Origin of the sequence: Atlantibacter sp. RC6, from assembly GCF_014193285.1 — a bacterium.
Classification (GTDB): Bacteria; Pseudomonadota; Gammaproteobacteria; order Enterobacterales; family Enterobacteriaceae; genus Atlantibacter.
In genome coordinates, this window is sequence record NZ_JACHZE010000011.1 from 1 (window position 1) to 163044 (window position 163044).

The 163044-nt window shown below is 54.7% G+C and carries 149 protein-coding genes, 1 rRNA gene, 2 pseudogenes and 1 riboswitch; of the genes and pseudogenes, 73 read left to right on the forward strand and 79 right to left on the reverse strand.

Going from position 1 to position 163044, the window contains the following annotated elements; genetic code table 11:
- A 5S ribosomal RNA gene (gene rrf / locus FHW74_RS19335) occupies positions 1-86 on the forward strand; the annotation flags it as partial.
- A 98-nt stretch (positions 87-184) separates the two neighbouring features.
- On the opposite strand, the gene mobB is transcribed toward rrf, so the two are convergent.
- Together mobB and mobA are read right to left on the reverse strand one after the other, a co-directional pair.
- On the reverse strand, positions 185-691 hold the full coding sequence (mobB, locus tag FHW74_RS19340; RefSeq protein WP_183172099.1) for a molybdopterin-guanine dinucleotide biosynthesis protein MobB: 507 nt from the start codon (positions 689-691) through the stop codon (positions 185-187).
- Positions 691-1263, reverse strand: a complete 573-nt coding sequence (gene mobA / locus FHW74_RS19345) for a molybdenum cofactor guanylyltransferase MobA (protein WP_183171975.1) — start codon at positions 1261-1263, stop codon at positions 691-693. The genes mobB and mobA overlap by 1 nt, the downstream gene beginning before the upstream one ends.
- 67 nt (positions 1264-1330) lie before the next feature.
- Between mobA and FHW74_RS19350 the strand changes: the two genes are divergently transcribed.
- From FHW74_RS19350 to dsbA, 3 genes are all read left to right on the forward strand, one after another.
- Positions 1331-1600 (forward strand): YihD family protein, encoded by a 270-nt coding sequence (locus tag FHW74_RS19350; RefSeq protein WP_183171976.1) that lies wholly within the window; start codon positions 1331-1333, stop codon positions 1598-1600.
- A gap of 75 nt (positions 1601-1675) precedes the next feature.
- Positions 1676-2662 carry a serine/threonine protein kinase gene (locus FHW74_RS19355; protein ID WP_183171977.1) on the forward strand — a complete coding sequence of 329 codons (987 nt, stop codon included), beginning with the start codon at positions 1676-1678 and terminating at the stop codon, positions 2660-2662.
- Between the two features lie 26 nt (positions 2663-2688).
- Positions 2689-3312, forward strand: coding sequence for a thiol:disulfide interchange protein DsbA (gene dsbA, locus FHW74_RS19360; protein WP_183171978.1), 624 nt, complete (start codon positions 2689-2691; stop codon positions 3310-3312).
- 20 nt (positions 3313-3332) lie between these two features.
- Here dsbA and FHW74_RS19365 read toward each other — a convergent pair whose 3' ends face one another.
- Positions 3333-4256, reverse strand: coding sequence for an acyltransferase (locus FHW74_RS19365; RefSeq protein ID WP_255459950.1), 924 nt, complete (start codon positions 4254-4256; stop codon positions 3333-3335).
- 424 nt (positions 4257-4680) lie between these two features.
- Between FHW74_RS19365 and polA the strand changes: the two genes are divergently transcribed.
- On the forward strand, positions 4681-7467 hold the full coding sequence (polA, locus tag FHW74_RS19370) for a DNA polymerase I (protein ID WP_183171980.1): 2787 nt from the start codon (positions 4681-4683) through the stop codon (positions 7465-7467).
- A 302-nt stretch (positions 7468-7769) separates the two neighbouring features.
- On the opposite strand, the gene yihA is transcribed toward polA, so the two are convergent.
- Complete coding sequence (gene yihA / locus FHW74_RS19375; RefSeq protein ID WP_125295049.1) at positions 7770-8405, reverse strand: ribosome biogenesis GTP-binding protein YihA/YsxC; 636 nt, start codon at positions 8403-8405, stop codon at positions 7770-7772.
- Between the two features lie 622 nt (positions 8406-9027).
- Here yihA and yihI point away from each other — a divergent pair.
- Together yihI and hemN are read left to right on the forward strand one after the other, a co-directional pair.
- Complete coding sequence (gene yihI / locus FHW74_RS19380) at positions 9028-9534, forward strand: Der GTPase-activating protein YihI (protein WP_183171981.1); 507 nt, start codon at positions 9028-9030, stop codon at positions 9532-9534.
- 186 nt (positions 9535-9720) lie between these two features.
- Positions 9721-11094, forward strand: a complete 1374-nt coding sequence (gene hemN / locus FHW74_RS19385; protein ID WP_183171982.1) for an oxygen-independent coproporphyrinogen III oxidase — start codon at positions 9721-9723, stop codon at positions 11092-11094.
- Between the two features lie 36 nt (positions 11095-11130).
- On the opposite strand, the gene FHW74_RS19390 is transcribed toward hemN, so the two are convergent.
- The 4 genes from FHW74_RS19390 to glnA all read right to left on the reverse strand — a co-directional run bounded on the left by FHW74_RS19390 (position 11131) and on the right by glnA (position 15432).
- Entirely contained in the window at positions 11131-11253 is a 123-nt protein-coding gene (locus tag FHW74_RS19390) for a YshB family small membrane protein (RefSeq protein ID WP_183171983.1), read from the reverse strand.
- 111 nt (positions 11254-11364) lie between these two features.
- Positions 11365-12774 carry a nitrogen regulation protein NR(I) gene (glnG, locus tag FHW74_RS19395; protein WP_125295046.1) on the reverse strand — a complete coding sequence of 470 codons (1410 nt, stop codon included), beginning with the start codon at positions 12772-12774 and terminating at the stop codon, positions 11365-11367.
- A gap of 56 nt (positions 12775-12830) precedes the next feature.
- Positions 12831-13880 carry a nitrogen regulation protein NR(II) gene (glnL, locus tag FHW74_RS19400; protein ID WP_183171984.1) on the reverse strand — a complete coding sequence of 350 codons (1050 nt, stop codon included), beginning with the start codon at positions 13878-13880 and terminating at the stop codon, positions 12831-12833.
- A 142-nt stretch (positions 13881-14022) separates the two neighbouring features.
- Positions 14023-15432, reverse strand: a complete 1410-nt coding sequence (gene glnA / locus FHW74_RS19405) for a glutamate--ammonia ligase (protein ID WP_183171985.1) — start codon at positions 15430-15432, stop codon at positions 14023-14025.
- A 368-nt stretch (positions 15433-15800) separates the two neighbouring features.
- Between glnA and typA the strand changes: the two genes are divergently transcribed.
- Positions 15801-17624 (forward strand): ribosome-dependent GTPase TypA, encoded by a 1824-nt coding sequence (typA, locus tag FHW74_RS19410; RefSeq protein ID WP_183171986.1) that lies wholly within the window; start codon positions 15801-15803, stop codon positions 17622-17624.
- A 53-nt stretch (positions 17625-17677) separates the two neighbouring features.
- Here typA and ompL read toward each other — a convergent pair whose 3' ends face one another.
- From ompL to yihU, 9 genes are all read right to left on the reverse strand, one after another.
- Positions 17678-18364 (reverse strand): porin OmpL, encoded by a 687-nt coding sequence (gene ompL, locus FHW74_RS19415; protein WP_183171987.1) that lies wholly within the window; start codon positions 18362-18364, stop codon positions 17678-17680.
- Positions 18365-18441: 77 nt separating this feature from the next.
- A complete protein-coding gene (locus FHW74_RS19420) occupies positions 18442-19866 on the reverse strand; it encodes an MFS transporter (protein WP_183171988.1) in 1425 nt (474 codons plus the stop codon).
- Between the two features lie 23 nt (positions 19867-19889).
- Positions 19890-21284, reverse strand: a complete 1395-nt coding sequence (locus FHW74_RS19425) for an MFS transporter (protein WP_183171989.1) — start codon at positions 21282-21284, stop codon at positions 19890-19892.
- A 40-nt stretch (positions 21285-21324) separates the two neighbouring features.
- Entirely contained in the window at positions 21325-22212 is an 888-nt protein-coding gene (locus tag FHW74_RS19430; RefSeq protein WP_183171990.1) for a sulfite exporter TauE/SafE family protein, read from the reverse strand.
- Positions 22213-22259: 47 nt separating this feature from the next.
- On the reverse strand, positions 22260-24296 hold the full coding sequence (locus tag FHW74_RS19435; protein WP_183171991.1) for an alpha-glucosidase: 2037 nt from the start codon (positions 24294-24296) through the stop codon (positions 22260-22262).
- Positions 24297-24332: 36 nt separating this feature from the next.
- Positions 24333-25169, reverse strand: coding sequence for an aldose-1-epimerase (locus FHW74_RS19440; RefSeq protein ID WP_183171992.1), 837 nt, complete (start codon positions 25167-25169; stop codon positions 24333-24335).
- Between the two features lie 28 nt (positions 25170-25197).
- Positions 25198-26439, reverse strand: coding sequence for a sulfoquinovose isomerase (yihS, locus tag FHW74_RS19445; RefSeq protein ID WP_183171993.1), 1242 nt, complete (start codon positions 26437-26439; stop codon positions 25198-25200).
- Between the two features lie 15 nt (positions 26440-26454).
- Positions 26455-27330, reverse strand: a complete 876-nt coding sequence (gene yihT / locus FHW74_RS19450; protein ID WP_183171994.1) for a sulfofructosephosphate aldolase — start codon at positions 27328-27330, stop codon at positions 26455-26457.
- A gap of 26 nt (positions 27331-27356) precedes the next feature.
- Positions 27357-28241: a sulfolactaldehyde 3-reductase gene (yihU, locus tag FHW74_RS19455; RefSeq protein WP_183171995.1), complete on the reverse strand. Its 885-nt coding sequence runs from the start codon at positions 28239-28241 to the stop codon at positions 27357-27359.
- A 152-nt stretch (positions 28242-28393) separates the two neighbouring features.
- On the opposite strand from yihU, the gene FHW74_RS19460 reads away from it, so the two are divergent.
- Entirely contained in the window at positions 28394-29290 is an 897-nt protein-coding gene (locus FHW74_RS19460; RefSeq protein WP_183171996.1) for a sugar kinase, read from the forward strand.
- A 34-nt stretch (positions 29291-29324) separates the two neighbouring features.
- Positions 29325-30125: a DeoR/GlpR family DNA-binding transcription regulator gene (locus FHW74_RS19465; RefSeq protein ID WP_183171997.1), complete on the forward strand. Its 801-nt coding sequence runs from the start codon at positions 29325-29327 to the stop codon at positions 30123-30125.
- Position 30126: 1 nt separating this feature from the next.
- Here the strand turns inward: FHW74_RS19465 and FHW74_RS19470 are convergent, their stop codons facing one another.
- The gene (locus FHW74_RS19470; protein WP_183171998.1) at positions 30127-31839 is read right to left on the reverse strand and encodes a ShlB/FhaC/HecB family hemolysin secretion/activation protein; all 1713 of its coding nucleotides are present in this window, start codon (positions 31837-31839) and stop codon (positions 30127-30129) included.
- Between the two features lie 84 nt (positions 31840-31923).
- Entirely contained in the window at positions 31924-33189 is a 1266-nt protein-coding gene (locus FHW74_RS19475) for a collagen-like triple helix repeat-containing protein (protein ID WP_255459952.1), read from the reverse strand.
- 643 nt (positions 33190-33832) lie between these two features.
- Here FHW74_RS19475 and FHW74_RS19480 point away from each other — a divergent pair.
- Genes FHW74_RS19480 through FHW74_RS19500 form a run of 5 tightly spaced genes read left to right on the forward strand, consistent with a single transcriptional unit; the run spans position 33833 to position 39103 of the window.
- Complete coding sequence (locus FHW74_RS19480; protein WP_183171999.1) at positions 33833-34987, forward strand: iron-containing alcohol dehydrogenase; 1155 nt, start codon at positions 33833-33835, stop codon at positions 34985-34987.
- A 43-nt stretch (positions 34988-35030) separates the two neighbouring features.
- Positions 35031-36047 (forward strand): 2-dehydro-3-deoxygalactonokinase, encoded by a 1017-nt coding sequence (locus FHW74_RS19485; RefSeq protein ID WP_183172000.1) that lies wholly within the window; start codon positions 35031-35033, stop codon positions 36045-36047.
- Between the two features lie 19 nt (positions 36048-36066).
- A complete protein-coding gene (locus FHW74_RS19490; RefSeq protein ID WP_183172001.1) occupies positions 36067-37056 on the forward strand; it encodes a 2-dehydro-3-deoxygalactonokinase in 990 nt (329 codons plus the stop codon).
- A 45-nt stretch (positions 37057-37101) separates the two neighbouring features.
- Complete coding sequence (locus tag FHW74_RS19495; RefSeq protein WP_183172002.1) at positions 37102-38409, forward strand: MFS transporter; 1308 nt, start codon at positions 37102-37104, stop codon at positions 38407-38409.
- A 46-nt stretch (positions 38410-38455) separates the two neighbouring features.
- Positions 38456-39103 (forward strand): bifunctional 4-hydroxy-2-oxoglutarate aldolase/2-dehydro-3-deoxy-phosphogluconate aldolase, encoded by a 648-nt coding sequence (locus tag FHW74_RS19500; protein ID WP_183172003.1) that lies wholly within the window; start codon positions 38456-38458, stop codon positions 39101-39103.
- Between the two features lie 77 nt (positions 39104-39180).
- Here FHW74_RS19500 and FHW74_RS19505 read toward each other — a convergent pair.
- Positions 39181-39285, reverse strand: a pseudogene (locus FHW74_RS19505) (hypothetical protein); the annotation flags it as partial.
- Positions 39286-39597: 312 nt separating this feature from the next.
- The gene (locus tag FHW74_RS19510; protein WP_041473955.1) at positions 39598-39927 is read right to left on the reverse strand and encodes a hypothetical protein; all 330 of its coding nucleotides are present in this window, start codon (positions 39925-39927) and stop codon (positions 39598-39600) included.
- A 46-nt stretch (positions 39928-39973) separates the two neighbouring features.
- Between FHW74_RS19510 and FHW74_RS19515 the strand changes: the two are divergent.
- Positions 39974-40749, forward strand: a pseudogene (locus tag FHW74_RS19515) (DUF4225 domain-containing protein).
- Here FHW74_RS19515 and FHW74_RS19520 read toward each other — a convergent pair.
- Positions 40733-41062, reverse strand: coding sequence for a hypothetical protein (locus FHW74_RS19520; protein ID WP_183172004.1), 330 nt, complete (start codon positions 41060-41062; stop codon positions 40733-40735). The pseudogene FHW74_RS19515 and the gene FHW74_RS19520 sit on opposite strands and share 17 nt — an antisense overlap.
- A gap of 430 nt (positions 41063-41492) precedes the next feature.
- On the opposite strand from FHW74_RS19520, the gene FHW74_RS23050 reads away from it, so the two are divergent.
- From FHW74_RS23050 to fabY, 5 genes are all read left to right on the forward strand, one after another.
- The gene (locus FHW74_RS23050; RefSeq protein ID WP_183172005.1) at positions 41493-42290 is read left to right on the forward strand and encodes an IclR family transcriptional regulator; all 798 of its coding nucleotides are present in this window, start codon (positions 41493-41495) and stop codon (positions 42288-42290) included.
- A 130-nt stretch (positions 42291-42420) separates the two neighbouring features.
- Positions 42421-43020 carry a glucose-1-phosphatase gene (gene yihX / locus FHW74_RS19530; protein WP_183172006.1) on the forward strand — a complete coding sequence of 200 codons (600 nt, stop codon included), beginning with the start codon at positions 42421-42423 and terminating at the stop codon, positions 43018-43020.
- Complete coding sequence (locus FHW74_RS19535; RefSeq protein WP_183172007.1) at positions 43014-43886, forward strand: virulence factor BrkB family protein; 873 nt, start codon at positions 43014-43016, stop codon at positions 43884-43886. Before yihX ends, FHW74_RS19535 begins: the two co-directional genes overlap by 7 nt.
- Positions 43883-44320 (forward strand): D-aminoacyl-tRNA deacylase, encoded by a 438-nt coding sequence (gene dtd, locus FHW74_RS19540; RefSeq protein WP_183172008.1) that lies wholly within the window; start codon positions 43883-43885, stop codon positions 44318-44320. The genes FHW74_RS19535 and dtd overlap by 4 nt, the downstream gene beginning before the upstream one ends.
- 44 nt (positions 44321-44364) lie before the next feature.
- Positions 44365-45306 carry a fatty acid biosynthesis protein FabY gene (gene fabY / locus FHW74_RS19545; protein ID WP_161659533.1) on the forward strand — a complete coding sequence of 314 codons (942 nt, stop codon included), beginning with the start codon at positions 44365-44367 and terminating at the stop codon, positions 45304-45306.
- A gap of 35 nt (positions 45307-45341) precedes the next feature.
- Here the strand turns inward: fabY and FHW74_RS19550 are convergent, their stop codons facing one another.
- The 9 genes from FHW74_RS19550 to gmk form a co-directional block, all read right to left on the reverse strand.
- Complete coding sequence (locus tag FHW74_RS19550; RefSeq protein WP_183172009.1) at positions 45342-47081, reverse strand: AsmA family protein; 1740 nt, start codon at positions 47079-47081, stop codon at positions 45342-45344.
- Between the two features lie 119 nt (positions 47082-47200).
- Positions 47201-48592, reverse strand: coding sequence for an NCS2 family protein (locus FHW74_RS19555; RefSeq protein WP_183172010.1), 1392 nt, complete (start codon positions 48590-48592; stop codon positions 47201-47203).
- A 251-nt stretch (positions 48593-48843) separates the two neighbouring features.
- Positions 48844-49413 carry a type 1 fimbrial protein gene (locus FHW74_RS19560; protein WP_183172011.1) on the reverse strand — a complete coding sequence of 190 codons (570 nt, stop codon included), beginning with the start codon at positions 49411-49413 and terminating at the stop codon, positions 48844-48846.
- 50 nt (positions 49414-49463) lie between these two features.
- Positions 49464-50027: a fimbrial protein gene (locus FHW74_RS19565; RefSeq protein WP_183172012.1), complete on the reverse strand. Its 564-nt coding sequence runs from the start codon at positions 50025-50027 to the stop codon at positions 49464-49466.
- Between the two features lie 332 nt (positions 50028-50359).
- Positions 50360-52441, reverse strand: coding sequence for an ATP-dependent DNA helicase RecG (gene recG / locus FHW74_RS19570; RefSeq protein ID WP_183172013.1), 2082 nt, complete (start codon positions 52439-52441; stop codon positions 50360-50362).
- Entirely contained in the window at positions 52442-53164 is a 723-nt protein-coding gene (gene trmH / locus FHW74_RS19575) for a tRNA (guanosine(18)-2'-O)-methyltransferase TrmH (RefSeq protein WP_183172014.1), read from the reverse strand.
- Between the two features lie 4 nt (positions 53165-53168).
- The gene (gene spoT / locus FHW74_RS19580) at positions 53169-55283 is read right to left on the reverse strand and encodes a bifunctional GTP diphosphokinase/guanosine-3',5'-bis pyrophosphate 3'-pyrophosphohydrolase (protein WP_183172015.1); all 2115 of its coding nucleotides are present in this window, start codon (positions 55281-55283) and stop codon (positions 53169-53171) included.
- A 19-nt stretch (positions 55284-55302) separates the two neighbouring features.
- Positions 55303-55578: a DNA-directed RNA polymerase subunit omega gene (gene rpoZ, locus FHW74_RS19585; RefSeq protein ID WP_002436668.1), complete on the reverse strand. Its 276-nt coding sequence runs from the start codon at positions 55576-55578 to the stop codon at positions 55303-55305.
- A gap of 54 nt (positions 55579-55632) precedes the next feature.
- Positions 55633-56256, reverse strand: coding sequence for a guanylate kinase (gene gmk / locus FHW74_RS19590; protein ID WP_125295016.1), 624 nt, complete (start codon positions 56254-56256; stop codon positions 55633-55635).
- Positions 56257-56508: 252 nt separating this feature from the next.
- Between gmk and ligB the strand changes: the two genes are divergently transcribed.
- On the forward strand, positions 56509-58194 hold the full coding sequence (ligB, locus tag FHW74_RS19595; RefSeq protein WP_183172016.1) for an NAD-dependent DNA ligase LigB: 1686 nt from the start codon (positions 56509-56511) through the stop codon (positions 58192-58194).
- A 136-nt stretch (positions 58195-58330) separates the two neighbouring features.
- A complete protein-coding gene (murF, locus tag FHW74_RS19600) occupies positions 58331-59767 on the forward strand; it encodes a UDP-N-acetylmuramoyl-tripeptide--D-alanyl-D-alanine ligase (protein WP_183172017.1) in 1437 nt (478 codons plus the stop codon).
- A gap of 29 nt (positions 59768-59796) precedes the next feature.
- Here murF and FHW74_RS19605 read toward each other — a convergent pair whose 3' ends face one another.
- The 3 genes from FHW74_RS19605 to FHW74_RS19615 form a co-directional block, all read right to left on the reverse strand.
- Positions 59797-60414, reverse strand: coding sequence for a trimeric intracellular cation channel family protein (locus tag FHW74_RS19605; protein ID WP_183172018.1), 618 nt, complete (start codon positions 60412-60414; stop codon positions 59797-59799).
- A gap of 94 nt (positions 60415-60508) precedes the next feature.
- On the reverse strand, positions 60509-61588 hold the full coding sequence (locus FHW74_RS19610; protein WP_183172019.1) for a glycosyltransferase family 9 protein: 1080 nt from the start codon (positions 61586-61588) through the stop codon (positions 60509-60511).
- 132 nt (positions 61589-61720) lie between these two features.
- Positions 61721-62584, reverse strand: coding sequence for a YicC/YloC family endoribonuclease (locus FHW74_RS19615; protein WP_183172020.1), 864 nt, complete (start codon positions 62582-62584; stop codon positions 61721-61723).
- 123 nt (positions 62585-62707) lie between these two features.
- Here FHW74_RS19615 and rph point away from each other — a divergent pair, with 123 nt between their 5' ends.
- Both rph and pyrE read left to right on the forward strand, forming a co-directional pair.
- Positions 62708-63424: a ribonuclease PH gene (gene rph / locus FHW74_RS19620; protein ID WP_183172021.1), complete on the forward strand. Its 717-nt coding sequence runs from the start codon at positions 62708-62710 to the stop codon at positions 63422-63424.
- Between the two features lie 80 nt (positions 63425-63504).
- Complete coding sequence (gene pyrE / locus FHW74_RS19625) at positions 63505-64146, forward strand: orotate phosphoribosyltransferase (protein WP_002436694.1); 642 nt, start codon at positions 63505-63507, stop codon at positions 64144-64146.
- A gap of 31 nt (positions 64147-64177) precedes the next feature.
- Here pyrE and slmA read toward each other — a convergent pair whose 3' ends face one another.
- From slmA to coaBC, 3 genes are all read right to left on the reverse strand, one after another.
- A complete protein-coding gene (slmA, locus tag FHW74_RS19630; RefSeq protein ID WP_125295009.1) occupies positions 64178-64774 on the reverse strand; it encodes a nucleoid occlusion factor SlmA in 597 nt (198 codons plus the stop codon).
- Positions 64775-64889: 115 nt separating this feature from the next.
- The gene (dut, locus tag FHW74_RS19635) at positions 64890-65348 is read right to left on the reverse strand and encodes a dUTP diphosphatase (protein ID WP_183172022.1); all 459 of its coding nucleotides are present in this window, start codon (positions 65346-65348) and stop codon (positions 64890-64892) included.
- Complete coding sequence (gene coaBC / locus FHW74_RS19640; protein WP_183172023.1) at positions 65326-66540, reverse strand: bifunctional phosphopantothenoylcysteine decarboxylase/phosphopantothenate--cysteine ligase CoaBC; 1215 nt, start codon at positions 66538-66540, stop codon at positions 65326-65328. Before coaBC ends, dut begins: the two co-directional genes overlap by 23 nt.
- A gap of 166 nt (positions 66541-66706) precedes the next feature.
- Between coaBC and radC the strand changes: the two genes are divergently transcribed.
- The 4 genes from radC (at position 66707) to mutM (ending at position 68903) form a co-directional block, all read left to right on the forward strand.
- Entirely contained in the window at positions 66707-67381 is a 675-nt protein-coding gene (gene radC, locus FHW74_RS19645) for a DNA repair protein RadC (protein ID WP_183172024.1), read from the forward strand.
- Positions 67382-67596: 215 nt separating this feature from the next.
- Positions 67597-67833 carry a 50S ribosomal protein L28 gene (rpmB, locus tag FHW74_RS19650; RefSeq protein WP_002436699.1) on the forward strand — a complete coding sequence of 79 codons (237 nt, stop codon included), beginning with the start codon at positions 67597-67599 and terminating at the stop codon, positions 67831-67833.
- A gap of 20 nt (positions 67834-67853) precedes the next feature.
- Positions 67854-68021: a 50S ribosomal protein L33 gene (gene rpmG, locus FHW74_RS19655; protein ID WP_002436700.1), complete on the forward strand. Its 168-nt coding sequence runs from the start codon at positions 67854-67856 to the stop codon at positions 68019-68021.
- Between the two features lie 72 nt (positions 68022-68093).
- Positions 68094-68903 (forward strand): bifunctional DNA-formamidopyrimidine glycosylase/DNA-(apurinic or apyrimidinic site) lyase, encoded by an 810-nt coding sequence (gene mutM / locus FHW74_RS19660; protein WP_183172025.1) that lies wholly within the window; start codon positions 68094-68096, stop codon positions 68901-68903.
- Between the two features lie 7 nt (positions 68904-68910).
- Here the strand turns inward: mutM and coaD are convergent, their stop codons facing one another.
- From coaD to rfaQ, 7 genes are all read right to left on the reverse strand, one after another.
- On the reverse strand, positions 68911-69399 hold the full coding sequence (coaD, locus tag FHW74_RS19665) for a pantetheine-phosphate adenylyltransferase (RefSeq protein ID WP_183172026.1): 489 nt from the start codon (positions 69397-69399) through the stop codon (positions 68911-68913).
- Complete coding sequence (locus FHW74_RS19670; protein WP_183172027.1) at positions 69396-70172, reverse strand: glycosyltransferase family 2 protein; 777 nt, start codon at positions 70170-70172, stop codon at positions 69396-69398. Before FHW74_RS19670 ends, coaD begins: the two co-directional genes overlap by 4 nt.
- The gene (gene waaA / locus FHW74_RS19675) at positions 70172-71446 is read right to left on the reverse strand and encodes a lipid IV(A) 3-deoxy-D-manno-octulosonic acid transferase (RefSeq protein ID WP_183172028.1); all 1275 of its coding nucleotides are present in this window, start codon (positions 71444-71446) and stop codon (positions 70172-70174) included. Before waaA ends, FHW74_RS19670 begins: the two co-directional genes overlap by 1 nt.
- 176 nt (positions 71447-71622) lie before the next feature.
- Entirely contained in the window at positions 71623-72609 is a 987-nt protein-coding gene (locus FHW74_RS19680) for a glycosyltransferase (protein WP_183172029.1), read from the reverse strand.
- 36 nt (positions 72610-72645) lie between these two features.
- Positions 72646-73740 carry a glycosyltransferase gene (locus tag FHW74_RS19685; RefSeq protein ID WP_183172030.1) on the reverse strand — a complete coding sequence of 365 codons (1095 nt, stop codon included), beginning with the start codon at positions 73738-73740 and terminating at the stop codon, positions 72646-72648.
- Between the two features lie 2 nt (positions 73741-73742).
- On the reverse strand, positions 73743-74870 hold the full coding sequence (locus FHW74_RS19690; RefSeq protein ID WP_183172031.1) for a glycosyltransferase family 4 protein: 1128 nt from the start codon (positions 74868-74870) through the stop codon (positions 73743-73745).
- Positions 74867-75943 (reverse strand): putative lipopolysaccharide heptosyltransferase III, encoded by a 1077-nt coding sequence (gene rfaQ, locus FHW74_RS19695; protein WP_183172032.1) that lies wholly within the window; start codon positions 75941-75943, stop codon positions 74867-74869. Before rfaQ ends, FHW74_RS19690 begins: the two co-directional genes overlap by 4 nt.
- A gap of 111 nt (positions 75944-76054) precedes the next feature.
- Between rfaQ and FHW74_RS19700 the strand changes: the two genes are divergently transcribed.
- Positions 76055-77017: a polysaccharide deacetylase family protein gene (locus FHW74_RS19700; protein ID WP_183172033.1), complete on the forward strand. Its 963-nt coding sequence runs from the start codon at positions 76055-76057 to the stop codon at positions 77015-77017.
- 34 nt (positions 77018-77051) lie between these two features.
- Here FHW74_RS19700 and FHW74_RS19705 read toward each other — a convergent pair whose 3' ends face one another.
- From FHW74_RS19705 to rfaD, 5 genes are read right to left on the reverse strand one after another with little or no spacing between them, the layout of a single operon-like run.
- A complete protein-coding gene (locus tag FHW74_RS19705; RefSeq protein WP_183172034.1) occupies positions 77052-78236 on the reverse strand; it encodes an O-antigen ligase in 1185 nt (394 codons plus the stop codon).
- Positions 78217-79125 carry a sugar glycosyltransferase gene (locus FHW74_RS19710; protein WP_183172035.1) on the reverse strand — a complete coding sequence of 303 codons (909 nt, stop codon included), beginning with the start codon at positions 79123-79125 and terminating at the stop codon, positions 78217-78219. The genes FHW74_RS19705 and FHW74_RS19710 overlap by 20 nt, the downstream gene beginning before the upstream one ends.
- The gene (gene rfaC / locus FHW74_RS19715) at positions 79125-80093 is read right to left on the reverse strand and encodes a lipopolysaccharide heptosyltransferase RfaC (RefSeq protein WP_183172036.1); all 969 of its coding nucleotides are present in this window, start codon (positions 80091-80093) and stop codon (positions 79125-79127) included. Before rfaC ends, FHW74_RS19710 begins: the two co-directional genes overlap by 1 nt.
- Positions 80094-80095: 2 nt before the next feature.
- Positions 80096-81142, reverse strand: coding sequence for an ADP-heptose--LPS heptosyltransferase RfaF (gene rfaF, locus FHW74_RS19720; protein ID WP_183172037.1), 1047 nt, complete (start codon positions 81140-81142; stop codon positions 80096-80098).
- 9 nt (positions 81143-81151) lie between these two features.
- Positions 81152-82084 carry an ADP-glyceromanno-heptose 6-epimerase gene (gene rfaD, locus FHW74_RS19725; protein ID WP_183172038.1) on the reverse strand — a complete coding sequence of 311 codons (933 nt, stop codon included), beginning with the start codon at positions 82082-82084 and terminating at the stop codon, positions 81152-81154.
- Positions 82085-82313: 229 nt separating this feature from the next.
- Between rfaD and kbl the strand changes: the two genes are divergently transcribed.
- From kbl to FHW74_RS19740, 3 genes are all read left to right on the forward strand, one after another.
- A complete protein-coding gene (gene kbl / locus FHW74_RS19730) occupies positions 82314-83510 on the forward strand; it encodes a glycine C-acetyltransferase (protein WP_183172039.1) in 1197 nt (398 codons plus the stop codon).
- Between the two features lie 9 nt (positions 83511-83519).
- Positions 83520-84548: an L-threonine 3-dehydrogenase gene (tdh, locus tag FHW74_RS19735; RefSeq protein WP_183172040.1), complete on the forward strand. Its 1029-nt coding sequence runs from the start codon at positions 83520-83522 to the stop codon at positions 84546-84548.
- 150 nt (positions 84549-84698) lie between these two features.
- Positions 84699-85508: a glycosyltransferase family 2 protein gene (locus FHW74_RS19740; RefSeq protein WP_183172041.1), complete on the forward strand. Its 810-nt coding sequence runs from the start codon at positions 84699-84701 to the stop codon at positions 85506-85508.
- A 14-nt stretch (positions 85509-85522) separates the two neighbouring features.
- On the opposite strand, the gene FHW74_RS19745 is transcribed toward FHW74_RS19740, so the two are convergent.
- The 3 genes from FHW74_RS19745 to gpmM are packed head-to-tail and all read right to left on the reverse strand — an operon-like array spanning position 85523 to position 89302.
- The gene (locus FHW74_RS19745) at positions 85523-86461 is read right to left on the reverse strand and encodes a divergent polysaccharide deacetylase family protein (protein WP_183172042.1); all 939 of its coding nucleotides are present in this window, start codon (positions 86459-86461) and stop codon (positions 85523-85525) included.
- A gap of 3 nt (positions 86462-86464) precedes the next feature.
- Positions 86465-87745 carry a murein hydrolase activator EnvC gene (gene envC, locus FHW74_RS19750; protein WP_183172043.1) on the reverse strand — a complete coding sequence of 427 codons (1281 nt, stop codon included), beginning with the start codon at positions 87743-87745 and terminating at the stop codon, positions 86465-86467.
- Positions 87746-87754: 9 nt separating this feature from the next.
- Positions 87755-89302, reverse strand: coding sequence for a 2,3-bisphosphoglycerate-independent phosphoglycerate mutase (gpmM, locus tag FHW74_RS19755; RefSeq protein WP_183172044.1), 1548 nt, complete (start codon positions 89300-89302; stop codon positions 87755-87757).
- 245 nt (positions 89303-89547) lie between these two features.
- Here gpmM and FHW74_RS19760 point away from each other — a divergent pair, with 245 nt between their 5' ends.
- The 5 genes from FHW74_RS19760 to cysE all read left to right on the forward strand — a co-directional run bounded on the left by FHW74_RS19760 (position 89548) and on the right by cysE (position 92685).
- Positions 89548-89979 (forward strand): rhodanese-like domain-containing protein, encoded by a 432-nt coding sequence (locus FHW74_RS19760; protein WP_183172045.1) that lies wholly within the window; start codon positions 89548-89550, stop codon positions 89977-89979.
- 19 nt (positions 89980-89998) lie between these two features.
- Positions 89999-90250 (forward strand): glutaredoxin 3, encoded by a 252-nt coding sequence (grxC, locus tag FHW74_RS19765; RefSeq protein ID WP_125294979.1) that lies wholly within the window; start codon positions 89999-90001, stop codon positions 90248-90250.
- Positions 90251-90301: 51 nt separating this feature from the next.
- Positions 90302-90769 carry a protein-export chaperone SecB gene (secB, locus tag FHW74_RS19770; RefSeq protein WP_002436726.1) on the forward strand — a complete coding sequence of 156 codons (468 nt, stop codon included), beginning with the start codon at positions 90302-90304 and terminating at the stop codon, positions 90767-90769.
- Positions 90769-91788 (forward strand): NAD(P)H-dependent glycerol-3-phosphate dehydrogenase, encoded by a 1020-nt coding sequence (gene gpsA, locus FHW74_RS19775; RefSeq protein WP_183172046.1) that lies wholly within the window; start codon positions 90769-90771, stop codon positions 91786-91788. The genes secB and gpsA overlap by 1 nt, the downstream gene beginning before the upstream one ends.
- A gap of 75 nt (positions 91789-91863) precedes the next feature.
- On the forward strand, positions 91864-92685 hold the full coding sequence (gene cysE / locus FHW74_RS19780) for a serine O-acetyltransferase (protein WP_125294975.1): 822 nt from the start codon (positions 91864-91866) through the stop codon (positions 92683-92685).
- Here the strand turns inward: cysE and trmL are convergent.
- From trmL to cpxR, 3 genes are all read right to left on the reverse strand, one after another.
- Positions 92682-93155: a tRNA (uridine(34)/cytosine(34)/5-carboxymethylaminomethyluridine(34)-2'-O)-methyltransferase TrmL gene (trmL, locus tag FHW74_RS19785; RefSeq protein ID WP_183172047.1), complete on the reverse strand. Its 474-nt coding sequence runs from the start codon at positions 93153-93155 to the stop codon at positions 92682-92684. The two genes, cysE and trmL, sit on opposite strands and share 4 nt — an antisense overlap.
- Before the next feature lie 86 nt (positions 93156-93241).
- Complete coding sequence (gene cpxA / locus FHW74_RS19790; protein ID WP_183172048.1) at positions 93242-94615, reverse strand: envelope stress sensor histidine kinase CpxA; 1374 nt, start codon at positions 94613-94615, stop codon at positions 93242-93244.
- The gene (gene cpxR, locus FHW74_RS19795; RefSeq protein WP_125294970.1) at positions 94612-95310 is read right to left on the reverse strand and encodes an envelope stress response regulator transcription factor CpxR; all 699 of its coding nucleotides are present in this window, start codon (positions 95308-95310) and stop codon (positions 94612-94614) included. The genes cpxA and cpxR overlap by 4 nt, the downstream gene beginning before the upstream one ends.
- Positions 95311-95458: 148 nt before the next feature.
- Here cpxR and cpxP point away from each other — a divergent pair, with 148 nt between their 5' ends.
- From cpxP to FHW74_RS19825, 6 genes are all read left to right on the forward strand, one after another.
- The gene (gene cpxP, locus FHW74_RS19800; RefSeq protein ID WP_125294968.1) at positions 95459-95965 is read left to right on the forward strand and encodes a cell-envelope stress modulator CpxP; all 507 of its coding nucleotides are present in this window, start codon (positions 95459-95461) and stop codon (positions 95963-95965) included.
- 145 nt (positions 95966-96110) lie between these two features.
- Entirely contained in the window at positions 96111-97013 is a 903-nt protein-coding gene (gene fieF, locus FHW74_RS19805) for a CDF family cation-efflux transporter FieF (protein WP_183172049.1), read from the forward strand.
- 180 nt (positions 97014-97193) lie between these two features.
- The gene (pfkA, locus tag FHW74_RS19810) at positions 97194-98156 is read left to right on the forward strand and encodes a 6-phosphofructokinase (RefSeq protein ID WP_183172050.1); all 963 of its coding nucleotides are present in this window, start codon (positions 97194-97196) and stop codon (positions 98154-98156) included.
- Between the two features lie 139 nt (positions 98157-98295).
- On the forward strand, positions 98296-99285 hold the full coding sequence (locus FHW74_RS19815) for a sulfate ABC transporter substrate-binding protein (RefSeq protein ID WP_183172051.1): 990 nt from the start codon (positions 98296-98298) through the stop codon (positions 99283-99285).
- A gap of 60 nt (positions 99286-99345) precedes the next feature.
- On the forward strand, positions 99346-100110 hold the full coding sequence (locus tag FHW74_RS19820; protein ID WP_370528053.1) for a CDP-diacylglycerol diphosphatase: 765 nt from the start codon (positions 99346-99348) through the stop codon (positions 100108-100110).
- Between the two features lie 117 nt (positions 100111-100227).
- Positions 100228-101532: an SLC13 family permease gene (locus tag FHW74_RS19825; protein ID WP_183172052.1), complete on the forward strand. Its 1305-nt coding sequence runs from the start codon at positions 100228-100230 to the stop codon at positions 101530-101532.
- A gap of 45 nt (positions 101533-101577) precedes the next feature.
- On the opposite strand, the gene tpiA is transcribed toward FHW74_RS19825, so the two are convergent.
- A complete protein-coding gene (gene tpiA, locus FHW74_RS19830; protein ID WP_183172053.1) occupies positions 101578-102345 on the reverse strand; it encodes a triose-phosphate isomerase in 768 nt (255 codons plus the stop codon).
- Between the two features lie 107 nt (positions 102346-102452).
- Positions 102453-103049, reverse strand: a complete 597-nt coding sequence (locus tag FHW74_RS19835; protein WP_183172103.1) for a DUF1454 family protein — start codon at positions 103047-103049, stop codon at positions 102453-102455.
- 113 nt (positions 103050-103162) lie between these two features.
- Here FHW74_RS19835 and FHW74_RS19840 point away from each other — a divergent pair, with 113 nt between their 5' ends.
- The gene (locus FHW74_RS19840; RefSeq protein ID WP_161659575.1) at positions 103163-103582 is read left to right on the forward strand and encodes a DUF805 domain-containing protein; all 420 of its coding nucleotides are present in this window, start codon (positions 103163-103165) and stop codon (positions 103580-103582) included.
- A gap of 1 nt (position 103583) precedes the next feature.
- Here the strand turns inward: FHW74_RS19840 and fpr are convergent, their stop codons facing one another.
- The 4 genes from fpr to FHW74_RS19860 form a co-directional block, all read right to left on the reverse strand.
- Positions 103584-104330: a ferredoxin--NADP(+) reductase gene (gene fpr / locus FHW74_RS19845; protein ID WP_183172054.1), complete on the reverse strand. Its 747-nt coding sequence runs from the start codon at positions 104328-104330 to the stop codon at positions 103584-103586.
- Positions 104331-104423: 93 nt separating this feature from the next.
- Entirely contained in the window at positions 104424-105434 is a 1011-nt protein-coding gene (gene glpX / locus FHW74_RS19850; RefSeq protein ID WP_183172055.1) for a class II fructose-bisphosphatase, read from the reverse strand.
- Positions 105435-105551: 117 nt separating this feature from the next.
- Positions 105552-107057 (reverse strand): glycerol kinase GlpK, encoded by a 1506-nt coding sequence (gene glpK, locus FHW74_RS19855; RefSeq protein ID WP_183172056.1) that lies wholly within the window; start codon positions 107055-107057, stop codon positions 105552-105554.
- 22 nt (positions 107058-107079) lie between these two features.
- Positions 107080-107931: an MIP/aquaporin family protein gene (locus FHW74_RS19860; RefSeq protein WP_183172057.1), complete on the reverse strand. Its 852-nt coding sequence runs from the start codon at positions 107929-107931 to the stop codon at positions 107080-107082.
- A 418-nt stretch (positions 107932-108349) separates the two neighbouring features.
- Between FHW74_RS19860 and zapB the strand changes: the two genes are divergently transcribed.
- Together zapB and nlpA are read left to right on the forward strand one after the other, a co-directional pair.
- Positions 108350-108595, forward strand: coding sequence for a septal ring assembly protein ZapB (zapB, locus tag FHW74_RS19865; protein ID WP_183172058.1), 246 nt, complete (start codon positions 108350-108352; stop codon positions 108593-108595).
- A 164-nt stretch (positions 108596-108759) separates the two neighbouring features.
- Positions 108760-109578, forward strand: coding sequence for a lipoprotein NlpA (gene nlpA / locus FHW74_RS19870; RefSeq protein ID WP_183172059.1), 819 nt, complete (start codon positions 108760-108762; stop codon positions 109576-109578).
- A 44-nt stretch (positions 109579-109622) separates the two neighbouring features.
- Here the strand turns inward: nlpA and rraA are convergent, their stop codons facing one another.
- The 7 genes from rraA to priA form a co-directional block, all read right to left on the reverse strand.
- Positions 109623-110108, reverse strand: a complete 486-nt coding sequence (rraA, locus tag FHW74_RS19875; protein WP_125294943.1) for a ribonuclease E activity regulator RraA — start codon at positions 110106-110108, stop codon at positions 109623-109625.
- Positions 110109-110200: 92 nt separating this feature from the next.
- On the reverse strand, positions 110201-111130 hold the full coding sequence (gene menA / locus FHW74_RS19880) for a 1,4-dihydroxy-2-naphthoate polyprenyltransferase (RefSeq protein ID WP_183172060.1): 930 nt from the start codon (positions 111128-111130) through the stop codon (positions 110201-110203).
- A 172-nt stretch (positions 111131-111302) separates the two neighbouring features.
- Positions 111303-112634: an HslU--HslV peptidase ATPase subunit gene (gene hslU / locus FHW74_RS19885; RefSeq protein WP_183172061.1), complete on the reverse strand. Its 1332-nt coding sequence runs from the start codon at positions 112632-112634 to the stop codon at positions 111303-111305.
- 9 nt (positions 112635-112643) lie between these two features.
- Positions 112644-113174 (reverse strand): ATP-dependent protease subunit HslV, encoded by a 531-nt coding sequence (hslV, locus tag FHW74_RS19890; protein WP_183172062.1) that lies wholly within the window; start codon positions 113172-113174, stop codon positions 112644-112646.
- Positions 113175-113262: 88 nt separating this feature from the next.
- A complete protein-coding gene (gene ftsN / locus FHW74_RS19895; protein ID WP_183172063.1) occupies positions 113263-114270 on the reverse strand; it encodes a cell division protein FtsN in 1008 nt (335 codons plus the stop codon).
- A gap of 88 nt (positions 114271-114358) precedes the next feature.
- Positions 114359-115393, reverse strand: coding sequence for a DNA-binding transcriptional regulator CytR (gene cytR / locus FHW74_RS19900; protein ID WP_183172064.1), 1035 nt, complete (start codon positions 115391-115393; stop codon positions 114359-114361).
- A gap of 158 nt (positions 115394-115551) precedes the next feature.
- Entirely contained in the window at positions 115552-117747 is a 2196-nt protein-coding gene (gene priA / locus FHW74_RS19905; protein ID WP_183172065.1) for a primosomal protein N', read from the reverse strand.
- Positions 117748-118010: 263 nt separating this feature from the next.
- Between priA and rpmE the strand changes: the two genes are divergently transcribed.
- Both rpmE and FHW74_RS19915 read left to right on the forward strand, forming a co-directional pair.
- The gene (gene rpmE, locus FHW74_RS19910) at positions 118011-118223 is read left to right on the forward strand and encodes a 50S ribosomal protein L31 (RefSeq protein ID WP_183172066.1); all 213 of its coding nucleotides are present in this window, start codon (positions 118011-118013) and stop codon (positions 118221-118223) included.
- 352 nt (positions 118224-118575) lie between these two features.
- A complete protein-coding gene (locus FHW74_RS19915) occupies positions 118576-119256 on the forward strand; it encodes an oligogalacturonate-specific porin KdgM family protein (protein WP_183172067.1) in 681 nt (226 codons plus the stop codon).
- A 164-nt stretch (positions 119257-119420) separates the two neighbouring features.
- Here the strand turns inward: FHW74_RS19915 and metJ are convergent, their stop codons facing one another.
- Positions 119421-119738 (reverse strand): met regulon transcriptional regulator MetJ, encoded by a 318-nt coding sequence (metJ, locus tag FHW74_RS19920; protein ID WP_015966498.1) that lies wholly within the window; start codon positions 119736-119738, stop codon positions 119421-119423.
- Between the two features lie 289 nt (positions 119739-120027).
- Here metJ and metB point away from each other — a divergent pair, with 289 nt between their 5' ends.
- The 3 genes from metB to metF all read left to right on the forward strand — a co-directional run bounded on the left by metB (position 120028) and on the right by metF (position 124737).
- Positions 120028-121188: a cystathionine gamma-synthase gene (gene metB, locus FHW74_RS19925; protein WP_183172068.1), complete on the forward strand. Its 1161-nt coding sequence runs from the start codon at positions 120028-120030 to the stop codon at positions 121186-121188.
- 2 nt (positions 121189-121190) lie between these two features.
- Entirely contained in the window at positions 121191-123623 is a 2433-nt protein-coding gene (locus tag FHW74_RS19930; RefSeq protein ID WP_183172069.1) for a bifunctional aspartate kinase/homoserine dehydrogenase II, read from the forward strand.
- Between the two features lie 223 nt (positions 123624-123846).
- A complete protein-coding gene (metF, locus tag FHW74_RS19935; RefSeq protein WP_183172070.1) occupies positions 123847-124737 on the forward strand; it encodes a methylenetetrahydrofolate reductase in 891 nt (296 codons plus the stop codon).
- Between the two features lie 46 nt (positions 124738-124783).
- Here the strand turns inward: metF and FHW74_RS19940 are convergent, their stop codons facing one another.
- From FHW74_RS19940 to ptsP, 3 genes are read right to left on the reverse strand one after another with little or no spacing between them, the layout of a single operon-like run.
- Positions 124784-125887 carry a glycerol dehydrogenase gene (locus tag FHW74_RS19940; protein WP_183172071.1) on the reverse strand — a complete coding sequence of 368 codons (1104 nt, stop codon included), beginning with the start codon at positions 125885-125887 and terminating at the stop codon, positions 124784-124786.
- Positions 125888-125900: 13 nt separating this feature from the next.
- A complete protein-coding gene (fsa, locus tag FHW74_RS19945; protein WP_183172072.1) occupies positions 125901-126563 on the reverse strand; it encodes a fructose-6-phosphate aldolase in 663 nt (220 codons plus the stop codon).
- A 14-nt stretch (positions 126564-126577) separates the two neighbouring features.
- Positions 126578-129079, reverse strand: coding sequence for a phosphoenolpyruvate--protein phosphotransferase (gene ptsP, locus FHW74_RS19950; RefSeq protein WP_183172073.1), 2502 nt, complete (start codon positions 129077-129079; stop codon positions 126578-126580).
- Positions 129080-129391: 312 nt separating this feature from the next.
- On the opposite strand from ptsP, the gene FHW74_RS19955 reads away from it, so the two are divergent.
- From FHW74_RS19955 to FHW74_RS19975, 5 genes are read left to right on the forward strand one after another with little or no spacing between them, the layout of a single operon-like run.
- Positions 129392-130471 (forward strand): PTS fructose transporter subunit EIIC, encoded by a 1080-nt coding sequence (locus tag FHW74_RS19955; protein WP_183172074.1) that lies wholly within the window; start codon positions 129392-129394, stop codon positions 130469-130471.
- Between the two features lie 19 nt (positions 130472-130490).
- Positions 130491-130811 (forward strand): PTS fructose-like transporter subunit IIB, encoded by a 321-nt coding sequence (locus FHW74_RS19960; protein ID WP_183172075.1) that lies wholly within the window; start codon positions 130491-130493, stop codon positions 130809-130811.
- Between the two features lie 57 nt (positions 130812-130868).
- Positions 130869-133166, forward strand: a complete 2298-nt coding sequence (locus FHW74_RS19965; RefSeq protein ID WP_183172076.1) for a formate C-acetyltransferase — start codon at positions 130869-130871, stop codon at positions 133164-133166.
- Positions 133132-134007, forward strand: coding sequence for a [formate-C-acetyltransferase]-activating enzyme (locus FHW74_RS19970; RefSeq protein WP_183172077.1), 876 nt, complete (start codon positions 133132-133134; stop codon positions 134005-134007). Before FHW74_RS19965 ends, FHW74_RS19970 begins: the two co-directional genes overlap by 35 nt.
- Position 134008: 1 nt before the next feature.
- Positions 134009-134380 carry a PTS fructose-like transporter subunit IIB gene (locus tag FHW74_RS19975; RefSeq protein ID WP_183172078.1) on the forward strand — a complete coding sequence of 124 codons (372 nt, stop codon included), beginning with the start codon at positions 134009-134011 and terminating at the stop codon, positions 134378-134380.
- Here FHW74_RS19975 and FHW74_RS19980 read toward each other — a convergent pair.
- From FHW74_RS19980 to argE, 4 genes are all read right to left on the reverse strand, one after another.
- The gene (locus tag FHW74_RS19980; protein ID WP_183172079.1) at positions 134352-135212 is read right to left on the reverse strand and encodes a helix-turn-helix transcriptional regulator; all 861 of its coding nucleotides are present in this window, start codon (positions 135210-135212) and stop codon (positions 134352-134354) included. The genes FHW74_RS19975 and FHW74_RS19980 overlap by 29 nt on opposite strands.
- Before the next feature lie 137 nt (positions 135213-135349).
- Complete coding sequence (locus tag FHW74_RS19985; RefSeq protein WP_183172080.1) at positions 135350-136573, reverse strand: RtcB family protein; 1224 nt, start codon at positions 136571-136573, stop codon at positions 135350-135352.
- A gap of 103 nt (positions 136574-136676) precedes the next feature.
- The gene (gene ppc, locus FHW74_RS19990) at positions 136677-139328 is read right to left on the reverse strand and encodes a phosphoenolpyruvate carboxylase (RefSeq protein WP_183172081.1); all 2652 of its coding nucleotides are present in this window, start codon (positions 139326-139328) and stop codon (positions 136677-136679) included.
- A gap of 270 nt (positions 139329-139598) precedes the next feature.
- Positions 139599-140750 carry an acetylornithine deacetylase gene (gene argE / locus FHW74_RS19995; protein WP_183172082.1) on the reverse strand — a complete coding sequence of 384 codons (1152 nt, stop codon included), beginning with the start codon at positions 140748-140750 and terminating at the stop codon, positions 139599-139601.
- 186 nt (positions 140751-140936) lie between these two features.
- Here argE and argC point away from each other — a divergent pair, with 186 nt between their 5' ends.
- The 4 genes from argC to argH all read left to right on the forward strand — a co-directional run bounded on the left by argC (position 140937) and on the right by argH (position 145589).
- The gene (argC, locus tag FHW74_RS20000) at positions 140937-141941 is read left to right on the forward strand and encodes an N-acetyl-gamma-glutamyl-phosphate reductase (RefSeq protein WP_183172083.1); all 1005 of its coding nucleotides are present in this window, start codon (positions 140937-140939) and stop codon (positions 141939-141941) included.
- A gap of 7 nt (positions 141942-141948) precedes the next feature.
- Positions 141949-142725 (forward strand): acetylglutamate kinase, encoded by a 777-nt coding sequence (gene argB, locus FHW74_RS20005; protein WP_183172084.1) that lies wholly within the window; start codon positions 141949-141951, stop codon positions 142723-142725.
- 72 nt (positions 142726-142797) lie between these two features.
- Complete coding sequence (locus tag FHW74_RS20010; protein WP_183172085.1) at positions 142798-144015, forward strand: argininosuccinate synthase; 1218 nt, start codon at positions 142798-142800, stop codon at positions 144013-144015.
- A 200-nt stretch (positions 144016-144215) separates the two neighbouring features.
- Positions 144216-145589 (forward strand): argininosuccinate lyase, encoded by a 1374-nt coding sequence (gene argH, locus FHW74_RS20015; protein WP_183172086.1) that lies wholly within the window; start codon positions 144216-144218, stop codon positions 145587-145589.
- 62 nt (positions 145590-145651) lie between these two features.
- Here argH and araD read toward each other — a convergent pair whose 3' ends face one another.
- Positions 145652-146344 (reverse strand): L-ribulose-5-phosphate 4-epimerase, encoded by a 693-nt coding sequence (araD, locus tag FHW74_RS20020; RefSeq protein ID WP_183172087.1) that lies wholly within the window; start codon positions 146342-146344, stop codon positions 145652-145654.
- Positions 146345-146767: 423 nt separating this feature from the next.
- Here araD and FHW74_RS20025 point away from each other — a divergent pair, with 423 nt between their 5' ends.
- From FHW74_RS20025 to oxyR, 8 genes are all read left to right on the forward strand, one after another.
- Positions 146768-147577 (forward strand): DeoR/GlpR family DNA-binding transcription regulator, encoded by an 810-nt coding sequence (locus tag FHW74_RS20025; RefSeq protein WP_183172088.1) that lies wholly within the window; start codon positions 146768-146770, stop codon positions 147575-147577.
- Positions 147578-147724: 147 nt separating this feature from the next.
- A complete protein-coding gene (locus FHW74_RS20030; protein ID WP_183172089.1) occupies positions 147725-148729 on the forward strand; it encodes a substrate-binding domain-containing protein in 1005 nt (334 codons plus the stop codon).
- A gap of 64 nt (positions 148730-148793) precedes the next feature.
- Positions 148794-150311, forward strand: coding sequence for a sugar ABC transporter ATP-binding protein (locus tag FHW74_RS20035; protein WP_370528055.1), 1518 nt, complete (start codon positions 148794-148796; stop codon positions 150309-150311).
- Positions 150304-151296, forward strand: coding sequence for an ABC transporter permease (locus FHW74_RS20040; protein WP_183172090.1), 993 nt, complete (start codon positions 150304-150306; stop codon positions 151294-151296). Before FHW74_RS20035 ends, FHW74_RS20040 begins: the two co-directional genes overlap by 8 nt.
- A gap of 13 nt (positions 151297-151309) precedes the next feature.
- Positions 151310-152356 carry an ABC transporter permease gene (locus FHW74_RS20045; RefSeq protein ID WP_183172091.1) on the forward strand — a complete coding sequence of 349 codons (1047 nt, stop codon included), beginning with the start codon at positions 151310-151312 and terminating at the stop codon, positions 152354-152356.
- Complete coding sequence (locus FHW74_RS20050; RefSeq protein WP_183172092.1) at positions 152356-153237, forward strand: L-ribulose-5-phosphate 3-epimerase; 882 nt, start codon at positions 152356-152358, stop codon at positions 153235-153237. Before FHW74_RS20045 ends, FHW74_RS20050 begins: the two co-directional genes overlap by 1 nt.
- A 10-nt stretch (positions 153238-153247) precedes the next feature.
- A complete protein-coding gene (locus FHW74_RS20055; protein WP_183172093.1) occupies positions 153248-154723 on the forward strand; it encodes an FGGY-family carbohydrate kinase in 1476 nt (491 codons plus the stop codon).
- Between the two features lie 253 nt (positions 154724-154976).
- On the forward strand, positions 154977-155894 hold the full coding sequence (oxyR, locus tag FHW74_RS20060; RefSeq protein WP_183172094.1) for a DNA-binding transcriptional regulator OxyR: 918 nt from the start codon (positions 154977-154979) through the stop codon (positions 155892-155894).
- Here the strand turns inward: oxyR and sthA are convergent.
- Positions 155877-157277 (reverse strand): Si-specific NAD(P)(+) transhydrogenase, encoded by a 1401-nt coding sequence (gene sthA, locus FHW74_RS20065; RefSeq protein ID WP_183172095.1) that lies wholly within the window; start codon positions 157275-157277, stop codon positions 155877-155879. The two genes, oxyR and sthA, sit on opposite strands and share 18 nt — an antisense overlap.
- Before the next feature lie 192 nt (positions 157278-157469).
- On the opposite strand from sthA, the gene fabR reads away from it, so the two are divergent.
- Both fabR and FHW74_RS20075 read left to right on the forward strand, forming a co-directional pair.
- Positions 157470-158105: an HTH-type transcriptional repressor FabR gene (gene fabR, locus FHW74_RS20070; protein ID WP_040460042.1), complete on the forward strand. Its 636-nt coding sequence runs from the start codon at positions 157470-157472 to the stop codon at positions 158103-158105.
- A 13-nt stretch (positions 158106-158118) separates the two neighbouring features.
- A complete protein-coding gene (locus FHW74_RS20075) occupies positions 158119-158478 on the forward strand; it encodes a YijD family membrane protein (RefSeq protein WP_183172096.1) in 360 nt (119 codons plus the stop codon).
- Positions 158479-158529: 51 nt separating this feature from the next.
- Here the strand turns inward: FHW74_RS20075 and trmA are convergent, their stop codons facing one another.
- On the reverse strand, positions 158530-159636 hold the full coding sequence (gene trmA / locus FHW74_RS20080; RefSeq protein ID WP_183172097.1) for a tRNA (uridine(54)-C5)-methyltransferase TrmA: 1107 nt from the start codon (positions 159634-159636) through the stop codon (positions 158530-158532).
- Between the two features lie 113 nt (positions 159637-159749).
- Positions 159750-159935, forward strand: a riboswitch (cobalamin riboswitch).
- A gap of 67 nt (positions 159936-160002) precedes the next feature.
- Here trmA and btuB point away from each other — a divergent pair.
- On the forward strand, positions 160003-161844 hold the full coding sequence (btuB, locus tag FHW74_RS20085; RefSeq protein ID WP_183172105.1) for a TonB-dependent vitamin B12 receptor BtuB: 1842 nt from the start codon (positions 160003-160005) through the stop codon (positions 161842-161844).
- Complete coding sequence (murI, locus tag FHW74_RS20090) at positions 161789-162640, forward strand: glutamate racemase (protein ID WP_183172098.1); 852 nt, start codon at positions 161789-161791, stop codon at positions 162638-162640. Before btuB ends, murI begins: the two co-directional genes overlap by 56 nt.
- The last annotated feature ends 404 nt before the right edge of the window (positions 162641-163044 follow it).

The following is a 163044-nucleotide window of genomic DNA, read 5'->3' on the forward strand; positions in this document are numbered from 1 at the left end:
GACCCCATGCCGAACTCAGAAGTGAAACGCCGTAGCGCCGATGGTAGTGTGGGGTCTCCCCATGCGAGAGTAGGGAACTGCCAGGCATCAAACAACGCAGAAGCCCATCCTCACGGATGGGCTTTTTGCTGTCTGCTATCCAGAAAAAACAGGCGGAATGAACATCGGCCCGCCTGACTTACCGTTACTGCTTTTTCAACCAGTCCGCAATAAAATCAGCTACTTGCTGCTCATCGTTAATATCAATAACCGGCAAACTGTGGTGCATAGTGATGTCCGTAACCAGCGCAATGACATACTCATCGCAAACCAGAGCGGCAAGGCTATGCTTCGTTCCTTCCCGGTATAGCAGCAGTTTAGGGATCGCTTCATGCTTAAAGCCTTCCACCAGAATAATATCCAGGGTGCGGTGATCCATACGGCTTGCCAGATAATGCAGATCGAGCGGCGCTTCATCCGGGGTTTCGGTCATCAGCGCCCAACGTTCTGCGCTGGCGACCAGCGTCTGATACGCACCGGCTTTGCGTAGCTCATAGCTGTCTTTACCAGGCTTATCGACGTCCATATTGTGATGGGTATGCTTAATCAGCCCGGTACGAATGCCGCGCTGGTTTAACGCGGGGATTAGCTTTTTCAGCAGCGTAGTTTTTCCGGTTCCACTCCAGCCAGTAATGCCAAGTATCGGCGTCATCATTTCATCTGCCATTGTGCGAGATCGTCAGGTGTGTTTACGTTAGCAAAGTGGTGCCCACCGTCATTAAACAACACGGCATGGCCACCGGCCTGCCTGAGGAATGCCATTACACGTCTTTCGCCGCTGGCTAAATACGCTTCCAGCAATGGTGCAATGCAGCGGTTTACCAGGCACAGCGTGGGATGATCGCGCTGTCCATCGTTAACCCAGGCAGCTGGCGCGTCATTAATGGCAGCCTGCAAACGCGAGACGACATCGGCAGGAATATTTGGCGTATCGCAGGGGCAAAACAAAAACCAATCACTTTCAACTGCCTGCATGACCGATAGCATTCCCGCCAGCGGTCCCGGAAAATCAGCCAGCGTATCAGTAATCACGTTAAAACCGCTTTGCTGATACTGGTCGATATTACGATTGGCGCTAATCACCAGGCTATCAACCTGCGGCAGCAGACGCGACGCGACAAGTCGCCATAACGGCTTGCCATTGAGCAGCACCAGGCCTTTATCCTGGCCTCCCATTCGCGTAGCCCGGCCGCCGGCCAGCACTGCACCTGTTAGTTTCGCCAAAATATCGCCTCTTTTATTGTGGGTTTGACCCTGTTAACGTGTCTTTCTCAAAGAAAGGAGCGCCATTATGAAATGCAAACGTCTTAATGAAGTTATCGAATTGCTTCAGCCAGCCTGGCAAAAAGAGCCCGACCTTAATCTGCTGCAATTTTTGCAGAAACTGGCGAAGGAGTCAGGTTTTACCGGCGATCTGGCCGATCTCAGCGATGATATTTTGATATATCACCTGAAAATGCGCGACTCCGCGCAAGACGAAGCCATTCCTGGACTAAAAAAAGATTACGAAGAGGATTTTAAAACGGCACTATTACGCGCTCGCGGCGTCATTAAAGAGTAAAAGCATGTAAGCGAAGCCAACAATACGCCGCCGGAATGATATTCTGAAGCATTAGCCGTATTTTTGGATAACGGAATGACAGATAACGCTTTTACATTCCAGACGTTACACCCGGACATCATAATGGATGCCTTATTTGAGCAGGGCATCCGTGTTGATTCCGGGCTAACGCCGTTGAACAGCTACGAAAATCGTGTTTACCAGTTTCAGGATGAAGATCGTAAACGCTATGTCGTGAAGTTCTATCGTCCGCAGCGCTGGACGACTGCGCAGATCCTCGAGGAACATGCTTTTGCGCTGGAATTATCCGCCGATGAGATCCCGCTGGCTGCGCCGTTGATACTTAACGGTACCACACTGCCTGAATATCAGGGCTATCGCTTCGCTGTTTTTCAAAGCCTTGGCGGCCGCCAGTATGAAACCGATAATCTCGATCAAATGGAATGGGTAGGGCGCTATCTGGGCCGCATCCATCAAGTTGGCCGTCGCGCGCTGTTCCAGCATCGCCCGTCGATTGGCATCAATGAATATCTTCTTGAACCGCGTACCCTGCTGGCCGCCTCGCCTCTGGTTCCCGCTGCGTTGAAAGACGACTTTTTAAGCGCGACAGATGCCCTGATCGATGCGGTCCGCGCTCGCTGGGATGAAAATATAGCCACGCTGCGGTTACATGGCGATTGCCATCCCGGTAATATTCTCTGGCGCGACGGGCCGCTGTTCGTCGATCTGGATGATGCGCGCAACGGCCCCGCCGTGCAGGATTTATGGATGCTGTTAAATGGTGATCAAGCCGAACAGCGCATGCAGCTCGAAACTATTATTGAGGCGTATGAAGAATTTAATCCTTTTAATATGAGCGAGCTGACTCTGATTGAACCGTTACGCGCGATGCGGATGGTTTATTACCTGGCGTGGTTAATTCGACGCTGGGAAGATCCTGCGTTCCCTCGTAACTTCCCCTGGCTTGAAGAGGAAGATTACTGGCGCAGGCAAACGGCAACATTTCACGAGCAGGTACGGGTTCTCAACGAACCCCCATTGCAGTTAACGCCGATGTATTAATCTGTCTATTCAGGAGAGAGTTGAAGATGAAAAAAGTATTACTGGCGCTGGCGGGGATGATTCTGGCTTTTAGCGCATCAGCGGCCCAAATCACCGACGGTAAACAGTACACTACGCTCGAAAAACCCGTCGCCGGCGAACCGCAAGTGCTTGAGTTTTTCTCATTCTATTGCCCGCACTGCTACCAGTTTGAAGAAGTGATCCACGTTTCCGATAACGTGAAAAAGAAACTGCCGGAAGGCACCAAAATGACCAAGTACCACGTCGAATTCCTGGGACCGTTAGGTAAAGACCTGACCCAGGCATGGGCGGTCGCAATGGCGTTGGGCGTGGAAGATAAAATTACTGCGCCGATGTTTGACGCCGTTCAGAAAACCCAAACCGTACAGACCGTTGCCGACATCCGTAAAGTCTTTATCGATGCCGGCGTAAAAGGGGAAGAGTACGATGCCGCGTGGAACAGCTTCGTGGTGAAATCTCTGGTCGCTCAGCAGGAAAAAGCGGCAGCCGATCTCCAGTTGCGTGGCGTACCGGCAATGTTTGTTAACGGCAAATATCAGCTGAACCCGCAGGGTATGGATACCAGCAACATGGACGCATTTGTTCAGCAATATGCGGATACCGTGAAATTCCTGGTCGAAAAGAAATAATACGCCAATGAAAAAGCCGGTCACTGACCGGCTTTTTTGTATTGCTGTTTTATCTCTTCAAGCTGATTGTCTTTCTCGCTCCAGAGCGCATTAAGCCAGAGCTGGAATTGCCGTTTGAAGTTTTTATCGTTGACATAATCACCGTGTAATTCATCCGCCACCGGTAATAAATCGATTCTCACCACAATACGCGTCAGTTTACCGCTCAGCATATCGTAAAAGGGCGTTTTATTATTTTCCGGATAACACAGCGTGACGTTAAGCATCTTGTCGAATTGCGAGCCCAGAACATTAAGCGCCATGGCAATACCCGCTGCTTTTGGCGGCAGCAAATGCTTAAAGGGTGAGCGCACTTGCTGGCTTTTTGCTTCAGTAAAACGTGAACCCTCAACGAAATTGACGATGGTTGTCGGATGATGGCGGAACTTTTCACAGGAACGGCGGGTGGTTTCTACGTCTTTGCCGCGCCGTTCTGGATGACGCAGTAAATAGCTGCGGGAATAGCGGCGCATAAACGGCATATCCAGCGCCCAGCAAGCCAAACCAATAAACGGGATCCAGGCAAGCTGCTGCTTAAGGAAATATTTGTTCATCGGGATGTGTTTGCGGAACAGAACACACAGCACCACAATATCGGCCCAGCTGTAATGATTGCAAATGAGCAGATACCAGTTTTTTTTGTTGAGGCCTTCCAGCCCCTCAATGTCCCATTTTAAATGCGGATTCAGTTTTAACAGTGCGGCCAGACCTTCGCACCAACAAAACATCATAAAATTGCAGAAAGCGGAGATTGTTCGCCAGACTGGGGGAAATGGCACTAATAGCTTTACCATCCCCGCGAGGATGATCGGCACAGAGCAGAAAATCGTTACTAAAATAGTCAGCGCGATACTTAAAAACAGCGTTATCGCAGCAATCAATCTCGACATAATGATTATATTCATGCAGTTATCGGAAACGGTGCGCTGAAAATGCGCACAAGCGGAGGATTTTATCAGAAATCCCGGTTTGATGACGAACCGAAACGTTACGGTATTTGAATTTACGTAAAGCGCCGGATTTATCAGCGATTTAACAACGTTTGCGATATTTTATATCCACAATAATCAAACGATCGAGAGGGAAATATCTTAGATCAATGATTTACCATAATTGTATGATATGACTGAATTTTTCTATTTATCCGATCGTGATTTTTATATATGCATTTATTCTAAAAACTTTTGCCCACACAGTTATCCACAGGTTGATCCTGCGAGAGAGCTCGAAGATCGTTAATTCTTTCATGCATATTGGTCTGAAAAATTCATATTTCTTTTCCAGCTATGGCATCCTTTAGGGATAACTTAAACATCAGGCACGGACATTATGGTTCAGATCCCAGAAAATCCTCTTATCCTCGTTGATGGCTCTTCTTACCTGTATCGGGCCTATCACGCCTTCCCGCCGCTCACCAACAGCGCAGGCGAGCCGACCGGGGCCATGTACGGCGTACTTAATATGCTGCGTAGCCTGTTAATGCAGTATCAACCGACTCACGCAGCGGTGGTTTTTGACGCCAAAGGCAAAACCTTTCGTGATGAGCTGTTCGAACATTACAAATCACATCGTCCGCCGATGCCTGACGATCTTCGTGCGCAGATAGAGCCGCTGCATGCCATGGTCAAGGCCATGGGCCTGCCGCTACTGGCGGTCTCCGGCGTAGAGGCGGATGACGTTATCGGCACTCTGGCGCGTGAAGCGGAAAAAGCGGGCCGTCCGGTGCTGATCAGCACTGGCGATAAAGACATGGCTCAGCTGGTGACTCCGGGCATTACGCTGATTAACACCATGACCAATACTATTCTCGGTCCGGAAGAAGTGGTCACTAAATACGGCGTGCCGCCGGAGTTGATTATCGATTTCCTGGCGTTGATGGGCGATTCCTCGGATAACATTCCGGGCGTGCCTGGCGTGGGCGAGAAAACCGCGCAGGGCCTGCTGCAAGGCCTGGGTGGTCTGGGTACGCTGTTTGCCGAACCGGAAAAAATCGCTGGCCTGAGTTTCCGGGGCGCCAAAACCATGGCCGCTAAGCTTGCCGAACATAAAGAGGTGGCATACCTCTCCTATCAGCTTGCCACGATCAAAACCGATGTGGAGCTTGAACTGACATGCGATCAGCTTGAAGTGAAACAGCCGGTCGTTGACGTGCTGGTCGATCTGTTCAAGAAGTATGAATTTAAGCGCTGGACCGCAGATGTCGAAGCCGGTAAATGGCTGCAAGCGAAGGGCGCGAAACCAGCGGCGAAACCGCTGGAAACCATCGTGATCAACGAAGAGCCTGACGAACCGGTTGCGGCGCTCTCTTATGATAACTATGTCACCATTCTGGATGAGAAAACGCTCACCGAGTGGATTGCCCGTCTTGAAAAAACGCCGGTCTTTGCCTTCGATACCGAAACGGACAGTCTGGACAACCACTCCGCGCGGCTGGTGGGCTTCTCGTTCGCCACCGAACCGGGTATCGCGGCCTATGTGCCGGTGGCGCACGATTATATTGATGCCCCGGAACAGTTGACCTGTGAACGCGTACTGGAATTACTTAAGCCTCTGCTTGAAAGCGAAAGCGCCCGTAAAGTTGGGCAAAACCTCAAATACGATCGCGGCGTGTTGCAGAATTACGGTATTGAACTGCGTGGTATCGCCTTCGACACCATGCTGGAGTCGTATATTCTCGATAGCGTAGCGGGCCGTCATGATATGGATAGCCTGGCCGATCGCTGGCTGAAGCATAAAACCATCACGTTTGAACAGATTGCCGGTAAAGGCAAAAACCAGCTGACGTTTAACCAGATCGCGCTGGAAGAGGCGGGGCGCTATGCCGCCGAAGATGCAGACGTCACGCTGCAACTGCATCTCAAAATGTGGGCGAAGCTGGAGAAAGAAAAGGGGCCGCGCCACGTTTTCGAAACCATCGAAATGCCGCTGGTGCCAGTGCTGTCGCGCGTTGAGCGTAACGGCGTGAAAATCGATCCGGCTGTGTTGCACCGTCATTCTGAAGAATTGACGCTACGCCTGGCTGAGCTGGAGCAAAAAGCCCATGATATCGCCGGTGAGCCGTTCAATCTCTCGTCCACTAAACAGCTGCAAACCATTCTGTTTGAAAAGCAGGGCATCAAGCCGCTGAAGAAAACGCCTGGCGGCGCGCCATCTACGTCGGAAGAGGTGCTGGAAGAGCTGGCGCTGGATTACCCGCTGCCGAAAGTGATTCTGCAATATCGCGGGCTGGCTAAACTTAAATCCACCTACACCGATAAACTGCCGCTGATGATTAACCCGAAAACCGGGCGCGTGCATACCTCTTATCATCAGGCGGTCGCAGCCACCGGGCGGCTCTCCTCCACCGATCCGAACCTGCAGAACATTCCGGTGCGCAATGAAGAAGGGCGCCGAATTCGCCAGGCGTTTATTGCGCCGGAAGACTATGTGATCGTTTCTGCGGACTACTCGCAAATCGAACTGCGTATTATGGCGCACCTGTCCCGCGATAAAGGCTTACTGAGCGCCTTTGCCGAAGGCAAGGATATTCACCGCGCCACGGCGGCGGAAGTGTTTGGTTTGCCGCTGGAAAGCGTCTCCGGGGAACAGCGCCGCAGCGCCAAAGCGATCAACTTTGGGTTGATCTACGGCATGAGCGCCTTTGGTCTGTCGCGCCAGCTCAATATCCCGCGCAAAGAATCACAAAAGTATATGGACCTTTACTTCGAGCGCTACCCCGGCGTGCGCGAGTATATGGAGCGTACCCGCCAGCAGGCGAAAGAGCAGGGCTATGTTGAAACGCTGGATGGCCGCCGCCTGTATCTCCCGGATATCAAATCCAGCAACGCGGCTCGCCGCGCCGGTGCCGAGCGTGCGGCGATCAACGCGCCAATGCAGGGCACCGCCGCAGACATCATCAAACGCGCCATGATCGCCGTAGACGCCTGGCTGGAGAAAGAGCAGCCGCGCGTCAAACTGATCATGCAGGTACACGATGAACTGGTGTTTGAAGTGCACAAAGATGATGTGGAAGCCGTGTCAGAGAAGATCCATGAGCTTATGGAAAACAGTATGAAACTGGATGTGCCGTTGCTGGTGGAAGTGGGTAGCGGTGAAAACTGGGATCAGGCTCACTGATAAATGCGCCACAAAGTCATTTTTCTGTAACTTAGCAACATAACTTATCGCTTTTTGTGATGACGCTTTGAATTCAGAATGTAAAGATTGAAAAAAAATTACAAAAATACTTTGTAGCGTGGAAAAAAGGTAGTAGAGTTAAACGCGTAGGGTACAGAGGTAAGATGTTCTATCTTTCAGACCTTTTACTTCACGTAATCGGATTTGGCTGAATATTTAGCCGCCCCAGTCATCTAATGACTGGGGCGTTTTTTATTGCCCAAAGAAAAGTTTCGAGGGTACGGGATGTCCCGTACGCCTGCTTATTCTTCGGCCTGCGAGTCTTCCGTCACCGGCGTGAGGTCGCTAAACCAACTGTCCAGTTTCTGACGCAGCTTATCAACGCCCAGTTTCTTCAGGGACGAAAACGCTTCAACCTGCACATCGCCGTTAAAAGCGATAACCGCTTCACGCACCATATTAAGCTGCGCTTTACGCGCGCCGCTGGCCAGCTTGTCGGCTTTGGTTAGCAGCACCAGCACCGGGATTTGGCTCTCCACCGCCCAGTGAATCATCTGCTGATCGAGATCCTTCAACGGATGGCGGATATCCATCAGCACCACCAGGCCCTGCAAGCACTGACGCGCCTGCAAATATTCCCCCAGCGCGCGCTGCCATTTTAGCTTCATCTCTTCCGGGACTTCGGCATAACCGTAGCCGGGAAGGTCTACCAGGCGTTTGCCTTCCGCCACCTGAAACAGGTTGATCAACTGCGTACGGCCAGGGGTTTTACTGGTTCTGGCCAGGCTTTTTTGATTGGTTAAGGTATTAAGCGCACTTGATTTCCCTGCGTTCGAGCGGCCCGCGAAAGCCACTTCAATGCCGGTATCGGAAGGCAAGTGGCGAATATCAGGCGCACTGGTCACAAAATGCGTCTGTTGATAGTTCCAGTTAGTCAAAGGTCGTCTCCATCAGGACAAGCGATGAAGGGATTATACCTGAACCCCTGCGAAAGGCGGGGTTCTTAAATCCAGGCTTACATGATATTCCCGATGCGTTGTAAGAGATTGCCGATTTAAACCCTGGAAAAAACAGGTAAATGCTTTACATGCATTTAAAATAAATATTTATAAATCATGGGGATATTTTAATAAGACCACTCTTAAAAATGGTAGATTGCTGCGGCTACGGCTTGTCTGATTATTCTAAAAAGGTAAAGTAGTCACCGCGGGCCAGGATGACCCCGGAATAAGGTTCAGGAACGTCAGGGCGACGAAGAACAGGATACGGCTGGAGAGCCAGCGTCATGAGACGCCACAAGGAAAAGGACACACACGGAGCGTTGTTTGCTAAAGGAAAAACAGGGTGGTTGGTAGCAAGCCAGGACGAGCGCAAAGTTAAGAGAAAAGGCGACAGCAAAACTGTCGCCTTTTCTCTTTTCTGCCTTTCTGATAGATTCCGCCGCAATTCTCATCATCATAAATAAACCGTCTCTCACATATCGATTAATTACCCATAATGTAAGAAGCGGCTTGAAGTATGATGTCATTATTCTCGTAAATGGCTTAAGACGACCCTGATATGAAGCAACCAACCTCCAAACGCCCTGCGAAAGCGCGTCGTAAAACACGCGAAGAGCTGAACCAGGAAGGGCGTGAACGCAAGCGCCAGAAAAAACACAGCGGCCACGCGCCAGGCAGTCGCGCATCCGGCGTTGCGGCAGAAGCGAAAAACGCCCGCAGCAGCCAGAAAAAAGATCCGCGCATCGGCAGCAAAACCCCCATTCCGTTGGGCGTGACAGAAGCGCCTGTAACCCGGCAGCAAAAACCGAAGAGTGAGAAGAAACCTATGCTTTCACCGCAGGCCGAACTGGATATGCTGGAAAACGACGAGCGTCTGGATGGATTGCTGGAGCGTCTCGAAGAGGGAGAAACGCTGAGTAAAGCTGACCAGGAATGGGTCGACGCGAAACTGGATCGTATCGATGAGCTGATGCAGCAGCTTGGTCTCTCCTGGGATGATGAAGACGAGGAAGAAGACGAAAACCGCGGCGACGATTTGATGCGTCTGCTCAAGGGCGGCAACTGATCGGCGCGCTATGGGCCTGCCCGTCCTGATCGTTGTCCTGCCAATAGTATGTTATCTGGTGTGGTTATTCGTTAAACTACAGCGGTTGTCGCGCCGTCAAAAGCGGTTGCGCAACCGGCTCATCGCCCGTGGTGCTGGTGGGTCCGTGCAGCGTACCCGCCAAAGACATCATCGGAAGGAGTGAGCATGTCTGTGCAGTTGATCGACTGGGATCTGGCCCTTATCCAGAAATATAACTATTCCGGGCCGCGATATACCTCTTATCCTACCGCGCTTGAATTTTCCGACCAGTACGGCGAAAGCCAGTTCCGCCAGGCGGTGGCGCGCTATCCCGATCGCCCACTGTCGTTGTACGTGCATATCCCGTTCTGCCATAAGCTCTGCTATTTCTGCGGCTGCAATAAAATCGTCACCCGCCAGCAGCACAAAGCCGATCAGTATCTGGATGCGCTGGAGCAGGAGATCCTGCACCGCGCACCGTTGTTTGCGGGCCGCACCGTTAAGCAGCTGCACTGGGGCGGCGGCACGCCCACATACCTGAACAAAGCGCAAATCAGCCGTTTGATGAATTTGCTGCGCGGCGCATTCAACTTCAACAGCGAGATGGAAATTTCCATCGAAGTTGACCCGCGTGAAATTGAGCTGGATGTGCTCGACCACCTGCGCGCCGAAGGTTTTAACCGTCTCAGTATGGGCGTGCAGGATTTCAACAAAGAAGTGCAGCGTCTGGTAAACCGCGAGCAGGACGAAGAGTTTATCTTCGCGTTGCTGAACCATGCGCGGGAAATCGGCTTTACCTCAACCAATATCGACCTGATTTACGGCCTGCCGAAACAGACGCCGGAAAGCTTCGCTTATACGCTACAGCGGGTGGCGGAACTCAACCCGGATCGCCTGAGCGTATTCAACTACGCGCACCTGCCGACGCTGTTTGCCGCCCAGCGTAAAATCAAAGATGCCGATTTACCTACGGCCCAGCAGAAGCTGGATATTCTGCAGCAAACCATCGGATCGCTGATGCAGACCGGCTATCAGTTTATCGGCATGGACCACTTTGCCCGCCCGGATGACGAACTGGCGATCGCCCAGCGCGAAGGCGTACTGCACCGTAATTTCCAGGGCTATACCACTCAGGGCGATACCGATCTGCTTGGCCTTGGCGTGTCGGCGATCAGTATGATTGGCGACAGCTATGCGCAGAACTACAAAGAGCTGAAGCAGTATTATCAGTATGTCGACGAGCGCGGCGACGCCCTGTGGCGCGGCCTGTCGCTCACTCGCGATGACTGCATCCGCCGTGACGTTATCAAAGCGCTGATCTGTAACTTCCGTCTCGATTTTTCCGCGGTTGAGCAGCAGTGGCAGCTGAATTTTGCCGACTACTTCGCTGAGGATATGAATCTGTTAGCGCCGCTGGCGAAAGATGGGCTGGTGGATATTGACGAGCAAGGCATTCAGGTAACGCCAAAAGGCCGCTTGCTGATCCGCAACATCTGTATGTGTTTTGACGTGTATCTGCGCCAGAAAGCGCGAATGCAGCAGTTCTCACGCGTTATCTAAAACCATCCCCTCACCGGCCTGGATGAGGGGATGGTCTCAACTAAACAGCCCAAGCAGTGCCGCACAGAGTACAGCCGCGACGGCGGTGTGCGGCGTCTGGCTTGCCGCTGCGCCCACTTCTGCGCTGCTCGACACAAAATGAATGAATGATTCCAGCATGATTTTTCCCTCGCGTGAACGCGCGTGATCATACTGAAGTTGTTAATACAGTAAAGTACAAAATTGCAGCAGTTTGCGCTAAACGGTCCATATTTACACAGCGGCAAACCGCTACTCCATACCCAGTTCTTTCAGCTTACGCGTCAGGGTGTTGCGGCCCCAGCCTAACAGTCGTGCCGCTTCCTGTTTATGGCCCTGAGTGTGGCGTAATGCTGTGGTTAACAGCGTGCGTTCCATTTCGGGTTGCGCTTCAGAAAGCAGGTTTTGATGACCGGAACGCAGCGCGCGATCCGCCCACTGCGCCAGCAGCGTCGCCCAGCTGTCCGGCAGCGTCTGGCTCGGGCTGTCGGGCACCGTGGTTTCGAACAGTTCGCCCGGTAAATCCTGAATCAACACTTCCTGGCCGGCGGCCATTACTGTCAGCCACCGGCAGGTGTTTTCCAACTGGCGCACGTTGCCCGGCCAGGCGAGGCGCGTCAGCGCCGCTTCGGTCTCCGGGTGCAGTAGCTTGGCTTCTACCCCCAACTCCCGCGCGGCGACCTGTAAAAAGTGGCGCGCCAGGCGCGGAATATCCTCCCGGCGCTCGCGCAGCGGCGGCAAATGGACGCGGATAACGTTCAGACGATGGAACAAATCCTCACGGAATTTGCCTTCCTGAACCCGCAGCTCCAGATTCTGGTGGGTGGCGGCGATGATCCGCACGTCCACCTTCACCGGGGCATATCCACCGACACGGTAAAACTGCCCGTCCGCCAGCACACGCAATAAACGAGTCTGAACGTCCAACGGCATATCGCCGATTTCATCAAGAAACAGCGTGCCGCCGTCGGCCTGTTCAAACCGCCCCTGGCGAATTTGATTCGCGCCGGTAAATGCGCCTTTCTCATGGCCAAACAGCTCAGACTCAATCAGGTCTTTGGGGATTGCCGCCATATTCAGCGCGATAAACGGGGATTTCGCGCGCGGGCTATGGCGATGCAGCGCATGGGCCACCAGCTCTTTACCGGTGCCCGATTCGCCGTTGATCAGCACGCTGATTGACGAACGCGACAACCGGCCAATAATACGGAACACGTCCTGCATCGCCGGGGCTTCACCGATGATATCGGTGGTCGGCCCGCTGACCGGCGCATTGCGCGGCTGCTGCTGTTCCTGATAGTGGCTGATCGCGCGTTCAACCAGCGCTACCGCTTCGTCGATATCAAACGGCTTAGGTAGATAATCGAACGCCCCTTGCTGATAGGCGCTCACGGCGGCATCCAGGTCGGAATGCGCGGTCATTATGATGACCGGAAGCATGGGATGGCGCTGTTTGATTTGCTTAAGCAACGCCAGCCCATCCATGCCTGGCATGCGGATATCTGATAACAGCACGTCCGGGGTTTTAGTGGTCAACGCATCGAGCACCTCGTTCCCGCTTTCAAATGTCGTGCAGTGCAATCCGGCGCCGGTGAGCGCTCGCTCCAGCACCCAGCGGATGGAGCTATCGTCATCAACGATCCAGACTATCCCTCGTTGCATAAACACCTCGATATACGCGTTATCGTTCCGTCCTGGTAACCTGAACGACGCGGCGGCTATTTTCTAATGGGAAGGTAAACCGAAAATTCGGTATGACCCGGCCAACTGGTAAATTCGATTTTTCCCGAATGCTGATCGATCAGATTGCGGGCGATAGACAGCCCCAACCCGGTGCCGCCTTCGCGACCGCTGACCATCGGGTAAAACAGCGTGTCCTGCAAATGGGCCGGAATACCCGGGCCGTTGTCTTCCACATCAATCCGCGCCGCCAGCCGGTAGCGCACGCCATGCAGCGTCAGCTGGAATGCCGTGCGGGTTCGCAGCGTGATTTCTCCGCCCTCACTCCCCAGCGCCTGTAGCGCGTTACGCACAATATTCAGCAGCACCTGTTCGATTTGATCGGGGTCGTGTGCCAGTTCCGGCAGGCTGGGGTCGTAATCACGAATTAACGTGACGTTCTCGGGCAACTCCATCGACACCAGCTTCACCACGCGCTCCGCCACTTTATGGATGCTTTCCGTCACATGCATCCCCGGCTGTTGCGGGCCAAGCAGCCTGTCGACCAGATTACGCAGCCGGTCGGCTTGCTCAATAATGACTTTGGTGTACTCCGTCAGCGACGGATCGGGTAGCGCTTTACTCAACAATTGCGCAGCGCCGCGCAAACCGCCGAGCGGATTTTTAATTTCATGCGCCAGGCCGCGCACTAAATCACGCGCGGCTATCTGTTGGGCGTGCTGCAACTGTTCCTGGCTCAAGCGGCGTTGGTTATCCATCGGCGCCATTTCCAGCAGGATCAGCGTATCCGGCAAGCGCTGGGCGGTCAGGGAAAGAATGTGCGAACGCCCGTCGATCACCAGCGTCACTTCGTTATCGGTAAAACCCTGGCCTGCGTTGAGGCTCTCCTGCATCAGCGCGATATTGAGCGAAAAATAGCTCAGCAGTTCCGGCAACGGTGTGCCGTACAGTTTGCGTGAGCTTTGGGCGAGCAACTGCTGGGCGGCAGGGTTGGCGTAATGGACCGCCAGCTCGTCATCCACCAGCAAAATGCTGTTAATCAAAGAATTGAGGATCTGCCCAGCATCGGGCAGCATGCCTGTTGCCATTTAGCAGTCTCCGGAAATTTGCACCAATTTAGTGCAGTATAGCGTTAGACAGGCGAAAAGCCTCTAAAATCAGCTTATTGGTGGAGAAAAAAGCCCATCCGGAGATGGGCTAAAATTCCACGGCAACATTAACGACTACAAATTAAACGCTGTAGTACAGCTCAAACTCTACCGGGTGCGGAGTCATGCGCACGCGGTCGTTTTCTTCACGACGCAGGGCAATGTAGGCATCGATAGCTTCGTCAGTGAATACACCGCCGGCAGTCAGGAACTCGCGGTCCAGATCCAGCTCGTTCAGTGCTTCTTCCAGAGAGCCTGCAACCTGCGGGATTTCTTTCGCTTCTTCCGGCGGCAGGTCATACAGGTTTTTATCCATGGCTTCGCCCGGATGGATTTTGTTCTTGATACCGTCAAGGCCAGCCATCAGCAGCGCAGCGAAGCACAGGTACGGGTTAGCAGCCGGGTCCGGGAAACGCACTTCGATACGACGCGCTTTCGGAGACGCGACCACCGGAATACGGATGGAGGCGGAACGGTTACGGGCAGAGTAGGCCAGCATAACCGGCGCTTCGTAACCCGGGACCAGACGCTTGTAGGAGTTGGTGGTCGGGTTAGACAGGGCGTTGATCGCTTTAGCGTGTTTGATTACGCCGCCGATGTAGAACAGCGCCTGCTCAGACAGACCCGCGTATTTGTCGCCAGAGAACAGGTTGGTGCCGTTCTTGGACAGGGACATGTGGCAGTGCATACCGGAACCGTTATCGCCGAACATCGGTTTTGGCATAAAGGTCGCGGTTTTGCCGAAGCGGTGCGCCACGTTGTGCACCACATATTTGTAGATCTGAATTTCGTCTGCTTTTTTAGTCATGGTATTGAAGCGAGTAGCCACTTCGTTCTGACCAGCAGTCGCCACTTCGTGGTGGTGCGCTTCAACAACCAGGCCCATTTCTTCCATGGTCAGACACATAACAGAACGGATGTCCTGTGCAGAGTCGACTGGCGGAACCGGGAAATAACCGCCTTTCACGCCCGGACGGTGGCCTTTGTTGCCGCCTTCGTATTTGGTGGAGGAGTTCCATGCGCCTTCGATATCGTCGATAGCCACATGAGAACCCGAAATGGTGCTGCCGAAACGGATGTCATCAAACAGGAAGAATTCCGGCTCTGGCCCGAACAGCACGGTATCCGCGATACCGGTGGAGCGCAGGTACTCTTCAGCGCGCTTAGCGATGGAACGCGGGTCGCGGTCATAACCCTGCATGGTGCCCGGCTCAAGGATATCGCAACGGATAATCAGGGTCGGTTCTTCGTAGAACGGGTCCAGCACAGCGGTGGATGCGTCAGGCATCAGCACCATGTCAGATTCGTTGATGCCTTTCCAGCCACCAATCGAGGAGCCATCAAACATTTTGCCTTCTTCGAAGAAGTCAGCATTTACCTGATGGGAAGGGATTGTGACGTGCTGCTCTTTACCTTTGGTATCAGTGAAGCGCAGATCAACAAACTTCACTTCATGTTCGTTCAGCATCGTCAGAATGTGTTCGGCGGACATACTTACTCTCCCGGATTGGTCATCGTCGTCGTGGAATTGCACTGCTCAACAGTTGGTGTTTTCACCCTGATTTAGATAAAGCGAAATCTGTGCCAACTTTCAAATTACCCTAAAAAGGCGCTATTATGCGCACCATAGTGCAAAAGGGCTGCACCAGGATGGATATCTTGCACCAATATAGTGCTCATGTGTGAATAATGAGCACCGTATTGGTGCAATTTTCGTTGGGCGCTCTCTTTTTTGCTTCGTGAAACCGATCACAATCCCTTACTGTTTACATTGTTTGTAAAGGTTCTTTGTGATCCTGTTTAGTCCTTCGATTAATACGTGTACAATAACGCGCTATTTCTAATGCCTGAGGCAAAGTTGTGATCGAAAATCTGCGTAACATCGCCATCATTGCGCACGTTGACCATGGGAAAACGACCCTGGTTGACAAGCTGCTGCAGCAATCCGGTACGTTCAGCGAACGTGCTGAGACCACAGAACGTGTGATGGACTCCAACGATTTGGAGAAAGAGCGTGGGATTACCATCCTCGCTAAAAACACCGCTATCAAATGGAATGACTACCGTATCAACATCGTTGATACCCCGGGGCACGCCGACTTCGGTGGAGAAGTTGAACGTGTTATGTCCATGGTGGACTCAGTACTGCTGGTTGTGGATGCAATGGATGGCCCAATGCCGCAGACCCGCTTCGTAACCAAGAAAGCGTTTGCCCACGGTTTGAAGCCGATTGTTGTTATCAACAAAGTTGACCGTCCTGGCGCGCGTCCGGACTGGGTTGTCGATCAGGTATTCGACCTGTTCGTAAACCTCGACGCGACTGACGAGCAGCTGGACTTCCCGATTATTTATGCTTCTGCGCTGATGGGTATTGCAGGTAACGATCACACCGACATGGCGGAAGACATGACCCCGCTGTATCAGGCTATCGTCGACCACGTACCGTCTCCGAACGTTGACCTCGACGGTCCGTTCCAGATGCAGATCTCCCAGCTCGATTACAACAACTACGTTGGCGTTATCGGCATCGGTCGCATCAAGCGCGGTAAAGTGAAGCCTAACCAGCAGATCACCCTAATCGACAGCGAAGGCAAAACCCGTAACGGTAAAGTCGGTAAAGTGCTGACTCACCTTGGCCTTGAGCGTATCGACAGCGACCTGGCGGAAGCGGGCGATATCGTGGCGATCACCGGTCTGGGCGAGCTGAATATCTCCGACACGCTGTGCGACCCGCAAAACGTGGAAGCGCTGCCGGCCCTGTCTGTCGACGAGCCGACCGTGACCATGTTCTTCAACGTCAACACCTCGCCGTTCTGCGGTAAAGAAGGTAAGTTCGTGACCTCTCGTCAGATCCTTGAGCGTCTGAACAAAGAGCTGGTGCACAATGTGGCGCTGCGCGTGGAAGAAACTGAAGACTCCGATGCGTTCCGCGTATCCGGTCGTGGCGAACTGCACCTGTCGGTGCTGATCGAAAACATGCGTCGTGAAGGCTTCGAACTGGCTGTGTCCCGTCCGAAAGTTATCAACCGCGTGATTGATGGCCGCATGCAGGAACCGTTCGAAAACGTCACCCTGGATATCGAAGAGCAGCACCAGGGCGCTGTGATGCAAGCCATGGGCGAGCGTAAAGGCGACGTGAAAGACATGATCCCTGACGGCAAAGGTCGTATTCGTCTGGATTACCTGATCCCGGCGCGTGGCCTGATCGGTTTCCGTACCGAGTTCATGACCATGACCTCCGGTACTGGTCTGCTGTATTCCACCTTCAGCCATTACGACGACGTGCGTCCGGGCGAAATCGGCCAGCGTAATAACGGCGTGCTGATCTCTAACGGCCAGGGCAAAGCGGTTGCGTTTGCGCTGTTCGGTTTGCAGGATCGCGGCAAGCTGTTCCTGGGCCACGGCGCGGAAGTGTACGAAGGCCAGATTATCGGTATTCACAGCCGTTCCAACGACCTGACCGTTAACTGCCTGACCGGTAAAAAACTGACCAACATGCGCGCGTCCGGTACCGACGAAGCCACGGTCCTGGTTCCGCCGATCAAAATGTCTCTGGAGCAGGCGCTGGAGTTTATCGATGATGACGAACTGGTCGAAGTGACCCCGACGTCCATCCGTATCCGTAAACGTCACCTGACTGAGAACGATCGCCGTCGCGCCGCTCGCGGTTCGAAAGAAGACTAAGATTGTTTTGAGTGATGCCAAAAGCCGCTGAAGATTTTCAGCGGCTTTTTTGTTTAAAACGAATACCGTAACCCTAACCGTATCCGGTACTGCTCCTTGTTATACGCATTCCATCGGTCCAGCCACTGTAATTCCAGATACGGCAACCAGTGCTGATCGACTTTATACCGAAAGCCATTCGTAATTTCCCAGTGATGGTCCTTACCATTTTTGCTGTGATAATCATTCACACGCTGGAAAAAATGGGGCTCAAAAATATAGGTGAACTGATCGGTGACTTTAAAATTCCAGTAATTCGCCAGTTCATGGGTATCGTTTTTATCCATCTCGCCGTGAAGATCGGGAGTATCATAATTATTATGGTTATAACGGTAACGGAAGGTCAGGTTAAACCAGGGCGCAAACTTATAGTTAGTGTCTAAATAAACGGCCCCGCCAGAACCATCACGGCTGTCATTAATTAATCCGCCGGGCTGGAAGGTTAATTTATCGGTGGGTCTGAAGAGTGGATACCAGCCTTCTATTTCATTATAACTGTGTTTAATTTCATCCCATCTGCCGACATTATAGGCATTCGTCGCCATAATGCCTGCGCCCATATCAAAGTTATACCCCGCTCTGAGGATAACTTCGTGGAGGTCTGAGGCTGTGTTATAAGCTTCACGCGTTTCAACATACGCCCCGGCGAATACCGGGCCAGAGACCAATAACACCATCGCTGCTGTGAGTGATTTTTTCATTATTTTTCCATGTATCAAGTACAGAAAGGCCGCCCTCATGCACGCATGAAGGGAATGCAAAACGGCCAGGTTTTTAGTTATAAAGTGACAGCTGACGCTTTATTTTCTTTATTGATTTCAGGTTCAGGGGATAGGCTTTTTTTGCGTTTTCCGAGCTCCTCAATAATAAAGGCGAATCGTTGTTCATTGAGTTTATAAAACAGACCCATAGTTAATGCGGCGATAATCGCCAGGCTACAGGGCCAAAGAAAAATAAGCTGACGCAGACCCAATAGCGTTGCTTCGCTCTGGGTGATATGCGGGATATAGCCGATTTGCGTTAACATAATGCCCGGCAGGAATCCGGCCAGCGCGGCGGAAATCTTTCGCGAAAAGGTATACCCGGTATAAACCGAACCTTCGGCGCGAATCCCGGTTTTCCATTCGCCGTAATCCACGGTATCTGGCACCAGCGCCCAGTTAAGACTGTTCACAAAAGCCGTGCCGAAAAACGCCATGCAGGAAAACAGCACGAACATCAGCGAACTGCTGCCCCAGATAAAATTCAGCACATCGCCCACCGCCCACAGGATTAATCCGCTCAAATAAACCTGCTTCTTACCAAAGCGTTTTACCGCGCCCGGGACCAATAACACACCCACCAGGATACAGCCCATACTGAAAAAACCCATCCATGACAGCAGGTGGATATCGTTCAGAACGTACTGGGTGTAATAAACCTGAATGGCCAGTTTGATGTTAAAGGCCGCCAGTGTGCACAGGTTAGCGATACACAGCACCAGCAGCGGCGGATTGCGGAAGATGGCGCAAAACGATTTAAAAATGCTCGGCTTATGGTGAGCAGGTATGACTTCCACATAGCGCTCTTTTACCCCACTGTAGCACCACCAGATGCAGCATAGCCCGCCAGTGACAAACAGCATGGCCGCCACCAGATAACCTAATGACGAACTGGCAGTAAACATTGCCTGAATCGGCATAAATCCAACGGTGCAAATCAGCAACCCCACTGTAGCGCCGCCCTGCCGCCAGGCGGCGAGCTGGGCGCGCTCATTGGGATTTTTAGTGATAGCAGGTACCATCGCGCCGTAGGAACAGTTCATCAGGCTGTAGAACAGGCCGAACAGCATAAACAGCACTGTCGCCACCGCGGTTTTTACCGCCAGACCAAAACCGTTGGTCATAAACTGCGCGGTGGCCACCAGCGCAACCGGTATAGAGGCATACAGAATAAAAGGCCTGAATTTCCCCTTCGGGCCAATAGTACGGCGCGAGTCCAGCAATACGCCGGTGAGCATATCGGTGAACGCGGTAAAGAATTTCGCCACCAGAAAGATCACGCCGCCGTAAAACGCGGGCAGGCCCAGCTCATCGGTATAAAACTTCAAAAGATACAGCGTACCGATTGACAACATCAGGTTCGAGCCGACATCGCCCATTCCGTAGGCGCATTTCTCCCGCAGGCTCAGCTTTAGGGTTAACGGATCAGGGGTCGTGTTCATGTCGATCCTCGTTATAGTGGTTTTCACGCTGGATGCTTACGCATCTCGATCTCTTCCACAATGCGGATATACAGCTTCTCATTGAGGTTGTAGAAACACCCCATCGCCACAATCGTGACCACCGCGAGCGCGGCGGGATAGAGGAATATCAACTCCCGCAAGCCCTCAACCGTACCGGCAGACTGCACTACATTTGGCACATAGCCGATTTGCGTCAGCATCCAGCCGGGGAAGAAACCCGCCAGCGCCTGGGAGACTTTTCTGAAGAAGGTGAAACCGGTATATACCGTTCCTTCCGAACGTACGCCGGTGCGCCACTCACCGTATTCAACCGTGTCGGAAACCAGCGCCCAGTTCAGGCTGTTAACAAAGGCGGAGCCAAAGAATGCCAGGCAGGAAAACGCGACAAAGCTGACTGAGCCGCCGCCCAGGGTGTAGTTGAGCAGATCGCCAGCGACCCAAATAAGCAGACCGCCGATATAGACTTTTTTCTTACCGAAGCGACGGACCGCGCCGGGCATCAGCAAGACGCCGAAGAAAATACAGCCCATGCTGAAAAAGCCCATGTAAGACAGCAAAATAGGATCGTTAAGCACGTACTGGGTGTAGTAAACCTGGATGGCGAGTTTGACGTTAAACGCGCCCAGGGTACACAGGTTGGCGATACAGAGAATAAACAGCGGCCTGTTACCGGCAATGGCGCGAAACGACTGCAATAATCCCGGCTTATGCCCAGCGGTAGCGGGCTGCACCTCAATATACCGCTCTTGCACTCCGGCATAACAACGCCACATGCAGAACAAACCGCATACCGAAAACAGCGTAGCGGCAAAGATATAGCCGAGCTGGGCATTGCCCTCGATAAGATTCATCACCGGCACAAAACCGACGGTACATAGCAGCAGACCCAGCGTCGCGCCTCCCTGGCGCCAGGCCGCCAGAGACGCCCGCTCGTCAGGGTTTTTGGTGATGGCGGGCACCATCGCGCCGTAAGAACAGTTCATCATGCTGAAGAACAGGCCGTACAGCATAAACAGCGCCGTCGCCATTACGGTTTTTCCGGTTACCTCAAACGGCGTACCGACGAAGTTGGCGATGGCCAGTAACGTCACAGGAAAAGCGGCATACAGTACGAAGGGGCGAAATTTCCCTTTTGGGCCGATATGGCGTCTGGAATCAAGCATGATGCCGGTACCCATATCGGTGAATGCGGTAAAAAATTTGGAAATTAAAAAGATGATCCCGCCATAGGTTCCCGGTAGGCCCAATATATCGGTGTAAAATTTCAGTAAATAGAGCGTGCCAATATCCAGCAAAATATTTGAGCCTAAATCTCCCATTCCATAAGCAACTTTTTCTTTCAGAGACAGGCGTAATTTTTCCGGACTGCACGCCTGGTCAGCATGTATCTGAACCATATTTTTCTCCATCGGCTTAAAAGCGCGTGATGAACCCAGATTAATTGGTAACTTTTTCCGCTTCGCTTGCTTCACGAATGGCGGCGACTTTTTTACCGAACATCAATTGCAATACGATCAGCAAACCAAATACCGGTATTAGTGCGGCGGCTGTGGATATCCCGGTTGCGCCTTTAATTAGCATCGCGCCGGACCCGATCAATAATAAAAACACTATTATCCGGAAGACATTAACTGAGATACGCTTGTGGACGTATTGCCCCACTAACGAACCCAGAATCATGGTAGGAATGCAGAACAGCACCAGTTTAATTGTCGAAATGGTCAGGATACCGCTGGTGGCGAGGCCGCCAATAATCGCCACATTATTAGCGGTAAAAAACGCATTCAACGTCCCGCGAAACGCCGCCGGGCCAAGGTTGCGCAGCATGCCGTAGATCACCACCGGCGGCCCGTTGGTAGAAAACGCGGAGCCCAGCGCCCCGGCGATAACGCCCATCGGCATGGCGATCCAGGGCTTGTCGTAAACCGGCAGACGAGGAATAAACAGACTGTAAAACGAGTAAAGGATCAGAAACGCGCCTAACCCCATTTTCATCATAGAGTCAGGTAAAAAAGCCAGCGCATATAGCCCAACAGGAATACCGGCAAACGAGAACAAAATTAATACTATTGCCGATTTCCAGTCGGTCTCTTTGCGCGATAGCCACGTCGCATATAACGCCGTCGCGGTACCCACAATTACCGACATCGGTGCCGCCATTTTCAACGGCAGCAATAAAGTAATTAACGGCATGGTGGTTAATGCGCCGCCAAAACCGGCGCATATTCCTACAAAAGTATATAAAAACATAATCGCGATGACGATCAGCATGGCGGTGGTGCCAAGCTGTATTCCATCAGGCGTAAACAGGGTGAAGAAATCCATAATCGTTCCTTGAGTCTGTCACTATTTGCTGCGCTGGCGCCGAAACGTCAGAGACGTCGCAGTGTCTGGAATAAGGGTGCCCATTGGCTGTCGGCGCGATAAAACACCGGTGGCTTGCCGAGCGGGGCATCAACGGTCACTTCGCCGCCGCGATGCTGTTCCCCTGTCCAGAGATTGATCCAGCTGTCTTCTGGCAGGTAGAGCGTCCAGTCGCTGCGCCCTTGCTCATACACCGGCGCAACCAGCACGTCGCGGCCAAACAGGTACTGGTATTTCAGGGTGTAGGTATGGGCATCGTCCTCATAGTGCAGGAACAGCGGGCGCATCACCGGCAGGCCCGATTTCGCGTTCTGCGCCACCGCGTCTTTGATATACGGCTTCAGGGTGGTAAAGACGGTTGTCATCCGGGCGAAGTGCGCAATGGTTTCGGCATCGCTGTCGAACTGCCAGTTATCACCGGGGCGATTGCCCTCGTGGGTGCGCATCATTGGGGTAAAGGCGCTGAAATCACACCAGCGCAACAGCAGTTCTTTGCTGCGCTTCATCTCGAACAGCGTGGTGTAACCGCCGATATCGCTGTGGTGCAAACCGTGGCCGCTCATTCCCAGCGACAGCGCCGCCGGAATCACTGACGCCGGGCCATCGTCCAGGCTCCAGTCGACGTTCTGATCGCCTGCCCACATCATCACCGAGTATTTCTGGCTGCCGGAATAGCCAGCACGCATAAAAAACAGGATCTCGCCGAGTTTGCCGGTTTCCTGAAGCGCTTCGTAATTACACTTAGCCCACAGAGCAGGCCAGGCGTTATGCATGATTTCCGCGCTGACGCCGTTGTGCAGCACCGTGTCGGTGGGAAGATATTCGCCAAAATCCGCCATCCAGCCGCCGCAACCGAGCGCAATCAGGTTTTGTTTAATCACGCCTTTGTACCAGTCGTAGGCTTGCGGGTTAGTCAGATCGATAACCCCCGCGTAGAACTCGCCAAACTCAACGTGATAGTCCTTGCCATTAAGGTCTTTGGTGAGATAACCGCGCTTTGCCGCTTCTTCGCACAAATCACGATCGCTGGCGACATAGGGATTGATATAGGAAAGAAACTGTACGCCTTCGCGTTTCCACTGGGGAATGCGTTGATCAAGCTGCGGATACAGCTCGCTGTTCCATTTCCAGTTCCACATCACGCGCTTGCCAAACGAGGTCATGCGGATGCCGGACCAGTCCTGCGCCCAGATGCCGTTGACCTTCACGCCGCCGTTGCGCATCGTATCGAGCTTTCGCTGGCAAACGTCGGTCCCGCCCTGGATACCGAGCGTCACGCCGTCATAAACCCAGTCCGGGAGTTCTGGCTGGCGGCCAAGCAGGCCGGTGAGTTTTTCCAGCAGATCAACGTAAGTGGGCGCGCATTCGAAACGCAGCGTGGCGTTGTCTTCCCAGAACGCCAGTTCGTGGAATTCCGGCGCGCTAAAGTCGAAGTTCATATAGCCACTGTTGTCGACGTGGCAGTAATACTTCTGGGTACTGACAAACGTTGGTTGCGGGAAGAAGGTCCAGTAATAGTCGCCGCCCGCGTTCTCTTTGCAGTCGGCAAGCCAGGTGACATAAGTCTGCTTATTACGGCCCACGCCCTGTTCGCTGGTCCAGAGCGGGAAGGGTTTGCCGCGCAGATCAAAATAAGAAAACTGTTCGCCGCAGCCGTAAATATGATCCTCTGGCTTAGCGGCCAGCCGCAGCCAGATGCGGTTATGGCTGGGAGCATCATTCTTTAACTCCAGCAGTAAACGCTGGTGGCTATCGACACGAACGCGCAGCGTTGCGCTGACGGCGTCGCCGCGCGTAAAACGGATGGCCCAGCCATCAGGCTGTTGAACGACAGTCGCCTGGTTTAGCGCCACCTTTTCATTCAGCTTGTCTTTGATACTGAAGTTGCCGCGAAACATCTCGATATCCGCTTCGCCTGCGCCGACCCATAAGCAGGGGGCCTGCGAGGTGTGGCGTAAAATAAGGCGCGACTGCCAGGCGAGCGTAAAGCCGTCGTCGAATGTATTAAGCTCAATATCATTCAGATCAGTGCGTTGTGATTTCATTATTGCCTCTGATGTAGGGTAGATCGGTAAACATTGTTATTCGCCGCCAATCGTGAAACTGAACCGGTGCGTCTCTCCCGGCGCCAGCAAAACCACGTCCTGACCAGAATTAAACGCATCCGGCGGGCAACTCATTGGCTCTACGGCCAGCCCTTTGCGGTTTAACTTGTCGGCGGTATAGATTTGTAGCCAGGGCTGGCTGGCGCGCAGCCAGGCGACCATGCGTTGTTCCCGACTGGTGAGCCTGACTTCCCACTCAATGCCCGTGGTTCTGAAGGTGTGATCGATTTGCGCCGCGCCGATTTTCCGTGAGTGCCGGTAATCCAGCTCTGGAGAGACGGCGTCAGTTAACGGAAGCGTTAACTCACAGCTATCGGTGCTTGCCAGGTTGCAGGTCAAATAGGGGTGAACCCCTGCGCCGTAAGGCGCAGCGGTATCCCCGATATTGGTGGTCAAGATGCTGGCAGACAGCCCCGTCTCAGCGTTTAGCTGATAGCGCATCTCGGTCATCAGCATGAAGGGATAGCCATAATGTGGCGGTAAAAACACGTTCAGCGTGGCGGCGGTTTCCGAGCAGTCACTGAGTTGCCAGTCGCGCCAGGCTAACAGGCCATGAATGGCGGATTGCGACACGCGATCGTTTATCGCTAACTGGTATTCCACGCCGTCGTGCCGGTAACAGCCGTTGGCAATGCGGTTAGGCCAGGGGATCAACACTTTTCCCAAATGCGCTAACGGCATCTCATTCGGATGATGGGGAATAATAAGATGACGCCCTTTGTGCGTCAGTTCCGCCATCCCCGCGCCCACCGTCACGATTTTTGCCTGGTAATCACCCGCGCTAAGCACGACTGTTTTTCCACTCTTCTGCATCATGGCTTCCCTCAATCAAGGCGCTGAGCTATCTGGCGTTCACATCCAGCAGACCGGCGGCAACAGCGGGAGCCAGCCCCGGCGCGAGCGGCAGACGCGGGATCACCAGGCAGTGCAGCAGATGATAGATATCCTGTTTGCCATCCCAGACTTTGGTGGTGACCTGGTTATGAATATCCAGCTCCTGCCACCATGACCCGTTTTCGTAATCCATCAGGTACTTGATGCAGTAATCCCACCATTTTTGATACCAGGCTTCGTACTGCGCATCGCCGGTTACGGTATACAGCGCATAGGCGGTGCCCATCGCTTCCACAATCGGCCAGCGCACGCGTTCACGGACAATAGGCTTGCCGTCCCAGTCGACGGTATACACAATGCCTTCCGCACCATCGGGTGCCCAGGCGTCGCGGATGGTGGCGTGGAACAGCCCTTTGGCGTCTTCCAGCAGCCATTCCGGCGGGGTTTCAAAACGGGCTTCCAGCGCGGCGCGCAGGTGCAGCATCAGCCGGCCCCACTCGATCCAGTGGCCAGGCGTACCGCCATAGGCGCGGAAGCGGTGAGCCGGATTTTCCTTGTTGTAATCGCGAATGGGGTTCCAGTTAGCGTCGAAGTGTTCATTAACGCGATAGTCGCCCTTGCGCGCCACGTCATGAATAATCACTGAGGCCACCCGCAGCGCACGGTCGAGCCATTTACGATCGTGCGTCACGTCATAAACAATCAGAAACGCTTCCACAGCGTGCATATTGGCGTTGCCGCCGCGGTAGTTTTCCGTCTCGGTGAAGGCCTCGTCCCAGGACTCCAGGCACATCTGCTCCTTCTCGCTCCAGAAGTACTTCTCGATGACCTCGATCGCGTCATCCAGTAATAGGCGTGCCGCAGGATGGCCAGTGGTCACCGCGCTGGCAGCGCCCAGCAGCACAAAGAAATGCTGATAGCCCTGCTTGGACGCGTCTACCACGCCGTTGTCATTCACGCAGGCGTACCAACCGCCGTGCTGCTTATCGCGCAGCGCGCCATTGAGTGCGTTGATGCCATGTTCAACCAGCGGATACGCGCCAGGCCGGCCCATCGAGGCGGCAACGGAATAGACATGCAGCATACGGGCGGTGATCCACAGATGGGTACCCATGTCGGGTTTCACCTGGCCATTATTACCCAGCCAGCCGAATCCGGTCGGCACCGCGGCGTTTTTACCAAAATCGAAAACCCGGTCGGTTTCTTGTTCCAGCCAGCGGTTGTGGCTCAGGGTGTTAAACCATTTCATTGTTCTGTCCTTTACTCAGCGTTTAGCCATCATTTCGTCAACAATCTCGCCCAGACGTTGCAGTTTCGGCGCGCAGACATCCCGGAACATCAACTCACTGTCCGGCAAGCCCACCACGGATGCCCAGACAGCACGGCCTGCCAGAAAACCGGATGCGCCAGCCTCCATGGCTGTTCTGACCGCGCGCGGGAACAGTTTTTCATCCACACCGGAAGAGAGAATGACCCACGGCATATTGATGCAGTCATGAAGACGCTGAGAGGCGCTCAGCAGGGCTTGCTGTGTACCTTTGCCAAACAGCGGCATCTCCACTTTGTAGAGATCGGCACCGCAGTCGCCCAGTTCTTTTGCGGCATCGATAATCGCCTGCTCGCGGTTGAAGTTGTCGCCGCGGCGGGGAGGGCGCACTACCGGCTCGATAATGCTCAGCAAACCTTGCGCATGGCACCGCTGGTTAAAGGCTTTCACCATGTCCAGGCGTTGTTGCGGATCTTCATCGCTGCGCCACAGCACCAGCAGTTTCAGCGCTTTTGCGCCGTCACGTTTCACCGCTTGCGGATCGACATGCTGATCGATGGTTACGCTATCCACCGGAATGCCGTTGCCAGGGATAAACGCATCTGCCGCGACGATAGTGGCGCAGTTTTTGGCAACCGCTTGTTGCTCCAGGATCTGGCGATAGCAGAACTGTTGATCGACGAGGATGGCCGATGCCCAGGGCGACAGGATTTTGGCGGCGTTAACTTTAAAATCCGTTAATACGCTGTCGGCCACGGGAAGCGCGGCGCCTGCGGCGGCGAACATTAAGCGCATCGCTTCACGCTGATCCACCGCCAGCATGGCGAAGCCGCCGGAAGGTCGGGCGATATCCTTAAGGGTGTAGTGACTCATAGTGATTCCTTATTGAAACGTTAACGTCAGTGAGACAGGCCGGCGCTGGCGCGCACCTGCTCTAAAATGGCGGTCCAGTCTTCGCGCCCGCGTCCGGCGGCGCGCGCCTGGTTGTAAACCTCGCGTGACGCCGCGCCGAGCGGCATCGGGACGTGCAGTTGGTTGGCGACATCCAGCGCGATGCCCAGATCTTTATGGGCGAGGTCGATCATGAAGGCCGGAGAAAGATCCCCCTTCAGCACTTTGTTTGGCCATGACGTCGTGAAATGGCCTTTACCGGCTGGTGTGCCGCTCATCACCTGAAGGGCGACATCGAACGAGAGGCCCAGCGCTTCGCACAGCACAGCGGCTTCGGCAGAGAGCGCATTGAGGGCGATGCTCATGTAGTTATTAATAAGTTTGACGCGGATACCCATGCCCGGGCCGCCTGCGTTAATCAGTTCGTTACCCATTGCCATTAGTACCGGCCTGGCGCGTTCCACCTGCTGCGCCGTACCGCCTGCCAGCAGCAGCAGCGTCCCGGCGATGGCATGATCGGAGGTGCGGCCAACGGGAACATCCATCAGGCTGAAACCCCGCTCGCGCATATCGCTAATTAGCTTGTCGGTTTGCAGCGGATGGATGGTGGACATATCAATCACCAGCGCGTCATGGGCTAATCCTTCGCAAACGCCACGCTCGCCAAACAGTACCGCGCGTACCAGATCGCCGTTGGGCAGCATGGTGATCACAAATTCGGCACCCTCAGCAGCCTGTGCTGGCGTGGTTGCGGATTGCGCTCCTTTAGCCACCAGCGTTTGCACGGCGTCCGGATTGACATCAAACACCTTGAGCGCGTGGCCCTGACGTAACAGATTGCTGGCCATTGGCGCACCCATCTGTCCGAGCCCGATAAATCCTATGGCTGACATACGTGTCTCCTGTCTTATTTTGTCATTTAATGATCGTTTCTGTCTGTAATTTGATCGTATTTGTAATTTATGGTCAAAAAATTGACAGGCGTCACTTTTTAAACATTTCGTGAAATTAAAATAGCGGCATCTAAAACGTGGAAGGAAAGACCATGACTCGTATTGCGTGTGTGGGGATTACCGTGCTGGACCGTATCTGGTATCTCACTGATTTACCGAAGGAAGGCGGGAAGTATGTGGCGGGTGATTACAAAGAGGTCGGCGGCGGACCAGCAGCAACCGCCGCTGTCGCTGCGGCGCGGCTGGGTGCGCAAGTGGATTTTATTGGCCGGGTAGGGGACGACGATACGGGCAACCGTCTGCTGGCGGAGCTTGAGGAGTATGGCGTTAACACGCGTTATACGCGGATCATCAAAGGGGCGCGCTCGTCGCAGTCTGCTGTGCTGGTAGACGGCGCGGGCGAGCGCATCATCGCTAACTATCCCAGCCCTGATTTACCGGCCAGCGCCGACTGGCTGGCGGCGATCGATTTTGGTCAGTGGGACGCAGTTCTGGCAGATGTCCGCTGGCATGACGGCGCGAAACAGGCGTTTACGTTGGCGCGGGCTAACGGCGTGCCGACGGTACTGGATGCAGACGTGACGCCACAGGATATCGGCGAACTGGTCGCGCTAAGCGATCATGCGGCGTTTTCAGCGCCGGGTTTAGCGCGCCTGACAGGCAACAGCGATGCGCCAGCCGCACTAAAACAAGCACAAACGCTCACAAATGGTCATGTTTATGTCACCCAGGGGGCGCAAGGGTGTCTGTGGCTGGAAAATGCACGGTTGCACCACTTACCTGCTTTGCATGTCGATGTGGTGGATACCACCGGCGCAGGCGATGTGTTCCATGGCGCGCTGGCGGTAAGCCTGGCGCAAAATAACGCAACCGAAGAGGCGATCCGCTTTGCCAGCGCGGTGGCTGCCCTGAAATGTACCCGCCCCGGCGGACGTGCCGGTATCCCTGACTGTGATCAAACCCGCTATTTCCTGTCACTTTATGTATAAAATGCGGGGCGAGATGTTTTTCCAGGGACACCCTATGAGCCTGACTGAGCTAACCGGTAACCCGCGGCACGATCAGTTATTAACGCTGATTGCCGATCGCGGTTATATGAACATTGATGAACTGGCGCAACTGCTGGATGTATCAACGCAAACGGTGCGTCGCGATATCCGTAAACTGAGCGATCAGGGATTAATCACGCGCCACCACGGCGGCGCAGGGCGGGCATCCAGCGTGGTCAATACGGCGTTTGAACAGCGCGAAGTCTCCCTGACGGATGAAAAGCGGGCGATCGCGGAAGCCATCGCCGACTACATTCCCGACGGCTCCACCATTTTTATTACCATCGGCACCACGGTGGAACATGTGGCGCGCGCGCTGCTGAATCATAACCACTTGCGCATTATTACCAACAGCCTGCGCGTGGCGCATATTCTGTATAAAAATCCGCGCTTCGAGGTCATGATGCCGGGCGGTTCGATCCGCGCGCATAACGGAGGGATTATCGGCCCGCAAGCGGTGTCGTTTGTGTCTGAATTCCGCGCGGATTACCTGATTACCAGCGTGGGTGCCATTGATACCGACGGAACGCTGCTGGAATTTGATGTTAACGAAGCCAGTGTGGCAAAAGGCATGATGGCCCATGCGCGCCATATTCTTCTGGCGGCCGATCATACTAAATACCACGCGTCGGCCGCGGTCAGTATCGGCAATATCAGCCAGGTTTCGGCGCTGTTTACCGATGCGCCGCCCCCTGCGGCCATGAATCAGCTGGCGCACACTCATCAGGTGGAAATTATTGAGGTTTCGCCCGCTTCGCTTGCTGATAACGGATAACTCAACGCAAATCATTAAAGTTCCACGTCACCGTCAGGCTGAAGCGCCAGTCGCGACGGCTGGCGTCGGACGGCTTATCGCCCACGGGACGGGCGGCCTCCAGCGTTAAGCCGTAATGGCGCATATCCCCCAGCATGACGCCGCCTGCCACGGACGCCAGTTTTGAATGACGATAGCCGGGCTGATTAAAGCCGGTACGCGCGGCATCCGCCAGCAGATATGGCTGGACGGTGGCGAGCCATTGGCTTTCCTTGCGCATATGCAAATAGCGCAGCTCCAGCTGGCCGCCGTAGCCGTAATCCCCCGTCGCTTCGCCATCCTGATAACCGCGCCCAAACCGCTGCGCCCCGTAGCTGACGCGCTCCGGTTCCGGCAGATCGTTATCGCTCCAGTTGCCGTCCAGCGCCGTGGATAGCCGCCAGTTTTCCGCCACCTTCCATGCGCCATCGATGTGGCCTTTCCAGAGCGTAAAATCCACATCGGTGCCCAGCGACGGTGCGGCATCCGCGCCCAGCGCATCCATCCCCTGGCGTACCGTCGCGCTGCCGCTGGCACTCGCTTTTTCAAACTCGCGGTAGCCATTGATGCCGAACTCCAGTGCCGGGTAGCGCACATGCTGATGCTGCGTCCCCAGATCGAGGGTTTGCCCGAAGCCCTGCGCCCGCAGGCGATAATCGTTGCGCCGGTCGGTGTAATCGAACCCGCCGGTTAACCCGATCTGCTTTTGGCGGGTGAGCATCAGCGGATAGCTGAAGTTCACGCCGCCGTTATACTGCGTGGCGGTGTTCTGCACATCGATGGTGATGTCCTGAGGCAGGGAAAGCAGCGGCGTATAGTCTTTCGGCTCTTCACGGTAGTAGCTGCCTTTTAACTGCATGCTTAAGCCATCATCCGTCAGAAACTGCTGATAATTCAGGCCAAGATAGTGTTGTTCCGTTTTATCATCCAGCGGGATTAAGGTGGCGACACCCAGCCGGTCGCCATAACTGGTCAGGTTGCTCAGCGAACCGTTTATCATCGCCAGATTTTGCCCTTTGCGGGTATCCAGCGTTGAAGAGAGATCCCAGATGCGCGGTTGCTTTGCATCCACCCGCATCACCGCCGCACCATAGATATTGGTCGGTAGCTGGGCATTGGCATCGACTTTGGTCTCCGGCGTGCGGGTCATCAGCAGGCTGTAGCGCTCGAAACGCGCGGCGCTCAGCGGCTTCTCCACCATAATCTGTTCGGATAGCCGTTTCAGGCGTTCGGCGGTGTGCGGGTTATCGCTGTTAATATTGCTGTGGGCGACATACCCCTCCACCAGCACGATTTTAATCGTGCCGTTATGGAAGTTATCGTCAGGCAGCCAGGCATAGGAGAGCGGATAACCGTCCGCCTTATAACGCGCGGTAATGTCGTTTGCCAGGCCGATAATGGTTTTCAGCGGCACGGTTTTACCGGCATAAGGGCGGAAGGGGGCGAGCAATGATTTCAGCGGATACCGCGTTCCGCCGATGAACTGAATATGGCGAACCGGGATAGGGGTATCCGGCGTGTATTTACGCGCCGGTTGCGTTACGCGGATGCTTGACGCCGGGTTGGCGCCGGTTTCTGGTCCGGGAACCGTGCGGGCGGGCATCGCCGGGTTATCAGGATCGATCAGCGCGGGCAGGGTATCGGCCATAGCCATCCCGCTGATCCCCCACAGAACACAAAATAAGGGCATTTTCATGGTGCAATCCCTTCTGAAAAACCACACTTTTGTGAAATTCCACTGGCTGGAAAACGTGCTCCCTTGACGGGAGCACGGACGGGCTTATTGCGCGTTGGGTTTCAGGATACCGCCGAGCGTGTTGGTCAGGCTGGTGACCGGCCCGGTGGTTTGGGTGGCGCTATTATCTGTTGATGTGGTGACACTGGCATTTAATCCGGCGGTTAAGCCCGAGGTGACGCCATTAACCGTAGTGCCGACATTGGTAAGTAAACCGCCATTGCCTGCGTTAACGTTAGCATCGGCGGTAATACTTCCGCTCGCCGGGGTCGTGCTGCCGCTGGTGGGCGCAGCAGGTTTAACCAGACCGCCCGCATCGGTGACCACTTGCCCGGTGTTCTGAACGACCTGGCCCACGCCAGTCAACGCAGGCGATGAGGTGCCTACCTGGCTGCCGACGCCGCTAACGGCGGTGCCCACATTGGTCAGCAGATTATTTACCGGTGTGCCTAACCCCGTTGCGCCGCCCACTTGCTGGGTGATGCCCTGAACGCCGCTGGCGGTGTTATTCAGTGCGGTGGTCGTGCCGGTGGTCAACTGCGTTACGCCATTGCTTTGCACAGCGGAGGTCAGATTATTGCCGACGCCCGTCACCACCTGGCCGGTATTATCCACTACCGTCCCCACCAGCCCGGTGACGCCGCTGGTGGGCGTGCCGCTACTGGTGCTGGCTAAGGTCGTGCCGACGCCCGACACCGTGGTGCCCAATCCGCTTACGGTACTCGTCACACCCTGAACCGTGGTGCCAACGCCGTTCGGGTTACTGGCATTACCCACGCCAGTGGTGATACCGCTGCCAAGCGTGCTGACGTTGCTGCCCAGGCCGCTGACCGTAGTGGAAACGGTTGAGGTAACCGGATTATCGTTCGGCACCTGGCTGCCCAGATCGCTAAGGGTGGTTCCCACGCCGGAACCCGCATTACCCACATCCCCGAGAATACTGTTAACCGCAGTAGTTGTACTGCCGGTGCCACCGCCGGAACCGTCTCCGCCGCCGCCGTTATTGCCGCCGCCCGAACCCTCACCGCCGCTACCGCCGCCGCTGCCGGTTCCACCGCCCGTCCCGCTACCGTTGCCGCCCGATCCTGAGCCGCCGTTGTTCGCGGTATCAGTACCGCTGCCAGATCCCCCGGCGGTATCGGTGCCGGTACCTGAGCCATCTCCACCTGCGCCGCTGCCTGCTTCTGTCGGTGGGTTATTTTTCGCTGATGAATGTGAGCCGCCCCCGCTTCCACTGCATGCGGACAGAGAAAATGCCAGAAGTACCGCTAAAGCAATCATGCTTTTGTGGTTTGTGTTATTAAATTTCATAACAATACTCCACTGAATTACACGCCGGACGACGTATAAATCAGTGTAAGAAAGTTTTATGAATACGACAAAAGCGCGATTGTTTATCGCAAAGTAAGTGAATGAGTGAGTAAATGTATAATGTATTTCAAATGAATAATATTATTCATATGATTGATTAATATTTAAGTGTTTATTTATTAATGTCTTATTGATTTTGTGTCGCGGTTTCTGATGCATCAATACATTATTGAGGCAATCCGGTAAACATATTATGGGCTAACTAGTCCTGAGGCTGAAGTTTGTCAATTTTAAATTTTCTACAGGGTTAAAAGTTAAAAGCGTTGTGTTTTCATGCGGGAATTCAACGCTAAAAATGAATAAACCCGATGAGAAAAACATGGCATAAGAAAATTATCATATTGATTCAGAAATGAATTAATGATGCGTCACCTGTTATTTTTCACTTTACCCCTTGTTAAACGCTTTTTTGCCGGCTCGCTATTAGGGACTATTCCGAAAGCGCGTCAAACCGGGCCTTTACACAAAAAAATGTGATTTCGCTCATTGTTCAGGCAAAACAGGTTGTGCCGCGAACAAAAAGCGTCCCATAATAATCACATATCCGAACATGGTCCGCATATACGAACAAAGGGAATACAGAATGGCCGATTTCATCTTCAATAACCCGGTTAAGCTGCACGTAGGTCCTGGCAAATTTGGCCAGCTCGGCAACGTTGCCCGGCAGTACGGTAAGAAAGCGCTGCTGGTGGTCTCCGACAGCACCAAGCCTACCGGGCAACTGGCGCGCGCTCAGGAAGCGCTCACTGCCGCAGGCATGACCTACGCGGTGTATGACGAATTTATGCAAAACCCGCTGTCCACCCTGGTTGAGGCGGGCGCAAGCCTGGCGCAGCAGGAAAACTGCGATCTGGTGATCGGGATTGGCGGCGGCAGCGCCATGGATATGGCGAAAGGCATCGCGTTTTGCGCGCTGAACGAAGGCAGCATCTGGGATTACGTGTTCGGTAAAAAACAGGCGCAGCACGCGCTGCCGATTATCCTGGTGCCGACGACCGCAGGCACGGGCAGCGAAGCCAACCGCACCGCGGTATTCACCAATCCGGAAACCCACGACAAAAAAGGCCTGGTAAACCCGCTGATTTATCCGGTGGCGTCTATTGTCGACCCGGAATTAATGCTCACCCTGCCGAAACGCGTGATCGCCGGGCCGGGCGCGGACGTGCTGTTCCACGCGCTGGAATCCTATATTTCCCGCAATGCCCATCCGTTCAGTGAAATGCTGTCCCTGCGCGCCATAACCCTGCTGGCGAAAAACCTGCCGCGCGTTTATGCCGACGTGACCGATTTGGCGGCCTGGGAACAGGTGACGTTTGCCAGCACCCTGGCCGGTATGGCGATTGATTGCGCGGGCACCACGCTGCCGCATGCGTTACAGCACCCGATGGGCGGTCTGCTGGATGTGGTTCACGCCGAAGGCATCGCCGCCGTGTATCCGGCCTTTATGGAGTACACCTGGTCCGCCGCGCCGGAGAAATTCGCCGCCATCGCGGCCGCAATGGGCGTGGATACCCGCGAGATGAGCACCGAAGAAGCTGCGTACAGCAGCGTCAAAGCGGTCACCGACTTCCTGAAATCCGTGAATATGCTGCCATCGCTGACCGAACTGGGCGTGAAGGAAGAGCACTTCGACTGGATCATCAATAACGTGCAAACCACCATGAAAGTGGTGCTGGAAAATAACCCGCGCGTGCCGGATGCCCAGACCTTACGCGATATTTTGCAGCGCAGCCTGTAATCAACCCGGCAAACCGCGAACGGAACGTTAACAAGGAGTGAATATGTTTGTTGTTATTGATTCAGGATCGTCAGCAACGCGTATTTATTTGCTGGAATTCGCAGGCACCGGCATTGTCGATAAAGAGATGATCACCGAAGGGGTAAATTCCACCCTTACCCACGGCAATAATGAAATTTTACGTCAGGCCATGGCGGAAGGCGTAAAACAATTACTGGCGAGAAACGGTAAGTCTCAACAGGATATTCAATTTATTATCGCCTCAGGAATGATCACGTCAAACCTGGGCCTGCACGAAATTCCGCACCGCGTCGCCCCCGCCAGTATTGAAGAGCTGGCGCGGCACACGGTGCCGTTCGCGGAAAACGAACTGCTGGCGCTGGATATCCCGGTGATGCTGATCCCCGGGATTAAAAACCAGACCACGCCATCCTGGGACAATCTGCGCGGTATCGATTTAATGCGCGGCGAAGAAACCCAGGCGGCGGGCGTACTGCTTGGCTATCAGCCACGTTTGCCCTGCACGCTGATTGAATTAGGCTCGACCACCAAGCTGATCTCAATTAATGAGCAGGGGCAGATCGCTGGCAGCATTACCTCGCTCAGTGGTCAGGTCTATGCGGCGGTTCTGAAACACACCTTTATCTCTTCCAGCGTAGCCACGACGCCGGAAGAGGCGGATGAACAAATCGATCCGGCCATTATCAATGCGGCCTGCCGTTCAGTCGCCGAAAGCGGATTACTGCGCACCCTACTTATGACGCGCTTTTTGCAATTCTCTTTCCCGACCACCGCTGCCCAGCGCAAATTATTTCTCGACAGCGCCATGGCGGGGGACGATATCAAATTATTCGCCGACGCCAGGGGGCAGGGATTTCATTTCGACGGCGATATTTTCTTAATCGGCAACGCGAAACGCTGTGAGATTTATCAGCACGTGATCCAGCAGCAATTAAATATTGATAACCAGTTACGCATTATTTCCGACGAAGAGCAAATAGATATGTTGGCCATTACCGGTGCCAGCGCCATTGCCAATATTCTTCGCACCCTACAGTGACAAGAAGAGCGAGAAAGATATGTACATCATTACCATTGATACTGGCACCACCAATACCCGTGTGTGTGCCTGGCAGGACGAGCGCCTGCTCGCTGAAGCCGCCCGCCCTGTGGGCGTACGTGATACCGCGATTTCCGGTAGCACCGAGACATTAATGAAAGGCGTCAGCGACGCCGTTCACGACGCGCGTAGCCAGGCGAATATTCCGCAGGGGGAAAAAGTGGTTTACCTCTCTGCGGGGATGATTACCTCCAACGTCGGCCTGTGCGAAATCCCGCATTTGCTGGCTCCCGCCGGGCTGAATGAACTGGCGAAAGGTATGGTCTGCGCGAATTTACCGGCGATTACCGACGAGCCGATCTGGTTCGTGCCGGGTATTCGCAACCACAAATCCGCCGTCACTCTGGAAAACGTCGAGCAAATGGACATGATGCGCGGCGAAGAAACCGAGGCGATCGGCGTACTGGCGAGCCTGGGGATTACTGGCCCGGCGCTCATCATCCTGCCGGGTTCGCACTCCAAGTTCGTCAAAATCGATGCCGATAACCGTATCGAAGGTTGTGTGACCACCATTGGCGGCGAGCTGCTGGATGTGATTACCCGTCATACCATTCTCGCCAGTTCGCTCAATCTGCAATTCGCCCAGGAAATTGATGCCCCGGCGCTGTTGCAGGGGGCGAATCAGTGTCTGCAAACCGGCTTGTCGCGTACCTGCTTCTCGGTCCGCGTACTGGATATGTTCAGCGACTTAACGCTGAACCAGAAAGCCAACGTGCTGCTCGGCGCGGTATTACAGGATGATTTGCAGACGGTTAAAAACAGCGAAGCCTTTACGGTCACGCCGGATACGCACGTTGTGGTATGCGGTAAAGATACCCTGAAATTCGCCTTCGCGACCTTAATTGATAACGATCCGTGGTTTGCCGGGAAAATTACCGTCGCGCCGTCCAGCCGTTCCCTCTCCAGTGCTGGATTATTCGCCATGGCGCGTCGCCGACAGATTATTTAATTCCTTTTTACTCTGTACCCTACACATAATTAAAAGGTCTGCTTTATGAACACCATTGTGAATGAAAGAGCAGTAACTAAAAAACGAGGAAATAAGCGCTGGTTCGTTGTTTTCCTGTTATTGATTGGCGGTATTATTAACTACCTCGACCGCGCCAGCTTATCCATCGCTGCGCCGGACATGATGAAAGATCTTAATTTATCGAATACCGATATCGGTTTATTAGGATCGGTCTTTGCGCTGATTTACGCCCTGTGCCAGTTGCCCGCGGGCTTCCTGGTTGACCGCTTTGGCCCGAAGAAGGTCTACGGTTGGGCGGTGGCGCTGTGGAGCGGCGCGACCATGCTGACCGGCGCGTGCAGCAACATGGTGACGCTGATTTTTGCCCGCGGCATTCTGGGCGTGACGGAAGCCCCGTGCTGGCCGGGCGCTGCCAAGATCACCGCCTCCTGGTTCCCGAAAAGCGAGCGCGCGCTGGCGACCGGCTTCTGGGATGCGGCGTCTAAATGGGGCCCGGCGATTGCTCCGCCGATCCTGGTGGCGATTATCGTGCCCTTCGGCTGGCGTTCGCTGTTCTACATCGCCGGGGCGATTGGTTTAGTGTTCGTGGTGTTCTTTATCTTTGCTTACCATCAACCGGAAAAACACCCGACCATTAGCAAAGAAGAGCTGGACTATATTAAAGAAGGCGGCGGCGGTACCGCAGAGAAATTAACCGGCGAAGCGGAAAAAATTAGCTGGGGTGGTTTATTTAAATACCGCTGCATCTGGGGAATGATTTTAGGCTGGTTCTGCTATGTGTGGATGATGAATATTTTTACCACCTTCCTGCCGCTCTATTTGATGAAGACCCAGAACATTCAGTTTAAAGAATTAGGTATCTACGCCAGTATTCCTTATTTCGGCGGTATTGTTGGCGCGATTGTCGGCGGCTACGTATCGAAATGGCTGGTGGATAAAAGCATTATCAGAGAGTCATTAAAAGCCAAGCGCGTCACCATCAGTATTTCCGCGCTGTTAGCAGGCGTCGCCGTTATCGCCATTCCGATGGTAGATAGCCTGGCTGCGACCCTGACGCTGCTGGTTATCGCGATGGCGCTGCTGTCCGCCCTGTCTGCAACCGGTTGGGCATTACCGGGCGATGTGGCGCCTGCGTCAATGGTGGCCTCGGTAGGCAGTATTCAGAACTTCGGCGGCTACTTTGCCGGTTCGTTATCACCGCTGGTCACCGGGCTTATTGCCGACGTGACGGGTTCATACGCCCTGGCGTTCACCAGCGGCGGGATTATTGCGGCCTGTGCGGCGCTGTGTTACTGGTTCATCGTCAGAGAGCCGGTGACCGTAAAGGATTGATGTAATCAGGGAGGCGACTCCCTGATATTTCCCCAAGAGGTTATCCATGATTAAACATCGCGTGATTCGCGCTATTGAAGAAACCGGCATGATTGCCATTGTACGCGGCGTCGCGCCTGAAGGGATTTTGCCGCTGGCCCGCGCATTGTATGACGGCGGCATCCGGGTCATTGAAGTGACGTGCAACTCCACCCGTCATCTGGAAAGTATCAGTGCCCTGAAACAGGAAATGAGCGACAAAATGTTTGTCGGCGCGGGTACGGTGATCAACCCGGTGATGGCGCAACTGGTGCTGGACGCGGGCGCGGATTTTGTCCTGTCGCCTGACTTTAACCCGGACGTCGTCACCATGGTGCATGAGAAGCAGCGCCTGATGATCCCGGCGGTGATGACGCCCTCGGAAATCTTACAAGCCTGCCGTCTGGGCGTGGATTTGCTGAAGCTGTTCCCGGCCAACAGCCTGGGCGTCAACTACATGAAAGAAGTGCAGGGACCGCTGGATAACCTGTCGCTGATCCCGGTGGGCGGCATTACTCTGGAAAACACCCGTCAATTTGCCAAAGCAGGCGCATTCGCGGTGGGTGTGGGCAGTGCGCTGACCAATAAAGAGTGGATTGCGCGCGGCGACTGGGAAGCCATCACCCAGCAGGCCAGGGCGTTTATCCGCACCTTCCATGAAGGCAAAAAGGCCTGACCTGACTGTGAAAAAGCCACAAAATTGTGGCTTTTTTAGTTTCATCGCGCTTTATCGCGGTATCCATAAGCCACTCACTTCAGCACGTTGATCTTGTTATTCATCCCTTCAAGTACGCTCGTATTCAGACGGTGTGTCGCGCTGGCGATTATGCCGCTCACGTAATTCTTCAGTCTGTTCGCGAACTGCTTGAATTACCTCGCGACAACTTCAGCGTTGACTCAGATTAAACAGGGGACTTCATTTAAGGCTGTATCGGAGAAAACAGATATATCGAGACCGACATATTTCCGGCCGAAAAGAGAGTTTACAGCTGATAATGACGGCGTATCATCGGCGAAGTAATATACAGGGAGAACAGAATGGACGCTGTATTGCTTGATATGATGCGCTCAGGCGGGAGAAATAAAGCCTGGGCCGAAAACATGGTTAATCTTGAAGCCAGAAAACTGGTTGATACTGCCAACAGACTTTCCGCCTTTCACTTATGTCTGTCACTGACGCGGTTCAGAATTAGTCGTTAATCTGCGATAGCGCCATGACTTGTATGCAAGTTTTGCTGGCGTTAAATACCATATAAAAGGTAATACAATGGCAAGTGTTGCCGCAAGCGTGATGCTGGTATCTACGGATGCCAGTATCAGTGTGAGAGCAAGTATGGTAAAGGCAGCGATAGTAATCCACTTTGAGGCGTTAAAGCGGTTAGCAAGATCATGGGTCACGGAATCCAGAGAGCCGCCATAATTAGCAATATTATTTTTCAGTTTTTGTAGATCTGCATGGCTAAACCCTGACTTGAGTAGCGCTGCATCACTCACTTTCATCGCGTTCCACCTTCCATCCTTAAAATGTAGATACCTCTTTGCAGTAATTATACACAAAAGTTCTGGGCAAAGCTGGATCAGCTACGAAGCCAGAAAACTGGTTGATACTGCCAACAGACTTTCCGCCTTTCACCTTCAGGATGGTCTGACCCGCATTACTTTTGTTCAGGAAATAAAACAGGTTGTAGAGCAGCAATTTGCCGTTGCCCGGCGTGCGAAATCGGATGAAGAGTGCATAGCATGTATCAAAAATCTGAGAGAAGAGACCGAAAACCTCGCAGAACAGGGCCGGATGTTAAGTATGAAGACAGCAAAACTTTACGCCAAAGTGGAGTTCGTCCGGGAAAATAACAAAATTGTTGGCTACGTTATTTCTGCTGTGAATGTGGTGCTTTCGGGAGCAGAGATAGCTTTAGGAACAACGCTACTTGCCAGCGCTAATCCATTAGGTGTGCTGGCTGGAGCAATACTCGTTGTGGATGGATTAAATGGCCTAAGCAAAGAATTTAGCCATCAGGTACTTCATGATGCTACATCTGAAGGATTTGCTGCTAATGCAGCTATGTCTACGGCAGAATTTATGGGGTTTAGTTCTAAAAGTGGATTAGGCGTGTATAAATCAATTTCACTTGTTGCTAATGCTTACAGCATTTTTGGTTTAATAAGGAAGCCTGGAGCATGGAGACTATTTCGCTATATGTCAGTCGATTATTACAGAAAAGTCAGTACGTTAAGTCGGCCAAAACTAACCATGAAAATAGTTGGATACGGCGTAAAGGCAAAATTATTTTTGATCTGATGACTATTACCGATCACCCTTAATCCTGGAAGCATGGTGTTTATACCGCCAGGCTTTAAATGCGAGTTTGGCAGGCGTCAAATACCAGATAAAAGGTAATCCTACCATCAACGAAAAAGCCAGAGAGAGTGTGTTATTTTTTGTCGATAAAAGTGATGTAAAAATCAGGGTGACGAAAGCAACAATAGTTATCCACTTAGCTACATTAAATCGTTTTTCTAAATCCTGAATCACGTCATCAAGAGTTCCCCCGAAATTTTCCACATTGCTTTTAATTTTCTGAAGATCTGTATGACTGAAACCGGACTCCAGCAATGTTTCTTCACTCACTTTCATGGATTTTATCCTTAAAATTCACCAGAACATCACATGTGAGTTTACCCGAAATCAGGTGATAAATCGCCACGTACAAATCCAATTTGGATATTGGTTATTTTATTTTAAAACATCAAGTTATGTCGTTAGCGTGGTTTTTTACACGATTGGCCGTCAAACCAGGGAGATAAGGTTAAGTACAAAGGTATTCTCTTCGCGGCCATTTTCCAGTTCGATCCGAAGCAGGTTGTTAAGGAGTCGAGTACATCCTATTGCTGTAGGTAAGCCCGGTCAAAAAACAGATTTAGCACTCAGTTCCGGCTTCTTTTCGGTTCACCACGCTTAAGCGTGATGAACCTATTTTATTGCACCTGGCCCTGGTCTGGCGGCTGTTTTCGCCTCCGTTACCTCGCTATACTGCCCGCTATAATAATGACAGTGAGGTAAGCCCGTGTCGGAAAAGATTAATCGCTCGGTAGCCCGGGCGTTAGAGATGCTGGAATTGGTTGCGGCAAGTAAAGATGAACTCACAATCACTGAAATCAGCAAGCAGCTTGGCATCCCGAAGAGCACCACCTTTGATATCCTCTACACCCTGCTTGATAAAGGCTATCTGGAACAGGCCAACGAAAAACAAAAGTCGTTCAAACTGGGCGTGAAGCTGTTTCAGACCGGCGCGTGTTACCTCGAACAGACACCCTTTCAAAACGTGGCGCACACGGTGCTGGAAAAACTTGCCGACGTGGCAGGGGAAACCGCCTTCCTGGCGCTGCTCAATAACGACGAGCTGGTCTACTTCGATAAAGTAGAGAGCCCGAATTCGGTGCGCACCTCGGCGCGTATCGGCTCCAATAACCCGCTGTACTGTACCGGGCTCGGCAAGGCGATCCTCGCCACCCTGCCGGATGAAGAAGTTAAAGCGATTCTGGCGCGTACCGGCGGATTAAAACCGATCACGCCGTATACCTGTACCGATGAGACAAAGTTTTTCGCGATTCTTAACCAGGCGCGCCAGCAGGGGTACGCCATCGACGATCGCGAGCATAACGCGGAAGTATTTTGCCTGGCGGCCCCGGTGTATAACCTTCAGGGCAAAGTCTATGCGGCGATCAGCGTCGCCAGCCTGTACACCAAAATTAAGCACGAGCCTGAGAAAATCGCCGCGCTGGGCAAAATGATTGCCGATGCGGCGCTGGATCTGTCACAGCGTATCGGCTACCGCGGCCCGCGGCTGTACGCTGATTTTTAAGGTGATTGTCGCCACGGTTATCTCGGGTAACCGTGGTGAGATTTCTTTGTTTTCGTTTTGATGCCGTTACTATTCAACCCTCTGGATTCCCGCTACAGTTAACTCTCCATGGCCCAAAAAGGAGAGCGTCATGCTTTATATCTTTGATTTAGGTAACGTCATCGTCGATATCGACTTTAACCGCGTGCTGGGCGTATGGAGTGATTACAGCCGCGTGCCGCTGGCGACGCTTCAGCAAAATTTCACCATGGGCGAGCCGTTCGAGAAGCATGAGCGCGGTGAAATCAGCGATGAGGAATTCGCAGCATTACTGTGTGAGTCCATGGAATTATCGTTGAGCTACGAGCAGTTCGCGGCGGGCTGGCAGGCGGTGTTTGTCGGTTTACGCCCGGAAGTCATCGACATCATGCATAAGTTGCGCGAGCAGGGGCATCGTGTGGTGGTACTGTCGAACACCAATCGCCTGCATACCACTTTCTGGCCGACTAACTACCCGGAAGTGCAGGCCGCTGCTGACCATGTCTATCTGTCGCAGGAATTAGGTTCACGCAAACCCGAACCGGCGATTTATCAAAAAGTCCTTGAAGCGGAAGGCTTCCCGGCCAGTGAGGCGGTGTTTTTCGACGATAACGCCGATAATATTAAAGGGGCGCAGGCCGTGGGGATCGCCAGTATTCATGTGACCGATACATCCACGCTGCCGGACTATTTTGCGAAACAGCCATGTTAAGACACGTTCGCCATCATGCAACCAAACACACCGCGCCATTCTGGGCCTGGTGTAAGTTGCTGTGGGAGCGAATCGACCAGGACAATATGACCACCCTGGCAGGCAATCTGGCCTATGTGTCATTGCTCTCGCTGGTGCCGTTTGTCGCAGTGGTGTTTGCGTTATTCGCCGCGTTTCCGATGTTTTCCGACGTCAGCATTCAGTTGCGCCACTTTATTTTCGCCAATTTTATGCCCTCTACGGGCGATATTATTCAGCGCTATATTGAGCAGTTCGTCGCCAACTCTAATAAGATGACCGCAGTTGGCGCTTGCGGGCTGATTGTCACGGCGCTGTTGCTGATGTACGCCGTGGACAGTGCCCTGAACACCATCTGGCGCAGCAAGCGGGTACGGCCAAAAATCTACTCGTTTGCGGTTTACTGGATGATTTTAACCCTCGGGCCATTACTGGCGGGGGCCAGTCTGGCGATCAGCTCGTATCTGCTGTCGCTGCGCTGGGTTAGCGGGTTCGACTCGCTGATTGATAACGTGTTGCGCATCTTCCCGCTGCTGCTCTCCTGGCTTTCATTCTGGCTGTTGTACAGCATCGTGCCCACCACGCGAGTGCCCGTACGGGATGCGCTGGTGGGGTCGCTGGTGGCGGCGTTGCTGTTTGAGCTGGGTAAGAAAGGATTCGCGTTGTATATCACCATGTTCCCCTCCTATCAGCTGATCTACGGCGTGCTGGCGGTGATCCCCATTTTGTTCGTTTGGGTGTACTGGACGTGGTGTATCGTCTTGCTTGGCGCGGAAATTACTGTCACTCTCGGGGACTACCGAGCGCTAAAATTAGCCGCAGAACAAGAATCCGAAGAAGAACCATGATTGCATTAATTCAACGCGTCACGCGTGCCAGCGTCGCCGTTAACGGTGACGTGACGGGCGAAATCGGCCCAGGACTTTTGGTGTTATTAGGTGTCGAAAAGGAAGACAACCCCCAGAAAGCGAATCGCCTGTGTGAACGGGTGCTGGGCTACCGCATCTTCAGCGATGAAAACGGCAAGATGAACCGCAACGTTCAGCAGGCGGGCGGCAGCGTACTGGTGGTGTCGCAGTTTACTCTGGCGGCGGATACCAACAGCGGCATGCGACCGAGCTTTTCCAACGGCGCGGCCCCTGCGCTGGCGGAAGAGCTGTATGACTATTTTGTTGAGCGTTGCCGAGAACTTGGCACAGAGACACAGACCGGGCGCTTTGCCGCAGATATGCAGGTGTCCCTGGTGAACGACGGCCCCGTTACCTTCTGGCTGCAAGTATGAGCCCGTTAACGGCGCGGCCCCTGGCAACAAGAGAGAGTCCATCTATGTATCATCTTCGCGTACCCCAAACGGAAGAAGAGCTGGAAAGCTACTATCAGTTTCGCTGGGAAATGTTGCGTAAACCCCTGCATCAACCGAAAGGCTCCGAGCGGGACGCCTGGGATGCGCTGGCGCATCACCAAATGGTGGTGGATGAAAGCGGCAAACCGGTGGCCGTGGGCAGGCTGTATATCAATGCCGACAACGAAGCCTCTATCCGCTTTATGGCGGTGGACCCGAATGTGCAGGACAAAGGCCTGGGCACGCTGGTGGCGATGACGCTGGAGTCAGTGGCCCGGCAGGAAGGCGTGAAGCGCGTGACCTGTAGCGCTCGCGAGGATGCCGTCGAGTTTTTCGCCAAGTTGGGGTTTGTTAATCAGGGCGAAATCACCACGCCGCAAACCACCCCGCTGCGCCACTTTTTAATGATTAAACCCATTGTGCCGCTGGATGATATTTTGCATCGCGCCGACTGGTGCGGGCAGCTTCAGCAGGCCTGGTATCAGCATATTCCGCTCAGTGAAAAGATGGGCGTGCGCATTTTGCAATATACCGGGCAGAAGTTTGTCACTACCATGCCGGAAGCGGGGAATCAGAATCCGCATCATACGCTGTTTGCCGGCAGCCTGTTTTCTCTCGCCACGCTGACCGGCTGGGGATTGATTTGGCTGATGCTACGCGAGCGTCATCTTGGCGGCACCATTATTTTGGCCGATGCGCATATCCGCTACAGCGCGCCGATCACCGGCCGCCCCGGCGCGATTGCCGATCTGGGTTCGCTCAGCGGCGACCTTGACCGGCTGGCGCGCGGGCGTAAAGCGCGGGTGCAATTGCAGGTTGAACTGATTGGCGACGATACGCTGGGTGCGGTGTTTGAAGGGACTTACATCGTGTTGCCCGCTAAACCGTTCGGGCCGCTGGAAGAGGGCGGCAACGAAGAAGAATAAGCCCTTCACCACCGGCTGGCGGTGAAGGTGTTGCGCTACTGAAAGGGTGTCGCCTGCGGCTGTTCGGGTGTTGACGGCGGTTCAGCCGGTGATGGCATCCCCGTTACGACGCCCGCCTGCATAGTTTGTTGTATTTGTTGGCCATTAGCGCCGGTCATTGTCAGCGTCGCGTTCACCGTAGGTTTTAATGGCCGATCCGCACTGAGCTGGCCCGTGGCGCTGAGGCGCATATTGGCGTCCCCTTGCATCGCCACCTGCGGCCATCCCCAGTTTTCCAGCACGTTCGCCGGCACCGCCCGGCCATTCAGGCTTACGGCGATTTGCCGTTCCGGTTGCTGCACAATCGAGGCGGTGGCTTCCAGCATCCCTTTTCCGGCAAAGGCGCTCAGTTCGCTGATAGTGATGTTATTGCTGTTGGCGTTAAGCGCGATGGACGGCCTGCGCACATCCACGCGATTAAAGGTGGCGGCAGCGGCATTCAGCGTGGCGTTGCCGCTCCAGATGCCCCACTGGCGGTTACGCACCAGCTGCAACAAATTGCCGTAGCCGTCCAGCGCCGTTAACTGGAACGGGAAAGCCGGGTCGATATCAATAATCAGGTTGCGGCTGGCGGAGAATTTGGTCACCGTTACGCGGTTCAACCATTCCGGCAGCGGCGTCATCCACTGTTTTTTCCAGTCCTCCGGCAGCGTGTATTCCAGCCCGGCAACCGCCACGTCGTCCAGAGTTAATCCTTTATCACTGCGCGTCCACTCGCCACGGGCGCGGATCATGCCGCCTTCCCAGCGTGACGTCAGCTGGCTAATTTCCACGCCTTTGCCGGATAAATTTGCGTTGGCGATAGGGTCGAAGAAATGCAGCGAACTATAAATAAACTCGCTGGCATTGAGTGAGAGTCTGCCCTCTTCGCTCAGCCAGTCGTTGTTGCTGAAAGTGATGTCCCGCAGCGTCATATCCAGATCGGTTACCGCCCAGTTCGGGCCCTGTAATCGTGCATCGGTGACGTCTACCCGGCCCAGCTTCAGCGACGGCAAACTGGTGACGGGACGCAGCAGATCGACCAGGCTCTTCTCGCTTTGCAGGCGGATATCGCTCAGCCGCAAATTGTCTACCTGCCAGCCGCCGTCGGCGTTACGGCGCGCGTTACCGGTGAGCGAACCGCGTGCCACGTCTGCGCCGAGGGTGGTGAAATTCACCTGATCGTTATCGATGTCGCCCTGAATCAGCACGTTGCTGGCCGGGATGCCGTTCAGGGTCAGCGAACCGGCGCTGAGTTCGATTCTGGCTTTGCTGCCCAGAATCCGTCCGGCTTCTGGCAGCCACGGCGTAAGGCCACCGTTGACCCGCTGGGCGCTCAGGTTCCATGCGCTGTTAGGGCTGTTGAATGCCATATCGCTCAACTGTAAACGGTCGGCCTGGAAGGGGATCGAGGCGGTATCCGGGGAAATATTTAACGTGCCTTCTCGCAGGATAATGGCGTCAACATGGAAAGGATCGGTGATCTGCCGGCTGCTCAGGCCGATATCCACACTTTGCGCCACTAACGTGGCAGGCTGTCCGTTGCGCCCAAAGGTAACGTTTTTCAGCAGCACGTGCGATGGCGATGAAAAGCGGTGATCCATCTCATCAAACGTGATGTGGTAATCGCTGTGCGCGTTCACCCAGTCGGTTATCCAGCCTGCGCCCCAGCGGGTCTGTAGCAAAATATACAGCCCCAGGATCGCGACCAGAACGGCGACAAGCAGCGCAACGATAAGCTTTCCAAGAAATTTCATTGTCTTCCATCCGATGAATAGCCAATGATGGAGTTATGCACGATTTATGGCGATTGCTCAAGGCAGGGAGAGCGAAAGGTGAGGCGGCGATAGCAATCCGCTGCTATCGCCGTGGGGAATTACACTTTTTCCGGCGGGAAAATCAGATTCAGGATGATCGCCGTAATGCCGCCTGCGGCAATGCCGGAGGAGAGCAGGTTTTTCAGCCATTCCGGGGCAAATTGCAGGATCAGCGGCTGCTGGGAGACGCCCATGCCCACCGCTAACGACAGCGCGATAATCATGATCGCGCGGCGGTTGAGCGGCTCGCGGGAAACGATGCGCACGCCGGATGCCGCAATGGTGCCGAACATCACGATGGTGGCGCCGCCCAGCACCGGCTCAGGAATATGCTGCACGAAACCGCTCACTGCCGGGAACAGGCCCAGCGCGATCAGCATCATTGCCACCACAAAGCCCACATAGCGGCTGGCTACGCCGGTCAGTTGGATCACGCCGTTGTTCTGACCGAAGCAGGAGTTCGGGAAGGTATTAAACACGGCGGACACAAACGAGTTCAGACCATTCGCCAGCACGCCGCCTTTCAGACGCTTCATATACAGCGGGCCGGAGACCGGCTGTTCGGACACGTCAGAGGTGGCGGTGATGTCGCCGATGGTTTCCAGGGAGGTCACCATAAAAATCAGCATCAGCGGGATCAGCAGGTTCCAGTCGATGCTCAGACCGTAATAGAGCGGCGTCGGGACCATAATCAGCGCATCGTTGGTCGGCGCGGTATTTTGCGGCAGCATATCCAGTGCCCAGGCCACCACGTAACCCACCGCCATGGCAATCACCAGCGAGGCAACGCGCAGGTACGGATTACGCTGGCGGTTAAGCAGAATAATCACCGCCAGCACCACGCCCGCCAGGAACAGATTCATCGGCGCGCCGAAGGTTTTATCGCTCATCGCGGCATAGCCGCCGCCGATAGAGGTTAAACCAACCTGAATCAGCGACAGGCCGATAATCATTACCACTACGCCGGAGACCAGCGGGGTAATAATGCGCCGCGCCAGGTGCAGAACCCGGGAGAGCAGCATTTCAGTACAACTGGCGAGCATCAGGGTGCCGAACAGCGCCGCCATCATGGTCGGGATATCCGCGCCGCCGTTTTTCAGCGCCAGGCCGCCCATGATCAGCGGAGAAACGAAGTTAAAGCTGGTGCCCTGAATAGACAACAAGCCTGAGCCCACCGGTCCCCAGGTTTTAATCTGGATAAGAGACGCCACGCCGGAGGCGAACAGCGACATACTGATGATGTGCTGTGTGTCCTGTGCGGGTAAGCCGAGCGCCTGGCAAATCAACAGCGCAGGGGTGATCACTGCGACAAACATCGCCAGTAAATGCTGACCAGCGGCGAATAAGGTTTGCGGTAGCGGCGGACGATCATCAAGGCGATAAATTAATTCACTGTTCTGAGTCTGCGCAATCGGTTGCGCATCTTGTGACTCTACGGCATTAACGGACATCAGCGATCATTCCATTACGGTGGGTGGGGTGGAAAGGCGCTAATTTTATCGGACTGTTTGGTAAAAGCAAACGTTTGCCAGCGTAGCATGCATAAAAAATTGTGATGGTTTTACAGCGGGAAGGAAGAAGAGACTGCAAACAACGGCTAAAACGCGCTGATTGCCGTTTACTGAATCAGGAGAAACAATAAACGGCCTTTTTAACATCAGGCTGGCATGCTGAGACGCCATGGTCGCCTGCTTAGCGGGGATCAAAGACGCTCAAACTGGATCGTCAACGCGCTTTGCACTTTGCCTGCCGTGACTTCTTTGCCGTTTAACTTAACCATCTGCAACACGATTGTGTTACCCCAGGATTTAGCGGTTAATACGTCATGGTTGATCCGTAACGGCTGGAATTTGTTGTTGCCACTGTCACCCACAAATACGCCAACGCCGACGCCTTTTGCCGCGCCATAAGTGACATCGCTATTGGCAAGAACGGTTCCGTCCGCATCGTCAGCCGTGCCGACAAATTTGTAGGCGAGTTTGCCTTCATCAGCGAGCGTTTTACATTCATTACTATAGGAATTGCCGCCAATGTTAATCTGAATATTAGCGCCGCCAGTGGCATTGTCGTTCTGGTTAATTAATGTATCCGTCTTGCCAATAAGCTGAACGTAGTCCGTATTTAAATAGAGCGAACAGGGGACAGTGTCATTTTGCGTAACTTGTCCCGTTATGGACAATGTCGCGGAGACATCTTCCGCCTGTACTGCGCAATGAAACAAACCGGCCAGGATTAGCGCTGACATATTCATGGAAATAATGCGTTTATTCATAATTGACTCCTTGTGTAATGACTTATCCGTTTAACTCGTTTGAGCCAAATTTAGAGACGAACAATCTCAACGGTGACAACACTGGAAACTTTTCCTGTTGTCACCGTTTGGTTTTTTAATTTCACCAGCTGTAAGCCGAATATGCCTCCATTGTTGCTATCCATGAGTTTCATCACCCCGGTATTCACGCTAATAGGCTGCTTAGCTTGGCTAAAGATCCCAACGCCAACGCCGCTTGCTGCGCCATCCGTAGAGGCCATATTGGCTAATACGCTGCCTTCGCTATTGTCAGCCGTACCGGTAAATCTTATCGCCAATTGGTTCTGATCAATGGCCTGCTGGCAAGACTGGCTCCAGTTGCCGGATTCATCAGTAATACTTACGGCGACAGGTTCAATAAACGTGGCGTCTTCACCCTGGGTAACAATGTTTGACACGTCGCTGGATAAAGTAATACTGCTTTTCGTCAGGCTTACCGCACACGCTGAATTTTGTTGTGTGACAGAACCGGTAATAGTGAGAACAGCAGAAGTGTCCTGAGATGTGTTAACCGCCCAGGCCGACGCGGTAGCGAACAATGCGGCTACAGCGGCGATACGGGATATTTTTTTCATACTATCTCCTTGTAATCTAAAACATTGATATATTGCCGCCTTTTTAAATATTGTTAGTCCGGATGAAACCTGCGGAGATTAAATAAAAAGGCTTGTCTGCAGCCTGAACACTATTCTTATTAAGAGGAAAACTAACGATGGTGAAACATAGAGCTTAGATATAGTGAAAAAAAACATATAAGTGTTGCGTATCAATTAATGGTAATAACGCAACGCTATAATAATAGGGCTGATGGTGTAAGGAAGAAATTAAAAATGCTGTACATTATTGGAATGGTAGAGATGACAGGCATTGATTAATGCTATCGATCCATTTCACGCCGACAAAATAATTATGCGTTGGAATACTTTTCTGTCTCCGGCATCCAACGTTCAATCAATGCTGCCGCCTGCTGGGGATAGCGATCGTGAATATGACGCGCGATGCGCTGAACTTCCGGGATTAAGGCCTGATCGCGCAGCAAATCGGCGACTTTAAATTCCGCATTGCCGGTCTGCCGGGTTCCCAATAATTCACCCGGGCCACGAATCTCCAGATCTTTTTGCGCAATCACAAAGCCGTCATTGCTATCACGCAATACCTGAAGGCGCAGTTGCGCCGTTTTAGAGAGCGGGGATTTATAAAGCAGTACGCAATGGGAGGCCACCGCGCCGCGCCCGACGCGGCCCCGCAACTGGTGAAGTTGCGCAAGACCCAGGCGTTCCGGGTTTTCGATGATCATCAGGCTGGCATTGGGCACATCGACGCCCACCTCAATCACCGTAGTGGCGACTAACAGGTGCAGCTCTCCCTGTTTGAATGCCTGCATCACGCTCTGCTTTTCCTGCGGCTTCATCCGCCCGTGTACCAGGCCAACCTGCAATTCCGGCAGGGCGACTTTTAACTCTTCCCATGTGGCTTCTGCGGCTTGCGCTTCAAGAAGATCGGATTCCTCAATCAGCGTACAGACCCAGTAAGCCTGGCGGCCTTCATGAATGCAGGCGTTACGCACGCGTTCAATAATATCGGCACGCCGCGTGTCGGCGATGGCGACGGTGGTGACCGGGGTACGTCCGGGGGGTAACTCGTCAATCACAGAGGTATCAAGATCGGCATATGCCGTCATCGCCAGCGTGCGTGGAATAGGCGTGGCGGTCATGATTAACTGGTGCGGATGGAAGCCCTGCTGCTGGCCTTTCTCCCACAGCGCTAACCGTTGATGAACCCCAAAGCGGTGTTGTTCATCAATAATCACCAGCGCCAGGCCATTAAACTGAACATGCTCCTGGAAAATCGCGTGGGTGCCCACCACCATCTGCACCTGACCGGTGGCAATAGCGTCCTGCTGCGCAATTCGCGCTTTGCCTTTTTGTTTGCCCGCCAGCCAGCCGACTTTGATCCCCAGCGGCTCAAACCAGGCGGAAAAATTGCTGGCATGCTGTTCAGCAAGCAGTTCCGTCGGGGCCATCAGCGCTACCTGTTTGCCGTTAGCGATGGCGCGTAACGCCGCGAGCGCCGCGACCAGCGTTTTACCGGAACCCACATCGCCCTGCACCAGACGCATCATGGGGAAATCCAACGCCATATCGTGCTCAATTTCCGCCACCACACGCTGCTGCGCGCCGGTCGGGCTAAAGGGCAACGCGGCTAACAACTGCTGCTTAAGCGCGTCATTAGCGGCAAGCGGCTGCGCGTGGTAGCGCTGCGCGCCAGCGCGCAATGCCAGCATACTCAGGTTATGGGCCAGTAATTCTTCGAGGATCAGACGATGCTGGGCGGGGTGCTTACCGCTTTCCAGATCCACCAGTTGCAGGGTGGGCGGCGGGCGATGAAGCGTGCGCAACGCTTCCGGCAGGCTCATCATGCCCTGGGCAAGTTCTGGCGGCAGAAGTTCGGCGATGGCACAGGTATCTAACAGCTCCAGCGCCTGATCGGTGAGTTTGCGCAACGTGGCTTGCTTTACGCCTTCCGTGGTGGGATAGACTGGGGTGAGCGTTTCCTGCAACGCCGGCGCGCTCTGCTCGCCCTGAATGCGATACTCCGGGTGGATCATCTCTGCGCCGTATTTCCCGCGTTTCGCTTCCCCGTAAGCCAATACGCGCCGCCCGGTCGCCAGGCTGTTTTTCATCGCGGCGTTAAAGTTGAAAAACCGCATCGTCAGGATGCCGGTACCGTCGCTAATCTGGCAGGTCATCATGCGACGCCCACCAAAGGTGATATTGCTGTTCAGGACTTCGCCTTCTACCGTGGCGTAAATGCCCGGCAGCAGCTCGCTGATAGGGTACAGCTGGGTGCGATCTTCGTAACGCAGGGGGAGATGGAGCAGCAAGTCCTGAACAGTATGCAAGCCGATCTTCGCCAGCTTGCTGCTCTGGCTTGCCCCAACGCCCGTCAGAGCGCTAAGCGGCACGGCGTCGAGCAAGCGGCCTTTCATTTACGCCAGGTCCCTGATAGCGCGATGGGCGGGCTCATTTCCTGCCTGCATAGTAGCCCACCAGACCTCATCGGCCTCAATCTCGCCGAACTCGTTCACGCGCGGATAAGGTAGCCCCTTGCGTTTGGCGACTTTTGCCAGCACCGGATAACCGCCTTCGAACAGCAGTCGCTGCTGTTCTTCATCGGCAAGCGTACTGTTTTCACGCTGGTACATCCCGGCGTTCTGGCGCTGGCGCTGCGCTTCATAGAGGATCAGCGCGCTGGCGACCGACACGTTCAGGGATTGCACCATGCCGATCATCGGAATAATGATGTCCTGGTCCGCCAGTTCAAGCGCCTGCTTTGTGATGCCGGTTTTTTCCTGTCCCATCAGAATGCAGGTTGGCCGGGTATAATCGATTTCGCGGAAATCGACTGCTTTATCAGAAAGATGCGTGGCGAGAATTTGCATACCGCGGCCTTTTAACTGGCCGACGGCGTCCTGAATGGTGCGATGGGTTTTAACCTCGACCCAGCTATTGCTGCCCGCCGCGGAGGAGGCCATGGTGCTCATCCGGCTGCCTGGCCATACGGCATGCACTTCATGCACGCCGACAGCGTCGGCGGTACGAATAATCGCCGAAACGTTATGGGGCTTATGGACCTGCTCCATGCAGACCGTCAGGTCAGGCTGGCGCCTGGCGAGCATCTCGCGGATACGCGCATAACGCTGTGGATTCATAAGGTTAGTTTCGGTTACGGGTGACTTTAATCACATCAGGCATGACGCGAATTTTACGCATGATATTCGCCAGCTGGATGCGGTCGCGCGCCGTCAGACGGATAAACGCGCTATAGACGCGCCCGTCTTTCTCTTCGGTGTTCAGGCTCTGAATATTTGAACCAGCAGTGTTGATGGCCGCAGTCAGATTCGCCAGCGCGCCCTGATGATTGAACATATCCACCTTGATTTCGGTGATAAATTCCTGCTCGGTCTCTTTATCCCATTCCACCGCCATAAACTTCTCGGGCTCTTTTTGATAGCCACGGATATTACGGCAGGATTCGTGATGGATAACCAGGCCTTTGCCGGGGCTGACGTGCGCGACAATCGGGTCACCTGGAATAGGGCGGCAACACTTGGCGAAGGTAATCAGAACGCCGTCCGCGCCTTTGATTGGCAGCGTACTGTGACCGGATGCCGCAGGATGCGGCGCGGAAGACGCTTCGCCCTGGAACAGGTTTTTAGCCACAACCACGCTCATGGCGTTGCCAAGACCGATTTCCGCCAGCAGATCATCCAGCGTCGCCAGCTTCATGCGATCGAGTTCACGTTGAATGTTTTCCGGTGGGATTTCCGCCAGTTTCTTACTGCCGCCTAACGCGTGGTTTAGCAGACGGCGGCCCAGGCTGACGGAATCGTCACGCTTGAGGTTTTTCAACATCTGGCGGATTTTCGCGCGCGCTTTAGAGCTCACGACAAAGTTCAGCCAGGCGGCGTTTGGACGGGCACCCGGCGCGGTAATGATTTCTACGGTCTGGCCGCTGGAAAGCGACTGCGATAGCGGATAAGGCTGACGGTCGACGCGCGCGCCGACGCAAGCATGGCCGATATCGGTATGCACCGCATAGGCGAAATCCACTGGCGTCGCGCCAGCCGGCAGTTCGACAATGCGCCCTTCCGGGGTAAAAACGTAAATCTCATCCGGGAACAGATCGGATTTTACGCTCTCGATAAATTCAAACGAGCTGCCCGCGCTCTGCTGAAGTTCCAGCAGGCTTTGCATCCAGCGCTGGGCGCGGATTTGCGCGGTGGTGCTGCTTTCGCCGTGCTCTTTATAAGCCCAGTGCGCCGCCACCCCCATTTCCGCCATCTGATCCATATCTTCGGTGCGGATTTGCACTTCAACCGGCACGCCGTGCGGGCCAATCATTGACGTATGAAGGGATTGATAGCCGTTCGCCTTGGGGATAGCGATGTAATCTTTCACACGGCCCGGGCGCGGTTTATACAAACTGTGCATCTGGCCCAGTACGCGATAGCAAGTATCCATATCATGGACAATCACGCGGAAAGCGTAGATATCCATGATGGAGTGAAAACGCTGCTCTTTCAGCACCATTTTGCAGTAAATGGAGTAGAGATGCTTTTCGCGACCGCTCACGCGGCAGGGAATTCCCGCTTCCTGCAACCGGCCGTCTATCTCCGCGAGAATTTTCTGGATCATTTCCTTACGGTTGCCGCGCGCGGCTTTCACCACTTCTTTAATCACGCGATAACGGTTCGGATAGAGCGCCTCAAAACCCAACTCTTCCAGCTCGGTTTTCAGGTGATGAATACCCAGGCGGTGGGCCAGCGGGCTATAAATTTCCAGCGTTTCCCGGGCGATGCGGCGCCGTTTATCCGGGCGTAAGGAGCCCAGCGTGCGCATATTGTGGGTACGGTCAGCGAGTTTGATGAGAATGACGCGGATATCCTGCACCATCGCCATAATCATCTTGCGAAAGTTTTCAGCCTGCGCCTCTTTCTTATCGCGAAACTTCAGTTTATCAAGCTTGGATACCCCTTCGACCAGTTCAGCAACGCTTTTACCAAACAGTTGCTCCATGTCCTGGTAAGTCGCAGGGGTATCTTCAATCACATCATGCAGAAGCGCGGCCATTAGCGTTTCGTAGTCGAGTTTCATCTCGGCCAGAATGCAGGCGACAGCGACGGGATGGGTGATATAGGGTTCACCGCTTGAGCGTGTTTGACCCTCGTGGGCATCACGCGCAACAAGGTATGCCTGCTGCAGACGTTTAATCTGGTCTGGCGGCAGGTAGTGTTGAATCAGTTGATTCAGGCTTTCAAACAGATACAAGGGCGACCCGACAGGTTAATTAACGACGGCCTTCAGCGATAGCGGTCACAGCCTGCAGTTCGGCGGCTTCCTGCTCCTGCTGCTCCTGACGATCGCGAACATCAAGGATCTGATTGGTGATCAGGCCTTCTTCGATTTCGCGCAGCGCAATCACAGTCGTCTTATCGTTTTCTTCCGGTACCAGCGGATCTTTACCGCCAACCTGCATCTGACGAGCGCGACGCGCAGCGACAAGTACCAGGTCAAAACGGTTACCAATTTTCTCTACAGCGTCCTGAACAGTTACGCGTGCCATATATAAAAAGCTCCACAGATGAAGAAATGACTGGGCATGATACTGAAACTATCTTCAGTCTGCCAATAGTTTGGTGATTAAAGCGTCATGTCGCTGCTTCTGGCGGCTCATACGCAGACGTTCGGCGCGCAGAATAGTTTTTAAATCCGCCAGCGCCGTATCGAAATCATCATTGATGATTAAATAATCATACTCTGCGTAATGACTCATCTCAGCAACGGCCTGAGCCATACGTTTTGCGATAACCTCTTCGCTATCCTGGCCACGGCCACGCAAGCGTCTGTCCAGCTCATCCTTCGACGGCGGCAGAATAAAAATGCTGCGCGCCTGGGGCATCTTCTGGCGAATTTGCTGCGCGCCTTGCCAGTCGATATCCAGAAACACGTTGACGCCCGTTGATAACACCTGCTCGATAGTTTCGCGAGAAGTACCGTAGTAATTTCCGAAAACTTCGGCATGCTCCAGAAAGGCTTCCCGGGCAATCATTGCTCTGAATTCTTCATGGTTTACAAAAAAGTAATGTTCGCCATGCACTTCACCCGGACGTGGATTACGGGTGGTATGTGAAACAGAAACTTGCGTGTCGTACAACGGTTGCGTTTTCAATAAAGCCTGAATAAGGCTGGATTTTCCCGCGCCGCTGGGAGCGGAAACAATATAAAGCGTGCCTTGAGCCATGAGTGTCTTAACGATTCGGTATGCAAAAGGAAGAGTGTATACCGGCTTATTATACACGCCGAGACGCAACGACGTAGCCCCCGTCACACTTTTCCCTCGGTTTCGTTGCTTTTTGCGCGAAATCTCGCGCTTTCCTGCATCGATTCTTCATCGACCTGAAATACTCTGGACGCGTTCTCGCATAGCGTCATTTTGCCGCATGACGCGGCTCCCTCGCTGATTTATATCATTGGCATCACTCAGGGAGGCGCTATGAAGGGATGGACGTTAATAATACTGATGCTGTTTTCGGCGATGGGCTATTGCGACTGCCCGGAATGGACGCAGGGGCGTGCAATTCAGGAAATGAGCGCGCTGAAACAGCAAATAAAAGAATGGGATAACGCATACTGGCAGCAGGGCGAGAGCCAGGTTACCGACGAAACCTATGACGATTTGCGTACGCAATTGCTGCAATGGGAGGCGTGTTTTCCGCACGTTATCGGCCATGAAAAAGCGATAACGGCAAAAGGTGGAAACATCGCGCATCCTGTGGCGCATACCGGGGTGCGCAAAGCGGCAGATAAACACAGTCTTGCTGCCTGGATGCAGGGCCGCGAGGCGCTGTGGGTTCAACCGAAAGTCGATGGCGTGGCGGTGACGCTGGTCTATCGTAATGGCGAACTGGTCCAGGCCATCAGCCGGGGCGATGGGTTAAAAGGGCAATCGTGGCTTGAAAAAGTCAACGCGATTCCCTCCATCCCAAAAGTCACCACCGGTCTGCTGGCAAATAGCGTTTTACACGGTGAGATTTTTCTTCGCCAGCCTGACCATATTCAGCAACGTTCAGGGGGCCTTAACGCCCGAGCCAAAGTCGCCGGAGCAATGCTACGGCATGGCGCGTCACCTCTGCTGAGCGAGCTGGGCATTTTTATCTGGGGGTGGCCTGGGGGACCGAAAGCAATGCCTGAGCGGCTACAACGCCTGGCGGAGGGCGGGTTCCCGTTAGCCCAGCAATGGTCATGGCCCGTGGCGGATATTAGCGAGGTCGAGAACTGGCGCAAACGCTGGTTTACCCGTCCACTGCCGTTTGTGACCGATGGCGTTGTTGTCCGGCAGAGTCGGGAGCCGGAAGCGCAAAACTGGCAACCGGGGCAGGGAGACTGGCTTATCGCCTGGAAATACGATCCTGAAGCCCAGGCGACTCAGGTTCGTGATATTGATTTTACCGTCGGGCGTAGCGGCAAAATTTCCGTGGTGGCGCTACTTGAGTCAGTAACAGTGGACGATAAACAGATAAAACGGGTCAATATTGGCTCCGTTCGCCGCTGGCATGACTGGGATATCGCACCCGGCGATCGTGTCCTTGTCAGCCTGGCTGGACGGGGGATCCCACAAATTAAAAACGTGATTTGGCGAGGAGTTGAACGGCACAAACCACAGCCGCCCGAACAGCGCCATTTCCACGCGTTAAGCTGCCTTTATTACACGTTGGATTGCCATGAACAGTTTTTATCGCGGCTGGTCTGGATAAGCTCGTCTGGGGTACTGGCGATATCAGGGCTGAACCACGCTGGCTGGCAACAACTGGTCGACACTTTTCACTTTGAGCACGTGTACTCGTGGCTTGAGTTGACCGATCAGCAATTGCAAGGCGTGCCAGGTTTTTCAGCAAAGCGTGCCCTGGAGATGTGGCATCGCTTTAATCTGGTGCGCCAACAGCCTTTCCGGCTGTGGTTAATATCGCTCGGTCTGCCATTGCCTGCCGCTGCGTTGAGGCATTTACCCGATCGTCACTGGGATGAGGTTGCAAACCGGGATGAGTTGAGCTGGCAGCAGTTACCCGGCGTAGGCGCTGAAAGAGCGCGTAAGCTGGTGGCGTTTATACGTCATCCGCAGATAGCCGCGCTTGTCGATGCGCTGGCGCGCCAGCGGATCACAGGGTTTAGCCGGCAATGATCGCGGTATGCCTCATATAACAAGGTTAATGCTTGTAGGTGTAGAATAAACCCGGTAAATACATCTCAACCTGGCCGTTACCTCAATAATTTCAGCGGCTTCACTTAACGGTCAAATCATGCGCGAAGAAGATAAAATGCCAGACGATGTTGCTCTTTCCACTCATTCTCGTGAGCACGGCTTCTGGACGGCTGACCGGGTTGCGCTGGCGGCATCAGGAACATGGCTGCGCCCCCCGGCTGAAAACTGGGCTGCCACCGGGGTATCAATTTACGCACCCGCTATGCAGCCAGGGAATATTGCTGTGGTGCGTACCGAGCTTGATAAATGTGGGATGCCTGAAGATGCCGTGAGGCAAATGCATTCTTTGCCAGCCTGCATTATGACAACCGCGCCGGAATTACTGGATAACGTCAATCTTCCCGTGATCCAGGTTGCAGACGCCACTGAGGCGGTGCTGGGTATGGGGCGCTACGCGCGCGATCGAATGAATGGCCAGATCATCGGCGTGACGGGTAGCGCCGGGAAAACGACCTGTGTCGCGATGCTGACCGAAGCGCTAACGCCATGGGGGCCGGTGCGTCAGAGCGCCCATAATGCCAACCTGCCGCGCGGTGTTGCCTGGAACCTGGCGTCTATGCCCTGGGATACGCCCTATATCGTGCTGGAGATGGCGATTGGACGCATGGCGGTCAGTTCCCGGATGGCGCGTCCGCATGTGGCGATTTTTACCAACATCCAGCCTGCGCATTTAGGTGAAACGGATACGCTGCGTGATATCGCGGTAACCAAGAGCGCCATTTTTCTGGGCATGGCAGAGGGAAGTATTGCAATACTTAATCGCGATATGCAGGAGTGGGATACGGTTTATCAGGCCGCTCTAAAGCGCAAACTGACGGTTGTCACCTATGGTGAACATGCGGATTGCGACGTCCAACTGCTGGAGTATGAATCGAAGCTTCAGCGCGTTAAGGTTCGCGCCAAAGATTCGGTACTGGAATATACGCTCGGCGCGGGCGGTAAACATATTGCGCTCAATAGCCTCGCGGTACTGGCCACGCTGGACGCGCTGAATCTTCCTTGCGGGCCGGCGCTGGTAAAACTTAGCCAATTCAGGGCGCTGGCGGGCAGGGGCGAAGAGAAGTCGCTGCGTGTGAAAGGGCGTCAGATCACCGTTATTGACGATGCCTATAACGCCAACCCTGGCTCGATGAAAGCCGCCTTAGAACGAGTAAGCGAAATAGAATCCGCCGGACGACGCATTGCCGTATTGGGGGAAATGGCGGAGCTGGGTGGACATTCTGAGCGCTATCATACCGAGCTGGCTGCCATTCTGAATCAGTCGCATATCGATCGTGTTTTTATGGTAGGGGAAGCTTATCAACAATGCTGGAACGCTCTGTTGCCTGAAAAAAAGGGCGCGTTAGTTATTAATCACACTGAGTTAAGGCCATTACTGATTCGTCAAATCGAGGAAGGGGATGTTGTGCTGTTTAAGGGATCGCACAGTACACGCATCCATGATTTAGTGCGTTGGATTAAAGCGATTGCGGATAGCGAGCCGCTGTTGTAACGGCTCTGGCTACTTCTTTCGCAGAGAACCTAGTGCGCGGAGTGTTTGTAATGGAACACCGGTAATCCAAGTTTGAATCGCAGGGCCAGCAACCGAGCCGTAAAGCCAAACAGCAGGGTGCTGATGATAATGACGTCCTGGTTAGAGATGTAATGCTGTAGCCCGATATAGAGTACCGCAGCGGCGAATGAGACGCCCGCGTAAAGCTCTTTTTGAAACACCAGCGGGATGCGCTTGCAGAACATGTCACGCAGCACACCGCCAAACACGCCGGTTACCACGGCGGCGATTGAGGCAATGATGGGGCCTTCGCCCATATCCAGCGCGATTTGTGCGCCAATAATCGAGAAAACGATTAAACCGAGGGCGTCGAGAACTAAAAACAGGCGGCGTAAATGCGGCATAACCGGTGCGACGATAGTGGTCAGTACCGCGGCGACAGCGACGATCACAACATATTCCGGGTTTTTTACCCAACCTAAAGGGTAGTGGCCCAGCAAAATATCTCTTACCGATCCTCCGCCAAGCGCGGTGGCCGTTGCGATGATGATAACGCCAAACGTATCCATACGACGACGGCCCGCTGCCAGCGCACCGGTCATGGCTTCAGCGGTGATACCAATTAAATACAGAATATGAAGCAGCATGAGCACCCCCGAAAATGAGGGTGAAAGAGTAACGTTTTGTGCGCGATGTCACGATTGAGATTTTCTAAATCAAGCGGTTTCGGATTAGTTAAACTTATGGTTGATGGCGCTGCTGCTTGAGTTCTGTAAGCTTTTTATCTACCGCATCGCATAAGATATCTAAGGGCATATCACCAATTGCAGGCGTCTCAGTCACCAGTTGAACGGCACCCGGATAATTAGGCGCCCAAATCTTATAGCCCACCAGCCCGGTGTCTTTCAGGCGCCGGGTATTATAAACCGCCACCAGCGGCGTGTTAAATGTACAGGCCATATGCACGATAGAGGTGTCCGGGCTAATGACCAGATCGGCATGTCTGACTATTTCAACGGCGGTATTGATTGTGCTGTCAGGCACGAACTCAGCATCTGCAATACCCAGACTTTGCAGTTTATCACTGCGGCCAATAAGCAAAACGCGTACCGCATCGTACCGCTGTTTCAAAAAGGAAATGATCCCCTGCACTTGTTCCCGGGAGAAATCTTTATCTTCCGAGCCGGTAAAAGGGTTAATTGCAATAAGCCAGCCATCGGCAGGGCGAGTTAAATAATGACTAAGCGCGGCCAGCGCGTTGGGATCGCTGCCCAGGTAATACTGAAAAGGCGCATCGGGCAGATTAAATAAAGACAGGACGTTACGGTGCCGTTCCGTGATGTGCTTTTCGCTGTTCAGTAATTCAATCTGCTGGGTATATTGCGCACAGCCGGGTTTGTTAAACCCAATCACATGGCGAGGTGCCAGCCGATAAAGCAAATTAAGCCTTTCGTGACTAAACACGTCATCAAAATCAATGACAACATCAAAACGTTGCTGCCGCAGCGGTTGTAAAGACATGCGTCTTTCATAGCGATAAGTCTGTTTTACCGCATCACAATGCTCGAGCAACTTTGCGCATATTTTCCCGGTCAGCACGGAGACCTCATAGCCGTGGTCGGCAAGCCGCTTAGCTGTTCCGGTCGTCACGATCATATCGCCGATTTTATCATCCAGACGTAACAGTAAAACGCGTTTAACCTTTTCTGGTTGCCACGGCTGCGGACGGAACGTGGCGTTTAGCCAGGCATTAAGCAGTTTTAATTTCAGAGTGCGCAATGCGTCATTTTTTGCGCGGTTGAATTGTCTTAATGCCTGCATAGAGTGGATAAACCAGGGGAGAGAGAAAGAGTGGCGTTCAAGATAACAAAGACGCTCTGGCGCAGCAAGAAAGTGACGCGGGCAAGGTAGGATGAAGAAAAGCCTGCGTATCCGCAGGCTTCAGGTGAGCGATTACTCAATATTCTGAATCTGTTCGCGCATTTGCTCGATCAGGACTTTCAATTCAATAGCGGAGTTCGTGACATCGGCATTAATCGATTTCGATGCCAGCGTGTTCGACTCGCGGTTAAATTCCTGCATCATGAAATCGAGGCGGCGGCCCACAGCCTCTTTTTTCTTGAGGATGTTGTAGGTCTCTTTAACATGCGCTTCAAGGCGGTCGAGCTCTTCCGCCACATCAACACGTTGCGCCAGCAGAACCAGTTCTTGCTCAAGGCGGTTGTTTTCCAACTGTACCTGGGCATCTTCAAGTTTGGCGACCAGCTTGTCGCGCTGCCACTGCATGATTTCCGGCATATGCGCGCGCACGTTTTTCACTTCGGCGCTTACGCCTTCAAGCCGCTGTTCAATCAGGGCTTTCAGCGCCTGGCCCTCGGTTTCGCGGGCGACGATAAAGTCATCCAGCGTGGCGTCGAGTGTGGCGAGAATTTCTGCAGCAATCGCATCCAGATCCTGCTCCTGAGCCGCCATCACGCCAGGCCAGCGTAGGATATCAACCGGGTTGATTTCGCCTTCATCGCTTTGCATTTTCACCCAGTTCGCCGCAGCGACCAGCTGTTTTGCCAGTTTTTCGTTAAGGATCAACTCGCCCTGGGCGCTGGAGTCGGGTTCATAACGCAGATTACATTCGATTTTTCCGCGGGTCAGGCGGTTACGAATACGTTCACGAACGACGGGCTCAAGGCTACGAAATTGCTCCGGCAGACGAATATAGGTTTCCAGGTAGCGCTGATTCACGGAGCGCAATTCCCAGGCGGCGCTGCCCCATTCACCCTTGGTTTCACGCCGGGCGTAGGCGGTCATACTGCGGATCATAGATGTTCCCGTTTAATGAGAATGATGAGGGGATTATAGCCACCCAGGGCCTGGCAGGATAGGAATAAGCGCCCGAAGTCCGTATAATGCGCAGCCACATTCGTTCTAAGCCGGAGAAAACCCATGCGTCCAGCTGGTCGTAGCGCCAATCAGGTGCGTCCTGTCACTCTGACACGTCATTATACTAAACACGCTGAAGGTTCCGTGCTGGTCGAGTTTGGCGACACCAAAGTTCTGTGCACCGCTTCCATTGATGAAGGCGTGCCGCGCTTTTTGAAAGGCCAGGGGCAGGGATGGATCACAGCGGAATACGGCATGTTGCCCCGCGCTACCCATACCCGTAACGCGCGCGAAGCGGCGAAAGGCAAGCAGGGCGGAAGAACACTGGAAATCCAGCGACTGATTGCCCGTTCTCTGCGCGCCGCCGTCGATCTTAAGGCGCTGGGCGAATTCACCATTACGCTGGATTGCGATGTGATCCAGGCGGATGGCGGTACGCGCACCGCGTCGATTACCGGTGCCTGCGTGGCGCTGGCAGATGCGCTGAATGCGCTGGTGGCGAACGGCAAACTAAAGACCAATCCGCTGAAAGGCATGGTTGCCGCGGTATCCGTTGGGATTGTTGCCGGTGAAGCGGTTTGCGATCTGGAATATGTGGAAGATTCTGCGGCGGAAACCGATATGAACGTGGTGATGACCGAAGATGGCCGCATCATTGAAGTCCAGGGCACCGCAGAAGGCGAACCCTTTACTCACGAACAGCTGCTTGAGCTGCTGGCGTTAGCCCGTGGGGGAATCGAATCGATTGTCGCGTCGCAGAAGGCGGCGTTAGAAAATTAATCGTAAGGCGACCAGTGAGTCGCCTTTTTTTTGCCATTTATTCGTACAACTCATTTGAAAGCTTTAGAAGGAGCAAATCCATGAAACCGTATCAACGCCAGTTTATTGAATTTGCGCTCAACAAACAGGTATTGAAGTTTGGCGAGTTTACGCTGAAGTCCGGGCGCAAAAGCCCCTATTTCTTCAATGCCGGGCTGTTCAATACCGGTCGTGACCTGGCGTTGTTAGGGCGCTTTTATGCCGAAGCGCTGGTGGATTCCGGCATTGATTTTGATTTGCTGTTTGGGCCTGCGTATAAAGGCATTCCGATTGCCACCACCACGGCGGTAGCGCTTGCTGAACACCATGACCGGGATGTGCCGTATTGCTTTAACCGTAAAGAAGCCAAAGATCACGGCGAAGGCGGCACCCTGGTAGGGAGCCCACTGGAAGGCCGAATCATGCTGGTGGATGATGTGATTACCGCCGGTACAGCGATCCGCGAATCCATGGAAATTATTCAGGCGCACGGTGCTACGCTTGCGGGCGTGCTGATTTCTCTCGACCGCCAGGAGCGCGGGCGCGCGGACATTTCAGCGATTCAGGAAGTGGAGCGCGACTACGGTTGTCAGGTCATTTCCATCATCACGCTGAAAGACCTGATTGCCTACCTGGAAGAGCGTCCGGAAATGGCCGATCATCTGGCGGCAGTTCAGGCATATCGCGAAGAGTATGGGATTTAAAACGTTAAAAAGGCCGGGATCCCGGCCTTTTTTATTGAAGCTGTGAAGCCAGCAACGGCCAGCGCGCATCGAAATCCGCAGTGGGACTGTAGCGAAATTCACTCCGCACAAAACGCGACAGCATGCCTTCGCAAAACGCCAGTAGCTGGCCAGCCAGCAGCGTCTCGTCAGTTTCATAACCTTCGCCTTCACGCATTTTTCGCTCGCGTAACACCTGACGCAGCTGCGCTTCAATACGCTCGAACAGTTGGTTAATACGCCCCTGAAGACGATCCTGTTCAAACATGAGCGCATGGCCGGTCAGAATACGGGTCAGCCCTGGATTCTTTTCGCCGAACCCCAGAATCAATAGCATGATAAGGCGCAGGCGCGATGTCGTGTCTTTCTCATCTTTAAGGATCAGGTTAATGCGGGTAATCAGGCTATCTTCGATAAACTCGATAAGACTATCGAACATACGCGTTTTGCTGGGAAAATGGCGATACAGCGCCGCTTCCGAAACGCCAACCGAGGCGGCCAGTTTTGCCGTGGTAATGCGCTGACTGCCATCGCTTGATTCAAGCATTTGTGCCAGAGATTGAAGTATTTCTTCGCGACGATTCCGTTTCGCGGTTTGTTTTTCTGCCATGATCTCAAATACCCCTGAAATAACGCAATTGTCAGGCGGCATCCACATTATTACCGCAAGCTATTGCTTGCGGTTTTGTTTGTTATTAATGGGACGCGTAACGATAGGGGGCGAACTAACTCCGCCCGGAATGGCCGAAGCCGCCTTCACCACGAAGGGTGGCGTCAAAATCTTCCACCAAATTAAATTCTGCCTGAACGACAGGGACGAAGACCATCTGTGCGACACGTTCGCCCGGCTCGATGGTAAAGCTATCCTGCCCGCGGTTCCAGACAGAGATCATCAACTGGCCCTGATAATCGGAATCAATTAATCCCACCAGGTTGCCTAATACCACGCCATGCTTATGCCCGAGGCCGGAACGCGGGAGGATAACCGCCGCCAGTGACGGGTCGGCGATATGGATAGCCAGCCCGGTCGGCAGCAGCGTGGTGGCACCCGGTGCCAGTTCCACGGCGGCATCAAGACAGGCGCGCAGATCCAGGCCCGCAGAGCCGGAAGTGGCATAAGTGGGCAGAGGAAATTCTGTGCCTACGCGCGGGTCCAGGATCTTAACGTCGATTTTTTTCATCATAACGGGTCACTATCTCGTCCAGTAAACGGTGGCCAAGGAGCGCTTTTCGCTCAAGCGGTAAAGCGAGTTCTCCATCCTGCCAGTAAAGGTGCAAAGCATTACTGTCGCTATTAAACCCCTGACCGGCTTGCGAAACATCATTGGCGCAAATCAAATCGAGGTTTTTACGGACACGTTTTTGCCGCGCATATTCTTCCACATTATTCGTTTCGGCGGCAAACCCGACGACATAGGGGCGTTGGTTTTTCAGCGCAGCGACGCCAGCAACAATATCCGGGTTTTTCACCATCCGGATGACCAGCTCGTCGCCCTGTTTTTTGATTTTTTCATCGGCAACGGCGGCAGCGCGGTAATCCGCCACGGCAGCGCAGCCAATAAAAATCTGCTGTTGTTGGGCGCGCGCCTGCACGGCGGCCTCCATTTCCAGCGCGGTAGTGACGTCGATACGCTCAACGCCCGCAGGCGTCGGCAGGGAGACCGGGCCGCTCACCAGCGTGACGTGCGCGCCGCGCGCCGCGGCGGCGGCAGCAATGGCGAAGCCCATCTTGCCGGAACTGTGATTCGTGATGTAGCGCACCGGGTCGAGCGGTTCTCGGGTCGGACCGGCGGTTATCATGATGTTCAAATGTTGCAGATCGTTGACAGGGGAAAAATGGGCAACCGCCATATCCACTAATACCAGCGGATCGAGCATGCGTCCGGGGCCAACGTCGCCGCACGCCTGGCTGCCGCTGTCCGGCCCCCAAATCATCATCCCGCGCCCGGCGAGTACATTGAGATTATGCTGGGTAGCGAGATTGCGATACATCTGCTGGTTCATCGCCGGGACCACTGCCACAGGCGCAGGCGTTGCGAGGCAAATGGTGGTGACCAAATCATTCGCCATGCCCGCCGCGACGCGAGCGATTAAATCCGCTGTCGCCGGGACGAGCATCACTAAATCTGCCCATTTACCCAGTTCAATATGGCCCATAGCCGCTTCTGCCGCCGGGTCCAGCAAACTATCTGAAACAGGGTAACCCGATACGGCTTGTAAACTCATGGGGGTGATAAAGGCTTTGGCCGCCTCCGTCATTGCCACCCGGACATCCGCGCCGCGCTCGCGCAGACGCCGCACCAGGTCTGGTGTTTTATAAGCGGCAATGCCGCCGCTTACCCCGAGAACGATTTTTTTACCGGCAATACCCGTCATAACCTGTTCCTGTAGCCGTATCGGAAAGTGGCTATTTTATCACATTCCCCAGAATGGCGGACGGTGAGTAAAAATGAGTTTGCGAGATGTCGCGCAACCTCATCATCGTTGCGTCGAGAGCGCGTGAAAACTGTGACATGATCTCCTGGTACGGCAAGGAGGGATGATGAGCAGAAGAAAGACGCAACCCTGGGATGGCCCACGTGAAAAGCTACAGCGCTCCGGCGCGAAGACTCTGACAGATATCGAATTGCTGGCGATTTTCTTGCGCACCGGCAAACGGGGTATGACAGTGATGGAACTGGCTGAAAAATTGTACAGCCACTTTGGTTCGCTGCGACGATTATTATCAGCGCCACTGGAAAGCTTTCGAACGATTGGCGGTGTCGGCGAGGCGACCTACACGCAGTTGCGCGCGATTGCTGAGCTGGGGCGACGCTATGCCGAATCATGCATAGAAGAAGAGAAACCGTTGCTGAGCCCGGCTATGACGCGCGAGTTTCTGCAAAGCCAGTTGACGGATGAAGAGCGCGAAATATTTATGGTGATCTTTATGGATAACCAACATCGCGTGATCAAACATAGCCGGATGTTTTCCGGCACGCTGAATCATGTTGAGGTGCATCCCCGTGAAATTGTGCGGGAAGCCATGAAGATGAACGCCGCCGCGGTGATCCTTGCCCATAATCACCCGTCAGGCCATTCCGAGCCCAGCCAGGCGGATAAATTGATAACCGAACGTATTATAAAATGCTGCGATTTCATGGATATTCGCGTGCTCGATCATCTGGTCATTGGCCGCGGGGAGTACGTTTCGTTTGCGGAACGGGGCTGGATTTAGGTAAGTTTCAGCGATCCAAAGGGATCTTTGTCTGTTCGGGACTTGAGCACCCGGCTTACACAGCGTATACTACGCCACCTTTGAGAATCTCGGGTTTGGCATTTGGGCCTGGCTATACGAGTTCACTTAGAACCGTCTGACCTGGCTGTGAAAGCCTGACGAGGCGCCAATACCCCATACGAAGCTCGAGCTAATTTGATTTTTGGAGAATAGACATGTCCCGAGTCTGCCAAGTTACTGGCAAGCGTCCGGTGACCGGTAACAACCGTTCCCACGCACTGAACGCGACTAAACGCCGTTTCCTGCCGAACCTGCACTCTCACCGTTTCTGGGTTGAGAGCGAGAAGCGTTTTGTCACCCTGCGCGTATCTGCTAAAGGTATGCGTGTAATCGATAAAAAAGGCATCGATACAGTTCTGTCTGAACTGCGTGCCCGTGGCGAAAAGTACTAAGTACTTAGAGGAAATAAATCATGGCTAAAGGTATTCGTGAGAAAATCAAGCTGGTTTCTTCTGCTGGTACTGGTCACTTCTATACCACCACGAAGAACAAACGTACTAAGCCGGAAAAACTGGAACTGAAAAAGTTCGATCCAGTTGTCCGTCAGCACGTTGTATACAAAGAAGCTAAAATTAAATAATTTTAGTGATTTGTATGAAAACCCGGCTTATGCCGGGTTTTTTGCTTTCTGTTACCGTGAAAAGGAGCAACGATGCCTGAATTACCTGAGGTGGAAACCAGCCGTCGCGGTATTGAACCGCATCTGGTCGGCGAAACCATCCTTCATGCGGTTGTGCGTAATGGCCGCCTGCGCTGGCCGGTTTCTGATGAAATCCATGCGCTCAGCGATAAGCCAGTTATCAGCGTCCAGCGGCGCGCCAAATATCTGCTGATCGAATTACCTGACGGCTGGATCATCGTGCATCTTGGCATGTCCGGCAGTCTGCGCGTACTGCCGCACGACATGCCCGCTGAAAAGCATGACCATGTTGATCTGGTGATGAGCAACGGTAAAGTGCTGCGTTATACCGACCCGCGTCGCTTTGGCGCATGGCTCTGGACGCCCTCGCTGGAAGGCCACAACGTGCTGGCGCATCTTGGCCCGGAGCCGCTGAGCGACGAATTCAACGGTGAGTACCTGCATCAAAAGTGCGCCCGGAAAAAAGTCGCCATCAAGCCCTGGCTGATGGATAACAAGCTGGTGGTGGGCGTCGGTAATATTTACGCCAGCGAATCACTGTTTGCCGCCGGGATCCATCCCGATAAGCTGGCGCAGGCGCTCTCTAAAGAAGAGTGCGAGTTGCTGGCTACCGCGATCAAAGCGGTGCTGCTGCGTTCGATTGAGCAGGGCGGCACCACGCTGCGTGACTTTTTACAAAGCGACGGGAAGCCGGGATATTTTGCCCAGGAGTTACAGGTCTATGGAAGGGAAGGCGAGCCGTGCCGGGTGTGTGGAACGCCGATTCAGGCAGGTAAGCACGGGCAACGCCGCACGTACTGGTGCCGACGCTGCCAGAAGTAATGCGCGATCAGTGCCCGGCCGCCAGTTTACTGAGCAGAGCCTGGCACACTTTCTCCGGTAAAAAATGCGTGACATCGCCATGATGGCGCGCCACTTCTTTTACCAGCGTGGAGGAGATGAACGACCACTCTTTCGAGGGCATCAAAAACACGCTTTCCAGCTCGGGCATCAAATGACGGTTCATATGCGCGAGCTGCATTTCATATTCAAAATCCGCCACGGCGCGTAACCCGCGAACCAGCACGTTGGCCTGCTGCGCCCGGGCGAAATTTGCCATCAAATCACTGAATCCTACCACTTCGATGTTGGTCAGGTGCGCGGTCGCCTCTTTCGCCAGCGCCACCCGCTCATCAAGGGTAAACATCGGTTTCTTACTTGGGCTGGCGGCGATAGCGATAATCAGCTTGTCGAACATGCCAGCAGCACGGGTGATGATATCGATATGGCCGTTAGTGATCGGGTCAAAGGTGCCGGGATAAATCGCTTTTGTGCTCATATAGCGGTCTTTTGTGTGTAGCCGTGATTCAGCGCCCACAGCTCGGTGTATTTGTTGAAGGTGTACTGGGCATTGACCACCGCCAGTAACCAACCCTGTTTGCCGTCCAGCACGCCGCCGCGAATAATCAGCGTTTTAATAAATGCGCCCAGCGTATGGCCCATAATCCCGGCGATAGAGCAGCGCTTGCCTTTCTGATGGCGCTCCCGGGCCCAGGCATTGGCGTAGTTAAGCTGCTTTTGCTGGAAGCTGGCGAAATCGCGGCAGGTCAGGTGCAGTAAATCGCCGGGTAACGCGATAACGCTGGCGCCTGGCGCATCCAGCGACTCATGCACCAGATTGTCATTATAGCGGTAGCGTTCGCGCGGATAGAGGCGGGTGACGCGGTCAGGATACCAACCGCTGTGACGCATAAAGCGGCCCAGGAAATAATTGCGGCGCGCAATGCTGTATACCGCGTCTTGCCGCGGGTTTTCCAGGACCGCCAGAATGGCCTGTTTGAGTTCCGGCGTGACGCGCTCATCGGTATCGATCATCAAAATATAATCGCCGGTCGCCAGTGCCTGAGCGCGCTGGCGCTGGATGCCGTAGCCCGGCCAGTCGGCGGAGGTGACAACGGTAGCGCCAGCTTCACGGGCGATATCCAGCGTGTTATCGGTGCTACCCGAATCAAGCAGGATGATTTCATCGGCAAACGCCACCGACGCCAGGCATTCCGGCAAAACGTCGCTGGCGTTTTTTGCGATCATCACGACCGACAGGCGCGCAGGCATTAATGGCTCCGCTGTGGCAGATAAGGCTGCAAAAGTTGCAGCAGACGGGTCAGCGCCCCCTGGTTCTGATGCAGCACTTCTACGGCGTGGCGGCCATACCACAACCGATAGTCTTCATCGGTCAGCAGAGTTGAGATCTCTTTTACCAACGCCGGCGCGTCGTTAACAATAATCAAGCCGCCCGCTTCCAGCAGACGTCCGCAGATGTCTTTGAAGTTGAAGATATGCGGGCCCATCAACACCGGGATCGCGTGAGCAGCGGGTTCCAGCGGGTTGTGGCCGCCGCGCTCCACCAGGCTGCCGCCGACGAAAGCGAGGTCGGCAATGCCGTACAGCAGCATCAGCTCGCCCATGGTATCGCCAATCACCACCTGGGTGCTGCTCGACGGGATTTCGCCGGTGCTGCGCAGGGTAAAGCTGAACCCGGCTTTATGGACCAGATCGCGGGCGTCTTTAAAGCGCTCCGGATGACGCGGTACCAGGATCAACAATAAGTCCGGGAAGGTGTTAAGCAGCGCTTTGTGCGCCTCAAGGATAATCGCCTCTTCACCATCGTGGGTGCTGGTCGCGATCCACACTTTACGGCGTGGCGCCCACTGGCGGCGCAGCGTGACGGCGCGAGCCGCCAGCTCTGGCGTCACGGAAATATCGAATTTCAGGCTGCCGGTAATGGCGAGCTGGTTGCGTTTCAGGCCCAGCTCCAGGAAGCGATTGCCGTCTTCTTCATTCTGCGCGGCAATCAGCGTGATTTTATTCAGCAACCGGCGCATAAAACCGCGCAGCTTTTTATAGCCGTTCGCGGAACGCTCAGACAGGCGCGCGTTGGCGATAACCAGCGGGATTTGGCGCTGATGCAGCGCGGCAATCATATTTGGCCACAGCTCGGTTTCCATCACGATCACCAGCTTGGGGCGAACGTTATCCAGGAAGCGATTCATGGCGCAGGGTAAATCGTAGGGGAGATAGACGTGATGCACGTCTTTGCCGAAGGCGGACTGCACGCGCTCCGAACCGGTTGGCGTCATAGTCGTCACGGTGATTGGCAGCGTCGGGTAACGATGGCGCAGGGCGCGCACCAGCGGGATAGCCGCCAGCGTCTCACCCACGGAAACCGAGTGCAGTAATATACCGTCAGGCGCCACCTTATTCCGGCAATAACCATAGCGTTCACCCCAGCGTTTACGGTACGCCGGAGCCTTACGGCTGCGAAGCAGCAACCGTACCCAGATGAAGGGCTGAATAAGATAGAGTAAAGCGGTATACAACGATTCCAAGCGAATATCCGTTATTTTCTTAATCGGCGGGCAAATTCTAAGCATTTAAGCCAGTTAAAGCTATTGTTTTGGCACCTTTCAGGCCCGCGCCATCAACTTGCCCGTGACTCAGGTTACCCATTTAGCTTAAGGGGCTCTGACTGTTTAGCCCCAGGATAAAGGTATGAGGATGCGTCTTATGCCTTTAGTGCTTTTTTCAGACGGAAATAGCGACGGCCCAGACGCCAGCGCAGGCGCAGATCGTGGGCGTTTTTCCAGATCAACCCCCAGATGCCGCGATCGAAAAACTCTTTGATAAGGCCTTTCTTTTTGGCGTCATCCTTCATGCAATCGATAGTATGGATTATCCCCAGCCCTTCTTTAGCGATCTGCCAGCGGCAGGCGGCGATATGCCGGGTTTTATCGCGATAACGCTCGTTAATCGCATCCAGCATTTCAAGGATCTTCATATAGTGATGCGCGGAGCGGATCAGCGTGTCGTCGGTGTCGGGTTTATGCGAAACCGAGGCGGAATGAATGTAGTAATCGTAGAACTGCTTATCGGTGTACTGCACACGCTGCGCCGCCAGCAGCACTTCCGTGGTCCAGGGAATATCCTGATGACGCAGCCCCGGCTCAAAACGGAAACCATGCTGGTTGATAAATTCCCGGCGGTAAATGTTGAGCCAGGTGACGTGCAGGAATTTACGCGAGTCCAGCGCCTGTTTCAGCCAGACGTGGCCGGGCAGCACATCGGTCGATGCCAGACGATTCAACGGGAAAATAGGATGGCTTTCGCGGTTTTTCTCATACACGTAACGACCGTTGCAGGTGGCGACGTCAAGCGCGCCCTTTTCCGCCATCTCCAGCAGCGTGCGGTACATTTCCGGGTAAAGTTTGTCATCGATATCCGGGAACGTCAGGTACTTACCGGTGGCCAGATCGAGGCCGCTATTACGCGCCACCGACACACCCTGGTTCGCCTGTTGGATGATTTTCACGTTCTGTAACCGGGATTGCCACGCTTCCATTATGCTCTGGCTGGCGTCGGTTGAGCCATCATTAACCAAAATCAGCTCATAGCTTTCAAGCGCCTGGTGTTCAATACACTCAAAGAACTGTGAGAGGAATTGTTCACCGTTGTACACGGCGACCACAATACTGAGTAAAGGTGTTTGACTCATAAACGATCCAGTAAAATCCAAATAGCGTATTTCCCGTCAGGATGAGGACAGCTGACGATACTGATGGCAGATAGTCTCAACGCTGAATTTCTTCAGCCGCTGCGCGTCGATTGGCGGCGGGTTATCATAAATGCTTTGCAAGGTACGAGCCAGCGCATCACTGTTCAGGTCTGCGAGACCGCGTTCAAATTCATCGGTGAGGATTTCCGTTACCCCGCCGGGGCAGCGGGTGCTAACCACAGGCGTACCCAGTAGCAGCGCTTCCACCAGCACGTTGCCAAACCCTTCGCTGTCCGAGCTGACCACTAACAGCCGGGCATGTTTCATCCACGTCCAGGGATTAGGCTGGAATCCTTTGAAGATCACCCGTTCGCCAACACCGAGCCGCGCCGCCAGTTCACGCAGTTTCGCTTCCTGTTCCGGTTTCCCCTGGCCGAGCAGCAGCAGCGGCGCAGTGATGCCACTTTTCGCGTAGGCCTCAATTAACCGGTCATGACGTTTTGCCGGGTGAAACCGGCCCACGTGGATCAGATAATCCTGCCCGGCCATCTCGCAGGGCGCGTCTGCGCTGGCGCGGATAGCGGCGATATCAAACGGGTTATAGATGGTTTTTAGCTGCGCGGGCGTGACGCCGCATTGCTCAACCAGGTCGCGCCCAACCGCATCAGATACGGTTACCACATTACGATGCTGATAAACCCGTTTGATCTTTTGCTGTTTCTGCCAGCGGCTGAACCCGGTGCGATGCCCCAGATACGAAGCGGAAAAGACGCCATGCAGGCAGAACCACAGATTGCGATGTTTAAGGATGGCGCTACGGGAGACGATGCGATCGGTTTTATGGAGATGAGAGACCACCAGGTCGAACGGGCCCTCTTTTTCCGCCTCTTTGATGGCGTTATCCAGTTGTCGGGCGCGGCGTGTTAATTCGGTGATTTTACGCCAGGGCTTACGGCACCGATCGGCAATCACCCGGTAGTCGAGATTATCCGGCAAAGGATATTCGCAGACGTCGCGCAGTGAAAACAACGACACGTGCTCGCCCTCGCGCAGGAACTGCTCCGCAAGCGTGATGACGACTTTCTCCGCGCCGCCGCCGGGTAAACCATCGATAACAAACAAAATCCGCATGGTTATTTTAATAACTCCTGATAGAAGCCGATGAGCTGCGCGGAAAGATGTTGCGCGGTACAGCCCATAATACGCGCCCGGGCGCTGGCGCCTTGCTGTGAGTCCAGCGCCCGGGCAGGCAGCGCCATCACCGCCTGCTGTAGCGCGTCAATATCCAGCGCGTCGCACACATAGCCGTTACGCCCGTTTTCAATAAATTCAGCGCCGCCGCAACCGGTGCTGGTGATCACCGGTAATCCGCAGGCCATCGCTTCCAGAATAACATTCGGAAACGGATCGTAGAGCGTAGGTAGCAACAGGCCGTCCGCCATCTGGTAAAACGGCAGCGTTTCTTGCTGTACGCCGAAGAAATGGACGCGGTTGTCGCAACGCAGCGTTTTCGCCAGCGACTGGTAACGCTGTTGATCTTTATCTTTCCCCACCACAAGCAGATGGCGATCGGTAGGGGCGATAGCGCGAATCGCCGCGTCCAGCCCTTTACGCTCAAACCCGGAACCCACATAAATCAGGCAGGTGGCCTGAACGGGCAGTTGCCACTGCTCGCGCAGCGCGATAAAGGTTGCCGCGTCCGGCGGCGTAAAGAGGGTGTTATCAATGGCGTTATAGATGACCCGGATTTTGCTTTCCGGTACGCCAAAGTCTTCGATGATTTCCCGTTTAATCATCTCGGCATTGCAGATAACGCCGCGTAGCGCGGAGTCGGTATACATTTCCCGCTCTGCGTTCATCACATAACGATGGTAGCGATCGCTGAACATCAGACGGCTTTTCCAGCCGGGCAGGATGCGGGCGCGCTGTTCAAGCCAGCGGCGATGTACGCCATCGCCAGCACGATACAGGTCGCAACCCGGTATCCGCTCATGGCTTTGCACAATATCGAACTGTTTCGTTTCCCACAGCGCCCGCGCCGCGTTAGCGAAGCCGCGCTCCCGGCTAATTCGTCCCCATTTGCGCGGATTACAGATATGGATATGCCAGCCAGGGTTCACCGGCCCCTGCCATTCACGGGTGATAACGTTGAGATCGATATCCTGGTCATCCAGCGCTTCCAGCGCCCGCGATACAAAGCGTTCTGCGCCGCCGTCCGGGCGGTATTTTTGTCTGACTAACGCCAGGCGGAATTTTTTCATGCCAGTAATCTCCGGGCGGCGTCAATAACGGCCTGGGTAGGGATCATATCGAGATAACGTTCTGAGGTGCCGGTATCAATGGCGTCAGGATCGGGAAGAGAACCATAATCGCCTGCCCAAATCACTTCCCCCTGCGCCTGCCAGGGCCGCCAGAAAGTGAGTTTTGACGGGCCAAACAGCGCCACCAACGGGGTGTTTAACGCCGCCGCCATATGCATGGGAACGGAATCCACGCCAATAAACAGTTGCGCATGGTCAATTAACGCCGCCAACTGGCGCAAGGTTAACTTTCCGGCCAGCGAATACACGCGGGCGTCAGGGCAACCCGCCAGAATGGTCTCAACCATTTTTAACTCTTTGGCGTCAGGCCCGGAGGTCAGCACAATCGCGTGGCCTTGTGCCGACAGCGAGTTAATCAGCTCGCTCATCTTCGCCTCGCTCCAGCATTTAAAGAACCAGCGCGATGTCGGTTGGATCACTACGAAGCGCTCGCGAATCTCTTCAGGAAGCAGCGCTGCGCACTGTTGCCAGTCAGCGTCGGTATAACCCATTTTTGCCGGAGCATCGTAAACATCCAGGCCTAATGGTTGAAGGATAGACAAGTTTTGCTCAACGGTATGCTGGCGATTGTGCTGCGCGGTGGACGCCAGCAGGGTGTGGCTTTTACGCCATATCAGGCTGTCGCGTTTGGCAAACGCGAACCCCACCCGGGTTTTCGCGCCGGTTAACGCGCTGATAATGGCGCTACGCCACTGATCGGCCAGGTTCAGCACCAGGTCATAGCGACGCTGACGCAGCGCCTGTAGCAGCGCCCACTCCTGTTTTATCTGGTAAGCCGTGCCCTGTTTTTTCCATTTCCGGTCGATACCGTAGATCTGATGAATGTCGCCGTTCGCCGATAACATTTCCCGCGTTTCTTCATACAACAGTACATCCACCTCGACGGTGGGGTAGCGTTGTTTAAGAACATGGATAAGGGGCGTAATCAATAACATATCGCCATGATGGCGGAGTTTGATAACTAAAATGCGTGCGGGAACAGAGTGCTTACCGGAAAGGTCGCTTGCGGTCATGATCTATTCTTCATCAGATAACAAGTTATTGATTCTAGGTTATCACACTGATTGAGAGAAGCCCTGGATTGCACTACCATGACGCGATAACCGGTATTTAAGGAATTATCTATGCACAATCCTGCATTTCTCATAACGATTGACACAGAGGGCGATAATCTCTGGCAAAATCACGACAGCATCACCACTGAGAATGCGCGCTATTTGCCTCGTTTTCAGGCGTTATGCGAGAAATATGGATTCAAGCCGGTTTATTTAACCAATTATGAAATGGCGATCGATCCGTTTTATATCGAATTTGCCAGGGACGTGATCGCCAGAGGAACCGGCGAAGTGGGGATGCATCTTCACGCCTGGAATAGCCCGCCGCTGGAACCGTTAACCGACGACGACTGGCGCTATAAGCCCTATTTGATTGAATACGCCACCGGGATGATGCGTCAGAAAGTGGAATATATGACGCGTCTTCTTGAGGATACGTTTCAGACCAAGATGGTTAGCCACCGTGCGGGCCGCTGGGCATTTGATGAGCGCTACGCCCGGCTGCTGGTGGAGTATGGCTACCTTGTTGATTGTTCAGTCACGCCAAAAGTTAACTGGAAAACCGCCAAAGGAAACCCGGCAGGGACCGGGGGAACGGATTATCGCGATTTCCCGACACACGCCTATTTTCTGGATGAAAATGATATTCGCAAACCCGGCAACTTGCCGTTACTCGAAGTGCCCATGAGTATCCAGCATAAGCATTCCGCGCTGATGAACAGTATCAAGCAGGGCTACGATCGTTTGCGGGGAAAAGTCCGTTCACCTTCCGTCCACTGGTTGCGTCCGATGGGCGGTAATGTAGAAACAATGAAAAGCGTGGTTGAGCAAACGCTCGCGCAGGGCAGTGATTACGTAGAGTACATGCTGCACTCGTCAGAATATATGCCCGGCGGGAGTCCTACGTTTAAGACCCAAAGCGATATCGAAAGGTTATATGACGATCTCGAGGCGTTTTTCGAATGGCTGCATCCAAAAGCCAGGGGATTAACCCTGGCAGAATATTATCAACATGCGTTGAAGAAACGGTAGTCTGATAAAAAAGCCGTCTTCGCGACGGCTGCTTTTATTTGACTGGAAGGCTTTCGCGTTTAAAGTTGGTGTTACTTATTACCACGGCAAGGGGTAGCCAGAAAAGTATCCATGACTCCCGCGGATTATTAATAATAAACATCCCCTGCGACATCATGAAGATAATTGAAAACAGGAATATTGAGGCTTCCAGTCGGCGATTATTTATAAATTTAAACCAGACGCACAGTAAACCATAGTTGATAATCACCAGGAACAGCGCCAGGCCGATAATGCCGCCTTTCAGGAATGCGCCAATATAGATGCTGTGCGTGGTAGTAATATGTTCACCGCTATAATTTATAAAGTCGAGATTATAATTAAAGCCTTTACCGAACCAGATGTTTGATTTTATCAGTTCCAGCGTATGAGCCCAGATGCTCAGACGCAAACCACTTTGCTGACGTAGCGCCTCAAATCGTGACAGAAACTGTTCACCGACCTGGGTGTACGATAAAATCAAAGCCAGTGCAATAATCGCTGCGGCGGTAATAATTAAATGTTTACGCACCATTGTCCGGACGTGGAAAAAAATAACCAGTGACACAATTAATGCAATGAATGGACCACGGCTTTGCGTTAAAAGCAGCAGAGTGAATAACGGGATCACAGGCAACAGATACAGCAGCTGAGTTTTCTCTTTATATAATATAAAGCTTAATAAACAGCCGATCGCGCAATATCCCGCCAGGTCAATGACGTTGGTGGGGCCGGGGTTGGTTTCGGAAACCTGACGCAGATGCAGCACCAGATTAAAATCGGTGAATAAGGTATATACGGACAGCACGGTAAGCCCTGAAACAATCGCCGTCATCGCTCTGTGGCGGTAACGTTCATCTTCCAGCATGCTAACCAGCATAATGGTATAGATCGTAATGTATAAACCGTGAGTAAACGCCGATCTCAGGGTTTCATCGTTACCGCCCCAGAGGTTTGAGATACCAAAATAGATGGCGAAGACGCCTATAGTAAAGACGCCGATTCTGATGTTTTTCCTGTGTAGCGTTTTTTTACGTATGTCAGAAGAAATGGCCAGGGCAATTAGAAACAATACGCCTGAAATATGAAAAAGGTTGTTCACTCTGGTTGAAATGCAAAATATCGCACTAAAGAACAGAAATAGTGTGAAGAAAAATAAATAACATTTCTCTAAAGTAATTTTATTCTTTAAAAAGTACATGCAGCTTAACCTTTTTAAAAATCAATTCTGGAACCGCGCTTTCTTGAGAAAGGTTAAAAACATATACACCATGCTGTTCAAGGACTCGTGAAGCCAGGGAGAACGCAGGAAATACTATATTTTCCACTTTGTTTTCAAGATAAGAGGGAAGTTGAGTGTGCTCGCTTTCATAAAAGCGTGGTTGATGGAAATTATTCATATCCAAACCGCTAATAAGAATACGATTGAAACCTAAAAAATACAGCACCTGTAACGCCCAATAAACCACGGTGCCGGCATCGAAAATGCCGTTGCGGATATCGGTGGTGAAGCAGATATTGCTGTTTTTTTCATCAAAGGAAACAGTGTCATTATCCTTAAACGTCTGCCATTTTGCGTCATCGGTAATTTTGCCCTGATAAATCCGGCAGCAGGCGTCTTCAATTAAGGCAATTTGGCATAAAATTTCATTTTGCGGATGACGATCGTAAATTTTTGCCACCCCATGCAAGGTGGTAAAAAACACAATATCTGGGTTGCTGATAACGGCGGTAATGGTTTCCGGTTTGCTATCGAAAAATTCCATATCGACGACGATATACAAGCTGTAACGCACCTGTCCTTGCAGGACATACGCGCCGTTAACGCCCATAACCGGCATCGTTTCCGGCACCACGCTAAAATCCATCTTTTTAGTAGAAGGTCCGGTAGCCGTCAGCAACACATCGCCCTGATAGCGATTTTTCAGGTCGCTAAGCCCCGCCAAAGGAACGGCGATGCCCTTATATTTTAGGGAACGAATCTCTCCGGTCTGCGCGCGAGTGATTTTCGCCCATGGCCAAAGATTTTCATTATGGCGAAAAGCGCGCGGACGCGTGTAGCGGTAAATTTGCTTAAATAATGAACCCATCAGACATCCATCTGCCTCTTCATGAGCCTGAATACCTCATCGGCCTGGTTAGCCGCCATGCTACCGTCGCGAGAAATGACGCTGTGCTGGTTTTTACCGTATCCGCCAATGAGCCCCGGATCGGTTGGCCCGTATAAGGTAATATTAGGCCGGTCCAGCGCAGCGGTAAGGTGGCTTAAGCCAGTATCTACCGAGACAACGCCTTTTGCGCCAGCCAGGAGATAAGCCACTTGCTCAAGGCTCATTCGCGGCAACACGTCGACGTAATCAAACCCTTCAGCCAGTCGCCGGGCGCGCGCTTCTTCATGCGGGGCGCCCCAGGGCAATTTAATCGTTATTCCACTGCCCGACATCAGCGTAATCAATTGGCGCCACTGCGCTTCCGGCCAGTGTTTATCATCCCGCGTCGTGGCGTGTAAAAACACCAGATAGGGCGTCTGCGGCGGTTGCGCCGTGCCGAGAAAATGCTGTGCGATGGCGTAGTCGCCCGTCTGCGCAGGGCGGGAATAACCCAGGCTTTTCGCAAACAGTTCGCGGGTGCGCTCAACCGCATGCTGCTGTTTGGCAATGGCATGGCGACGTTGATAAAACAGCGACGCCAGCGGCTCGCGCGCGCTGTGCCAGTCCATACCGTGCTTAACGCCCTGCGCCAGCCGGGTAATCAGCGCCGCGCTTTTAATCAGCCCTTGCGCATCAACAACGGCATCATAGCGCACCGAAGTTAACAATTTCCGAAACGTCGCTCTTTCTGCACGCACAGGCGATGAAAACCAGGCTTTGCGCCAGCGGCGGATCGCCACGGGAATGACGCGATCGACGGCAGGGTGCCAGCCCGGGATCTGGACGAATCCTTCTTCAACCACCCAGTCGAAGCGGATCCCCGGGATCGCCTGCATGGCGTCGGTCAGGGCCGGCAGGGTATGTAGCACATCCCCCATGGAAGAGGTTTTGACTATCAATACCCGCATGGTTAATTTTCCTGATTGGCCAACAGGCGTGATAATTCATCGTTTACCTGTTGCGGCGTAATGTCGATAAGACTTTGGTGATAGCCTTGCTCGCCCTCGCCTTTGCGCACCTTGTGATAGCCGGTAATCAGGCGGATCACGCGTGCTTTATGGGACAGCGGCGGCGTGAAGTCGGGGCTGCTCGGACCATACAGCGCCACCAGCGGGCGATCCAGCGCGGCGGCGATGTGCATCAAACCCGAGTCGTTGGATACCACCGCCTCACAGGCGGCAATCAGCACCACCGCTTGCTCCAGCGCGGTTTCCCCTGCCAGATTGCGGCACCATGGCCGTTGCTCTTCCGGCAGCGCGGCGATGATTTGGTTGCCTGCATCGTTATCTTTCGCGGACCCGAACAGGGCAATTTGATAGCCCTGGGCGATCAGTTTTTCCGCCAGCGCGGCGTAGTGATAATGCGGCCAGCGCTTCGCCGGGCCGAATTCCGCGCCGGGGCAAAAGCCAATCACGGGCCGTTCATCCGAGATACTGAACGTGGCGCGCATCTGCTGTTTTTCCGCTTCGCTGACCTGCAAACGCGGCCACAGCAGCGGTTGTGGCAAATCACGCGCTGACTGCATCACACCTTTGTCATAGGCCAGCGCGACATAGCGCTCGACCATCAGCGGCCAGGCAGCCTTATCCAGCACGCGCGCGTCGTTCAGCAGGCCATAACGCATCTCACCGCGCCAGCCAGTGCGCTGAGGGATATTGGCAAAGAAGGGCACTAATGCGGATTTAAACGAGTTTGGCAGCACGTAGGCGCGGTCATAGCGGCGATCGCGCAGACTAAGGCCCAGTTTGCGGCGTTCGCCAATTTCCAGCGCCCCATGACCAAGCGGCATGGGAATTGCGTCGTTGACTTCCGGCATCCGCGATAACAGCGGACGGCACCAGGCGGGTGCCATCACGTCGATAATGGCCTCGGGATAACGCGCCTTGAGCGTGCGATAGAGACTTTGCGACATCATCATGTCGCCCACCCAGGACGGGCCGATCACCAATATTTTCATACGGGAAACTTACGCGTCGCGGTTCAGCCAGGCCATATATTCCGCCACGCCTTCGGCGACGGTCTTGAACGGCTTATCGTAGCCAGCGGCACGCAGATTGGTCAGATCCGCCTGAGTAAACGCCTGGTAGCGGCCTTTCAGTTTATCCGGGAACGGAATGTATTCGAGGCTGCCTTTCTGATGGTACGCCAGCGCCGCATCGGCAACGGCCTGGAAAGATTCCGCACGGCCAGTGCCAAGGTTGAAAATGCCGGATACGCCGTTTTCCCAGAACCACAGGTTGACCGCCGCCACATCACCGACATAGACGAAATCGCGCTTGAAGCCGTCGCTGCCTTCAAACAGTTTCGGGCTCTCGCCGTTGTTTAGCTGCGTGTTCAGATGGAACGCTACGCTCGCCATGCTGCCTTTGTGGCCTTCACGCGGTCCGTAGACGTTGAAGTAGCGGAACCCGACGATTTGCGAGTTGGCTTCCGGCAGGATCTGGCGCACATATTCATCAAACAGGAACTTGGAGTAGCCATAAACGTTCAGCGGCTTCTCATACTCGCGGGACTCGATAAAGTCAGACGTACGTCCACCATAGGTAGCGGCGGATGAGGCGTACAGGAACGGGATTTCACGCTCCAGGCAGTAGTGCAGTAGCTCTTTGGAGTACTGATAGTTGTTATCCATCATGTACTTGCCATCCCACTCGGTAGTGGAAGAGCATGCGCCTTCGTGGAAAATGGCTTCGATATCGCCAAACTCTTCGCCCGCCATAATCTGGATAAGAAAATCTTCTTTATCCATGTAATCGGAGATGGTCAGGTCCACCAGGTTAACGAATTTGGTGCCATCCTTAAGGTTATCGACCACCAGAATGTCGGTGATGCCTTTGTCGTTCAAGGCCTTAACAATGTTGCTGCCGATAAATCCAGCGCCGCCGGTAACAATGATCATAGGTATAACCTTCAAAAATGTGGGGCCATGAGACTATCTCAGGCGCGAATGAGTGTAATCATACCACCACATCGGCTGCCCTTCAGCCTTAGACCTGTTTGGGGTTTGTGTACTTTGTTTCACAGACGTGATTTATGCTGCAAAACGCGCATTCAGCCAATCGTCATCTCGTATCAAATGATTAGTTTGGGTAATATGTGCCGAAATTTGCCCAGCCTGGAGAATTGCAATGCGAGGGGATTTTTACCAACAGTTGAATGCCGACCTGGAAACCGCACGTGCGGAAGGGTTGTATAAAGAAGAGCGTATCATCACATCGGCTCAGCAGGCCGATATCACCGTCGCCGACGGTAGCCACGTTATTAACTTCTGCGCCAATAACTACCTCGGTCTTGCTAACCATCCCGAACTGATCGCTGCCGCCAAACGGGGCATGGACAGCCACGGTTTTGGTATGGCTTCGGTGCGCTTTATCTGCGGCACCCAGGACACGCATAAGCAGCTGGAGCAAAAGCTGGCTGACTTCCTCGGCATGGAAGACGCCATTCTCTACTCTTCCTGCTTCGACGCCAACGGCGGGTTATTCGAAACCCTGCTGGGCCCGGAAGACGCCATCATCTCCGATGCGTTGAACCATGCGTCGATCATTGACGGCGTGCGTCTGTGTAAAGCAAAGCGTTTCCGCTATGCCAATAACGATATGCAGGAGCTGGAAGCGCGTCTCAAAGAAGCGCGTGAAGCGGGTGCGCGTCACGTGTTGATCGCCACCGACGGTGTGTTCTCCATGGACGGCGTGATCGCCAACCTGAAAGGGGTGTGCGACCTGGCGGATAAATACGATGCGCTGGTGATGGTTGATGATTCCCACGCGGTGGGCTTTGTCGGCGCAAACGGTCGCGGTACTCATGAATACTGTGATGTGATGGGTCGGGTCGACATTATCACCGGTACGCTCGGTAAAGCGCTGGGCGGCGCGTCGGGTGGTTATACCGCCGGGCGTAAAGAAGTGGTGGAGTGGCTGCGCCAGCGTTCGCGTCCGTATCTGTTCTCCAACTCCCTGGCCCCGGCGATTGTTTCCGCGTCTATCAAGGTGCTGGAAATGCTGGCCGAAGGCGATGCGCTGCGCGACAAGCTGTGGGCCAACGCCCGCCTGTTCCGCGAAAAAATGACTGCCGCCGGTTTCACCCTGGCGGGTGCCGATCACGCCATCATTCCGGTAATGCTGGGCGATGCGGTGGTGGCGCAGAATTTTGCCCGTGAACTGCAAAAAGAAGGGATTTACGTCACCGGTTTCTTCTACCCGGTGGTGCCGAAAGGGCAGGCGCGTATCCGTACTCAAATGTCTGCCGCGCACAGCACTGAGCAGATTGAGCGCGCGATCGACGCCTTTATTCGTATCGGTAAACAGTTAGGCGTGCTTGCCTGAGGATAAGACATGAAAGCATTATCGAAGCTGAAAGCGGAAGAAGGCATCTGGATGGTAAATGATGCCCCCGAGCCGGAAGTGGGCCATAACGATCTGTTAATCAAAATCCGCAAAACCGCTATCTGCGGTACCGATGTGCATATTTATAACTGGGATGAATGGTCGCAAAAAACCATTCCGGTGCCGATGATAGTCGGTCACGAGTACGTGGGTGAAGTGGTTGGCATCGGCCAGGAAGTGAAAGGCTTCAAAATCGGTGACCGCGTCTCCGGCGAAGGGCATATCACCTGCGGGCATTGCCGCAACTGCCGTGGTGGCCGTACCCATCTGTGCCGCAATACGATCGGCGTGGGCGTCAACCGTCAGGGCTGTTTCGCCGAATACCTGGTACTGCCTGCGTTTAACGCGTTTAAAATCCCCGATAACATTCCTGATGAGCTCGCCTCCATTTTCGACCCGTTCGGTAATGCGGTGCATACCGCGCTGTCGTTCGATCTGGTTGGCGAGGATGTGCTGGTGTCCGGCGCGGGTCCGATCGGCATTATGGCGGCGGCAGTAGCGAAACACGTTGGCGCGCGCCATGTGGTGATCACCGACGTTAACGAATACCGTCTCGAGCTGGCTCGCAAAATGGGCGTCACCCGGGCGGTGAACGTGTCCAAAGAGAACCTGCATGACGTCATGAACGAGCTGGGAATGACAGAGGGGTTCGACGTGGGTCTGGAAATGTCCGGCGCGCCGCCAGCGTTCCGCACCATGCTGGATACTATGAACCACGGCGGGCGTATCGCCCTGCTGGGTATTCCGCCTTCAGATATGTCCATCGACTGGAACAAAGTTATCTTTAAAGGGCTGTTCATTAAAGGCATCTATGGCCGTGAAATGTTCGAAACCTGGTACAAGATGGCTGCACTGATCCAGTCCGGGCTCGACCTGTCCCCAATCATTACCCACCGCTTTACTATTGATGATTTCCAGAAAGGTTTTGACGCTATGCGCTCAGGCCAGTCCGGTAAAGTGATTCTCAGTTGGGATTAATTCATGAAGCGCCTTCGGGCGCTTTTTTCTTATGGCAAATTCTGTAATATTCCTTCTGGCGAAAATCCTTTTTAAAATCTAGCAAAACTCGCTTTTTTTTCTGTTTGATCCTCTATGGTTAATAGGATCCCACCAGACAGAGTCAGGACGATGTTTACACTCTCGGTATGTTTATTAACGCATAACTCCGCACGGTTGTTACGTGAAGTACTGCCGCCCCTTATTACAGTGGCGGACGAAATGGTTGTGGTTGATTCCGGCAGTACGGATGAGACGCTGGATATTTGCCGTGAATTCGGTATTACGCCTTTTTATCATCCTTATTCAATGCACGGTATGCAGATGAATGTGGCGATTGAACGCGCCAGCCATGACTGGGTGCTGTGCATGGACAGCGATGAAATTATGGATGAACAAACCGTCAATTTCATTCTGGCCCTGAAAGCGGGCGAAGAGCCGGCGAAAAATAAAGCCTGGCGCCTGCCGCGTTACTGGTATGTGTTAGGCGAGCAGGTGAGAACGCTCTATCCTGTCTCATCGCCTGACTTCCCGGTGCGCTTGTTTAATCGTCAGCATGCGCGTTTTAATTTGCGTCCGGTGGATGACCAGGTTGAAGGCCATACTTGTAGCGAAAAAATGCCCGGCCATGTGCGGCATGATACGTTTTATACGCTTCATGAAGTGATTAATAAACTGAATGGCTATACCACGCGACTGGTGAAATATACCCGCGTCAGGCCCTCTATTACGCGCGGATTTATTAGCGCGATTGGCGCATTCTTTAAGTGGTATTTATTTAGCGGTGCCTGGCGACAGGGGCGCGTTGGCGCGGTGACAGGGTTTTACGCCACGCTGTACAGCTTTCTCAAATATTTTAAGGCCTGGTATCAGTACCCGCAGATAAAAGCCATGCAGGCCGAACAGGACGTCGATACCCACACCCATTCTTTGCAGAAATAACCCGCCGCAGCGGGTTATTTTATGGCCGGTTTTTGCCATCCCTGCCACTGATTAACGATGTACGTCGTTAACGAGCTCTGACTGATGCTTTCACCAATCACCGAGAAATAGCGCGTCGCATATACTGGTTCAGGCGGCTTTTTGCTGTTGCAAATCTTCACGCCCTGGAACGGATTACGCGGCGTGCTCGATGGCGGCGGCGTCAGGTTCGGCGTGGAGGTATCGGTTTGCGGCTCATTCAGCAGGCTGCTCGGCCGCACCAGCGTGATATCCGCAGGCAGGCTATACACCATCTGCTGCAACACGCGTACGGTGGAAGGGTGAGGGTGCCCGATGGCAATGGCGGAGCCGTTGCGCCGCGCCAGCGCCACCGCACGGTTAAACTGCGCGCGAATATCGGCTTCGTTTTGGGTATCGTCGAGAAACACTTTACGCTTAATGACTTTCACGTGAGTGCCTGCCGCCGCGCGCATCGCCTGGCTGTTGCCGATGGTCATGCTGTCGAGAAAATAGAGATTGTAACGCCCCAGCGCCTGCATCACTTTTTGCATGCCAAACAGGCTTGAAGTCATGGCGCTGCCCATGTGGTTATTCAGGCCCACCGCATGCGGCACCTTACTCACCGCATCACGGATGATGCGCTCAATTTCATCACTGCTCATTTCCGGGCGCAGCGTGTCTTTTTCCAGCGGCTGTTTGCTGAGCGGCGCCATCGGCAGATGGATTAATACTTCATGGCCGCTGTTGTGGGCTTTAGTAGCCATTTCCCGGGCATGCGGCGCATTAGGCAGAACGGCGACGGAAATCGCGGGCGGCATAGCCAGGATCTGGTTTTCGGTTTGTGGGCGATAACCAAAGTCATCAATCACTATCGCCAGTTTGCCCGCCATGGCCGGGGTGAACACCGCCAGACTGGCGGCAAGTGAAAGCAGTAATCGTCGAAATTGAAGCAAAACTTATCTTCCCAACCACGGTTGTGGGTTAACGGCTTGTCCCTGCCGACGAATTTCGAAATAGAGTGAAGGGCGGCCCTGGCCGCCGCTGTTGCCAACCAGCGCGATAGGCTGACCGGCGCGCACCTGGGTACCGACGCTAACCAGCGCGCTTTGGTTATAACCGTACAGGCTCATATCGCCCTTACCGTGTTCAACCACCACCACAAGGCCGTAACCCTGCAGCCAGTCGGCGAGGATCACCCGACCGTCGGCAATGGCTTTGACTTCCGTGCCTTCCGACGCGCCGATAACAATCCCCTTCCAACGTAGTTCACCTTGCAGCTGTTCGCCATAGCGATGCAGTAAAGAACCCCGCACCGGCCAGTACGCCTGGCCGCGCGGCGAGCCCAGCCCGCCGGTACGCGACATCAGCGACTGTTCGCTCTCGGTCGGCTTGTAGGTGGTGCCTTTACGGCTGGCTTCCTGCTGTTTATTACGCACCTGTTCGGCTTCGCGGGCTTCCCGCTCGGCGCGCGCTTTTGCCGCCGCTTCTGCGCGGGCGATGCTGTTGCGCAGGCGCGATTCGTTCTGGCGCATCTCGCTGAGCTGGTTCTGGCCCTGCTGAATGGAGGACTCCAGACCGCTAATCGTCTTCTTACGCTCGTTGCGCGCCTGTTCCAGCTTCGCCTGCTGCGCCTGCTGTTCATAAAGCAGCGTTTGCTGCTCGCTCTGCTTCTCTTCCAGCTCGGCTTTCTGCGAGGCGACTTCTTCGCGCGTCTGGCGCAACTGAGCGATGGTTTCCTGGCGCGCCTGGTTCAGATAGCCGAAATAGGCCTGCAACCGCTGGCCGCGCTGGCTCTCTTCACCGCTGAGGATCAGTTGAATACCGGTGTGCTGGCCCTGGCGGAACGAGGCATCGAGCTGGGCGGCGAGGTTGCGCTCCTGGGACGCTTTCTGTTTTTCCAGTTTGGCGATAGAGGCGTTCATCGCGCTGATCTGGCGATTCAGTTGCGCAAGGCTGTTTTCCGTTTCGCGCAATGCGCGGGTGGCGGCGGCGATGGCCTGCTCCTGCGCTTTTAACTGCGCCAGAAGGGTGCTGCGTTGCTGTTGCTGCTGGCGTACCGCGCGCTCTTTAGCGGCGATATCCTGTTGAATAGATTTGAGCTGATCGCGCTCATCCGCGGTGGCGGAAATTGGGTATAACAATACGCCAGCGCTAAGCACGCTGGCGTATAGCAGGGGCATTAAGTAAAACCGCTGCGGTTTTATGCCCCGTATTGAAAAGTTCGCCTTTCCCCTCATGGGGAGGGATTATTCCACGATGAACAGCGGCTTACCAGTCATCTCTTGCGGGATTTCCATGCCCATCAGGGAGAGCATTGTCGGCGCGATATCAGATAATTTGCCGCCTTCTACCGCTTTTACCTGCTTCTCGCCCACATAGATCAGCGGAACCGGCAGGTTGGTATGCGCGGTATGCGCCTGGCCGGTAGCCGGGTCGCGCATCTGCTCGGCGTTGCCGTGGTCAGCGGTAATCAGCAACTGGCCGCCAACGGACTCAACAACTTCAGTCACTTGCGCGATGCAGTTGTCTAACGCTTCTACCGCTTTTACCGCCGCTTCAAACACGCCGGTGTGGCCGACCATGTCGCCGTTCGGATAGTTACAAATGATGGCGTCGTATTGGCCGCTGCGGATCGCGGCGGTTAATTTTTCAGTTAATTCTGCAGAGCTCATTTCTGGTTGCAGGTCGTATGTCGCCACTTTCGGAGAATTGATCAGAATGCGATCTTCGCCTGCGAAGGAGTCTTCCACGCCGCCGTTAAAGAAAAACGTTACATGAGCGTATTTTTCGGTTTCAGAAATACGCAGCTGGGTTTTGTCGTTTTTCGCCATCCACTCGCCGAAGGTGTTAACCAGCGAGCTTGGCGGATAAGCGCAGGCGGTGTCGATGTTGGCGGCGTATTCAGTCAACATCACGAAGTTAGAGAACTTCACCACTTTCTTGCGGGCGAAGCCGTCGAAATCGGCATTAACGAAGGCGCGGGTAATCTGACGGGCGCGGTCGGCGCGGAAGTTCATGAAAATCAGCGCGTCGCCGTCTTCCATTGCGGCGTCAGGCTGGCCTGCGGCGCGGATCACGGTTGGTTTAACGAACTCGTCGTTTTCATCACGGGCATAAGCGGCTTCCAGACCGGCAACGGCGCTGTCTGCCTGGTATTCGCCCTGCGCCAGGGTCATCAGATCGTAAGCCAGTTCCACGCGATCCCAACGGTTGTCGCGGTCCATGGCATAGTAACGGCCAACAATCGTTGCAATGCGGCCTTTGCCCAGCGCGGCGAAGGTCTCTTCAAAGCGTTTCAGGCTGGACTCCGCACTGCGCGGCGGGGTATCGCGGCCATCCAGGAAGGCGTGCAGATAGATTTTTTCCGCGCCGCGTTCCGCTGCCAGTTCCACCATCGCCAGGATGTGGTCTTCGTGGCTGTGTACGCCGCCTGCGGAGAGCAGGCCCATAATATGCACCGCTTTGCCCGCCGCCACGGCGGTATCCACCGCGCTGGTCAGCACCGGGTTAGAGAAGAAAGTACGTTCTTTAATTTCAACGTCCAGACGGGTCAGATCCTGATACACAATACGGCCTGCTCCCAGGTTAACGTGACCCACTTCGGAGTTACCCATCTGGCGGTCCGGCAGGCCCACTTCCAGGCCGGACGCGTCAATCAGGGTATGCGGACGTTTCGCCCACAGGCTGTCCATTACCGGAGTTTTAGCGCTAAAAATAGCATTGTCCTGCTGGTCTTCACGGTAGCCGTAGCCGTCCAGAATCATCAGGACCATTGGTTTTTTAGAAACCGACATTGCGATAACCTCATTGCTCAAAGATAAAAAATTTGCGTAATTTTACTACAACTTATTGGCGCAAATAGCCGCAGAAGATCAAAAAAAGCGGGCGGGTAGTCTGTGCCTTTTGGCGCTTTTCGTCATTTTTTTCGTAACAACCCGCAGAATATGCATTACCTTCCTCGCGCTGGCTGTAATTGGACCGATGCAAAGGTATACTCCTCACCTGGTTTTTTTCACTTAGTCGGGAGCCTTTACCCCCCATGCAAGAAATTATGCAATTCGTTGGCCGTCACCCCATACTTAGTATCGCCTGGGTCGCGTTACTGGGGGCGGTGCTCTTCACCACATTCAAAAGCCTTACTTCTAAAGTGAAGGTGATTTCCCGTGGTGAAGCGACGCGTTTAATCAACAAAGAAGACGCAGTGGTGGTGGATATTCGTCAGCGCGACGATTTCCGCAAAGGCCATATCGCCAGCGCCCTGAACGTGCTGCCCAATGAAATCAAAGCCAATAACACGGGCGAACTGGATAAACATAAAGCGCAGCCGGTTATCGTGGTTGATGGCAACGGCATGTCAGCCCAGGAATCCGCTAACGCGTTGATGAAAGCCGGTTTCGAGCGCGTTTTTGTGCTGAAAGACGGTGTAGCAGGCTGGAGTGGTGAAAACCTTCCACTGGTGCGCGGAAAATAACTCACGCTAAGGTATCGCCATGGCCAATATCGAAATCTATACCAAAGTGACCTGCCCTTACTGCCATCGCGCAAAAGCGTTGCTGGCAAGTAAAGGCGTCGCGTTTGAAGAGCTACCCATTGACGGGGACGCTGCTAAACGGGAAGAGATGATTAAGCGCAGTGGCCGCACCACGGTGCCGCAAATTTTTATTGATGCACAGCACATTGGCGGTTGTGACGACTTGTATGCGCTGGATGCGCGTGGTGGACTCGATCCCCTGTTGCGCTAGCGCTGCTTCGCCGTAAGGCACTTTGAAGGACAAACAATAAAGGGTTTACACATGTCAGAACAAAACAACACTGAAATGACCTTTCAGATCCAACGCGTTTACACCAAGGATATCTCTTTTGAAGCACCGAATGCGCCGCATGTGTTTCAAAAAGACTGGCAGCCGGAAGTCAAACTGGACCTGGATACCGCATCCAACCAGTTAGCGGATGATGTCTATGAAGTGGTTCTGCGCGTTACCGTTACCGCGACGCTGGAAAATGACACCGCGTTCCTGTGTGAAGTACAGCAGGCGGGTATTTTCTCTGTAGGCGGCATCGAAGGCACACAGCTGGCGCATTGCCTGGGCGCATACTGCCCGAACATCCTGTTCCCGTATGCGCGTGAATGTATTACTAGCCTGGTTTCCCGCGGTACTTTCCCGCAACTGAACCTTGCGCCGGTTAACTTCGACGCGTTGTTCATGAACTATCTGCAACAGCAGTCCGGCGAAGGTGCGCAAGACCATCAGGATGCCTGATGAATAACACTACTGCTTCAATGACAGTCATCGGTGCCGGCTCTTACGGCACCGCTCTCGCCATCACCCTGGCGAGAAACGGCCACCAGGTGGTGCTCTGGGGCCATGATCCTAAACATATCGCGACGTTAGAAGCAGACCGCTGCAACGCCGCGTTTCTTCCGGATGTGCCTTTCCCTGACTCTCTCCATCTTGAAAGCGACCTTGCTACCGCGCTGGCGGCCAGCCGCAATATTCTGGTGGTGGTACCCAGCCATGTGTTTGGTGAAGTGCTGCGCCAGATTAAACCGCTGATGCGCGCCGATGCGCGCGTAGTCTGGGCCACCAAAGGGCTGGAAGCGGAAACCGGGCGTCTGTTGCAGGACGTAGCCCGGGAAGCGCTGGGCGAAGATATCCCGTTGGCGGTGATCTCCGGCCCGACGTTCGCTAAAGAGCTGGCGGCAGGCCTGCCGACGGCGATTTCGCTGGCATCTACCGACGAAACCTTTACTGACGATCTCCAGCAGCTGCTGCACTGCGGTAAAAGCTTCCGCGTCTACAGCAATCCGGATTTCATCGGCGTGCAGTTGGGCGGCGCGGTGAAAAACGTGATCGCGATTGGTGCCGGGATGTCGGACGGCATTGGGTTTGGTGCTAACGCGCGCACCGCGCTAATCACCCGTGGGCTCACTGAGATGACGCGTCTTGGTGCCGCTTTGGGTGCCGATCCCACCACCTTTATGGGCATGGCGGGCCTGGGCGACCTGGTGCTGACCTGTACCGATAATCAGTCCCGCAACCGCCGTTTCGGCATGATGCTTGGACAAGGCATGGATGTCACTACCGCCCAACAGACCATCGGTCAGGTGGTGGAAGGTTATCGCAACACCAAAGAAGTGCGTGAACTCGCGGCGCGCTTTGGGGTGGAAATGCCAATAACCGAGGAAATTTATCAAGTATTGTATTGCGGAAAAAATGCGCGCGAGGCAGCATTAACGTTGCTCGGGCGAGCACGCAAGGACGAGAAAAGCAGTCATTAATGGAGCCCCCTGTTACCTTTATTGCGCACCGGTAAGATCGTTTACCGGGCGCTGCTTGTTTTTCTGGAGAGAGCAATGCCGTGTGAAGAACTGGATTTGGTATGGAATAACATTAAAGCCGAAGCGAGGGCGCTCGCCGACTGCGAGCCAATGCTTGCCAGTTTTTACCATGCTACGTTGCTAAAACATGAAAATCTCGGCAGTGCATTGAGCTATATGCTGGCAAACAAACTGGCGTCGCCGATTATGCCCGCCATCGCGATTCGTGAAGTGGTGGAAGAAGCCTATGCCGCTGATCCGCAGATGATTGAATCCGCCGCCTGCGATATTCAGGCCGTGCGCACCCGCGACCCGGCGGTAGATAAATACTCCACGCCGCTGCTGTATCTGAAGGGTTTCCACGCGCTACAGGCGCACCGCATTGGCCACTGGCTGTGGAATCAGGGCCGTCGCGCGCTGGCCATTTTCCTGCAAAACCAGGTGTCGGTCTCTTTTCAGGTAGACATTCACCCGGCGGCGAAAATTGGCCGCGGCATTATGCTCGACCACGCTACCGGCATTGTCATTGGTGAAACCGCCGTGGTGGAAAATGACGTCTCTATCCTGCAATCGGTGACCCTGGGCGGTACCGGTAAAACCAGCGGCGATCGCCACCCGAAAATTCGTGAAGGGGTGATGATTGGCGCGGGAGCGAAAATTCTCGGCAATATCGAAGTCGGGCGCGGCGCGAAAATTGGCGCGGGCTCGGTGGTGTTACAACCGGTTCCCCCGCATACCACCGCCGCAGGCGTTCCGGCGCGCATCGTCGGCAAGCCGGAAAGCGATAAACCCGCCATGGATATGGATCAGCATTTCAACGGCGTGAATAACGGCTTCGAATACGGCGACGGCATTTAACTGCGCAGTACGGCGCCTGGGTAATCAAGCTGGCGCCACGCTTCATACACCACCACCGACACCGCGTTAGATAAGTTCATGCTGCGGCTGTCCGGCATCATCGGAATGCGAATTTTTTGCTGTGCGGGCAGGGCGTCCAGCACGCTTGCGGGCAATCCGCGCGTCTCCGGGCCAAACACTAAATAATCGCCAGCGGCATAGCTGACCGCGCTGTGCGCCGGCGTGCCTTTAGTGGTCAGCGCAAACAGGCGCTGCGGCTTTTGCGCGTCCAGAAAGGCCTCGTAACTGGCGTGACGGGTTACGGCGGCGAACTCATGATAATCGAGCCCTGCCCGGCGTAGGCGCTTATCATCCCAGGTAAATCCCATCGGTTCGATGATATGCAGTTTAAAACCGGTATTAGCGCACAGGCGGATAATGTTGCCTGTGTTTGGCGGAATTTCAGGTTCGAAAAGTACGATATTAAGCATAAGGCCCCCATCAGCAAGGGGCGCAGAATAGCAGAAGTGAGCGGGGAGAAAAACGCGTCTCTCGGTAATCCCGAGAGACGCGTTTATCAGGTGCGGCGATACAGTGGCAGCCAGATCACCAGCCGCAAACCGCCGAGCGGGCTGTCGTCGGCTTTAACCCAGCCGCGATGCTGCTGAATAGCCGTTTCGACAATCGCCAGTCCAAGACCGGTGCCGCCGGATTCCCGGTCGCGCGCCTCATCGGTGCGGTAGAATGGCCGGAAAATCTGCTCCCGGTCTTCCGGGCTGACGCCAGGGCCGTCGTCGTCCACGGTGACAGTAATGCCCTCTTTATCCACCGAGAAACTGACGCAGATTTGGGTATGTGAATAGCGCAGGGCATTACGAACAATGTTCTCCAGCGCACTTTCCAGCGCATTCGGGTTACCGTACAGCAACCACGGACCAGGCGGATAAGCCACTTCGAAGGATTTACCCATTTGCTCGGCTTCAAACGCGGCGTTATCCAGCACTTCGCGCCACAGTTGGTTGGCCTTCATGGTTTCGCTGACCAGCGCATTTTTTTGCTGATTGCGCGACATCACCAGCAGATCGTTGATCATGCTGTCCAGCCGGTGAGCCTCGGTTTCGATACGCTCCAGCTCTTTGCTTTCCCCGGCGCGACGGCGCAGCAGCGCGGTGCCCAGTTGCAGGCGTGTAAGCGGTGTGCGCAACTCATGGGAGATATCAGACAGCAGCCGCTGCTGAGTGGTCATCATGCGTTCCAGCGCCGTCACCATCTGGTTAAAACTGGCGCCCGCCGCGAGAAACTCCTGCGGCCCGGCTTCCAGTTCCGGATGCTGGCGCAAATTGCCCTGCGCCACTTCATCAGCGGCGTTTTTCAGTTTACGCGCCGGTTTCGCCAGGCTCCAGGCGAGCCATAACAGCAACGGCGAGCTGACCAGCATGGTGACGATAAGCAGCAATAACGGGCGGTCGAACAGTAAGTTAATGAAATCGGACTGCGAGTTGCTGGCCGGGCGGATTAAATAAAGTTGATAGTTGTCTTCACCGTCACGCACGGAAAAGGGGCCGACCATTTCCAGACGACCGTACTTTTTCTTTTGTGGATGATCGGAGTTGTCAGCCTGGCCGATAAAGTTGCGAATGATCTGCATCTCGCTGCGCTCTGCGCCGATCACGCGCCCTTCGCTGGTGACCAGCACCAGGCGTTGCCCCGGCGGCGCCCATTTGTCAATGGCGCGGAACAGCCTGCGCCACCACATCAAATCGTTGGGCGGATCGTTAGCCAGTTCAGCTTCGACATGCTGTTCAATCATCACCCCCTGGCGCTGCTCGCTTTCCAGCAGCTCGGTCATTTGACGGGAATCGAGCTTCGGTAACATCAAAACCAGCATCAAAACCAGGGCCAGGGTCAGCCAAAAAATCGCAAATATTCGCGCGGTCAGGCTACCAATCATGAAGCGGATACCATCAGGTAACCCCGTCCACGTAAGGTTTTAAACCACGGATGCCCGTCTTTACGGTCCGGCAGTTTGCGGCGCAGGTTGGAAATATGCATATCAATGGCGCGATCGAACGGCGTCAGGCGCTTGCCTAACACTTCCTGGCTCAGATGTTCTCTGGATACCACCTGGCCTAAATGTTGGGCCAACAGATAAAGCAGCGTGAATTCGGTGCCGGTAAGCTCCAGCGCGGTGCCGTCGAAGCTGGCTTCCTGGCGGCCTGGGTTCAGGCTTAGGGCATCAACTTCCAGGTTTGGCGAGCCGTTGTCGCTGTTTTGCTGCTGCTCGCTCCAGTGGGAACGGCGCAGAATCGCGCGAATACGCGCCACCAGTTCACGGTCGTTGAACGGCTTAGGCAAATAGTCATCCGCGCCCAGTTCAAGGCCTAAAACGCGGTCCAGTTCGCTACCGCGCGCGGTCAGCATGATTACGGGTGTCTGGTGAGTCTGACGTAGCTCTTTAAGCGTATCGATACCGTTTTTCTTCGGCATCATCACGTCGAGCAAAAGCAGGTCGATGCTGTCATCCAGAAGATTAAGCGCCTGCTCGCCATCGTGGGCGACTTGCACATTAAAACCTTCCATGTCGAGAAGCTCTTTCAAAAGAGAAGTGAGTTCACGATCATCATCAACTAACAGAATTTTATTCATTGTTAATACCTCCGAGGCAAAAATTACGTCATCAAGGCCCGGTAATCCATGACTTTACGTTGTTTTACACCCCCTGACGCATGTTTGCAGCCTGAATCGTAAACTGGTCCTCGTTGAATCGCAGCACCCAAGTTTCCAGGAGTCAGTGATGCGCAAAGTTACCGCTGCCGTCATGGCCTCAACACTGGCAATCAGTACGTTCGCAAGCCAGGCTGCTGAAGTCGTTACAGGCGATAACTGGCACCCCGCAGAAGGGTTGGCGCAACGAAACAGTGTGCAGAGCCATATGTTTGACGGCATTCGATTAACCGAAAAGCAACGTCAACAGATGCGCGACCTCATGCAGCAGGCGAAGCATGAACAGCCGCCTGTTAATGTTAGCGAAATGGAGACCATGCATCGCCTGGTCACCGCAGAAAATTTTGATGAAACCGCTGTGCGGGCTCAGGCCGAAAAGATGGCACAAGAGCAGGTGGCGCGCCAGGTTGAGATGGCAAAAGTGCGCAACCAGATGTACCGGCTGTTAACGCCGGAACAGCAAGCGGTTTTAAACGAGAAGCACCAGTATCGCATGCTTCAGTTGCGAGAAGTCTCGCAGATGCAACGGTCCTCCTCGGCAAACGTGTTTAGTAGCAGTACCCGTAGTAACCAGTAACAACCCTGTTTTCCTTGCCATAGACACCATCCCTGTCTTCCCCTCCTTAAACGGAGGGGTTTTTTTTGCCCGGCTTTCGCCTCCCGCCAGTCTGAGTTTAGCGCGTGATTCGTTATACTTTGCCAATCGATACGCGGGAGTCTTTATGAATCAATCTTATGGGCGTCTGGTCAGCCGCGCCGCCATTGCCGCCACGGTGATGGCGTCGTTGCTGCTGCTGGTTAAAATCTTTGCCTGGTGGAAGACCGGCTCGGTGAGTATTCTCGCTGCACTGGTGGATTCGCTGGTCGATATTGCCGCGTCGCTGACCAATCTGCTGGTGGTGCGTTATTCCTTACAGCCTGCCGATGACGAACACGCGTTCGGCCATGGTAAAGCCGAGTCGCTTGCCGCGCTGGCGCAAAGCATGTTTATCTCCGGTTCGGCGCTATTTCTGTTCCTGACTGGTTTCGAGCGGCTGGCGAATCCCGCGCCTATGGCGTCGCCGCAGATTGGCATCAGCGTGACCGTTTTCGCTCTGATCAGCACATTGATACTGGTAACGTTTCAGCGCTGGGTGGTGCGTAAGACTAAAAGCCAGGCGGTGCGCGCAGATATGCTTCATTATCAATCTGATGTTATGATGAACGGCGCTATTCTGGTGGCGCTTGCGCTCTCCTGGTATGGCTGGCATCGTGCTGATGCCTTGTTTGCGCTGGGAATTGGCATCTATATATTATATAGCGCGCTACGCATGGGCTATGAAGCCGTCCAGTCTTTACTGGACCGCGCGTTACCGGATGATGAACATCAAATCATCATCGACATTGTTTCATCGTGGCCCGGCGTCAGAGGTGCCCACGATCTTCGCACGCGGCAGTCAGGGCCGACCCGCTTTATTCAAATCCATCTGGAAATGGACGACAACTTACCGCTGGTTCAGGCGCATATTGTGGCTGAGCAAGTGGAGCAAGCGATTCTGGGGCGTTTTCCAGGATCGGACGTGATTATTCATCAGGATCCCTGCTCTGTTGTGCCGCAGGGGAGACAGGGAAATTTCCCGCTTTAACTGAGGCTGGAAAAGTGAGCCAAACGGCTTTTTTTGGATAAAATACCGCCGTTCGGTCTGACCTGAATCAATTCAGCTGGAAGCTATTGATATACTATCTGCATCATTAGCCCATCGCCTGGTGATGCAGGTGTTTCCGGCAGCAGGATTCAATATTGTATTCTACGTTCAGAGGTAGTCATGATTAAGAAAATCGGTGTATTGACGAGTGGCGGTGATGCGCCTGGCATGAACGCCGCCATTCGCGGCGTGGTGCGCGCCGCGCTGACAGAAGGTCTGGAAGTTTTTGGTATTTATGATGGCTATCTCGGCCTGTATGAAGACCGGATGATTCAGCTCGACCGCTACAGTGTGTCCGACATGATTAACCGTGGCGGCACATTCCTGGGGTCCGCTCGTTTCCCTGAGTTCCGCGAAGAACATATCCGTGCGGTGGCTATCGAGAACATGAAAAAACGCGGCCTGGACGCGCTGGTCGTTATCGGCGGCGACGGCTCTTATATGGGCGCGAAACGCCTGACCGAAATGGGCTTTCCGTGCATCGGCTTGCCGGGCACCATTGATAACGACGTTGCCGGTACTGACTACACCATCGGTTACTTCACTGCACTGCAAACCGTGGTTGAAGCCATCGACCGCCTGCGTGACACCTCTACCTCTCACCAACGTATTTCTATCGTCGAAGTGATGGGCCGTTACTGCGGCGACCTGACCCTGGCGGCGGCAATTGCGGGTGGTTGTGAATTCATCGTGCTGCCGGAAGTAGAGTTCAACCGCGACGATCTGGTCGCGGAAATCAAAGCCGGTATCGCGAAGGGTAAAAAACACGCCATCGTGGCGATCACCGAGCACATCTGCGATATCGATGAACTGGCGCGCTACATTGAGGCGGAAACCCAGCGTGAAACCCGCGCTACGGTACTGGGCCACATTCAGCGTGGTGGTTCGCCGGTGCCTTACGACCGTATTCTGGCTTCCCGCATGGGCGCTTACTCTATTGAACTGCTGCTGCAGGGCCACGGTGGTCGCTGCGTGGGTATTCAGAACGAGAAGATGGTGCATCACGACATCATCGATGCTATCGAGAATATGAAGCGTACCTTCAAAGGCGACTGGCTCGAGTGCGCCAAAAAACTGTATTAATCAAGAAGCCGGGTTCGCCCGGCTTTTTACTGCTTAATGATATTCCCCAAAGTTATAGCCAATCTTTTTTTATTCTTTAATCATCTCATGCATTTCTGGCAGGCTATTTTCATACACACAATTTAGAAGAGAGCGTGCGATGAATAAGTTTGGCGTGGGATTAACGTTGCTTCTGGCATCAACCAGCGTACTGGCGAAGGATATTCAATTACTTAACGTGTCTTATGATCCGACGCGTGAACTGTACGACCAATATAACAAGGCCTTCAGCGAGCACTGGAAAAAAGAGACCGGCGACAATGTGGTGATCCGTCAGTCTCATGGCGGCTCCGGTAAACAGGCAACTTCCGTGATCAACGGTATTGAAGCGGATGTGGTGACCCTGGCGCTGGCCTATGACGTAGACGCTATCGCCGAGCGCGGTCGCATTGATAAAAACTGGATCAAACGCCTGCCGGACAACTCCGCGCCTTACACCTCCACCATCGTTTTCCTGGTGCGCAAAGGCAACCCAAAACAAATTAAAGACTGGAACGATCTGGTGAAACCGGGCGTTTCCGTGATTACGCCAAACCCGAAAAGCTCCGGCGGCGCGCGCTGGAACTACCTGGCGGCATGGGGCTACGCGCTCCATCAGAACAATGGCGATCAGGCTAAAGCCCAGGAATTCGTCAAGGCGCTGTTTAAAAACGTTGAAGTGCTGGACTCTGGCGCGCGTGGTTCGACTAACACCTTCGTTGAACGGGGTATCGGCGATGTGCTGATTGCCTGGGAAAACGAAGCGCTGCTGGCAACCAATGAATTAGGCAAAGACAAGTTCGAAATTGTGACGCCGAGCGAGTCGATTCTGGCGGAGCCGACCGTGTCCGTGGTGGATAAAGTGGTGGAGAAGAAGGGCACCCAGGCTGTTGCCGAAGCCTATCTGAAATACCTCTACACGCCGGAAGGCCAGGAGATCGCCGCGAAAAACTTCTACCGCCCGCGCGATGAGCAGGTTGCGAAGAAATACGCAGGCGAGTTCCCGAAACTGAAATTGTTCACCATTGACGACGTGTTTGGCGGCTGGACCAAAGCCCAGAAAGAGCACTTCGCCAACGGCGGCACCTTCGACCAAATCAGCAAACGCTAAATCAGACGGCCCTTCGGGGCCGTTTTTGTGCCAGACTTCATCTTCACGAATGCAGAGGGCATGAAGATGAAAAAAGCGCTGGCTGTTGTGGTTTGTCTCCTGCTCATCATCGCCGCGCTGGCCGGCGGCCTGTGGTTTTATTTTAAAGGCCAGCCTGAAACCCTGCGCAATATCGTATTTCATCAGTGCGTGCCCAATCAGCAGCGGCACGACAATCCCGCCCCCTGTGCCGACGTGAAGCTGGATGCCGGGTTGGTAATTTTCAAAGATCGCAACGGCCCGTTACAATATTTGCTGATGCCCACCTGGCGCATTAACGGCATCGAAAGCCCGATGTTGCTGCATCCCAAAACCCCGAACTACTTCTGGCAAGCCTGGCAGGCGCGGCGCGTAATGAGCGAGCGAAACGGCGAGCCGGTACCGAATAACGTTGTCTCACTGACCTTGAATTCGAAACTGGGTCGCACCCAGAACCATCTGCATATTCATATTTCCTGCCTGCGTCCGGACGTCCGTGAAAAGCTTAACCGCGAAGCGACGCGCATCAGCAGCCAGTGGCTTCCGCTGCCTGGCGGGATTGACGACACGCCGTATCTGGTGCGCCGGGTCAGCGAGGCAGAACTGGCACGGCGCAGCCCTTTTATCATGCTGGCGCAAGAAGTGCCCGGCGCGCGTGCGCATATGGGGCGTTTCGCGCTGGCGATGGCCCAGCAGCCCGACGGCTCCTTTGTTTTACTGGCGACCGAACGTAATTTGCTTAACCTCAATCTCGCTAATGCTGAGCAGGTGCAGGACCACGACTGCGCGCTGCTGAAAACGCAGTAAACAACCTCGATTGGTGAGATTTATTATCATTAACCTGCCGGTTCTGGTGGGGGCAGGGCGATTTACTTCACGCCGGCGTGACCGTAGACTTGCTGCAAAATACGACAGGAGACAGGTATGTCGCTCTGGCTTTCCCACCCGCTATTCCTTCCTTCGCTGGTGATTGGCGTCACCATTGTGCTCTGGGCCACCTCGCTGTTGCCGGAGTTTATTACCGCATTGCTGTTTTTCACGGTGGCGATGGTGGCGAAAATCGCCCCGGCAGACACGTTGTTCGGCGGCTTCGCCTCGTCGGCGTTCTGGCTGGTGTTCAGCGGCTTTGTGCTGGGCGTGGCGATCCGCAAAACCGGGCTGGCTGACCGTGTGGCGAGGGCGCTGTCGGCGCGGCTTAACGACTCCTGGTGGCTGATGGTGGCAAGCGTAGTGCTGCTCAGCTATGCGCTGGCGTTTGTGATGCCGTCGAACATGGGCCGTATCGCGCTGCTGATGCCTATTGTGGCGGCGATGGCAAAACGCTTTGGCATCGAAGACGGCACCCGCAGCTGGTACGGGCTGGCGCTGGCGGTCGGTTTCGGCACGTTCCAGCTTTCCGCTACGATCCTGCCCGCTAACGTGCCTAATCTGGTGATGAGCGGCGCGGCGGAAGGCTCCTACGGCATTCATCTTAACTATCTACCCTATCTGCTGCTGCATACGCCGGTGCTCGGTTTGCTGAAAGGCTTCCTGCTAATCGTGTTGATTTGCTGGCTGTTCCCCGGCAAGCCAACGCCGCCGAAAACGCTCGCGCCGCTGGGGCCGATGAGCGGCGCGGAAAAACGCTTAGCCTGGATGCTGCTGGTGGTGCTGACGTTGTGGGTGACCGAAAGCTGGCACGGCGTAGGGCCAGCCTGGACCGGGCTGGCGGCGGCGGTGATTACGCTGTTACCGCGCGTGGGCTTTATTAATGGCGATGAGTTCGCCAGCGGGGTGAACTTCCGTACCTGTATCTATGTTGCCGGGATCCTCGGGCTGGCGATCACTGTAACGGAAACTGGCTTAGGGCGCGTGGTAGGGGAATCCTTGCTGAAGGTCATGCCGCTTGACCCGCAACGGCCCTTTACCAGCTTTGTGGCGTTGACCGGTATCACCTCGGCGCTGAACTTCATTATGACCGCCAACGGCGTTCCGGCGCTGTTTACCACTCTGGCGCAGAGTTTTTCGCAGGCTACGGGCTTCCCGCTGTTGTCGGTGATTATGATTCAGGTGCTGGGCTATTCGACGCCGCTGCTGCCGTATCAGGCATCGCCAATCGTGGTAGCGATGGCGATGGGTAAAGTGCCTGCCAGGGCGGGGATCAAACTGTGTCTGGCGCTGGCGGTGGTGACGTTCCTGATTCTACTGCCGCTGGATTACGCCTGGTTCCGGCTGTTGCACCAGCTTTGAAAACAAAAAACCCTGCCGCGGCAGGGTTTTTTTAGGGCAGCGTAATTACGCTTTTTTCGCTTCAGCCGCTGCTTTAACGATCACCGCGAAAGCGTCCGCTTTCAGGGATGCGCCGCCAACCAGCGCGCCGTCGATGTCCGGCTGGGTGAACAGTTCTGCCGCGTTCGCCGCGTTAACAGAGCCGCCGTACTGAATGATGACTTGCTCAGCGATGTCAGCGTCAACTTTAGCAATATGGTCGCGAATGAATTTGTGAACCGCCTGGGCCTGCGCCGGGGTCGCAGATTTGCCGGTACCGATAGCCCATACTGGCTCATACGCGATAACCACGCCTTCGAACGCGCTCGCGCCCTGGGTTTTCAGCACCGCGTCAATCTGACGAGCGCAAACTTCTTCAGTTTTGCCCGCTTCGTTTTCTGCTTCGGTTTCGCCGATGCACAGAACCGGGATCAGACCCTGCTCTTTCAGTACGGCGAATTTTTTAGCGATGAATTCGTCGGATTCAGCGTGATAAGTACGACGCTCTGAGTGACCGATGATGATGTATTTTGCGCCAATGTCTTTGAGCATTTCGGCAGAGGTTTCGCCGGTGAATGCGCCAGACAGGTTAACGTCAACGTTTTGCGCTCCGAGGGCGATCTGGCTACCGGATACGGCATGTTTAGCCTGATCCAGGTAGATTGCCGGCGGGGCAATCGCCACACCGCAGCCGTCCACACCAGACAGCTCTTTACGCAGGTTGGCGATCAGCTCGTTTACCATATGGCGGCTGCCGTTCAGTTTCCAGTTACCCATCACTAATGGATGTCGCATTTCAATTCTCCACGCGGTCAAGCGAATTAAGGAAGATTGCTGCCATTCCGGCAGCGCGGTCTGTCAAACAGTATAGAGATTCACGCCTGGAATGGCTTTGCTTTTTGTCATTTATTGTTTCCTTCCAGGCTTTCAGATAGCGCCAGCTTAATCGGTTCAATAGCGAAAGTTAGCCCTTTTTCGCCGTTATCTGCCACCACATAGCGAATGGCCCCTTCAGTTTGCTGATAGTAGCGTTTGCTTTTCGCGGCAGTGAGCAAGGTTGTGACCTTTTTCTGGCTTTGCGCTTTACTGAAAGGAACAATCACGCGCATTACCGCCGCCATGTACTCCAGCGCTTTAGCTTTAGCCGCTTTTTGTTCCGGACCCTGGATTGGCAGCCAGGTGATTTGCATCGACTTTATTTTCAATGTCCCACGCTCCAGGGCGCTGGAGGCGTACAGATTCTCATTGATCTTGGTGGCGGCCCGGGTAATGGCGTCTTTATCCTGGCTTGAGGTAATGGCGCGGAACTCGCTGAGTGTGAGCGGGGCGCTATCCTGATTAAATTTTTCGCGGAACTGGGAAATGGTCAGGTCGAACGAGGGCGCGCCAGGCAGCAGATAGGGCGCTTTTCCCGGCTGATTCGCCTCGTCGTTTTCCGGCGCGGCAAGGCCTGCCGCCAGCGGCAAGCAGAGTAATAAGATAGCGAACAGTGACTTTATCAAACCTGGCTCCCGATAACTGGTTACAGCGATTAAAACGATAACGAGGCGGCTTGTCAAAATTGACCGGGTTCAGGGTAAACTACGCGGCATGATGATGATAAGGATAATTTATGACCCTACAGCAATGGCTGTTCTCATTTAAGGGGCGCATCGGGCGTCGCGATTTCTGGATTTGGATCGGTTTATGGATAGTGGCGATGGCGCTGCTGTTTATCCTTGTCGCCAACGGCATTCTCGACGCGCAAACCGGGGCGTTTGTGCTGGTGTGCCTGCTGTGGCCGACCTCCGCTGTCGTGGTGAAACGCCTGCACGATCGCGGTAAATCTGGGCTGTGGGCGCTACTGATGATTGCGGCGTGGATGCTGCTGGCCGGGAACTGGGCGGTGCTGGGTGGCATGTGGCAGTGGGTGGTGGGCCGCTTTGTTCCCACGTTGATTCTGGTGATGTTGTTGCTCGACCTGGGGGCGTTTATCGGCACCCCCGGCGAGAATAAATACGGCAAAGACACCCTGGATGTAAAATACCGCTGAGTTACCAGTAGTGCTCCGCCGTCATATGGCCCGGGCGGCGACGCAGGTGTTTAGTCATTTGCCGGGTCTCTTTCAGCAATTGCTGGGTATCCCGCACCATCTGCGGGTTACCGCATAACATCACGTGGCTGTTTTCGGGCTGCATCGTCAGACCCACCGCTTTTTCCAGCTCGCCGCTATCAATCAACGCCGGAACGCGTCCGGTAAGCGAGCCTGCAACGGTTTCCCGGCTTACCACGGTCTGGATGCGCAGTTTCCCTTCGTAACGCTGCTCCAGCTCCTGCATCAGCGGGAGATAGCTTAAATCGGCGGCGTAACGCGCGGCGTGTACCAGCACGATGTGGTTAAAGCGCTCGAGATCGTGGCCGTACTGGAGAATCGACAGATAGGGGCCGATGGCGGTGCCGGTGGCCAGCATCCACAGCGTATCGCAGTCCGGCACTTCTTCCAGCACGAAAAACCCAGCCGCGTCGCTGACGATATTGATTTCATCGCCAGGCTGCATGACGTGCAGACGCGGGCTAAGTTTGCCTTCCGGCACGTTGACCAGATAAAACTCCAGCGCCGGGTTATCGGGCGCATTCACGTAGGAGTAGGCGCGCTGCACCCGTTCGCCGTCGATTTCCAGCCCCAGCTTGGCGAACTGCCCGGCCGTAAACGGGGCGACCGGCGCGTCGATGGTGAGACTAAACAGTGCGTCAGTCCAGTGTTGAACCTGTGTGACTTTGCCTTTTACCCATTCCGCCATGATTTACTCCACCGATGAATACCCATTAATCTTGCTGAGATAAGCCGCAGATTTCCAGCCCTCACGGGCCGGAAAGCTCATTCAGACAAACGATTACAGTATATGCGCCTGTACGTTGGCATCTTTGCGATCGAGATAATGAATGGATTTAATGCGGCGAATGGTGCGCGATTTCCCGCGGATCAGCAGGGTTTCCGTGGTGGCGATATTCCCTTTACGGCTGATGCCGTCCAGCAGGTCGCCCTTGGTGATGCCGGTGGCAGAGAAAATCACATTATCGCTGCGCGCCATATCGTCGAGGCGCAATACGCTATTGGCTTCAATGCCCATCGCTTTACAGCGCTCAAGCTCCTGTTCACCAATGCGGCGGTTCTCTTCGCTGTCGCCTTTCACCTGGTGACGCGCCAGCAGGCGGCCATGCATATCGCCATCCAGCGCGCGGATCACCGCGGCGGAAACCACGCCTTCCGGCGCGCCGCCGATACCGTACAGCACGTCCACTTCGCTGTCGGGCATGCAGGTTAAAATCGAGGCCGCCACGTCGCCGTCTGGAATCGCGAAAACGCGCACGCCGAGCTGTTGCATTTCGGCGATGGTGGCATCGTGACGCGGTTTCGCCAGAATGGTGACGGTCAGCTCGCTGAGCGGCTTATTCAGCGCCTGGGCGATGTTTTGCAGGTTAGTGGCGAGCGGCAAGCTGAGGTCAATAGCGCCTTTCGCGCCCGGGCCGACAATCAGCTTTTCCATGTACATATCCGGGGCGTTAAGAAACGTGCCTTTATCGCCTACCGCCAGCACTGCCAGCGCGTTGGCCTGGCCCATCGCCGTCATCCGCGTGCCTTCAATCGGATCAACCGCGATGTCCACCGCGTCGCCCTGGCCGGTGCCAACGCGCTCGCCGATATACAGCATCGGCGCTTCGTCGATTTCCCCTTCGCCGATAACAATCTGCCCGTCGATATTGACCTGGTTAAGCATAATGCGCATGGCGTGGACCGCCGCGCCATCCGCGGTGTTTTTATCTCCACGGCCTAACCATTTGTAACCCGCCAGAGCGGCGGCTTCGGTGACGCGGGAAAATTCGATGGCAAGTTCTCGTCTCATAGCTCACTCATTCACTAAAGAAATTGCTGCGGAGTGTAGCACAGGGGGGAGGAGGCTGAAATTTGCGCGCGGAAGGGAGTGAAAAAAGGGACGCCAGCGGCGTCCCTGAGAGGAAAATTACTCGTGCTCTTCCCACGCCAGCGCACGTTTAACGGCTTTCTTCCAGCCTGCGTAACGGTAGTTACGCTCGGTGGTTTCGATGCCCGGACGGAATTCGCGTTCAATCACCGCTTTTTCCTGCAACTCATCCAGATTTTGCCAGAAACCGACCGCCAGACCGGCGAGGTAGGCCGCGCCCAGCGCGGTGACTTCACGCACTTCCGGGCGCTCCACGCGGGTGCCCAGAATGTCGGACTGGAACTGCATCAGGAAGTTGTTGGCGACCGCGCCGCCATCCACGCGCAGGGCGTGCAGACGAATACCGGAGTCCGCCTGCATCGCTTCCAGCACATCGCGGGTCTGGAAGGCGATAGATTCCAGGGTCGCGCGGATGATGTGGCAGGAGTTGACGCCGCGCGTCAGGCCGAAGATCGCGCCACGGGCATACGGGTCCCAGTATGGCGCGCCGAGCCCGGTGAACGCCGGCACCACATAGACGCCGTTGGTGTCTTTCACTTTATTGGCGAAGTATTCAGAGTCGAACGCGTCGTTGATCAATTTCATCTCGTCACGCAGCCACTGAATAGACGCCCCCGCCATAAACACCGCGCCTTCCAGCGCATAGTTCACTTCGCCGCTCGGGCCGCAGGCGATGGTGGTCAGCAGACCGTTTTCCGAGGCCACGGCTTTTTCGCCGGTGTTCATCAGCATAAAGCAGCCGGTGCCGTAGGTATTTTTCGCCATGCCTTCTTTTACGCACAGTTGGCCGAACAGCGCCGCCTGCTGGTCGCCCGCGATACCGGCGATAGGAATACGGGTACCGCCTTTACCGCCGATGTTGGTCTGGCCGTAAACCTCAGAGGATTTACGCACTTCCGGCAGCATGGCGCGCGGGATATCCAGCACTTCCAGCATACGGTCGTCCCAGTCCAGGCTGTGAATGTTGAACAGCATGGTACGGGAGGCGTTGGTGTAATCGGTGACGTGAACGCGTCCCTGGGTCATTTTCCAGATAAGCCAGGTATCCACGGTGCCGAACAGCAGTTCGCCACGGCGGGCGCGCTCGCGGGAACCTTCAACGTGATCGAGGATCCACTTCACTTTGGTGCCGGAGAAGTACGGGTCCACCACCAGGCCGGTGTTTTTGCGGATGTACTCTTCCATGCCGTCGCGCTTGAGCTGCTCGCAGATGTCCGCGGTACGGCGGCACTGCCAGACGATGGCGTTATAGATCGGCTTGCCGGTTTCGCGCTCCCAGACAATGGCGGTTTCACGCTGGTTGGTAATACCAATACCGGCGATTTCATCAGAGCTGATGTCGGCTTTCGCCAGCACTTCGACTAACACCGAGCTTTGGGTCGCCCAGATTTCCATGGGATCATGCTCAACCCAGCCGGCTTTCGGGTAGATCTGCTGAAATTCACGCTGTGACACGCTCACGATATTCGCGCTATGGTCCATGACCACGGCACGGGAGCTGGTGGTGCCCTGGTCGAGCGCAACGATATATTTTTTCTCAGTCATGTTTCTTGTCCCTTCAGTCTTATTACAGCGTAGCTTTTTGTTGCGCGCTGGAGGTTGCCGATGCTTTGTCATCTTCCACAGCGCAGACATCGCAAGGTAAGTGGCGGCCAATCAGCTTACGATAACCGAAGGCCCCGATTGCTGCACCTGCCACCGGGCCGAGCAACGGCACCAGGAAGTAAGGAATATCTTTCGCGCCGGTAAAGGCGACGTTGCCCCAGCCGGCAAGCCAGGCAAAGGCTTTCGGTCCGATATCACGCGCCGGGTTCATCGCGAAGCCGGTCAGCGGGCCCATGGACGCGCCGATAACGGCGATCAGCAGGCCGATCAACAACGGGCCGAGCGGGCCGCGCGGAATGCCGTTACCGTCATCCGTGAGCGCCAGGATCAGTCCCATCAAAATCGCCGTGATCACCATCTCAACGGCAAAGGCCTGGAAGAAGTTGATGTGCGGGTTAGGGTAGGTTGAAAACACGCCTGCCAAATCAAGGCTTTCAACGCTGCCGCGCACCATATTGTGAGTATGTTCGTAATCGTAGAAAAGATTGTAATAAAGCCCGTAAACCAACGCAGCGGCGCAAAAGGCACCGGCAAATTGAGACACAATGTAGGGGACGACTTTACGTTTATCAAAGCAAGCAAATAACCACAGCGCAAGCGTGACGGCGGGATTAAGATGAGCGCCGGATACGCCCGCGGTCAGGTAGATAGCCATGGCTACCCCTAACCCCCAAATCACGCTGATTTCCCACTGGCCGAAGCTGGCACCCGCCACTTTCAACGCGGCGACGCAGCCCACACCAAAGAAAATCAACAACCCGGTACCGAGGAACTCGGCGATGCACTGGCCTTTTAAGGTTGATGTTTGACTCATAATCGGGTCCTGAAGGTAAAAGTGATGATTATTGTTATTCCGGGTGCGATATCACCCGTTATGCCCTGTAGACATGGTGTTAATTTATCGTTAACGAGCAAAAACGAGAAATATCGAACTTAAAATGTGTGTGGTTCGTCAATAAAACGCGCGTTTTCGCGCGAATTTTGCTGGGGACGCGCACGGAATTCCATATCGACGGCTGGCGTGAGTTGTTAACATTTACCGGGGATATTGGTGAAATGCGTTCGGCATAGACTGAAAAGTGTTGCATTTCGCAAACAGCATAGAGTGCTGCTGGACACTGGCGGCAACGCTCCATACAATCGGACTCATGTGGTGAGCACCTGGTAATTAAGGCGTCACCGGAGACGGTAAGGGATAGCACTCTATCAACGCCTGGCAATTCTGGAGAGGTATGACGATGTCATTTGAAGTGTTTGAGAAACTGGAAGCGAAAGTACAGCAGGCTGTTGATACCATCACCCTGTTGCAGATGGAAATTGAAGAACTGAAAGAAAAGAACAACAGCCTGGCGCAGGAAGTTCAGCACGCGCAGGGCAGCCGTGAAGAGCTGGAGCGCGAAAACAACCAGCTGAAAGAACAGCAGCACGTGTGGCAGGAACGTCTGCAGGCGCTGCTGGGTCGCATGGAAGAAGTGTAATTACCTCTCCCGCATGAAAGGCACCGTTTCGGTGCCTTTTTTGTTTCTTCACTCCGCTTATGCTTTTTTCTTCTTGCCCATTCCTTTTCGTTTTTTATCCCGCTTCGTTAATCTCGCTATAGTCTTTTTCTGGCGGAATCAATGGATAGCTAAGGATAACAAAAATGAAACTGGGGATGTCTCGTGGCCCGATGGCCGCTGCGGTACTGCTGACCGGCCTGCTGCTGGCGGGCTGCGACCAACAAAGCGATAGTGCCAAACACATCAAAGTGGGCGTGATTAACGGCGCGGAACAGGATGTGGCGGAAGTGGCCAAAAAGGTCGCCAAAGAAAAATACGATCTGGATGTGGAACTGGTGGGCTTCAGCGGTTCGCTGCTGCCGAACGATGCCACCAATCAGGGCGAACTGGATGCCAACGTATTCCAGCATCGTCCGTTCCTCGAACAGGATAACAAAGCGCATAACTACAAACTGGTGGCGGTCGGCAATACCTTTGTCTTCCCGATGGCCGGTTATTCTCGCCAGATTAAATCGGTTGATGAATTAAAAGATGGCGCAACCGTTGCGATCCCGAACGACCCCACCAATCTGGGCCGCGCGTTGCTGCTGTTACAGAAAGAGAAGCTGATTACCCTCAAGCCGGATACCGGCCTGCTGCCAACGGCGCTGGATATTACCGCTAACCCACGCCACCTGAACATCATGGAGCTGGAAGGCGCGCAGTTGCCGCGCGTGCTGGACGACCCGAAAGTCGACGTGGCGATCATCAGCACCACCTACATTCAGCAGCTGAACCTGTCGCCGGTACATGACAGCGTGTTTATCGAAGATAAAAACTCGCCGTATGTGAACATTATCGTGACGCGGGAAGAGAACAAAGACGCGGAAAACGTGAAGAAGTTTATTCAGTCGTATCAGTCGCCGGAAGTGGCGCAAGCGGCGGAGAAAATCTTTAACGGTGGGGCGGTGCCTGGCTGGTAACAGAAAACATTCAGGCCATCCGAACGGGATGGCCTGAATGAGGATTATTCGATATCGAGCGGGTCTTCGGAAAGGATCATGCCGGTATTGTCGGCATACAGATGGTCGCCGGAGAAGAAGGTCACACCGCCGAAATTGACGCGCACGTCGCTTTCACCAATGCCTTCTCCGGACGCGCCAACCGGAATGGCGGCCAGGGCCTGAATGCCGAGGTCCAGCTCTTCCAGATCGTCCACCTGACGCACCGCACCGTAGATGACCACGCCTTCCCATTCGTTTTGCACCGCCAGACGCGCCAGTTCGGCGTCAAGCAACGCGCGACGAACGGAACCGCCGCCGTCCACCAGTAAAATGCGTCCGCGGCCATTTTGCTCGAGTAGCTCGTACAGCAACCCGTTGTCCTCGAAACATTTCACGGTAATGATCTGTCCGCCAAAAGAGGAACGCCCGCCGAAGTTGGAGAACAGCGGCTCCACCACATTGACTTCTTCATGATAAATGTCACAAAGCTCAGAAGTATCGTATTTCATAGGCTTAAGGTTTCGTTGCTGCGAGAGTTTTCAGTATATCGCTTTCAGTCGATTGTTGGCAAAATCATCAATTGTTAATTGATATTTGTCAGTTAAAAATGGGCCTGACTCAAAATAACACCTATTGCAAACAACAGGTTAGTCAGCAGCGCACCCTTAACTGTACGTTCCAGCATCGGGCGCATCGCCAGCGGATCGCGTTCCCGCACCACGTATTGCGCCTGTCTGACCAACATCGGCGCCGCCAGAATGAACAACCAGCCCCACGGGCTTTGCAGTGAAAACAGGTTAAACAGCGCCAGGCACACCAGCGTGCCGATCAACAAAAATGCGTGATAGCGGCGGGCGCGTTCCGGGCCAAGCCGTACCGCCAGTGTGTTTTTGCCATTGATACGATCGCTGTCGATATCGCGCAGGTTGTTGATATTCAGCACCGCGGTTGCCAGCAGGCCGCAGGCGGTAGCGGGCAGGAAAATCGCCGGGATCAGCGTATGCGCCTGCAAATACCAGGTGCCCATCACGCTCAGCCAGCCGAAGAAAATCAGTACCGAAATATCGCCAAGGCCGAGATAGCCGTAAGGGCGGGTGCCCACGGTATAGGTGATGGCGGCGATAATCGACAGTAACCCCAGCAACAAAAATCCTAAAAAGTCGCTGAAGGTGCGGCAGGCGACCCATACCAGCGCGAAGCCGGACAGGCAAATCAGCGCCACAGTAATAATTAACGCACGTTTCATCTGAGCCTGAGTGATCGCGCCCTTTTGCATCCCACGCAGCGGCCCGATGCGGTCCGGCTTATCGCTGCCTTTTACCGCATCGCCGTAGTCATTGGCGAGGTTGGACAGGATTTGCAGCAGGCCCGCCGTCAGCAGCGCCAGCAGCGCGATCAGCGGATCGAAGACGCCCTGCCACCAGGCGAGCGCGCTACCAACCACAATGGAGGCGAACGCGAGGGGAAGAGTACGTGGGCGCAGGCTTTCCAGCCAGGCTTGCGTACGGCTCAGTGATTGTGAGTCAGTCATAGTAAGCGAACCAATAAAAAATGGGGGCGAATTGCCCCCATCGTAAATGATGAAATTGCACTGAGCGCGATTATAACCACAACCACCGGTAAGTTGCAGAGGTGTCGCCGAACTCTGTTAAGCGAGACGTGCCGACCACCTCTTTAGAGTTACGCGCCGAACAAACAGGCAATTACAGAATGAAGCGGCTCAAATCTTCATCCGCAACCAGCTCATCCAGATGCTTACCAACGTATTCCGCATCAATGATGATGGTCTGACCGTTGAGATCGCTGGCGTCGTAGGAGATCTCTTCCATCAGACGCTCCAGCACGGTATGTAAACGACGCGCGCCGATGTTCTCGGTGCTCTCGTTAACCTGCCACGCCGCCTGGGCGATGCGTTTGATGCCGTCATCAGTGAAGTCGATATTCACGCCTTCGGTCGCCATCAGCGCTTTGTACTGGACGGTGACAGAGGCGTTCGGCTCGGTCAGGATGCGTTCAAAGTCTTCTGCGGTCAGCGCCTGAAGCTCAACGCGGATCGGCAGACGACCCTGTAATTCCGGGATCAGGTCAGACGGGCTGGCCACCTGGAACGCGCCGGAAGCGATAAACAGGATGTGGTCGGTTTTCACCATGCCGTGTTTGGTGGATACCGTACAGCCTTCCACCAGCGGCAGCAGGTCGCGCTGCACGCCTTCACGGGACACATCCGGGCCGGATACGTTACCGCGCTTACAGATTTTGTCGATCTCATCGATAAACACGATGCCGTGCTGTTCAACCGCGTCAATCGCGTCTTGCTTCAGCTCTTCCGGATTGACCAGTTTGGCGGCTTCTTCTTCCACCAGCAGCTTCATCGCGTCTTTGATTTTCAGCTTACGCGGCTTCTGCTTCTGCCCGCCCAGGTTCTGGAACATGGACTGTAGCTGGTTGGTCATCTCTTCCATGCCCGGAGGCGCCATGATTTCTACGCCCATCGGCGCAGCGGCGAGATTGATTTCAATCTCTTTATCATCCAGTTGGCCTTCACGCAGCTTCTTGCGGAACGCCTGACGCGCGGCAGAAGGCTCCTGCGCCTGCTCCGCCTGGCCCCAGTTGTTTTTAGCCGGTGGGATCAGCACATCCAGAATGCGCTCTTCCGCCATCTCTTCGGCGCGATAGCGGTTCTTTTCAATGGACTGCATGCGCACCATCTTAATCGCGGCATCGGTCAGATCGCGGATGATAGAATCCACTTCTTTACCGACATAGCCCACTTCGGTGAACTTGGTCGCTTCCACTTTGATAAACGGCGCATGGGCCAGTTTAGCCAGACGACGGGCGATTTCGGTTTTACCCACGCCGGTGGGGCCGATCATCAGAATGTTTTTCGGTGTCACTTCATGACGCAGCTCTTCATCAAGCTGCATACGGCGCCAGCGGTTACGCAGCGCGATGGCCACAGAACGCTTCGCCGCGTCCTGGCCGATAATGTGTTTGTCGAGTTCGCTGACAATTTCGCGTGGGGTCATTTCAGACATGGGAAATCCTTACGCTTTAGAGGAGAGTTCTTCGATGGTCAGGAAGTGGTTGGTGTAGATGCAAATATCACCTGCAATCCCCAGCGACTTCTCAACAATTTCACGGGCGTCCAGTTCGGTGTTTTCCAGCAGCGCGCGCGCCGCGGCCTGGGCATACGGGCCACCGGAACCAATCGCAATCAAATCGTTTTCCGGTTGGATCACATCGCCGTTACCGGTGATGATCAGGGATGCCGTTTCATCCGCCACCGCCAGCAGCGCTTCCAGACGGCGCAGCATACGGTCGGTACGCCAGTCTTTGGCAAGCTCTACAGCCGCTTTCACCAGATGGCCCTGATGCATTTCCAGTTTGCGTTCGAAGAGTTCAAACAGCGTGAAGGCGTCCGCCGTACCGCCCGCGAAACCCGCAATGACTTTATCGTTGTAAAGGCGACGCACTTTTTTGACGTTGCCTTTCATTACGGTATTGCCCAGAGTGGCCTGTCCATCGCCACCAATCACCACCTGTCCGTTGCGGCGTACGCTTACTATTGTTGTCACTGACAGACCCCTTTTCGATAGCTGAATACAGGCCCCGCGCCAGGCGCGGGGCAGAATGCAATTATAGATGGGGGGTGTTTTGGGGGTTTCAACCCCCCGCGGCGAGACGAATGCAGTTAGTGTGACCGGCGAGCTTCAGGCGGGTGAGGGTGCCATCGGCGTTTTCTTTGCCTTTCACCGGGCCGATCACCACGCGGTTCCAGCCGTTATTGGCGGTAATGCGGGAATCAAAGCCCTCAAACGCCAGCTGCGCCCGCACGGTTTCCGCCTGCTCGGCACCTTTAAAGGAACCGCACTGCACCATCCAGCGGCGTTCATCTTTTTTCTCGGCGGTTGGTTTTTCCGGCGCGGTTTCGCGGGTGACCGGCGCGGCCTGGGCGGTGGCCTTCGGCTGCGCAGGTTCACGCTGCGCGGTGTGCGGCGGCGTTTGCAGCAAATCCTGATAGGGCTGCTGGCTGGCAGTTGTCCGGTTGGTTTGCGGCGCGGCAGGTTTCTGCGTTTGCGCGCTGCGCACCGGCTGCTCCTGGACCGTGGCGGCGCGTACCGGCTGGGTTTGCTGGTACGGCTGCTCGACGCGCGGCGGGGTACGCTGCTGCTGCGCAACGGTATTCTGCTGTTGGATCTGTTTCTGGCGCTGCAAGGTTTGCTGGCGCTGGGCAGGGGTTTGCTCGTTCCACGGCACTTCGTTGAGCTGGGTGGGCTGCTGGCGCATATCCGCCTGCATTTGAGCCAGTAGCTGACGCTGTTCGTTGGTCAACTGATCTTGGTTCATGATCTCCCCACCGGCGGACGGCTCGGTCGGGGTGCGTACGCCCGGCTGGCGGTTTTCCAGCTCTTTAATATAGCGCCAGCGCTCTTCAGGTTTCGGCGGCAAGCCATTTCCCGTCACTTTGTGACCCGGGATGACCTCGGCTTCTTCAGACTTATGATGGGTAATAAAGTACAGGCCACCGATAAAGGTCACCAGAACGGCCGCTGCGATAGCGACCATGGCCGGGGAAACAGCAGGCAGGTTACGTTGCTTTTTGCGGGTAGTCGGTTTCTTCCGCCGCGCGGGGCTCGGCTGTCCGCGGCGTACATAATCTCGTTGTGCCACTATCGTTTCGCTGTATTTATTCGTTTATCAGCCCGTCATGTTACTTAAGGGACGGGCTTTTGACCAGTGAGGTGAGTCCTAATCGAAACTATTTTGCCGCCTTGCGAGCCCGCGTGGAGCCGCGCACCATCAGCTCACAATCCAGCAGGCGTGAACCGCTGCTCACGACCTGGCCATGTAGCTGATCGAGCAGCAGCAGCATGGCCTCGCGGCCAATCTCGAAACGCGGCTGCGAAATCGTGGTTAACGGCGGGTCGCAGAATTCTGCCAGCGCGATGTTATCAAAGCCGATAATCGACAAATCGTCCGGCACTTTATAGCCGCGGCGCTTGGCCTGCGACAGCGCACCCAGCGCCATCACATCGCTGTGGCAGAAGATCGCCGTTGGCGGATTGGGCAGATTCAGCAACTGATCCAGCGCCTGTGCGCCGGCGTTAAACGTGAAATCGCCCCGGGCGATATAGTGCGGGTCGACCTGCATCCCGCTGCGGCGTAACGCCTGGACGTAGCCCTGTAACCGGTAATGGCACAGCGGCATCTCTTCTGGCCCGGCGATACAGGCGATCTGGTCGTGCCCCAGTTCATGAAGGTAGTTCACGGCGTTAAAGGCGGCGGTCAGGTTATCGATATGCACCGTCGGCAGTTCCAGTTCCGGCGCAAATTCGTTCGCCATCACCATCGGCGGCAGATTGCGCTGCTCTTCTTTACTGGCGTCGAACGGCAGGCGCGAGCCGAGCAGCAGCATGCCGTCGATCTGCTTGGTGATAATCAGGTCAATAAAGGTTTTTTCTTGCTGATTCTGGTGCGCGCAGTCGCCAATCAGCACCAGATAGCCCTGGTCAGCGGCGGTGACTTCAATGCCGCGAATGATTTCGCTGAAAAAGGGATCGCAGATATCCGGGACAATCACCAGGATAGTGCGTGACTCGTTACGTTTTAAATTGCGGTTCAGGGAGCCAGGCAAATAACCCACGTCAATAGCGGCTTGCTCTACCTTATTACGGGTAGCCTGAGAAACCTTCTCAGGATTCATTAATGCACGAGATACCGTGGCGGTTGAGACATTTGCCCGCTCGGCAACATCTTTCATGGTTGCGGCAACAACCTGTTTCTTCGGGTTCAACTTCTTCTCCTCGCAAACTATCGCGGGCGCAGACACGTCCTGTGGTCTGGCTTGACCGATCATTCTTATCAGATATTTACACCGCACGGTTACAAAAATTGCATAAGAAATGTGATCAAGATTTTATTTTTCGATCTCTGCCGCATTGTGCTGACGATTTAGCTTTCGATGGGATCGACATCCAGCGTCCATTTGACTTTGCGCGCCTCGGGTAGCGTGTTCACCAGCGCCAGGCTCTGGCTAAGAATATGTTGTAGCTTCAGGCGGGACGGGTGCTGCAACAGGATCTGCCAGCGAAAGCGCCCGCCGCGTTTCGGCTGTAACGCCGGAACCGGTCCGAGGATCCACAGCTTGTCATCCGCCAGCGGGCTGGCCTGCAACAGGTTACGCAACTGTTGTAAAAACAGCGGGGCCTGCTGGTTGTTATGGTCTTCCGCGCGGATCATCACGTGGCTGCTGTAAGGCGGAAGCCAGACCTGGCTGCGAGTGCGCAGCGCTTCTTCAGCGAAAGCGTCATAACCCTGGCTGAGCAGCGTTTGCAGTAATGGATGCTCCGGGTGATGGGTTTGCAGGATCACTTCCCCCTGTTTACCCGCACGCCCGGCGCGCCCGGCGACCTGAGTATACAGCTGGGCGAAACGCTCCGGCGAACGGAAATCCGCCGAGAACAGCGCGCCGTCCACGTCCAGCAGCGCGACCAGCGTCACATCGGGAAAGTGGTGGCCCTTCGCCAGCATCTGCGTGCCGATCAGGATCCGCGCGCCGCCGCGATGTACGTCCGCCAGATGCTGCTCCAGCGCCCCTTTGCGGCTGGTGGTGTCGCGATCAATACGCGACAGCGGCACGCCGGGAAACAGCGGGCTTAACGCCTGCTCCAGCTGTTCGGTCCCCAGGCCGACGGGCACGGTATGGGTGGAGCCGCACTGTGGACACTGGCGTGGCACCGGGCGCTGGCTGTCGCAGTGGTGGCAGCGCAACTGATGCTGCGCCTGATGCAGCGTGTAGTAGTGGTCGCAGCGTGGGCATTCGGCAATCCAGCCGCAGTCGTGGCAGAGCAGCGCTGGGGCGAAACCGCGCCGGTTAAGAAATAAGATGACCTGATTATCGGCCTGAAGATGCTGGCGCATCCGGGCGATCAATGCCGGGGCGAGGCCTGCCTGCACCGGCTGGCCCTTCAAATCCACCAGATGTTGCATCGCCGGGCGCGCATTGCCCGCGCGACGAGTCAGTTTCAGTTCGCGGTACTTCTTCACCCGCACGTTGTGCAACGTTTCCAGCGCGGGCGTTGCCGAGCCAAGGATAATCGGGATCTGCTCGCGGTGAGCGCGATACACCGCCAGGTCGCGGGCATGATAGCGCCAGCCTTCCTGCTGTTTATAGGAGCTGTCGTGTTCTTCATCGATAACAATCACGCCCAACTGTTTAAACGGCGTAAACAGCGCCGAGCGGGTACCGATAACTATCGCCGCTTCGCCGCTTTTGGCCTTCAGCCAGGCTGCCAGCCGCTCGCTGTCGTTCAGGGCCGAGTGCAGCACTTCCACCGGGGCGTTAAACCGTTCCCTGAAACGCGCGATGGTCTGCGGCGTCAGGCCGATTTCCGGGACCAGTACCAGCGCCTGTTTGCCCTGAGCCAGCACGTTTTCCAGCACGCTGAGGTAAACCTCGGTTTTCCCCGAGCCGGTTACGCCTGCCAGCAGCCAGGCGGAAAATTGATCGGAGGCGCTGTGGATCGCCCCCACGGCAGTGGCCTGCTCGGTGTTGAGACGCAACCGCTCGCCGGACACGCTAAAGCCAGGCCGCCAGTCGGTTTGCTCAGGCAACTGCGCCCGTAAATCGCACAATCCTTTACTACGCAACGTCTGAAACGTCGCGTCACTCAGCTCCATCTCGCTAAGCTGGTGGCGCAGAATCGGCTGGTGGCGCAGTAGCGCCAGCGCCTGCTGCTGTTTCGGGGCGCGTTTCAGGCTATTGATATCGAGGGCTTGGCCATCTTCAGTCGCATACCAGGTCCAGAGCGGCGTTCCGCTGGCGGGCTTGCCCTGGCGCAGCAGCACCGGCAGCGCATGAAACAGCACATCGCCAATGGGGTGGTGGTAATACTCTGCCGCCCACAGCAGCAGTTGCCATAAAGAAGGGGAAAACAGCGGCGCGTCGTCGAGGGATTCCAGCACCGATTTTAGCTCTTCGCGCGGCAGTTCACTGTGTTCGCTAACGGAAACCACAATCCCGACGCGCTGCTGCTTGCCGAAGGGTACCCGCACGCGACAGCCTGCCGCCACCTGCATCCCGGCGGGAAGCAGGTAATCAAAGGTGCGGGGCAGCGGCACCGCCAGGGCAATATGGGCAACAGACATCCGGGCTCCCGGCTGAGAAAATGACGGCATAGTGTACACTGTGAGAAAGACAATTTGCGGATCAGTTTGCATGCGGTGATTAATTTCTGTATGATTCGCCGCCTTTGATGCACAAAGCGTGCAGTCAAATCGACGTATTTCCCCGGCGCGCGGTACTGGAGTGAACACACCCGCAGTACCCGGTGAGACGGGGAATTTATCAACTTCGCGTGGTGTCTGGCGTTAGGGCCGGAAGAGCGACGCGGCCTTCACTGAGGTTTCCCATGAAAAAAGGTATTCACCCGAATTACGCAGAAATTACTGCAACTTGTTCTTGCGGTAATGTGATCAAGACTCACTCAACTGTGGGCCACGATCTGAACCTGGACGTTTGTGGCAAATGCCACCCGTTCTACACCGGCAAACAGCGTGATGTTGCTACCGGTGGCCGTGTTGACCGCTTCAACAAGCGTTTCAGCATCCCGGGCAGCAAATAAGTTTCCGCTGTCAGAAAAAAGCGCCGCAAGGCGCTTTTTTTGTTTCTGGCTTTTATCTTTTATATATTGCTATTGATAATATGAATTACATTTCCATCAATTATAATTGAAATGGTGTTTTTATTTTTTTTAGTAAATTAATTTCATTGAGATCCGCACCCTTTTTATCTTCGTGATTTTGCCACCTTTTTAATTTCCATGGCAAAATATCAAAGGTTTTGCCCCGCTCGCTTAAATACACTCGTGACGATTTTTAATATTTATCCGATCTGATTCCTTTGGTGTGTATTATTTTCGGGATAGCTTTATCAGATTGAATTATTGTCATGGTTTATATTCTGAGGGCTTATTTATGAAGGCAGGGTATGCTTTATTACTTATTCCATTATTGACCAGCGCCGCCCAGGCGGGGTATGTGGATTATCGTCATGAATATTATGATGACGGGCGCAATTACGATCGTGTTTATATGTCGCATCGTTTTGGTAGTGGATTTGGCGTTGCCGTAGAAGCGGTGTCGCGTTCTGATGACGCACAATCTAATGATGCGCTGAATAATATGGAAAGTAACAGCAACGAATATACGGCAAGTTATCAGTTCAACTGGCAAAATCTCATCTGGCAGCCTGGGATGGCGGTGGAGATGGGCGACAACATGGCGACCTATAAGCCGTACCTTAAAGTGCAGTACAACTTTAATGAAAACTGGTGGACCGCATTCCGTTACCGTTTTGAATATACGCGGCGTAATAATGACGGCAAAGAAGATCGGAATGTTAACCGGCCAGAAGCCTGGTTGGGTTATAACGTTGGTGACTGGATGTTTGAATTGAACGGCATCTACAAAGTCTCCGATCATGAAAATCTTTATAATAATAAAAATGAAGACTACGAGTATAACTTCCGTATCGCTTATAACATTGGCTCATGGGTTCCGTTTACTGAAATTGGTAATGTGTCGGGTGGTTATAATACGGCGACAACGTCCGATCGGCAAACGCGCTATCGTGTAGGTATCGGTTATAATTTCTAACCGACTACGTTAATTATGATGCGTGATTAGAGGGCAACAATAATATTGTTTACTGCATAGGTATTTCATAATAAATGAAATGCTAAAACTGAAGTATTGATATTATTTTTGCGAAGACAGTATTAAAAAAGAGCGGCGGCGTCGTGATGCGCCGCTCCTCTTGCTTAGTATTCCCACGTCTCCGGGTCGATACCCAGCTCACGCATGATCACTTTCGCCTCTTCCGGGATTTCATCACTGCGCTCTTTACGCAGATCCTCATCGTTTGGCAGCGGCTGACCGGTAAAAGCATGCAAAAACGCTTCACACAGTAGTTCACTGTTGGTGGCGTGACGCAGATTGTTCACCTGACGACGGGTACGTTCATCAGTGAGGATTTTTAACACCTTCAGAGGAATGGAAACCGTAATTTTTTTTACTTGTTCACTCTTCTTACCGTGCTCAGCGTATGGGCTGATATATTCGCCGCTCCATTCAGCCATGTTATACCTTTCATCCTCTCAATATTGATAGTGGACCGGGGCCGGTCTGGCGGGCCACAGCCATAAACAGGATAGCGCCGCGCACAGAGATCCCGTCGCGCCACTGCTCTAAACACACAATTTTAACGGCTAATTTGGTTTTGCTCAATCTATACGCAAAGAAGTTTAGATGTCCAGATGTATTGACGTCCATTTCTTCTGTGGTTACTCTGTGGGCAGACTTTGAACCGATTCCCGATTATCCCGCGACATTGCCGGGATCAGTCCTTCAGCCAGGAAGCCGCTCAACATGACACGTAAACAGGCCACTATCGCAGTACGCAGTGGATTAAATAATGACGAACAGTACGGCTGCGTTGTTCCGCCCATCCATCTTTCCAGCACCTATAACTTTACCGGTTTCAATGAGCCGCGCGCCCATGACTATTCTCGCCGGGGTAACCCGACGCGCGATGTGACCCAGCGCGCACTGGCGGAACTGGAAGGCGGCGCAGGGGCGGTGTTGACCAATACCGGGATGTCGGCGATCCATCTGGTGACCACGGTTTATCTGAATCCAGGCGATCTGCTGGTGGCGCCGCACGACTGCTACGGCGGCAGCTACCGTCTGTTCGATAGCCTGGCGAAACGCGGCTGCTACCGGGTGCTGTTTGTCGATCAGAACGATGAAGCGGCATTAAAAGCGGCGCTGGCGGAGAAACCGAAGCTGGTACTGATCGAAACGCCAAGTAACCCGCTGTTGCGTGTCGTGGATATCGAAAAAATCTGCCGCCTGACCCGCGAAGCCGGAGCGGTAAGCGTAGTGGACAACACTTTCCTGAGCCCGGCGCTGCAAAACCCGCTTTCTCTGGGTGCCGATTTAGTGCTGCACTCCTGCACCAAATACCTCAACGGCCATTCCGATGTGGTGGCGGGCGTGGTTATTTCCCGTGATGAAGAGACCGCCGTTAATCTGGCCTGGTGGGCAAATAATATTGGCGTCACCGCTGCGGCGTTTGACAGCTATTTGCTGCTGCGCGGCCTGCGCACGCTGGTGCCGCGTATGGATATCGCGCAGCGTAACGCGCTGGCGATTATCGACTATCTGAAGACCCAACCGCTGGTGAAAAAGCTGTATCATCCTTCTCTGCCGGAAAATCAGGGCCATGACATTGCGGCTCGCCAGCAGAAGGGTTTTGGCGCGATGCTGAGCTTTGAACTCGACGGCGATGAAGAGACGCTGCGCCGCTTCCTTGGCGCGCTGGAGCTGTTTACACTGGCGGAATCGTTAGGCGGGGTAGAAAGCCTGATTTCCCATGCCGCGACCATGACCCATGCGGGTATGGCGCCAGAAGCGCGCGCCGCCGCAGGCATTTCCGAGACGCTGCTGCGCATCTCAACCGGTATTGAAGACAGTGAAGATTTACTTGCTGACCTGGAAAATGGCTTCCGGGCAGCGGCTAAGGGGTAAGCATGAGTGTTTCAGCGCCTGCAGGGGCGAAAGGTCGTCAACTGCATAAATTTGGTGGTAGTAGCCTTGCGGATGTGAAGTGTTACCAGCGCGTGGCCGGAATTATGGCCGAGTATTCGCAGCCGGACGACATGATGGTGGTTTCCGCCGCAGGCAGTACAACTAACCAGTTGATCAGTTGGTTGAAACTGAGCCAGACGGATCGCCTGTCCGCCCATCAGGTTCAGCAGGCGCTGCGCCGTTATCAGACCGAATTAATCAGCGGACTGTTACCCGCCGATAAAGCGGACGCTCTGATTAGCGGCTTTATCCACGATCTGGAGCGCCTGGCGGCGCTGCTCGACGGCACCATTACCGATGCGGTGTATGCTGAAGTCGTGGGTCACGGCGAGATTTGGTCGGCGCGTTTGATGTCCGCCGTGCTGAATCTCCAGGGCATCGACGCCACCTGGCTGGACGCGCGCGAATTTTTACGCGCCGAGCGCAGCGCGCAGCCGCAGGTGGACGAAGGTCTCTCTTACCCTTTACTGCAACAGCTTCTGGCCCAGCATCCCGGCAAACGTGTCGTGGTGACGGGCTTTATCTGCCGCAATAACGCGGGTGAAACTGTCCTGCTGGGGCGTAACGGCTCTGACTATTCCGCGACCCAAATTGGCGCGCTGGGCGGTGTTTCCCGCGTCACCATCTGGAGCGACGTGGCGGGCGTTTATAGCGCCGACCCGCGTAAAGTAAAAGACGCCTGCCTGCTGCCGTTACTGCGCCTTGATGAAGCCAGCGAACTGGCGCGTCTGGCGGCTCCGGTACTGCACGCCCGTACCCTTCAGCCGGTTTCCGGCAGCGATATCGATTTGCAGCTGCGGTGCAGCTACAACCCGGAGCAGGGCTCCACGCGCATTGAGCGCGTGTTGGCATCCGGCACCGGCGCGCGCATTGTCACCAGTCATGACGACGTGTGCCTGATTGAACTGCTGGTCGCGCCGGATCAGGATTTCAAACTGGCGCATCAGGAAACGCTAAGCGTGCTGAAGCGCGCGCAGATCCGTCCGCTGTCGATTGGCGTTCATCCCGACCGCCGTTTACTGCAACTGTGCTACACCTCAGAAGTGGTCGGCAGCGCATTCAGCACCCTGGAAGCCGCTGCCCTGCCTGGCGAACTGCGTCTGCGTGAAGGGCTGGCGCTTGTGGCGATGGTGGGCGCAGGCGTGTGCCGCAACCCGCTGCACAGCCACCGCTTCTGGCAACAGTTGAAAGATCAGCCGGTGGAGTTTATCTGGCAGTCGGAAGAGGGCATCAGCCTGGTGGCCGTGCTGCGCGTCGGCCCTACCGAAAGCCTGATTCAGGGCCTGCACCAGACGCTGTTCCGCGCCGAGAAGCGCATCGGCCTGATGCTGTTCGGCAAAGGCAATATCGGCTCCCGCTGGCTGGAGCTGTTCGCCCGCGAGCAGGAAACGCTTTCCGCCCGCACCGGTTTTGAATTTGTCCTGGCCGGCGTGGTGGATAGCCGCCGCAGCCAGCTAAATTATCAGGGGCTGGACGCCAGCCGCGCCCTGGCCTTCTTTAATGACGAAGCCCAGGATCACGATGAAGAATCACTGTTCCTGTGGATGCGCAACCATCCGTATGACGATTTGGTGGTGCTGGACGTCACGGCAAGCGAAGAGCTGGCCGATCAGTATCTGGATTTCGCCAGCCACGGTTTCCATGTGATCAGCGCCAACAAGCTGGCGGGTGCCAGCAACAGTAACAAATATCGCCAAATCCGCGATGCGTTTGCCAAAACGGGCCGTCACTGGTTGTACAACGCCACCGTAGGCGCCGGGCTGCCGGTTAACCATACCGTGCGCGACCTGCGTGACAGCGGCGATTCGATTCTGGCCATCAGCGGGATTTTCTCCGGGACGCTCTCCTGGCTGTTTTTGCAGTTTGACGGCAGCGTGCCGTTTACCGACCTGGTGGATCAGGCCTGGCAGCAGGGCTTAACCGAGCCAGATCCGCGCGTCGACCTGTCCGGGAAAGACGTGATGCGCAAGCTGGTGATCCTGGCGCGCGAAGCCGGGTACGACATCGAACCTGACCAGGTGCGCGTCGAGTCGCTGGTGCCGCAGGGCTGCGAAGAGGGATCGGTGGATCACTTCTTCGAGAACGGTGATGCGCTGAATGACCAGATGGTGCAACGTCTGGAAGCCGCCCGGGAAATAGGGCTGGTGCTGCGCTATGTGGCGCGCTTCGACGCCAATGGCAAAGCGCGCGTCGGCGTGGAGGCGGTGCGTCCTGAGCATCCGCTGGCGTCGCTGCTGCCGTGCGATAACGTGTTTGCCATCGAAAGCCGCTGGTATCGCGATAACCCGCTGGTGATCCGTGGCCCAGGCGCCGGACGCGACGTCACCGCCGGAGCCATTCAGTCCGATCTCAACCGCCTGGCTCAACTGCTGTAATCTGATATGCGCCTTTTGCCTCCGCTGGCAAAAGGCGCTTTCTCTTTCTGTGACGCCCCATCCTGAATTTTTTTCACGTTCGTTGAATATTCCTCATTCATTCTGGTGATTTTTCAGTTGACGCGATGGCGCTTTTCCGTCATTTTTACATCTGGACGTCTAAACGTATAGAAGTCAAAAAACACAACAGCCAATAATGACAAGCGAGTGATGAGGTAAGGGTATGAGCTTTTTTCACGCCAACCAGCGGGAAGCACTGAATCAGAGTCTGGCCGAAGTCGCCGGGCGCATTAACGTTTCCTTTGAGTTTTTCCCGCCGCGCACCAGTGAAATGGAACAGACCCTGTGGAATTCCATCGATCGTTTGAGCAGCCTGAAACCGAAATTCGTTTCCGTGACCTATGGCGCGAACTCCGGCGAGCGCGACCGCACGCACAGCATTATCAAAGGGATTAAAGATCGTACCGGTCTGGAAGCGGCGCCGCACCTGACCTGCATCGACGCCACCCGTGATGAGCTGCGCATCATCGCCCGCGATTACTGGGAAAATGGCATCCGGCACATCGTGGCCCTGCGCGGCGATTTACCGCCGGGTAGCGGCAAACCGGACATGTATGCCGCCGACCTGGTGGGCCTGCTGAAAGAAGTGGCGGATTTTGATATTTCCGTCGCGGCGTACCCGGAAGTGCATCCGGAAGCAAAAAGCGCCCAGGCGGATTTACTGAACCTGAAGCGCAAAATCGACGCGGGCGCCAACCGCGCTATCACCCAGTTCTTCTTTGATGTGGAAAGCTATCTGCGGTTCCGCGACCGCTGCGCGGCAACCGGGATTGACGTGGAAATCATTCCGGGCATCCTGCCGGTGTCCAACTTCAAACAGGCGAAAAAATTTGCCGACATGACCAACGTGCGTATCCCGGCGTGGATGGCTCAGATGTTCTCTGGCCTGGACGAAGATGCGGAAACCCGCAAGCTGGTGGGGGCGAATATCGCCATGGACATGGTGAAAATCCTCAGCCGTGAAGGGGTGAAAGATTTCCATTTCTATACCCTGAACCGCGCGGAAATGAGCTACGCCATCTGCCATACGCTGGGCGTTCGTCCGGCGGTATAACATCCTAAAGCATGCCCGGCGCTTCACGCTGCCGGGCATGGCAAGGTTACTGCCAGTTTTTCAAAAAGCCCTGACCGTACTGGTCGGCGACTAACAGCGCGGCATACACCTGCCCGGCTGTCGCGCCGCCCGGCATATTGTGGATGGTTTCCCCGGCAGCGCAGGCGGCTTCAGCGACAATCCGCATTTTGGCGGGAATATCACTGTTAATATCCAGTTGCGCCAGCGTGATCGGCAATCCCACGGCATGACACAGCGCTGCAACGGTTTCTATCTCTTCCAGCGGCGCGTTTTCCAGTACCAACTGCACCAGCGTACCGAATGCGACTTTTTCACCATGATAAAAATGATGCGCATCCGGGATAGCGGTTAATCCGTTGTGGATCGCGTGCGCAGCAGCCAGACCGCCGCTTTCAAAACCCACGCCGCTCAGATAGGTATTGGCTTCCACCACGCGCTCCAGCGCCGGGGTGACCACATGTTGTTGCGCCGCCAGCATCGCTTTTTCGCCCTGTTCCAGCAGCGTGTTGTAACAGAGTTCCGCCAGGGCCAACGCGGCCTGAGTGCACTGGCCGCCCGCCATCGTGGTTGCGCCGCTGCGTGAACAGGCGCGCGCCTCGAACCAGGTCGCCAGCGCGTCGCCAATCCCCGCCGCCAGCAGGCGCGCAGGCGCGCCCGCGATGATGGCGGTATCAACGATCACCATGTTGGGGTTATGCGGCAACAGCAGATAGCGATCAAACTCGCCGTCATCGGTATAAATGACCGACAGAGCGCTGCATGGCGCATCGGTGGAGGCGATAGTGGGCGCAATCGCCACCGGCACCGCCATGTAATGCGCCAGCGCTTTGGCGGTATCCAGCGTTTTACCGCCGCCGATGCCCAGCACTGCTTTGCAGCGCGCTTTTTCCGCCAGCGCGCGCAGGCGGTCGATCTCATTCTGCGAACATTCGCCGCCGAAAGGGGCGATGTCAAACGCCAGACCAGCAGCGCTCAGGCTGTTCTGTAGTTTTTCGCGGGCAAACCCTAAAACGAATTTATCACCGACCACCAGCCAGCGTTCGGCCATGGGTTTCAGGTAATCGCCCAGGCGGTTAAGCACATCGGCGCCCTGAATATATTTACCCGGTGACTGAATGATGTGATCCATACATCTCCTCCTGTTACAGACTTAATTGTCCAAACGCGTTTTTCCAGTCTTGCTCGAACTTCTCAATGGCCGATTCTACTGCGGGGGTACCGAGCATTTGTTGCGCGACATCTAAAGGCAGGGTGATGGCTTCGCATCCGGCAAGCAGGCAATCCAGCGCCTGGCGCGGCGTTTTAAAGCTCGCCGCCAGCACTTTGCAGTGCGGCGCATGCAGTTCAAGCAGGGTTTGCAATTCCCGCACTGTCTGAATGCCGTCGCCACCCTGAGCATCAACCCGGTTAACGTAAGGGGCGACATAATCCGCGCCCGCCAGCGCCGCCAGCAGCCCTTGCGCAGCGCTGTACACGGCGGTGCCCAGCGTGGCGATGCCTGTCGACTTCAGTGCCTTAATCGCAGCGAGCCCTTCAGTACTGACAGGGACTTTAACCACGATACCGGGGCAGGCGTTTTCCAGCCGTTTGGCTTCCTGCACCATGCCTTGCGCATCGCGGCTCATCACCTGGGCAAACAGTTTCCCTCGCCCGCCAAGCGCGTCCTGCAAACGCGGCAATACCTCAAACAGCGGCGTTTTGCCTGCGGCAATAATGCTGGGATTGGTGGTGACGCCAGCCAGTGGAAAAATGCGCGCCAGACGAGCGACTTCCTGAACGTTGGCGGTATCTAAATAGAGTTCCATGATGATTCCTTAGATTAAAGTTCCAGCTCTTTTTGAAGCAGTGATGCGATGGCGTCGGCAGAAGGCGCATTGACCAGCGCATTTCTGAACTCTTCATGCATGATGCGGCGTGCGAGACGTGAAAAAATCCGCATATGCTGATCGCCAGCGGCATGTTTGTTCAGCGTCAACATAATGATGAACTGCGCCTCTTCGTCACCCCAGAGCACCGGGGCAGGGAGCCGCGCTACGCTGATGGTCGACTGCTCAATATGCTCGGATTTGCTGTGCGGGATGGCGAAACTGAAACCGAGCCCGGTTGAAAACACCGCTTCGCGGGCCCACAAATCGGCTTCCAGTTTGCGTGGATAGCGGCAGCGCCCGGCAAGCAGCAGCTTATCGGTCATGCCTTTCATCACTTCTTCTTTGCTACGCCAGTCATTATCCAGCGAGATACAGGCCGGGGTAATAATCGGCGTGTCGTGAGCCGACATACGGAATTGCGCCAGCAGATGTTCAACCTCAAGCGAGGTGCGGCACGCCATTGCCTGATTGAGCAACTGGCGGCAGGCGCGGCTATCCAACTGCGCTAAACGCGCTTTCGCGGCGGGAATGGCTGGCGCGCTCATGCTGATTTCATCCAGCCCCATGCCGACCAGCAGCGGCAGAACCGAACCTTTTGCGCCCAGCTCGCCGCACAAGCCTATCCATTTACCCTGGCGATGCACCGCCTGCACGGCATAATCCAGCGCCCGCAAAAATGCCGGGTTAAGGCTGTTGTAGTGACGGGTGACTTTGGCGTTATCGCGGTCGACTGCCAGCAAGTACTGCGTCAGGTCGTTACTGCCGATGCTGAAGAAGTCGATCTCTTCGCAGCACTGGTCGATGATGAACATCACCGACGGGACTTCGAGCATAATGCCAAGCGGGATCTTTTCATCAAACGGCGTCTGTTCGTTACGCAACTGCTGTTTGGCTTCTGACAGCTTTTCTTTTACCCACAGGATCTCCTCCATGGAAGAGATCATCGGGATCATGATCTTTAACTTACCGTGCGCGGAGGCGCGCAGGATCGCCCGTAGCTGTGTAGAAAATAGCGCTGAATACTCTTCATAAATACGCACGGCGCGGTAGCCGAGGAAAGGGTTATTTTCCGCGGGGATATTCAGATATTCCACCGGTTTATCGCCGCCGATATCCATCGTGCGAACAATAATGCTGCGCCCCTTCGCCGGTTCCAGCGCCTGGCAGAAAATATTATAGAGTTCATCTTCCGACGGGGCGCTGGCGCGATCCATATAGAGCATTTCGGTGCGGAACAGGCCGACTGACTGCGCGCCGTTATTGAATGCGCCCGGCGCTTCCACGGCATGAGCGATATTGGCGGCCACTTCCATCCTGATGCCGTCAGCGGTACAGGCCTCGCGTGTTAGCCACACCTGCTGTTGTTCGCGTAAGGCGGCCTGAGTGCGCGCTTCTTGCTGGTAATAGCGCGTCACCGCCTCGCTGGCGTTAACCACCACGATTTCTGCGTTGCCATCAATATAGGCCGGCTGATTGTACCAGGGCGCGAGCGCCAGAATATCCACGCCCACCAGGGTAGGGATATTAAATGAACGCGCAAGGATAACGGTGTGAGAGGTGGTCCCGCCTTTTTCCAGCAACAGTCCTTTAAGCAGGGATTTATCCAGTTCCAGAAACTGGCTGGGCGTGAGTTCATCCGCAAGGCAGATAGCGGGATGCTTCAGCTGGCCCGGCGCAGGAAAACGCTGCTCGCCATAGATATGCTGGAGCAACTGGAAACAGATATCACGCACGTCCAGCGCGCGCTCCTGCAGGTAGCTGCTGTCAGCATTCCTGAATTCGGCGCAAAAGTGATTAGCGCTGTCGATAATCGCTTGCGCACAGCTCAGGCCCCGGGTCACGCCGGCCAGTAAATGCTGGCGTAACGAGATATCCCGCGCCAGAGAACGATGAGCCTCAAGGATCGCGCTGGTGGTGCCATCACTGTCAAGCAGCCGCAGCTCGATGCTTTTAATCAGCAGCGCTAAGCCTTTGTCCAGCGCCTGCTGCTCCGCTTCCACGCCGTCCGGCTCAGGCAGGTTATTAATTTTATTGAGATCCAGCGAGGTTAACGGCGTGAGGATCCCACAGTCGCTACCTGCGCACACGGATTTAGCATGGAACAGGGTTGGGTTCAGGCGCGTCAGTGATTCGGGAAGCGGCTCGGCGACAGTGATGGCCGGTTGCGCGATGGGTTCGTCGCACAGCGGGAAGGCGTCCCGAAGCCATTTTCCCAACTGGAGATGGGCCTCTTTTTCGTCACTCCCGGAAATCGTTAACTGGCATGCATCGCCTTTTATCGTCCCGGTGCCAATAATCGCCAGCGCGCTTTTTGCGTCGCCTTTTCTACCCGTTCGGCTATTTAGCCACTCTATTTGCGCAGCAAACGCATTGCATTGTTTCTCGACATGGCTTGCAGGCCGGGCATGCACGCCATTAGGCAAATCACAGACAAATTCAATTACCAGAGCCATTAGCCTCTCCTGATTCATTCATGCTTTGGGCAACAGAATAAAGGCGTATTACGACAGGCCGCCACGCGACAAAACTGCCAAAAACTGGATTTATGTAAGATGAGCGCCAAAGTGAGAACTGACTCACATGGCCGTTCATTTCTGTCTCTTTTCTGAATTTACTGCGACATTTGAGGCGGATCGCATTTTTTATCCGATGGTACAAAAATCCAGTAAATGGCTTTTTTATCCACTGTCTGCGCCACCAGCGATTGTCTATTGTTTGCCGCATTACCTTCGTGGATGGAGGTGACGCAAACCCAGGAGCGACCTATGAAAGAACTGGTGCATATTCTTAAGAACACCCGCCAGCATTTAATGACAGGGGTATCACATATGATCCCCTTTGTGGTTGCGGGCGGCATATTGCTTGCGGTTTCTGTGATGCTTTACGGCAAAGGCGCGGTGCCGGACCCGTTGACTGACCCAAACCTGAAAAAGCTGTTTGATATCGGCGTTGCCGGGCTAACGCTAATGGTGCCGTTTCTGGCCGCGTATATCGGCTATTCCATTGCCGACCGCTCAGCCCTTGCGCCCTGCGCCATTGGCGCCTGGGTCGGCAATAGCTTTGGAGCGGGCTTCTTCGGTGCCATCATCGCCGGGATTGTCGGCGGTATCGTGATCCACTACCTGAAAAAAATCCCTGTACCGAAAGTACTGCGTTCGGTAATGCCTATCTTCGTTATTCCCATCATTGGCACATTTATCACGGCGGGCGTGATGATGTGGGGACTGGGCGAGCCTGTCGGCGCGCTTACTGTGAGCCTGACCCAGTGGTTGCAGGGAATGCAACAGGGCAGCGTGATCATGCTTGCCGTCATTATGGGCCTGATGCTGGCCTTTGATATGGGTGGGCCGGTTAATAAAGTGGCTTATGCCTTTATGTTGATTTGCGTTGCGCAGGGCGTGTACGGCGTGGTGGCAATTGCTGCCGTTGGGATTTGCGTGCCGCCGCTTGGCCTGGGATTGGCAACGCTGATTAACCGTAAAAATTTTAGCGACGAAGAGCGCGAAGCGGGCAAAGCCGCCATGGTAATGGGCTGCGTTGGCGTGACGGAGGGCGCTATCCCGTTCGCTGCTGCCGATCCGCTGCGCGTTATTCCGTCGATCATGCTGGGTTCCGTATGCGGTACGGTGACTGCGGCATTACTGGGTGCGAAATGCTATGCCGGCTGGGGTGGGTTGATCGTTCTGCCCGTGGTAGAGGGAAAACTGGGCTATATCGCTGCCGTTATCGTCGGCGCGCTGGTCACCGCGCTGGCGGTCAACCTTCTGAAAAGCCTGGCGCGCAAAAACAAACCTCAGTCCATCGAGACTCAGGACGACCTTGACTTAGATTTTGAAATCAACTGATTAAAAAAGGAATTTAACCATGACATCAATTGTAGCTGTTACTGCTTGCCCTTCCGGCGTCGCACATACCTATATGGCCGCCGAGGCGCTGGAAAGCGCAGCCAAAGCGAAGGGCTGGAATGTGAAAGTTGAAACGCAGGGCTCTATCGGGCTGGAAAATGAGTTGAGCGCAGAAGACATTGCGCAGGCGGATATTGTGGTGCTGACCAAAGATATCGGCATCAAATTTGAGGAGCGTTTCGCGGGTAAAACCATTGTCAGAGTGAATATTAGCGACGCCGTGAAACGGGCGGCAGCCATTATGAGCAAGATCGAATCCCACCTGGCGCAAGCCGTCTGATGTCCCAACCCGCTCTTCGGAGCGGGTGCTTTCATTACCCACTGACCGGAGTTCCTCATGACGAATCGCATCCAACGCCTGAAAGCCGCGCTGTTTCAGCACCCTCGTGAAATTTCCCTTGAGCGCGCGTTACTGTTAACCGAGAGCTATAAACAGACCGAAGGCGAGCCGGTCATGCTGCGGCGTGCCAAAGCGACGGCGTATATCCTTGATAACGTAAAGATTGCGATTCGTGATGATGAACTGATCGCCGGTAACCGCACAGTGAAACCCCGTGCGGGCATTATGTCGCCAGAAATGGATCCTTACTGGCTGCTCAAAGAACTTGAGCAGTTCCCGACGCGCCCTCAGGATCGCTTTGCTATCAGTGAAGAGGATAAGCGTCGCTATCGCGATGAGCTTTACCCGTACTGGGAAAAACGCTCAATGAAGGATTTTATCAACGGCCAAATGACACAAGAGGTCAAAGAGGCGGTAGGGACGCAGATATTCAGCGTCAACCAGACTGATAAAGGGCAGGGGCATATCATTATTGATTATCCCCGCCTGCTGGAAAACGGTCTCGGCGCGCTGTTGGATGAACTGACCGCCTGTTGCGAACGCGCGCCGGACAATCATTTCTATCAGGCCGCACGGCTGCTGCTGGCGGCTTCACAGCGCCACATTCTGCGTTACGCGCAACTGGCTGAACACATGGCGGCACAGTGTCAGGATGCCGTGCGACGGGATGAGTTGTTGGCGATAGCGGCTAACTCGCGCCATAACATCGATCAGCGCCCGCAGACGTTCTGGCAGGCCTGCCAGCTCTTCTGGTATATGAATGTGATTCTTCAGTATGAATCCAACGCCAGTTCGCTGTCGCTGGGGCGTTTCGACCAGTACATGCTGCCTTTCTGGCAAGCGTCGCTCACCCATGGCGAGGATCCCGCCTGGCTGCGTGAACTGCTGGAATCGCTGTGGATTAAATGCAACGACGTGGTGCTATTACGCTCTACCAGCAGCGCGCGTTATTTTGCCGGTTTCCCCACCGGCTACACTGCGCTGTTAGGCGGCCTGACGGAAACCGGTCGCAGCGCCGTCAATGCCCTGTCGTTTATGTGCCTGGATGCTTACCAGAGTGTGCAGCTCCCGCAGCCGAATCTGGGGGTGCGCATCAACGAACTGATCGATCGGCCTTTCCTGTTAAAAACAGCAGAAACCATCCGCCTTGGTACCGGCATTCCGCAAATCTTCAATGATGAGGTGGTCGTCCCGGCGTTTCTTAATCGCGGCGTATCCCTGGAGGACGCGCGTGACTACTCGGTGGTGGGCTGCGTTGAGCTTTCTATTCCGGGGAAAACCTATGGCCTGCACGATATAGCCATGTTTAACCTGCTGAAAGTGATGGAAATTACCCTGTATGAAAATGAAGGAAACCCGGCGCTGACCTACCCGGAACTGTTAGCGCAAATTCGCGAAAAAGTGAGTTATTACATCCGGCTCATGGTTGAAGGCAGCAATATCTGCGATATCGGCCATCGCGACTGGGCTCCAGTGCCGTTGCTCTCGTCGTTCATCAGCGATTGCCTTAAGAGCGGCAAAGATATTACCGACGGCGGCGCGCGCTATAACTTCTCCGGCGTTCAGGGGATCGGCATCGCCAACTTGAGCGACTCGCTACATGCGCTCAAAGGTATGGTGTTCGATCAGCAGCGGATGAGTTTTGACGAGTTACTGGCGGTGCTGAAAGCCAATTTCGCCACGCCGGAAGGTGAGAAGATCCGCGCGCGCTTAATCCACCGTTTCGAAAAGTACGGTAACGATATTGATGACGTTGATAACATCAGCGCCGAACTGCTGCGCCATTACTGTAAAGAAGTGGAGAAATACACCAATCCACGCGGCGGCCAGTTTACGCCGGGGTCGTATACCGTTTCCGCCCATGTGCCGTTAGGTTCAGTGGTAGGCGCGACGCCGGATGGCCGTTATTCCGGCGAACAGCTTGCCGATGGCGGACTCTCGCCAATGCTCGGCCAGGATGGGCAAGGCCCGACGGCAGTATTGAAGTCCGTAAGCAAGCTGGATAACCACCTGCTATCGAACGGGACGCTGCTCAACGTGAAGTTCACGCCGGCGACCCTCGAAGGTCAAGGCGGATTAAATAAGCTGGCGGATTTTCTGCGCGCGTTTACTCAACTGAAGCTTCAGCATATTCAGTTCAATGTGGTTAATGCTGAGACACTGCGTGAAGCGCAACGCCGTCCTCAGGATTATGCCGGTTTGGTGGTGCGGGTTGCCGGTTATAGCGCCTTCTTTGTCGAGCTTTCAAAGGAGATCCAGGATGACATTATCCGTCGGACCGCGCATCAATTGTGAGGTAACAGAAACGCGCGCCGATACGGCGCGCATTTTCAATATCCAGCGTTACTCTTTAAATGATGGGCAAGGCATCCGTACCGTTATTTTCTTTAAAGGTTGCCCCCATACTTGCCCCTGGTGCGCGAATCCGGAGTCCCTGTCGCCGAAAATTGAGACGGTAAGACGCAACAGCAGGTGCCTTCACTGCTCGCCTTGTTTGCAGGATGTCGACGAGTGTCCGTCGGGGGCATTCGAGCATATTGGCCGGGATATTTCTTTAGCGGCGCTGGAACGCGAAGTCATGAAAGACGACGTTTTCTTTCGTTCCTCGGGGGGCGGCGTCACCTTATCAGGGGGCGAGGTGTTGATGCAGGCACCCTTTGCCACCCGGTTTTTAACACGGTTACGGGAATTGGGTGTCCATACCGCCATCGAAACGGCGGGCGACGCGCCCTTTTCACGTTTATGGCCTCTGGCGCAGCAGTGCGATGAAGTGCTGTTTGATTTGAAAATCCTTGATGAGGCGCAGTCTCGGGACGTGTTGAATATTAATCTGGCGCGGGTGTTGGCGAATTTACGTTTATTGCGTGAGAACGGCGTTAAGGTGACTCCGAGGTTGCCGCTTATTCCCGGCTATACTCTCAACGAGACGAACATTGCGATAGCGATCGGGGTATTAAAATCTCTCTCATTCAGCGAGTTGCACATTTTACCCTTTCACCAATATGGTGAGCCTAAATATGGTTTGTTAGGCCGATCGTGGGCGATGAAAACGATCCCGGTGCCTGACGACAACGAGATTGCCGCCATCAGGATCATGGCGGAGCAAGCGGGTTTTAAGGTGACGACGGGAGGATAAAATGTCAGATGCGGTAAAGCGAAATCTGGTAGCCATTACAGCTTGTATCAGCGGCGTCGCGCATACGTATATGGCTGCTGAGCGCCTGGAAAAACTGTGCCAGCAGGAAAAGTGGTCGGTGAAAATCGAAACGCAGGGTGCGTTGGGTATTGAAAACCCGCTCACCGAGATGGATATCAGGAACGCGGATGCCGTGTTGTTGCTTACCGATATTGATATTGCCGGTGCGGAACGGTTCACCGAATGCCGTTATGTTCACTCCGGTATTAGCGCTTTTCTGCGCGAACCGCAAAAGGTGATTACTGCGGTGCGCAAAGTTATCGGCACGCCGCAACAGACCCACATTATTTTGCGCCAGGATACTTTTCGGTGAGTTGGCTATGGTACTGGCGGCGATACTCGGACGGCGAACGCTCGGTATTTTTACGAAACAGGCGGCAGAAATAGTTACTGTCCACAAAGCCGCAGGCGTGAGCGACTTCTTTAACTTTAAGTTCATATCCCTTTAATAACGCTTTGGCGTGCTCCAGCCGCGTGTAGTTCAGGTATTCATTAAATCCCAGTGAACCTGATTTTTGAAACAGGTGTGAAAGGTAATTGGGCGAAATATAAAAAACCTGCGCCACCGATTCGCGGGTTAACGCCGTGGCGTAATGTTCATCGATATAATTGCGGACGGCCTCAAACAGCGCCTGGCTGCGGGACGCTGTCTGGATCTGGCTGCCCAGCAGATCGTTGCAATGGCTTAACAGGCTGGCGACGATTAACCGCGCGGTTTGCTGTTCATGCGGCTGCATTTTCATTTCATTCAGCGTTTGCAGAAGAAACGAGCCGATTCGCGGCCCGCGCCGCGCCACATGTTGTTTATTAAGGTTTTGCAGCCTCTCGCCGTCCCAGTGCAGCACGCTAAAACCAAGCTGCTGTTTGCCAAACAATATGCTCAGCGTGGTGGCGGGTTGCTGCCATTGTGGGTAATTCCAGCTGCCAGATGGCACGAACAGCACATCGCCTTCACTCATCAGCCAGGCGCCGTCCGGGCTGCCGCTTTCGACCACGCTTCCGGCCAGCACAATTTCCAGCCGGGGGAAATCGACCTTAAAAGCCAGCGCCGGTACGGGACCGGTTGAGTTGGCGAAACCGATTTTACCAGGCGTTGTCGGGCCGTTAATTAGCCGTGAAAGAAGGTGGCTTACGTCGTAGTGCATAATATTCTCGTGAGGGTGCGCTAACGTGCTTTTGATTATCCCTGATGTTTCGCCCTCAACACTACTGTTTCCATTGTCGGCAACAGAAACGTATAAATTTTCATTGTTATGTCCTTATTACTGGTTTATCAGGCAGTTTATCCTTTCACGCACACCACCTGACGCAGGGTATGCACGATTTCCACCAGCGATGACTGCGCCGCCATTACGGCGTCAATGTCTTTATACGCCATGGGAATTTCGTCAATCACTTCGCTGTCTTTGCGACATTCTACATGGGCGGTGGCGCGGATCTGATCGTCAACCGTAAAGCGCTTTTTAGCGGCGCTGCGGCTCATGGTACGGCCTGCGCCGTGGCTGCACGAGCAGAAGCTGTCTTTATTGCCGAGGCCGCGCACGATAAAGCTTTTCGCGCCCATCGAGCCGGGGATGATCCCCATTTGCCCTTTCTGCGCCGATACCGCGCCTTTGCGGGTGACCAGCACCGACTCGCCAAAATGCGTCTCTTTCTGAACATAGTTATGGTGACAGTTAACGGCTTCCTGCTGGGTCGCAAAGGGTTTAGTGATGATGTTAGACAGCGCCGCCAGCACGCGATTCATCATCACTTCCCGGTTGTGGTGGGCGTAATCCTGAGCCCAACTGACGGCTTCCATATAGTCGTTAAAATGCTTGCTGCCTTCCTCAAAATAAGCCAGATCGCGGTCGGGTAGATTGCTGATATGGCGTTGCATATCTTTTTGCGCCAGCGCGATAAACAACGAACCGATGGCATTACCGACGCCGCGTGAACCGCTATGCAGCATTACCCAAACCCGTTGCTGCTCATCCAGGCAGACTTCAATAAAGTGGTTACCGGTGCCCAGCGTGCCCAGATGCTGATGGTTATTGGTCTTCAGCAGTTGAGGATATTTATCGGTAAGCTTTTTAAAACGCGGCGCAAGATGCGCCCAGTGCGCGTCCACATCCTGAGGCGTATGGTTCCATGCGCCTTTATCGCGCTGGGCGCGGCCAACGGTACGGCCATGGGGTACGGCCTGTTCAATAGCGCTGCGCAAGCCCGCCAGATTATCAGGCAAATCGCTCGCCGTGAGCGATGTCCGCACGGCGATCATGCCGCAGCCAATATCCACGCCGACCGCCGCAGGGATAATCGCTCCGCGTGTCGGGATCACGCTACCGATGGTGGAACCTTTACCTAAATGCACGTCAGGCATGACGGCCAGATGCTTAAAGATAAACGGCATGCTGGCGGTTTTGAGCAGTTGTTGTTTGGCTTCGCTTTCAACCGGCACGCCTTTGGTCCACATTTTGATGGGCGTTGTGGAAGGTGTGGTCAGCAATTCGTACTGTTGAGTCATGCTTATCTCCTCCCGGTTTTCTACCGTAAAAGATAAGTATGGGGGGTGAGGTCACCTGGGGCGAGAAAATAAACGCCCCGGACGATGCCGGGGCGCAGGAGCGTTAACCGGTGTTACGCATACCCGCCGCGACGCCCGCGATGGTGACCATCAGCGCCTGTTCGACGCGTGGGTCCGGCTCTTTGCCCGCTTCTTCCGTCAGGCGTGAGCGATGTAGCAGCTCGGCCTGAAGGACGTTGAGCGGGTCGGTATAGATATTGCGCAACTGGATCGACTCGGCAATCCACGGCAGATCCGCCATCAGATGGGAGTCGTTGGCGATATCCAGCACCACTTTGATGTCCGCTTCCAGCAGTTCACGCAGCTCTTTACCGAGCGGCCACAGCTCTTTTTTCACCAGGCGCTGATCGTAATACTCCGCCAGCCACAGATCCGCTTTCGCGAAAACCATCTCCAGCATGCCCAGGCGGGTGGAGAAGAACGGCCAGTCGCGGCACATGGTTTCCAGTTGGTCCTGTTTGCCGTCTTCCACCACTTTCTGCAATGCCGCGCCAGCGCCCAGCCAGGCGGGCAGCATCAGGCGGTTCTGGGTCCAGGCGAAAATCCACGGGATAGCGCGCAGGGATTCCACACCGCCGTTCGGGCGACGTTTAGCCGGGCGCGAACCTAGTGGCAGTTTGCCCAACTCCAGTTCCGGCGTTGCGGAACGGAAATAGGGCACGAAGTCGGCGTTTTCACGCACATAACCGCGATACATCTTGCAGGAAATGGTCGACAGCTCGTCCATGATATGACGCCATTCGGCTTTCGGTTCCGGCGGCGGCAGCAGGTTGGCTTCCAGGATCGCGCCGGTGTAGAGCGACAGGCTGCTGATGGTGATTTCCGGCAGGCCGTATTTAAAGCGGATCATCTCGCCCTGCTCGGTCACGCGCAGGCCGCCTTTCAGGCTGCCCGGCGGTTGGGAAAGCAGCGCCGCATGGGCTGGCGCGCCGCCGCGGCCAATCGAGCCGCCGCGTCCGTGGAACAGCGTCAGGGCGATGCCCGCTTTTTCACAGGTTTTGATTAACGCGTCCTGGGCCTGGTATTGCGCCCAGGAGGCCGCCATCACGCCTGCGTCTTTCGCAGAGTCGGAATAGCCGATCATCACCATCTGCTTGCCCTGGATAAAGCCGCGATACCAGTCGATGTTCAGCAACTGGGTCATCACGTCGTTAGCGTTATTCAGGTCGTCGAGGGTTTCAAACAGCGGCGCGACGGGCAATGCAAAGCCGATGCCCGCTTCTTTTAGCAGCAGATGCACCGCCAGCACGTCGGACGGGGTTTTGGCCATCGAAATCACGTACGCGGCGATAGAGCCCTGCGGCGCTTCGGCGATCACCCGGCAGGTGTCCAGCACTTCGCGGGTTTCTTCGCTCGGCTCCCACTGGCGCGGCAGCAGCGGACGTTTGGAATTCAGTTCGCGGATCAGGAATGCCTGTTTGTCGGCTTCAGACCAGCTTTCATAATCGCCGATGCCGAGGTAGCGAGTCAGTTCGCCCAGCGCTTCGGTATGGCGAGTGCTCTCCTGGCGGATATCAATACGCACTAACGGCACGCCGAAGCACTTCACACGGCGCAGGGTATCAAGCAGTTCACCGTTGGCGATAATGCCCATGCCACAGGCCTGTAGCGACTGATAGCAGGCGTACAGCGGTTCCCACAGCTGTTCATTCTGGGTTAACAGACCCTGCGGCTTCGGCAGTTTCTGGCCTTTCAGGCGCGCTTCCAGCCAGGCCTGAGTGGCGGTGAGCTGGCTGCGAATGCCTTTCAGCAGATAGCGATACGGCTCAGACGCGCCCGCTTCGCCCACGCGCTCGCGCAGCGCGTCGGTACACTCCACCATCGACAGTTCAGAAATCAGAACATGAATATCGCGCAGGAACAGGTCGGTGGCTTTCCAGCGGCTCAGCAGCAGCACGTGGCGGGTGATATCGGCGGTAACGTTCGGGTTGCCGTCGCGGTCGCCGCCCATCCAGGAGGTAAAGCGCACCGGCACAAAATCCACCGGCAGTTTGTAATCCAGATGCTCCTGCAACTGCTCGTTCAGTTCACGCAGATAGCTGGGAATGCCTTCCCACAGGCTATTTTCCACTACCGCAAAGCCCCATTTCGCTTCATCGATAGGGGAAGGGCGGTTCTTACGAATTTCATCGGTATGCCAGGACTGGGCAATCAGCTGGCGCAGACGGCGGGTGATTTGGTTGCGTTCGTAGTCGGCGATATCTTTATGGTCGAGCTGACGCAGGCAGTTATTCACTTCGCCCATTTTGTGGATCAGCGTACGACGGGTGATTTCAGTGGGGTGTGCGGTCAGCACCAGCTCCAGGGAAAGCGACTCAACGGCCTGCTTGATCGCCGCTTCGCTCAGGTGCGGCTGGTCTTTGAGTTTACGCAGCGTGCGGGCAATCACTTCCGGGTTGCTGGCAGCTTCCCCTTTGGGAGAGATGCTGTGGTATTGCTCGGCGGTATTGGCCAGATTCAGGAACTGGCTAAAGGCGCGGGCCACCGGAAGTAACTCATCGTTGGACAGATTTTGCAGCGTGGTCAGCAGTTCTTGCCGATTTGCTTCATTGCCAGCACGTGAGGACTTCGACAATTTGCGGATTGTTTCTACGCGGTCAAGAATGTTCTCTCCGAGTGCATCCTTGATGGTATCCCCGAGCAGCTTGCCGAGCATACTGACATTACTACGCAAAGCGGAATATTGTTCGTTCATAAAACCCAGACACCCCATCTCTTGTGTATATGTCCTCACTATTTCGAATCACAGCCGCGTGAGCAGCGCGCCAAAATCTTTCGGACTTGAACTACGTCTTTTCTTTTATAAAGCCACGTAAACCACCATTCGTCAATTGCGGCGAAATCGCTTCAGCAAACGAATAAATACCGACAATTTACGAAATTTAATTCGCTTTGTGCCAGATAAGCGTTACTTATGGAAATGTGACAAAAGTCACCCTCCGATGTGGCAGGAGGGTGATGCAGATCAGTGCCAGCAGAAGTGATGAACAACCTGAGTAATCAACTCGCGCGTCGGTTTAATAAACCGGGTTTCCAGATATTCGTCAGGTTGGTGCGCCTGGTTAATCGAACCGGGGCCAAGCACCAGCGTCGGGCAGAGCGTCTGGATAAACGGCGCTTCGGTGCAGTAGTTCACCACATCGGTTTGCGCGCCGAGTAGATCTTCCACCACCTTGACCAACTGATGATCAGGCGGGCATTCATAGCCCGGGATCGGCGGGTGCAGTTCTGCCACGTTCAGGCGGCCAGGCCAGCGACTGCTCACCGGCTCCAGGGCCTCTTCCAGCAATCCATTAAGATCGTTAAGGGTCATCCCCGGCAGCGGGCGAATATCCAGATGCAGCTCGCAGCAGGCGCAAATCCGGTTGGCCGCATCGCCGCCGTGGATGTGGCCGAGATTGAGCGTCGGATACGGTACGGTAAACGCCTCATAGTGGTAGCGCTCTTTCAGGTTATCGCGCAGTTCCAGAATGCGGCCAATGGCGTCATGCATCAGTTCAATAGCGTTGACGCCGCGCGCCGGATCGCTGGAGTGGCCCGACTGGCCCAGCACCCGAATAGCGCTGGAGATATGGCCTTTATGCGCGCGGATCGGCTGCAAAGAGGTCGGCTCGCCGATAATCGCGCAGTCCGGGCGCAACTGGGTGGTTTCGGCAAAATAGCGCGCGCCCGCCATGCTGGTCTCTTCATCGGCGGTCGCCAGAATGTAGAGCGGCTTTTTCAACTGCGTCACGTCAACATCGCGCAGCGCATCAAGAATAAAAGCGAAGAACCCCTTCATGTCGGCAGTGCCCAGGCCGTACAGCTTGTTGTCGTGTTCGGTCAGGGTAAAGGGATCACGGGTCCAGCGGCCATCATCAAACGGCACCGTATCGGTGTGGCCGGCCAGCAGTAATCCGCCCGCGCCCTGGCCGATGCTCGCCAACATGTTGAATTTGTTGCGGGTTCCCGGAACAGGCTGAACTTCAACGTTAAAACCCAGATCGCCAAACCAGGACGCCAGTAAATTGATTAAAGACGCATTACTCTGATCTAACGCGGCTTCGGTCGCACTGATGGACGGAGTCGCGATTAATGCGCGGTAAATCTCGATAAACGGCGGTAATTTCATTTTCACTGTTGACATACCTTAGGTCGTGATAGTATCAATATTCATGCAGATTTAGTGAATAAAAATACATTAACGGTGAGCAAAAAGGAACCGCATCGCGCAGCCTCCTGAAAACGCTCGCTAACGTGGCAAAGAGAGCGATCTTTGCCGTATCCAGACGCCTAATGACGATAAAGAAGGTGAACAGCCCCGATGTTGAATACGCTGATTGTTGGCGCCAGTGGTTATACCGGCGCAGAGCTCGCGACCTATGTCAATCGCCATCCACATATGAACATAACCGCATTGACGGTCTCAGCGCAAAGCAATGATGCAGGAAAATTACTCTCCGATTTGCATCCTCAACTGAAAGGCATTGTCGATATGCCGCTGATGCCGATGTCCGATATCAGCGAGTTCACCCAGGGCGTTGACGTGGTGTTTCTGGCCACGGCGCATGAAGTGAGTCACGACCTGGCGCCGCAGTTTCTTGAAGCAGGCTGCGTGGTGTTCGATTTATCCGGCGCGTACCGGGTGAATGATGCGGCGTTTTACGAAAAATTCTACGGGTTCACCCATCAGCATCCGCAACTGCTGGAGCAGGCGGTGTATGGCCTGGCGGAGTGGAGCCGTGACGCGCTGAAAGAAGCCAGACTGGTTGCAGTGCCAGGTTGCTATCCGACGGCGGCGCAGCTGTCGCTTAAGCCGCTGATCGACCAGGATCTGCTGGATTTGGCCCAGTGGCCGGTGATCAACGCCACCAGCGGCGTGAGCGGCGCAGGGCGCAAGGCAGCGATGTCCAACAGCTTCTGCGAAGTGAGCCTGCAACCTTACGGCGTATTTACTCATCGTCATCAGCCGGAAATCGCGACCCATCTGGGCGCGCAGGTGATTTTTACCCCGCATCTGGGCAACTTCCCGCGCGGGATTTTAGAGACCATCACCTGTCGTCTGAAACCGGGCGTGACGGCTGAGCAAGTCGCCCAGACCTTCAATGACGCCTACGGCGATAAACCGCTGGTGCGTCTGTATCAGAAGGGCGTTCCGGCGCTAAAAAATGTGGTGGGCTTGCCGTTCTGCGATATCGGTTTTGCTGTTCAGGGCGAGCATCTGATTGTGGTGGCCACGGAAGATAACTTGCTGAAAGGCGCTGCGGCGCAGGCGGTGCAGTGTGCCAATATTCGTTTCGGCTTCGCTGAAACTCAGTCACTTATTTAACGGTGCAATGATGAATCCATTAATTATCAAATTAGGTGGCGTACTGCTGGATAGCGAAGAGGCGCTGGAGCGTCTGTTCACGGCGCTGGTCAATTACCGCGAGACCCATGAGCGTCCGCTGGTGATTGTGCACGGCGGCGGCTGCGTGGTGGATGAGCTAATGAAAAAGCTTAACCTGCCGGTGAAAAAGAAAAACGGCCTGCGCGTCACGCCTGCCGATCAGATCGACATCATCACCGGCGCGCTGGCGGGCAGCGCCAACAAAACGCTGCTGGCCTGGGCGAAGAAACACCAGTTACCAGCGGTAGGCCTGTATCTTGGCGACGGCGACAGCGTCAAAGTGAGCCAACTGGATGATGAGCTTGGCCACGTCGGCAAAGCGGAACCGGGCTCCGCCAAACTGATTACTACCCTGCTGGATGCAGGCTTTATGCCGGTGGTCAGCTCTATCGGCGTAACTGATACGGGCGAACTGATGAACGTCAATGCTGACCAGGCCGCTACGGCGCTGGCCGCTACCCTCGGCGCGGATCTGATCCTGCTTTCCGACGTCAGCGGCATTCTGGACGGCAAAGGGCAGCGCATTGCTGAGATGACTGCCGCAAAAGCCGAACAGCTGATTGCCCAGGGCATCATCACCGATGGTATGGTGGTGAAAGTGAATGCGGCGCTGGATGCGGCGCGCACGCTGGGCCGCCCGGTGGATATCGCCTCCTGGCGCCATGCCGAGCAGTTACCTTCTTTATTCAATGGGACCGCTATCGGCACCAGAATTCTCGCGTAGTCAGCGACATGTTCATTGGCTGAGGCACACATAAGTCCGCGCCATAATTTAGTTTTTGAAAGGAAAAAGAAAATGCAAAACCACGGCATCAAAAAAGTTGTTCTCGCTTACTCCGGCGGCCTGGATACCTCCGCGATCATTCCATGGCTGAAAGAAAACTATGAAGGTTGCGAAGTGGTGGCCTGCGTGGTGGATATCGGCCAGGACCGTGACGATCTGAAAGGCGTTGAGCAAAAAGCCCTGCGCACCGGCGCGAGCGAGTGCTATGTGGTCGATGCGCGTGAAGAGTTCATCAAAGATTATGTGTATCCGGTGCTGCAAACTGGCGCACTGTACGAAGGCAGCTATCTGCTGGGCACCTCCATGGCGCGCCCGCTGATCGCGAAAGCGCTGGCGGATGTGGCGATTAAAGTCGGCGCGGATGCGCTGTGCCACGGCGCGACCGGTAAAGGCAACGACCAGGTGCGTTTTGAATCCGCCTGGGCGGCGCTGGTCCCGAACCTGAAAGTGATTGCCCCGTGGCGTGAGTGGAACCTGCGTTCCCGTGAAGCGCTGCTCGACTACCTGAAAGAGCGCGATATCCCCACCACCGCGACGCTGGAAAAAATCTACAGCCGTGATGAGAACGCCTGGCACATCTCTACCGAAGGCGGCGTGCTGGAAAGCCCGTGGAATGCCTCTAACAAAGACTGCTGGGTCTGGACCGTCGATCCGCAGGAAGCCCCGGACGCGCCTGAGCACGTCACCGTAACTGTTGAGAAAGGCAAAGTGGTTGCCGTAAACGGCGAGTTCCTGAGCCCGTTCCAGTGCCTGGAAGTGCTGAACAAACTCGGTGCGAAACATGGCGTGGGCCGTATCGATATCGTGGAAAACCGTCTGGTGGGCATTAAATCCCGTGGCTGCTACGAAACCCCGGGGGGCACCATCATGATGGCGGCGCTGCGCGGCGTTGAGCAGCTGGTGCTGGACCGCGATAGCTTCAAGTGGCGTGAGCAGGTTGGCCTGGAAATGTCTTACGTGGTGTACGATGGCCGCTGGTTCGCTCCGCTGCGCCAGTCCCTGCAGGCGGCGGCAGAATCGCTGGCTGAAGGCGTCAACGGTGAAGTGGTGCTGCAACTCTACAAAGGCCAGGTTACGGCGATCCAGAAAAAATCCGCCAACAGCCTCTACAGCGAAGAGTTCGCGACCTTCGGCGAAGACGAAGTGTACGACCACAGCCACGCAGGCGGCTTTATCCGTCTGTTCTCGTTGTCTTCACGTATTCGTGCGCTGAACGAGCAGAAGAAATAATCAAGCTATTTTGCTTGCCATTCTGAACCCGGGCAGTGCTCGCGCTCCTCACGTACTCTATGTACGCTCCGGGCGCTGTGCGCTGGCCGTCTCCAGACTGGCTGCGCCAATAACGCTTGATGGTATTTGTCATGAGTAGTGGGCGGGTAGCGATATCCGCCTTGATTTTATCGACTGGATTAAAATTTACGGAGCGGGTTATGGCACTTTGGGGTGGGCGTTTTACTCAGGCAGCGGATCAGCGGTTTAAACAGTTCAACGACTCGTTGCGGTTCGATTATCGCCTGGCGGAGCAGGATATTGTGGGCTCCGTCGCCTGGTCTAAAGCGCTGGTGACCGTGGGCGTTCTCACTGCCGATGAGCAGGTACACCTTGAGCAGGCGCTGCAAACGCTGCTGGAAGAGGTGCAGGCGAACCCGCAACAAATTCTTGAAAGCGATGCCGAAGATATTCATAGCTGGGTGGAAGGCAAGCTGATCGACAAAGTGGGTCAACTGGGTAAAAAGCTGCACACCGGGCGTAGCCGTAACGATCAGGTCGCCACCGACCTGAAGCTGTGGTGCAAGATGACCGTGGGCGAGTTGCTGAACGCGACCCGCGAACTGCAACGCGCGCTGGTGGAAACCGCCGCCAGTAATCAGGACGCGGTAATGCCCGGCTACACCCATCTCCAGCGCGCCCAGCCGGTGACCTTTGCCCACTGGTGCCTGGCGTATGTTGAGATGCTGGCTCGCGATGAAAGCCGTTTGCAGGATACCCTGAAGCGTCTGGACGTCAGCCCGCTGGGCTGCGGGGCGCTGGCGGGCACTGCATATGATATCGACCGTGAACAACTGGCCGGGTGGTTGGGCTTCGCCTCCGCCACCCGTAACAGCCTGGACAGCGTGTCAGACCGCGACCACGTGCTGGAGCTGCTGTCCGATGCCTCTATCGGCATGGTGCACCTTTCCCGTTTTGCTGAAGACCTGATTTTCTTCAACACCGGCGAAGCGGCGTTTGTTGAGTTGTCAGATCGCGTGACCTCGGGTTCATCCCTGATGCCGCAGAAGAAAAACCCGGATGCGCTGGAGCTGATCCGTGGCAAATGTGGCCGCGTGCAGGGCGCATTAACCGGCATGATGATGACCCTGAAAGGGTTGCCGCTGGCGTACAACAAAGATATGCAGGAAGACAAAGAAGGGTTGTTCGACGCGCTCGACACCTGGTTTGACTGCCTGCAGATGGCGACCCTGGTGCTGGACGGTATTCAGGTGAAACGCCCGCGCTGCCAGGAAGCGGCGGAGCAGGGCTACGCTAACGCCACCGAGCTGGCCGATTATCTGGTCGCCAAAGGCGTACCGTTCCGCGAAGCGCACCATATCGTGGGCGAAACCGTGGTAGAAGCCATTCGCCAGGGCAAAGCGCTGGAAGCCCTGCCACTGGCAGATTTACAGAAATTCAGCACCGTGATTGGTGACGATGTGTATCCGATCCTGTCGCTGCAATCTTGTCTTGATAAGCGCTCGGCAAAAGGCGGCGTATCGCCGCAGCAGGTCGCAACCGCAATTAGCGAAGCGAAGGCGCGTTTAGCGTAATCGCATTTTGCTCCACTCGGCCTGGCGTGGTGCCAGGCTTTTTTTTGCCCTGACGCGGAGGATCACTGTCCGTAATAGGCATTCGCGCCGTGTTTTCTCAGGAAGTGTTTATCCAGCAGCGTTTGCTGCATCGCATCGATCTGCGGCTGAAGCTGTTGGGTGAACAAATTCATATAGGCGATTTCCTCCAACACTACGGCGTTATGTACAGCGTTAGCAGGATCGGTGCCCCAGGCGAAAGGACCGTGGCTGTTGACCAGCACCGCAGGGATTTTATCGGGTGAGAGACCGCGCTGCGCAAAGGTTTCGATAATCACGTTGCCGGTTTCATATTCATAACGTCCGTTAATTTCGTCGTCATGCATCGGGCGCGTGCACGGGATGGCACCATAGAAATAGTCTGCATGGGTAGTGCCTAACGCCATCAGCTCTTTTCCAGCTTGCGACCAGATAGTGGCATGTCGGGAATGGGTATGCACGATGCCGCCAATAGTCGGGAAAGCGCGATAGAGCGCTAAATGCGTGTCGGTATCCGATGAGGGTTTCTTATTTCCCTCAACAACTTTGCCGCTTTCTACATCGATCACCACCATATCGTCCACGCTCATATTGTCATATTCCACGCCGGACGGCTTAATTGCGATTATTCCTTTTTCTCTGTCGATTCCGCTGACATTGCCCCAGGTAAAAGTCACTAGTTTATAGGCAGGTAGGGATAAGTTGGCCTCCAGAACCTTTTGCTTAAGCGTATTCATCGTTTACTCCAGGCATGTTATTTAAAAGAATTAAGGCGGTACGCATATTAATAATATTCGTCACGGCGCTTTTTATTTAAATTACGCCGAATAACGAAGATGTAAAATCCACCACCCCAGATGAAACCTCAACAAACACATAAACGGTCACATTCGGGCATAATCGGGCGCTGTGTCGTTGACCGGAGGTGACCGTTTGATTGTTTTCTTGTCCTGAATTGAGATGAAAATCCGGTGATTTTGTGACGTATGACGTTAATCAAGAAGAGCATAAATGTGGTTTGCATGATTTTTTGTGAATTAAATCGCGCTAACGGTCGTCTGCTACCTGAGAGAAACAATCCTTGAAATTAATCACTTTAATTTCCAACGGAAACGTTAAATATAGAGTCATGATGAATCAGCAATAAATGGACTGATATTATGTTGCAGGCAGAGCGTTACAAAATGATTTGCGCCCACGTTCAAAAGCAGGGTGCGGTGCGGGTAACTGAACTGTCGCAATTATGTCAGGTATCGCTGGAAACCATTCGCCGGGACTTAAGGGTATTAGAACGGAATAAGCGTTTGACCCGCAGCTTTGGCGGCGCGGTTTCCCTGGATGCGCCAGAAGCGACGGCGGCGGCAATAGAAGATAAGGCCTGGCAGGCAAACAGCGTGGACCGTGCCGAATCATTTCGCAAGCGTACTGAGGAACATCCTGATATTAAAACCAAAATCGCCAAGGCCGCACTGCAGTTTATTCATCCCGGCGATTGCATCCTGATGGATAACAGCAGTACCTGCTGGTTTCTGGCCCGGCAGATACCGGATATTGATGTGACCGTGGTGACCAATTCGCTACGCATTATTCAGGCCCTGGCCTGCCGGGATAAAGTCCGCATAATTGGTATAGGTGGTGAATATTCCGAGCGTCATGACGATTTCCATGGCCCGGTTGCCGAGAGCGCCATCCGAAATTTTCAAATTAATAGCTTTTTCTTTTCCTGCCAGGGATTAAATCTGGAAAATGGTATACGCGATGGCAGTGAAATAAATGCCCGGTTAAAACAGGTGATGCTTCAGGTATCCGGGCAAAAAATCCTGTTGGTGGATTCCAGCAAATTCGACCAGTATGCCTTCAGTAAAATATGTATGCTGGATGAAATAGATATTATGGTTACTAATCGCTGTATCGATCAGCGCTACCGTAATCAATATCCGCAATTAAATGTGGTGGAAGTCGATAAGTAATACCCGTGAGAGGTTATCTGAATAATTCAGACTCCTCGCCTGATTATTTAGCCAATGCCAGAGAAAAGTCGAAATAAATAAAAAGTCAGGCCGATTATTTTTATCGGGTTTCCCTGACGTGTGATGCTATTTCTTAAGGAAATTACGATGAAAAAATTACTCTTACCCTGCCTGATTACTGCCGTATTGTCATCAACCGCCGCATGGGCGGAGCAAACCGTCACGCCGCAAAAAGCCAATAAGCCTTTTACTATGGGGGTAGTGGTCAAAGTCGGTGGTATTCCGTGGTTTAACGTTATGGAGCAAGGCATTAAAGAAGAGGGGAAAGCGCTGGGCGTAAACGCCTGGCAGGTTGGCCCGACCACCGCAGACCCGGCTGAGCAGGTGCGCGCCATTGAAGATCTTATTGCTAAAAAAGTCGATGTGATCGGCGTAGTGCCAAACGATGCGAAAGTGCTGGAACCGGTGCTTAAACGCGCGCAGGAAGCGGGCATTAAGGTCATTACCCATGAATCGCCGAATCAGGCTAATGCGGACTGGGATTTTGAGTTACTGAACACCCAAACTATGGGCGCCAATCATATGAAAGATATGGCGAAGTGTATGGGCGAAGAGGGCAAGTATGCCATGTTTGTCGGCAGCCTGACGGTCCCGCTGGTTAATGACTGGGCCGACGCGGCGATTGCTTATCAAAAAGCGCACTACCCGAAAATGACCCTGGTGGAAGATCGCTTTGGCGTGGCGGAATCGGTAGATGATTCAATGCGTACCGCCAATGACCTGATGTCTAAATATAAAGATCTCAAAGGCATTATGTCATTTGGTTCGCAGGGCCCGATCGGCGCAGGCCGCGCGATTGATAAGCGTAAGAAAAACGATGCGATTTGCGTGTTTGGCACCTTCACACCGGGTCAGGGCATTAAATTACTGGAAAAAGGCGCGATTGACGGCGGCTATATTTCTAACCCGATGATCGCCGGTAAAGTTTTTGTCCAGGTCGCCACGGCGATGATGAATGGCGAGCCGATTAAAGACGGTGTAAAAATCGGCGATATGGGCGAAATCAAAGTCCAGAACAACACCATCCTGAGCGATAACCCCGAAAAGCTCGATCTTGAAAACACCCAGCGTTTAGTGAAGTTAGGTTTGTAATTTTGGGTCGCATCACCGGGCCGCAAACCGGCCCGGAAATCCTTTGGTCGTTTTCAGGAATAGCATGATGCCGCATATTGCAGAGCGAAATGCCGGTGAGCCGTTGGTGACGTTTAAGTCGCTAACCAAAAGTTTTGGCGGTCATCGGGCGTTAAAAAATATTGATCTCACGCTAAATAAAGGCGAGGTCCACTGTCTGGCCGGTGCGAACGGCTGTGGTAAAAGCACGCTGATAAAAACCCTGTGCGGTGTGTATATCCCGGATGCCGGCAGCGAAATTATTATTGATGATAAATCCTGGCCCAGGCTCTCGCCGGATAAAGCCCGTGAATTAGGGATTCAGGTTATTTATCAGGATCTGTCGTTATTCCCTAACCTGACGGTCGCGGAAAATATCGCCTTCGAAGAAAATCTCAAGGGCTATTTCGGCTGGCATCACAAAGCCCGCCTGAAGGCACTGGCGTTAAAAATTATCCGCGAATTAAATTTCACCCTCGATCCGGATGCGCGGGTTCAGCATTTGCCGATTGCCCAACGCCAGCAGGTGGCGATTTGCCGCGCTCTGGTGGCCGACGCCCGGCTGGTGATTATGGATGAGCCCACGGCGTCACTGACGCGTACCGAAGTAAACCAGTTGCTGCGCACGGTGAATTATCTGCGCGATAAAAATATCACCGTGGTGTTTGTCAGCCATCGTCTGGACGAAGTTAAAGAGATCTCCGACCGTATTACCGTCATCCGCGATGGCGAAATTATTGGCACATGGGCGGCAAGTTTATTAACGCCATCGCGGATCACCGAACTGATGACCGGCAGAACGATCGTTCATCAGAAAAAGCTGCCAAACAGCGTGGAAGGCAAAGTGGTGCTGGAGCTGAATAATCTCAGCCGGAAGGGACAGTTTGAGGATATTTCCCTGAAGCTTCACCAGGGAGAAGTGCTGGGGCTGTGCGGATTATTAGGCTCGGGGCGAACAGAGCTGGCGTTAAGTCTTTTCGGCATTACCCATCCGGATAGCGGCGATATCTATCTGGAAGGAAAAAAAGTCATCATCAAAGACAATACCGAGGCCGCGAAACTGGGCATCGCCTATGTCTCTGAAGACCGCCTGACCCTGGGCGCGGTATTGCCGCAGTCGGTTAGCGACAATATGGTGCTGTCCATTCTTCACCGGCTGAAAACCCCCTGGCATGTGATTGACGAAAAACGTCAAGCCGCCCTCGTTCAGGAGTGGATCCAGGATCTGGATATTAAAGTCGCCAACCCTGATAACCCGCTCTCGACGCTGTCCGGGGGCAACCAGCAAAAAGTGGTGCTGGCGAAGTGGATTTTGACCCGCCCCAAAGTTTTGATTCTCGATGCGCCGACCGTCGGCGTCGATATTGGCGCTAAAGACAGTATTTATCAGCTTATCCACCGTCTTTCCGGCGTCGGTATTTCCGTATTGCTGATTACCGATGAAGCCCCAGAGGCGTATTACAACTGCGATCGTATTTTCCATATGCAGCGCGGGAAAATTATTAACGAGCTGTTGCCCGCGGACTATACCGAACAACAGCTGGCGGAGGTGATTAATGGCTAATCTATTGCAGCTCCGGTTTCCGCGGTCGGTTGAAGGCTGGCTGGGCTGGGTCATCGTTCTGATGCTGGCGTTTTTTTCCCTGATGAGTGATGAGTTTCTGTCGATCCAGAATTTGCTCGATCTCACCGAAAGCTACGCGGTGACGGGCATTTTCGCCCTCGGCCTGTTTGTGGTGCTGGTCACCGGGGGGATTGATATTTCCTTCGCCGCCGTGGCGTCGGTGGTTCAGTACGTGGTGGCGTCGCTGTTGCTAAGCGGGACCCTTACCAGTCCACTGCTGTGCCTGGGTTTTGCTGTCGTGCTGGGCATCGTGTTTGGGCTGATTAACGCGATCCTGATTTATTACCTCAATGTGGTTTCCATCATCATCACCATCAGTATGCAGTCTCTGTTATTCGGCATGCTGATGTGGCTGACCAATGGCCACAGCATCTATGACCTGCCGGACTGGTGGATCACCCAGCGCTCGCTGTTTAGCTTTGGATTTGAAGGAGAAACCTACCAGGTGGGGTTGCCGTTGGGGGTGATGTTGGCGATGGCCTGTTTCACCTGGATGGTGATGAATAAAACCCACATTGGCCGCCAGCTGTATGCGGTAGGCGGAAGTACTGAGTCGGCGCGGCGTATCGGCATCCGGGTCTCGCTGATTTATCTCTTTGCCTACGGCTACCTGGGCGCCGCCGCCGCCATCGGCGGGATGTTGCAGGCTTATCGTATGAGCGAAGTGGTGCCTAATGCGCTGGTGGGCGGGGAACTGGACGTACTGGCCGCAGCGGTATTAGGCGGCGCCAGCTTGTCAGGTGGACGCGGCTCGGTGATCGGCACGCTGATGGGAGTCTTTCTGATCGGCATCCTCAAAAACGGCCTTAATCTGATCGGCGTTTCCAGCTACTTCGTCAACATTGTCATCGGCGTCGTGATCGTCTCGGCTATCTGCGTCACTCACTACAAAAAACGTAAAGAAACGGACGTTGGATTCGTCTGACAGGGGGCTTGAAATGAAAAAACAGGCGTTTTTACCGCTTGATGGCACCATCACGGGGTTGCTGGCGATCTGTTTCTTCGCCGTGGCGGCATTCAGTCTGGCGATGCCCGGACGTTTTTTTACCGATAACACCTTTCTGAGCATCGCCTTCCAGCTGCCTGAACTGGGACTGCTGACCTTTGCGATGTTTGTGCCGATGCTGAGCGGCGGCCTGAATCTGGCGATTATCGGCACCGCGAATCTGACCAGCCTGTTTATGGCCTGGCTGCTGATCCAGTACGTACCGGCTGATGCTTCTACCGGAATGCAGTTGTGGTGGCTATTGCTGGCGCTGCTGGGCGCGATGGTAATCGCCCTGGCGATTGGCGCGATCACCGGCGCCATTATTTCCCGCGTTGGCGCGCACCCGATTCTGGTGACGCTGGGCAGCATGACCATTATCAGCGGCATCGGCGTTTATCTCACCAAAGGCGCGGCGCTAAGCGGTATGCCGCCGGTGGTGCGCAGTATCGGGTCGGAAGTGATACTCGGCATACCGGTGCCAATGATCATTTTTATTGTCGCCACGTTGGGACTGGCGCTGTTCCTCGGTAAAACCCGCACCGGGAAAATCATTTACATGTGCGGCAGCAACATCAATGCCACCTGGTTTAGCGGTATTCGCACTCACCGCGTCTTGATGGCGATCTACGCGCTCTCCAGCCTGCTGTGCGTGCTGGCCGGGCTGATTATGCTGGCCCGCTTTAACTCCGCCCGTATGGGCTACGGCGATTCTTATCTGCTGCTGACGGTACTGGCGATTGTGCTGGGCGGCACCGATCCCTTCGGCGGTTCGGGCAAAGTCAGCCATGTGTTTTGCGCGTTGCTGGTGTTGCAGGTGATCGCCACCGGCCTGAGCCTGCTGGGCCTCAGCCTGCATTTCAATCTGGCGGTCTGGGGCATCACCCTCATTGCCGCGCTGGCGTTTAAGTTCTTTAAGCAAAAATGGCAGGCGCAGCGTGCCATGAATCACAGTCGAAAAGCGTTACAACAACAACTGGCCACTCGTGAGGGAAGATAATGCGTAGCCACCCATTAGGTATTTATGAAAAGGCGCTACCCAGGAACACCAGTTGGGTAGAAAAACTGGCGCTGGCGAAATCATGCGGTTTCGATTTTGTCGAAATGTCGGTGGATGAGAGCGAAGAGCGGCTGGCACGCCTCGACTGGTCTGTGGCGGAGCGCATGGAAACCATCAGCGCGATCCAGAAAACCGGCGTGCGCATTCCGACAATGTGCTTATCCGCCCATCGCCGCTTCCCGTTTGGCAGCCACGACAGCCAGACTCGCCAGCAGGCGCGCGATATCATGCAAAAAGCGCTGCGGCTGGCGCAGGATTTAGGGATACGGACCATCCAGCTTGCCGGTTATGACGTTTATTATGAGCCGCAGAATGCGGAAACCATCGCCTGGTTTGAGGATGCGATGGCCTGGACGGCGGAGCAAGCGGCAGCCGCGCAGGTGATGTGCGCCGTGGAGATCATGGATACGCCGTTTATTAACTCCATCAGTAAATGGAAAGTGCTGGATGAAAAAATTAACTCGCCGTGGTTTACCGTTTACCCCGACGTCGGCAACTTAACCGCCTGGGGCAACGAACTGGAGAGCGAGTTAGCGAAAGGTATCGACCGGATTGCCGCGATCCATCTTAAAGATACCTTCCCGGTGACGCCGGAATCCCCCGGTCAGTTCCGCGATGTGCCCTTTGGCGAAGGATGCGTGGACTTTATCAAATTGTTCAGGACGTTACGCCGCCTTAACTATCGGGGAACCTTCCTGATTGAAATGTGGACGGAAAAATCCGCCGAGCCGCTGCTGGAAATTATCCATGCCCGCCAGTGGATCGAAAGCAAAATGCAGGCCGCGGGTTGGGATGAAGAACGGCCACGTAGGGCGGGTTAAGGAGATAACGATGAGCCATTACTTTATCGGCATTGATTTGGGCGGCACCGTCACCAAAGCCGGGATTTATACCGCCGAAGGCAAGGAAGTTACCGTCGCTGCTCAGACCTTACCGGTTCTGAGCCCGCAGCCAGGCTTTTGCGAACGTGATATGCGCGAACTCTGGGCTACCACCTGCGATGTGATCCGAGGCGCGCTGGCGCAGAGCCATATCGCGCCGGAGCAGATCCGTGGAATTGGCTTCTCTGCGCACGGCAAAGGGCTTTATCTGGTCGATAAGGCTGGCAAGCCGGTGCGTAATGGTATCGTCTCTTCGGATTCCCGGGCGCAATCGCTGGTGGCAGGCTGGAAGGCGCAGGGTATCGATCGTCAGGCGTATCCGCTCAGTTTGCAGCAGCTGTGGCCTTCTCATCCGGCGGCGCTACTGGCCTGGTTGAAACAGCATGAACCGGAGAACTACGCGCGCGCGGGCTACATCCTGATGGCTCACGATTATGTCCGTTACTGCCTGACGGATAAATTGGCCTGTGAAGAGACCAATATTTCCGGTAGCCAGCTGTTTAATCAGCAGCGCAACGAGTTCGATCCTGCGCTGTTCGCCCTGTTTGGTATCGAGGAAATGGTGAACTGTACGCCGGGCGTCATTGGCTCCGCCGATTTGGCCGGGTATGTGACCGCCGATGCCGCTGCATTGTGCGGGCTGAAAGCGGGGACCCCAGTGTTTGGTGGGGTTTTTGACGTGGTTGGCGCGGCTATTACCTCTGGCGTGCATGACAGCTCGCATCTCAGCGCGGTTGCGGGCACCTGGTCTATCGCTACACGGGTATTCGATCGCATTATTCCGGCGGATTATCCCTACGTCTGGGGGAAGTTCAGCATTCCAGGGCAGTATTTCGCCCATGAAGGCAGCCCAACCTCCGCCAGCAACCTGACCTGGTTCATCAACCAGTTTTTCCCGGCCCTGGCGAACGATCACGATACGCTTAACCGCTGGGCGGAGCAGGGGTATCAGAAGCCGGACAGCATTCTGTTTTTCCCCTGGCTGTACGGCTCTAACTACTGCGACGCTTTAAGCGGCGGATTTTTCGGTCTGGGCGGGCATCACGACGCGACGGATATGGTTTACGCCATCTATCAGGGCATCGTGTTTTCGCATTTACTGCATCAGGACCGGATGCTGCAACTCAATGGCGCGACCCAAACCATTCGCTTTACCGGCGGGCCGACGCATTCACGCATCTGGATGCAGATGTTTTGCGACGCCAGCAATCTGCCGCTTGAAATTGTCGATGTTGAGCAGTCCGGGTGCCGGGCGGCGGCGATGTGTGCTGCCGTCGGCGCGGGGGAGTATTCTGGATTCGGGCAGGCGATTAACGCCACATTGCCGCCCGTGATCCGTCTGGAGCCGGATGCCGCGAAGCACAATATGCTGCGTAGCCGGTTTGCACAATTCAAACGCGTCGCGGATGCGCTGAGCGCAGTGTAATTATCAACCCATCGGTGGTATCAGGCCTGGCATGGTGCCAGGCTTTTTTTTTGCAAAAAAAAAGCGGACATCAAGTCCGCTAAAAATTTACGTTGGCTTTAGTTATTTCGTTGAGGGTTTTTCAGCTCACATTGCGGGGTAAGGCAGTGTCGCTTCGATGTTGGCTATTATTTGTCATTTCGCTTGATAGGGATAATCGTTGGTTGCTATTCTATCTATCGCCATGGGCTATCGTGGCGGCGGAGGATGATTAATGAATATTCGTGATCTTGAATACCTGGTCGCACTGGCCGAGCACCGTCATTTTCGACGTGCCGCCGATGCGTGCCATGTCAGCCAGCCGACCTTAAGCGGGCAAATCCGCAAGCTGGAGGACGAACTGGGTGTAATGTTGCTGGAACGCACCAGCCGAAAAGTCCTGTTTACCCAGGCTGGTTTGCTGCTGGTAGATCAGGCGCGCACTGTATTACGCGAAGTCAAAGTGCTAAAGGAAATGGCCAGTCAACAGGGCGAGGCGATGTCCGGCCCGCTGCATATTGGCTTAATCCCGACCGTAGGCCCGTACTTGTTGCCGCACATCATTCCGATGTTGCACCAAACTTTCCCGAAACTCGAAATGTATCTGCATGAAGCGCAGACCCATCAACTGCTGGCGCAGCTGGATAGCGGCAAGCTCGACTGTGCAATTCTGGCGCTGGTGAAAGAGAGCGAAGCCTTTATCGAAGTGCCGCTGTTCGATGAGCCGATGCTACTGGCGGTGTATGAAGATCACCCCTGGGCGGCGCGCGAACGCGTACCGATGTCAGAGCTGGCGGGTGAGAAACTGCTGATGCTGGAAGACGGTCACTGCCTGCGCGATCAGGCGATGGGCTTCTGCTTTGAAGCGGGCGCGGATGAAGATACCCATTTCCGCGCAACCAGCCTGGAAACGCTGCGTAATATGGTGGCGGCAGGCAGCGGTATTACATTGCTGCCAGCGCTGGCGGTGCCGAATGAGCGCCGTCGCGATGGCGTGGTGTATCTGCAATGCTTTAAGCCGGAACCGCGTCGCACTATCGGCCTGGTGTATCGTCCGGGCTCGCCGCTGCGTAACCGCTACGAGCAACTGGCGGAGGCCATCCGCTCAAAAATGGATGGCCATTTCGACACGGCGTTAAAACAGGCGGTTTAAGCCGTTCAGCGCCGCTACCCGATAGGCTTCCGCCATGGTTGGGTAGTTAAAGGTGGTGTTAACGAAGTATTCGATGGTGTTGCCGCCACCTTTTTGCTCCATTATCGCCTGGCCGATATGAATAATTTCGGCCGCGCGCTCGCCAAAGCAGTGGATACCCAAAATCTCTTTCGTCTCGCGATGGAAAAGGATTTTCAGCGTGCCCACGTTCATCCCGACGATTTGCGCTCGCGCCAGGTGCTTAAACTGTGCCCGGCCCACTTCATACGGCACTTTCATCGCGGTGAGCTGCTGCTCGGTTTTACCCACTGAACTGATTTCCGGGATGGTGTAAATACCGGTCGGAATATCTTCCACCAGGTGCGCGCTGGCTTCGCCTTTGATCATCGCCTGCGCCGCGATACGGCCCTGATCGTACGCCGCTGACGCCAGGCTCGGATAACCAATCACATCGCCTACGGCATACACGTGCGGCAGTGCGGTCTGGTACATGCTGTTGACCTTCAACAGCCCGCGCCCGTCGGCTTCAAGTCCGATGTTGCCCAGCGCCAACGAATCGGTATTCCCGGTGCGCCCGTTGGCATACAGCAGGCAGTCGGCTTTGACTTTTTTACCGGACTTCAGGTGCATGATCACCCCGTCGTCCAGCCCTTCAATGCGCTCGTACTCTTCGTTGTGGCGAATCACCACGCCGCTGTTCCAGAAATGATAGGAGAGCGAATCGGACATCTCCTGATCGAGGAACGCCAGCAGCCGGTCGCGGGTATTGATCAGATCGACCTTGACGTTCATCCCGCGGAAAATCGACGCGTATTCGCAGCCGATCACCCCTGCGCCGTAAATAATGACGTGGCGCGGTTCATGATGCAGGCTGAGGATCGAGTCGCTGTCGTAGACGCGCGGGTGGTTGAAATCGACGTCTTCCGGGTGATACGGGCGCGAGCCGCAGGCAATGACGAACTGGGCGGCGGTGAGGTTCTCCACCGTGCCGTCATGGCACTCCAGGGCAATGGTATGTTCATCCACAAAATGGGCGTCACCCTGCAAAATCTCGCAGCGGTTGCGCTCGTAAAAGCCCTGTCGCATACGAGTTTGCTGGTTAATCACGCTGTCGGCGTGGTTAAGGATATCGGCAAAGGATGAACGAAGTAATCGGGTATGATCGCTGTAAAGCGGGTTTTGGTTAAATTCAATAATGCGGCTGACGGCATGACGGAGTGCTTTCGACGGGATGGTGCCCCAGTGGGTGCAACCGCCGCCGACGTTGTGGTAGCGCTCAATGACCGCGACCCGTGCTCCTTGCTTAACCAGTCCCATAGCAGCGCCTTCGCCGCCGGGGCCGGAACCAATCACTATTGCGTCATAATCGTAGGTGTGTGGCATGGTAAGGCAGACCTGTTCTTATACATAAAAACAACAGAATGGTAACATTATCGGGACGATAACCCAATTGTTACTGTGCTTTTTCCTGAGGAACGCGAGACAGCTCGCGTAAACAGTCATTCACAATCCAGTATAAACCCGGTAATTTTATTGGCTGGCAGTGTGCCATTCGACAGGAAGGATTCAGGCAACGTGATGGGTGTAAGAGCGCAACAGAAAGAACGTACCCGGCGGTCGCTCGTAGAAGCGGCATTCAGCCAACTGAGCGCTGAAAGAAGTTTTGCCAGTCTGAGCCTGCGAGAAGTCGCCCGTGAGGCGGGGATTGCCCCCACCTCCTTTTATCGCCATTTCAGAGATGTGGATGAACTGGGGCTGACCATGGTGGATGAAAGTGGTTTGATGCTGCGCCAGCTCATGCGCCAGGCGCGCCAGCGGATCGCTAAAGGCGGCAGCGTGATCCGCACCTCTGTGTCCACGTTCATGGAGTTTATCGGCAACAACCCTAACGCGTTTCGCTTACTGCTGCGGGAGCGCTCCGGCACCTCGGCGGCGTTTCGTGCCGCGGTTGCCAGGGAAATCCAGCATTTTATTGCGGAACTTGCCGACTATCTGGAACTCGAAAGTCACATGCCGCGAAGTTTTACTGAAGCGCAGGCCGAAGCGATGGTCACCATCGTATTCAGCGCTGGCGCGGAAGCCCTCGACGTTGGCCCCGAGCAGCGTCGGCAACTCGAAGAGCGGCTGGTATTGCAACTGCGGATGATTTCCAAAGGCGCGTATTACTGGTATCGCCGCGAACAAGAAAAGTTAGCGCAACATTCCGACTAGTGAAGGACGAGCAATGAAACCGTCATATCAAGAAAAAGGCACCTTACTGCTGGCATTAATCGCTGGCCTCTCTGTTAATGGCACATTCGCGGCGCTGTTCAGCTCCGTAGTACCATTTTCTGTCTTCCCGATTATCGCACTGGTTTTGACGGTGTATTGCCTGCATCAACGTTACCAGGATCGCACTATGCCGGTGGGCCTGCCGAGCCTCGCCGCAGGCTGCTTTATCCTCGGCGTACTGGTTTATAGCGCGGTGGTGCGTGCGGAATACCCGGCCATCGGCTCCAACTTCCTGCCGTCCGTGCTGGCGGTAGCGCTGCTGTTCTGGATCGGTTACCGTCTGCGCAATCGCCCGACGCACATTACTGAATAATTCGTCGTATAACTAAAAACCCCAAAAACACGTTTTTGGGGTTTTGTTTTTTTAGCGGTTTTTCGCGCTGAGCAGTACGCCGCATTCCATATGGTGGGTGTAAGGGAACTGGTCGAACAGGGCCAGCCGCTCAACGTTGTGAGTTTGCGCCAGGGTTTCCAGGTTCTGGCACAGCGTCTGCGGATTGCAGGAGATATAGAGAATTCGTGGGTACGCCTGCACCATCTTCACGGTCTCGTCATCCAGCCCGCTGCGTGGCGGATCGACGAAGATCGTTTCGCACTGATAGCTTTTTAAGTCGATCCCCTGCAAGCGGTTGAATTCACGCACGCCGTTCATCGCCTGAGTAAACTCTTCCGCCGCCATGCGGATAATTTGCACGTTGTCGATATGATTGGCGGCAATGTTGTACTGCGCGGCAGCCACCGACGGTTTGGCGATTTCAGTGGCCAGCACGCGGCGGAAATTGCGCGCCAGCGCCAGCGAAAAGTTACCGTTGCCGCAATACAGCTCCAGCAAATCGCCCTGAGAACCACGGGTCACATCCAGCGCCCACTCCAGCATCTGCACATTCATGGCGGCATTCGGCTGGGTAAAGCTGTTCTCTACCTGGCGATAAATCATCTCCTTGCCGTCAACGACCAGGCGCTCGTCGATGAAATCCTGGTCAAGTGCGATCTTGGTTTTAGTCGCGCGGCCTATCAGATGCACATTAAGATTCTTAGCTCGTAACGCGTCACGTAGCTGGGCCGCCTGTGCCTGCCACTCCTCATCAAGCTTTTTGTGATACAGCAGCGACACCACGGCCTGATCGCTTTGGGTGGAGAGATAGTCAATCTGGAACAGCTTGTGGCGCAGCACCGGGTTATTGCGCACGCCGTCGATCATCGCGCTCATCAACGCGTTAATCAGCTCGCTGGCGGCGGGGAAACTGTCAACCCGGATACGCTGTTTGGTCTGCTGATCGAAAATGATGTGATACAGGTCGTCGCCATCATGCCAGATGCGGAACTCAGCGCGCATCCGGTAATGGCTGAGCGGCGAGCGGAACACCTCCGGCGCAGGGGCGTTAAAAGGCGTCATCATTTCCTGCAGACGAACTACCTTTTCGGCCAGTTGCGCGTCGTACTGTTCGGTTGGGAGGTGCTCTGGCGTCATCATGCGTTCCTGGTGATAAAAATTTACCCAGGGGATTGTAGGGATTGCAGCCGTGATGTCCAGCCCTGTATGGCGGTTTACGCATGGAAGTCTGGACATCCATATGGCGATGCAGGTAGCATTCGCGCTCCGGTTCGAAAAGATAAAATAGGGAATCCAGTGAAAATCTGGAGCTGACGCGCAGCGGTAAAGACAGGTGGGACGAACGCATTCGTGCAGACACTGCTTAATAAAGTGGGAAGTCTTCGTCCAGTAAACGCCTCCAAGCCCGAAGACCTGCCGGAATACGTCGCAATTTTCACGATCATCGCGTGCTATCGATCGTGGGTGCGGCATCCTTTTATTCGCTGGATGCTTTATATAATGATGATAAAAAAACTCGCGCTGCTGACGGGCCTTTCCGTTACGGCGTTTTCCGTCTGGGCGCAAAGCAGTGCCGACACCCTGGTGGTGACCGCCAACCGTTTCCAACAGCCCGTCAATACTGTACTTGCTCCCACCGATGTTGTGACCCGCGCAGAGATCGACAAATGGCAGGCGCGCACGGTAGTGGATGTTCTGCGCCGCCTCCCTGGCGTGGATATCGCGCAGAACGGTGGAATCGGGCAGTCCGCCTCCGTGTATGTACGCGGTACCGAAGCCAAACAACTGCTGATGCTGATCGACGGCGTGCCGGTGGCGCGTTCGGGTATTTCTAACGATCCTGAACTCAACCAACTCCCGCTTTCATTAGTACAGCGCATCGAGTTTATCCGCGGCCCACGTTCGGCGGTGTATGGCTCCGGTGCGATTGGTGGCGTGGTTAACATCATTACCCAAACCGGGGATGAGAAATCGCAAATTAACGCCAGCGTGGGTTCTAACAGCTACCAGACCTATGACGGCGCGCTGCGTCAGCGCTTTGGCGATACGGTGACGACGGTCGCGGGCGCATATACCAGTACCAAAGGATTCAACGTCCAGCCGGACTCTTCCTGGGCGGGTGACGACGATCGCGACGGTTATCGCAACAAAACCTTCTGGGGCAGCCTGCAACATAAATTCAACGAGAATGTTGACGGCTTCTTCCGCGGCTACAGCTTTACCAATAACGTCGATTACGACCAGGGTAACTACGGCTATGACGCGGGCGGCGATGAGCGCCAGCTGTATAGCCAGAACTGGGATACCGGCCTGCGCTTTAACTCCGGCATCTATTCTTCTCAGCTGATCGCGAATTATCAGAAGAGCAAAGATTACAACTACAGCAGCGTATATGGCCGCTATAACGACGGCACCACGCTGGACGATATGGAACAGCGCTATATTCAGTGGGGCAATAACGTGGTGGTCGGCCACGGTTCGGTGAGCGCTGGCGTTGACTGGAAGCAGGAGCGCCTGACCTCCTCCGACAAATACGCGCGCGATGTGTATAAACGCGAAAATACCGGGCTGTATCTCACCGGTCAGCAGCAGTTTGGCGATGTGACTCTGGAAGCGTCTGGTCGTGAAGACCATGACGATGAATTCGGCTGGCACGGTACCTGGCAGACCGCCGCAGGTTGGGAGTTTGTCGATGACTATCGTGTCACCCTTTCTTACGGCACCGGCTTCCTTGCACCGTCCCTGGGGCAGCAGTTCGGCGCGGAACGTTTCGGTATCGCCTCCAACCCGAACCTGAAACCGGAAGAGTCTAAACAGTGGGAAGCCGGGCTTGAAGGCCTGACCGGCCCGGTGGACTGGCGTCTCTCCGCGTATCGCTATGAGATCGATAACCTGGTGACTTACAGCCAGACGGCGTATTACAACATCAACTCCGCCACCATTAAGGGCGTGGAGTGGACGGGTAATGTGGACACCGGCATCTTCTCTCATCGCGTAACGTTGCAGTATATCGACCCGCGTGACGACGAAACCGATGAAGTGCTGCCGCGCCGCGCCAAACGCCAGGCCAAGTACCAGCTCGACTGGACAATGTTTGATGTGGATATGGATATCGCATGGCAGTACTTTGGCCGCCGCTATGACAACCGCTCATCAACCTATAACCCTGAGCAACGAGTATTGCCGAGCTACAGCACTGTCGATATTTCCGCATCATATCCGGTAACGTCTCACCTCACAGTTCGTGGTAAAATAGGTAATCTGTTCGATAAAGATTACGAGACGGCTTATGGCTACCAAACTGCTGGACGAGAATACACCTTGTCAGGCAGCTACACCTTCTGATGCACGTCCCACCGTACTGGTCTTTGACTCCGGTGTCGGTGGGTTGTCTGTCTATGATGAGATCCGGCAACTGCTGCCGGATCTGCATTACATCTACGCATTCGATAATGTCGCGTTCCCCTACGGTGAAAAGTCTGAAGAGTTTATCGTTGAGCGCGTGGTAGAAATCGTCACTGCGGTTCAACGGCGTTATCCCCTGGCGATTGCCATTATTGCCTGCAATACCGCCAGCACGGTTTCCCTTCCCGCCCTGCGCGAAAAATTCGCGTTTCCGGTGGTGGGCGTGGTTCCCGCGATTAAACCGGCGGCGCGCTTAACGGCCAACGGCGTGGTGGGGCTGCTGGCGACCCGCGCCACGGTGCGTCGCCCTTATACCCATGAACTGATTTCCCGCTTTGCTAATGAATGCCGGATTGAAATGCTGGGATCGGCGGAACTGGTGGAACTGGCCGAGGCGAAGCTGCACGGTCATCCGGTCTCCCTCGACGAGCTACGTCGAATTCTGAAGCCTTGGCTGCGGATGCCGGAACCGCCGGATACGGTTGTGCTGGGTTGCACCCACTTCCCTCTATTGCAGGATGAACTGCTCAGCGTACTGCCGGATGGCACCCGGCTGGTGGATTCCGGCGCGGCGATCGCCCGACGAACCGCCTGGCTGCTTGAACATGAAGCGCCCGATGCAAAATCTTGCGATGAAAATGTGGCGTACTGCATGGCGCTCAGCCCGGAAACTGCGCAACTATTACCCGTTCTGCAACGCTACGGCTTCGCAAAGCTCGAAAAACTGCCACTTTAAAGGCAATTTGGGTAAAAAAGAGACGGTTGATTTATTTTTTTAAAACAGGGCTTGTCACCGTCAGAGAAGTCCCTATAATGCGCCTCCACTGACACGGAACAACGGCGAACAGGCCGGCCGGTCAGCGAGGTTCCTCCGGGAATTTCGGCAGAGAAAAGCGAAATTAAACGCTTGACTCTGAAAGAGGAAAGCGTAATATACGCCACCTCGCGACAGTGAGCTGAAAGCCGCGTCGCAACTGCTCTTTAACAATTTATCAGACAATCTGTGTGGGCACTCGCAGGATTGATATCTCAGTACCTCCGGGTACACAAAGAATTATCAAGTCTCTGAGTGAACACGTAATTCATTACGAAGTTTAATTCACGAGCATCAAACTTTTAAATTGAAGAGTTTGATCATGG

What these genes read in the sequence shown, in the direction of transcription:
- mobB (WP_183172099.1), bottom strand. Translation starts at nt 691, where the DNA reads ATGACGCCGATACTTGGCATTACTGGCTGGAGTGGAACCGGAAAAACT.
- FHW74_RS19350 (WP_183171976.1), top strand. Translation starts at nt 1,331, where the DNA reads ATGAAATGCAAACGTCTTAATGAAGTTATCGAATTGCTTCAGCCAGCC.
- FHW74_RS19355 (WP_183171977.1), top strand. Translation starts at nt 1,676, where the DNA reads ATGACAGATAACGCTTTTACATTCCAGACGTTACACCCGGACATCATA.
- dsbA (WP_183171978.1), top strand. Translation starts at nt 2,689, where the DNA reads ATGAAAAAAGTATTACTGGCGCTGGCGGGGATGATTCTGGCTTTTAGC.
- FHW74_RS19365 (WP_255459950.1), bottom strand. Translation starts at nt 4,256, where the DNA reads ATGAATATAATCATTATGTCGAGATTGATTGCTGCGATAACGCTGTTT.
- polA (WP_183171980.1), top strand. Translation starts at nt 4,681, where the DNA reads ATGGTTCAGATCCCAGAAAATCCTCTTATCCTCGTTGATGGCTCTTCT.
- yihI (WP_183171981.1), top strand. Translation starts at nt 9,028, where the DNA reads ATGAAGCAACCAACCTCCAAACGCCCTGCGAAAGCGCGTCGTAAAACA.
- hemN (WP_183171982.1), top strand. Translation starts at nt 9,721, where the DNA reads ATGTCTGTGCAGTTGATCGACTGGGATCTGGCCCTTATCCAGAAATAT.
- FHW74_RS19390 (WP_183171983.1), bottom strand. Translation starts at nt 11,253, where the DNA reads ATGCTGGAATCATTCATTCATTTTGTGTCGAGCAGCGCAGAAGTGGGC.
- glnG (WP_125295046.1), bottom strand. Translation starts at nt 12,774, where the DNA reads ATGCAACGAGGGATAGTCTGGATCGTTGATGACGATAGCTCCATCCGC.
- glnL (WP_183171984.1), bottom strand. Translation starts at nt 13,880, where the DNA reads ATGGCAACAGGCATGCTGCCCGATGCTGGGCAGATCCTCAATTCTTTG.
- glnA (WP_183171985.1), bottom strand. Translation starts at nt 15,432, where the DNA reads ATGTCCGCCGAACACATTCTGACGATGCTGAACGAACATGAAGTGAAG.
- ompL (WP_183171987.1), bottom strand. Translation starts at nt 18,364, where the DNA reads ATGAAAAAATCACTCACAGCAGCGATGGTGTTATTGGTCTCTGGCCCG.
- FHW74_RS19420 (WP_183171988.1), bottom strand. Translation starts at nt 19,866, where the DNA reads ATGAACACGACCCCTGATCCGTTAACCCTAAAGCTGAGCCTGCGGGAG.
- FHW74_RS19425 (WP_183171989.1), bottom strand. Translation starts at nt 21,284, where the DNA reads ATGGTTCAGATACATGCTGACCAGGCGTGCAGTCCGGAAAAATTACGC.
- FHW74_RS19430 (WP_183171990.1), bottom strand. Translation starts at nt 22,212, where the DNA reads ATGGATTTCTTCACCCTGTTTACGCCTGATGGAATACAGCTTGGCACC.
- FHW74_RS19435 (WP_183171991.1), bottom strand. Translation starts at nt 24,296, where the DNA reads ATGAAATCACAACGCACTGATCTGAATGATATTGAGCTTAATACATTC.
- FHW74_RS19440 (WP_183171992.1), bottom strand. Translation starts at nt 25,169, where the DNA reads ATGCAGAAGAGTGGAAAAACAGTCGTGCTTAGCGCGGGTGATTACCAG.
- yihS (WP_183171993.1), bottom strand. Translation starts at nt 26,439, where the DNA reads ATGAAATGGTTTAACACCCTGAGCCACAACCGCTGGCTGGAACAAGAA.
- yihT (WP_183171994.1), bottom strand. Translation starts at nt 27,330, where the DNA reads ATGAGTCACTACACCCTTAAGGATATCGCCCGACCTTCCGGCGGCTTC.
- yihU (WP_183171995.1), bottom strand. Translation starts at nt 28,241, where the DNA reads ATGTCAGCCATAGGATTTATCGGGCTCGGACAGATGGGTGCGCCAATG.
- FHW74_RS19460 (WP_183171996.1), top strand. Translation starts at nt 28,394, where the DNA reads ATGACTCGTATTGCGTGTGTGGGGATTACCGTGCTGGACCGTATCTGG.
- FHW74_RS19465 (WP_183171997.1), top strand. Translation starts at nt 29,325, where the DNA reads ATGAGCCTGACTGAGCTAACCGGTAACCCGCGGCACGATCAGTTATTA.
- FHW74_RS19470 (WP_183171998.1), bottom strand. Translation starts at nt 31,839, where the DNA reads ATGAAAATGCCCTTATTTTGTGTTCTGTGGGGGATCAGCGGGATGGCT.
- FHW74_RS19475 (WP_255459952.1), bottom strand. Translation starts at nt 33,189, where the DNA reads ATGAAATTTAATAACACAAACCACAAAAGCATGATTGCTTTAGCGGTA.
- FHW74_RS19480 (WP_183171999.1), top strand. Translation starts at nt 33,833, where the DNA reads ATGGCCGATTTCATCTTCAATAACCCGGTTAAGCTGCACGTAGGTCCT.
- FHW74_RS19485 (WP_183172000.1), top strand. Translation starts at nt 35,031, where the DNA reads ATGTTTGTTGTTATTGATTCAGGATCGTCAGCAACGCGTATTTATTTG.
- FHW74_RS19490 (WP_183172001.1), top strand. Translation starts at nt 36,067, where the DNA reads ATGTACATCATTACCATTGATACTGGCACCACCAATACCCGTGTGTGT.
- FHW74_RS19495 (WP_183172002.1), top strand. Translation starts at nt 37,102, where the DNA reads ATGAACACCATTGTGAATGAAAGAGCAGTAACTAAAAAACGAGGAAAT.
- FHW74_RS19500 (WP_183172003.1), top strand. Translation starts at nt 38,456, where the DNA reads ATGATTAAACATCGCGTGATTCGCGCTATTGAAGAAACCGGCATGATT.
- FHW74_RS19510 (WP_041473955.1), bottom strand. Translation starts at nt 39,927, where the DNA reads ATGAAAGTGAGTGATGCAGCGCTACTCAAGTCAGGGTTTAGCCATGCA.
- FHW74_RS19520 (WP_183172004.1), bottom strand. Translation starts at nt 41,062, where the DNA reads ATGAAAGTGAGTGAAGAAACATTGCTGGAGTCCGGTTTCAGTCATACA.
- yihX (WP_183172006.1), top strand. Translation starts at nt 42,421, where the DNA reads ATGCTTTATATCTTTGATTTAGGTAACGTCATCGTCGATATCGACTTT.
- FHW74_RS19535 (WP_183172007.1), top strand. Translation starts at nt 43,014, where the DNA reads ATGTTAAGACACGTTCGCCATCATGCAACCAAACACACCGCGCCATTC.
- dtd (WP_183172008.1), top strand. Translation starts at nt 43,883, where the DNA reads ATGATTGCATTAATTCAACGCGTCACGCGTGCCAGCGTCGCCGTTAAC.
- fabY (WP_161659533.1), top strand. Translation starts at nt 44,365, where the DNA reads ATGTATCATCTTCGCGTACCCCAAACGGAAGAAGAGCTGGAAAGCTAC.
- FHW74_RS19550 (WP_183172009.1), bottom strand. Translation starts at nt 47,081, where the DNA reads ATGAAATTTCTTGGAAAGCTTATCGTTGCGCTGCTTGTCGCCGTTCTG.
- FHW74_RS19555 (WP_183172010.1), bottom strand. Translation starts at nt 48,592, where the DNA reads ATGTCCGTTAATGCCGTAGAGTCACAAGATGCGCAACCGATTGCGCAG.
- FHW74_RS19560 (WP_183172011.1), bottom strand. Translation starts at nt 49,413, where the DNA reads ATGAATAAACGCATTATTTCCATGAATATGTCAGCGCTAATCCTGGCC.
- FHW74_RS19565 (WP_183172012.1), bottom strand. Translation starts at nt 50,027, where the DNA reads ATGAAAAAAATATCCCGTATCGCCGCTGTAGCCGCATTGTTCGCTACC.
- recG (WP_183172013.1), bottom strand. Translation starts at nt 52,441, where the DNA reads ATGAAAGGCCGCTTGCTCGACGCCGTGCCGCTTAGCGCTCTGACGGGC.
- trmH (WP_183172014.1), bottom strand. Translation starts at nt 53,164, where the DNA reads ATGAATCCACAGCGTTATGCGCGTATCCGCGAGATGCTCGCCAGGCGC.
- rpoZ (WP_002436668.1), bottom strand. Translation starts at nt 55,578, where the DNA reads ATGGCACGCGTAACTGTTCAGGACGCTGTAGAGAAAATTGGTAACCGT.
- gmk (WP_125295016.1), bottom strand. Translation starts at nt 56,256, where the DNA reads ATGGCTCAAGGCACGCTTTATATTGTTTCCGCTCCCAGCGGCGCGGGA.
- ligB (WP_183172016.1), top strand. Translation starts at nt 56,509, where the DNA reads ATGAAGGGATGGACGTTAATAATACTGATGCTGTTTTCGGCGATGGGC.
- murF (WP_183172017.1), top strand. Translation starts at nt 58,331, where the DNA reads ATGCCAGACGATGTTGCTCTTTCCACTCATTCTCGTGAGCACGGCTTC.
- FHW74_RS19605 (WP_183172018.1), bottom strand. Translation starts at nt 60,414, where the DNA reads ATGCTGCTTCATATTCTGTATTTAATTGGTATCACCGCTGAAGCCATG.
- FHW74_RS19610 (WP_183172019.1), bottom strand. Translation starts at nt 61,588, where the DNA reads ATGCAGGCATTAAGACAATTCAACCGCGCAAAAAATGACGCATTGCGC.
- FHW74_RS19615 (WP_183172020.1), bottom strand. Translation starts at nt 62,584, where the DNA reads ATGATCCGCAGTATGACCGCCTACGCCCGGCGTGAAACCAAGGGTGAA.
- rph (WP_183172021.1), top strand. Translation starts at nt 62,708, where the DNA reads ATGCGTCCAGCTGGTCGTAGCGCCAATCAGGTGCGTCCTGTCACTCTG.
- pyrE (WP_002436694.1), top strand. Translation starts at nt 63,505, where the DNA reads ATGAAACCGTATCAACGCCAGTTTATTGAATTTGCGCTCAACAAACAG.
- slmA (WP_125295009.1), bottom strand. Translation starts at nt 64,774, where the DNA reads ATGGCAGAAAAACAAACCGCGAAACGGAATCGTCGCGAAGAAATACTT.
- dut (WP_183172022.1), bottom strand. Translation starts at nt 65,348, where the DNA reads ATGATGAAAAAAATCGACGTTAAGATCCTGGACCCGCGCGTAGGCACA.
- coaBC (WP_183172023.1), bottom strand. Translation starts at nt 66,540, where the DNA reads ATGACGGGTATTGCCGGTAAAAAAATCGTTCTCGGGGTAAGCGGCGGC.
- radC (WP_183172024.1), top strand. Translation starts at nt 66,707, where the DNA reads ATGAGCAGAAGAAAGACGCAACCCTGGGATGGCCCACGTGAAAAGCTA.
- rpmB (WP_002436699.1), top strand. Translation starts at nt 67,597, where the DNA reads ATGTCCCGAGTCTGCCAAGTTACTGGCAAGCGTCCGGTGACCGGTAAC.
- rpmG (WP_002436700.1), top strand. Translation starts at nt 67,854, where the DNA reads ATGGCTAAAGGTATTCGTGAGAAAATCAAGCTGGTTTCTTCTGCTGGT.
- mutM (WP_183172025.1), top strand. Translation starts at nt 68,094, where the DNA reads ATGCCTGAATTACCTGAGGTGGAAACCAGCCGTCGCGGTATTGAACCG.
- coaD (WP_183172026.1), bottom strand. Translation starts at nt 69,399, where the DNA reads ATGAGCACAAAAGCGATTTATCCCGGCACCTTTGACCCGATCACTAAC.
- FHW74_RS19670 (WP_183172027.1), bottom strand. Translation starts at nt 70,172, where the DNA reads ATGCCTGCGCGCCTGTCGGTCGTGATGATCGCAAAAAACGCCAGCGAC.
- FHW74_RS19680 (WP_183172029.1), bottom strand. Translation starts at nt 72,609, where the DNA reads ATGAGTCAAACACCTTTACTCAGTATTGTGGTCGCCGTGTACAACGGT.
- FHW74_RS19685 (WP_183172030.1), bottom strand. Translation starts at nt 73,740, where the DNA reads ATGCGGATTTTGTTTGTTATCGATGGTTTACCCGGCGGCGGCGCGGAG.
- FHW74_RS19690 (WP_183172031.1), bottom strand. Translation starts at nt 74,870, where the DNA reads ATGAAAAAATTCCGCCTGGCGTTAGTCAGACAAAAATACCGCCCGGAC.
- rfaQ (WP_183172032.1), bottom strand. Translation starts at nt 75,943, where the DNA reads ATGACCGCAAGCGACCTTTCCGGTAAGCACTCTGTTCCCGCACGCATT.
- FHW74_RS19700 (WP_183172033.1), top strand. Translation starts at nt 76,055, where the DNA reads ATGCACAATCCTGCATTTCTCATAACGATTGACACAGAGGGCGATAAT.
- FHW74_RS19705 (WP_183172034.1), bottom strand. Translation starts at nt 78,236, where the DNA reads ATGTACTTTTTAAAGAATAAAATTACTTTAGAGAAATGTTATTTATTT.
- FHW74_RS19710 (WP_183172035.1), bottom strand. Translation starts at nt 79,125, where the DNA reads ATGGGTTCATTATTTAAGCAAATTTACCGCTACACGCGTCCGCGCGCT.
- rfaC (WP_183172036.1), bottom strand. Translation starts at nt 80,093, where the DNA reads ATGCGGGTATTGATAGTCAAAACCTCTTCCATGGGGGATGTGCTACAT.
- rfaF (WP_183172037.1), bottom strand. Translation starts at nt 81,142, where the DNA reads ATGAAAATATTGGTGATCGGCCCGTCCTGGGTGGGCGACATGATGATG.
- rfaD (WP_183172038.1), bottom strand. Translation starts at nt 82,084, where the DNA reads ATGATCATTGTTACCGGCGGCGCTGGATTTATCGGCAGCAACATTGTT.
- kbl (WP_183172039.1), top strand. Translation starts at nt 82,314, where the DNA reads ATGCGAGGGGATTTTTACCAACAGTTGAATGCCGACCTGGAAACCGCA.
- tdh (WP_183172040.1), top strand. Translation starts at nt 83,520, where the DNA reads ATGAAAGCATTATCGAAGCTGAAAGCGGAAGAAGGCATCTGGATGGTA.
- FHW74_RS19740 (WP_183172041.1), top strand. Translation starts at nt 84,699, where the DNA reads ATGTTTACACTCTCGGTATGTTTATTAACGCATAACTCCGCACGGTTG.
- envC (WP_183172043.1), bottom strand. Translation starts at nt 87,745, where the DNA reads ATGAGGGGAAAGGCGAACTTTTCAATACGGGGCATAAAACCGCAGCGG.
- gpmM (WP_183172044.1), bottom strand. Translation starts at nt 89,302, where the DNA reads ATGTCGGTTTCTAAAAAACCAATGGTCCTGATGATTCTGGACGGCTAC.
- FHW74_RS19760 (WP_183172045.1), top strand. Translation starts at nt 89,548, where the DNA reads ATGCAAGAAATTATGCAATTCGTTGGCCGTCACCCCATACTTAGTATC.
- grxC (WP_125294979.1), top strand. Translation starts at nt 89,999, where the DNA reads ATGGCCAATATCGAAATCTATACCAAAGTGACCTGCCCTTACTGCCAT.
- secB (WP_002436726.1), top strand. Translation starts at nt 90,302, where the DNA reads ATGTCAGAACAAAACAACACTGAAATGACCTTTCAGATCCAACGCGTT.
- gpsA (WP_183172046.1), top strand. Translation starts at nt 90,769, where the DNA reads ATGAATAACACTACTGCTTCAATGACAGTCATCGGTGCCGGCTCTTAC.
- cysE (WP_125294975.1), top strand. Translation starts at nt 91,864, where the DNA reads ATGCCGTGTGAAGAACTGGATTTGGTATGGAATAACATTAAAGCCGAA.
- trmL (WP_183172047.1), bottom strand. Translation starts at nt 93,155, where the DNA reads ATGCTTAATATCGTACTTTTCGAACCTGAAATTCCGCCAAACACAGGC.
- cpxA (WP_183172048.1), bottom strand. Translation starts at nt 94,615, where the DNA reads ATGATTGGTAGCCTGACCGCGCGAATATTTGCGATTTTTTGGCTGACC.
- cpxR (WP_125294970.1), bottom strand. Translation starts at nt 95,310, where the DNA reads ATGAATAAAATTCTGTTAGTTGATGATGATCGTGAACTCACTTCTCTT.
- cpxP (WP_125294968.1), top strand. Translation starts at nt 95,459, where the DNA reads ATGCGCAAAGTTACCGCTGCCGTCATGGCCTCAACACTGGCAATCAGT.
- fieF (WP_183172049.1), top strand. Translation starts at nt 96,111, where the DNA reads ATGAATCAATCTTATGGGCGTCTGGTCAGCCGCGCCGCCATTGCCGCC.
- pfkA (WP_183172050.1), top strand. Translation starts at nt 97,194, where the DNA reads ATGATTAAGAAAATCGGTGTATTGACGAGTGGCGGTGATGCGCCTGGC.
- FHW74_RS19815 (WP_183172051.1), top strand. Translation starts at nt 98,296, where the DNA reads ATGAATAAGTTTGGCGTGGGATTAACGTTGCTTCTGGCATCAACCAGC.
- FHW74_RS19820 (WP_370528053.1), top strand. Translation starts at nt 99,346, where the DNA reads ATGAAGATGAAAAAAGCGCTGGCTGTTGTGGTTTGTCTCCTGCTCATC.
- FHW74_RS19825 (WP_183172052.1), top strand. Translation starts at nt 100,228, where the DNA reads ATGTCGCTCTGGCTTTCCCACCCGCTATTCCTTCCTTCGCTGGTGATT.
- tpiA (WP_183172053.1), bottom strand. Translation starts at nt 102,345, where the DNA reads ATGCGACATCCATTAGTGATGGGTAACTGGAAACTGAACGGCAGCCGC.
- FHW74_RS19840 (WP_161659575.1), top strand. Translation starts at nt 103,163, where the DNA reads ATGACCCTACAGCAATGGCTGTTCTCATTTAAGGGGCGCATCGGGCGT.
- fpr (WP_183172054.1), bottom strand. Translation starts at nt 104,330, where the DNA reads ATGGCGGAATGGGTAAAAGGCAAAGTCACACAGGTTCAACACTGGACT.
- glpX (WP_183172055.1), bottom strand. Translation starts at nt 105,434, where the DNA reads ATGAGACGAGAACTTGCCATCGAATTTTCCCGCGTCACCGAAGCCGCC.
- glpK (WP_183172056.1), bottom strand. Translation starts at nt 107,057, where the DNA reads ATGACTGAGAAAAAATATATCGTTGCGCTCGACCAGGGCACCACCAGC.
- FHW74_RS19860 (WP_183172057.1), bottom strand. Translation starts at nt 107,931, where the DNA reads ATGAGTCAAACATCAACCTTAAAAGGCCAGTGCATCGCCGAGTTCCTC.
- zapB (WP_183172058.1), top strand. Translation starts at nt 108,350, where the DNA reads ATGACGATGTCATTTGAAGTGTTTGAGAAACTGGAAGCGAAAGTACAG.
- nlpA (WP_183172059.1), top strand. Translation starts at nt 108,760, where the DNA reads ATGAAACTGGGGATGTCTCGTGGCCCGATGGCCGCTGCGGTACTGCTG.
- rraA (WP_125294943.1), bottom strand. Translation starts at nt 110,108, where the DNA reads ATGAAATACGATACTTCTGAGCTTTGTGACATTTATCATGAAGAAGTC.
- menA (WP_183172060.1), bottom strand. Translation starts at nt 111,130, where the DNA reads ATGACTGACTCACAATCACTGAGCCGTACGCAAGCCTGGCTGGAAAGC.
- hslU (WP_183172061.1), bottom strand. Translation starts at nt 112,634, where the DNA reads ATGTCTGAAATGACCCCACGCGAAATTGTCAGCGAACTCGACAAACAC.
- priA (WP_183172065.1), bottom strand. Translation starts at nt 117,747, where the DNA reads ATGTCTGTTGCCCATATTGCCCTGGCGGTGCCGCTGCCCCGCACCTTT.
- rpmE (WP_183172066.1), top strand. Translation starts at nt 118,011, where the DNA reads ATGAAAAAAGGTATTCACCCGAATTACGCAGAAATTACTGCAACTTGT.
- FHW74_RS19915 (WP_183172067.1), top strand. Translation starts at nt 118,576, where the DNA reads ATGAAGGCAGGGTATGCTTTATTACTTATTCCATTATTGACCAGCGCC.
- metJ (WP_015966498.1), bottom strand. Translation starts at nt 119,738, where the DNA reads ATGGCTGAATGGAGCGGCGAATATATCAGCCCATACGCTGAGCACGGT.
- metB (WP_183172068.1), top strand. Translation starts at nt 120,028, where the DNA reads ATGACACGTAAACAGGCCACTATCGCAGTACGCAGTGGATTAAATAAT.
- FHW74_RS19930 (WP_183172069.1), top strand. Translation starts at nt 121,191, where the DNA reads ATGAGTGTTTCAGCGCCTGCAGGGGCGAAAGGTCGTCAACTGCATAAA.
- metF (WP_183172070.1), top strand. Translation starts at nt 123,847, where the DNA reads ATGAGCTTTTTTCACGCCAACCAGCGGGAAGCACTGAATCAGAGTCTG.
- FHW74_RS19940 (WP_183172071.1), bottom strand. Translation starts at nt 125,887, where the DNA reads ATGGATCACATCATTCAGTCACCGGGTAAATATATTCAGGGCGCCGAT.
- fsa (WP_183172072.1), bottom strand. Translation starts at nt 126,563, where the DNA reads ATGGAACTCTATTTAGATACCGCCAACGTTCAGGAAGTCGCTCGTCTG.
- ptsP (WP_183172073.1), bottom strand. Translation starts at nt 129,079, where the DNA reads ATGGCTCTGGTAATTGAATTTGTCTGTGATTTGCCTAATGGCGTGCAT.
- FHW74_RS19955 (WP_183172074.1), top strand. Translation starts at nt 129,392, where the DNA reads ATGAAAGAACTGGTGCATATTCTTAAGAACACCCGCCAGCATTTAATG.
- FHW74_RS19960 (WP_183172075.1), top strand. Translation starts at nt 130,491, where the DNA reads ATGACATCAATTGTAGCTGTTACTGCTTGCCCTTCCGGCGTCGCACAT.
- FHW74_RS19965 (WP_183172076.1), top strand. Translation starts at nt 130,869, where the DNA reads ATGACGAATCGCATCCAACGCCTGAAAGCCGCGCTGTTTCAGCACCCT.
- FHW74_RS19970 (WP_183172077.1), top strand. Translation starts at nt 133,132, where the DNA reads ATGACATTATCCGTCGGACCGCGCATCAATTGTGAGGTAACAGAAACG.
- FHW74_RS19975 (WP_183172078.1), top strand. Translation starts at nt 134,009, where the DNA reads ATGTCAGATGCGGTAAAGCGAAATCTGGTAGCCATTACAGCTTGTATC.
- FHW74_RS19980 (WP_183172079.1), bottom strand. Translation starts at nt 135,212, where the DNA reads ATGCACTACGACGTAAGCCACCTTCTTTCACGGCTAATTAACGGCCCG.
- FHW74_RS19985 (WP_183172080.1), bottom strand. Translation starts at nt 136,573, where the DNA reads ATGACTCAACAGTACGAATTGCTGACCACACCTTCCACAACGCCCATC.
- ppc (WP_183172081.1), bottom strand. Translation starts at nt 139,328, where the DNA reads ATGAACGAACAATATTCCGCTTTGCGTAGTAATGTCAGTATGCTCGGC.
- argC (WP_183172083.1), top strand. Translation starts at nt 140,937, where the DNA reads ATGTTGAATACGCTGATTGTTGGCGCCAGTGGTTATACCGGCGCAGAG.
- argB (WP_183172084.1), top strand. Translation starts at nt 141,949, where the DNA reads ATGATGAATCCATTAATTATCAAATTAGGTGGCGTACTGCTGGATAGC.
- FHW74_RS20010 (WP_183172085.1), top strand. Translation starts at nt 142,798, where the DNA reads ATGCAAAACCACGGCATCAAAAAAGTTGTTCTCGCTTACTCCGGCGGC.
- argH (WP_183172086.1), top strand. Translation starts at nt 144,216, where the DNA reads ATGGCACTTTGGGGTGGGCGTTTTACTCAGGCAGCGGATCAGCGGTTT.
- araD (WP_183172087.1), bottom strand. Translation starts at nt 146,344, where the DNA reads ATGAATACGCTTAAGCAAAAGGTTCTGGAGGCCAACTTATCCCTACCT.
- FHW74_RS20025 (WP_183172088.1), top strand. Translation starts at nt 146,768, where the DNA reads ATGTTGCAGGCAGAGCGTTACAAAATGATTTGCGCCCACGTTCAAAAG.
- FHW74_RS20030 (WP_183172089.1), top strand. Translation starts at nt 147,725, where the DNA reads ATGAAAAAATTACTCTTACCCTGCCTGATTACTGCCGTATTGTCATCA.
- FHW74_RS20035 (WP_370528055.1), top strand. Translation starts at nt 148,794, where the DNA reads ATGATGCCGCATATTGCAGAGCGAAATGCCGGTGAGCCGTTGGTGACG.
- FHW74_RS20040 (WP_183172090.1), top strand. Translation starts at nt 150,304, where the DNA reads ATGGCTAATCTATTGCAGCTCCGGTTTCCGCGGTCGGTTGAAGGCTGG.
- FHW74_RS20045 (WP_183172091.1), top strand. Translation starts at nt 151,310, where the DNA reads ATGAAAAAACAGGCGTTTTTACCGCTTGATGGCACCATCACGGGGTTG.
- FHW74_RS20050 (WP_183172092.1), top strand. Translation starts at nt 152,356, where the DNA reads ATGCGTAGCCACCCATTAGGTATTTATGAAAAGGCGCTACCCAGGAAC.
- FHW74_RS20055 (WP_183172093.1), top strand. Translation starts at nt 153,248, where the DNA reads ATGAGCCATTACTTTATCGGCATTGATTTGGGCGGCACCGTCACCAAA.
- oxyR (WP_183172094.1), top strand. Translation starts at nt 154,977, where the DNA reads ATGAATATTCGTGATCTTGAATACCTGGTCGCACTGGCCGAGCACCGT.
- sthA (WP_183172095.1), bottom strand. Translation starts at nt 157,277, where the DNA reads ATGCCACACACCTACGATTATGACGCAATAGTGATTGGTTCCGGCCCC.
- FHW74_RS20075 (WP_183172096.1), top strand. Translation starts at nt 158,119, where the DNA reads ATGAAACCGTCATATCAAGAAAAAGGCACCTTACTGCTGGCATTAATC.
- trmA (WP_183172097.1), bottom strand. Translation starts at nt 159,636, where the DNA reads ATGACGCCAGAGCACCTCCCAACCGAACAGTACGACGCGCAACTGGCC.
- btuB (WP_183172105.1), top strand. Translation starts at nt 160,003, where the DNA reads ATGATAAAAAAACTCGCGCTGCTGACGGGCCTTTCCGTTACGGCGTTT.
- murI (WP_183172098.1), top strand. Translation starts at nt 161,789, where the DNA reads ATGGCTACCAAACTGCTGGACGAGAATACACCTTGTCAGGCAGCTACA.